Consider the following 230,686-nt stretch of genomic DNA (forward strand, 5'->3'; position numbering starts at 1 on the left):
AGCGGACCCAGCACACTGCCCATGAACGCGTTGAACGCAATCAGCTGACCAATCGTCATTTCGCGCGCCAGCACCAGATTCGCGCCGACCCAGAGAATCGCGATCGTGGTCGCGGCGTTCAGCAGCTGGCTGCCGAGCCCGACGAGAATATTGAATGCATGCGCGCGATACTGAACCTCGAGCGCCTTCGCGTACTTCTTTTCCCAGCGCAGCCGCACCGGCCGTTCGATACCCATGCCCTTGACGGTTTCCGCGCCCGCGAGCGCTTCCATCAGAAACGCCTTCGAATCAGTCGAGGCGGTGAATACTTCGCGCGCGTAGTTCTTGATCTTCGGCGTGGCCAGTGCCGTCAGCGCCATGATCGGAATGACGAACGCGATCAGCACCAGCGTCATCTTCACGTTGTAGACGAACATGATCGTGAAGTAGATGAACACCATCAGCAGATTCAACGCGGTGGTCACGGTGGATTCGGTGAGGAAGGCGCGGATCGTCTGGTTCTCCTGGAAGCGCGCGAAAATGTCGCCGGTCTTGCGCTTGGCGAAGAACGAGAACGGCAGCGACATCGTGTGCCTGAAGAACTGCGACATCATCGAGAAGTCCATGTTGCGCACCATGAAATTCGCCAGATACGCACGAATCGACGACATCAATTGCGAAAACACGCTCGAAATAATCAGGCCGGCAATCAGCAGATGCAGCAGGCTCACGTTCTGATGCACGATCACGCCGTCGAGAATGTTCTGGATGATCAGCGGCGGAATCACGCCGAGCACCTGAATGACGAAAGTGGCGAGGAACAAGTGCCCAAGAATTTTCTTGTACGGCCTGAGGTAGCCGACAAAGCGTATCCACGGCGAACGCGAAGCCGACATCTGCAACAGATTCGGGCCACCGGTAAACAGCAGGCAGGTGCCGCTCCAGCCACGCTCGAAATCTTCAACCGCCATTTTTCTGAAGCCGAGCGCCGGGTCGGCGACCCATACATAGTCCTTCGAGACTCCGTACACCACGACGTAGTGGTAGCCCTCCCAATGCACGATGAACGGCAGGTCAAAGCCGCGCAACGAGTCGAAGGTGCATTGCACGCCGCGCGCGGTGAAACCGAGCGATTCGCCGGCGCGCGCGAGGCTGTCGAGGGTTGCGCCCTGAGTCGTGACGTTGGCGAGTTCGCGCAGTTTGCCGAGCGTCATCGGAATGCTGTAGTGACGGCACACCATCGCGAGGCACGCGGCGCCGCAATCCATTTCCTCGGCCTGCTCGACCAGCGCAAAGCGCTTGATGACCTTTTCCCCGAACTCGGGCTTGGTCTGCAAATCGAGCATCAGCGGCAATTTGCGCCGCTGTTCGAGCCGCTTTTGCCGCTGCAGTTCACGGTCGCCGTAACGAATCCGCTCGTCGAGCACTTCGCGCAGCTTCGGATTGCGTTCGAGGATGAAGTGGACAGTGCGCTCGGGAATCACCAGCAACCGCGTATCGGTCGTTGCCACCACCGAAGCCATCTGTTCCTGGCGCATCAAACACGCTTTCTCGCCGAAGATTTCGCCCTGGTCTAGCGTAGCGAGCGTGTAGTCATGGCCTTCCTCATGCCGCACGATGCGCACTTGCCCTTGCCGCACCACATAGAGCCGCCGGTCGTCGCGCCCGTCCTGCTTGAGAATCTCCTTGCCGGCGGCCACGCGTTTTACGCCGACGCTGCGCACATATTCTTCGAGTTCCGCCTTGTTCAGCTTGCCGCGCAGATCGAACAGCTGCGCGACGAAACCGCCTGCCGAATTGATCGCCACATAGCTCGCGATAAACGCCTGCGCGGCTTGATTACCGGCGATCACCGGCTCGATCGCGGCGCGTGGAATGAACAGCAGCTCGGTTTTCGCCGACGCCCGCACCGACGCTTCGTGCACATAGGCACGCAACATCGCGATGTCGGCGAAGATCTCGCCGGCCTTGCGCACGCCCATGCTGGTTTCCTTGCCGTGTTCCTCGGTGAAAATGCGCACGGAACCGGAACGAACCACGTACAAACCGTCGGCCGCCTCGCCTGCGGAGCACACCGTTTCGCCGAACGAATAGAAGCGCGCTTGCGCATATTCGGCAAGACGTTCGATCTCGTCGCGCGAAAACGGCGAAAGAATCTCCACCGAGGTCAGAAACTCGGCAGCGGACGGCGCGGTCTGGGGTGCATCCATGTGCTTCTCGACCTCGATTCGGCGTCGGCGTTGGCGTTGGCGTTGGCGTTGGCGTTGGCGTTGGCGTTGGCGTTGGCGTTGGCCTTTAGGTTATCGCGCTTCGATCACATGTTCCTGCGCGCGCGCAATTAGCCAGCTCTCGCGCAGCAGACGCTTCACTTCAGAGGCGACGTCCGCATCGAGCGTCGCCGGATACTTGGCTGTCACGGCGAAAATCTCGAAGCACGTGCGGTCCGCCGACGGAAACGGCCCGAGCAGATCGCCCACCGCCGCGTTGAAAATCTTCGCCTCGATATCCGGCTTCAGCGAACCGCGCAACACCTTGCCGATCACACCGCCGGCTTCGCGCGTATCGGCGATCGAATGCTCGCGCGCCATGTCGGCGAAGCTGTCCGGATCGTCGTGCAGATAGGAAATCATTTCCTTCGCCTTGCCCTCGCTGTCGAGCACGATATGGCTCACCTCGATCGCGTCGAACTTCGGCGAATTCAGCGCGAAGTAGTCCTTGATCGCCGCCTCGTTGCCGACTACGTCGAGCATCTTTTCCTGATACAGCCCGTCGGTGATGAACGCTTCGAATTCGTCGAGACTCACGTTGAGCACATCGAGGTACTGATTCATGTCCGTCGCGCGATGCAAACCGCGCACGCGGCGGAATTGATCGGCGCGCTGCTGGATTTCGTCCGCTGTCACAACGATGCCCTGCTTCTTCGCCGCGTGCACCGTGAGCTTGTCGCGCACGATCTGCTCGATCAGGCTCTCGAACTGGCCGGTCAATTTCAGAAGACGAATGAACTCGGCAACGTCCACGACTTCTTCATCGATTCGCACTATCGCGGTCATGTCATCCGCTCCTTTAATTGACGTGTGAGCTGCGTTATCAGCCGGCAACCTGCCTGAACGGGTCCAGTCCGAGGTCGATCAGGCGCCGCTCGCGCACCACGATCTCCGCGCTCGCGGTCATGCCATAGCGCAACGGGTAACGGGTGCCGGCGATCTGATAGGACTTGTCTTCGAGCATGACGCGGCCTTCGTACACCGGCTGCTTGTCCTGCGCGGAAGGTTTGGTCGCCGGCGAAATGTAGACAAGCGTGCCTTTGATCAATCCGTAACGCTGGTAGGGGAACGCACTGAACTTCAGCTTCACCGGCAAGCCCTCGTGCAGAAACGCACGATCGTGTTCGGCGATCTCGATCTTCAGCACGGGCTGCGCATCCTTCGGCGCGATGCCGCCGAGCGGCGCGTTCGCCTGGATCTTGTCGCCGCGTTGTGTCGAGGTGACATCGGTGACAACGCCTGAGACCGGCGCGAGAATCAGCAGGAAGTTGTCTTTGTCGATGTTCTCGAAGCGAATCCGCGCGGCGGCTTCGGCCACGAGGCGCGCGGTTTGCAATTGCAGGCGCACCTTGTCTTCCGCGTCGGTGATATCGCGTACCGCGGAGTCGTACTGGAGTTGCAGGTCGGTGGTCTGCTGCCCGCTGGTTTCGAGTTGCGCGTTGGCCAGCGCATATTCGTGGCTCAAGCGGAAATCCAGTTCTGCGAGTTTCGATTGCGCGACGCGGTAGGCGTTGTCCGCTTCCATCGCGGCGGTTCGTTTCTGCTCCACCTGAAGTTCGGCGATGCCGCCGCCGCCCGGCTGTGCGAACAGGCGCGAGTACCTGTCCAGTTCCTGGCGCGCTGCCTCGCGCGTGCGGCGGGCGTTGTCGAGCACGCTGCGCGCCTGGTCGAGTTCGGCTTTCTGCCCTTCGGCGAGCTTGGTCGTGCCCTCGGACACGCGGTTTTCGTGCTGACGCGCTTCCACTTCGATCTGCGCCTTCAGCGCGGCTGCCTTACGCTCCATCAGCGCCTTCTTCTCGGGGAACTGCTTCCAGTCGCGCTCGGCGTCTTCGAGCTTGAGCTGCGCTTGCAGCGCGTTGCTGGCCGCTTCGATCGCGCCGCGTGCGTTAAGCCGCGCCAGCACGTCGCCCTTCTGCACCGGCTGCCCTTCGGCGATGTACAGATCGGCGAGTTCGCCGTCGATCGGCGCATAGATGCGGCGCACTTCCGAGTCCGGCGACAAAGTCCCTTGCGCGCTGACGATCACATCCGCGCGGCCGACGAACGACCACAGCAGGCCGGCCACCACCAGCCCGGCCATCGCCCAGATCAGCGCGCGCGCGAGCCGCACCGGTTCGGCGGTCAGGATCGCGATGCCTTCGACGCTGTGGTCCTCCAGCGCCTCCGACAACGGTCTAGGGTGACTGTCGCGCTTCACTCTGCTCGCCTCCGATCAACGCCAGCTTCGCCTTCAACAACCCGGGATCCAGCACCATGCGCAGCTCGGTCAGCGAGCGGCGCTGCAAATTCGCTTCGGCTTCGATATCCGCGAGCAGCCGGTCGAAGTCGGCCGGATGATCCGCCTTCAACTGCGTATAGATGCGCATGCCCTGTTGCGCGGCAGCCTGCGCATCCGACAACAAACGCGCCTCGCTGCGGAAACCGGCCGAAATCCCCGCTTCGAGCCGTTGCGTGCCGCCGATCGAACCATTCGCGCGGTATTGCTTCCAGAGACTCTGCGCACGCAGCAACAGACCCTGCGCGCGGGCCAGCGCCTTGTCGTGCAAGGCCGACACGTCCTTCTGGATCGATTGCACGAACCACGCATCCGCCGCCGGATCGAGGCTGGCGTAGAACGACAGCAGCCGTTCGTCGTAACCGTTGCCACTCCGGTTTTTTTGCAAGTCGGCGAATTGATCGAGCAGCGTTTTCTTGTGCGCCAGCTCCGCCGCGAGAACGTCGGACCACGGACCGGCGGGCATCGCCTGCAAACCGGCCAGCGCCTGCTGCGCGTCACCGCGCAGCCATGCCGCGGTCACGGCGTCATGACGCTGGATCACGTCCGCCGAAGGCAGGCGGCTCGCGGCCAGTTGCTGAAACTGCGCCTGAAACGGCGGCGTGCTGAAATGCGCGGTCTTCAGCAAAGACAGCAGCGGCGTCAGCTGGCGGCCGAGCGCGGCGTTCAGCACATTCGCGTATTGGCGCAAATCTTCGCGTAGCCGGTCGAGGCCCGCGAGACGCGGATAACGCTGCGCGTAATCGTCGAACACCGGCGGCAGTGCGTCGGGTTTGTCGCGCGCCAGTTCGGTGCGAATCGTCGCGTTGAGCCGGTCGATGGCAGCGAGGTACACCGAGTCGTCGCTTTCCAGTTTGCGCAGATGACTCAGCGCCTGCGCATACGGCTCCGCGAACAGGGGCACGTATGACGCGATACGGTCGAGCGCGCGCTGGTGATTTTTTGCGTCGTCGTCCCAGCGTTGCAGCAAGCTGTGGATGGTAGCTTCGTCCGCGTACATCCGGATCGGCGCGTCCACGCCGCCCCGTCCGACCACGAAGCGCTCCAGATCGCCGACCCATTGCAATTCGCCGACCAGCGACGCGGCGTCCGCGTTGTTCGCGCTCAACGATTTCATCTCCACGAGCAGCGTGTCCGCCTGTCCGAACTGCGCCTTTTGCAGCGCATTCAGCCAGCCGGGGACCTTCGCCTTCAGCAGCGCTTCGCTCGCCAGCGTCCTGACCTGCGCATCGGCGGGATGGCGCGTCAGATAGCCGTTCGCCACCGCGATCGCACTCGTGTAGTCGCCGCTCGCCAGTAAGTTTCTCAATTCGCGCTCCGACGAACCCCGCATGTAGAGCGTCAGCGCCAGGGCCACCAGCACGGCGGCACCCGCGCCGCCCCACCACGCCACCCGCCGCACAGTCGTGCGGTCGCCGCCCGCGAAGGCCTTGCGGAGTTCGGCCGCCAGCAGACGCCGACGCTGCTGCCTGCCCTTCGCAGCGCCGGTGTGGCTGGCGCCGTTCGACCCATGGGTACCGCTAGCGCCGTTGGTTCCGTTCGCCCCGCCGGTGGCCGTGTCGCGTTTCGCATGCGCCGCCGTGGCTTGCGCCGCCTCGTTGACCTCGTCTTCGCGTTGTAGTCCCGGGTCGACGCAAAAGATATCGAGGAACGAATGCGCGGCGGCAACGAACGTGGTCTTGTCGGTATCGGCAGCCTCGTCGATGGCGGGATTCAGAAATAGCTGGGTCACGGTCGGCTCGACTTCAGGGGCTTTTTTCAGCGTCACCCTGTAGACGAAGTGGTCGCCGCCAAATGCAACGAGGTCGCCGTCGGCAAGCGGCAGCGCCGATTCGTCGAGCCGTTTTCCACCGACAAATGTGCCGTTGGTGCTGCCGAGATCCTCTACGTATAGCTCGCCGCCCCTTAGAAAGATGTGCGCGTGCCGCCGCGAGATGTAGTTGACCTGATGCGGATAGCGATCCTTGTAGCGCGAGAAGATTTCGTCCGTTTTGCTGACGAGAAACGGGAACGCCTGCACGTCGATCGGCTGAAGTCCGAGATCGTCGCGCTGCGGCACCAGCAGCAAGCCAGGCGCCGGCGCGGCGCTGGCGGCGGCCACGATACGCGCGCGCGGCTCGATGCCGACGCGGTAGCAAAGCTCGCCGCCGAAGCACAATTCGTCGCCGGCACGCACGCGGGCAGGGGTCTTTTGCACCGCGATGCCGTTAACCGTGGTGCCGTTCTTACTGCCGAGGTCGGCGACATAGACGGCGCCGTGCTCCGTGAAAATCCGCGCATGCCGGCGCGACAGACGCGTGATCCGCTCAGCCGGGTAATCGGTAAACGGCGCCTCGCTGCGCCCGATTGCGAACAGGTTGTCGACGATCCGGATCGCGTCGAGCGCGGGACGCTGCGCGGACACAACCGGTGACAGCACCACGTCGAACGCGGCGTCCAGGGTCGTGCGCACCTCGGCAATCGGAGCTTCGCCGGCGTTCATTTTGTCTGGATCACTAAGCGTTTACCCGCCGCGGCGAGAACGCAATGTAAATGGAGGAATCGGACGACGGCGGCGGATAGATATTGTTCGAACGGGCCGCTCAAACGTCGGCCCTTTAACGATTTTAAGTCACACATGGCGGGTGTCAATTTTCAGATCGTCGGTAGTAGAGGCAATAAGCGGGCAATAAACGCGCGACGTGCAGCCTGAATTCCACACGCTGCACGTCACGCCGCGGATTAGCTCAGTGTTCATTTACTTGCGCCTTATTTGTCCTTGGCTTGCGCTTGCACGTCGACGCTCGGCCAGCCGCCGCCCAACGCTTTATAGAGCAGCACCGTGTCGGACAGAATCAACTGATGGTTCGCGAGCAGCGCCTGCTGCGCTTCCAGAAGCGTCCGTTCGGTTTCGAAAACTTCGAGCTGCGACACCACACCGAGACGCAGTTGCGCCTGGATCTGGTCGGCGACGATTTGCAGGCGCGACACCTGCTCCTTCAATTGCACGCGTTGCTCCTTGTGCGAATTCAGATTGACCAGCGCGTTTTCCACTTCCTCGAACGCGCCCATCACGGCGACGCGATACTGCTGTTCGGCCACCGTCGATTGGGCCTGCGTGACCTTCACATGGGCTCGCACGCCGGGATCGAGCAGCGGAATGTTGATACTCGGCATGAAACCGAACGTGAACGATTTCAGCAGGTCGGTCAGCGCGAAACTGGCGGTGCCGCCGTGACCGGTCAGACTGATGGTCGGCAGTTGCGCGAGCTTGGCTTGGCCGACGAGATCGTAGGATTCCAGCACTCTGAATTCGGCGGCCACCACGTCGGGGCGCCGCGCGAGCAGTTGCGCCGGCAAACCGTCGGGCACGGAAGGCAGTTGCACGCGTTGCTGCAAATGCCCTTTAGGCAGCTGGAATTCGCCGGCCGGCACGCCGAGCAGCGTGCATAGCGCGTTGTTCGCGAGATCGCGCGAGCGGCGCAGTTCGAGCAACTGGTTCGTCAAGCGGTTGATCTCGGCTTGCTGACGCAACACCTGGGTCTGCGGTATGAGACCGTTGCGGCTCTGGCCGTCGTAGATCGTGAGAATCTGCTTGTTCGTGACGAGCGTTTTCTGCTGCTGGTCGATCTGGTCGTCGAATTGCAGGATCTGGAAATAGGTGCTCGATACGTTCGAGACCAGTTCCAGATAGCCGGCTCGCCAATCCGCCTCGGTCGCATGGAACTCGGCCTTTTGCGCCTGCACGCCCTTCTCCACTTTGCCCCAGATGTCGATGTCCCAGTTCACCTGGGTGGCGACGTTGTACTGTTTGGAGAAAGTCTGGCGTGTGGTCTTTTCGAAATCGGCGCCTGCGCCGAGATCCATGGTCGGCAATGCGCCTGCTTTCGCCTCGCCGATCTGCGTGCCGGCGACGTCGATACGCGCGGCCAGCACCTTGATGTCGAAGTTGCCCGCAATCGCTCTCGCGATCAGCGTGTCCAGATAGGGATCGTGGAAGCCTTTCCACCAGTCGGGTTCGATGGTCGCGGCCGCCAACACCGGCGAGCCCTTCTGATCCGACCATGACGCCTTGGCCGGTGTGTCGGGCCGCTTGTAATCGGGCATGCTGACGTCGACACACGCGCACAGCAGCAGTGCGCACGAAGCCGCGGCGCCGAGTCCTCGTATCGCCGCGGCAACGCGCTTCGCACCCGACGGCTGAAATGCCGCGCCGCACTGCGCCAATGAATTGCAAAAGCGCTGACGGACCGATGAATCAAGCAACGCTGACACGATTTTCTCCGATGACGCCGGCTGCGCTGCACGAGGAGAACGCGCTCTTCAAGTAAAGCATGTCCTGCCCGGCTTCACCATCGAAGCGGTGCAAGAAAGTTGGCGCGGGGATCGTACGGTGCGGGGGTCGTGTGAAAAGAACGATTGAAGGCGAAATTTTTTGACGAACCGCTGTTGCGCGGCCCGCGGAGGCCGGCTAGCCTCCGCGGCGGCCTGCGCCGATCAGGCGATGTAGATGTTGTTGCTGTTGCTCACATGTGGGTTGATCGTGGTGGTGGTGCCAACATCGAACGCTGCGTTGTTGCCGTTCGCGTTCTGAATGTTCATCGTCGTGTTGATCAGTTGGGTGGCGTCGACCCTCTTGCTGTTGTCCGGTGCATACACCGGCGCGAAGCTGAAGTACCACGACGGCGGATAGTCGTAGCCGAAACCACCGCGCACGGCACGCATGACCTTGCTGTCGAGTTGTTCGGTGATGGACAGGTCTTTGATCGTCAGCGTGTTCATGGTAGATCTCCTGGAAGGGGAACAGCACAGTCTTGCGGTTGGGTTCGAACAACTTGTCTGCTCGACCGTCACTCACGCATGGGCTGTGCCAGTTTTGGTTTCCGATCCTAAGAAAATTGCAGAAAGGCCATAGATAAAGGGCTGGCGGGATACGGTCCCGCTAAGTGCATCGAGATGGCGGTAAAGCGCCGAGCGGGAAATGGTGGATCGCAACCAACAACACGCGCGGCCGTGTTGGCCGGAACGAGACACTGTGGACGCCACGCCGCGCGGCGATGCCTACGCGCAGCGTTACCGCGCGATGACCGTGATCTTCTTCGAGTAAACCGGGGGATTGTGCGGGATATGCATGGCGTCGCCCATCAGCAACTGCAAGGTGTGCTTGCCGGGCGCCAGTTGAATCATCGTTTCCGTTTCGCCCGCGCCGAAATGCAGATGGTTGCGGTCGGATGGAATTTCCTGGTCCATCGGCGGCAGGTCGGTGTCGATCAGAAGGTGGTGGTGTCCGGTGTTCGGATACTTGACGCCTTTGGGCGCCACGCCCATGAAGCGCAAGCCGAACCACACGCGAAAAGGCTTGTTGGCGGGCACCACCTGACCGTCGTTCGGATACCCGATATATGCATGCGCGCCGGCCGGCGCAGGCGTCGTGCCGCCCAGGACGAGGTTCGGCGAGGTCAGTGCAGCCAGTGTCACAAGCGCCGCGATCGCGATGTTCCTGTACATGAAAGGCTCTCCGTCCTGACGGACCCGCGTTGAATCAACGGGTCGCGCGAATCTTATTGCACGTTGATGGTGATCTTCTTCGAATACACGGGCGGCACGTGCGGCACGTGGTTGTGGTCGCCGAGAAGGAGCTGCAGCGTGTGCTTACCCGGCGGCAACTCGAGGCGCGCGTCCGTCTCGCCCGCGCCGAAGTGCAGGTGATTGCGGTCCGACGGGATTTCCTGGTCGAGCGGCGGCAGATCGGTGTCGATCAGCAGATGATGGTGACCGGTGTTGGGAAAAACAACGCCCTTCGGACACACGCCCATGTTGCGCAGCCCCATGCGCACCCACAGCTTGCCGCCGTGAATCACCGCGCCGTCCGGCGGCCAGATGATGTACTCCTCGGCGCCCGGCACGGATGCGGTTTGCTCGGCGAGCGCGGATCCGGACAGCGCCGCGATGCCGAGCAGGGTGAAAAGCGCGGTGCGGAGAACGGAAGACCGCGCGCGCACCCGATGCCGTGTGTTGAGCACGCCCGGTGTGAAGGTTATTCGCATTGCCCACTCTCCCAAAGAGTGGCCCGGGCGCCTTTGTTGCACGAGACGCGGGCCGCGCGCTCCGGCTGGTTTTGCGGGCGCACGCGTGGTCGGACGGCCGCGGCATGCAAAGGCCGTGCTGCGTTACTTGGTGATTTAGCTTAGGACGTAACTTGCCAAAAAGAAACGACACGCTCGTTAACCTTATGACGACACACGGACGGTTGTGACCCGCAAATCGCGTGCTATCGTTATTTATAGCTTGTCGATGAATGGCCGACAGCAGCGTTGATGCCCCGTGTGATGCGCTTCAACAGCCGCTGCCGGCGTCGCGGTCGTCGAATACCTATGTTCTGTCCGGAACAAACAGGATTTGAATATGTGGCGAATATTCCTGCTGGTGTGCATGGCCGGGGCAATTCAGGTGCATTGGAGCGGCGCGTATGCCGCAGCGCAGCGTAACGGCGCGGAGGCCGGCGTCGCGGCTGTGACGGCCGACCTGCCGGACAAAGACCATTCCCGGCGTATCGCGCTCGTAATCGGCAACGGCGCGTATGGCAACGACACAAATCCGCTTCGTGAGAATGCACCACGCGACGCCCAGGCGTTGCGCGATCAACTGCGCTCGCTCGGCTTCGACGTCATCATGCGTATCGACGCGACACCGCCGCAGATGCAACAGGCCATCGCCGAATTCCGCCAACGTCTGCAGGCAGGCGGTGTCGGGCTCTTCTATTTCGCGGGACATGGCATGCAAGCCGGCGGGCAGACGCTGTTGATCCCGGCCGGCATCGACATGCGCTCACCGGCGCGGCTGATTGGCAAAGGCGTCGACTTGCGCACCGTGTTGCAAGCGATGCGCGCGCCGCGCGCCGATCCGTTGAATCTCGTGATCCTCGATACGTGCCTGAACGATCCGTTCGCGGCTCACGCAACGCCCGGCGCGTATGCGCTTCCCGGCAATACGCTGCTTGCTTACGCAACAGCGCCGGGCGGCTTTGCAGCAGACGGCGTGCGTCATGGCGTCTATACGAGCGCATTGCTGCGTGCCCTTGCCGACGCTCCGTCGCAGAATCTCGCTGGCTTGTTTCAACGCATCGCGGCAGAGGTTCACAAGGACACCGGTGGTGAGCAAAGCCCATGGATGGTTTCATCGTTGTCCAGGGCTTTTCGTTTGACCGTGTCTTCGTTCGGCTTCGCAGCCGCGCAGCTCACGGCCGCCACACTCGTTGAACCGGTTGTCAGGTTGCACAGCCGCGGCATCCTGCCGAAGGACAGCAGCGAGCAATACGAAATCACGTTCTGGAATTCGATCAAGGACAGCAACTACCCGAGCGACTACGAAGCCTATCTGAAGGCCTATCCGAATGGCCGCTTTGCCGCGCTCGCCCATGCGCGCATCGACCGGTTGCGCGCCGCCGCGCCAACGAGCGCGCCCGCGCCGGCACCGCAAGCCGCGCGGCCAGCCGCGCCTGCCAGCGCAGCGCCGCCGGAACACCCGCGCTCGACGGCCACGCCAACACCCGTTGCGCCTACTCCCGCACCTGCAACCGCGCCTATCACCGCGCCGGCAGCCGCGCAAAAACCCGCAGCACGTCCAGCCAACGCCAACGAGAGCCGCGATTGCGCCACCTGTCCAATCATGATCGCCGTGCCGGCGGGCTCGTTCTCGATGGGTAGCAACACCGACGATCCCTCTGAGAAACCCGTCCATCACGTAACCATCGGCGCGCCGTTTGCGATCGGCAAATACGCGGTGACAGTCGAACAGTGGAACGCGTGCGCCGACGCCAACGCCTGTCAAAAGCTAACGCCCGAATCCAATTCCGTAAAGAACGCACCGGCACGCGACCTCAGCTGGGACGACGCGCAGCAGTACGTGAGATGGCTCAGCAAAGTGACCGGCAAAACGTATCGCTTGCCGACCGAGGCAGAATGGGAATACGCGGACCGCGGCGGCACCACCACGCAATACTGGTGGGGCGATCAGATGCGCAAGGGCAACGCCAATTGCAAGGATTGCGGCGAGCCGTGGCACAAGGAAGGCCCCGAGAGCGTCGGCTCGTTCGCGCCGAATCCACTCGGCCTGTACGACATGAACGGCAGCGTCTGGGAGTGGGTTGGCGATTGCTGGCACAACTCGTACCAGAGCGCACCCACCGACGGCCATGCGTGGGATACGCCAGGCTGCGAGATGCGCGTGATTCGCGGTGGCTCGTGGCGCGAAGGCGCGAATTACATGCTCAGCGCGACGCGCTTCAAATACAGCGCGAGCGTGCGCCAGTCGCAGGACGGCTTCAGGGTCGTCAAGGAACTCAAGTGATTCAGGTGCCGCGGATGAACTTGCGCACGAATCAGGGCGCGCGCGGCTTCGTCGTGATCTGCGCAAAATCGGCGACGACGTGGTCCTGACCGTACTTGCCGGCGATTTGCGCAAGGCGCGTGTCGAGCGCGCGCAGATAGTCGGCGTGCGCTTCGCTCTCCGGCCGCGGCTTGTCGAATAGCGGCGCCGGCGTAATCAACAACACCACCATCTCCGTTCCGAACGGCTTCGAAATGATCCAGTCGCCCGCGCTGCCGATCGTCGCGGCGTAGCGCGGCGGCGCCTGATTGTCCTTCGCGCGCGGGCTCGGCACCATATGCACGACGCTGCCGTCGAGCTGGTAGTAGTCGAGGTTCACGTACGAGTCGTAAGCAGGCGTCGTCACGTCGACGACGAGCGGATCGCCTTCACTCAACTGGCCGCCGGGCGGGCGCACATGCAGCGCCGCGACGTGGCCGGCTTGCCAGTTGCGGGTCCAGTACGGAGCGAGCGCTTTGATCGTGTCGCATTTGTCGTCGGCGAGCGGCTCGACTTCGAGCGCGAGCGTGTCGACGCCCGGCAGTGCGGCCAGCGTGTCCTTCAGATGTGCGGCGCCGTAGCGTTGCGAGACGTAGCCGCGCACCGTCAATGAGTGGTCGTGTGCCGAACCGGCCAGCGCCGAACATGGAACCTGCGCCAGTACCGGCGCCACGGCGGCTAACGTAAGCGCCGGCTTGGGCGCGGGCGGGGGTTGCGCGACGGGTGGCGCTGCGGGCGGCCCGGCAGTTGGAGCCGGCTCAGGCGTGCTCGCCACCGTTGCCGTGGACACAGGCGGTGCCGCCGAAGCCGCCTGATCCGCTAAAGGCTGCGAAGCCGATGTAACCGCCGGCGTCCCGCCTTGCCGGTCCTGCGACGACCGGAACGCCAACACGCCGACAACCGCCGTGCACAACACAGCCAAACTCGCGAAGCCCACCTTCACCCACATCCCCGACTTCTCGGCACGCGCTTCGTTATCGAACTCCGCGATGAAGCGCGCCACGCTCGGCATGCGCGTGTTGCGATCGAACGAAAGCGCCGCGCGCAACGCGCGCCATTGTTTCGTGTCGAGATTGGCGGGCCGCTGCGGTTTGAAATCCGCACTGCGCGCCTGCGTCGCCGACAGTCGATCGAAGGGGTGGTGGCCGGTCAACAGCTCGTAGGTGATGCAGCCGAGCGCATAGATGTCGTCGCGCGGGTCTGGCTCGAGATGTTCCAGCATTTCCGGACTCGCGTACGCGGGCGTCAACGCGCCGAGGCTGCCGGGATCGAAGACGGTTGCGTCGGTCTCCTCCTCCGGCCGCTGGAAGACGCGCGCGATGCCGAAGTCGATCACCTTCACTTCCGCGCTGGTCGTCAGGAACACGTTGGCGGGTTTGAAATCGCAATGCACGAAGCCGTGTTCGTGCGCATAGGCGAGCGCATTGCACATGCCGCGCACGATCGGCAGCGCGGCGCGCACCGGCATGCCTTTGTAGCCGGGCGTGCGCAACAACAGGCTCAACGGCTTGCCGGTCAGATACTCCATCGTCAGGTAGACGATCGGCCCATCGCGGTCGAAGTCGTACACCGTGATGATGTTGCGATGCGCCAGCACCTGCGCCTTGCGCGCCTCGCGTTGCAGCGCGACGAGCGAGTTCGGGTTGCCGCGGAACTGCAAGTTGAGCACCTTGATTGCGACATACGGCTTGCGATCCGAAGCTTCGAGCTTGCGCAGATCGAGCGCCTTGTACACCGTGCCCATCCCGCCGACGCCCAGACATTCCTCGAGAACGAAGCGGTTATTCAGCGTGTCGCCGGTGCCTTTGACCTGGTCGTGCCCCGAGGGGTTGATCCCGCCTGCCGCGCCTGCGGCGTTCGATGAGCTCGAGGCGCTCGCGGAACTCGCAGACGACTCGGACGGAATCTCGATCGCCGTCTGCAGGCCGGTTTCCTCGCCGCCCGCCGCCACGTTGGAGACACGCAACTGTTCGATCCGCCGCCGCACTTCCGCGTACAGATCGTCGGGCAGCGGGGTTTTGCGATGTGCGGTGCCAAGCACCTCCAGCAGCTGCGTCGGACCGAGCCCTTCGGTCGTCAACGTGCTGTCGAGTTGAGCAACGAACTCGTCGCGTGACAGCTCGCCGCTCTGAAAGTCGCGAATCACATGCGCAAGGCTAGCCATTTTTGCGAAGTGCCGCCGCTGCCGTTGGACCGGGTCGCATGCGACCGGAGCCAGTCGGGCTAGTAAAAAACCTGTCGTAACCAGTTACATGTGCCGCTTCGATACTAGCCCCGGACCCACGCTTTCGCAAACCAGGATTGCCCCGCTGCGGGCACGCCATATCGATGTCGCGAGATATCCAACAGCATGCGGCGCCCTGTTGGGCGCGCGCCATCATCCACGGATCGCGCGCTTCGCCCCGATCATGCCCGTCTTCCGCGTACCCTTGGAGAATCACCATGTCATCCCTCATGATTCGCGATCTGTCCCGCACCCGCAAGCTCGACCGCCACACGATGCAAGCTGTGGTCGGCGGCACCGTCAGCAGCGTGCCCGGCCTACCGTCGGTGGCAGGCCTTGGCGGCATCGTCAACGTCAACGTTTGACGCCGCGCAGTAGCGAAGGACTGGGGAACTTCCCTACTGCAGATTGTTGGTATGCAACAGGCGGGCCGCAAGCAGATTTCCTATACTGGTAGGTGCGAGGAGACCTCAGCACACTTTCACGACTCGACCCGGGCGGCCGCCGAACCATCGCTCCATCGAAGCGAACCGGCGGCCGACTCGTGTTCTTCTCTGGAGCCACCATGGCAAAGCTCGTCATCAAGAACCTCACCGAGAGCGTCGAACTTGACCGCCAGGCCATGGCTGCAATCGTCGGCGGAGCGCGGATCGGTGCGCGCTTGAGTTTTGCCGCGCAACCGGCGCCAGGCTCACCGCGCGTCGTCGAGTTTCCACCGGGTTTTCCCGCAGCGCACCAGGCAATCGCCGACATGGCTGTGCCGCGCAAACCGTCGCGCGGCTAGACTCCGGCCCGGACGTTCGCATGAACGGCACGCGCTCGACTCGCGTGCCGTTTGCGTTTGTTCCGCACCAGATTAAGCATCTGTGCGGCGGCCGCTCCGTCGTCACTATCGACAATGGCGCCCAAGGCCACGTCGACGACGGGGACATCAACACCGCCATTTTCGAAGGCCGTATTAAAGGATCCTTCCTGTAGGACGCGCGAGACGCCCGTAATTGGAAACAAACGGCCCCTCCACGCTTTTTTCACGGAGGGGTCATTGTTTAATAGGCCTATTGAATGTCCGCGTGCGGCGACGATAGCCGCTGCCCCGTCAACTATGATGGTTAAGACGCCACGTGGTCTTATGACGCTCGCGAACAGCGCATGCTGTTCTTCTTGCAGCGTGCTGGCGCAGAAGCGTCGCAACACGCGTCATACATAAGCGCCGCGCAACGCTTGCGACGATGGCAGCCCACCACGAGCCGGCATCGCCAATTCACATTGGAGATCCGCAATGAAATTCATCGTGCAATGGAATGGCCTGCCGTCGGCGGAACTGTCCGTGATCGAGCGCTTCATGAAAACCGGCGGCAAGCCACCGGAAGGCGTCAAATTGCTCGGGCGCTGGCACGCGACCGGCGGCTTGCATGGCGTCGCGATCGTCGAAGCGGACGATACGCGCCCGCTCGCGACGATGGCGCTCGAATGGGGCGATCTATTGTCGATGACCATCTCACCGGCAATGACTGACGAAGATCTGGGTGCTGTATTGGCCGCAGATCAGGCAGCGCGCAAATAAACACACCAATACGTCCGTCTTCACTTGCCGTGGAGGACGTCATGACGCCGGATCAGGCCACGCCGCTTCCCAGCGGACAGTTGCTGCCGTTTCGCGAATCGCTGCTGGCGATGCTCGGCATTGCGTTCGTCGCGATGCTGGTCGCGCTCGACCAGACCATCGTCGGCACCGCGCTGCCACGTATCGTCGCGGATCTGAAGGGCTTCGACCTGTACGCGTGGGTCGCGACGTCGTACTTGCTGGCGTCGGTGATCACGATTCCGATCTTCGGCCGCCTCGGCGATCTGTTCGGCCGCAAACCGTTTCTGATCGCCGCCATCGTGTTGTTCACCTGTGCATCGGTGCTGTGCGGGGTCGCCACCAGCATGCTGTTCCTTGTGATTGCGCGCGGCGTGCAAGGTATCGGCGGCGGCATTCTGATCGGCACGGTATTCGCCACCGTTGCCGATCTGTTCCCCAATCCGAAGCTGCGACTGCGCTGGCTGGTGTTCGTGACGTCCGCGTTCGGCGTGGCCAATATGGTCGGCCCGACGCTCGGCGGCATGCTGACGCAATACAGCGGCTGGCGGCTGGTGTTCTTCGTCAACGTGCCGGTCGGTCTGGTGTCGCTGCTGTTCGTGCGGCGCTTTCTGCCGCCGCTGCGTCACCTGCGGCGTAGCGGTCCAGTGCGGCTCGACTGGCTCGGCGCATGTGTACTGGCCGTTACGTTCGGTTCGCTGCAATTGCTGATCGAGTTATTTCCAAGGCAGGGCGTCAGCACGATGACTGTCGTGTTGAGCATTGTGGCGGCGATCTGCGGGCTGACGCTCTGGTTGTGGGAGCGACGCATCGGCTACCCGATCATTCCAGTGGACATCCTGATGGATCGCAAGCTCGCCCCGCTCCTGGCGATGTCGGTGCTCGGCGGTTTTGCACTGTTTTCGCTGGTGTTTTACGTGCCGCTGCTGTTTCAGGGCGGCTATGCAATGTCTGCACACGATTCGGGCATGCTGATCACGCCGTTGCTGCTCGGCACGACCATCGGCAGCGTCGTGAACAATCGTATCGTCACACGAATCCGTCGCGCGAATGCGATCATGTATGCAGGCTTTGCGCTATCGGCGCTCGCGTGTCTGAGCGTGGTCGCGCTCAGGGGCAACGAGCCGCATCTGATCTGGATGTCGTGCATGGGTATTAGCGGACTCGGACTCGGTCTGGTGGCGACTAGCCTGACGATCTGTTCACAACAAATCGTCGCGCGCGACCATCTCGGCGCCGCCACGGCGCTGCTGCAATCGCTGCGCACGTTCGGCGGCATGCTTGGGACCGTGATGACGGGGGCGTTGCTCGGGCATCTGTACACGCGCGGCGTGCATCGATCGCTGGATTCGTATCAGGCGACGCAGTGGTTCAAATCGTTCGCCAGTCCGGAGTTGCTGGTGGACCGCGCGGAACAGGCGGCGTTGATCAATCGTCTGGTGAGTGCCGGCCATGCCGGCGACGCGATGATGAATTCCGCGCGCGACGCGCTGGTGCAGTCGATTCATATCGGCATTCTGGTGGCCGGCGCGGCCGCACTGATGGGTCTATGCCTCGCGTGGTTCGTGCCGCCCGTGAGGATCACTTATCCGGAAGCTGACCTGCTGACGGACGCGCAGGCGGAAGCGGACGCGTTGCCGGCGAGAAGTAACGCACTATAGATCGGGACGCTGTTGCGGTGCTTATGTCTGTGTGCCTGCGGCGTTGGCCTTTCCTTGTTTTGTTATTGGTCTATTAGCGTTCCCCCTGTGCTGTCTGCCTGCTCGGCGCTTTTTAGCTGTGTGCCTACAGCGTTGGCCTTTCCTTGAATTGATATTGGTTTATTAGCGTTCCCCCTGTGCGGGGGAGCACCTACTTTTCTTTGCCGCCGCAAAGAAAAGTAGGCAAAAGAAAGCGGCTCAAACCGCTAATTTTTAAGCGGGTCCCCCGGCTTGGAGGGGATAGTGGAGCATCTGGAATCGGTGTTCTCGCACACTCCGCGTAAGTGACAAGGCAGTCATTCTTCCGGCGGCGCTGCGCGCGCCGTAGCGGTACTTCCCAACACCAATAGCAGATTGGCACCTCCGGCATCATCCTTCCCGCCTCGCACTGCGTGCTCGCCTGAACGGTCTGTCAGGCAAACCAGGGGCTTCGTTTTGGTTTGGTGGAGCCATCGGCTGCGCCTCGGCGAGGCGTTGAACTGTGGAAGTGCGAGCCACTTCGCTAAACGGAACGCAGTGGTGGAATTGCGGGTCACTGCGCCGAGCCAAACGCAGCCGCGAGTTACGCTAGCACAGCAAACGCGAGCCATGACGCTTGAACAACCGCAGGCACCGGAAGCGCCCGACGGTTTTATGAAGTACCGCGTCGGCACGCGCAGCGCCGCCGGAAGTATGACTGCCTTGTCACCAGCGCGGAGTGCGCGAGAACACCGATTCCAGATGCTCCACTACCTCCTCCAAGCCAGGGGACCCGCTTAAGAATTGGCGGTTTGAGCCGCTTTCTTTGCTTACTTTCTTTGCGGCGGTGTATAGACCGGGGACATAGCTGACAGGTGTGCGGGGACATGGTTGACACTTCCGGGTATTAAAACGCCCGGTCCCGACCATGCCCTGGAACGCAAGAGACACCATGAGCCTCCGACAGGAATTTGTTCATCTGGCCAGTCAGGACACCCTGACGATCACCGAGTTGTGCCAGCGCTTCAACATCAGCCGGCAGACCGGCTACAAATGGCTTAAGCGTGGCGAGAACGCGCTGTCAGATCAATCACGGCGCCCAGCCACCAGCCCCTTGAAGACTCCCGCTGCCATGGAGCAGGAAGTGGTGCGGCTGCGCCAGGCCCATCCGCGCTGGGGCGGGCGCAAGATCAGTCGGCGCCTGCAGGATCTGGGCTTTGAGGCGGTGCCGCAGCCCAGCACCGTGACCGACATCCTGCACCGGCATAACCTGATCCTGCCGACCGATTCAGCAATGAGCGAACCGTGGAAGCGCTTTGAACACGAGCAGCCCAACGTACTCTGGCAGATGGATTTCAAGGGTCACTTCGATACCCTCCAGAAGCAGCGTTGCAGCCCCCTGACGGTGCTGGACGACCACTCGCGTTTCAGCATCCTGCTGCGTGCCTGCGGGCCGACGGACACCTCGACCGTGCAGGCGGGATTACGTGAGGCGTTTGGGCACTACGGCCTGCCGTTGCGCATCAACACCGATAACGGCTCGCCGTGGGGTTCGCCCAGCAGTCCGGGGCAGCTTACCGAGCTGGCCGTCTGGCTGATCCGGCTGGGTATCCGTATCAGCTACAGCCGGCCGTATCACCCGCAGACCAATGGCAAGGATGAGCGGTTTCACCGTACGTTGAAGGCTGAAGTGCTGAACGGACGAAGCTTCGCTACGCAGGAGCACGTGCAACAGGAACTGGACCGCTGGCGCACCGTGTATAACTGCGAACGTCCGCACGAGGCGATTGGCATGGACACGCCGGTCAGCCGTTACAAGCCCAGCCCCCGGGCGTATCCATCGATCCTGCAGGAGCCTGAATACGGCCCGGACGACGTGGTGCTACGAGTCAGGTCAGATGGCCAGCTACGCTTTAAGGGACGGAAACTTAAGGTCTCGAACGCACTTTATGGACTGCCGGTTGCGGCACGCGCAAAGGTGGGCGAAGACGGCGTATTTGAATTCTGGTTTGCACATCACCGCATCCTCACCCTTGACCTGAGGAGCGAGAATCACTGACCATAAAGTGTCAACGATGTCTCCGCACGTTTGTCAATCATGTCCCCGGTCTATACACGGCGGCAAAGAAAGTAAGTGCCTGCCCCGCACAGGGGCGACGCTAATAAACCACTAACAAATCAAGGAAAGGCAACACCGTAGGCAAACAAAAACTTCGCCCCAGCGCCCCCACACGGGCGCCCCTTTCCATATTGCGCGAGCAAACCCACTTGCACTGCAGAAATAGGCGCGTAAAACTAGACCGGCGATTCCGCGCGAACACCAGATATGCCCGCGCATGCCGCGTACGAGCAAGGAGGGACCGATGGCAAGCAACGAATACACGCTGTCACATCAGGACATAGTGAAGGCGGTAATCATTCATCAGGGCATTCATGAAGGCTTCTGGACACTGAACATCAATTTCAATGTCGCCGCCGCGCACGGTCCACAAATGGCGGACCCTTGTCTCTCGGTAACGATCAAGGGCATCGGCATCATGCGCGCATCCGCCACCGATCCGCTCGCAATCGACGCCGCATTGATCAATCCATCCATGCCGCCGTCCGACGAGCAGGCCGTGCAAATAACGGCTGCCGTCACCGGCACACACGACAGCAGCATGCAATTCTGCCGGGACGTCTATCGCAATGTCGTCGTACAAAGCGCGGCCAAAACGCCCACGCAAACAACCTGAGCGTCCTCCGAATGCAGCCGGCGGGCCACGTAAGTAGCTAACGCAGGTCACTCAATCAGCGAACCGCCGCCGTCCACGCACCCATGCCGACCAGCAAGCGGCCCATCAAACGATTGACCGCAAGCAGCCGTTTCGGCCGTTGCAGCACCGCGCGCAACCGGCGCGAAAACACCGCCGTCGACGCCACGCCCAACGCGAACACCAGCGCAAATGTGCTCGCCAGCAGCAGATATTGCTGATTCGCGGACCAGTGCGAATCGTACGAAGGCGCACTGATGAACTGCGGGAAAAACGATGAAAAAAACAGCAGTTGCTTTGCCAATGCGCGCGGCCGCTGCGAGCGAATGTCGATAAAGACGGTGTGCGGACGGTCGTGCCGGCAAGCATTCGGTCAGGAAAATGCGTCCATGCCCGGCGAGCGCGCCTTCCGGCGCGGGTTACGCCGGAAATCGCCCGCGGGCCGCCTTCCTGTAAAGGCAGCGAGACACCGGATGGCAGCTTGTAGCCGCGCAAGGCCGCGGGCTCGACACCGGCGGCCCGGACGGTTGTCCCGGGCATGAAAGCACCCTCAAAATATACCCAGTCCCATGCTGGATAGGCTTCTTAAAGCAATAGACCGGAAGGTCGATTGCAGGACGATCTTCTTTTAGAATGGCATTTCTACGAACATCCTTCCGTAAATGCAATGGCCACCCGAAATCGTCCACTGGACAACCAGGATCGGAAGATCATGCGCGAATTGCAGAAAAACGCGCGCCTGAGCAACGCCGAACTTGCCGAGCTGGTCGGCATGTCGACCACCGCATGCTGGAACCGCACGCGTCAATTGGAAACCGAGGGGTACATTCGCGGCTATGTCGCGCTGCTCGATCAGCAGAAGCTCGGTTTCGCGGACGTGGTGCTGCTCGAAGTCACGCTCGACCGTCACGATGACGACGCCCTCGCCCGCTTCGGCGCCGAACTGGCGACACTGACCGAAGTGCTGGAGGCCTATCTCGTGTCGGGCGACTACGACTATCTGGTCAAGGTGGCCGTCGACGGCACCGCCGGCTACGAGCGGTTTTTGCGGGAGAAGCTCTACAAGATCGCCGGCATCCGCCACAGCCGCTCGATGTTCGCGCTGCGATGTATGAAGAGCATCCCGTCCGTGCAGGTGTGACACATCCCGCCGCTGCGCTGACTCAGGCGCCGCGCAACCGCCTCTGGCAAGCGGCCGGCACTGCACCTTCGTCTAAATGAGAATCATTTGCATTAAATAATGAATTCGATCATCATGGAGCCCGTGCTATCCGCCGGACGAAATAATGATCACGCCAGACGCCTGTTGTCCCGAATCCGAAACTGAAGTTGCCACGCCGCCTGAGACAACCATCGCACCGGACGCGAAAGCGGTGCTTGAGGTGCTGCTGTCGCGCCAGTCTCACTGGCCGCTCGTCGAGCCGGGTCCGGCCGACGCCGAGCTCGATCTGATCTTCGACACCGCATTGCGTGCGCCCGACCACGGAAATTTGCGGCCGTGGCGCTTCGTCACGATTCGCGGCGACGCGCGCGGCCAGCTCGGCGACGTGCTCGTCGACCTCGCCTGCGCCCGCTCGCCCGGCGAGCCGCGCTCAGCGCATGCGCATCGGCGGCAAAAGGCCTACGCGGCGCCGCTGGTGATCGCGCTCGGCGTGGCGCTCTCGGCTCATCCGACGGTGCCCGAGAGCGAGCAACTGCTGGCGCTCGGCGCGGCCACGATGAACATGCTGAACGCGATCCATGCGCTCGGTTACGGCGGCTTCTGGTCCACGGGAGCGGACAGCTACGAAACGCGTCTGCACGACGCACTGGGCTTTGCGCCGAACGAGCGGCTGCTCGGCTTCCTCTTTGTCGGCACGCCGAAAACACCCGAGCAAAAAACGGCGCGTCCGCCACGCAACGAGCACGTGCGCGAATGGCGCCCGCTTCAGCCGGCACGAACCTGACGCAAGCAAGCGTTGCGTCATCGCCTATCCGTCGCATGCGAACAGCGCTGGCCTGCGACGCGGCACTCATCCAATCAGGCCGGCGCGACTCATTGGACCGTGTCCATTCAAGAGCATCGATGAACTTCCGCTCTCAATACAGCAGCCGTCCCGAACTGATCGACGATCATCCCATCGACACTACCGACGCCCCCGACCGCACGGTCCTGAGCGCCGTGCGTACGTGGCTGCGCCCGGCTTGCGAGACGGTGCGCAGCGGCGTGAACTGGCGCGACATCCTGACCGGCGTGGGCTTGCGGCAAGAGGGCATTGAACACTTCGATCTGCTGATGCGTTCGCTGATGCACGTCTCCTATCGTCCGCTCGACATGCGCTGCCGCTGCGCCAGCGATCTAGGCAAAGACGAAGCCGTGATTCTGCAAACCATCGCGCTGCTGCAAAAGACCCATAGCGGCGCCGCGTTGTGCATGCTGACCGAATGGCTGCCCGCGCCGGCCGTTAGCGGGGTGTTGAAGCTGATCCGCTGGTTCGCCATCGATCTGCTCGACGCCGGTCTCGAACTCAACGTGCAAGCGCGCTGCGTCACGTATATGCATTGAGGACCCAAGCCCATGCCATTGGAATTGGAGCTGGAATTGGCGTCCCCCGCATCGCCGCGCGTGCACGACAACATCGGCTCGCGCGCTGTGCTCGCCGCTCAGTCTGATCGAGCGGCTCACGCTATCGTCAGTGCGGCCGCGCCCGAATTCGTCACGCACCCGCTGACGCGCCACTATCCGCGGACCGTCGCCGTGCCGCGCGCGGGCGAGCTGCATCTGTGGCAGTTCCGTTGTGAATGGCTGCCGGTACCGGTGCAGGAAGGCGATAGCTGGCTATCGAAGACAGAACGCGAGCGCGCCCGGCTGCATCCGAACGCCGCGTTGCGCAAACGCTTCATCAGCGCGCGCGTGGTGGTGCGCTGGATCGTTGCGAATCTGTTCGACTGCGCACCGCGCGCCGTCGATTTGCAGGACGACGGCAACGAAAAGCTGCGCGCGCGTCATCCTCACGACGGCCGCGGCATCACCATCGAGATCGCCTACGGCGGCATCTGGATCGTGATCGGCATTGCGTCGGCGACGCTGGGTCTGGGCGTCGCTGTGCCCTCGCCAGGCACAGCGCCCGACGAGACGCCGGACGGTGCACGACGACGTGCGCGCTATAGCAGCCTGTGCAACGCGTTGCGCTATGCGCCTGTCGATATCGATCTGGATCTGGTGTTGAACGATGCCGCATCGTGCGCATTCGATCTGGCGGAGCACGGTCGCTGGCATGTGCTCGATCTGCCGATGGCGGGCAAGATTCGCGCGGCGGTTGCGCTCGCGCAGCCGGTCACGCAAGTGCAGGCGTTTGGCTGGCCGAAGGCTCTAGCATTTGGCACAGGCACAGGCACAGGCGCGTAGATGCGCTGGGGCCGCGCTGGTTTATTGCGCGACGAATGCTGAGACCGACCACGCCACACATGCGGCATAAGCTTCCGGCGCCCCGATCCAGCGCGCTGCAATATCGCGCATGTCGTCCGGGATGTGATTGCGCAGCGTCACCTGTGCGCTGTCGCGCGGCAGCACCGTCAGATGCTGCAAACCGCGTGCGATGCCTGCACCGGTTGTTTTAACGAGCGCTTCTTTAGCGACCCAGGCGTCGTAAAACGCGGCGATTTGCTGCGCAGCGTCCAGGTGCTCGATCCACGCCGCTTCGCTTTCATCGAGCGTCAACGACGCGATCGTGCGCCAATCGAATGTGTCGCTGTGCTGTTCGATATCGACGCCGACACGCCGGCAAGGCGACATCGCGATAAGTCCATGCGCACCCGCATGCGACACGTTGAAATCGAACGCGTCGGAATCGGCGATATGGGGACGGCGGTTTGCATCGAGCGTGAAGCGGACGGCGTGCGCCGCGACGCCAAGTTGCTGCGCGAGTTGCGCACGCAGCACCACGCGCACCGTCGCGAAACGAAGCGCGTCCTCGTGACGGCGAAAAGCTCGGGCTCTGGCGCGCTCGTCATCGCTAAGCGGCGCGAAAGCGGCGTCGTCCAGTGACGCATTGAAAGCGAAATCGACCCGCCACAACGAAACGTCGGACGGGCCTTCATGCGGTAAGAGAACAGGGTCGACGAAATGCATCGCAGAATTCAGGCGTCACACGCGAGGTCGCAAGACAATAGCGCGACTTTACCCGATATGACGTCCAAACCCGTTCGATCTTTCAGACACCCCTGGTTTCTTTAGGCACGCCAAGCAGTAAAGCGACACCGCTGACGAACAGCAGCGCGGTCAGCAGATACAACGCGTTGTCCATGCTGCCGGTGTGCGTCTTGATCTGACCGATCACCCACGGACTGACAATCCCGCTCGTGATACCGATGCTGCTGATCAGTGCAATCCCGGCCGCCGCCGCCGTACCCGACAGATAGCCCGACGGCACGGTCCAGAAAATCGGCAGCGCCGCGAAGATCAGCACGGCGGCCAGCGACAGAATCGCGAGCATGGCCGGGAAGCTGCTCAGATGCAGCGTCAAGAGCGAAAGCGCGATGCCGCCACCCATCGTGCAAACCGCAAAATGCCGGCGGCGTTCGCCGCGACGATCCGAGTGGCGCGCAATCAGAATCAGACCCACCGCGCCGACGGCGTTCGGAATCACCGTATAAAGACTGATCGCCAGCACGTCGTGAATGCCGAAGTCGCGAATCATCAGCGGCATCCAGAAGTTCAGCGTCAGCGACGCGCAGGTCAGCGAGAAATAGATGAACGCGAACAGATAGACCCGGGGATTGCGCAGTGCCTGCATGAAAGCACGCGACGAATGCGCGTCCGTTGATGGACGGCGGTCTCCATCGCGTTGCGCGATCAGTTGCGCTTTCTCGGCAGCGTTGAGCCACTTTGCATGCTGCGGCCCGTCGACCAGATAAAACGCGGCGAGCAGACCCAGCACGATGGCCGGTGCGCCTTCGATCACGAACATCCACTGCCAGCCGAATAGCCCCATCACGCCGCCCATGTCGCGCATGATCCAGCCGGACACCAGACCACCGAGCACACCCGCCACCGCGACGCCCGCGAAGAAAATCGACAGCACCGCCGCGCGCCGCCGCGCCGGAAACCAGTAGGTCAAATACAGCACGATGCCGGGAAAGAAACCCGCTTCGAACACGCCGAGCATGAAGCGCAGCAGGTAGAAGTGCGTGGGCTTCGACACCAGCATCATGCCGACCGACGCAATGCCCCACAGCAGCATGATCCGCGTAAAGGTACGGCGTGCGCCGAAGCGCGCGAGCAACAGATTGCTCGGCACTTCGCACAGCACGTAGCCGATGTAGAAAACCGCTGCGCCGAGACCGTACATTGCGTCGCTGAAACCGAGGTCGTGCTTCATCTGTAACTGCGCGAAGCCGATATTGATGCGGTCGAGAAACGACACCACGTAGCACAGGAACAGAAACGGAATGATCCGCAGCGAGACCTTGCGATACAGCACGTCGTCTTGCACAACGGCAGATGCGCCCGGCTCGAGCGCGGGGACGAAAGATTGGCTCATCGGTCTTCTCCAAACGTGAGGGTCCAACGGACCCGATGGGTCCGGCGTCTGATGCGCCGCGTTTTTTGTTTTCTACTGGAACGGTATGCGGCGGTGTTGGTGCGCCGCGTACCGTGGGGGATTGCACGTGACGCGAACCGCCACGTGCGTTACTGCGTTTGCTTGTTGCCGGTGTCGCCGGCTCAGGCGGCCAGCGGGTGTGCCGCGCCGCCGCGAACCGGGGTGTCGGCCGCGCCTTCACGGGCGTACCGGATTGCTTCGAGCAACGTCGCGTGATCGCCGATATGGTTGGCGAGCAGCAGAATCAGTTGCGCATTGGCCGACTGGCTTTGCGCTTCGTCCAGATCGCGATGCATGTCAATCAGCGCCTCGTAGAAATCGTCTGGGCGGGCGAGATTGGGTTGCGTGTTCAATGTCATGACTGTCTCCTGCTATTTTTTTGCTGATGCGCTGGCTGTGCCCTACGTGCGACTGACCGCACGTTCACGCCGTGCCTTCGACGCACAATGCCCGCTTCAATGCACCTTCCACGGCACTCGCATCGAATTGCCGCCAACGCGCGCAGACATGCTGGTCAGGACGAATCAGATAGAACGTGCCGGGCGTCGCGTCGTAACGCGCCGTTGCAAGGCCTTCGGCGTCGTGCACGACGTTCGCGCCCTGTGCCACCGCGGCCCGCGCATCGCCACTCGTGACTACGACGAGATTCAACGGAATCGGTCCGGCGCGCAATGTTTCCAACGCAGCCTGCGCCGCTGAATCCACACCTTGCGAGCCGCAGAACAACACGCCGGTGAATTGCTGGCCGAGTTGCCGCAACAGCCATGCCGGTTGCCCGGCCGCCAGTACCGGCGCATCGACGCACGACGCGCCCGGCACCATCAGACCTTCAAAGCGATCGCTGTCCGCCGTATTCAGCGGAGAATCACGCAGCACCGCCGGCACCGACAAGCGGCCGCTATTCGCCAACTGCCGTGCAAACGCGTGCTTGCGCGAGAGCTTCAGCACAGCGTCGCGGAACACGCGGCTCACGGGGCTCTTCGGCGTGATGAAATCGGTCGAGCGCGTGGAGTTGCGGATGTTTTCGTCGGCGGCGAATTCGCGCTCGCTGGCGTAGGTATCGAGCAATGCGTCGGACGCTTTGCCTGCGAGCACCATCGCCAGTTTCCATGCGAGATTTTCGGCGTCCTGCACGCCGCTGTTCGCGCCGCGTGCGCCGAATGGCGACACGCCATGCGCCGAATCGCCCGCGAACAGCACGTTGCCGTGCCGGAAGCTATCCATCCGCAAACACGAAAACGTATAGACGCTGACCCATTCCAGTTCGAACTTCACGTCAGGCCCAAGCAACGCGCGCACGCGCGGAATCACACGTTCCGGCGTTTTTTCCAGCACAGGATCGGCGTCCCAGCCCAACTGAAAATCGATCCGCCACACGTTATCCGGCTGCCGATGCAACAGCACCGATTGATTCGGATGGAACGGCGGATCGAACCAGAACCAGCGCTCGGTCGGGAAGTCCGCTTCCATTTTCACGTCGGCGATCAGGAAGCGGTCTTTGAACGTGACGCCCTTGCTGTCGAGTCCCATCAGATTGCGAATCGGACTGCGCGAGCCGTCGGCGGCCACCACATAACGGCCGCGCAACGGATACGGACCGTTGGGCGTATCCACCGTCAGCGTGACGCTTGCGTCCTCGGTGCCCGGCGCGCCGTTCTGCTGCACGCCGACAACTTTGCTCTTCCAGCGGATCTCGAGATCAGGCATTTCCTGCACGCGTTCCAGCAGAAAGCCTTCGACGTAGTACTGCTGCAGATTGATGAACGCGGGCCGGTGATGGCCCGCTTCCGGCTGCAGATTGAACGTGTACACCAGTTCATCTTTCAGGAACACCTTGCCGACATTCCAGCTGATGCCCTTGTCCACCATCCGCTGCCCACAGCCGAGCCGGTCGAAGATATCGAGCGAGCGCTTCGAAAAACAGATCGCCCGCGAACCGGTCGACAACGAACAGTCGTCGTCGACCAGCACGACCGGCACGCCCTGCTGCGCGATATCGATCGCGGCAGCGAGGCCCACCGGGCCCGCGCCGACCACGATCACGGGATAGGCCGCGTGCTCCGTGCCGCCTTGTTCGCCTGGTTCGCTCTGTTCCCGGCACGGCTTATAGTCGAACGACAGCGTCTGGTAGTTGATGCTCATCTTGTGTCTCCGTCCATCTCTGCTCTGCTGTACGCTTTTTTCTTGTCAGGCTTGCAGCGCGTCCCACATTTCCTTGTCACGCTGCGCGGTCCAGATGCGCGGATGCGTGATGCCGCTCGCTTCGTCGAACGCACGCGAGACGTCGAACGGCAGGCAGTGCTCGTAGATGAACACGTGGCCGAACTTCGGGTCCATCGCCTTGCGCGTGTGCGCCATCGCGGCCTTCAGATCGAGCTTCTGTTCGACTGCTTCGCGGCCCTGTTGCAGCAGCGTGGTGACGAAGTCCTTGGTGTAGTCGAGGCCCTTGTTGACGTCTTCCGGCGTGGTTAATGCAGGACCGCGGCCCGGCACGAGCTTCCCGGCGTTCAGCGCGCGCAGCGCTTCGAGCGTGGCCGGCCATTGTTCGAGTTGCGCGTCGCCGCAATAACACGCCGCGTCGTACTCGACCAGGTCGCCGGAGAACAGCACCTTCTGCGACGGCAGCCACACCACCGTGTCGCCCTTCGTATGACCCGCGCCCAGATGCGCGATGCGCACTTCGAGCTTGCCGAGGAACAGCGTCATTTCCTTTTCGAACACGAGCGTCGGCCAGGTCAGGCCCGGCACCGTTTCGACACCGGCAAACAGACGCGGGAAGCGTTCGATTTCCGACTTCATGTCCGCTTCGCCGCGCTCGACGATCATCTCGTACGTGCCGCGGCTCGCGATCACCTGCTGCGCGCCTTCCGCGAAATATGCCGACGCGCCGAGCACGCGCACCGCGTGGTAGTGCGACAGCACGACGTATTTGATCGGCTTGTCAGTGACGCTGCGAATCTTTGCGATGAGGTCTTGCGCCATGGCCGGCGTGGCGGTGGTGTCGACGATCAGCACGCCGTCGTCGCCGACGATCACGCCCGAGTTCGGATCGCCTTCAGCGGTGTACGCATAGGCGTTCTCGGACAACTGCGTCCACGTGACTTTTTTGACTTCCAGGTCGGCCTGGGATGCGAATGCCTTTGCCATGCTTGTCTCCCTCAAAAGTTGGACGTGAGGCGAGACGGCCGGCTGCGCGCGCTTGCTGCGCAGGCTGACTGTATTGGAGGCTTGTCTCGCCCCGTTTTGACTCTATGACTGCACCGGTATGTCGGGGTGAATGCATCTTATGGCCGGGCCAGATTATTTGTCAATAGCGAAATGTATCGCTATACGCAAATTTCAAAGCGCCTAAGATGATGGCATGAAGGCGTGGGCCTTCGCGGGCCTTCGTTTAACATGGACCCTTTTTACGGACGAGCACGGGTGTGAGCAAAGCAGCGAAATCGGGCGTGGGCAAAGCCAAAGCCACCACCGGCGGCGAACCGGCGGATGGCGGCAAGACCCAACGCGGCATTCAGAGCGTCGAAGTGGGCGGCCGCGTGCTGCTGGCGCTCGCGCAGGCGCGCACGCCGCTGGCGTTGTCCGATCTCGCCGTCAGTGCGCAGATCGCGCCGGGACAGGCGCATGCCTATTTGGTGAGCCTGAGCCGGCTGGGTCTGATCAAGCGCGACGAGCTTTCGGGCCGCTACGAACCGGGCCCACTGTCGCTGCGGCTCGGCTTACTGCATCTGGAAAACCAGCCGGCGTTCCGCGCCGCGGTACCGCGCGTAGCCGCGCTGGCCGAAGCGATCGGTTTCAGCGTCGCAATCTGCATTGCCGGGCCGCAAGGGCCGACCATCGTTCGATATGAGCACGCGGGCTTTCCGTTGCACGTGAATCTGCATGTGGGCACGGTGATGTCGCTGCCGGCCACCTCGACTGGACGTGTGTTTTGCGCTTTTCTGCCGCGCGCCACACTGGACGGCATGTGGGCGAACCAGTCCGGCGCCGCCGATAGCCCGATGACGCCCCCCGGCGAGCGTGCCGCGTTCGAAGCGGCGCTCGCCGGGATCCGCGCACGCGGGCTCGAGTGCAGCGTCGACGTGCCGAGCCCGGGAATCAGCAGCCTGAGCGCGCCGGTGCTCGATGCCGACGGCCGCCTATGCCTCGCACTGACGGTAATCGGCTCGACCGGTGCAATCGACGTGGCCGCCGACGGCCCGATCGCCCGCGCGCTGCTCGCCGCGGCTCGAGACATTAGCGCCGAACTTGCCGCGGCGCCTTCCCTGCTCGCTTCTTCCGCATCGTGACCGACTCTCTCGACACCTCTAACGCCGTCGCCGCCGATGCGAAACCGCAGCGCGGCATCCAGTCGCTCGACAGCACCGGCGAGTTGCTCGCCGCGCTGGTCGCGGCGGCCAGGCCATTGACATTGCGCGATCTGGCGGCCGCCGCGGGCATGCCGCCGGCCAAGGCCTTTCCGCATCTGGTCAGCCTGCTGAAGATCGGTTTGCTCAATCGTGACGCGTCGGGTTGTTTCGAAGCCGGTCCGCTCGCGCTGGAGCTTGGCTTGATCGGCTTGCAACGCTTATCGCCGACGCGCGAAGCCGAACCGGAAGTGGTCGAACTGGCTGCATCGACGGGAATGAGCGTCGCGATGGCGGTGCTCGGGCCGCTAGGGCCGACCGTCGTGCGTCTGGAAGAATCGGCGCGGCCGCTGCATGTGAGCTTGCGGGTCGGCACGGTGATGTCGCTCGTCAATACCGCCATCGGCCGCGTGTTCGCCGCTTACGTCGCGGACGACGTGCGGAATGGCTTGCTGGCGCAGGATCATTTGCGGTTGGCGGGGGCCGATGCGACGGAGATTTTCACGACGGTAACAGCGGCGGCGGGCGGTAAAGAAGCAGCGTCGCCACAGTTGGCCAAACACTACGCTCAGCGCCTCGCGCAAATCCGCGCGGACGGCATCGATACTGCATTGAGCCGGCCGGTGCCGGGCATCAACACTCTGGCTGCGCCGGTGCTGGACCATACCGGCAGTATCTGTCTGGTCCTCGCGGTAATGGGGCCGACCGGCAGCTTCGATAGCGAACTGGCGGGTGGGCCGGCGCAGACTTTGCGCGCGGCCACCCTGAGGTTGTCGCGGCGGTTTGGATGGATGGCGGTGAAGAGCGAAGGCTGAACTAATGAGCCTTCGCCGTAACTGCGTAGTAATCGTTTTTTCGAAAAACTGCCGATTTGTAATCGTTTTAGGAGCCGAGCAATCGAAATCGCAGCGCCACCGCACCAGTCAATCCCCACGACCTCCTGTGTCCGTTCGCAATTCACGCCAGCCGCTAATCCCCCGCCGCCTCCGGCTCATGCGACGACAACCGCGCTTTCGCGTGCCGCATCTTTTCAAGCGTCTTGGGCCTCGCCTTCAATGCGACGCCGATCGCCAGCGCATCCATGATGCACAGATGCACGAGCCGCGACACGCCCGGCGTATTCGGATCAATTGGACTCGGCACGCGCAGCAGCAGCGGAATATCGACCAACCACGCTAATCGCGAGCCGACATTAGTCAGCGCAATCGTAGTCGCGCCACGCTCCTTGGCGATCTGAATGCTTTCATTCACTTCGACGCTGCGTCCCGAATGCGAAATCGCAAACGCCACATCACCCGGCTCCATAAGGCCCGCGTAAAGACGTTGCAGATGACCATCGGTAAATGCAGTGGCCGAAATATCAAGCCGCAAAAACCGCAGCGCCGCATCTTGCGCAACGAGTCCCGACCCCGAGCCCACGCCAAAGAAGAAAACCCGACCTGCGCCGGCCAGCGCCGCAATTGCACTCTCGAACACCGCCGGATCCAACGCACCACACGCATGCGTAATGCCATCGACCGCAGCCTCACCCACCTTGTCCATCAGCGTCTGCACATCGTCGTCGCGCGCAACCGCAGTGGATGCGTACGGCAAACCGCCCGCCACGCTCTGCGCCAGTTGCATCTTGAAGTCGCGCAGCCCATGCGCGCCGATCGCGCGGCAAAAGCGCGTAACGGAAGGTTCGGACACATCCGCGCGCTGCGCAAGCTCGGTGATGCTCGCGCGCATGGCGAAGTCGACGTCGCTCAGCACCATGTCGGCGACCTTGCGCTCGGCGGGCCGCAAATTGGCCAGTGCGCCGCGGATGTGGGGAATCAAGTTCGGTGCGGACACCCGGTGTTCCTTAAGGGTTAAATGAATCCGCGTCGCGTCGCAGCTTCAATCAGCTTCAGTCGGGCAACACGCGGTTCAGACAAGCCTGCGTCCACTCTCCGTATCGAACAGATGAATATGTTCGGCCGGCAGGCGCAGCGTCACGCGCTGACCCGGCTCGATTTTCGAGCGCTGGCGGGTCGTCACGCACCACGTGCTGCCGCCTATTTTCCCGTACAAATGGGTCTCCGCGCCAGTCGGCTCGACCACTTCGACTTCCATCGTGGCGTCCGGCGTCTGCGCTAACGTCTCGATGTGTTCGGGCCGCACGCCGAGCGTGACCTTTGCGCCGACAGTTGCCGAAGCCGGCGCGCCCTCCAGAACAATCTCGCCACCGTCGTCGAGTTTCAACGCGAGGCCTTGCCCCTGCGTTCGGTTCACCAGCACGCCCTCGGCGAAATTCATCGACGGCGAGCCGAGGAAACTGGCGACGAACAGATTCGCAGGATGGTCGTACAGTTCCAGTGGCCGGCCGATCTGTTCGATACGCCCCGCATTCATCACGACGATGCGGTCGGCCATCGTCATCGCTTCGATCTGATCATGCGTGACGTAGATCACCGTATTCTTCAGACGCTGATGCAGCGCCTTGATTTCCGTGCGCATTTGCACGCGCAGCTTCGCGTCGAGATTCGACAGCGGTTCGTCGAACAGGAACAGCGACGGCTCGCGCACCACCGCGCGGCCCATCGCCACGCGCTGCCGCTGACCGCCGGACAGCGCACGCGGCAAACGATCCAGATAGCCGCCGAGATTCAGCATCTTCGCGGCGGCTTCGATCCGCGGCTTGAAGCTCGCGGACGACTCCTTGCGAATCCGCGGCCCGAACGCGATGTTTTCGTAGACGGACAGATGCGGATAGAGCGCGTAGCTCTGGAACACCATCGAGATATTGCGCTGCTGCGGCGCAAGGCTATTCGCACGCGTGCCGCCGATCATCAGATCGCCGCCACTGATCTCTTCGAGACCCGCCACCATTCGCATCAGCGTGCTCTTGCCACAACCCGACGGGCCGACCAGCACGACGAACTCGCCGTCGTCGATGTGCAGATCGATGCCGTGCACCACCTGCGTGTCGCCGTAGCGTTTGAAGATGCCGCTCAGTTGCACTGCTGCCATGCTGTCCTCATAGTCGTGCTGTGGTGCGGCCTCGTTGTCGCGTTTCATTGACGCAAAGCACGCGCCGCGTTCATCTGTTCAAAGCGGTTCAAAGCGGTTCGAGCGTCAGTTCTTCGGCCATCAGGCGGTTGCCTGCCATCAAGCCGCCGTCGACCGGCAGCGCGACGCCGGTAATCACGCGCGCCATCGGCGACGCGAGAAACAGCACCGCGTCGGCGATGTCGTCGGGCGTGGCGAAGTCGCACAACGGATACCACTTCTTCAGATCCTCGAAGACCTGCGGATTTTTGTCGACCCGCGCCTGCCACGCCTGCGTCTTCACGGTGCCCGGACAGACGATGTTCGCGCGAATGCCATAGCGGCCGAGTTCGAGCGCCAGCGCTTTGGTGTAGCTGATGAGGCCGGCCTTCGCCGCGCTGTACGCCGGATGACCGAGCGCGGCCATGCCGTTCACAGAGCCGATCAGCACCAGCGCGCCCTTTTGCCGTTCGATCATCGACGTGCGCACCGCTTCCACCGTGTGATACGTGCCGTTCAGATTCAGATGGACGTCGCGTTGCCAGCTGGCGGCGTCCGTCGTGGCAAGCGTCAGGCCTTCAGCTGCGCCCGCGTTCGCGACCAGCACATCTACCGGACCGCGCGTCTTGACCGCATCGGCCACTGCTTGCTGGACCGCGGCAGCGTCGCCGAGGTCGACCGCAATCGGCGTGACGTGCGCCTCGCCTAGCTGGGCGCTGAGCGCGCCAAGCGCGTTCGCATCGATATCGAGCGCCAGCACCGTATCGCCCTGCTCCACGAAGCGCTTGCACAACACACTGCCGATTCCCCCGCAGGCGCCGGTTACCAACACCACACGATTCATATCCGCCCTCGTTCCTGAAACTGGTTGCCGCAGCCGGCCCACCGTGTAAATTTCCTACAAACCCGTTGCCGACACAGTTGTCTAACCATCCCGAAGATTGGGTGTCCGTTTCTTCGCGGTGCACAAAATACTCCTGCTTTACAGCATCTTATGCACAAAACTGGCTAAGAAAAAATATGGCAGACCCTACGTGACAAGCTATTTTTCGTCATGTAGGATTTTTTCAAACAATTCAACCCCAAGCGGCCGGCGACGGCAGCAGACCACCCCCCACCATCGTTGGATGGGACCGGAGTAAGTGCTTTGCATGGGACCAAAGTAAGCGCTAAAGCGCTAACTCTGGTCGACAGCTAAAGCGCAAACTCCGATCGACACCGTTGGATGGGCCCGGAGTAAGCGCTAAAGCGCAAACTCCGATCGACACAGGAGAGAGAAATGTCGTTGCATGCCCGTGCTTCCCTCGCGCTCGGCAAAGTTGCCGTGGCGCTCGCGTTTGCAGGTATCGCCGTCGCGGCTCACGCCGACACGGTCCGCGTCACCGTCGCGCATTACAGCGATGCCACCGCGCCGTACTTCGAAAAGATGGCCCGCAACTTCGAGAAGGCCAATCCCGGCACGACCATCAAGATCGAAGACGTGAACTGGGACACGCTGCAACAAAAGCTGCAAACGGACATTTCCGGCGGCGCGAACGCCGACCTGGCGATCGTCGGCACGCGCTGGCTGCTCGACTTCGTGAAGGACGACGTCGCCGAGCCGCTCGACAGCTACATGGACCCGAGCTTCAAGGGCCGCTTCATCGGCCCCTTCCTCGCACCGGGCGAGATCAACGGCAAGGTGTACGGCCTGCCGATCGCAGCGTCCGCGCGCGCGCTCTACTACAACAAGGACCTCCTCGCGAAGGTCGGTTATCCCGACGGCCCGAAAACCTGGAACGACGTGATCGAGGCGTCGAAGAAGCTGAAGGCGCAGGGCGTTGCCGGCTTCGGTCTGCAAGGCAAGGAAATCGAAACCGACGTCTACTATTACTACGCCCTGTGGACCAACGGCGGCGACGTGGTCGGCAAGGACGGCAAGGCCGCGTTCAATTCGCCGGCCGGCATCAAGGCGGCCACGCTGTACAAGACCATGATCGACCAGGGGCTGACGCAACCGGGCGTCACCGGCTTCAGCCGTGAAGACGTGCAGAATCTGTTCAAGCAGGGCCGCGTCGCGATGATGATCTCCGCGCCCTTCCTCGCCAAGCAGATCAAGAAAGAGGCACCCAACCTGAAGTACGGCATCGATCCGATCCCGATGGGCACGACGCACGCCACCTATGCGGTGACGGACTCGATCGTGATGTTCAAGAACTCGAAGGTGAAGAAGTCGGCATGGAAGTTCCTCGACTACCTGTTCACCAAGGAACCGCGTGTCGAGTTCACGACGACCGAAGGCTTCCTGCCGACCACCAAGGCTGAGGCGACCGATCCGGCGTTCAACGATCCGGACACCAAGGCCTTCGTCGCACTGCTGCCGACGGCCCACTTCGCGCCGACCGTGACCGGTTGGGAAGACACCGCGAAGGCCGTGTCCGATGCGATGCAGTCGATCTATCTGGGCAAGGCGAAACCCGCCGACGCGTTGACTACAGCGGCGGCGCAAGCGAACAAGTCGCTCGGTCATTGATCTCGTAGTGGTTCGCTGAACACGGAACGCGCGCTGCCGTTGCGAAGGCGGCGCGCGTTTCGGTCGTAATGCACTATCCGGCCCATCCCGTCGCGCCAGCTTTTATGCTGGCGCGTCTTACGATCGAGCACGCATGAGCCGTTCCGTTTCCTCCGTTTCTTCGCGCCTGCAAGCGCCCTGGTTGCTGATTGCGCCGAGCCTGGTGTTGGCGCTATTCATCATCAGCTATCCGATTTTCAACATCGTGTGGCAATCGCTGCACGAGGTGTCGCGCTTCGGCGCGATTCGCGATTTCACCGGTCTGCAGAATTTCACTACGATTTTCACCGACCCCGCGTTTCTCGCCGCCGCCAAACGGACAATTGTCTGGACCGTGTGCGTAGTGGGCGGCACGGTGCTGATTTCGGTGCCGGTTGCGCTTGTGCTCAATCAGGATTTCTATGGACGCGGCGTGGCGCGCACGATTGTGATGTTGCCGTGGTCCGTCTCGTTGACGATGACTGCCGTGGTGTGGCGCTGGGCCTTCAACGATGACTACGGCATGGTCAACGTCTCGTTGCAGCGGCTCGGATTCATCAGCGGTCCGATTCATTGGCTTGCTACGCCGGAGCTCGCGTTTCCGGTGGAGATCGCGGTCGGCATTCTTGTGTCGATTCCTTTTACGGTGACGATTCTGCTTGGCGGTTTGTCGTCGATACCGGGCGATATCTACGAAGCTGCGCGCATGGACGGCGCCAGCGCCTGGCAGCAGTTTCGCAAACTGACACTGCCGCTGATGCGGCCGTTCGTCAACATGGCGATTCTGCTGAACGTGATCTATGTGTTCAACTCGTTCCCGATCATCTGGGTGATGACGCAAGGCGGCCCCGACAACGGTACGCATATTCTCGTCACGTATCTTTATGAGCTTGGTTTCCGCCTGGGACGTCCCGGCGAAGCCGCGGCGGTGTCGCTGATCATGCTCGTCATGCTGTTTGTTTTCTCGATCGCCTATCTGCGCCTGCAGCCCGCGAAAGAAGGAGAGCCGTCATGAGTCTCAGCGTCAAGATGAAGCGCACGCTGTGGTGCTGGCTCGCGCTGTCGCCACTGGTTGTGGTGGTGCTGTTTCCATTTGCGGTGATGTTGTTTACTGCGTTGAAGCCGGCTTCTGAAGTATTTGTGTATCCGGCACGGTGGTTGCCGGTGCATTGGCAATGGAGCAATTTTGTCGATATGTGGGTTGCGGCTAATTTTGGCGTGGCGCTGAGGAATAGCTGCGTGATCAGCTTCCTGTCGACCGCGTTGGCGTTGGCTGTGAGCTTGCCGGCAGCTTATACGTTGGCGAGGTTTCCGTTTCGCGGGAAGGGGTTGTATTCGCAGTTTCTGCTGGTGACGCAGATGTTGTCGCCGATTTTGCTGGTTGTTGGCTTGTTCAGGTTGGCCGCGATGATCCCTTATGGGGATGGGAATCTGGTTGACTCCAGGATCGGGGTCATCGTTTCTTATGCGGCTTTTAATATCGCGTTCGCGGTTTGGATGTTGTCTTCGTACTTTCAGACTGTGCCAAGGGATCTTGAAGAGTCGGCCTGGCTTGAGGGGTGTGGGAGGACCAGGGCCGTTTTTAAGGTGTTCTTGCCGTTGGCCGTGCCTGCGATTGTTGTTACCGCGATCTTTACTTTTATTAATGCGTGGAATGAGTTTGCGGTGGTCTATACGTTGATTCGGTCGCCGGAGAATAAGACTTTGACCGTTCAAGTGACTGACATGGTCGCCGGGAAGTACGTCGTCGAGTGGCATCTGGTGATGGCCGCTACCCTCTGTGCGACGTTGCCGGTTTCGATTGTGTTTGCGTGGTTGCAGAGGTTCCTGGTGAAGGGGTTGGCTTTGGGGGCGGTGAAGTAGGGGGGAGAGGCGCGACCGGAGTTGGCCTGCCACCGCGAAACCATTCTGGCGAACACGCTCCGCAGTCCGGCGTTATCCGTGACATAGCTTGTCAAGTAGTTCCAGTCGAGGTTTGCAAACGGCTGATATTTGGCCATTGCCGACATTGAGACGGGCTGGGTTCTACGTCAGCAATGTGGCGGATTGCTGACGGTGGCGGCATCGAGCAGGCCGACGGCCGCTTCGTGCATCAGCGAACTCACACTCCCGACCCACTTCGGCCCGTCAACCCAGCGCGATCTCAGCGGCGGCTTCCAATGTTCAACGGTCACTCGTACCCGACCGAGTGCGACCCTACCGTGAATGATTTGTAGGATACCTAGCTGTGTCCGTGCCGGTTACGAACTCTTCGAACACGCACTGTCGTCGCCGCAAACGTTTGCTGCCCACAGTTCCCCCGTGCAACGATCAAGCATCGAGGTAGTGCTTACCGCGCAACAAGGTTATTCTTCGATACACCACACTACCCCGGAGCGCCCCATGCAGACAGTCCGTCGTTTCGTGTTCCTTGCGCTGACATGCAGTGTCATCGGTTTGTCCCATTCATCGAACGCATCGGCCGACTCTGCCGATCCGCAACGAAGCCTCATGCAGGTCGTCTCGTTCGGGGACAGTCTTTCGGACGTTGGCACCTACGCGTACGCCCGACAATTCGGCGGCGGCACCTACACCACTAATCCGGGCGCTATCTCCGTACAGGTTATCGCGGAACATTATGGGTCGGGCCTCACGCCCGCGTTGACGGGCGGCTTCGGGCAACCGAGCGTCGTTCATCCGGAAGGATTTTGCTACGCCCAAGGGGGCGCCCGAGTCGCCGGGCCGCCGAACCCCGGCGACGCAACGGGCGACACCGGCGAGTTACAGACTCCACTGACCTCACAGGTGGCCGCCTATCTTCAGTCGCATACACGCTTCACCGGCCAGCAACTCGTACTGATGCAAGGCGGAGCCAATGACGTTCAGGATGCCTATGGCGCATGGGCGGGAATGGTTGCGAACGGCGGCGATCCGGGCGCCTCTTTGCTGGCAGTGCTACCTTCACTGAGACAGGCAGCGCAACAATTTGCGGGATTGGTGCACAATGTGCAACAACACGGCGCCACACATATCGTTGTACAAAACGTACCGGATATCAGCAAGGCGCCGATCGCGAGCCTTCTCGAGCAGCAACTGCCGGGCTCCGCAAAAGTGCTTCGGCGTCTGGCGCAGGTATTCAACACCGCGCTGGATGACGCGCTCCCTTCATCGCCGGCCGTGCTGCGGATCGACGCGTTCACGTTCATTGATGAAGTATCAAAGAACTATCGCCAACTTGGTTTTCGCTTCGACGGCAGCATCGGCACCAACGTAGCATGCGCGCCGACAAACCTGCCCCCGGCATTTCAAGCCGATGACACCAGCGCGCTCTTCTGCTCGCGCTCGACGTATGTCTCCCCTTATGCTGACAAGATCTACATGTTCGCCGACGCCTATCATCCGACGACTCACCTGCAAAAACTCATAGCGGACTACGTCGTGGTCCAGATCGACACGTGGCTGCACGAATAGGTTATCGCCCTAGCCCTTCGTTGCCCCGAACGTCAGCCCGGCAACGAAGTGCCGCTGCATGGCGAAGAACGTCATGACCGGCGGCAGCGCCGCCAGTATCGATGCCGCTGAGACGAGGTTCCACGCCGTCACCCACTGGCGTTTGAGCGCGGCGACACCCACGGTAGTGCGCCGCCTCGTCTCCCGTGGTGAGACAAAGCGCCCAGAAATAGTCGTTCCACACGAACGTAAAGACTAGGATTGGGCTTACCTCGGCTCCGTGGACAGCTTGAAGACTGGAATTCCAGTCTCATGACTGCGCAGGGTTATCCCCGGCCGGCGTGGCGCATGCCACGCAGACGCGGGCGGGGGGTAATCCGTGCTCAGGGCGGCGGTTATTGATTTCCTGATTTTCTTCTTTCTCGAATTGGACGGGTGAGCGCTGGCCGAGTGCGCTGTGTCGACGTCTTGGGTTGTACCAGCCTTCGAGCCAACTGAACACGGCCATGCGCGCATCGGCCTTGCTCCTGAAGCTCTCGCGGTCGATCAGTTCGCGCTCCAGGCTGGCAAAGAAACTCTCCGCCATTACATTGTCGTAGGCGTCGCCCACGCTGCCCATCGACCGACGGACGCCCATGTGTTCGCAGCGCTTGCCGAAGGCAAAGCTCGTATATTGACTTCCCTGGTCCAAATGAAATGCGATGCGCACTCGGGACCGCAGCGGAAGGGCAGATCACGACCCAAACCGGACAGATGCTCTGCACGAGAGCAGCCATTCGATGTCGAAATTTTCGCGGCGGCTACGAGCGGCGCGAAGCGCCACTTGCAACTGTTCTGATGGATTGCGATGCTCGGTTCATAGGTTAGAAAAATATGCCCTATTTCTTGCCGCGGCGGACTCAAGCACTTGCAGCAGCATCCAAGCGGTTTTTCGGTATGGCACCCAACACGGATGGCTCATTGCGTCTTGGTTCGCCGAAATGGTTGTTGCCGAAACGAGTAGCGATTTTGGAATGTTGTTGAGGTTGTCTAAAAACGCACTAACCTCTCGTTTTTGCTCTTCGCTCAGATAACTACAGCCCGCCTTGAGCACTACATTACCGTCGGCATTTAAGTCCGAAATAAGCTCCCACGCAACATTGTAGTTACCCCATGTGTTGCAAAGTTCGACTGGTTCCATCATCACGACTTCGAGCCACTGCAAGAAATTACGCAGCGAGTATTCGAAGCTTTCTTCGTCAGAAATGGTTTCCGTCATAGCACTGACCCGTAATTAGCGCACGCTCCCGATCGGTATAAACCTGGTAAGGAAGGTTGCCTAAATTCATTCCGTTTCGTCCGGTCCAGGGATGAATCGATGCCAAATTGCTGGCATTCGTTGGATAGTGGTTCCGTCTACCTTGTAGATCTCGATTTCGCGGCAAACGCCATCAACGACATGCAGGAGGACGCTGATTTGAACTCCATCAACATCAGGGCCATATAACTCAGTTGGAACACGATGCAACACTGGTGCCGCCATTGCGTGCGGAACACCAATTTCAAGACTGCCGTCCTCATCGATAAGTCGCACGACACACTGCTGAAGTTGCTTGATCACTTCCGCTCGCCCGGGGAACTCGGCAGCGGTCAATTCGGAGATCAGTTCTCTTTCGACCGCCGATGGCGGGCGAAAATTATTGATATCGGTACTTCTATACATCGCAGCCTCCGCTAACAGCCAATCAAATACACAAGAGAAAGGCTACCTCGGAATTCTCAGGTGCGCATTCCGATTTTGCTGACGCAGCTAAACGGCCGCTTCTGGCCGTGCCCCGTCCGCCGATCAGGCCGTCTTTACTTCTAACTTTCAGCCCGTGTTATTGCCATGAAAATCACTTCATCGCGCGTGACTAAAAAGAGCGAAGGCAAACCCGCGCCCAGCACATGTAAGGGTTGCAACTCAACTACCTGCTTCCAGAACTTCTCCGTGAATTCATCCTTCCTGGCAAGCGTACTGAATTGGAAGCGATTGACGAAGTTTTCATGCGGCGACAAGCGAGTGTTGCTGCCATTGACATACCACTCGTCAAAGCCTAGAGAAGGGAGTTGTGATACGGCGCTGATCCGGGGGCTTACAGCAAGCGTGCCGGCCTGCGTCCATCCGGCAGCAAATTCCGCCTCGGTCGGTTTATATGGACCACTATCGCAGCTCGCGATGGCAACGAAACGTCTCAGAACGAGTTGCGGCCAACGCTGAGTTAGCTCATCTATTTGCGCGTCGTCTCCCTTGTTCCATTCAACGATCAGATACCCCGAGCGACTGCCTGTTCGTCTCAAATCAGCCTCCGGCAAGGAAAAGCGTAGCGATTGTCGACGATCTTTCTACCGATGTCGACTGACCTCTTTTGGCCGCAATGAGACAAAACAGCGCCGTGCCCACGAGGCGCGCGAGACCGTGGCGGCCGCCAAGTGGCGGTATTCATCACGCCACGGAAACGGCGGTGGGGTGTTGGGTGAATAACAAGGGTGACGGGTCTCCATGCGCCGCACTCTGTACCGCAAGTTATGGAGGGCTTGCCGCACTCCTGGGAGCGTTCGTAGAAGACGGTTCGTCGTTCGCTGCCATGAGCCCGTGATGAAGGCGGTCAACGCGCACGTTGACCGCCTCGTGCGAATCTCGATGCGCGATGCAGCCGATTCGCGGATGATTTCGGACGCAGCCAACAGGAGGACCATATCGCATGGCGCCAGCGAAATTGCTAGCGGCCTCCCTCACTGAGCGCCAAGCAACGGACTGCGCGTCAGTCTGGTAACGCAGACGGCCAAGATTTCGTATCCGGGGTCGGCGTGCTCGTTCGCCGCTTTTTCCGCTTCCTCATACGAAAGAAAGGACATGGCATTTTCAATCGCCGGTGCCATGCCGACGTCGCCGTCCTCGCCGGTGGCGAGGAACTGCTCACCGGTCTTCACCACGTAGATGGACATCATGCCTCCTCCATGGGTTGCAGCTTCCAGTCTAGCAGTCCGGAAGGGCAGCGGGCGGTTCGCTGAGTCCTTTCCGCAATGTCCCCGCCGGAGGCATTCCCGCCTCGCTTGTCCGTGCTCGTTTCGCGATTCCGTACGCAACCCGGTAGTTAAATTGATCTGCTGCCGCATGCCTGCGACGAACGTCGGTCAACTGTCGAGGAGAATGTATTCGCAAATCCAGTTCTCGACGATTCAACATCTCTCGTTATCTCAGTTACGTTAAAGGCTGTCCGTTGCGCTCCAAAGGGAAAGCTCCGCGATAGACGCTTGACGACCCACAGGAGCCGGTCGCGCTTGCAGAAAGCGGACGTAGCGACACTGCCTAGCTCGCTGATACAGACGCTCCTGCCGAATTGGGCATAACTTTTTGCAGATCGGCCGTCCGGCGTATAGTCGTGCGGTCAGCGTTCATCTAACGAATAAAATGACTCCGATTCTGCCGTTTGATGTTCTTGCCAAAAATTACGGAGCCGAGATTGTTCGGTTCCGGGGTCTATCGACAATTTCGATGGTTTGCAAAGTAGATCGTGCCGTCGATATTGGTTTCACGTCGCGTCGTCAATCATTGCTGGCACTGGTGTTCCGTTCCCCACCGCGTTTTGAGATCGCTCAAGGGGTGTTCGTCTACGGACCGGGTGCGACATCAGCAAGTGAGTTCATAAGTGCCGATGACAGCCTTCGCGTTGCGCTGAGTCTATTGCTGTCGAGTTTCCGCTGTAGCGTCGAGTGGTCAGGAAACGTTGTATCGGTGCGCGTCAGCTCCGGCGTCGTAGATGCTGACGCGACCGGCGGCCACCGCTTTCTGTCGAATCTGGCGCTGATCGCCGAAAGGTTAAACGCGATTGGCAAGAAGCCTATGGCGATAGATCGTCGACGAGAAGGGTATGGTCCCGTACTCATTCGCAAAATCACGCTGACGGCTTCCTTTGTTGCGCCGCTGATAGTGTTACTTGGTGTGCGATATTGGGTTCGCCGTGGCTGAACGATTGTAGTTTGTCAACGATCCAGGTGGCAATGTTGTACGTCCCTTACTGGCCGAGAGCGCCAGTTCGGTGAACGTTCTACAGAGCGGACGTTGGAGTCTTCAACGTCCGCTTTCCGGCGGGGTTGGTGAACGCGTACTGCCGGCCAGTTGCGGCCAGTGACTTGCGTCTCAATGCGGTCGGTCGAGCGTCGCCTACAGCCAGACAACGGTCATCTTCGGTCCGGCGCCGCACGTCGCATCGCCGCCGCAGCAGCCCCGCAATCGATCACCGATTATTTAGGAGTTGGCCCATAGCGAATGCAATCGAACTGTCTCGCAGCGAGTTGCACACCATAGCTAACGGTCCACCGAAAACCCTAGTTTGCCTGTCCACCGGCGTGAAGTAAGCTCCGGTTATCAGCCTGCGGAGCGCTTCTATGAAAAAGTCCGTTAACAGTGGATTGCGCCGCAAATTACTGGTGGGTGCTGCCGGAGCGGGCTCCCTCGCGGTGCTCAGACCGCTGCAGATTTTGGCTGCCGAAGTGGGCAGCTCGGCTGCATTGGGTTTCGCCGAGATTCCCGATGGTGCGCTTGCCGAACAGCATCTGTACGCGCTGCCAGGCAAGGTGCCGCTGATCAAGAAGACTTATCGGCCGCCCAACTTCGAAACACCGATTGAGTATTTCCGCACACCGATTACACCGAACAACGCGTTCTTCGTGCGCTATCACTTGGCCGGGATTGCGGAGGTGCGAGCGGCCGATTGGAGGCTCAGTGTCGGCGGCGAAAGTGCCGGACGCGAGCTGGAATTCACGTTGAATCAACTGAGGAAGGGTTTCGAGCCGGCCGAGATTACAGCGGTATGCCAGTGCTCGGGCAACCGCCGCGGCCTGTTCGAGCCGCACGTTGCCGGTGTGCAGTGGGGCGTAGGCGCGATGGGCAATGCGGTCTGGCGCGGTGTGCGCCTGAAGGACATCCTTGCCAAGGTAGGTGTAGAGAGCGATGCACTCGAAGTGGTGTTCGGCGCAGCAGATCATGCCGTGATTGAGAAGACGCCCGCCTTCGTCAAATCGCTGCCGGTGGAAGTTGCGCTCGACGAGAACACCCTGGTCGCGTTCGAAATGAACGGCAAGCCGCTACCACACTGGAACGGCTTTCCCGCGCGCCTCGTCGTGCCGGGCTGGACCGCTACGTACTGGGTCAAACAATTGAACAGCGTCAGGGTGGTGTCCAAGCCCGAGCAGAACTTCTGGATGAGCACCGCGTACCGACTGCCACGCGGCAAGTTCAAAACGCCGGGTTTCAAATCGCAGGTGGCGAGTGCGAACGAGCCGATCACTACCATGGTAGTGAACTCGCTGATCACTTCGTTAAAGAGCGGGCAGCAGATTCCGCACGGCAAGCCGATCGAACTGAAAGGCATTGCGTGGGATGGCGGTGCAGGCATCGAAAGCGTCGAGGTGTCGATCGATTTTGGCGCGAGCTGGCAGAAAGCAGAACTCGGTCGCGACCTTGGCCGCTTCTCGTTCCGCGAATTCACGCTCGCCGTGCCGGCGGGCGAGCGCGGTTCGATGGTGGTAATGGCGCGCGCCACCAGCCGCTCGGGGGAAACACAGGTCGAGCGACTCATTCACAATCCTGCAGGCTATCACCACAACGTGATCCAGCGCATGTACGTGGAGGTAGTATGAACACGCTCACGCAAATGGTTGCCACCGCATTGGCCCTTGTGCTCATTCTTATCGATGCCGCAGCGGCGCAGGAATCGGAGGTCATGTTGAAAGAAGGACCGGGCAAAGACAAGGCGATGCAGTGTGCCGCCTGCCACAGCCTCGACTATATCCAGATGAACTCGCCCTTTCTGAACAAGGCCGGCTGGAACGCGTCAGTTGCCAAGATGATCAACGTATTTGGTGCGCCGATTCCTAAAGAAGACGTGGAGATCATCGTGAACTACCTCGTTCAGAACTACGGCAAGTCCACCGACAAGTAGTCTGCGATACCAACCACCGATTGGCACAGTCGCTGGCAGATGAGGGCGAGGAAAAGTCATTGCCCATGGAGAGAATGGGCCCGGCTTCTGTCTCGATTTCGTGGTTGTTCCACTGCGAGCGGCCGATACGGCCGACAAGCTGCAGGCGACTCAGCGTAAGCGAATGACCGTTGGACTTTAAAAACGGCCCTTGTCGTTTCGACGACCTGAATGTCAACATCGGGTCGGGAGTGTGAGTTCGCCGATGCAGGAAGCTTGCCGTCCGCCTGCTCAATGCCGGAAACGTCAGCAATCCACGCCATTGCTGACGTAGAACCCAAGCAGATCCAATGTCTGTTAAGGCCGATGAACCGCCATCGACGGCGCAGTTCCGACACTGACGAAGCCCATATACGCCTGCGTGCTGACTGTCGACGTAGAGACGACTAACCGCGTGCCCCCTCTGCGGCCTCCGAATTCGCGACAACACGCCAACCTCCGTCGAAGCCTTATCCAATTAGCCAAACGCAAACATTTAGCGCGCTTGTTTGAGCGCTAGGTAGCTGCCCTGATTTATAATCAATAAGCCATCGGGAAACACCCGGCGGTCAGGTTTGGAAGCCTGCTAGCTGAACCCGCACACCCGCTCAGGCGGGTCGTGCGTCTACCTCTGCACGTCTGTTGCTTTTCAATGGGCGGGCCGTGGTGGGGGAGCCGCAAGGCTCGCCGGTTTGGTTCAGCGCCGGTCTTCCAATCCCGCTACGTGCCCGCTCACCCACTACCCAAGCGAGTGTCGGGCGATCCGAGATGTACCAGGGAGGTCGCACTATGAGCAGCAAACCCACAAAACAATCACAACCCGCTTCACGCCCGCCTGTCGACGCGCTCCAGTACGAAAAGCTTGCGCTCTCCTCCTTCGATCTATGCAACCGGCACTTGAGCCAACTCAACACGCTGATCACACTTGCGTCCTCAATGTGTAGGAATCCTGCTATCACGAGCGACGAAAGACGGCGTCAGCAGACCATGCTTGAATTGCTTGTCGACACGGCGGAGCAATATCAGCAGGAGCTCGAGTGTGACCGTGAACTGTACCAGGTGATCGCACTCGATGCGAAGGGCATCCCTCAAAGCCGCATCACCGCGAACCGTGCTGCGCGCCTTCTTGCAGAGGCATCACAAATAGCGACGACGGAAACACCGGCAGCCACGAAGCCCGGCCCGCGCAAACGAGCGTTAGCCAAGGCCGCGACGAGCGTAGAAGCAGACACTACGCAGCATCCGGTTCCCGCTAAGCACTAACCGTTCGATGCGGCCAACCTGCCGCGTCAACAAACGACCGAGCAGAGCGCGGAGCAGCCGCTACTGGAGGCGGCCACTGCACCGCCCCCTCCCCGCAGTGGCGACGAACCGGCGTCGCAAGTACAAGCATATCGACAGCCTGTGCCGCAAGGCGATTGACTGGGATCTGATTGGACGGCACTATCCCGAATGGCTGATGTTCGGCGGCGAAGGCGTGATCGCGGAAAACGTCCGCCACGAGCAGCGCAAGGTGATCAAGTACAACCACCTCGTCGCAAACATGGTGATTCTCTACAACGTGCAGTGGATGTCGCGCAAACTGAAGGACCTGCAGCAGAAGGGATAGTCCGGCTCACGCTCGCCGCCTAACTGACCAGGAATGAGGATTGCATGATGCGCCACCGGCACGTTAACTTATGGAGCCCGTTGTCGTCCGTCGGCGTACTTGTTGGCACTCTGATTTTTGCCGCAACGCTGACGCCTACACTGGGTCTCCGTACGTCGCTGCCCCAAGGCGTGCTGTCGGGCGGCGGCTTCGCGATCGGTTACGGAATCGGCGCATTCGCGGGCTGGCTCTGGACCTTCATGGAATTGCCGCCACCGGGCATGCGCACGCAGCGCATCGCCGCGCGGATGGTTGCGGTGTGCTGCGCTGCCATCGCCATCGGTTTCCTTTGGCTCTCGAATGGGTGGCAGGACTCCGTGCGCAAGCTGATGGACGTCGCACCAGTGAGCAGCGCACACGCGCTCGTCGTCGTCGCGCTTGCCGCAACGACCGCGCTCGTGCTGATCGCGTTAGCCAGGCTGTTCGCGCTCGTGCTGCGCGCCGTGGCCGCCCTGATCGGCCGATTCGTTCCGCGGCGAATAGCGAACGTGACCAGCGCCGTGGTCGCGTTCGTGCTGCTCTGGTTGCTCGCGACCGACGTGATTATGGGCGTCGCGTTCCGGGTGCTGGACGCCTCCTACCAGCAGTACGACGCGCTCATCGAGCCGGAACGGCTCCAGCCAACCGCGCCGCTGAAGACTGGCAGTGCCGCGTCGCTGCTCAGTTGGAATGACCTGGGACGGGCGGGGCGCGAATTCGTCTCGTCCGGGCCGGGCGCGCGTGCGATCGAAGCCCTTTCCAGGCACCCCGCGCAGGAGCCGATCCGAGTCTACGTTGGATTACGCGCGGCCGATACGGCGCACGAGCGCGCACGGCTCGCTCTGGCGGAACTGAAACGCGTGGACGCCTTTAACCGCGCCGCACTGATCGTGATCACGCCAACGGGAACAGGCTGGGTAGACCCGGCCGCGATCGACAGCGTTGAGTATCTGTACAACGGCGATATCGCAAGTGTCGCCGTTCAGTATTCCTATTTGTCAAGCCCGCTTTCGCTGCTGGTGCTGCCAGATTACGGCGCACGTTCCGCGCGGGCGCTGTTCGACGAAATCTACGGCTACTGGACCTCGCTGCCCAAGGACCGGCGTCCGAAGCTCTACCTGCACGGCCTCAGTCTCGGCGCGATGAATTCCGAGCAATCCGCCCACCTGCTCGATACAGTCGGAGACCCATTCCAGGGTGCACTCTGGAGTGGGCCGCCGTTCACAAGCAAACTATGGCGATCGTTTACCGACGCGCGCAACCCCGGCTCGCCATCGTGGCTGCCACAGATCCGGGACGGCGCGCTGGTGCGATTCATGAACCAGAACGGCGTTGGCCAGGATGGCCGCTGGGGCCCGATGCGTATCGTCTATCTGCAATATGCAAGCGATGCGATCACGTTCTTCGACTACAGTAGCCTGTATCGCAAGCCAGACTGGATGATGGCCCCACGCGGACCGGATGTGAGCCCGGCGCTGCGATGGCGTCCCGTCGTCACGTTTCTGCAGCTTGCGCTCGATCTCGCCACAGCGACAACGACGCCTCCAGGGTACGGCCACGTTTACGCGGCGCCTCACTATCTCGATGCATGGCTTGCTGTCACGGGCATCCAGGGATGGTCTGCCGAAGACCTCGCGCGACTGAAGCGGCATCTTGCGGCCGCGCAGGCGCGTGGGGAATCCGACCCGTCCAGCGCGTACGTCGATCGCGGTGGGTGATCGGGTCCGCTCGTTGCGTCTGCCGCAGTCTGCGCGGCGTCGGTCAGTCCGCCATCCTCTCGATCCTGAAGTTCGCGCCAATCCTAGGTCTGCTCCAGCAATGTGTCGAGCAGACCGCTGAGGTCGAGCGACGAGCGCACGCCGAGATCGTCGCCGTGCGCTGTCAGGAACGCCTCCATGGAGCGCCGGCCATCGTCTCGCAGCATGCAAAGGAACTCCCATTCGGCATTCAGCTTCGACGAAACGCCCAGCTCAACCATCTTCTGGCTGGTGATCCGGTGCATGCGCACGTCGGCCCATTGCTCCGCCCAGGAGGGCACGTGCGCCGAATCGCCTTCGTCGGCCAGCAGGCGTTGGAGCATCGCGATGCCGCGCAACTCCTTTTTCAGGCTTGAATTGAACGAAATCTCGTTGATGCGATTGAGGATGTCGCGTGCTGTCTTCGGCGCGCCCGGTCGCTCGACCGGGTTGATCTGGACGAGCAGCATGTCGCGCGCCTCACTTTCGCGGATAACCGGCGTCAGCAACGGATTACCGGAGAAGCCTCCATCCCAGTACGGGTCGCCGTCGATTTCGATCGCCTGATGAACCAGTGGCAGGCACGCGGACGCCAGAACTGCGTCCACAGTGATCTCCGCGTTGCGGAACACACGCGGCAATCCGGTGCGAACGTTGGTTGCATTGACAAACATCTTGATCGGCGCCTGCGCCAGTGGCCCGAAATCGATGTGGTCCTCGAGGATTTTCCGCAGCGGGTCAACGTTGGTTGGGTTGACCTGATACGGCGAGAACAGGCGACTGAAGAGGTCGTAGAAGACATAAGCGGGAGAATTGTCGAGGCTCCAGTTTCCTGTCAGTCGATCGAATGGCGTGCGCTGGATCGGGCTGTAGCGTGCCGCTTCGCTCACGCGCCGCCAGAAGTTTTCGAGCGACGCCTTCGCGCCGTCGGGACCGTCGCGCAGGTAGCCATGCACGAAGGCGACAGCGTTCATCGCACCGGCCGACGTCGCCGTGATGCTATCGATCTGCAGCCACGGCTCTTCGACGAGCCGCTCCAGTACGCCCCAGGTGAACGCGCCGTGCGCACCGCCTCCCTGCAGGGCGAGATCGATTGCCAAGGTGGCCCGGTTGGGTGCGGCCTGGAAAGTCTTAATGCGTTCGCTGGACATCGTGTTCCCCTTCTCGGTTTGGCGTTCAGGTCACGCCGGAGTTCACATTCAGTTTGCCGCCGACGGACCCGGCTCGTCGGTTGCCGGCTGCGGCGCCGCGGCTGCCTGCCAGCCACCACCCATCGCACGAAACAGCGCGACCTGCGCCTGAATCAGCCCCATGTCGCCGGTCACGAGCGCGGACTGGCTGTTGAGAAGCGCGACGCGTGCCTGATCGATGTCGAGACGGCCCACGTTGCCGACCTGGTACTGCCGCATCGTCTTCGCGAGCACGTCACTACGATGCGTCACTTCCTGCGCACGCGCGGTCTGCAACTGCTGCTGGCGCGCGAGCCGCCCGAGCGCCTGCTCGACGTCATACAGCGCGCCTTGCGCCGTCTTCTCATAGGCGACGAACGCCTGATAAGCCTGCGCGTCGTTGGCTTCGACCTGCGAGCGACGCGCGCCAAAATCGATGAGCGGCAGCGACAGTGCTGCGCCGAACAGCCAGAACGTGCTCGGGCCCAGACTCCGCCCCGCGATCGTCCAGCCATTACGCGCGAGCAACGCGCTGAGCGACACGGTCGGCCAGTAGTTGAGGCGCGCCGCGTCGGACTGGTTCACACTCGCCAGCAGACGCGCGCGGGCGGCGATCAGATCGGGGCGCCGCATCAGCAGATCGACCGGCTGTCCTGGCGCAATGGCCGCGAGCGGCTGCGGCAGGCGCTGTTCCTCTTCCAGCCCGGCAGCGTAGGTCCCAGGCGCGACGGCGCACAGCTGTTCGAGTGCAAGGCGCGTCTGCGTAAGCGTCATGCCGATTTCCTCCCGCCGCGCGTCCACCTGCGCGAGCCCCGCGCGAGCGGCGTCGATGTCCGTGCTCAGCACCGCGCCCGCATCATAGCTATGCTGCGCGATGACGACAAAATCCGCAGCGACCTGATGGCTTTTCTCGAGCAGCGTGCGCTGCTCCTGCAAGCCTCGGTACGCGGTGTACAGATCAGCGACAACAGCGATCGTCGCCAGCCGCACCGCCTGTGCATCGCCTACGGCGGCGGCGGTCAGCGCGTGCGCAGCGGACAGCCTCGCGCGGCCCCGGCCGAACACATCGATTTCCCATTGCGTCTGCAGGCCCACGCGCCAGAACTGCGCATTGAGATCGTCGATGCCCAGCAACTCCTGAAACTCGAGCGCGGTCGCGCCGCCGTGATAGCTGCCGCCTTCGACGCCCGCGCCGACCGAAGGCAGCAGTTGCGACCACGCGAAGCGCACGCCGGCCCGCGCCTGATCGATGCGCGCCGCCGCGAGCGCGATGTCGTAGTTGTGAGCAAGCGCCTGCTCGATCAACTGCGTCAGTAGCGGGTCGTTGAACTGCGTCCACCATCGTGCGAGTTCCGCATCGCTTAGCGCCGGTTGCGTGTCCGCGTTGACGGGCGCCACTTCGTGAAATTGCGTGGGCAGCGCGGCCGGCTCGCCGAGCTTCAGCGGCGGCGCGCACGCGGACAAGCCGAACGCGACCAGCAAGACCGGCAACAGCCGCCGCATCCGGTTGCGCGCGTAAGACTCAAGCGGTTTCATGCTGCCCCTCCGCGCGCGCGTCGGCCGACCACTCCGAGCTCCTGATCGAAAACAGCAGCACGTAAAGCGCCGGCACCGCGATCATCGTGAGCACGGTCGCGAACGCGAGGCCCGCCATCATCGTGATCGCCATGTCCTTGAAGAACGGATCCCACAGTAGCGGAATCATCCCGAGGATGGTCGTTCCGGCAGCCAGCGCGACGGGCCGCAGCCGGCTCATGGCGCCGAACGTGACGGCCTGCATGCGTGGCACGCCCGCGGCGATCTGCTCGTCGATTTCCTGCACGAGTACCACACCGTTCTTGATCATCATGCCGACGAGGCTCAGCAGCCCGAGCAAGGCCATGAAACCGAATGCGCCCCGGAACAGCATCAGGCCGAGCGTCACGCCGCAGATCGACATGGGCACGACCAGCAGCACCACGAGCGCGGGCTTCAGGCGGCCGAACATCATCAGCACGAGCAGCACCATTGCGATAAAGCCGAGCGGCAACTGCTGGAACAGGCTCGCCTTCGCCTTGCTGGAGGACTCCTGCTCGCCGCCCCATTCGAAACGATAGCCGGGCGGCAGCGCGATCGACTCGATTGCGTGGTGCACGCGGCTGAACGCGGCGACGCTGTTGGCGCCGTACGTGGGTTCCGCCGACACGGTGAGTGTACGAATGCGATCCTGGCGCGAGATCATTTCCTCCTCCGTCCGCGGCGCGATGCCGTCTAGCACGTCGCCCACCGGCACGTATCGCTGTAGTCCCGCGCTGTAGACCTGCAGATCACGCAGGCGTTCGAGTCCCCGCGGTTCGGGCGGCGCCTGCACGACGATCGGCAGCAACTGGTCCTCCTCGCGATAGACACCGCTGGGCAGTCCTTCAGTCGCGTAGGCAAGCACGTCGCTCAACTGGCGGCGTGTGACGCCCATCGAACGCGCGCGCACGTCGTCGAATAGCGGCCGGATGACGTTGACCGGTTCGTCCCAGTTATCGCGGATCGCGGTCAATCCGCCGTCTTCGCGCAGGATCCGTTCGGCCTGATGACCGAGACCGCGCAATACCGCCGGGTCCGGACCCAGAAAGCGTGCCTGGATTTTCGCGCCGCTGCTCGGACCGAAGTTCGGTCGCGTCACCGACCAGAGCACGTCCGGAAAGCGCTTTTCCAGTTGGGCCACGACGTCTGGAATCATTGCGTCGATTGCGGCGGCGTCCTTCACGGTAACAATGAATTGCGCATAGCCCGGATCGCGCGTCTCCGGATCATAGACGAGGAAAAAACGCGTCGCGCCGCCGCCGACGTACGTGCCAACGTTCGCGACGTCCTTCAGCCCGAGCAGATACTGCTCGACCGCGTGCGTTTTCGCAGCGACGGCGTGAATGTCAGCGCCGCGCGGCAGGCGCATGTCGACGTAGAAGATTGGCGTCGTCGAGGCGGGAAAGAAACTCTGCTCGACGAAACGGAAACCCCAGATGCACAACGCCGTGAGCACGGCGAGGAAGGCGACCACCGGCGCGCGCCGGCGCTCCGCCCACACGAGCAACCCGCGATAGCGTCGGTAAAGGCGCGTGTCGAACGGGTCCGCCGGCACGTTCGCGGCGGGCCGGAAAAGATAGCTGCCGAACAACGGTGTCAGCCCAATTGCGATCACCCAGCTTAACAACAGCGAAATCGCCGCCACCGCGAACAGCGATTTGCAGAATTCACCCACCGAATCGGGCGAAAGTCCTATGCCGGAAAACGCGAGTATCCCGACAACCGTCGATGCCAGCAGTATCCACATACCTTGCGCGAGCACTTCGCCGGACGCTTCGACGGCGGACATGCCCTTCTGCACACGCACGAGCATGCCTTCGCAGACAACGATCGTGTTGTCGGTGAGCATGCCCATTACGATGATCAGCGCACCGAGCGAGATGCGCTGCAGCTCGATCCCAGCCGCGTACATGACGGCGAGCGTGCCGAGGATCGACAGCAGCAGTTCGGCGCTGAGAATCACGCCGGCGCGCCAGCCGAGTCCTATGCCGAGCGCGATGCCGACGATCGAGACCGAAAGGAAAACCTCGAAGATGAACCCCTTCACGCTCGCGTCGACTATTTCTGGTTGGTCATAGAGCGCGTTCAGCTTTATGCCGGGCGGTGCGGCGTGCCCCAGTTCGGTGAGCTTCGCTTCGATCTGCGCGCCGACCTTCACGACGTCGACGTTCTCGCGCGCGCTGATGCCGATCGTCAGCGCAGGCTTGCCGTTGTAGCGGATCAGTTGGGTCGGATTCTGCGCATAGCCATGCGTGACGTGCGCGAGATCGCCAAGCAGTAGCGGCCCGGCGCTTGAGCCCACCGGCAGTGCGCGGATTGCGTCGAGCGAATTGAGCGCGCCGGTGGGCGAGATGCGGATCGAGACATCGCCGGTGCGCTCGCGGCCGGCGGACCGCACCTCGTTCTGTACGACAAGCGTCTGCGCGAGCGCATCGGTCGACAGGCCGTTCGCCATCAACTGCGCCTGATCGATCGCGACGGTGATTTGTTCCTGCTGGTTCCCGGCGATCACTACGTCCGACACGTTGCGCAGCGTGAGCAACTGTTTGCGGAGTTCGCGTGCGTATTCATAGAGCTGCGCGGGCGTGTAGCCGTCACCGGTCAACGCGTAGAACATGCCGTACACATCACCGAACTTGTCCAGCACGAGGGTCGGACCCGCGCCCGGTGGCAGACGCGGTTGCACGTCACTCACCTGGCGGCGCAGTTCGTCCCACACCTGCGGTAGCGCTTCGGACGAGTACACATCGCGAATCTGCACGCGAATCTCGGAATAGCCGGGCATCGAGCGCGATCTCAGCGAGTCAACCTGCCCCATCCGCTGAATCGAACTTTCGAGCCGGTCCGTGACTTCGTTCTCGACTTCAGCGGCACTCGCACCCGGATAGAGCGTCACCACGACGGCCGTTTTTATCGTGAACTTCGGGTCCTCAAGACGGCCGATATTCCAGTAGGCGTACAGACCGCCAACCAGCGACAGCAGCGCGATCACCCACGCAATGAGCGGCCTTTCAATCAGGAGACGGGCGAGTTTCATTGCGGATTTGCGTCCATGGAACGAACGTGCAGACCCTCCGCGACGAACTGTACCCCGCCGGCCACGACCTGATCGCCCACGTTCAGCGCTCCCGCCACCACCGCGTCGCCGCCGCTGATGGCGCGGACGTCAACCGGCACGGCATGAACCTGGCCGCTCGGCCGGTCATACCGCCATAGCCTGCGATGGCCGTCCGGCGCGACGGACAACGAGCCGACGGGCACGGCGAATCCCGGGCTATCGTTGTGCTGTGGCCCCAGATCGAGTCGTACCCGCACGATCATGCCAGGTAGTAGCGGCAACTTCACCGGTTGAGCGACGCCGAACAGCAAACGGTATGAGCTGGCGGACGGCGTAATGAGTGTGGAGCGCTCGCGGTAGACGAGATCGAATGGCTGTTCGGGTCGCTCGGGCAGCCACGCCTTCCCGCTCAGCGCAGCGCTGGCAGAAAGCGTCTCGATGACGCTCTGTGGCAGTTCGACCCCGACTTCAAGGCGCCCGACATTCTCGAAGTTGAACGCAAGCATGCCCGCTGAGACCGTTTGCTGTGACTCGACATTGCGTCGCGCGACGCGGCCATCAAACGGTGCAACGAGGCGTGTATTGCGCAAGTCGCGACGCGCGAGGTCTCGCTGCGCCAAGGCCATCTCCACTGCGGCCTTCAACTGATCGAATGATGCGCCGGATAGGATCCCTTCGTCGTGCAGCACCGCCTTGCGCTTCAGATCTTCCGCCAGTTGCGTGTATTGGGCGTCGGCGCGGCGCAATTGAAGTTCATAAGGTTCGGCATCGATGCGGGCAATCAACTGGCCTTTTTTTACCGCCCCCCCGTCGCGCACGGCAATCTCGACAATCCGGCCGGAGACTTCGAAAGCGAGCGGAGAAATACTCGTCTGTTCGATTCGCCCGGTGAACTCTCGCAATTCGCCTCCGCGAAAAGGCGACACTGAAACCAGTTGCACTTGTTGTGGCCCCGCGTCGATAACTGACGCCGGTTGCTTTCCGCATGCGACTAATGCGCCGCATAACGCGATGACAACAACTGCCCGACGCAATGTCTTCTGCATATTGGCGGGAGAAACGGCTGGGCGAAACGCTGGTCGGCACCATTGCGTGTTCATTGCACCCTCTCAGTTGTTGGCCATTCTTACAGACGTATTGCTACAGCCAGTCCAATGCCCATCGCATACGCTACAACGCTTGCCGAGTCTTTCAGATTGTTTGTTACGAGCAGAAGCTACTCCAAGGCAATTTCAGTTTCCCTTCAATGTCAAACTTGAATGGAATTATCACGAAATTTATTCAGGTCAACAATAAGATATTGGTACATAAATGTCGTAAACAATGCAAAAAATATGCACTTTGGAGCCAACATCGGCGGATTCTGCCAGCCTCGCTGATTATTACAAAATTGTGGCATTCCGACGCGTCGCGTTCGACTGACTGCTATTCGCTGTATTTTCTTTTGCACTACTACTATGATGCAGTGGCCCTGTGTGCCCCAATCCTTCAATGGAGCCTGGTCATGGTCCCTGTTGCGCTCACCCCCGTTGCGGCACTTCTTGGATTGGCGGGCATGCTGATCAGCCTCGCAGCGCTGATCTGGCTCGCCTATCGTGGCTGGACCGTTCTGGTCGTCGCGCCAGCCGCGGCGATGGTAGCGGCCGCCATCTCCGGCGAGCCGGTTCTTGCGCACTGGACGTTGACCTTCATGACGAGCGCCGCGCGCTTTCTCGCGCAGTTCTTTCCGATCTTTCTGCTCGGCGCGATCTTCGGCAAGTTGATGGAAGACAGCGGCTCGGTGCAGACCATCGCGAACTTCATGACAAAAAAACTCGGTGCGCGGCGCGCAATGCTCGCCGTGGTGATCGGCGGCGCGATCGTCACCTACGGCGGCGTCAGCCTGTTCGTCGCCTTCTTCGTGCTGGCGCCGATGGCGCTCGCGGTCTTCCAGGAGGCTGATATTCCACGTCGGCTCATACCGGCGGCGATCGCGCTCGGCACGTCGACGTTCACGATGTCGGCGCTGCCGGGTACGCCAGCCATCCAGAACGCGATCCCCATGCCGTTTTTCGACACCACGCCGTTCGCGGCGCCCGGCCTCGGCATCATTGCGAGCGTTTTGATGGTCACGTTCGGCCTGTGGTGGCTGGCGCGCGAAGAAGCGCGCGCCCACGCGCGTGGCGAGGGTTTCAATGGAAGCGGCGTGGCAAGCACGCCCGCGCACGACACGCTGCTCGTGCGCGAACGGGCAACCGTCGCACAAAGCTTCGACCCCGGCGAGATCGCTCACGGCCGTGTCAGCGTGGATCTACCGTCGTTCGGCGTCGCGGTCATGCCGCTCGTGCTTGTCGTTAGCATCAACCTGGTGATGAACGTGCTGGTGCTGCCGCGCATCGATGCGTCGTACCTCGCTGAGGCGCGCTGGGGATCGACGTCGATGGGCGCAGTCGGCGGAGTGTGGGGCGTGTGCGTTGCGCTCGGCGTCGCGATCGTGGTGCTGAGTCTGGTGAATCGGCGCCGGCTCACTGCGCTGCGCGAGAGCATCGACGCCGGCGCCAACGCCGCCGTGCTGCCCGTTTTGAGCGTGGGCAGTCTTGTCGGCTACGGCGCGGTAGTCGCCGCGCTACCCGCGTTCGCGCTGGTTCGCGAATGGGTGCTCGGCATCGGCGGCGGCCCGCTCGTATCGCTCGCGGTGTCGACGAACCTGCTCGCGGCGTTGACCGGCTCCGCGTCCGGCGGTCTCACCATCGCTCTCGACGCACTCGGCAGCACCTATCTGCAACTGGCCGCGCAACACCACATCGATCCCGCGCTACTGCATCGGGTGGCAGTTATTTCGTCGGGCACGCTGGACAGCCTGCCGCACAACGGCGCCGTCGTCACGCTGCTAGCCGTGTGTGGCTCGACGCATCGCGAGAGCTATCGCGACATAGTCATGGTGGCGGTCGTCGGTGCACTGGTAGCACTCATCGCGGTGATTGCACTCGGCTCACTGGTAGGGTCGTTCTAGGGAAGGTCCGCACAACCCGTTTTCTGTGCGTCGGCAGTTTGCTGCCCGTGTTGTATCGACGCCGGAAGCATACTGATACCTCGATCGCAGGGCTTTTCAGCCGTGGCGACTCGTGTTTGCCGAGACTCATGGCGTCTACGCCTGTGTGCTTCACGCGTTGCGCACTGCCTTACGCGCCATCCACAGGTTACCCAACGCAAACAGCGTCGTAATCTGGGCCGTGTTTTTCATCAAGCCCCGGTATCGTGTCTTTGTATAGCCAAACTGTTGCTTGAGGATGCGGAACGGATGTTCGACCTTGGCGCGGATGCCAGCTTTCAGGCGTTCGATCTGGTTGTATATCGCATCCAGACGATTACTCAGATCCAGTTGTCTGCACCTGCCTGGTTTCATCGCAACATGCCAGCGCACCGCCTCAGCCTCGCAACGCTTTTCGATACCCTGATAGCCGGCGCAGCGTACACATCCGTTTCTTCGCCATGCAACAACGCTTCGGCTGCATTGATGTCGTGAACGTTGGCCGCTGTGCCGATGACGGTGTGAAACAGGCCAGACTCCGCGTCAACGCCGATGTCGGGTAGCGGCGGCGCATTACTGCGCCACCACCCCCTAAGAACCGGACGTGCGAGTCGCCCCGATTCCACAATAAACCCCCACAAATTCAAATGCTTGGCTCAAGCGCAGTTACTTCGCTTCGCAGTTCATGGCGCTGTCCGCAACCGTAATATCACCAGCAAAGTTGCTGCGTGACGTCGGGAACGCGCGGACTGCCCGTTCAATGCCGACTCATTCGACGCATAACACGAGATTTCGAACGAAGCTGTCCGCACCCGCCTAGGACATCAACACCGATGCTCTGGTCAATCACGCATTCTATTCCGCGCGATTTCAACGTGTCTTTAAACAGTTCAAAGCGATTGGATGGATTCAGGTAGACTCCATTGGAGGATTCTACTTTATTTAAATACTTAAGTTTTATCACGAACGAATCACCGTTGAACATCGAACAAAGACGCTTCAAATCGGAGTCTGTATCGTTTACGCCATCTAGAAGCAGGTAGTTAAAGTAGATCTTCGCATTCCGTTTTTTATGATAATCGCGGGCTCTCACTACCAATTCTTCGATGTTGCATTGCGAACTGACCGGAATCAGGAATTTTCTGACTTCATCGGTGGTAGCATGCAGCGATATGGAAAGCGCATCGAACGAGGTTTGGTTAAGTTCATTAAACTTATTGCTAATTCCGACGGTTGTCAGCGTTACTCGTTTCGCCAAGCCTTCCGCTTTGATGCGAGTCGACGCTCGACAAACCTGTTTCATGTTCAGCATTGGCTCTCCCATCCCGGCGAATAACACAGTGTCAAATTCGTGCAAATGATATCTGCGCCGTGCGTCATCCAGGCATAGGGTTACCTGCTGAATAATCTGGTCTTCGCCCAAGTCTCCCATCGACTTTTGCTTGCCGGTCTCACAAAAAATACAACCGACTGCACAGCCGAATTGACTCGAAATACAAAGGTATGGCTTCTTCTCCTCGCCATAGAGGAAGAACGTCGATTCAACGCTCTCCAGCAAATTTTCCGTCGTGATCAGATACTTGCATCCCTGATCTTTCGAAGTCGATACATCCAGTATTTTCATAAAATTAGGTGATAGTAAATTTCTGTTTCAGGCGGGCAGGCGCCGGCGAATTTATATATCATTTAGACATGGCGACGCCACATTGATGAGGGTGCCGCAACTCGTTTGAGGCTCCCATGACTTGTTCGTGAGTCATCACTGGGTCAATGAATAGGGATTCAATGAAACTAGCGTCCAATTGCGAAAGGTAGCTCGACGGAATACCTTCATACCAATCAGGGATTGTCGTTGTCGTTGGAAATATTAGCTTGTCATCATAAAGTCGACCGCTCCAAACATCGTCCGTCGCGTGAATCCGTCGAGTCTTCTTAAGATCAATCACATCGACAATTGAGGAGTTAAGCGGAAATCGGAGGCTGTTTTCAGCCGCTGGCAGGTCATGGTCACAGAGCCATGCAACCAGATCCCGTTGTCGAGCGTCCAGCTGATTTTCGCGATAGACGGCAGTCATAAGAATCGGCACAACAGTGCCGCCAGCCGCTCGGTAGTCTTGGATGAATTTCAGACGGCGAAGAAGTTGCGAAGCGTTATCAAGTGCACTAATTGAGACGCGCATCTCGGCACCGATAGCTGCAAGTCCTGCCAACGTCGCGTGCGCGATATGCGTGAAGCTTTTCGTGATAAAAATAATTAATCGACCCGACTGATGAACCAGTTTCCCCAAATTTAGCGCGGTTATCCAATCCCACGAGGGATCACTGTTCCAGCCGTTTCTTAGGTAGCGCTGCGTGGTTGGCAATCGCGCCAGATCCTGAGCGACAAGCTCTGGATTCAACTCATTCGCAACGCGTTTCCCGAAATCTATTCCACGTGTCCATGCGGACTGCGCAGCGAAACAAATTCCATAGCACGCTTGACGTTCTGAGAGGCAGCCGGACACCACATCGGTTGTTAAACTATCGAAGGGAAGCCCACCTGCTCGTCCAACGCGAATGCTTTGAGCTGGAAAGGGCGAAAGGGATGAGCCGTTTATGTACTTTAGATTGCTATCGTGAATAAGATGATTCACGTCCGCCGTTACGCTGGAAGATAATGAAAAAATTTTAGAATTCACGCCATCCGCCTATTAAATAGATTGTCGCCCAAGCGGAGGTGTCAAAATGTCTCCGTCCGGAAATATTTTCAGGGCTTTGAGTAGTCGGATGCCGCTAAATTCTTGCCGACGGTGCAAAAGTTGAGTGTTGTCATACAAAATTAGATCGCCAGCCTCCCATCTATGGACGTACTGATTTTCCTCAGAGAGGATTGACGCTAGCAATTCACTCCGATCGCAATCCACCTTTCTGCCATCCTCGTCCTCGAAGTCGATTGTATTTTCACTGACGTATAAAAATTCTTCATTCGTTATTTTATTTTTAAAGATAACGGGGTGTGAGGTACAAATCATAGGAACATTATCGTGCGTTTTGGCTGGTCGCCGAGTAGACCAAAGTTCACGCAAATTTGGCAAGCGAGTTTCGCGCAAATTTGCGTGGCGAACTGCAGTGGTGGCGAAACATGTCTCCCCCCCAATCGGAGCGGGAATCACGCAGTAAAGGACGGCAAGCGACGCTGGATTTTCCCGAAATTCCTGATCGGAATGCCAAAAATCGGTGGTGTCGCCTCCGAAGCCGAGCGGTATACCGTCCGACCCCTTGAGGTTGGTTAAGTACGCCACGTGCTTATCAATCTGGCCGTGGCTTATTTTTCGTGCGGAGGGTTCCAGCACACCATTTCCGATGAGCCGACCGAACCGAATTAATTCGTAATCGCTGATTAACTGATTCCTAAAAACCAAAATACCATGCCGTGAAAGAAGCATGCGCAAGATTTTGACGTCCCACGTCGAGTCCGCTCGAAGTTCGATTGAATTGGTTTCAAGGCCAAATTTTCCGAGACTGCGCCAGTCTCGAATTGTAGTCAAGTCACTGTTGTGCATATGATTTCCAAATACGGATTGCTGGTCAAGGTTGAAAAATTGCTATTCACTATATTTTCATAAAATTTGTGCGAAAATTGACGAAAATATAGATATTGCACTGCTAGTTGTCTGGTATCTGCGGATTCTGATTGACCGTCTCGAAAGCCGGATTGAAGACACGATGCTCGACGTAGACTTTCAGACCATTCGACAACGGAACTACCTGTTTCTCGATAGGCATCGTGTATCTCCCGTATTTGCCTGGCAAATGAAAGCTTAATGAAAGATACTCGAGAAAATTGGTATGGTGTGTATTTCGGTAAAGCCGAACAGAGATTTAGTTGATATAGATCAATGTTTTCGCCAACCATCGTTGTACGGCTTTGGTGCAAATAGGCTTTGGGAACCAGTTAAAGTGGCAAGCCTGATGAACTGGTAGTTGGTGATGAGCAAGCAGAAAGGTGTGGAGGGGTTGTTCGATGGACGGCATTTTGATCGGGAGATCATTGTTGTATGCGTGCGCTGGTACCTTCGCTACTGACCTTGCCCCCGTTTGACGAATCCCATAGCTGGGCGAATTACGCGGCTTCGCCTCGCTGAGCCGCGAACCAGTTCTTTTCGAATGTCATGGGGCTGACGGGCGTTGTCACGTTGAAGTGTTGATCACGCAACGGCGCGATAGAACGATCCACTGCTCAGAAAGCAGACGGATCTTGGGTGAGTTCGGTGAAGCAGAGCTGCTTGCGATACAGCGAGGCGCGTAGAAGATGTCGCTTGAGCGCAAAGTGCTGCCGAATCGGGCCGAAGCTCGACAGGAATGACTGTGGGCTTTGTCGCGATAACGGTTACAGGGTGAGAAAGGCCTTATGTGAAGAGGATTACTTACGTAGCCAATGAATAGAACTGCTCGGCGGGAGTCTGTCGGGCACCGTCGTCTTTCATCTGCCCCTTGGCGATCATGTGCGCCACCTCGATGCCACCAGGCAGGATGCGGGTGCAACGAAAATTCCTGACCCCGAGCATGGGTCGGGGGCGCCGCTTGATCGCGCGATGGTCCTGCTCGATGACATTGTTCAAGTACTTCGTCTGGCGGATCTTGATGGGTGTTTCGCGCTCGGCGTTGATGGCTTCCAGCGCGGCCAGATTGGCGCCACTTTTGTCGATCCTCACCGTCTCGGGTTCGCCATTCCGGGCGATCGATTTTTCAAAATACCAACGCGCCGCGGCCTTGCCCCGATGGGCTCGCAACAGAAAATCGATGGTGTTACCGACCTTGTCGACAGCGCGATACAAGTATTTCCATTGGCCTTTGACTTGACGTAGGTCTCGTCGACACGCCAGCTCTTGCCGACGGGGCGCTTGCGACGGCGAAGCGCTTTCTCCAGCACCGGCAACACCTTGAGGGCCCAGCGATGCACGGTTGAATGATCGATCGCGATGCCTCGTTCAGCCATCATCTCTTCCAGGTTTCGCAGGCTCAACGGATAGGCCACGTACCAACGCACGCACGTCAGGATCACATCGAGCGGATAGTGCAGGCGTTTCAGTACCTTGGCCACCGCCGGGTTCAGCGTCCTCATCAATTCACTCATCATCCGCGACTTTGTATCGCCGGAATTCCACCGATCATCTCTTACTGCGACACAACAGGTCCAGCGACGCCGGCGGCATGAACGACGCCCGCGCCGACATGCGTTCCCAGAATTCGCGCAGCCGTTCGACGCCGCGCGCCGGCGGATTGCCTGCGATCAGTGCCGCGTTGATTGCCCCGATCGACACGCCGGCAATCCAAGTCGGCTGCGAGTCTGACTTCGGCGAGACCTGCGTACACGCCCGCCTGGTACGCGCCGAGTGCACCGCCACCCTGTAACACGAGGACCGTATGGTCGAACCTGCCCAGGTTCACAGCCACCTTCGAAGGCGGCGAGTCCGGTTTGGTGTTCATCGCCCGTTACCCGCGGTCAGTTGATCGGAATCGCAGCACAGAATCGGGCTTCACCCAGACCGGCCCGCCGGCATGGAACAGCCCGGCCATGGGCAGAAGTGGCAGGTATTTCATTTCAAATGCTCCTCATATCGCAGCCGACGATTTCAATAGTCGGGTCTGCGCGGACCTTCTCCTGGAAGACGAAAAAGGGCCATCCGCTGTAGATCATCGTGACCGTAGCAAAAGAGGACTCGTTGATCGCCGAGGCTCGGCCTCGATGATCAGAAGTTATGGATCAGGCCGATGCCCGCACCGACCTGGCTACGCGATGACGACGGCGAGTTGTTGAAACCGTTGCCGATCGATGCCGTTGCGTCGATGATCTCCCCGCCATTGAGCGTCATGCCGTTTGCGCGCTGGTAAGCCTCGACTGCGTAGAGGCCCGTGCGCTTCGACAGGGAGTAGAACTGTGACAGCGTGAACTGGTGGTACTGCGCTGCGCTCGTGATGCCGTTCGACCGGGTTGCGCGTGTGTAGCTGTAGCCACCCGCGAGGGCCCACCGGCCCGCAGGCTTCCATCGAAGCACGGCGCCTGCCGTGTTGAATGTCGCCTGGTTGCGGAATGTCGAGCCGACGCCCGGGATGTACTGCACGTTCGAGTACGATGCTGTGACGTCCCACTCGGATGTGAGGTAGCCCGCCGTCACAGCCACGCGCTGCTGCGCTTGCGCCGTCTTATACCCATTGTTGATCGCCGACACGGCTGTCTGGGCGCCGCCGTTCGACAGCGTGGATTCCGCACCCCAGGCACCGCCGCCCGGCGTCGAGTTATTCACACGCTGGAAGCCGGCAGCGATGCCATAGGGACCGTGGACATACCGGACGCCCGCGCTCCAGGTCGAGCCGGCGTTCAGGCTGCCCGGCACGCCACCGAACGCGTACGAGCCTCCAACCGTGAAGCCGTAAAAATCCGGCGACATGTAGACGAGCGAATTGTTAGCGCGGTAGTCGACGTCGAGCGCGTCGATGTCGCCAGGGTGTGCGCCGAAGTAGCCGGTCAGCCAGTTGTTCGGCGTGTACGGCGACAGCAGCGTGTAGTACGCCGTGTACTGGCGGCCTGCCGTCAGCACGCCGTATTGCGGGTCGGACAGCCCCACCCACGACTGACGCGTGAACATGCCGCCGCTGAATTGCGAGGTAGCGTTATTGGTGTTCACGCCCGCTTCGAGTTGAAAGACGGCCTTCAAGCCACCGCCCAGGTCCTCAGCACCCTTCAGACCGAACCGGCTTCCTAGCCAGACGCCCGTCGACATCTTCACCGCCGAGTGACCGCCAGTCGTCGAGCCGAGCGACGTGCTGCTGTTTTGATAGGTGATGCCGTTATCGACGAGCCCGTAGAGGATCACGCTGCTTTGAGCACAAACAGTGCCGGACGCAAGAACTGCGGCCGTCATGCCGGCCGCGATGCATATCTTCATCGATCCCTCTCCATCTTCAAATTCCCATTGATCCCATACGTCCGTAAAGGGAGGCCACGCTGTTGCACGTGGCAGCCCGTGCGCCACTAGCCCTGCTCCTTTCCGGCAAGGAACAGCCCGACGGTGATGAGCACCGGTGGCACGGCAAAACTGCAGTTGCCCGCAAGCCGGTACATGCCCGCCGCTACACCACATCCCACCGCGAAGCTCGCGACACTCGCCGCCATCCGCACGAGCGGCGATGGGCCGCCGACCGCCGCAGGTTGAACCCTCCGGAAGCGGTCAGCCAGCTGCAGCATGATCTGGGTGACGGTGCCCGTCATGAGCGTCGATGGCGGCGCATCCGACAGATGGAGCCGGTGCAGCCCGTTCTGGATCGACATTGCGGCGACGAGTACAAGGCCGGTGACGACCGCCATCCAGTTGTCCCCGTCGGTGAGTGGATCGAGACGGATCGCTAGCACCGCGCCTAGTGCGAGCAACAGCAATTGAATCCCAAGCATGATGCGCAGCACGGGCGCGCGGGCCACAGACAGTCGATAGCTCATGGTGCCCGCGAGCATCACCGTCACGCAAAACACCGGCAATGCGAGCAGTTTTGCTACGGCACCTGTCGTGCCAAAAACAAACGTCGCCCCCACCGTGACGAAGTTTCCGGTGACGTGCGCCGTAAACAAGCCGTGCAGCGCGAGAAAGCCGGCCGTGTCGACATAGCCTCCGTTAAAGCTCAACAACGTCGGCAAATACCGTTTCATCCAGCGATCCCTTGTGGCATGCATTCCTCTTGAAATTGCGGCGAGCGTTGTATGCAAACAGCTTCCCGGCTTGTGATGGCGCTCGATGTAATTCACGTTCGGATTGACATGTCCACCGATCGTGAAGACATATCTTTTCGGGAACAGCGACTCATCTGCAGGCATTTGATCCTGTCGACAGCGCGGGTACGCAATACAGCATCAACCTGTGTTGGCATGGCGCATGACCCGACGGGCTCGCTTGTCGGCGATATCGTGCCAGGCGACTAGCAGAAATCCGCCCAACAGGCCTAAATGCTCAAAAAACGCGTTAGCGGTTGGCATGCGATTGGGTGGCGCCATTTCCCAGAACCGGTTGACCAGGAACGTCGCCATCAGCGTGAACGCAGCCAGCGCGAGCGCACCGAGCCAGCGAAAACGACCTGTGAGGATCGCGAGCGGCGCGGCCAACTCCAGCACGATGGTCGCGGCGGCCAACGGTGCGGCAGGCGCAAGTCCGGCGTGAGCCATCTCCGCCACCGCCCCGCTGAAATCCAGGGCCTTCACAAGACCGCCCTGCAGATAGGCCGAGCAAAGCCCGAGCAATGCGATCCATCTCACCGCAAGGACGCTCTTCGGCGAGCGTGTCCATTCGACGGACGTTGAGCCTGAGCGCCGCGTCGTTGCCTCTTTTTCGCGCGCCATTTCACACCGCCCAGCACGCACAGCCAAGCGCGCCCCAGAACGAGCGCAGGTCGGAGGCGGGCGCCCTGCTCGACCACGAACGGGCGTGGTCATGGCCATGCACCGCGCACGCCGTCGAGCAGCCGCACGACGCGGCGGCGACCCGCTGCAGCGGCACTCCGCCCTCGCTCTGCGCATCCTTCCACGCAGCAAAGCCGCCGAACCTGCGCACCGGCGACCAGGCGGGCATCGCGGGCGGCGGGGTGCTGTTGTCGAGCGCAGCGAACTCTCCAGCACCATACACGACACGTCCACCGACGATCGTCAGCAAAGATGTCGTGTGTGCGATTTCGTCTTCCGCGCACGCGAAGAAGTCACGGTCGGGCACGATCAGGTCGGCCAGTTGACCCGTCGCGATTTGTCCTTTACGACCTTCCTCGTTCGAGAACCACGTAACATTCTCGGTCCACATGCGAAGCGCCGTTTCGCGGTCGAGACAGTTGCGCCGAGGGTAGAGGCGCAGGCCGCCAACTGTCTTGCCGGTGACGAGCCACGCGAGCGAAACCCACGGGTTGTACGACGCGACGCGTGTCGCATCGGTGCCTGCCGACGTCTTCAGGCCCTTCGCGAGCATCTTCGCGATAGGAGGCGTCGCCTCCGCAGCCGCTGCGCCGTAACGCTCGACGAAGTACTCGCCCTGATAGGCCATCCGGTGCTGCACCGCGACGCCGCCGCCCAGCGCGGCGATGCGGTCCATCGAGCGTTCGGAGATCGTCTCCGCGTGATCGAAGAACCAATTGATGCCGTCGAGCGGAATGTCCTGGTTGACCTTCTCGAATACGTCGAGCGCGCGGCTGATGGTCTCGTCGTAGGTCGCATGAAGGCGCCACGGCCAACGGTTTTCAGCGAGCACCCGCACCACTTCCTCAAGTTCGCTTTCCATCTGCTGAGGCATGTCGGGCCGCGGCTCGCGGAAGTCCTCGAAGTCCGCAGCCGAATAGACGAGCATCTCGCCCGCGCCGTTGTGCCGAAAGTAGTCGTCACCCTGCTTGTACTTCGACGTCTTCGTCCAGTTGAGGAAGTCCTGTTTTTCGGCCTTGGGCTTCTGCGTGAAAAGGTTGTACGCGAGGCGTATCGTCATCTGCCCTTCGTCCGCGAGCTTCTGGATCACCTCATAGTCTTCCGGGTAGTTCTGAAAGCCCCCGCCCGCGTCGATGACGCTCGTGACGCCGAGCCGGTTCAGCTCGCGCATGAAGTGGCGCGTCGAGTTCAGCTGATAGTCGAATGGCAGTTTCGGGCCCTTCGCGAGCGTCGCGTACAGGATCGACGCGTTCGGCTTCGCGAGCAGCAGCCCGGTCGGATTGCCCCGGCTATCGCGCATGATCTGGCCGCCGGGCGGTTCCGGCGTGTCCTTCGTATAACCGATGACGCGCAGCGCCGCCGCGTTCAATAGCGCGCGGTCGTACAGATGCAGGATAAATACGGGCGTATCCGGCGCGACCGAGTTCAGCTCGTCGAGAGTCGGTAGCCGCTTCTCGACGAACTGCTGCTCGGTGAAGCCACCGACGACGCGCACCCACTGCGGCGGCGGCGTGATCGCAACCTGGCGCTTTAGCATCGCCATGGCCGTGGCGAGCGAGCGCACGCCGTCCCAGCGGAGCTCCATGTTGAAATTCAGGCCACCGCGCACCACGTGCGTGTGGTTGTCGATGAGGCCGGGCACGACTGCACGGCCGTTCAGGTCAATCACGCGCGTCGCCGCGCCGGCCAGCGGGACGACCTCCGGGTCACTGCCGACGGCGACGAACATGCCGTCCTTGATCGCGACGGCGCTCGCCACCGGCTTCGAGCGCTCGAGCGTCGTGATGCGGCCGTTGCACAAGATGAGATCGGGAATGGATGCAGAGGTAGTCATGAACGGTTCTCCTCGGTGTTGGCCTTCTCGCGGCTTACCTGCTGCGATGCCTGTCGGCCCGGCAGCACGCCAAAGACGTGATTCGTGCAGTGGGCGTCCTGCCATGCAGCCGACAGGGTGGTGCCTGAAAAAACGCGCTTGGTGACCGGTATTACCTGTTCGCCGCCCAGCATGCCGAGCAGGCCAAGCAGCGCAATGAGCGGCGGTGCCGGCGAGCGCACGCTGAGCAGGCTGTAGATGATGCCGACGAGGATGCCGGCTCCCAGTGAGAACAGATAGGGCTTCATGGGTGTGCTTTCGTCGCTTCGTCGGGATCGACAACGGCGGCCCGCACATTGCCGGGCCGCCGCCGCGCCGCATAGGGCGTGGGTGTCGTGTGCGGCGCTCAGTGGCCTTCGCCGCCGCCGAACATCGTCTTCGCGTAGATGAGGCCGAGTCCGTAGCCGCCGCCGTGGGCGATCGACGTCGCGACGGTCTGGTTATAGGTTTCACCACGCGCCCAGTCACGTTGCAGCTCGAGCAAATATTGCAGCGACGTCATCGGCCGCACGCCCGCCTGCACCATCCGCTCCATGGCGCGCTCGTGCGCTTCGTCGCTGATGTCGCCACACGCGTCGGCGATCACGTATACCTCGAAGCCTTGATCGAGCGCCGATAGTGCCGGGCCGACGATGCACACGCTCGTCCACAGTCCGGCGAACACGAGGCGCGGCTTGCCAATCGCGTTCACGCGATCGGCGATGCGTGGGTCCTCCCACGTATTCATCGTCGTGCGATCGATGATCTCATCGTGCGGAAACACCGAGCGGATCTCGTCGAAAATCGGACCCGAAAAAGTCTTCGACGCCACCGTAGTCAGGATCGTCGAAACGGAGAACTCCTTCGCGGCCTTCGCAACCAGCGCGGCATTGTTGCGTAGCAGAACCGGATCAATCGACTTCGTGGCGAACGCCATCTGAGACTGGTGGTCGATGAGGATCAGCGTATGGTCGGATGGGGAAAGCAGCAGCTTTCCCGGCTTGGCTTGAGCTTGAGGCATCGTCATCTCTAGGTTGGGTGGAGTGAACACAGGTCCAGCGCCGAGATGGTATTGGAGCCGGAATCGCAAAGGAATAGAATGAACGGAATAGCATCCATTCCAGATTTTTCATGCAGACACTTCCCGATCTCGAGGCGTGGGCGATCTTTGCCCGCGTCGCCGACACCGGCTCGTTCGCCAAGGCTGCCGAAGCCCTCGGCATGTCGCAGCCCACCGTGTCGAAAGCAATTTCCCGGCTCGAGCAGCGGCTCGGCACGGCGCTGCTCTACCGGACCTCGCGCCGGTTTTCGTTGACGCTGACTGGCGAGATGGCCCGCGAGCGTGCGATCCGCATCCTGAACGAGGGCGAAGCCGTGGAAGCGGAAGCGTCGGCGCAGGCGCTCACACCGCGAGGAACGGTGCGCGTGACTGCGCCAATGTCGTTCGGAGTGAAGTACCTGGCGCCGCTGATTCCCGCGTTTCTCGAGCGCTACCCGGAAGTCGACATCGACCTGTCGCTCACCGATCGTGTGGTCGATGTGGTGGCAGCCGGTCTCGACCTGGCCATACGCATCGCAGAGCTCGGCGACTCTTCGCTGCGCTCGCGAAGGCTCTGTGCGATACGCCGGCCACTCGTGGCAGCGCCCGCCTATCTGGATCGCCACGGACGACCTGAACATCCCCGCGACCTTGCACAGCATACATGCCTGATCTATACGAACCTGTCGACCCCCGAACTCTGGCAGTTCACTCACATATCGGGCAGCCAATGCGCGGTACACGTGCGCGGCAGAATCCGGAGCAACAACGCGGACGTGATCGGTCCCGCGCTGCTTGCCGGGCAGGGGCTCGCGCTGCAGCCCGAATTCATCGTTTGGGATGCGCTCGAGCGCGGGGAGCTGGTAGAAGTCCTGCACGAGTGGCGCATCGCGCAGATCAATGTGAATCTCGTCACGCCGCCGGGCGTCCTGCGACCCGCACGCGTGACGGCCTTGCTCGACTATCTGGCCGAGAGCCTCGCCGTGGTGCCGTGGGCAATGAGCGACAGTTGATGCTCCAGTCCATGCGGTTTCTTGTAGCACTCCTTTGCTGTCGCCACGTTCTTTGAATTCTGCTGGTGTGATGACAAGTTGTCGCGCTCAAAAAGCCGAGTTACTAGAATCGATATCCGACTGACACAAAGCTGAAGGCTTTGTCGCAATAAGGCGATGTATGCTGCAGCCCGCGAGACGAATGATGTGATCCATGAAGCAGAACCTGAATCCAGCCGTGGCGCGCGTGCTCAAGCGCCGGCATTGCCCGCTCGACGTGATCCTGATGTGCGTACGCTGGTATGTCGCCTATCCGCTAAGCATGCGTCACATTGAAGAAATGGTCGCTGAGCATGGGATCTGCGCTGATCATTCGACCGTGCACCGCTGGGCGCTCAAGCTGTTGCCGGTAGTGGAGAAAGCGTTTCGCCTTCGCAAGCGGTTTGGACGCGAATCTTATCTCAACGCCTTAATGCGACAAGACCCCGCGAGCGTATCAGGAACCGATGAGCTGTCGATCGATGGAAGTCTATCCGTGCACGGTCGCAGCAGTTCAGCCGAGCATGACTAATGCGGTCGCCAGAACGGCACGTTTGAATTCCTTAGGGCGCCGCGGTAAGGATGAGAACGGACCTAGCATATGGCTATAGGCGACGGTTTTGCTAATGCCGTTGGCGAGCATCATGAACATGATGTCGGGGTCCTGCTGCGAAATCTCACCTGCATCAATCGCATCAGTGAGCAACGGCACAAACACGTCATGAAACGGCCGGACCACTCGCTCAATCAGGAGGTTAAGACGCTCCCCAGTTTCGGTTGCGGCAGTCGAAAAAAACATGCCTACGTCCGGCGTCAGAAACACTTGGTCGATGAGGATGGACACGGCACCCTCGACGCGCGCTCGCGGCCCCAGACCCGACGTCGCCCGCAACGCGGCGGTCTTCGCGATCATTGGCGCTGCCTCGTCGGCGATCTGATCTACCACGGCAATCCACAACGCTTCTTTCGAACCAAAATGATGTGTGACAAGCGCGGGGTCGACACCCGACACCCTGGCAATTTCGCGCACGCTTGTCGCATCGTAGCCACTCCTCGCGAACGCGTTGCGTGCACTGCGAAGCAACGCATCAGCACCGCCCGCGTCGCTGCTGGCTGGACGACCTCGCGGCCGACGCGGCGAGGCGGTCGCTGTAGCAGGCTTGGCGTTGTCGTTCGGATGTTTCATCAGCAGCCGTAGATCGTTTCCAACGAAAGTCTGGAAGTTTAACCGGTGTGCTCCCTGCGCATAACAGTGGCCCTACGTTTGACATGAATCCATCTACGCCTTAGCATCGCAATAATTCATCACTCGTAGAATTATTTGACAATGAATCAGGCCACCCGAATCGTCATCGTCGGCGGCGGCATTGCTGGGCTTCTGCTGGCGACCCGGCTGGGTAATACGCACGGCCGCAGCGGGCGCGCTCACGTGACGTTGATCGACAAAAGCGCCACGCATATCTGGAAGCCTATGCTGCATACCATCGCGGCTGGCACGCGCGATGTCCAGCAACAGCAGGTCATCTATCTCGCCCACGCCCGAGAACACGGTTTCGACTACCAGCCAGGCGAAATGGAAGGCCTCGACCGGAATGTGCGCGCCGTGAAGCTGGCCGAACTCAGGGCGCCGTCCGGTGAAGTCGTCATCGGCCCACGTACGGTCGAATACGATGTGCTAGTTCTCGCGCTGGGTAGCCGCGCCAACGATTTCGGCACCCCCGGCGTGCCGGAGCATTGCCATTTCATCGACAGCCAGGCGCAGGCCGAGGTTTTTAACGAAGCCTTGCGCGTCCGCATATTCCAGAGTGTTGTGACGAATAGTCCGTTACGCGTGTCGATTGTCGGAGCTGGGGCGACGGGGGTCGAGCTGGCGGCGGAATTGAGCCGCTTGCTCGAAGTAGCCGCGAGTTATGGCGACCCTGACATCCGCTCACGCCTGAACCTCACGCTTTATGAAAGCGCCTCGCGCATTTTGGCGGCATTTCCGCCGGCGGTGTCGGAATCCAGCGAGGCGCAGTTGCGCAATATCGGCTTCACCGTGCGAACGGGCACGCGCGTGACCGCAGCCGAACCCGATGGACTTCGGCTCGCCGACGGCAGTAAGCAGGCGGCGGATCTGATGGTGTGGGCGGCGGGCGTCAAGGCGCCTGATTTTCTGGGCAAGCTGGATGGCATCGCGGCGAATCGTTCCAATCAGATCAACGTCAGACCAACGCTGCAGGCACAGGACGACGACAAAATTTTCGTTCTCGGTGATTGCTCGACGCTGACGCTCGCCGGCCATGAGCGCCCTCTCGCGCCTACCGCGCAGGTCGCCACGCAACAGGCACAGTTTCTTGCGAAGCACTTGCCGGGCTGGCTAGGCGGAGGCTCACTACCCGACTTTGCGTTTCACGACTTAGGCGCGCTCGTGTCGCTGAGCGACTACAACGCTTTCGGGACGCTGGGACAATTCGGGTTCTTCCGGGGCGGGTTTATCAAGGGCCGATTCGCGCAACTGAGCCACGCCATGCTCTACCGCCAGCATCAGCAGGCGTTGCATGGTTTCGGCAAGGCCACATTACTTTGGACAGCAGAGCGGATTAACGGCTTCGTGCAGCCGAAGATACGGCTGAGCTGAAGCCCCCACTTCTGACAGGAGTACTGGCATGGATCAGTACGTGACGGACAACATCGCATGGCAGCGCACTGTCGGGCAACTTGATGCCGGTTGCGCGCATCAGTTGACGGCTCGCGTCAGGAATTTAATCGATTCGCAGGGATCAAGCCGTCTGTCGAATGGTAACGGTGCCGTTGCGATTGCCCTGCTCGAGCGAATCAGTGCGCGAACGGCCGCGGTCTCATGGAGCGATCCACAGGGCTGCAAATACGGCGAGCAGATTTGGCGGCTTGCCACAGCCAGCCGGTCGGGGATATGCGCATTGAGCGCACAACCTATCGCTGTGGGCGATGCGATCTATCGCCCCACAAAGGTCAATCCGCCTCCAGCTAATGCCGCCGCCATGATGCTTGCCGCTGTAGTTGAGCGCGCCTTCGCCGATCCATGTTGTTAGTTTTCGCTTGTATGTTTCACTGCTGATTCTGATTAGTGGCATGGAACTGTCTCGGGGGCGCTCACGCAGGGCAAGCGCATGCGCCACCTCGATTTTCAGACCAAGAATTCGACGACCCCACCGTTTAAGTGGTACATCGCTCCAACAATTTTTACTTTTCCATCCTTCTCCATCGGGGCCAGCACGTTACTGCCATTTCGTATTGCGTCGATCGTGCGCCGAACATTGGTTTTCGCCACCGCATCGACAAATTCATCATTCTTACTGCTTCTGTCACCAGCGTACTGCGTTTCATCCACAGCCGGCCTGATCTTGACGAGGAGACCGGTCAGGTTTCCCAGTTCAACGTGATCAATAGCGCCCTTGATTGCGCCGCATCCGGTGTGCCCCATAACCAATATGACTTTAGCGCCGGCCGCCGCACAAGCAAACTCCAGGCTTCCAATGAGATCCTCATTGGCGATATTGCCCGCAATACGCGCGTTAAAAGTATCTCCGATTCTCGTGTCAAGGACGATCTCGGCCGGAGCCCGGGAGTCAATGCAGCTCAAGATCACCGCTGCCGGATATTGCCCGCCGGCAGTAGCTTTCTTTTGTGCCAAATAGTCGTGAGGCAGCATTTTCCCCAAACGGAAACGTCTATTTCCCTGCTTTAGGTCCTCGATAATCTGGTCCGGCGTCAACCTGTCTCGCTCAGACTTCGATAGCGCCGCCGCGTAAGCCGATTCAACGCCCCCCATGCCTCCCGCCAGCCCGACGGCTGCGACGCTCAACGCAGTCTTCAGCAAGGTACGTCTTTCAACGCTGTTGGAGGACTCCGCTGGACAACAGCCAGTTTTCTCGTGCATATCATTCTCCGTAAACAACCGCAAAACGATCATTGTTTCGGCATCACGAAGCTGTCATGCATGGGCGATTATCTTCGCGCCCGCTTCCTGAAGGGCGGCAGCAGATCGCCGAGCCACCTGGAATAGCCCTAAGCACATCGTAGTGCAGTGACGGCGGTTGTCAACGTACGTCGCGTCACTTCATGCGAACTGCATTAGTTCTGCCGGTTGCAGGTTGTGTCGGGATAAGGAGGGGAGGTCGAGGCAGTTCGGACATTAAAAGGACTGCTTATGTCACGGCCGAATAGAATTGCTCAGCAGGATTTCGAGCGATGCCATCTCTCGAACCGGGACATACGTACATCAGCGCTCCACTTTCGACATAACCGCCGTCGCCGGGTCATACCGATAACCCTTCTGAGAAAGTCGCTCGGCCATTGTCGCCCCGATAAGCTTTTGCTGTGTGTCGCGGGATATCAACTCGCTATCTGGCTTAAGGCGCTCAAGTTCAGACGAGAGTTTCCGGATGAGCGCCACTTCCCCTGTGCTACGTGAGTCGATGAACAATAGCTTCTCGTTTGCTGAACCGAGTCGTTCCTTAAGGTCCTTGGCGTGCGCCACCCACTGTTCAGCAATCGTGCGAAGCTCGTTAAAAGCCTTCTCATGTGCTTTGGCCTGTGCCGAGATCTGGCGTTGTAACTCAGCGACTTCATCCGCCGTCGCAGATTTGCCCGCTTGAATGGCAAGTTGATGGCTGCGTCGCGCTTCCTCTGCTCGAGCCTTCTCGACTTCCGCGAGGCGCAGCGCCAATGTCGCCGCACGCTGTTCGGCGGCATCTGCCCGCTCCTTCGCGGCAGACGCATCCTGCGAAACCTGGGCCAGTTCAGCGATCGCGGCCGTTTTCTCTGCAGTCACAGCGCTGACCTGTTCCCTCGCCTCTTCAAGCTCACGGGCAACGCCTTGCAGTTCGTTGCGCTGAATCGACGCCTCCTCGCTCCGCGCTACGCTTGTCTGACGCTCTGCTGCGAGCGCGGTACGCGACTCATCGAGTTCAGCGTCCAGCGCAGCGACCCGCGCGAGGCTCTCATTCACCTGCGCCGTGGCAGCTTCTGCGCGCGATGATGCCGCGCTGGCCTCCTGCGCCCACCGTTCCGCTTCGGCCGACTTCGCCTGCTCGATTTCTACGAGGCGCTGCTCCAACGTCGTCGCATGCTGTTCGGCGGCCTCAGCCCGCTCCCTCGCCACAGACGCATCCTGCGAAACCCGGGCCAGCTCAGCGCTCACAGCCGCTTTCGCCTCAGTCATAGCGCCGATCTGTTCCCGCGCCGCCTCAAGTTCCCGGCCGACGCGCTGCAATTCGTCAAACTGAATCGACACCTCCTCGCTCCGCGCTGCGCTTGTCTGGCGCTCTGTTTCGAACGCAATGCGCGCCTCGTCCCGCTCAGCCTCCAGCGCAGCGACCCGCGCGAGACTCTCGTTCGCCTGCGCCGTAGCGGCTTCTGCGCGCGATGACGCCGCGCTAGCCTCCTGCAACGCTCTATCCGCTTCGACCAACTTCGCCTGGCACTCGTAGCCCAACGAGGCGATCTCCTGCCGCGCCTCATCGAGCTCCTGCTTCATCCGCGCGATCTCATCGTTTTGACTCGAAACAGCAGCGGCCAGCTCTTCACGCGCCTTACGCTCCTCGCCAAGTTCGGCCTTGGTGTGTTCCAGCGCGGCCTCGTCCACCGACACACGCTGCGCCAGTTCCGCCGCTCGAGCCTCGGCCGCTTCGGCGCGGCCGGTGACCGAAGCGAGTTCCGCGGTGAGGCGTGTTGACGCATCCTCGGAAGCACTCAGCGCATTCGTCAGAGCAATATGCCGCTCACGCTCGGTCGCAACTTCTTCCGCCGTCTTTTGGTACTCGAGTAAAACCTCGTCCCGTTCCGCGCGTGCAGCGTCGAGGTGCTGATTCACGACACTCAGGTGCTGACTGACCGCCCTGTCGGCTTCGTCTTGAGCCGCCATCCAGAGCCGGTCCGCTGCGCTCATCATGGTTTCGGCAATGTGCTCCGGCAACCCGGGCTGGACGTGCACGTGGGGCGTGAGGGGTTGCCGCGCTTCGCGCCAGCGTTGCAAGGCCGCCGCAATGGCAACAATCGAACCGCCGGGAATCTCCGGCCAAATGGTCACAGGGGAAACGTTCCGGCCTTCCTCGACCATGCGATCTGCGATTCCCGCGACCAGTTGGTCCGTGATCGTGTCTGCGTTCGTGGACATAAGCTCCTCAAACCTCATTCTGACCTGGCGAAAAATTGAGTCCCCCATACGTTACGTCATCCTGCGGCATTCCCGATGAAAGGATCGCAAGGTAGCTCAGTGCGTTCGATTTGGAGGCCGATAACTGCCATTGTTATCGATGACCGACATTATGACGGATGATGCCTGTCACCCTGATCGTGCTTGGCGCTCTCTCACAGATGCGCAGCAGGTGACATTCGGACCTTGGATCTCATCGAATGACCGTCTGGTGCCAGCCATACCCCTTTCTGGCATTGGCCGCTTACCACGGCGACCGCTTGTCGCTCCTTCCGAAATGCAGCAAGCGCTGCTTAGCTTCGCCGACCGCGTACACCGGTGCAGACAATAGTTGCTCTTCATGCAAATCGAGAATCGTGATGATCGGCAAACAGTCGGCTGCTTCGATGCGCCAGATGTTTTTGCATGTGTCTCTTGCCGCGCTGTCCAGGATGCGTTCTGCCTCAAGATAAAGTTCTCGCTCTGCCGCACCGAATCCCGCTTCCTGAAGATACCAGGCCAGATAAAGCGCCTTCACCAATTCTGACAATAGATCGCCGTTGCCCTTGCCTGCCCGAAATGCTGCCAAGGCGAGGTGCCAGTGCAGCGATTGTTCGCGCACGTAAGCGGCCTTGTGCGGCAATAGCATGGTCTTGCCAAGCGGCCTTCTGCGCGACTGGCTCGCTGCGGACCGTTTCTTCCGATTCTGCGGCATGGATCGTATTATCTGGTTAACGGCGCTTCAAACCCGGCATATTAATCTATCTAGAAACAATAAATACCGTCATGACGCTCATTTAACAGAATTTCGATATGCCAGGCGCATATCCTGTTTTTTTGAATAAATGCCTTTTTAAATTTTTATATTGGCTAGCGGGTTGACTATTTTGACGATTTTATGAAATCGAACTGAGCGCAATGCCTCAACGAGCTAACCAAAAGAGACCGTTTGGGAATGCAAGACATAATCAGGTCAATAACTGGCGGACTTGTTCGGAATGACCGCCCCTGAACGAGCCCTCACCGGCATTTCAACAGCTTGCTTTCTGGCCGAAGGACGGCAACACCCTCGTCGCGAAAAGGCACGACCGCGGTAACACCACAGCATCGGTCGAATGCACGCGTCGGCGTCCGGGCCACGCCAGATGTCGCGTGCTATGCTTGGACCGCCAACGGATCTCCACGAAACAGACCTGTATCCGTGTCGACGACGAGGTCAGTGCCGTCCAAAACGCTGCACCGTTCGGCACAGGACTGAGCCGGACAAGACCGCAATCGCTGACCATGGACTACCGTCATCTGCAACAGCGCAAGAGCCTGCACGGCCGCATCGTGAGGGAACTCGGCATGGATATCGTGAGCGGCAAGGTACAGCCGGGCCAGCGGTTGCCCGCTGAGGCTGTCCTGTGCGAGCGCTATGGCGTTAGCCGCCCCGTACTGCGCGAGGCCACCCGTGTGCTGGTGGCAAAAGGACTGGTCGTGTCGAAACCGCGCGTCGGCAGTGTCGTGAAGCCTCGCGCGGAGTGGCATATGCTTGACCCCGATGTCCTGTACTGGACGATCAACAGTGTTCCGGAAGGCGAGTTCTTCAGTTCGCTCCTGACCGTGCGCCGCATTATCGAACCCACGGCGGCTGCGCTCGCCGCCACCGCAGCGACAAGCGACGATCTTGCGCGCATTGCATCGGCTTACGACCAGATGGAACGTGCGGAGACCGCAAGCGCGCTACTGGCTCCCGACCTCGAGTTTCACCGGGCAATCATGGCGGCCACACACAACGACCTGCTGGCCTATATTGGCAACATGCTGTCCCTTGCCCTGTCGGAGTCGATCAAGCTGACGAGTCGTCATCCCGAGACGCATGCGCTTTCGTTGCCGCGTCACAAGGCGATTCTCACTGCGATCCAGAGCCGCGACCCACTGGGCGCGCGGCATGCAAGTCTGGTCCAGCTCGACAATGCGCGCGCGGACGCCGAAAGCGTTCTGGAAGCCGGCAGCCAGTACCCGGCGTAACCCTTACCTGAACGCAGCGGCAGAGCCTGCGCCGCTCAATGCGAATGGCGCGGCACTTCCGCGCCCGGCAGCCCACCAGAAAATCGAAGTCACATCCCTCATCGGCCTGCAATACGTGCTCTACGTACAGATGCCGGTAGCCGTGGGACGCAGGTTCGACTCGCCATTGGAAAACACCGGGAATTCAACCGGAAAGCCGCCTGCTTCCAGCACGCGGCGCTTCGCGTGTTCAGCAAGCTTTCGAAAATGCGCATTGCACGGGGTCAACTCGGACCACGTGTTACAGATCCCAATAATTGGCTTGCCGTGAAATTCGTGATCGGGAATGCCCTGGTTTTTCATCCAGCTTCGGTACATGAAACCGTTCTTGTCGGCTGAGCCGAACCATTGGGCAGAGCGTAGCGGGCGCTTTCCGTTCTTCATGCCCCTCTCCTTCCAGACGCTAACTCGATAGTAATACTATTAAAGCGGCACATAGTGCAGATCATTTCGACAACGCATGACCCGCGGCCAATGAGCCAGACCAGTCCCGTCATCGTGTTGTGCTGTACTGCTGGATGCGAATGCGGAAAGCTGCGCTGCACCGCGCAAATTAATTAGTCGGACTAGTTAAGGGTATACATCGATTAATAGGAAAAAGGGCGTGATATAGCATTTTCTGGAGGGTAGTCATGCGTACGCGCGTGCACGTGGGTTTCATGAAAGAAGTGATGCCCAGCTCCGGTGCTTTTCTTGCCGGAGCTTTTCCTGCTTGCGCCGTCATGGACAGTGAAGTGTTCAACAACCAAGAGACGGGAGATTGAGATGGCGCAAGCGAAGGAAGACAAGGACGAAGTGCAAGGCATGCGTCGGGGATTGCTGCAGGGCGCGGGCCTGTCTGCAGCACTGGCGCTATTGGGTGGAATGATCACGCCGGCCCAGGCGGCGGAAGCCGGTTCGTTCCCGGCGCACAAGCGATGGAAGATCGTATTCGTCAACCATGTCACAACGAATCCGTTCTTCGTTCCGACGCAATACGGCATCCAGGACGCGACCGCTTTGCTGGGGATGGACTATCAATGGACCGGCTCGGCCAATGCCGACATCGGCGAAATGGTGAACGCGGTCAACGCGGCGATTGCCGGAAAAGCTGACGCAATCGCCGTACCGATCGTCGACCCCAAGGCGTTCGACAAACCCATCCAGGCCGCGCTCGACGCCGGCATTCCCGTGTTCGCCTATAACGCCGATGCGCCCTCGGGTTCGACGAATCCGCGCCTTGCCTATATCGGCCAGGATCTTTATCTGTCTGGCTACCAGATGGGCGAGCGAATCGTAAACCTCATCGATAGCGGCCTCGTCGGGCTCTTTATCGCAACGCCAGGCCAGCTCAACATTCAGCCCCGGCTTGACGGTGCGGTAGCTGCAATCAAGAAATCGGGCAAGAAGATCGACGTGCAGACCATCGCAACCGGCGCGACCGTCAACGAAGAACTTTCGAAGATCAAGTCCTTCTTTCTCGGCCACCAGGATCTCAAAGGCATGTTTGCCGTGGACGCGGGCAGCACCCAGGGCGTCGCCGAAGTGATGAAAGAATCCAATCTGCCGTCTAAAGGCGTCCACGGCGGCGGCTTCGATCTGTTGCCGCGCACGGTCGATCTGATTCACGAGGGCTTCCTCGACTTCACGATCGACCAGCAGCCTTACGTGCAGGGTTTTTATACGGTGATCGAGGCGTTCATCTTTCTCGCCTCCGGCGGGCTCGTTGGGCCCGCCAATGTCAACACCGGCCTGAAGTTCGTCACCAAGGGCACAGTCGATCCGTACCTGAGCACGTCGACGCGCTATGAAGGCAAGAGCACGAAAGCCCAGATCGTGCCACGCACAGGTGCGATCAAAGGGTGACGTCTTCCGTGACGGACGCTCAAAAAACCGCTAGACCTCCGAGGCGCTGGTCAAGCGCGCTCGGGCGTTCCAGCGAGATTCGCATCTTTGCGGTCGCGCTGATCCTCAGCATCTACTTCGAGACAGTCAACCATGACTTCCTGCTGACCAGCGCGAGTCTTCAGAATCTCTCGCAGTTCATCGCCCCGGTGGCGATCATTGCCTTCGGCGAAATCATGCTGATGATCGGTGGGGAGATCGATCTCTCCGCCGGGATGGTCTTCGCGTTTGCGCCTTTCATCATGCATTTTGCCCTCGAGGCAGGCTTGCCGGCATGGCTTGCGATGCTCACCGGCGTCATTGCAGCAGGCCTCGTCGGGCTGATTAACGGTGCAGTGACGGTGTACCTGCGCATCCCATCCTTTGTGACGACTCTCGGTACGTTGTTCTTCGTGAACGGCCTCACGCTGACAATCTCACGAGGCACACCGGTTTCGCCGCCGGAGAATTCAGCGTTTGCGGCGTTCATGGGGGAATGGGGTTACAGCGAGATCATCTGGACGCTTGCCATTGCCGCAGTCATGCACGTGCTGCTTCGTCATACACGCTGGGGTTTGCATACGATCGCCTCGGGAGCGAATCCGCTGGGCGCTAGCGAAGCGGGGATACAGGTCAGGCGCCTGAAGCTCGGCAACTTCATTCTCGCCGCGCTGCTTGCCGGCTTTACCGGGATTCTGGAGGGTTTTCGTATCACGTCGATCGATCCGCAAGCGGGCGGTAATCAGATCATGTTTCTTGCAGTTGCCGCCGCCGTGATTGGCGGCACGCCCCTCGCCGGTGGATCGGGCACGATCATTGGCGGGCTGATCGGTGCGGCGGTGCTTGGCATTCTCAACGACGGTTTCACGCTGATCGGCATCAACGCCTTCACCTTCAACATGATTCTCGGCGCGGCGATCCTCGGGGCCATGATCTTCAACATCCACGTGGTTCGTCTTGCGCGCAAGGGAGAGTTGTGATGTCCGAGGCGCTTGAGGTGCTGCGCGGCGAAGATATTGTCAAGCGTTTCGGCGCGGTCACCGCGCTCGATGGTGTGACGGTGACGCTAAGACAGGGCGAGATCCTTGGCGTCCTTGGCGACAATGGCGCAGGCAAATCGACGTTGATCAAGATTCTGACTGGCTTTCATCAGCAGACAAGCGGCAAGCTTTTTGTAGGCGGCGAGGAGACGATGCTTCGCTCCGTTGATCACGCCCGTTCACTCGGCATTGAATGCGTCTACCAGGATCTGGCGCTCGCCAATTCGCTGAGCATCTATCACAACATGTTCCTGAACCGGGAAATCATACGTCGAGGGCCGTTTCGCCTGTTGAACAATCGCGCAATGCGTGAGCGCGCCGCGGAGTGTCTTGAAGAAATCGGCGTGCACGTGCCTTCGGTCGACCTGCCGGTCGAGCAGCTTTCTGGCGGGCAGCGACAGGCTATCGCGGTCGCTCGCGCGGTCAATTCGAATGCAAGGATACTGCTGCTTGACGAACCGCTCGCCGCGATGGGCGCCCGCGAGGCTGGACTGATCATCGACCTGATCCTTCGGCTCAAGAACAAAGGTGGTCTGTCTATCGTCATGATCATGCACAACTACGCGCAAACGCTCGACATCGCGGATCGTGTGATGCTGATGCAGCGCGGACGGGTCACTTACCAGCGGGAGGCAGCCAGCACGTCGGTCGAGGAGCTGATGGATATCGTGCGACGCGAATATCGGGCGATGCGGACAACGATGAACTGAGAAATTCAGCGCGGACCGAATCTGGCTCAACGTCGTCTTGTGCCGAACGGCCGGAGTCACCCCAATTCGGTCAACCAGACGTCTCCGAAGCGGACGCACAGTACACCTCTTTCTGCAACAGTGATTTCGATGTTGGGCACTTCTGTGGTCGGTGACGCACACCTAAAGTGAGTTCAGCTTTCCGACGCAAGCCACTCCGCATGACAGGACCTGCGCGAAGCTTTCCTCACTCACCGGAGCAGACCATGTCGAACAGAACCTCCCCGGCCACCCTCGCTGAAACGTCCCCCGCAACCAGGGACTCGCAATACTTCGAGTACACCTCGTCGGCCAATCCGATTGGCGCGAAGCTCATCTCGCGCGTGCCCTTCCGCAATTTCTCACCTTCGCTGTACTCGAATGGCGCAACGCGTGTCGTGCCGCTTGACCTTTCGGCAGAACTGGGTTGCCAGGGCCCGGCGACCGGTCCCGGCTTGAGCGCCAATTTCCTGCGCATCAAGTATGTTGCTGGAGCGGGTAGTGTACTGGTCCAGCGCCAAGGACGTGTGATGGATATGCCTCAGAGAAGCGCGGCGGGAGGTCCCCACCAGTATCGACACGCGAGAACCGCCCACTGAACGTGACGCGAGCGTCTGCGTCACTAGTCATCCCGCGACCGCGCTTTTGACCGCGTGCTGGCTTTCGCGACCGGCGGCACGCGACCCTGATCAACCGTTCCACACCTGGAAATCTGACGACCGTTTTCGGCGTACAGAGAGGATAACGAACTACGTTGATTGGACCAACCGCCCAGACCCCGACAATGTGCTCCCCTGTTGAGAAGCTATCGATTCAGATCTGAACCGAATCCTGTTGCCCAAAATTTTTTATTCGGGTGCCAGAACCGACCGACGCGCCATTTCCTGTCGGAGCAGCTCTCGCTTGTGAACATCGCGGAGAGCGCACGTCGGAGGATCGGACCGCATCCCGTCGGTGCAACTCTCCCGTGCCTCTACTCATGCCTTGACAAGCTGCAGGCCGCCGAAATTCTGGATGGTGGGAATATCGACCTTCGTGTACGTGTCGGTCTGGGTGACCGGCGCCACCACGATGGCCGGGCTGGCGAAGCCGCCGCCATACGCAGCGTTGTAGTTTGCGACGTTGTAGTTGCTGCCGCCGCGTACAGCGGAGAGGGCCTTGACGGAGAGTTCTTCGGCGTGTGCGAGGTCTTTGATCATCAGCGAGGTCATGATAAATCTCCTGGGTTTGCTTCGGTTTGGAAAACGCGATTCGTTGCAAGCGGTGGAGAGTCCCCGTCGGGGGTGAACGGTATCACCGGTCAGAAGGACTCTCCAATCTGCTTAACTCACAGTGCGACAAACTGCAGGCCGCCGAAATTCTGGACAGTGGGAATTTCGACCTTTGTGTGCGTGTCGGTCTGGGTGACCGGCGCCACCACGACGGCCGGGCTGGCGAAGCCGCCACCATACGCAGCGTTGACGTTTGCGACGTTGTAGTTGCTGCCGCCGCGTACAGCGGAGAGGGCCTTGACGGACAGTTCTTCGGCGTGTGCGAGGTCTTTGATCATCAGCGAGGTCATGGTAAATCTCCTGGGTTTGCTTCGGTTTGGGAAAGAGCACTATTCGTTGCGCTCACAGGCACAAACGCATAGGGTGTGCCACGCTCAGATCGCGGGCCTTGAAGAATCGCCTAACCGCATGAAAACAAAGAAAAATAAATATTTCGCATGAGCTTTTGCGAAGCATTCCGAAGGGCTGGAGGAAAAAGATGTCCTGCTTTGACAAACATGTCTCCCAGTGACTGTTTGTTTTCGAACAACAGGTCTGTCCAGGTCAATTTCAGATGACTTGGCGGCCGTTCGTGGTCCGCCCGGCCAGTGTCGCGTACACGTCAAACGCCGATGCGCGTCGGGCATTCGGTTTGTGCGGGACCGCGCGCGCTGTGATCGCCGTAGCTGAAACGTGAGTACCGTGGCGTGGCGAAAGCGGGACTGTGTGGCAAATCGCGTTGCGTTCGTGATGAGCGAGCGACCCTTGCATGCCAATCCTGCTCGCGTTACGTTGGCAAAGGGCCACCGTGCAAAGCACTCCGGCAATAGGCAAACGCGCGCGCCTTGGGCCAACCAATGGGAGATGGTGTGATGCAAAACCTCGTCCAGATCGCGTGCGCAGCCTGCCTCGTCATAGCAACCGCTGCAACAGCGCAAACCCCAGCCTCACAACCCTCCGCGGGCGGGACGCCCGACAAGATGCCATTCGACATTCCCTACGGCACTGCGATTGGTCTGGACACTGCGAAGAGACTGCTCGCGATTGCAGAAGCCGAAGCGAAGAAACACGACTGGAAAATGGACGTTGCTGTCGTCGACACGCATGGCGAACTCCTCGCATTCGAACGAATGGACGGCGCGAGTATGCGTCAATCGCGATATCGCAGAACAAGGCCCGCACGTCAGCAAGATTTCGTCGTGAAACCCGGGTCTTCTACAACCAGTTCGAGACCGGACATGCATACGTGAGCACGCTGGATGCGGGGCTGGTGGCATCGCCGGGAGGGTTTCCGCTCGTAGAAGAAGGAAAGCTTGTCGGCGCTATCGGCTGTAGTGGCGGCACGGGCGATCAGGACGCATCTGTGTGTAAGGCCGCCGCGGATACGATCAAGTAGTGCGACGCTACTGTTCGCCGCAGCCGACGCATGCGACCCAATTCGGCCGGTCAAACTTCTACAAACCGGCTCTTCGTTCGTCGTGGCGTGCAATAGGCTAATGTTCCAGCGAGAACGAATCGAGGCGGCAAATGGCAATTCCTACGCCAATCGGAAATCCCACAACACATCGAGTACGTGTTGGGTGGAACGTTCGACGTACCCCGCACGATGTGCAACGCCAAGGCGACGCCACAACGCAGGGCGCAGCGGACGCATGGCAATGCGCTGGTCGGGCAATGGCGTAGTGGCCTCATGAGGCAGCAGCGCTGCGCCGTAACCTGCCGCGACCAGACTCTTGATTGCGTCGTTGTAGTTGAGCTGAATGCGCGGTGCAGGGTGGTGACCGCCAGTCGCAAACCACTCCGCAGTCAGACGCGAGAGACGCGTGGTGGTGTCATTTAGAATGAGAGACTGAGCAGCGAGCCACTCAGGCGTGATACGAGCCGGACACCGCCAATGTGCCGGCACGAAGGCCATGACGGGGTCGCGACGCCAAGGCTTTATTACGAGTCCAGCCACCGGGGACTGAGGCAGCGCAACCAGCCCAACATCCAGCGTTCCATCGGCCAGTCGGGTTAGCGTTTCATGCGAAGTGAGTACCGCAACCTGAATGTCGATAGCGGGATGGTGTTGGCGCAGCACCTCGAGCGCTTGCGGCAACAGGTGCGCGATCGCGCCGGTCGATGCCCCGAGCCGCACGCGTCCGGCGAGCCCTTGCACCTGGCGGTGAACGTCGTCCAACGCCTGCTCCGCGTCGGCCAGCAGTCGACGCGCGCGCCCTACCAACATCTCGCCTATCGCCGACGGTCGAACATGTCCGCGCTTCCGTGACAGGAGCGGGGCCCCAATGCGGTTTTCCAGTTCAGCGATGTGTAGGCTGACCGTTGGCGGCGCCAGGTGCAGCGCACGCGCCGCGTCGGCGAATGAGCCACGGTCGGCAATAGCGACCAGGGTGCGCAAGCGGTCCAGGCTGATCTCTCGCATGTCGGCGTCCAGATTCAGAAAAGCTGAATGTTAGCGTTATGAAATTCAACTTTCGCTATTCTAGCGGTGCGCGGAAGATAGGGGCTCGCTCTACTTGTTGTGGCCCAGTCACCGGAGTATTTCGCGCATGAGCTCTCCCGTTGTTTTCATCGACGGCGACCAAGGCACCACCGGGTTGCAAATCCATGAACGGCTTCGCGACCGAAGCGACCTGAAGCTATTTACGCTTCCCGCTTCGGAACGCAAGGATCCGAAGCGTCGCGCCGAGGCCATCAACGCCTGCAACATCGCCATCCTCTGCCTACCCGACAACGCCGCGCGAGAGGCGATGGATACCATCGTCAATCCTGCAGTCAGGGTAATCGACGCAAGTTCCGCCCACCGCACACAGCCAGACTGGACATACGGTTTTCCGGAGATGGCTCCGGGACAGGCGGAACGCATCGCGAACGCACGTCGGGTCACCAATCCCGGTTGCTATCCGACCGGTGCGATTGGCCTGCTGCGTCCCCTGCTACACGCCGGGCTCATACCAGACAGCTATCCGGTCAGCATTCATGCGGTGTCCGGCTACTCGGGACGCGGACGTGCCGGCGTGGAGGAGCATGAGCGGCAGGGCGCCGTCAACGCGCCTTCCTATCACGTCTATGGTCTGGAACTCGCGCATAAGCACACCCCGGAGATCCAGCAGCACGCCAGGCTCGCGCAACGACCCATCTTCGTCCCTGCGTATGGTGCGTTCCGCCAGGGCATCGTGCTGACAGTGCCCTTGGCGTTGCGGCTACTGGCGCCTGACGTGAATGGCGCCGCGTTACACGCATGCCTCGCGCGGCACTATGCCGAGGCGGCCCACGTGCATGTCTTGCCGCTGCAGGAGTCGTGCGTCTTAAAGCACCTGAATCCACAAGTGCTGAACGGTACGAACGACATGCGCTTGAGCGTATTTCCCAACATGGAGCACGGGCACGTGCTGCTATCTGCAGTTTTCGATAATCTTGGCAAAGGCGCATCCGGCGCTGCGGTTCAGAACCTGAACCTGATGCTCACGCAGCAATAGTGGCCAATCGATTGAGCTAACGTTCGGCCGCACCTATATGCCGACGATTGTTGTCAATCTGGTCGTGGCCGTCGAATGTCTCATAGGAGACGCGTTTCGCTCATTTCGCAGGCATCGCCGAAAGCGGTTCGAGCCCAGTCCTCGAAATCGCGGGCGCCGCGTCCGGCGACGACAGAAACTGGATCAGCGCCTCTGCGCCGGCTGGATTTTTCGCATTGGTGGCGATGCCCCCGGAGAACACCGTGTACCTCTGCACTTCTGCGGGCAAACTGCCGACCACCGTCACCCCCTTCACCGGCAACAGTTCGACGACCTGCTGAAGTCCGATCTCAGCTTCTCCATTCGCGACGGCATCGGCGACCTGCACGGCCGGAATCATGCGGCTCTTGCTCTCCATCCGCCCCGCGATGCCGAGACGCCAGAACAGTTCGTTGCCGACAAAGACGCCACTCGGGCTGTCCGGATAGACGATCGACTTCGCTGCGAGCAGCGCTCGCCGCAATGCATCGGTCGAGCTGATATCCGGCTTCGGCGTCCCCTCGCGAACCACCATGCCGATTGCCGAGCGTGCGAAGTCCACCTTACTGTCAGGCAAGACCTTGCCGGCATTGATCTGTTCGTCGAGCGCATACCCAACCACGATCAGCACGTCGGCCCACTCGCCGCGCGCAAGCCGCACAGGGATCGCATTCGCGGCCGTACCCACCGCGGGCCCCCAGACGGTGATTAGCTTACGGCCGGTCGCCTCCTCGAATTGCGGGCCCAGTTCGCGATAGGCTGACGCAAACCCGCCCGAAATCATCACCTTGACTTCGTCTGCCAATGCGACCCCGCTGCCCAGTAACGCGCCCGCTACGCAGAACGCGAGTGCACGAATCCTCAGCTTGCGGATGCTCACGGCCCCGCCCCATGTCGATTGGATGACCTAGTCTGCATATGCATCGAGTCCGGATGCCAGTCATGATGTTAGCCGGCATCGAGTGCGGCAGCGAGACTGCCGCAAACCTGTCAGCTCACTACCGCCGTCGCGGGCGCTGTTCGCCCCGTCTGAGTCATTCAGGCGCGATCCACCTCCGTCCGTTTTCGAACCGACTTCGGCCGATCGTCGAGCAGATCGTGACCTTTAAAAGTAACGCTTTTTCTTCACGTCCATCACGAAACCGGCAAGCCAGGCTTCAGCCAATGAGATCGGCACCTGTCGTAAGGACAATCTTTCCAAAGTGTGTGCCGGAATCGATCAGCTCGTGAGCGCCGCGAGCGTCGGCAAGCGTAAAGGTCTTGTAGACAACCGGCTTGATCTTGCCGCTCTCGATTTGCGGCCAGACCTGCCGCTCGAGTTCATTGATGATGGTCGCCTTGTCTGCGGCTGTGCGCGATCGCAATGTTGAGCCCATATGCGTCAGACGTTTCGTCAGCATCGGCAAGATGTTGAGATCCTTCGCCGGCCCCTTGATCACGCCCACCTGGAGGATCCGTCCGTCCATGGCTGCGGCGTCATAGTTTCTAGCCACGTAGTCGCCGGCAATGATGTCGAGGATCACGTCGACGCCTCTTCCATCGGTAGACCGCTTCGTTTCGGCGACGAAATCTTCCTCGCGGTAGTCAATCGCGAGGTCTGCGCCTAGCGCCAGGCTAGCCTCCCGATGCGCCTGCGAGCCAACTGTCGTGATGATTTTCGCAGCGCCGAATGCCTTCGCCAGCATGGTCGCCGTGGTACCGATACCTGACGCGCCGCCATGGATCAACACCGATTCGCCGGCAACCAGCTTGCCGCGCTGGAACAGGTTCAGCCATACCGTCATAAACGTTTCGGGCATAGCCCCCGCTTCCACCAACGTCAGGCCTTTGGGGATATGCATCGTGTTGCAGGCGTGCGCGACGGCATATTCTGCGTAGCCACCGCCGGGAATCAATGCACACACCAGTTCGCCGATCCGGAATTGGGACACGTCGGAGCCGACGGCAACCACTTGACCTGCCACTTCCAGCCCTGGAATGTCCGAAGCGCCGGGGGGTGGATCATACAGCCCTTTGCGCTGGAAAACGTCGGGGCCGTTCACGGCAGCCGCGTGGATGCGGATCAGAACCTGATCGGCGGCCGGCATCGGCACCGGGCGCGTAGTCGGCACCATGACCTCAGGGCCGCCGGGCTGTTTGATCTCAATGGCCGTCATGGACGACGGCACACGATAAGTTGAAGCAGACATGGATACCACTCCTTCTATAGATGAGGCTCGATTGATCCGGGCGGATCATTGAACGAGGAACTCTTGCGTTCAGTATAGGCATCGACATTGATGAATACGTGCAGCATTATTCACGTGGTGAGATGCAAATTTGCATCAGGAGGGCGGCACGATGAACTGGGACGACGCGCGAGTGTTTCTCGCGGTGGAGCGCGAAAAAACGCTCCGTGGAGCGGCCAGGACGCTCAATCTCGATCAGGCGACGGTCGGCAGACGGATTGCGGCACTAGAGCACGCCCTACGTGCAACGCTCTTCCTGCGCACCTCTGAGGGTTACGCGTTGACTGCCGCAGGCGAGGCCGCGCTGAGATCAGCGGAGAAAATGGAACGCTCCGCACACGAACTCGTCAGACGAACTCAAGGCACGGATACACGGCTTGCGGGGGACGTAAGAGTCACCAGTACCGACTCGATCGCGCTCGACTTCCTGCTTCCCGCCATCGAACGCCTGCATGCTGCGCATCCCGAAGTGCGCGTCCTGCTGGACACGTCGACGCGCATGCTGAATCTGGCAAAGCGTGAAGCGGATATCGCGGTCCGGTCTGTCAGGCCGGACAATCCCGATCTCGTCGCGCGGCGCCTGGCTCGCTGGCCCATGGCGCTCTTTGCATCGAATGCTTATCTCGAGCAGCACGGCAAGCCCGCCGCTGGCTCCGCATTCGCGGGCCACGATCTTGTCGTCTATCAGGGAAACTGGACCGGTAATCGATCACCGACTCTTGCTGGCGAACCGGTACACGCGGGGCGCATCGTATCGACCTTCAATTCCAGCCTCATGCTGCGTACCGCGGTAAAGGCCGGCATCGGCATCGGTGAGCTTCCGATACATCTGGCTGAACACGACGGACTCGTGCAGATATGGCCGGAACCCGCACGTGGGGCGGTCTACGAAATCTGGCTCGTCACGCATCAAGACCTTCGGCATACCGCGCGCATCGCAGCAATGATTGACGGCATCGTCTCCGCGTTCGAAGCTCACACAAACCACACAAAAGAGTCACGCACGACTTAGCTGCGGATGCTGGGTGTCGCGTTACATGCCCGAGCGGCCGATTTATGCAGAATGTCAGCTGTTCAACGCGACATCGCGACCGTCGCCTCATGGCCGCACTAAGGCGTTACTCGCCGCTGGAAACCTGCGGTCAGGGGTAGGGCCGCAGCTTGATCGTTCAACGCACGACGGAGCCATCGCGGTACCCATTGACCGCGCGCCCCGGCCACGCGCGGTGACAAACTTATTGCGTTCTGCGACAGAGATGCTTGACGGCGGATGAACAAAGTACGCCGAATTCCTATCATAAGCGTCTGGGTTATATAAACCGGCAAATCCATGCCGTTTTACCGCAGTTCGGCTAGACCCCTATCTGTCCGGGGCTCGTGACAAACGAGGTTTGCGCGCGCAGCGCTTGAAGCGTAAGCAGTTGCTCACATGGGAGCGAAGAGAAAATGCGGGGCCTGAGGGGCTTGGCGGCCTCCTTTTGTCACACGCGGTAACGAATTTCCCCTGCACGCCCCCGGACATGCGTGCCCCGCCGCGGTCTAAATCTTTAGCGGAGTCGTTCCGCCGCATTAGATGAGGTCTTACCGTGCAGCACATGATTTTGCCCCCTTTGACGGGGGTATTTGCAGCCGCGTTGCTGGGCGGCTGTGCCGCGGCGCCTTACGACACATCGATGAATTCCTGTGATCAGGAGTACATGATGACCAATCCTGCGGGCGCTGAATATTACTGCGGTCCCGGCTATGGGTACCCCCTGTACGAAGGAGGCTTTCTCGGCTTTGTCGATATCGACCACTTTCACCATCACCATCACCACCATGACCATGACCATGACCGTGACCGTGACTTCGATTTTCATCGCGGCCATGACCATGATCGTGACTTTCATCACGGTGGCGCCATGGCAGGCGGCGGACACGGCGAAGCGCACGCCGGAGGCCACGGCGGCGGGCACGACTCAAGTGGCTTCGGCAGTGACTTTCAGCCGTCGGGAGCGAGCGGATCGCACGGAGGTGGTACGCGCAAGTAACCGGAATCACGCAACGGACAGCACCTCCACAATCCTCCGCTCGAACGCCCGGTCTTCTTTGCCGAACAGATGACAATGGTCGGGGCTGACGCCGAGGGTCCGGATGGAATGCCTCTAACGGGCCGGCAAGCAGCGCTTTACTTTGTAAGACGATCCGCGCATAAAGGTTGCTTGTTTTGGCAGAGCCGACGATCGGGTTGCACGTCCAGGAAGCGTTGCGCTCATGTCTCGCCTCGCGGCATGGGTGGTGCGCGAATGGGCGCGGTGCGCTGGAGGATATCGATGACGATCATCGGCGCACCGGGTTGGCCAGAAGTCCGTAGTGACGGATGCGATGGAAGCCGCTGGGCTGCACGTGCAGCAGGAAGCGGCGCATGAACTCGCCGGCTTCGAGCGTCATGGTCTTGTAGCGGGTGTGTCCCTTCGCGCAGTAGTCCTTCCAGCGGAAGGTCACGCCGCGCTCATCGAATGCGACCTGACAGGCGCTATCTCACCCCCACCGTTTGGCAAGAGCTTTACCCTCGATGTCCTTGGCGAACAGGGGTGTCTCCTCGGCATTGTGCGCGGTTAAAGCCTGCTGCGCGAACTCGCTTGCCTTGGCGAAAGGCACACCACGCTTCTCCAGCACCTCGAGATAGCCCGGGGCGGAGCGGACTTCAACGCTGTTAGTCAACTTCGTCGTGTCCGCATCGATAGCGTCGACGTTGAAAGACCAGATCACGACGATCTTGACGCAGCTGCCAATGTCCGGACCGATTGAGTCCGACAACGACACGAGACGACAATGGCTTCGCGCTGCGATGTCCTCGACATAGTGCTGCACCATCAGATTGCCAACGCGCTCCACATTGATGGACATACGCTTGCCCTCAGGGGTGAGCGTTGCAGCCGCCGCAATGTGATTCTTCGAACAGGCCTGATATTCGCTATCGGTCAGCGTGAAGACCCATTCGGTCAGATCGATGGACGCAAGCGGCGCATGAATGGTGGCTTCAGCCACCGATTTGGCGATGACTTCATCGGTCACTTGTCGATCTCCGGATTGTCAAACTGACAGCTTCGCGACGATCTCGCCGGTCGAGACAATGGCGTTCGCGTAAGCCGGCAAGTTGAACTGCAGCGAGGCGTCCATCTCGGCGTGACCGAAGCTGCCGATGGCGTCTTTCACTAGCGTGACTTCGTAGCCGAGCTCGGCGGCAAAGCGCACGGTGGACTCGATGCACGTGTTAGCGCGCATGCCGATCACGATGACCTTGCGCACACCGTGCTTCTTGAGCTGGAGGTCGAGATCCGTGTTGGCGAATCCGCTTGAGAGCCAATGTTCTTGCGCGACGACCTCACCGGGACGCGGCTCGAAATCGGGGTGAAAGCTTCCACCCCAGGTTCCGTCCGCGAAACTGCGTCCCTTGGCAGCGGCCGCGCCGATAGGCGGTGTCGTCTTCCAATGACTGTGCAGATCACCTTCACGCCAACGATGGTGGGGCGCGATGAAGACCTGCACGTCGGCTGCACGAGCTGCAGCGAGGACCTGCCGCATATGCTCGACGACATTGTTCGCCTCGAGGGTCGTGCGGCTGAGTTCGTAGAGCTTGCCGCCCTCCGACAGGAAGTCGTTGTAGGGATCGACGATCAACAGCCCCGTCAGCTCAGGTTCGTACGTCAGCTCGGAGTTCGACTGGTTTGCCATACCGGATGTCCCTTTGGTTAGATGATCCAGTTGCTACAATATTTGAAGTCACTAAATTTGTAAAGGACATAACGTGGGATCGGCGAACGGTGGCGATCTTGGATTGCAGAGCCGACAGGTTCACAATGCAGGGTTCTGCGAGAGATCAAGATGAAACAACAGACTACTGGCGAGACGCTTTGCCCCCTCGCTCGCGCGGCTGCCATCATTGCGGATCGCTGGACGATCCTGATCCTGCGCGAGCTGAGGATGGGGAATGATCGCTTCGACGGCATTCAGGCACAGACCGGGATGTCGCCCAACCTGCTTACCCAGCGCCTCAAATCAATGGAGGACAACGGGCTCATCGAGCGTCGGGTCTATCAGGAGCGACCCAGGCGGCACTCCTACTGCATCACCGACAAGGCGCGTGAGCTTGACGGAATGATGCTGACCCTTCGTTTGTGGGGAATGCGGCACTGCGGGCTGGATCCGAAGGCTGAAGGCGCTGTGACGATGAAGCATCGTCGAACCGGTGCGGTCATCGGCATCGATTGGCAACCCGAAGAAGCGGATCTGCCGTTTACCTTTAGCCAGGTCGAGACTCAGGTAAATCCAGCATGGGCTGCCGAGCGTGCCGCTCGCGCGGAAGCCTTTGCGGCAGGACGGCGCATTCAGGTTTCCAACCGCACGCCGCAAACAAAGCGTGCCGAGGTCGCGTTGAAAACGGAAAGCGAAAAGCGCGCGCCGCGAAAGCGCGGTTCTGTTTCCGTGAAGGATTGACCTTTTATGCGGACCCGCTGGCTTTCGGGACGTGGAACGCCGGTGCCCTACGAGATCGGGCCCGCATGAGGAAAATCGGACTGTGGCTGCGCTAGTTGCTTCGCGTGCTGGAGTGCGATAGCTTCAGGCGAACTCGTCACACAGCCGTTTTGATGTCTGCTTTCGGACGCGCAAGCGACGCGCACAGGCTTGCCGGAAGACCGATTCGGTCGTCAGCTTCTGGCCGACTACTGCCCGATGCAGTCGGCCGTAATCGATCCGCCGTTCACTGTCTTGCAGAACGGAGATCCCCTTTCGGCGTGGAAGTGCCATTCATATACAACCAGTTGTAGCTAGACGCGCGCCTCTCGTTTCGGCACCCGGCGCGCAGGGCGCCGCAGGCCGGGCGTCACTCACGATTCGGTCCGACCTCGAGCGTTCGACGCTGCGCACCGCGCATCCCAACATCCCAATGTAATCGCCCTGACAACGGCGCAATCCCCGCGTTGGAACCCGATCGCGCGGGCGGCGATGGAATTTGCCGCCCGTCCCGATCGTTCTTTCCGTGGAACTGTAACAGCGGTAACGATTTCGACCGTGCAGTTGCCCCGCGTTCGCGAATTCGCACGTTCGAACGGAGTCAAAAGTGCAACAGACCAGCGATGTCTGGTTCGAGGGCGATCCGCAGCCGATCTGCGTGGATCGCGCCTTGCGAGGAGGGAAGATGAAGTCGACCATGTTCCGGATTCTCGCCGGGATGCTGGCAAGCCTGATCCTCGGAGCATCATCGGGAGTGCATGGTGAGAGCGAGGTCCAGCCGGCGCCGCAGGCCGCCGCGCCGTTGACGGCAGAGCAGCTCGATCAAACGCTCGCGCCGATCGCGCTCTATCCTGATCCGCTGGTCGCCCAGATCCTGATGGCGGCGACCTATCCGCTGGAAGTCGTCGAAGCCGATCGCTGGGTTCAGCAGCCGGGCAACGCGGCGCTTCAGGGCGGGCAGTTGACTGACGCGCTCGAGCAGCAGCCCTGGGATCCGAGTGTGAAGTCGCTCGTGCCGTTTCCACAGGTGCTGAAGATGCTCGATGACAACCTCGAGTGGACCGAGCGCATTGGCGACGCCTTTCTGGCCAGCCAGCCGGCGGTCATGGATTCGATCCAGCGCCTTCGCCAGCGTGCGCAGGCGGCAGGCACGCTGCAGTCGATACCGGAGGAGGCGGTCAACCAGGTCGGGCAGGACATCACGATTCAGCCCGCCAGCGCGGACACCGTCTACGTTCCGGTCTACAACCCGACGGTCGCCTATGGCGCCTGGCCTTATCCCGCTTATCCACCCTACTATTTCCCAAATAACTTCTACAACGCGGTGCCCGGTCCGTTCGGCTTTGGCTGGGTGAGCGTAGCCGTAGTCGTTCCGCTGTGGGGTTGGGAGCATTGTGACTGGCATCGGCACCACATCGACCTCGACCGCGACCGCTTCGCCGACCTGGACCGCCACCATCGGCCGTCGGGAGTCGAGTGGACGCACGATCCGTGGCATCGGCACGGCGTTCCGTACCGCGACCCGGTCGTGCAGAGCCGGTTTGCGTCGAACGCCGCGTCGCCGGATGCGCGCCCGGCCTCGCGCGGAAATCCGGCAGCGTTGGCCGTTCCTTCATCGCGCACCGTGCCGGCCGTCGCGGGGATGCGGGGGAGCGCTTATCCGCAGGCGGCTCCGGTGCCGGCGCCGCAGGGTCCTCATGCGCAGATGCCTCAGGTATTGACGACGCCCCGCGCACAGGTGCCCGAGTCACCGCAGGGTCCTCATGCGCAGACGCCTCGGGTGTGGACAGCGCCCCGCGCAGAGGTGACGCCGGCGCCACAGGTTCCTCACGCGCAGATGCCTCAGGTATGGACGGCGCCCCGCGCACAGGTACCTCAGCCACCGCAGGTGCCTCACGCGCAGACGCCTCAGGTATGGACGGCGCCCCGCGCACAGGTACCTCAGCCACCGCAGGTGCCCCACGTACAGGCGCCTCAAGTACTGCGGGCGCCTCCAGCGCAGATGCCGCGGCCAACCGCTGTGGTGGTGCCGCACGTCGCGCCAGGCTTCGTACCGTCCGGTCGCGGCCTTGGCATGCAGGCGCCAGCCATGCCCGGACGCGTCAGCGGCATACAAGCGCCCGTATTCCGTCCTGCAGGCGGGGTGGCGCGGCCGGCGATGTCGGACGGCGCCAGGACACACTGAAGAGCGGCATATCGGCCGCCTGCGGACAACCACGAACAGCACATCCGGCACAGGCGTCTGACGTATCGAACCTGCGACGATTGACGGGCAGCGGCAGCCCGGATCGGATCCGCGCGTTCACACGTCCTCCGAAATCGGGTTGCAGAAGCTGATGAACAGATCAGGCTGATCGAGAGTCGTCGAGGAGAAAAAGAAGCGCGTCCATGAACGGACGTGCAAATCGGAGACAAGAGAAGAAATCACTCAGAAAAAGAGAAACGAGTGAAGACAATGGCTGCCCACGACCACCCACAACGGACTGTCGTCTCACTCCGAAACGGACGTTCAATACCCAGTACCAGCGACCCGAAGCGCCGTCCACTGCTGCTAACCGTAAACGTGCACTGCGATCACGTTAGCGCGTCCTGCGCTGTCTGGAAGATCGGCGCCGCGGGTCCGATTTGAAATAATCTCCCGCCGTGTAATCGGCAAGGCGGTTAGGCATGTCCCTCCGCGCCACTGTGTCGGAGTACAGCCTCAATAAAGGATTCGGTATTGAAGAACGGCTCCTTCTCCGTAAAGAGAATTGGTTCTTTCGCAGCAGCAGTAAATATCGGTTCAGCGACCATTCGGCCGCCCTCGCTCATTTCAGCGACAAGGGCCGGAGGGAGTTTGCCGCTTGTGATAAGGGCAGCCACGGCTTGCAGCCTGGAATGAACCGCAAACGCCTTGTAATGTTGCCCTTTAAAGAGACGCGCAACGCAGCTCGTCCGCCCCTCCCAATTCCGTTTCTCAGGCGGAAGGTTATGAACTTCGTGGCTCGCAAGAATCAAGTCCTCCACGGAGACAGCAACCGAGTTGAGGCGAGCGATCAGGTTCGCGGTGTCTTGATCCATGGACTTGCCTCACATGATGTTGAGCGACGCGCCCGAGCAACGAGGCGCAGGCGACCCTCGGGAGGTGCGCCCACGCTTGCTGCAGCGGTGTCGTCACACTCGTTTAGAGCGCGGCTGCAACCGCGCGTCGACCGTTTCCCCGGCCGAGCAGGTCGTAGCGATCGAGATTCATGACCTTGTTCCACGCCGCCACGAAGTCGCGCACGAATCTCTCCTTCCCGTCGTCGCACGCGTAGACCTCGGCCAGCGCGCGCAATTGAGAATGCGCCCCGAAGACGAGGTCGGCAGCCGTCGCTGTCCACCTGGTCTTGCCCGTAGTGCGATCATTGCCCTCGTACACGTTCTTGTCCGAGACGGAAGGTCTCCACGCTGTGCCGATGTCGAGCAAGTTCACGAAGAAGTCGTTGCTCAACGTGCCCGGCTTGTCGGTGAACACGCCGTGCTTCGATTGCCCGTGGTTTGCACCGAGCATGCGCATGCCGCCGACGAGAACCGTCATCTGGGGCGCGGTCAGCTTTAAGAGGTTGGCCCGGTCCAGCAGACGGGTCTCCGGCGACACAGGGTCTTCCGCTCGGAAATAGTTGCGGAACCCGTCGCCGATCGGTTCGAGCACATCAAAGATGCTCTCATCCGTCTGTTCCTGCGAGGCATCGGTGCGACCCGGCGCGAACGGGACGCTAATTTTGTATCCAGCCTTTCCGGCCGCTTCCTCGACGGCAGCGCACCCGCCGAGGACAATCAGATCGGCGAGCGAAACCTTCTTGCCGCCGGACTGCGAGCCGTTGAAGTCTTTCTGGATGCGCTCAAGGGCTGTCAGGACCTTTGCCAGCCGCGGCGGCTCATTGGACTCCCAATCCTTTTGCGGCGCCAGGCGAATCCGCGCGCCGTTGGCACCACCACGTTTATCGGTGCCACGGAAGCTGGCGGCAGCACCCCAGGCTGTGGAAACCAATTCAGGGACGGACAAACCAGAGTCGAGGACCGTGCGCTTGAGGGCGACGATATCCTGTTCGCTGACCAGCTCATGATCGACGGGTGGTATCGGGTCTTGCCAAAGCTGCGCCTCCGGGACCCAGGGGCCCAAATAGCGTGAGCGGGGACCCATGTCGCGGTGAAGCAACTTGAACCAGGCTTTGGCAAACGCGTCCTCAAGCTGGTCTGGGTTGTCGTAGAAGCGCTTCGCAATCGGCCCGTAAATCGGATCCATTCGCAGCGACAGGTCTGTCGTCAGCATCGTCGGCGCGTGCCGCTTGGACGCCTCGTGTGCATCGGGCACAGTGTCGTTCGCCTCGGGATTCTTGGGCGTCCACTGCTTCGCGCCCGCAGGGCTCGTCGTCAGCTCCCACTCGTACTTGAACAGGTTCTCCAGAAACCCGTTGTCCCATTTGGTCGGATTGTTGGTCCATACGCCTTCAAGCCCGCTGGTAATCGCATCGGAACCCTTGCCGCTGCCGAACTTGTTCTTCCAGCCTAGGCCTTGCTCCTCGATCGAGGCGCCCTCTGGTTCCGGGCCGACATTCCCTACCGCCGGCGCAGCACCATGCGTCTTGCCGACCGTGTGGCCGCCCACGATGAGCGCAACGGTTTCTTCGTCGTTCATAGCCATGCGGCCAAAAGTATCGCGGATGTCCTTGGCCGCAGCGAGCGGATCGGGGTTGCCCCCCGGTCCCTCGGGATTGACGTAGATCAGGCCCATCTGCACGTTGGCGAGCGGCTTGGCGAGTTCCCGGTCGCCGCTGTAGCGCTCGTCCCCCAGCCACGTGTCCTCCGGACCCCAAAAAATGTCTTCGGGCTCCCAGACGTCGGGCCGGCCAAAACCGAAGCCGAAGGTCTTGAAGCCCATCGATTCATAAGCCACATTGCCGGCCAAGATCAGCAGATCGGCCCAAGAAATCTTCTGGCCGTACTTCTGCTTGATGGGCCAGAGCAGCCGGCGCGCCTTGTCGAGATTGGCGTTGTCCGGCCAACTGTTCAGCGGCGCAAACCGCTGCTGGCCCTCGCCGCCGCCGCCGCGACCATCGGCGATGCGATACGTGCCGGCGGCATGCCAGGACATGCGGATGAACAAGGGCCCGTAGTGGCCGTAGTCGGCCGGCCACCAATCCTGGGATGTGGTCATGAGCTTGATGAGGTCCTGCTTCAGCGCCTCGACATCAAGACTCCTGAACTGTTCGGCATAGTCGAACTCCTCTTCCAACGGGCAGGACAGGTGCGAGTGCGTGTGAAGCACCGAAAGATCCAGCTGATTCGGCCACCAATCCTCGTTCCTCATCGGTCGGCTGACCTTTGGAGTTGGCGCGGGGATGGCAGGGCTTTCGCTTTCGCTAACACTTCCGGTGTGTCGCTTGTCAGACATATCATCCTCCATGGACCGTGGCAGCAAATTTTCGAGATGACACCTCCTGGTGTAGTTTTCTGCCGGCAGAAAATCAAACCTAGACCGTTGAAATTTAACGATCAATGCGATAGGGGAAAGCAATCGAATTAATCGCTAAAGCGGCGCGCAGTATGCTGGGGCTTGTGAGAGCTCCGCGTGCAAGCGTTCCGAGACGTTCTGCATCTCGGCGAGCGGTCGAGGTTCGACAAAGCGATCCAACAGCCAGCTGCTCTCGGTTTCCGTTCAGAATGTCGGAAAGAGGACGACGATAGGCTTGCGCGTACGGCTTCGGCTCACCGAAACCTGACCTGCTCGCTGCATATACCGGGCCCGCATCACGCATCGAGAACGTGCAAACCGATGACATCGCCGAGGAGCGAGATTGTCGCGAGGCGTTCGTAGAGCGCATTGTGTGGCTTTGTCGTAACGGCTTCTGCGTAGCGCTCGGCAAACTCGCCATACGCTTCACGTCCGATCGACTGCGTCGACTCATTCATATCGGCCATGGGTTAGCTTTGGTTTCGTCGGAGGAGTTGCAACAGTTTTTCAACGATCTGAATGCCGATGTCGAATGGCTGATTGTGGCCGGACGGAGCCGGATGACAACCGGCTCAGGTTGACCCGTCTCTGCCTATCAAGCGAAATGACTGGCCGGCTATTGCGTCAAGATCGGACACTCGCCACGGACATTTCGATCCGGCGCCCATCTGCTATGCAGGTAATAAGTCATGTTCAGTCATGCCTGCGCTACAAACATGCTTCTCCCATAGCCGGTGTTTCTCCAGGTTCCCCGTCACGCATTTGACGCTTCATGCGTGCTCCTGCTTCCATTGCCGATAACGCCGCGTCAGCCGGCGCGTGCGCAGTTGATCGAGGATCAACGTCAAGACAGCGGAATACTGGACAGGTGCCGCACGTCCTGCGCCGAGCATACGCAGATGGCGTTTGACGAGTGCCATGCGGGCGAGCCCCGCGAGTGCCCGGTCGCGCCACTCAATCGGCTGAATGTGCGCACCCAGATCCGCGCCTGACCGCCAGCGCGCAGGCAGATCGGGCATCACGGCGAGCGCCGTAGCCATGCCTACGACTGCGACGCCACTGTTCAGCACCTGCTCGGCCACAGCGCGGCGCCGGATGCCGCCGGTGGTCATGACAGGCATCGCGGCGACGCCAGCCAGATCCCTGGCGAATTCGAGGAAATAGGCTTCGCGCGCGAGGGTGCGGCCGTCGGCGGTGTTGCCCTGCATCGCGGGGCTTTCATAGCTGCCCCCGGATAGCTCGACCAGGTCAACCGGCAGTTCATTCAGCCACAGCACGACTTGCCGGGCGTCCTCTTCCGAAAAGCCACCGCGCTGAAAGTCAGCGGAGTTCAGTTTGACGGCCACGCAAAAACCCGGTGAGACCCTTGCGCGTACCGCGCGCACCACTTCCAGCAGCAGGCGGGCACGATTGGCAAGATCGCCTCCCCAACGGTCGGAGCGGCGATTGGTCAGCGGCGAAAGGAACTGCGAGATCAAATAACCATGCGCGGCGTGAATTTCTACGCCTGTGAACCCCGCCTGCTCGGCAGCGTGCGCCGTCGCCACAAAGCGGCCAATGGTCTCGCTGATCTCGTCCTCGTTCATGGCGCTCGGCTGCGCGAACAGCTTGCTGTGTTTGCCGAGCGCCAACGGGACAGCCGAGGGCGCCCACGCCTTGCCGCCCATCGCCGCCCGCACCTGCCGGCCCGGATGGTTGATCTGCATCCACACCTGTGCACCGTTGCTGCGTGCCGCTTGTGACCATCGCGTGAACGGTGCAAGGGGCGTATTGGCATCAAGCACAATCCCGCCAGGCCCGGTCAGAGCCCGGCCGTCGATCATCACGTTGCCGGTGACGATAAGACCTGCGCCACCTTCGGCCCACGAGCGGTATAGGCGGTGGATGGTCTCGCCAGGTAGCTGCCCCGCGTCGGCAAGATTTTCTTCCATCGCCGCTTTGGCTAGACGGTTGGGCAACAAGCTGCCGTTGGGCAACTGCACGGGTGTAAACAGCGATGTAGTCATGGCGAAGTCAGTGTGCATGATGAGCGATGCCGCTATACTAAGATTCAAGTCAACTTGAAGGTCAAGCGTCATGAGAATCGGCGAACTGGCGGAAAAAACCGGCCTCGCGCCGTCAGCCATCCGCTTTTATGAGCAGAGCGGCTTGCTGCCCGCACCGGAGCGCAGTGCCAACGGTTATCGCGTCTACTCTGACACGGCCATCGGGCGCCTGCGCATGGTGCAGCTGGCGCAGAATCTGGGCTTCCCGCTCGACAAACTGCGTGAGGCCCTGGCCAGTGACGAGGATTGTCCGAAAGAGGATTTGCTGCGCAATCTCGATACGCGGCTCGACGAGATCAAGCAGCTCATGACCGCCCTGCGTGCGCAACGAAAGACGCTACGCACGCTTCGCACCACGCTCAGCGAAGCTTGGGCTGCGGGAGATTGTGTCGATGGCGTGGAGTTGGCCAATCGCCTCCTGGCACAGCAGCAGGAACCGTCGCGCCGATCAAAACGTAGCGCCCGATAGCCCGCGGCAAGGCTGCCCGAGATAGAGATACGCGCACGTGATACAGGGACGGGCGACTCGTAATAACTCAACGTTCCACACGTTTCCTGTCAGGCGGATGGCCGTCACCAAGCCTGAACGGACTCACCCTATACCGCCACGATGATCCTTCGTATGTGCGATGGCGCGCAGAAGAATTCTGACGTTGGTTGATAGTGGTAGTTTTGGTCGTCTTGATATGAGGAGTGAGACCTACGTCATCCCGGCCTCAAATTCGCCATATAGATAGGTTCATCAGGATTGCTGCTTGCGGGCTGTGCCGGGACGCGTGGGTCATCGCTCGCGTAAAGGGTTTGAAGCGAACCATGGTCATCATTCGGGGCAATTCCAGGTTTAGGCTCTTGCTGCGCACCGGGTTTGTGGCATTGGCGTACTACGCAGGCGCAAAAGTAGGTCTTGCTTATGCGATAGTGGGCGGCGCAGTGTCTCTGGTGTGGCCTTCCAGCGGCATCGCCCTTGTTGCGCTGCTCGCTCTGGGCTTCGAAATTGCCCCCGGAATCGTCATTGGCTCCTTCGTGGCCAACGTGTCCGTGGGCGTGCCCTTGCCCGTGGCCGCGGCGATTAGCGCAGGCGCTACAGTTGCAGCCTTGACGGCAGCAATACTGTTGAACCGCGTAGCCCGATTCCAGATCACCCTCAATCGCATCAAGGACGTGTTAGCCCTCATCGTCCTGGCTGCGGCGCTCAGTACGGCAGTGAGTGCGCTAATTGGCGCGACCGCTTTATTCGGAGCGGGCCTGGTGCCGGTCACCGAGTACGGCGCAGCCTTTCTGAAATGGTGGCTCGGTGACATGATGGGGGTCCTGGTCGTGGCCCCGCCCCTGTTCAGCTTCCTCACGTATTCGAACCCTGTCCGCTCCGCGGAGCAGACCGTAGAAGCGTGTGGACTGACCATTGCGACCTTCTGGGTGAGTTACCTCATCTTCGACGCCCCGCAACTTGCCGGTCACGGCTACTATCCTGCAGCCTTGGCGATCTTTCCGTTCATTATCTGGGCGGCTCTGCGCTTCGATCACCTGGGCACCAGCATCGCGACCTTGATGGTCTCAGTCGTGGCCATCTGGGGTACCACCCACGGCACGGGCCCCTTCGCCGCCGAATCTCCGGTGGATAGCCTCGTAAGGTGGTGCACCTTTGCGAACGTCGTGGCGGTAACCGGACTGCTGCTGGTGGCGGCACGTGCTCAGGAGCGGCGCGTCCATAGCCTGCTACAGGCATCCCACATCGAATTGGAACGGCGCGTCCAGGAGCGAACCGAAGACCTGGAGAAGACAAACAATGAACTAAAGGAGGAGATGGCGCGGCGCCGTGTGTTGGAAGGAGAACTGATCCAGATCGGCGATCAGCAGCAGAGACTCTTCGGCCGGGAACTGCATGACGGACTTGGGCAACACCTGACCAGCCTGGGTCTGTACAGCGCCGCCTTGAATCAGAAACTGCAGACGCAGGGCCACCCGGCCGCCGCCGATGCCGCTACCATCGTCGGATTGGTGAAGCAGGCGTCCTTGATGACCCGCAGGATTGCCCATGGCCTGGACCCGGTCGCCATGGAATATGGTGGCCTTGCGGCCGCACTTCATGCGCTGGCGGAGACGGCTCGCACGCTTAATGGCATAGACTGCGTGCTCCGGATCAGGCCAGATGTGGACTTACTGGATCCGCCGACGCAGATCAACCTGTACCGTGCGGCACAGGAAGCAGTCAACAACGCGCTGAAATATAGCAAAGGCCGTCACATTTGGATCGACCTGGAGCGCATAGGCGGTTTGCAGACGCTTTCAATCAGTGACGACGGGCTGGGCGTCGGCCCGGAACAAATGGAGCGTGCCTCAGGACTGGGACTTCACAACCTGCGTCACCGGGCGAGCCTTCTGGGCGGCTCTTGCACGGTGGCCCGCAATGCTTTGGGTGGCACCACGGTCGCCATCAGCTATCCGCTACCGGAGGGTCCGGGCCATGCACGGGAAATCGTCTAGCCCTGGCCGTGCAACTCAAATTCTGATCGTGGATGACCACCCCATCATCCGGGAGGGGATGACGCACTTGCTGAATCTGCAAGGGGACCTGCACGTCTGCTGTGCGGCCGGCAGCGCCGAAGAAGCCTTGGCGGCGATGGCCTGCCAGCCCGACATGGCCATTGTGGACATCAGTCTGCAATCGGACTCCGGCGTGGATCTTGTCAAGACCCTCCGCCACCGCTACCCAAATTTGGCAATCCTCGTCCTCAGCATGCATGACGAAAGCCTGTTTGCCGAACGCGCACTACGGGCCGGGGCAAACGGGTATCTGATGAAACTCGAGGCCACAGAGCATGTCGTGAGCGCTATCCGCGAAGTGCTGGCAGGCAATATCTATTTGAGCGCCGCCATGCATGAAAAGCTGGCGCGGTCCCTTGCGGGTCCCCAAAAAATGCCGGCGGGCCCAATTGCGAGCCTTTCGGAACGGGAATTCGAGGTCCTGCACCTGATCGGACTCGGCTTCAGTACCCGCGAAATCGCCGCGAAACTGAATCGGAGCGTCAAGACCATCGAGGCACACCAAGCCAACATCAAAGAAAAGCTGAATATCCGTAACGGCAAGGAGCTGATGCGCTTCGCAATTCAGTGGATCGAGAGCCAATAGGCGGAGCCCAGTCACTGAATAAGGCAATCCCCTAGCCTCGTTTAGGAAGGTTGCCTTATTCATGCGCATGTGGTCAGCGCATACAGTGCAGTGGTACCTGCCGGCGTGCCGCAATTCTTGGGCGAGGTGGGCAGGCGCAACCCAAAAGCTCAATGGGGGTCGCCGCCATGAACACCAAATTCCAGCGAACCGTTGTCGTTCTGATCTCCGCACTCATTTCCGGAACGGCCCGCGACCTATGGCCGGTGTTTCGACGTATCGCGGTTACGTGCATCGTCGCGAGCCAAGCGTTGGCAGCGCAGGCGGAAGGAGGAATCACGGGCGCCGGCTCGAGCTTCTTCGATCCCCTGGTGCAGAAGTGGGCCGCCTCCTATTACGACAAAACCGGCCAGCAGGTGAGTTTTCATCCCATTGGCTCGGGGAACGGCATTGATCAGCTGAAAGCGGCTAAGGTGAATTTCGGCGCCTCGGACATGCCGCTGAAACCAGACGAATTGCGCGCGTTTGGACTCATCCAATTTCCGGTGGCGGCGGGCGGCCTCGTGCCGGTGGTCAACCTCGATGGCATTGCCGCAGGACAGCTTCGCTTGACGGGTGCGCTGCTGGCGGACATCTACTTGGGCAAGATCACCGAATGGAACGACGCGGCCATCAGGGCGGTCAATCCCGGCCTTGCGCTCCCTGATCTGAAAATCGTCGTGGTGCATCGCGGCGATCGCTCCGGGTCGACCTTCAACTTGACGAACTACCTGTGCGCGGTGAGTGCGCAATGGCGCGAGCAGGTGGGCAGCGGCCTGACGGTCAAATGGCCCGTGGGAATCAACGCCACGAACAGCCAGCTCGTCGCCACATATGTCAAGCGGATCAAGGGCGCGATCGGCTATGTCGAACTGGCCTACGCCACGCCGGCGCACCTGGCCTATGCGATCGTTCAGAATAAAAGTGGCGCGTTTGTCGAGCCGTCGGCCGCGAGTTTCAAGGCTGCGGTGGAAACAGTGGCTTGGGGTCGTGAGGACGATTTCTACCAAATCGTCACCAATCCGCCGGGCGACCAAGCCTGGCCGATTCCTGGTGTCGTATTCATCTTGATGAAAGCCGACTCCAAGGACAAGGCTGGCGCGAACGCTGCGCTAGCGCTCTTCCGGTGGGCCCTCATCGCGGGTCGGGGAGAGGCAGCCGCTGAAAATTACGGCACCCCGCCGCCGGACTTAGTCGGGGAAATAGAAGCGTATTGGGCCCAGAACCTGACCAACGGGCAAGTCATCGGAGTCGCCGCCGTCGGCTCGCCGAAGAGCCGGACAAGCATGATGGGCCGCGGGAGATATGACTTGCCCATCCGGACGGAGCCTTGAGTTGGCTTGCGTAAGTTACACCGACGTTCTGCTTAAAGATCCGACAAATAATTCCACAATCGTTCCGGCGAGAACAACCAGCAGAACATCCATAAACACCCAGGCAGTAAGTTGCAGGAGATGCAAAAAAGGAGATAACTCGAGAATAAAGGACATTCTGCCCTGGTATTGCAAGAGCGTGCCGCGTCCTCGCAAGAACCTTTGATGCCTTTCGAGGCGGCACGAAATCCCGGCGCAAACTGCGTGATTCGATTGGCGTCGGGCATGTCATGCACCCTGCAGGAGAATACGATGAAGACTCTGACTTTGATCCCTATAGCCGCATTGACGTTGTGCACCACGCTCGCCTATGCGGGTGACACCACTGACACATCCAGCACGGCCTCCGACAGCAACGCAGCTATGACGTCGGACGCCGTCGGCGGTACGTCCGTGGGCAGTAGCGGGAGCGGTGCCCTCCGTGGCAAGACTCGCGCGGAGGTCAAACAGGAATTGCAGCGCGCCCAGCAGGACGGCACGCTGGATCGCTTGAACGCGCTCTACGGCGGACAGTGAGCAGATGCACGGGACGTGTTGCGCAACGCGCAATGCCGTACGGTGCGCGCCGCACAACGTCCCGGGAGACGACGTCAACAATTGGAGCGGGGGCCATGGTCCGGGAGAATGGCAGGACTCAAGCCGGGCGGCAGCAGGACCATGGCGAGCGGCACAACGATGAACACGAACGGGAGATTGCATCGTCGGGATGTGCTGCGGATAGCCGCAGTTTTTGGCGCGATCGGCGCGTGCGCTCCGTTCAGATTCGCGCTTGCGCAGTCGACGCCGCCGCGCACCCCTGACCAGATCCTCGGACCTTTCGACCCGGTGGTGAAAACACCTGACCCGGGCGCCGACCTGACGCATCTGCCCGGCAAGCCGGAGCGGTCCACATACTACGGACTGCCGGTCGCCACACAGGATGCGGGCTTGATCGTCAGTGTCATTCTTTCCTGGTCTTCGGTTGTTCGGGCTGCGGATCACGTCCGCGTTGCGTCGGCGCCCTCGTACATGCATCCGGGGGCGTCACATAGGTCACGTCGTCGCAGCAGCACGCATAGACGGGGAACCCGTACGCATTCGTGCGGATGATGGTCGTTGGCCCGTGCAGTGGGCACACCGCATTCATGTCGCCTCCTGAAACTCATGGTCAACCGCTTATATCGTACACGCGACTCGTCAGTACGGCTTCGACAAACTGTCGGTCGTCCGCTGCCTTTCGGCCCGGAAGATCAGTGGCCACCCAATGCGGGTGGCCATCGGCCGTGCATGGTGATCGATCATCAACAACCGCATTTCCATTGCGGCTGCTGCAGTGTCATTCCATGCTGCCCCTTGTACGCAGCGACGGATGGCGGCGCCCATCCATCCAGCATCTGCGGTGCAAGCCGGTAAATCTCGATGCCGAGTGGTCGGCACACCTCCAGCGGATCGCGCGCGTCCGGCCCCCACATCGGCAACGAGAGATCGCCGCCCGGACAGGTCGACAGCGCGCACAGCAAGTCGATCTCGGCAAAGAATTCGAGGTAGTCGCCCTTCTTTGCCGGGCATGCTTTCATGAAATATTTGTCTTCCAGATTCAGGCCGGTGCACTGGAAGACGTTGAGCACATCGTGCACGTCGTATTCGGTCAATCCGTACGGAGCGATCGCGCGTGTGAGGTTGGAGTGGCAGTGGAAATGGAAATCCTCGCCGGTCAGCATCCGGTTCACATAGGGGTCGCACCGCGTACCGAGCAGGTCGTGGACGCGGCCGCCATGCTCGTCGACGCCGTAGCCGGCGAGGCTGTCATCCGTGATCGTCACCATCGGGCGCAGGAACGGCAGCGTCGACCACAGACGGTCGAACGTGCTCACGTGCGCCTGCTGCAACTGGCGCGTGCGCGAGGCCCACATGCGCTCGCGCGGGTTGTGCAGGCTCCACATATTCAGGTCGGCCACCTGCGGACCTTCGATCGTCACGATACGAAACACATGGCCGGCCAGCACGGTCCACGCCTGACCCGCGCGGATCGGCACGACGATCGATTCGACCAGCGTGCGGGTGTCGTGCTGTGAAGCGACGCGTTGATAGAACGCCTTATCGACGTCGAGTGCGGAACCCTTGGTGGATTGATAAGCGGCAGGGTAGTTCAACATGCTGAATGCTCCTTCATGAGACTGGCGAACAGCCCGGTACGCCCATCGCCAACTTACCCAACAGTCACTTACTGTTTTCCCGAAGCAAGCTGCTGGTTACGCTCAGTGAGAAACTGGATCAGACCGTCCACGCCGCTTTGCTGGATCTTGTCGCTGAACTGCTGCCGATAGGTCTGGATCAGCCAAACGCCGAGCACGTTCAGGTCATATAAACGCCAGCCCTGCGGCGTCTTGTACAACCGGTAGTCGATCTCCGCCGGCTGTCCGTTCTTCATTGCGATCGTGCGCACCACCGCGTCCGTATCGGTTGGAGCGATGCGCGACGGCGGGTACTCGATCTGTTGATCCGCCCGGAGCTGACCAACAGCGCCCGAATACGTATGAATCAGGAGCATCTTGAACTGCTCGACCATTTGCTGCTGCTGCGCCGGTGTCGCCGTCCTCCAGTAGCGGCCCATTGTGAGCGACGTGGTGCGGCGAAAATCGGTGTAAGGAAGTATGTCCCTGTTCACGATATCCATGATGCGGGGGATATCGTCCGGCTCGATCGCCCGGGTACGCACCTCGTCGAATATCTGCTGCGTTGCGGTCTTGATCAGCGCCTGCGGGTCTGATTGGTCGACTTGCGCGTACGCCGCAACGCTGAACGAGAACAAAGCTGCGCAAAGAGGGACCAGAAATAGAGTCTTCATATGCACGATCCTGGCTGAACGCGTGAGCGCGATACGAGACAAGCATCCCCCCTCTCCGCTCGCTCGTCCCTCGTTTCGTCATAGGCCTTCGACGAGAACCGCACGATAGCGCGACCCGTTGAAGCGGTGCTGCGCGACCGCCTGATACGCCGGACCGTCGTACCACGCGCGCGCGGCCGCCGTGGACGGAAACTCCACGACCACGACGCCCTCCGGCGCGTCGCCCTCGAGCACCTGCTGAGGTCCGTAGGCGGCGAGAATCTTGACCGGGTGACCTTTGAGTGTCTCGCCGACCTTGCTGTGGTAGGTGTCGAGTTCGCCCTGATCCTGCGTGCTTTCTCGTGTAAAGACAATATAAGTCGCCATAGCATACGCTCCTGCAGTGGTGTGAAGTTGCACACGATGATGCCACCAAACCGCAAACGCCGTCGGCGCGGCGCCTCCGCGCAGGTGTCGGGTCGCCACGTAGGCGCGAGGCCCACTAGCCCACTACGGAGACGTTCGCCAGGCGATCGTAGAGTTGGAGTCGCTGGAGTTGGAGTCGCTGGAGTTGGCCAGCCGTTCTCCTGCCAGCAGCATGCGCCAGCGCGTCAGATACTTTCACTCGCCTTCAGAAAATCGACAAAGGCACGCAACGGCGCAGGCAAGTGGCGACGCCCCGGATAGTAAAGAAACGGCCCCGAGAAGCGCTGCCACCACGGCTCCAGGATCGGCTCCAATGCTCCGCTATCGAGATGCGGGCGCAGCACATCTTCGAAAATGTGGATGACGCCCACCCCTGCTACGGCCGTACTGATTGCAAGGTCGACTGCCGCGCCGGGCCTGACCAGCAGCGGTCCCGGAGGATCCAGTCGCACCACCTCGCCGCCCCGCTCAAAATCCCAGGTCGGCTTCGCGCCGCCGGCAAACTGGCCGCGCAAGCATGCGTGAGAAAGCAGGTCGCGCGGGTGCTCGGGTCTGCCGTGCGTGTCGAGATACTCCGGAGCCGCAGCCGTAGCGAAACGCTGCACACGTGGCCCGATCGGGGTGGCGATCATGTCCTGCTCGAGTCGCTCGTCATAGCGAATGCCCGCGTCGCAGCCGATCGAAAGCACATCGACGAACCCATCCTCGACCACCACCTCCACGCGGATGTCGGGATAAGCCTTGAGGAATGGCGCAATGATGGTTGGCAATACGATCCGCGCGGCGCTCGCCGGCACGTTGAGTTTGAGCGTGCCCGTCGGCTTATCTCTGAACCCGTTCAGGACATCCAGCGCCCCTTCCATCTCGCTGAACAATGGCGTCAGCTTTTCGATGAGACGCAGTCCCGCTTCGGTTGGCGCCACGCTGCGTGTCGTCCGGTTGAGCAGCCGCAGGCCGAGCTTCGACTCGAGACGACGTACGGCGATGCTGAGGCTCGAGGCGGAGACGCCACTGATTCGGGCTGCGTCACGAAAGCCGCCGGCGCGCGCGACTGAAACGAACGCGGCAAGATCGTTGAACTCCATGGCCATTGTTCACTTTGTTAAACAACCCGTGCAATTTAGATCGGATTATCTAACAACGCAAACATCTCCATACTGGCACTCGGCATTCATCAAGGAGAGCGCCATGTCGAAGTCCACATCCATCAATACATTTCCGCTTGCAGGTCGCCCCGTTCGCCGTATGGGCTACGGCGCCATGCAGCTTGCCGGACCCGGCGTATTCGGGCCGCCGAAGGATCGTGACGCGGCCATCGCGGTACTGCGCGAAGCGGTGGCGTCGGGCGTCAATCACATCGATACGAGCGACTTCTACGGGCCGTACATCACCAACCAGCTCATTCGTGAAGCGCTCCATCCGTACCCGGACGACCTTGTGATCGTCACCAAGGTGGGTGCCGTCCGTGGTGAAGACGGCTCGTGGCTACCGGCACTCGAGCCGGAAGATATCAAGCGCGGGGTCCACGACAATCTTCGCAACCTCGGTGTCGACGCGCTCGACGTCGTCAACATGCGGATCATGGGCAGCGTCCACGCCCCGACTGAAGGATCGATCGCAAAGCAGGTCGCGGCCCTTGCCGAACTTCAGCGTCAGGGGCTCGTGCGTCACATCGGCCTCTCCAACGTGACCTCGGCCCAGGTCGCCGAGGCGCAGGGCATCGCGGAGATCGTCTGCGTGCAGAACCATTACAACCTGGTCCATCGAGACGACGACGCGCTGGTCGACGAACTGGCGGGCAAGGGCATTGCCTACGTGCCGTTCTTCCCGCTTGGCGGATTCACGCCGATTCAATCGTCAGCGCTGTCCAAGGTCGCCCAGATGATCGGCGCGACGCCGATGCAGGTGGCACTCGCCTGGCTCCTCCATCGCGCGCCTAACATTCTGCTGATCCCGGGCACTTCGTCGCTCGAACATCTGCGTGAAAACATGCAGGCGGCACAATGGACCTTACCGGACACGGTGCTCGCTGAACTGGACGCGATAGGAAGCGTCAACGGGGAAAAGTGAAGCGCGCGAATTGCGCAGGAGAAGCGACCGGTGCATGTGTGACCGCACAATAGAGTTTGACACAACACATGCAATAAAATCATGTATTTAGCGACAAGTGTGATCTCACGCCAAGCTATTAGAGTTTGGCACAAGAAGTGGCTCATGCTCTGTCGCTTTCATACCGCCGGCTGGCCACCGAGAGTGCGGCTTCTGATTTCCATGCACTTGCGAAACGGAATCAGTAGCGCGCAGGCGGTCGCGGGGTGGCTGGCACACTGCGCATTACCGGTCCAACCCATGCGGGTCGCGCAGCTTGCCCCACGCTTCGTATCGCCGGCGCTTCCAGCCGTTCTTTGCCCGGATCCTGTCCAGGTGTGCACACGACGGACACCAGCGTCCGGAGACGACATTCCACGCCTTCGCCGTCCAGTCGTGGCCCCTCGCGCACCGCCATTGCAGCCGGTCGTGCGAAGACCGGAAGGTCTCCGACAGACAATCTCCGCCGCGCGCCTGCGCGATCGCCTTCATGTCTGCCAGCGTGTATTTGCGGCGGCCGCTGCAGTACGGGCACCACCAGCCACGCTGGATCATCAGGCGAGGCGCCTGCTGCCAGACATGCCCTTCGCTGCATTGCCATTCGAGCGGCGTGGCGGCACCCTGGTAACCTTCCGACAGACACCGCCCGCCGCGCAGCGCGGCCAGTTCGTGCATCCGTTCCATATCGCGGGTTTGCTTGCGCTCGTGCCGGCATTGCGGACACCAGCTTCCCGTGACCACGAGCGCGGGCGTGGCCTCCCAGACGTGTCTCTGCCCGCAGCGCCACCGCAGTTTTTCCTGCACGGTAAGATAGCTATCCGAAAGGCATTCACCGCCTCGGGTATGGGCCAGCGCCTGCATGTCGGCGAGCGAATAGCGGCGGCCACTGCAGTATGGACACCACTGGCCCTGCTGGATCCTGGTCGACGCCGCTTCCCAGGTGTGTCCCCGGGCGCATCGCCACTGCAGGTACGCGTGCGCGTTGACATACCGATCCGACAGGCATTGGCCCCCGCGTTCCGCCGCGATCTCGCGCATCCTGCCGATGCCTGTGCGACTCTGTTCGCGCTGGCATTGGGGGCACCAGTGCCCTTTGACGATGGCTGCTTTCGATTCCCACTCGTGACCCTGTGCGCAGCGCCAGCGTAACGGCTGGTGCTGGTTGAGATAATCACCGGACAGGCATTGGCCACCGCGGCTCGCGGCAAGCTCCCGCATCTGTTCGATCGTATGGCGCCGTCGCCTGTCCCAGCACAGTTGGCACCAGTGGCCAGCAAAGACAGTAGCCGGGGTCGTCTGCCAGCGATGACCGTCCGCACACTCGAACCACAGCGGGGTGGTCCCGTTGAAGTATTCCGACGACAGGCAGCGGCCGCCCAGACCGGCGGCGGCACGCTGCGCATCGGCCAGCGACCGGCGTGTACTCTTTACGGCACAGACCCGGCACCAGGTGCCGCGCTTTACGCTGTTCGGCACGGCAAGCCACCGGTGCCCTTCCGCGTATTCCCATTCCAGGCGGGTATTAGCGTTCACGTATGCCGTCGACACGCATTTGCCGCCTCGCTGCGCGGCAATGGCCTGCATCTCCTCGATCGCCAGAGGGGCAGGCCCGCGGCGTTTCGCCGGAGATCTGCGTTGCTCACCTGCTGGGGCACTGGTCGTCGTCCTGCGTTGCATATCCATTAATCCGTTTGCACAATTCCAAGGCCCGGCCGATCATCGCCACGAGCCCGGCTCGCGATTTGCGTGTCCGTCACCGCCGGCCGCGTTAGTGTTACCAGCAGGACTACGAATCAACCGGGTGGCGAGCAGCAAAAGCCACCGCGACCGTGACGTGTGAGCTCCACGGGGCCACGACATCGCCCGGTATCAGGGCGAAGACCGAAAACGCCGCGTCGCTGCGCACCGACTGTCCAGCTTCGTGCGAAACGCGTGTCCAGCTTCCGCCAGTCACGCAGTCAGTCGCGCACCCGGCGCGCTACGCCTTCTCCGGCTGGCGCAGGTTGCACATGACCAGCGTGTTGAGCATCAGCGCGATCTGTTGCAGGCCGAGCGCATAGTCCCCAAGTTGCGCGTCGCTGGGGATGGACCCGCCACGCGCGGCACCCGCCCGCTGCGATGCGCCCAGCAGCAGGGCGTTGGTGGCGATCGAGACATAACCCGCCGCCGTGTTCGCGCTATCCGCGAACATCAGCGCACGAAGCCCCGGCGATGTCGCGGTGGGAATGGTGCCGATCTGGCGCGTCGCGCGGTCCAGATACCGCCCTGCCAGCCAGACGTGATAGAGCGGACTGCGCACGCCGGCCGTGGTATCGGGCACACCCGCGGCAATCTCGCGTTCGAAGGCGGCGGCATCGTCAGCCGGCACCCGGGGCAGCTTCGCCCGCAGCAGCACCATGGATTTCGCAATGTCGGAGGCACCGGTCGCCCGGAGCTGCTGGCATACGCGAGCCGCGTCGCTGAGTACGCCCGCTATCGGTCCTTCGGCCGCGACGGCTGCCAGCGCAGCCATCAGGACGGGCAGCGCAACGGCTGCCATGCGGAGATACGGATTCGTCATTTTTGCCGCTCCGTATCGAGCTCGAGATTACGCCCCGCAGCCACCAGCCTGACGGGATCTGTCTGTTTCCACTGCGATTTCGGAACCAGTACCGACCACTCGGCGTCGGAGGTATCGCGAAAGAACGCCGCCACGCCCACGTAGTTCGCCGCCTCGTCCATCGGTTCAGATAGCTTCAGCGTCTGCCCCGGCCCCAGCGTCATGTCCCGGCTCCAGAGCGTTGCCGCTTTCAGCGCATCGCTGCCGCCGAGCAGTTGCGCGTAGCTCGCCGTTGCAAAGGGCCGCTCATCCTTCAACTGGTAGATGCGCAGCACGACCGGCAGCGACGCGCCGCGCGTGTCCTGATTCAGTGCGCTGCGCGCCACGATGACGAGGCTCATCTGCCTGACCTTCGTCTCGAATACCGCGCGCGTGGCGTCCGCGGTTCCATCCTTCACCGACTGCCACATCCCGCACGCCGGGAGGGCCAGCGCGAGGCCCACGCCGAGCGCGCCCCGCATGATCCGGGTGCTCATCAGAAAGGCGCTCCCTCGAAGTCGATGCGCGGATAGACCGTCTCCTTGCCGTCGATCATCAGCACCAGTTGCATGGAAAGGTGGAAGCACGCGTAACGTCCCATGAAGCGGTTGAGCACGTCACCAAACAGCACCGCATCGCCCGGCCCGTCGAAGGCGGTCGCGTCGAGCTCAACGTGTACGCAGGCGATCCGTTGGACGTATGCACGTTCCACCACCTGCTTCTCGGAGAACCGCACATCCCTGATCGCCTCGATGCGTCGCGAAACCCCGTCGTCCGGTGCCCAGTCGTAGAGCTCCAGCGTCTCGTGCAGCGCCGGCGCGCCTTCCATGTGAATCCGGTTCAGTTCGTTCGCACCGCCCGCCGTAAAGTGGCCGAGCACGCGCCAGTCATATCCCGGGTAGTAGCGCGGCGGATAGAGCGGCAGGGTCGGCGCCGTCAGGTTGCGCACCGACGCGATGCCGGTAAAACCCGATACCGTTTCGGTGATCGTTGCCTCGGCAAGCGCCATACGCGGCAGGCGTCCGTTGTTCGCGAGCGCGCGCACCGTCAGGTAGCGGTCCGGGTGGGGACGGTCCTCATCGTCCTGAGCATTCCGGTATGTCCCCGCCCATAGCTGGCCCGCCAGCGTCACCCACAGTTCCCGCCCCCGCGCGCCGAAACGCGTCGAGGTATGGAAGTACCGTTCCGGCTTCTCGTAACACAGCATCCAGCCGCGATGCCGGAAGCTCGTAAACGCCCGGTACTCATGCCGTGCGCTGTCCTCCGGGTGGGCGGCGATGACCGCGAGCACGTCGTACGGCTCGACGTAACCCGCGACGCCTTCCTGCACGCGGACGCGGTGTTCCCGGTCATGCCAGTCGGCAGGCTGCAGCGGCAATGCGTCGACCTCGAACAGGTTGATGACGGGTGTACAGAACAGGCGGAAGCTGTCGCGACTGACCGGATGATCGCCGGGCATGCGAGCGGCCAGCTCGATCTCGAAGGTCATCTGCGCTTCGCCCGCCGGCAGCACTGCGGTATCGAAGCCGCACAGGTCGACGAAGTGGAATTTCTGCGGAAACGCGAAATACTCCAGCATGGTCTGCTCGCGGTCGAGCTGCTGGTCACGCTTCGGGTCCATGACCGGCCATAGCCGCGTCGACGGGCCGAAGCCCGCAGCCTCGAAGCACACACTATCGAGTCGCTGCAGTTCGCCGTTGCGCACCGACGGGAGGCGCAGGCTGATTGACGCGACCTGGCGCGTCAGCGCCGCGTACAGCGCCGCAGCGGCGGGGCGGTCACCATGCAGGTACAGGCGGATGCGCGAGAGGTCCATGCGCTCGCGCTGCTCTCCGAGGCAGAGGCCGAACGTAAGGCGGATGACGGTGCGCCCGTCGGCGCGTACCGCGACGTGCGCGTCCTCCACCGAGAGCGGCAGCAGTTCGACGGCCTGCGTCGTCCGGTACAGGCACTGCACCACATCGGGACCGACGGGCGCCGAGCGCACCACGGCCCCGGCGGGGATCTGCGCCGCCGTCGAGCCCGTGCGGTTCAGGGGCGTGCACTCAAGGATCGACAGGGAGGGAATCGCCCGCGCCGCGTATTCATACAGGTTATCGAGCAGCTCGTCGGTAACTTCCGGCATCCCATCGTCGAGCTTCATGCGCAGCCGCGCCATGAGCAGTGCGAAACCTTCGTAGACCGCACGCATCGGCCCCTCGGGTTCGCCGTAGAGCATCCCCATGCGCCGCGCGGCGTCGGGATGGGCCTGCGCAAACTCGCGGCCTGCCTCGCGCAGATAGCGCATTTCCCCGTCGAAATACCTGAGGAACGGCGTCTCATGTTCAAGCTGGTGCTTCTTCCACGGCGCGGTCATGGTTGTAACTCCGGGGGCAAAGGTGGCAGGGAGGGCAGTCCGGATATCACTCCGGCACGGCCCGTCACGAAGATGCGCTCCGGCATGCGGAAACCGCGCAGCCTGAGCAGCTCCAGTGGCCCCGCCCCCGCCTGCGTGCGCAGCACATAACGCAGCGGTGCCGCCGTACCGTCTGGCGTGTCGCCGGCCGTGGCGGAAGCAGCCTTCGCGGCCTCGCTGCCAGTCCCGGCATTCCAGACCAGTTCGTAGCGCGTATCGTCGAGCGGTCTCACCTGGGCTTTCTCCAGCATCCGCAGGAACGCCCAGTCGCCTGTCGCGTCGAACGCGATACGGAGTCCCCCGTTGAGCGTCTGCCAGGTCAGCAACGCGTGGCCGCTTAGGCCATTGCCCGGCCACGCGAGCGGCGACCAGGTCTCGTGCTGGTTGAAGTAGACGACCTGTTGCCCGTCTACCGTCAGCTCCGTGCGCGTCACGCTGGGCGTCGGCTGCGGCATGATCTCGAAGTGATAACCGGCCTCGCCCTGCGCATAGAGGCGTGCGCCCAACGGGCCGATCAGCCGCAGCATGGCGAGGAACTTCGGGTCGAACTGCAGCGACTGCGGCGCGAGTTCGTTGGGTACCCACTGGTCGCCCTGGCGCTTGAGCACGCCGGACAGTTCGACCTCGATAAAGCGGTTGATCAGCCCCGTGTCGGCCCGCACGTAACGACCGAACTCGGCAAAGGACGCGTCCGCGCTCGTCGGCGAGAACGGATAGCGTGAGGCGAACGTCGTCGCGAAGGGCGCTGTCACGCCCGCACGCCACGCCTCATTCAGGCTCGCGGCGGCAGGCTGGAGAACGGCTTGCCAGGCTGCGTCGAGCGGCTGCACGAACATCGTCTGTCCGAAACCTGCCCACTGCGCACCGAGGCTCGCAGCGGTCAGCGCCGCGTCGTCGCGCGCCTGCGACAGATCCGAGAGCTTGCCCTGGAAGACCGCCTGCGCGAGCGAGCGCGCCATCGCCTGCGCATCCGGACTCGACTGGATCCGCTGCAGCTTCAGGCGCACGGTCGTATCGGCTGTCAGTACGCGCGAAAGACTGACGCCGCTAAACGCGGCGGCGTTGGCCGGGTTGCCGTTGACCGCCTTGCCGCTGACCGCTGCCGCGTTTGCGTCGCCGAGCAGCGCCAGCAGCGGGCCGAACGAGCGGTCCAGCGGGTTCACTACGGGAGCCTGTGTCGCATCGCTGCCACTACCGCCGAGCAGCCCCTGCGCCTTGCGTACAAGCGTATCAGTCAGCGCCTGCGAGGGACGGCCCGCCTCGCCCTGATACTGCACCGACTTCATGACCGCGAGCAGCGGCGAAGTCTGCGCATCGGTCAGGCGCGTCAGCTGGTCAATCACGCCGGAGAAGCTCGTCGCCGGGATCCACTGGAAGCTGTTGAGCATGGTCGTCCAGGCCGCCGTGTAGTCCGTGAAGTAACGCTCGCGCAACCGCTGCCTGAGGTCGTCGGTTTCGTGCTTCGCATCGAGCGCGGCGCGCGCCGCGTCGACCGTTCCTTCAACGACGGTAGCACTCACCTGGGCGGTCGGTTGGTCGCCGCTCAGCACCCAGTCCGCCTTGACGTGCTGCCCCTTCGCGGCGGCGTCGATGGCCCTCCCGATGACACCTTCCCAGGCTGCACGCGTAAAGATGCCCGGCACCGTCTGCGTCGTCGTGAACAGGCCATGCGCGTCCGACCCGGCGAGCAGCGTCGCGAGCGAGACGTCCGCGTACTTGCCGCGCGCGTCGTCGAGTACGCGCTGATAAAGCACATCGTCGCTCGCCGCCAGACCAATCTGGTTGACGAGCGTCGAGCGCATCTGTGTGACGAGCGGTATCGACGTGCTGATCCGCCAGTCAGGATGTGCCTTGAGGTGGTCCGCCCAGAAGCCCGCAAGCTGCTGCGAGGTGTCGAGCCATTCGCCGGCGCGCATCCCGACTACGGCGGGCCACACGTCCAGCATCTGCGCCTTGAGAAACGGCGCGTCGGCGCGTGCCGGCGTGGCGAGCATCAGGTAGGCCCTGAGTCGGTTGTAGGCGAGCTGCTGTGCATCGTGGCTCTGCTGCTCGTCGGCGCGGACCTGCGAGAGCTGCGCGAGCTGCCCTTCCAGCGCCTGCACGACCGGTTGCCGCAGGTTACGCAGGGCGACGGTCCTGTAGGGCTGCCACAGCGCATCGAGCAGGTCATCGTTACGCGAGAGGCCTGCGCGCAGGTACCACGGCACCCCATGCTGACGCCGGTATTCGAGCGTGTCGATCTGATGCTGCAGAGCGAGCAGCGTACGCATCGCCCGCGGTGTGCCAGGCGTAGTCGCCAGCGCCGCTGTCGCAGTCGCTTCGGCTTCCTTGACGAGTGTCCGGTTGCCGAGGCCCGATACGATCAGCGCGACCGTCCAGACGACTGCACAGGCAAGGGCGCCCATCGCGAGCGCGTCGGGCCAGTAAAAGCCGGCGCGGCGGCCCCGATAGTTAGGCGAGCCTGCCGCGATCTCCCGCCACACCGGCAGCAGGGCCGCTGGCTGTTCGCGCGTCACCGTCTGTGCGGGCGGCCCTTCGACTGGCTGGACGGGCGTGTCGTCTCCGTTGGCGACTGGTACCGGCACGACGGACGCACCAGGAAAGACCGGCGCGAACATGACGCCTGCCAGCGGCGCGCGCAGCCAGTTTGACGCAGCCAGGCCCTGCAGGCCCTCGGCGATGCGTTTGCAATGGTCACCGACGTATTTCGAGATCTCCAGCATCCAGGTCGTCCACTGCGGCTCCCCGCACAGGCGTACGCCTGCGTGCGCCGTCCTCTGCTCGACCTCGTCCAGCAGCGCCGGCAATCTGGCGGCGGCCTCCTGTGCCTGTTTGCGCGTATCGTTCGGCATGAAAGTACCGACGGCGTCGAACTGCTCCGACGGGCTGCCGTGCGCCTCTACCGGGTGCAGGAATGTAACGGGCGCAGCCCAGCCGAGCGCGGTGGCAAGCGTTGAGAGCGTGCGGGGCAGTTGCGTATCAGCTTCGTCGGCACGGACAACCTGCACCAGGCCATCGACCGGGCGGCGGCGGCGCAGTTGCCGGATCTGGCCGAGCCACTTCCCGGCCTCGATGCCGTCCGGTGCCGCGTGGACGAGTACGGTCTCGTCGACGTGCATGACGCCCGCCTGTTTGAGGCCGGGTGCGACCTGATCGACCCGCTCGTCCGTACCGTTCACCATCAGCCAGCGCAGGCGGCGGCGCCAGAACCAGCCTTGCGCAACGCGCAGTTCCTCGGCCATGCGTTGCAGGCGCGCGTCGCGCTTGAGCGGCCTGGCCGTCGTTGAGGCTGCCCCCTTCTCGCCGGTTCGAAGGCGCAACAGTCTGGCAGCGCCCGCGTATGCGCCGGTCGATATCGCGACCAGATGAATGATCACTATGACAACAAGCAACACCGGAATGCTGATCAGTACCAGTGTGCGAGGCGTGCCATCTGGAATGCCGAGACGTTCGCTCCGGAACCAGACCAGCACGAGTGCGGCAACGGCAAGAACCAGGGCTGCGAGAGGCAGGCCCCAGATTGCAACCCGGCTCGGAGCTTCCACGGTGGAGGCGGCTTGAGGCTCCATGTTCTGCAGGTTATTTTTGGGTATCGCCATGCGTGGAAGCCGTTTGATCTTGGGGTAAGACATGGAGAATGGCCGACTGCGGGCCATCGACGACGAGCTGCGGTCCGTCACTGGCACCAGATTCGATGGCAGCGGCAATCGCCAGCAGGCCGTTCGCTGCGCGCATGTCGCCGACAATACGATCCAGCCGGCACTGCGCGGCGTCTTTGGCCGCGGCCACAAACCCGGCGGCGCTCAAGGCTCGATCACAGTATTCAACCGGACGGGTTATCCACGCACGCTTCACTGAAGCAGCATCGGCTTTGCCCCAGCTCGCGGAGTTCGCGAAGCCGTATTCGGGTTCACCGGCATCGCCTGCAACGGGCCTGTGCAGCACAGCTTTTCTGCTGACCTCCTGCGGAAGCCTGAAATAGCCGGCGTCGAGCAGCACAGCGGCGCACCCCTCGGCGAGGCCTTCATTGATGTCGTCGTCGTACCACATTGCCGCGACGACGAGAAGCGGACGGTATTCGCGCGCATCGAGCCAGGCATCGGCCGCCAGCAACCCGTCAGTTGCCGGGACCGCCTGAACCTCAAGCGGCGGAAGCGCCGCCAGACGCATCGCGTCACGAACCTGGGCCAGACGCACGCTGGCGACTTCCGGCTCCGCCAGTACGCGCACCTGGGGCCAATATGCCTTTTCGTATCCCGTTAATGCCTGAATGCTCCCGACGAGCGGTTCAAGCGCAACACGGATCATCTGCACAACAGGAGCAGCCTTCGCCAGCACCGCTGCGTCACTCGCCTGGCCTTCCTCTTCATCCGTCATGGACGGACCAGCCAGTAACGGGTCATTGTCCTCAAAACGGTTGCACAAAACCTTCCCCGAGCCGTGCCGCGGTGCCTGCGCCTTCAGGATCGATCTTTTCCCTGCGAGCACGTCGGACAGGGATTTACTGCCAAGCGGCAGACAGTAACCTGCGCCTAGTACGTGCAGCGGACGCTGCGCGAACCTGATCTTCTCCGCGAGCCAGCGATCACGGTGATGGTTGCGCCAGTACGCGCGATACCACAGCACCTCGTAGCCTGCACGACCAAAGCCGAGCAGGACAAGGAACAGCCCGTTCGGCGCCCCAACAATCCAGCTCCAGAACCTGAGGCCGCTCGCAGGCTCGCCTTTCGGCCAGGCGAGCAAAACGATCACCGGGCCGCACACATTGCAGACGAACCAGGTAAATGCCCACGGCCAGAAACGCATCCGCCGGGGATACGCGTGGGGGCGCCCTGCGGGAGAGAGGTCGACGGGCATTATTCGATGTCGACGTTTTCCAGCGACGAGAGAAGGCGGCAACCACAGGCACAGCGGTAATGATGCATGGCGGCGGGTTTGCCATCGCGGTCGGGGAACTTGTCGTAGCCCTCGTCGATAGTGGTCGGTCCGTGCTGGTCACAGATCGCGTCGTCGCCCTTGCGGGCAAGCGGCCTGCCCATGAATTCGGTCCATGGGGAGCCGCCGGTGACTTCGCCGCCGTGTTCCAGTTTGTCGCCTTTGCGGATGGGAGATTGCATATAACGGTTGCCTGATTGATTGGATTCCATATTACTTCACCGCGGCATCGACAGATTTCAATTAACGGCTATCGAAAAACAGAGAAACTTTATTGTCGCTTACCGGATGATTCAGGAGCCTCCGATTAAAAACCACCGACCCCAATTCCTTCGAGCAATTCAGGAATTCTGTCACTCTCTTTTTTATTAAGCTTCGCTTTTACAACTTCAAAAGAGAAACATGCCAAACCCCCTTTATCTGGACATATCAGGAAATAGTCTGGAATATTTAAATTTTCTTGATCACCGAAAACTGAGTTTACGTATGCGATAGTTCCACTCCAACCCTTGCCCTCATACCTTCGCTGCCAGACAACGTTGCGCGCGTAGCGCCCACCTGAATCTGCCTGGGCAATTTCCTCGGCTGCAGTCGGCCTCTGTGCCACACCCTGCTTCGGCGCAGCAGATCCAACCGTGAAGCATCCGAACGAAAGCTTTCCGTGGATTGGTCTATCGGCGGGTTTCAACGAAACGTAAAAATCAAACGAAATTATCTGATCATTTATTTTTGAAGATGATTTTGAAATTTCGCTCAAAATATTTTTTCCGAGCACATACCCACACTGATTCGTCAACAATGACACATTACTCTTCAAATCGTCCGGCTCGTGATTTATCGACTCCGCACTTGCCCCCAAAATCAAAGAGAAGAATAAGACACCTGTCAACACGATGTTTCTCATAACACCTTCCTTCGTGAGAAATTTTCCGGCCACATTAGATTCTCCTGATTCGGCCCTTTGAAAAAAGGAACATCGGCCAGCACCATCAACGCATTCGTGAATGACGTTGATCGATCCACCAGACCATTCATGTTTGGGGGATTCTGTCCTGTAGAACCCGGATAATTCACCGACGCAGCACAATTCGTAAAGGACTGGTTGTAGTACCACACTTTAGTTCCAGCATTTGTACGAATGATCCTTCTTTCATTTATGCCGGCAATATCCGCATATTTATTGGCACTATCCACCTTCGGACGAAGCGGATAGGTCTCCGATGGCATTGATTTTCCGGACCAAACCCAATAGGCACATGCACTATGGCTCGCATGAAAAACATCTCTCCCGATTTCGTTGCGCCACCGTAGCTCCTGCGCCCCCGGTGGCAAACTCGGACCGCGACCAAAGAATCTAAAGTACCTATAGTAATTGTTATTGCCACCTCCCATATCCCCGTGGGCATTTGTTAGCTGCAAGAATCCCCGCCCGAACCAACCATTATGCAAATCCGTCGCGTCATCGCTACGGTTTCCCTCCGTAAGGTAGTGAAACCAGCCCGTTTCCTGCGTGGCATTTGCAATGAAACATGCCTGTCGAAGAGGGGTATCAAGTTTGAACTTTCTCATCGAATTGTTCAAATTTGATCCGTATTGATCGACCAAAGACTCGGCAAAGCGTAGATTTGGCTGCTCCCATACCCCCTGATGGTTTGAATTGTGCGATCCCGGTTTTCTAATAACGAAGAACGGAATGAGCTGGAGCATCTCCTTTTTGCTCAACCAAGCGCATTTTCTGAAATGCCGGATAAACGCCAATGGGTGGAAGTACCAGAGCTTCTGTCCGGCGAGTGGCGTGTGGTCGAGAAACTGGAACTTGCTCAGGAATTCAATGAACCTGGTGTACCCGTTCGGGTTGGTATCCTTCTGTTTGCCAAAGAAGCCATCCGGATCGTTCAATCCCTGGTACCGCGCGTCGTTGTTGGACGGATCCCACTCGCTGCGCGCCTTGCACACCAGCCCTCTTAGCTTTTCGCGCATGCCCTCTGCGTTCTGTACGTAGCCTGCGAGCTGCTGATTCGCAGCGTTATCGTTATTCTTGTCGTACTCGAGCGGTTGGATCATGCCGGACGTCGCCTGCGGATCAGCAACGCCGGTCAGGCGGCAAAGTTCATCGTACCCGCAGAGCCCATCGTGATTGAACGGCGTGTTGTCCTCGTCTACCTTTTGCCACTCCTTGAAGAACGGGAAATCGGCGTCGGACAACTTCTTGATCGCGTCCGGCGCGATGTTGATGTAGCCCTGCGTGCCGTCCCCGTCGAACGGCACCGCAACCCAGGTGGCAGGGGCCGCACCCGAAGCGACCGAATGTGAAAGAATGCGCCCAAACCGCAGCATTTCATAGCCGTCACTCGGACAGGCCGAATAAAGGGCTACCGAGCGGTCATAGAGGTCGTACTCGTACTGCCTCGTGTCGTTGTCGTACGAGTCCGCGATAGGGTCAGGTGTGAGCAGGGTAACGTTGTCGCTGTTGCCGCAATCGATCCACGCCTGCGTATAGCGCCGCCCCTTGTTGAACCAGGCCTCGACATAAAGCGTGTCGTGTTCGCCAATTGAGCCGCCAGGTAGCCGGGGGAACCAAGTGTCATCCGCACCTGCCGGCTGCTGCACGAAATCCTGTGGACCTTGAATGACGAAATAGGTATGCCCCCAATAGTCGCTCGACGTAGGCTGAACGGGGTTCTTCTCACCGAGCTGAACCTTGTGGCCGTCCTGATCGAACCAGGCAATGAAGTCCTCGTCGCTCATGAAGATCTCGAAGTGCAGATGCCGCACACCCTGATGCTGGCCGACATAGCCAAGCATGTCCTTGCGATACACCTTTTTCGTGCCGCCTGGCTGAACGCCCCCATCCTTGCCTCCCGCCGTGTCGAGCAGCCATCTGGGAAGAGCATTTGGCGATCCTTCCTCCGGCGGATGGTTTGGCTGTGGAGCAAACTGCTCCTGGTTGGTCATGTCCAGCAGGTGCATGTAGAGCGAGTAATACGTAATCGACCGCCCGTCACCTGTGTCGGTCTTATGCCTGAGCAGGACAAAGCCAGCATTCGAGTTCAGCAACGGCTGCCCGGTCGTCGGATCAGTCGTGCCGTCGGATAGGGCGCTCTTGCAGACCCGGTAGGCCACAACGTCACCATCGGCGATGGCCCGCACCTGTTCGTGCTGCTCTCCCGGATCCAGATGAATGCCGCAGTGAAAACGCCGGTCGAAGGCGACCGGATAGACTCCGTGATGGCCGATCTCGAACTGATCGACGGCATCCATCATGGGGTCCGGCTTTGACGCATCGTTGGACGTCAGACCCGAAACAGGCAGGAACGGAGGGCTGATGATCATGGGCTTAGTGAGACGAGGAGTACTGGTCGGAAATTTTCAGGCTGCTCTTCGGCAGGGACGGCAGCGGCGTAGGGGCCTTGTCCGGCCCCTGGAAGGAGAACGACGCTGCCTTGATGGTGAAAGCGCCCGGGCAGTGAAACGTCATGTTGCCGTTCTCGATGACAAGCGAGGCCCCGCCGCTGTTGAGCGTGATCTTCGACTTCGCCGCGACCTGAACGTCCGCGCCCTCACTGGCGACACGCAACTGCTGCTTCGCGAACAGGTCCATTCCGTCCGTGAGCGCTGCAACCGAGACTTTCCCCTTTGCCGCAGTCAGGCTCAGGCCAAGCTTGTGCGCACACAGCGAAATCAGCTCGCCCGCCGCCATGCGTAGACGTTTGGTAATGCTGACGTCCATGTCCTTGCCTGCGGTGACGATCACGTTCTCGCCCGCCGAGTGCTGGGCCGATTTAGGCGTAACGAACGCCATGCCGCCCGGTGCGCTCGCGAGCAGCCCCGCGTCGCGAAGCTGGTTCAGCCCGTGGAGGAGCGCCACCTGTGTGGCGCGGTCGGCAGGGTCGGCACCGGTCTGCGTAGTCGCCGTCGCGAGATCCGTCACGCGCTGCAGGGCGGCCTTTAGTTGCGCGACGGCGGCAGGCATGTCCAGGTGCGGCGTGTCGGCCCCGGCTGCTGCGTCCGCCGAGAAGAACAGCCCCTTCGCCGCGCGCATCGTGCCCCACGCCTGGGCCGTAATCTCGAACCCTTCCCCGCGCTGGAGCTTTTTGCCGTTGAGCAGATAACCGAGATTGACCGCCGACTGGCTGTACACTGTCGCGATCCGCGCACTTTCCTTGCCCTGCAGGTCGTTGAACACGATCTCCGCGCCGCGCAGCGGCGAGCGCCAGATCGCGTAACTGAACATGGCCTGCGCCCCGTGCACCACGTCAGGATGGGAATAGTCGTGCAGGGCTCCAGCTATGTGGATACGATCCACATCGTGGTGGGCCGCATCGAGGATAACCTCGGTCCCCGGCAGCAGGGGCGAATGGAAGCCGCCCTGATAGGACGAGGACGGACGCAGCAGGCGCAGCTTCAGCAGTTGCTTGTCGGTATTGCCCGATCCCTGCAGGAACTTGGGCAGCACCGGATAGCGCCCGTATTCGTCCATACACCCGTAAGGCGCGGAGTCAAACGTCGTGACAACTCCGACAACCGGACCCTCCAGAAAACGCCAGTCCCGCTCATAAACGAATCTGGGACGATACGTCAGGTGCGCGGGCATCGCCTTGAAGCGGGTATGCGCGGGCTGCGTGCGGCTGCCTTCCATCTTCATCGAAGTAATCACGAAGCCATATTCCGCGCTCGCCAGCTTCGTGTTGGTCAGCTTCATGACCACGCCCGGTGCGACGCCCTTCGCGTTGGTCGTACCCGAGAGCGTCGCCTGCCGCGCGATCTGCTCGTCGCGCCGCGTCTGCGCGAGCGCCTCGCCCTGCTCCTGCGTCAGATGGAACTCCGCGCTGCGGCTGATCTGCCCGAATACCGACCGGTCGTCAGCGTCATCGGAGACGCTCGCCGTTGCCCGTAGCGGGTCCTCCGGTGTGCGGTAGTTGCGCTCCCACAACTCAAGCGTGGCCGCCACCAGCTCGCGTTGCTCGCTGACTTCGAGTACCGCCTCATGCCAGTTGCTGTTGAGACCGGAGTTGGCCAGCAGGGGCACGTTGATCGAGCGTATATAGGCGCGCGGATTGTCCGCAATGACGAGCGTGTCAAGCTGTCCCTTCCGGCCTCGCCCCTGCTTGTAGAACCAGAAATAGCCCTTGCGTTTCGCGTGCCGTGTCACGAGATTCCAGACGGACTCCTCGTACATCACGACCTGTTCCATCTTCTCCTGCTCGCCTTCCAGCTGGAATTCGACATCGAAAGCGTCGAAGTTCTGCCGGTCGATCAGCACCTTCGTCACCAGTTCCTGGAACGTCACGTCCTTGAAGGTGTCCGACCTGACCATGCGCTTGCACAGCGCGGCAAACCGCGGCTCGATGCGCAGCCGGTAGGCGGCCTCGTCGCGGCTCACACGGATACGCTTCCAGCGCGTCACCACGCCGTTGAATGTGGCCGCCTCATGGTCGACGGGTTCGACGTAGCTCGCCGAGGGGACTGCCGCCCGCTCGTCGATCTGCAGGCCCGCCCGCCGCCCGACGCATTGCTTGCCGTCGATATCGAGGCGCTGCGACGTCACCGTGATGTCGACCGTATAGTCCTTGCAGAAACCCGCGCGCACCTTGAATTTGAGCACGTCGAGGCCGAGGTCGAGCGTGCCGATCCATATTTTCAGATGCTGGGTGAGCCGCGCGCTCGGGTGGCGCAGCGCATCTGTAAAGCTCTTCGTCACAGCATTCATCACGCATCCCTTGTCCGGTTGAAAGGAACGAGGCGAAATCGTTGCATTCGCAGCTACGGGCAGGAAAATCTAGGGTTGCAACGATAAAAGGTCAATCGGCCTGACTGGCCAGCGTCTGAAATTTTCAACAGATCTGCTAAACAACAATAAATAGGAGTTCTGTTGTTTTTTGAGATTCAGTTACGTGATACGCCCAATTCTTGGCGTGCTACTGACGCACCGGCGGCGCAAGGAGGTTGCGCACGGGGACGGCCATTCGTGCAGGCTCTCGCGACGCGGGGCGCTATTGGGCAGCATCGCGCCGTCGCGGGCGCGTGACCCGATATGCTCGATAACACGTTCGACGACCGTGAGTGCCTGACGCCCGGCGCCGTCCATCTCCACCTGCATGACCTGCCACGTGAGGTGGCCTAGCTGCTGATGTCGTGTACGCGCTCCGCCTACGAGCCACGCTGGTACGCACGCCCACCGATGACTCGCCCTTGCCATGCAGGCGGCCCCTCCCATTTGAGTGTAATTCCCACTTCGGATAGTTTCACCAGTGCATCGAACTTCGCGGCAAGCGGCAACAAAGGTTCCCATCCGCAATATTCAATGATTGCATGGGCCGCGTAATGACCTACGCCAGACAGGTTCACGGCTTCTCTCGCCAGCGGGACGCCCCCCGTGCGCCAAGTACCGCATACGCCCACCACAACCATTGGGCTCCTCTGAAGTGCCACGTGGACTCGCGGTTGTCCGTAACCCGCATGAGCGTGTTGGGATATCGTTCGCGGTGCCGGGGAGTGTCGGCGATGCGCACCGGAAGTGCTGCGAGCAGGCGCTCCTTCGTCACCTGTTGCGGCTTGCCAGGCATGGCGGGTAGTGCAGCGGCCGTCGCATCGACATTGGCGGCAAGACGCTCGTCGTCCGGCGACACAGTTTTCGTCGTGGACTTACCGCCCGCTCTATCTGCGGCCGGCGTTGAGAGCGTTTCCTGCAACCACTGCCGGTCATGCTCGTAGAGTCACGAGGTGACACGGTATGCCTTGCGCCATAGGTCCTGGATTGTCGTTCCCGCATTTCTCGACAGTTCGTCACGTATCCGGCGTCGGTACGCTGCACGCGGTGTTGACGGCACCGACTCCACAGGACTTGTCGGACCGTCCTCAAGCGTGCTGGTGCGGCAGATCGCCGTCTCGCTCTCAGACACGCGCTGCAGGCTCAATGCGAGATCGTCCCGGGTACCAAAGAGATACATCGCCAGCAGCAGGTGCCGCGTAACCCGCATATCGCATGCCTTGCTGTTGCCGGGGCCAAAGCGTATCCAGAAGCTCATCCTCTTCGCGGCGAAGGCCGGATCCACTGCGGAGAGAAACGCGTCGCCCAATTCTTCGATCAGGTGGTCCTGGAATGCTTTCGCCTGTACCCTTGCTCCCCACGCGAAGCCTAACTCGCGAATGCGGTTCTGGTACGCAACCCGCAGGCGAATGGGACCCACCCGGCCCAAGGGGCGGTTGAGCAGATTTTGTGTCAAAGTCTATTGTCTTGTGTCGAACTCTATTGTTCGTTCACACCTTGATCGCCAGCAGGAAGGCGATGTCCTGCGCGGCGAGAAGCGCCTTCCAATAACCCGCCCGCTAGTGTGGTTCATCGTTTCTTCGCCGGGCTACAACGCGGGCGCGACCTCCTGGCGCAACTGAACCGGCGCCTGCGACTGCGCGCCCCTCTCAGAAACGACGAGCGCAACGTCCAAACCAGACGCGGGCATTCGGCCGCGGATGATCGGTGTTTACCCGCCAAACCCGCTCTCGCGCTTGCAACACCATCCGGTGCGACCCACAATGTAAGCGCTAACACGATGCCATCTATGCCGGATTAGCAGAAATAACGCGCTAACGTCTCGGCAGCGATTCAAAATGTAAGCGCTAACACGCATTGAGGAATCTCAATTGGAAAAGGCCGCTCCCGTCGGCAGCGGAGGAAAACACGATCGCCGCCGCGCTGAGCGTGATGCGAAAAGGCGCACAGACCTCGATCCCGACGCGCGCCGAACTGGACGAACTTGACGCGCAACTTCCGGCCGCCCGACATCGTATCGGCGCGGCCCGCCGCACCTCAACCGAAAACATGAAACGGAGACAACGATCATGAGCGCAACCCCGAGCCACGAGCAGGTCCCACCGCGAATCCGCCGCGCCCAGATCGTGGCGCTCACGCTGCTGATGGTGAGCGGCATCGTCAACTATATGGACCGCGGGACGCTCGCCGTCGCCAATCCGCTGATCCGCCATGACCTCGGTTTGTCGCTCGGTCAGATGGGGTTGCTGCTCTCCGCGTTCTCCTGGAGCTATGCGCTATTCCAGTTGCCGGTGGGCGGGCTCGTCGACCGGATCGGGCCGCGCAAGCTGCTCGGCATCGGCCTGATCGTCTGGTCGCTCGCGCAGGCTGCCGGCGGCTTCGTCTCGACCTTCGGCTGGTTCATCATTGCGCGGATCGTGCTCGGCATCGGCGAGGCGCCGCAGTTTCCGTCGGCGGCACGCGTCGTCAGCAACTGGTTTCCGCTGCGCGCGCGCGGCAAACCGACGGGCATCTTCAACTCGGCGTCCCCGCTCGGCACGGCACTCGCGCCGCTTTGCCTGTCGATCCTCGTCGTGCAGTTTCACTGGCGCTGGGCGTTCATCGTGACGGGCATCGCCGGCCTGATCGTGGCGGCCGTCTGGCTTGCGGCGTATCGCGATCCCGCGAAAGCCACGATGACCGAAGCCGAGCGGCGCTATCTCGAAGGCGACGAAGCGGATCGCAAGCCGGCGCCCTCGCTGACCTTCGCCGACTGGCGTTCGCTCTTTTCGCACGGAACGACGTGGGGCATGCTGATCGGCTTCTTCGGCTCGGTCTACCTGAACTGGGTGTACCTCACCTGGCTGCCGGGCTACCTGACGATGGAGCGCCACATGAGCCTGATGCATACGGGCGTCGCGGCATCGGTGCCGTTCTTCTGCGGCTTTCTCGGCTCGCTCACGGCCGGCTGGTTTTCCGACCTCATCACGAGCCGAAGCTCAAGCCCGGTCGCGAGCCGCCGCAACGCGGTGGTGATCGCGATGCTCGGCATGGTCGCGTTCACGATTCCGGCGGCGCTCGTCGAGAGCAATACGATCGCGATCCTGTGCATCTCGGTGGTGATCTTCCTCGCCAACGCGGCATCCGCAAGTTCCTGGGCCCTCGCGACAGCCGCGGCCCCGCCGAACCGCGTCGGCTCGCTCGGCGCGATTCAGAATTTCGGCGGCTTTCTGGGCGGCGCGCTCGCGCCGATCATGACCGGCTACATCGCGCAGAACTGGTCGTTCGTACCCGCACTGCTGACGGCTGCGGCAATCGCGTTCGTCGGCGCGATGAGCTATCTGCTGCTCGTGCGCAAGCCGATCACGGACCATCCCGCGCGCGCCGAGACCGTTCGAGCGTCGGCGTGACGTCGGTTCGCGTCCCGACCCATACAAACCCCTCCGAGAGATAACCATGACGACCGCTACGCAAACCGCCACTTCAATCGAAGGCATCGTCCCCGTGATGCTGACCCCGTTCGACGCGTCCGGCGCGATCGACTACACCGGGCTCGAACGCCTGATCGAGTGGTATATCGCTCACGGCTCCGACGCGCTGTTCGCCGTCGCGCAGTCGAGCGAGATGCAGTTCCTGAGCCTTGCCGAGCGCGGCGCGCTGGGCAAGTTCGTCGTCGAGAAGGTGGCGGGCCGCATTCCCGTCGTGATGTCGGGCCACATCTCCGACGACCCCGACGCCCAGGCAGAGGAGCTCAACGTCGCCGCAGGAACGGGTGCCCAGGGCATCGTGCTCGTGACCAACCGGCTCGACCCGAAGCGCGAGGGAACGGAGGTCTTCGCCGCGAATCTCAAGCGGCTCCTTACGCGCCTTCCATCCGACATTCCGCTCGGTCTTTACGAATGCCCGGCGCCGTATCGGCGGCTTCTCTCCGACGACGAACTGAAGATGTGCATCGATACCGGCCGCTTCATCATGCTGAAAGACGTGAGCTGCGATCTCGATACCGTCAAGCGGCGCGTCGCGCTCGCGCAGGGTTCGCCGCTGAAAATCCTGAACGCGAACGCGGCAATCGCGTGGGATGCGATGAAGGCCGGCTCGGCAGGCTTCAACGGCGTGTTCACGAACTTCCACCCTGATCTGTACAAGTGGCTGCGCAACGACGCGGCACAGGATCAGGCGCTTGCCGGGGAACTGGCGACGTTTCTCGTGCTCGCCGCAGTATCCGAAGCGCTCGGCTATCCGGCGCTCGCGAAGATCTACCACCAGCGCATCGGCACGTTCGATTCGATTCGCTGCCGCGTGATCGACTACGACGTGCGCGAACGCTTCTGGGCGCTTGATGCGGTGCTCGACAAGATCGTCGCCGGCACCGAGCATTTCCGCGCGCGCATCGCCGCGCCCGGCGCGGGCTGCTAGGTTCACGGGCGTCTCCCGTCAGGGCTTCGCGATAACCAGAACGTCAGCGCCGACGGCCATGTTCGCTCCCGCGTCGCGCGCGCACGCGGCGGTAAGATGGCGGGCGTTGCTCCACTCACCCGCCACTCACCCTCTGCTTCCTGACCCGATGTCCGACTCCTTCGACCCGCCGGCCGCCGCCCGGACCCCGACCAGCCGTGCCCGCCGCAACACGGGCCGCACCGTGCTTTCCGATGTCGCCAAGCTCGCGGGGGTATCGACGGCAACCGTGTCGCGGGTCTACAACGAGCCGGACAAGGTCTCGGCGAACGTGCGCGAGCGCGTCGAGCATGCCGCGCTCCAGCTCAACTGGTTTCCGAATGCGGCGGGACGCGCCCTCGCATCCACGCGCAGCCACATTGCCGGCATCATCATTCCGACACTCGACGACCAGGTGTTCGCCTCGCAGGTGAGCGGTATGCAGGCCGCGTTCGCGGCACGCGGCATCACGCTCGTGCTCGGCTGCTCGAACTACGATCCCGCGCAGGCGCTCGTGCAGGTGCGCGCAATGCTCGCGCGCGGCGTCGAGGCGATGGCCGTCGTGGGCGAGGCGCATCCGCCCGAACTGTTCGAAGCATTGCGGCTTTATCGCGTGCCTTATGCGGTCACGTATGCGTATCGCGAGGGCAGCCCGCACATCTGCATCGGCTTCGACAATCACGCGGCCTACGCGGAGATCACCGAACATCTGCTCGGCCTCGGGCACCGCTCGTTCGCGGTCTGCATCCAGCCGACCCGCGACAACGATCGCGTGCAAGCGCGCGTCGCGGGCATCCGCTCGACGCTCGAACGCCACGGCCTCGCCGTACGGCCGGAGCACATGTTCGAAGGCGAATCGACGATCGGATTCGGACGGCGTAGCCTGCGCTCGATCTGGCAATTGCCCGGCGAGCACCCGAGCGCGATCATCTGCGGCAACGACCACATCGCGCTTGGCGTGCTGCGCGAGGCCGAGGAACTGGGTATCGCGATTCCCGGTGAACTGTCCGTGACGGGCTTCGACGATCTCGCGATCGCGAAAGAGATGCGCCCGGCACTGACGACGATGCGCGTCGACACCGCCGAGATCGGACGGCTCGCGGCACAGCACCTGCTCGACGCGCTTGATGGCAAACGCCCGCAACACGGATACGAGGTGCATGCGCAATTGCAGGTTCGGCAGTCGACAGGGCCATGCCCGGGATAGCTTCGCGGTGCTCCTGAAGCGCGCAGGAATCGCAGCGAACGGCAGGTGCGTCATGCTCGAGGCAGCACAAGCGGCTGAATCTGCCACCTACGGTGAGTCACCTTGTATTGGTTCGACGAGGTCCGGCCCATCAGGTCCGGACCGGTTGACTTTGCGGGACACGGGAAACGAGGTGAACGCCTCGGGTGGTTCGGCAGCGGTTCGCGCAAGGTGAATGGCGCGTTCGGCGGAGGTTGCCGTGTCCAGATACTCACGAGCGATGTCAGCCGAGAACACGACTGGCCGCCGGTCGTGGACGTCGACCAGCCCGGCGCCGGCATCTGACGTCACGATCACGAAGCCGTCGCCTTCGCGTTGCTCCATGTCCGGACGAACATTGGTCAGGCCTGCAACGTACAACGGTTCGCCGCTTTTCGCCTGGATGGCATAGGGCTGCTTGCCATTGCTCTCCGTTTTCCATTCGTACCAGTAGTCGGCCGGCACGATGATGCGGCCGTTTTTCCACATCGCTGCCCATGCCGAGCTGGTCGCCTTTTCGATCTTCGCATTGATCATCTGCGGAATGCCCTTCGCGACGGCCCATGCGGGCCGGTAGCCCCAATGCAGCAGTCGTACGACGCCGTCCGGATAAATCACGGGCTGACGACTGCCCGGCGCTGCATTCCAGCTCGGGGTATCGGCGGGCGTGGAGTCGTTCAGGAGCGGCCAGCGCGTATCGCGGTCGCTGGCGAGAGGGATCAGGTAGTCGATGCCGTAGCGGGCTCGAGCATAACGACCGCACATAGCGCTCTCCTGGTCGTGGGCAGGATTGGCCACAGGGGGCCTGTATCGGATGATCGCACCATCCAGCAATTGCTTGAAATTGCGCGACCGGCATCAAGCGCTGACACGATCAATGGAAATTGCGCAAGAACAATCAAATAGCCCTCGCGTCATAGGCATATAGTGCACCCTAAACACTGTCATGAAAACGATGCCCCTATGCACAGGCACGTTGGTTCAACGAGAACGATCAGTGATAAGGAGAACGATATGATCTTCAAGACAGCCCGTGAAATGACGCGCGCGTTGCAGTCCCGCGAGATCTCGGCCGTCGAACTGTTTGACGAAGCCGTGACTCGTATCGAACGTTACGACGGCTTGACGAATGCCGTCGTGGTGCGAGACTTCGAGCGTGCGCGTCTGGCCGCGGCAGAGGCAGATGCCGCCCTCAGGCGAGGCGAACGTCGTCCGCTGCTCGGCGTGCCGATGACAGTGAAGGAGTCCTTCGGCATGGCGGGGTTGCCAAAGACCTGGGGGATGCCTGGCACCGAGAAAATCGGGATTGCCGAGGACGCGATCGCCGTGCAACGTCTTAAGCATGCGGGCGCCGTCATTCTGGGGAAGACCAACGTCGCCACAATGCTGGGCGACTGGCAGACCTACAATCCCGTGTACGGCGTCACCAACAACCCTTGGGATCTCACGCGCACGCCCGGCGGCTCGTCCGGTGGTTCGGCGGCTGCCTTGGCGGCTGGGTTCGTCCCGCTCGAACTCGGCAGCGACTTTTACGGCTCCCTGCGGGTTCCGGCGCATTGCTGCGGCATCTACGCCCATAAGCCCAGCCACGGCCTTGTGCCTCTGCGCGGCGCAGGCCCGCCAGGCAGTCCAATGTTATCGGTGAGCGTCGATCCCGACCTCGTCGTGGCGGGACCCATGTCGCGCAGCGCCGGCGATCTCGCGCTGGCCCTCGATGTGCTGGCCGGCCCCGACGACGCGCAGGCGGCGGCCTACCGCCTCGAGCTTCCGCCCTCTCGCCATACCCGGCTTGCCGACTTCAGGGTGCTCATGCTTGAAGACCATCCGGTGGTGCCGATCTCGGACGAGGTACGCGCGGCCATGCGACGTTTTCGCAAGCAGCTTGAGGGAGCCAGCTGCACCGTGGCAACCGGGAGTGCCTTGCTGCCCGATCTGGTGCTCGTGATGCGCACCTTAGGCCAGCTATTTTTGTCATTCATGGGCGCAGACATGCCACTTGAGGAATATCGCGCGCTTCAGCAACGGGCTGCCGAGTTACCCGCGAGCGACACCAGTGAAGCGGCGATGGAGTCACGCGGTCTTGTGCTCAGCCATCGCGACTGGATTGCTGCCGATCGCACCCGGGTTGCCCTGATGCACCGGTGGCGCCAGCTCTTTCGGGAATGGGATCTCGTACTTTGCCCAGTACTGCCGACAACGGCCTTCACGCATGACCACTCTGACATCCGCTCGCGCCGTCTGGAAATCGATGGCAGGCAGATTGCCTACGCTCAACAGGCCCTATGGCAAAGTCTCGCGACTTTGACTGGATTGCCCGCGACCGCATTTCCAATCGGTTTGGGGGAAAGCGGCTTGCCCATCGGGCTCCAGGCGATAGGTCCCTACCTTGAAGACCGGACGCCCATCGCCTTTGCTGAACTAGCCGAGTGCGAATTTGGCGGATTCGTGCAGCCGCCGGCCTTTGCCGAATCGTGACGTGCCCGGGAACTGACCATTGTTAAACAATTTGCCACGGCGTAGACGCAAACGTCAGATAGCATATTGAAAGCACGCGTACCGGGAACGGTATGGTGTTTCCGTGAATGATCAACCTGTTGGGAGCATCGAGAATGAGCATCTTTGGCGATATTGTGAACAAGCTGTTCGGAAAGGCAAAGCCGGATCAACAGCCGCCCGCGGCGGAGCCGACACCGGATCCCGCGGCAGCGCAGGCTGCCGCCCCGGATGCCACGCCAGCCCCCGCGCCTTTGACCGACGTCGACGTCGAAGCCGTGATGGACCAGTTTGTCAGCGAAAGCGGGCAAACACTGAACTGGCGCACGTCGATCGTCGACACAATGAAGGCGCTCGGCGTCGACAGCAGCCTCGAACATCGCAAGCAACTCGCCCAGGAACTGAAGTACGGCGGCGACATGAACGACTCGGCGAGCATGAACATCTGGCTGCACAAGCAGGTGATGGTCGCGCTGGCGGCGAACGGCGGGAAGTTGCCGCCCGAACTCGCGGCCTGAATTCGCTTCTGACGCGTGCCTGACCGAGGGTCTTTCGCCGTTCGCCTCGTTAATTGAACGGACTGAACCTTGAAAAACCTGCGGAACCTGTATATATATACAGTATGTTTGCATATACAGTTCCGGAGGTCGTCATGGAGCATCTGGTGCGCGTGCAGAATGAAGGGGACCGCCGCACGCTCGCGTGGCTGCGGGCGCAGGTCGGCGACGCGGCAATCGCGCAAGCGGCGCAGCAGTGCGGCGGAGCGGCGAAGCCATACCTGTCGGCGGTCTGCCGAACGCTCGGGGTGACTGCGCCGCGATTCAGTACGCTGCGCCGGCTGCGTCCAAGCGCGGCCGCCGAGCAGTCGCTGGCCACGATCCGGCAGATACTGGCTTCCCGGAACGCACCAGCGCGTGAAGGGGCGCGTCGCTGGTGAAAACCTCCGTCGCGTGTCTTAGGGCCGCCAGACCGGGCCCTCAGGAAAGTCATACTGATCGAGCGACGCCGCATGCATTTCGATGCTGTAGCCGGGACGTTGCGGCGGCATATAACGGCCGCTGCGGATCACGACAGGATCGACGAAATGCTCATGCAGATGATCCACGTACTCGAGCACCCGGTTTTCTAGCGACGCCGACACGCAGATATAGTCGAAAAGCGAAATGTGCTGGACGTACTCGCATAAGCCGACGCCGCCCGCGTGCGGGCACACCGGCACGCCAAATTTCGCCGCCATCAGCAGGACGACGATCACCTCGTTCAGACCACCCAGGCGGCAGCTGTCTACCTGACAGAAGTCGATTGCGTGCGCCTGCAGCAACTGCTTGAACATCACGCGGTTATGGCAGTGCTCGCCCGTCGCCACGCCGATCGGCTGAATCCGCTGGCGGATGGCCGCGTGGCCGAGAATGTCGTCCGGACTCGTGGGTTCCTCGATCCACCACGGATCGAATTGCGCCAGGCGCCGCATGTTCACAACCGCTTCGTCGACATCCCACACCTGGTTCGCATCCATCATCAGCTTGCGGTTTTCGCCGATTTCTTCACGCAGAATGCGCGCTCGGCGCATATCTTCTTCGAGATTGCCGCCCACCTTCTGCTTGAAGTGCGTCCAGCCCTGTGCGACGCCTTCACGCGCGAGCCGGCGGATCTTGTCGTCGTCGTAGCCGAGCCAGCCGGCCGAAGTCGTGTAGGCCGGATAGCCGCGCGCCAGCATGTTCTTTTCGCGCTCGCCCCTGGTTTTTGCATGGCGGTGCAGCATGGCAATAGCTTCATGCGGCGTAATCGCGTCGGTCACATAGCGGAAGTCGAGACAACGCACGAGTTCTTCGGGGCTCATGTCGACTAGCAGCTTCCACACTGGCTTGTCTTGCGCTTTTGCCCACAGGTCCCAGACCGCATTCACGACAGCCGCCGTCGCCAGATGAATGGCGCCCTTGTCCGGGCCGATCCAGCGCAGTTGGCTGTCTGAGGTCAGCGCGCGCCAGAATGCGCCCATGTTCGCTGCGATATCCTCGAGCGTTTTGCCGACGATCAGCGGGGCAAGCGCCTGTACCGCACTCACGCAGATCTCGTTGCCGCGCCCGATGGTGAAGGTGAGGCCATGGCCTGTGAGCGTCCGCGGCGAATCGGTTTCGAGCGTCACGTAGGCGGCGGAGTAATCCGGCGCGGCGTTCATCGCATCGGAGCCGTCGAGTGAACGCGAGGTCGGAAACCGAATGTCCCGGACAGACAGCTTGGTGATCGTGGGCATCTGCACACTCTCCTGGTCGACAGCTTTCGACTCGCGCCGATGAGCAAAGAGGGCCGTGGCGCCGAACGGCGCCGCGACCCTCCCTCTCTCGGCCGCGCCCTGGCGGCAACGGTCAATCGTAGAGCACGGCGGCGATCTTGGGATCGCTCATATTGCTCTTGTCGTACCAATAGAAGCCCGTGTCGACTTTCTTAGGCAGCTTCTCGCCCTTCAGCGCCTTCACCGCGGAGTCGACGACGCATTTGCCGATGCCGACCGGGTTCTGCGTGATGGCGCCGGCCATCAGCCCCGAATTGATGTCCTCCTTCTGCTCCTTGCCGGAGTCGTAGCCAATCAGCACGAGCTTCTTGCCCGATTCCTTGACGCCGATCGCCGCACCTTCCGCCGAACCTTCATTGGCGCCGAAAATGCCCTTGAGATTGGGATTGGCCTGGATCATCGCCTTGGCGATTTCCGCCGACTTCAGATGGTCGCCGCCGCCATATTGGACGGAGACGATCTTGACGTTCGGGTGCTTCGTCTTCATTTCATTCAGGAAGCCGTCGCGGCGATCGATGCCGGTGCGGCTGGTCTGGTCGTGCACGATCACGCCGACCTCACCGGCATTGCCGATCGCATCAGCCATCTTGTCGGCGGCGAGTGCGGCTGCGGCAAGGTTGTCCGTCGCACACGTCGTCAGCGGAATGTCGCTGTCGACGCCGGAGTCGAAGGCGATGACCGGCATTTTGGCGGCCTGCGCCCGCTTCAACAGCGGAATGGCCGCTTTGCTGTCGAGCGCGGCGATGCCGAGCGCCTGGGGCTTCTTGGCGAGCGCGGCCGAGAGCATGTCGATCTGCTTATCGACCATGGCCTCGGTTTCCGGACCCTCGAAGGTGATCCTGACCTTATGCTCCTTCGCCGACTGTTCCGCGCCCGCTTTGACGGCCTGCCAGAACTGGTGCTGGAAGCCTTTCGATATCAGCGGGATGTACGCTTCGTCCGCGCGCGCAAGGCTCGTCCCACAAATGAGAGCGCCAACGCCGACCACGACACCGATTAATCTTCTTTTCAACATGGTGTTTCTCCTCCTAAGGGGGGCCATTAACCTTCAGCCGCTGGGGGGAGCCTTTGGCGCTCCCTTTCTTGATCTTGTCCTGTGCAGCGTCAGCTTTTCTTGCGCCGCAAAATATCGGCATAGACCGCGAGAATGATGATGAGGCCGGTCACCACGATCTGCCATTCCTGAGCGACGGACATGATGCGCAGGCCGTTGGTCAGCACGCTCATGATGAAAGCGCCGATGATGGTGCCCAGAATCGTGCCCGCACCGCCGCTGAGCGAGGTCCCGCCGATCACCACGGCGGCGATCGCTTCGAGTTCATAGCCTTGCCCTAGCGCCGGCTGGGCCGAATTCAGGCGCGAGGCAATGAGCAGCCCGGCGACGCCGCAAATTGCGCCGGCCATACCGTAAATGGCGATCTTCCACCGATCGACATTCACGCCGGAAAGGCGTACGGCTTCTTCGTTGCTGCCGAGCGCAAATGTGTAGCGGCCGAGCGCCGTGCGATTCAGCGTGATCGAACTCGCGACCGCAAGGAAAAACAGAATCAGGACCGCGTTTGGAATGGGCAGGCTCGGCAGTACATAACCGATCAGCGAATCCTGAGAGATCATGTAGAAATTTTCGGTGTCGGTGAAATAGATCGGCTTGTCGGCCGAGACGACGAGCGAAAGCCCTTTCAGCAGCAGCATCATGCCTAAGGTGGCAATGAACGGCGGTATTTTCATTTTCGCCGTGAGGGTTCCCGAAATGGTTCCGCAGATCGCGCCCGTCCCAATCGCAGCAATGACGCCGGTCCACATCGGCAAATGCCAGAAGGTCAGAAACACGCCGCAAATGACCGCCGTGAAGGTCATCAACGTGCCGACCGACAAATCGATGCCTCCGGTGATGATGACGAACGTGCACGCGATCGCCAGAACGCCGTTGACCGCCGTCGCCTGCAGAATCCCGAGCATATTGTCCGTCTGCATGAAGGCGGGCGAGGCGAAGCTGAAAAAAAACAGCAGCAGGATCAGGCTCGCGAAGGCGAGCAGCTTTTGCAGAGCGGCCGGCGCGAAAATGCGGGCTCTGAGGCCGGACGGCCGCCCCTCATTAGCCAGCGCCGAAGTATCCGATCGCAGTGTCATAAAATGGACCTCTCCTCTCGAGGCTCACGCCGCTTTTAAAGTTTCTCGCTGCGTCGCCAATTGCATGATGCGCTCTTGCGTCGCCTCCGTGGCCGAGAGTTCGCCGGTGATGCGGCCCTCGCACATCACGACGATGCGGTCGCTCATGCGCAAGATTTCCGGCAGTTCCGACGAGATCATCACGATCGCCTTGCCTTGCCCGGCGAGCGAGCGCAGGAGTTTGTAGATTTCGCTCTTGGCGCCGACGTCGATGCCGCGCGTCGGCTCGTCGAAGAAGAGCACGTCGCAGTCGCGCTCGAGCCATTTCGCAATGACAATTTTCTGCTGATTGCCGCCGGAGAGTAGCCGCACCTCCTGCGCCGCGGAGGGCGTACGAATGGCAAGCAGATTGATGAAATGGGAAGCTGTCCGGCGTATCTGAGCGCGGCGCAAGAAAAAGTTGAGCGACAGGAATTTGGGCAAGTTGGACATCACGATGTTCGATTCGACGTCCATTTTGGTCGCAAGGCCGAAGCGCTTGCGGTCTTCCGAGAGATAGCCGATACCGTGCGCCACCGCGTCGCTCGGCGTCCTAATCGTCGCCTTCACGCCTCTCACGACAAGTTCGCCGGATTCGATCGGGTCGGCGCCGAACACCGCTCGGGCGACCTCGGTGCGACCGGCACCCATCAAGCCGGCAAAGCCCAATATCTCGCCTTTGTGCAGCGTGAAGCTCACGTCTCTGACCAGCGGGCCGGCGTTCAGATTTTTTACTTCGAGCGCGACCTCGCCTTTGTCCGCGGCGCTGTTAGAAGGCGCGACGTCGATCAAAGTTCGCCCGACCATCATGCCGATGATCGCGTCGACGCTGGTGTCCCTTGCGGCGACGGTGGCCACATATTCCCCGTCACGCAATACTGTGACGCGGTCGGAAATCTGTTTCAGCTCGTCCATCTTGTGTGAGATATAGATGATTCCCACGCCCCGGCTCTTCAGCTCGCGGATGATGCGGAAGAGCTCGGCGATCTCGGCGTCGTTGAGCGCCGAGGTAGGCTCGTCCATGATCAGGACGCGCGAATCGAAGGACAGAGCCTTGGCGATCTCAACCATCTGCTGCCTGGCGACGGTGAGGGTGCTGACAACCGCGCGCGGGTCGAGACTCACATGCATGCGGGCAAGGATGTCGCGCGCTTGCGCATTGAGCTTGTCTTCGTCGAGGAACAGGCCGAGGCGTCCGCGCGGCTCGCGGCCGATGAACATATTCTGGGCGACGGTCAGATGATTCATCAACTGGAGTTCCTGATGAATGATGCAGACGCCCATGGCCTGCGCCTCGCGCGGGCTCAAGAACTCGACCGGCTGGCCGTCAAGGAGGATTTCGCCGGAATCCCGGGTGTACACGCCGGCGAGGATTTTCATCAGCGTCGACTTGCCTGCGCCATTCTCGCCCACCAGCGTATGGACTTCACCCATCATGAGCTCGAACTGGACTTCGTGAAGCGCCCTCACGCCGGGAAAGCTCTTGCTGAGCCTTTTGACGGAAATGAGCGGGCTCATGGCGCGGATTTAACGACAATTCCGCGACCGCCGCTGGCCTCATCGCGAGGAGCGGGTCGAAAAAACGCTGGGCGTTGCCGGGTATCGCGGCTGAAATCGCAACGAGAAGCCAGACACATTGCTGGGCCCCCAAACCGATGTGCCACGATTTTACGACGCTGGACGGCTGCGGCTCAAGCGTAGGCATTCCCTAGGGTCTGAGCAAATGTCTCTCGCGCTTGTTTCCCACTATTTGCCGTCCCACCCGTTCCGTGCGCTGGGGAGCGCAAGGCAGCCACGTGGGTCGATTGACTGTCGCCGGTGCGGTCTTCTTCCCGGCCAGATCCGTCATTCCTGACGGCGGATCGAAGATAACGTCAATGTAATGCGAGCGTCAGTGTGCATCAATCTTCGCTGTACAGAATAAGGGTTGTTCACTCCCGTTTCCACGAGGCAGTGAGATCGCAGGCTTCATCCATCGCAGCGTGAAGCCAACCAAACCTAAGTTCAGGAGGTAATTCACTATGAAAGCCCTTATCTATGCAGCGCTGATTGCCGGTGCACTTGCCACTCCGATTGCTTCTTTCGCACAGGACGCCACTGCTCCGTTGACGCGCGCCGAAGTACGCGCGGATCTGGTTCGAGTAGAGCAGGCCGGATATCGGCCCGCCGCCAACGATTTGTACTACCCGGCAAATATTCAGGCGGCTGAGGCGCGCCTTCAAGCGCAGGATGCCACGGCGCCGGGAAACTCGGGTGTAGGCGGCGTGTCGGATGGCTCCACGCAGGCGGGTGCGCCGCGGGCAAACGAAGGTAGCCACACGATCTACTTCGGTCACTGATGCTCACATGTCTCGCAAGCCATCGCCGGCTGCTCGTTTCGGCGTATCGAGTGAGCGGCCGCGTTCGCCCAGGAAGGACAATGCATAAATAATAATTTATTGTTACTGTTAAAAACATTAATTATCGTTTATTTACGGCCGGACCTACGCTGTAGTCATCCCCGTCGCAGTGCGCTCAGGTCTCAGCACTTGAGTCTCTGGCCGGCGAGGGATGGGCGATCGAAGGAGCTGACCATGAACACCGCCGAGAAGTCCCTGCGTTACCTGGTGGAAAAGTGGCTTGCGCCTGCCCCGAACACTCAAATTCGCGTCGTCCAGTTTGGGCATCTACGCGAAGATAGGAGACGCTACGTGCACGTCGAGGCATTAGCGCCGAGCGGCTCCCGAGCAATCTTTTTCTTTCGGCACGACGACGGCTGCTGGTGCGTATTTCCGCCCCGGATCGCGCGCCCCTCGATGAACAGTGATCGGTGGGCCGCTTGATCTGTATCGCAAGCTCGAACAAGCGGTAAAGGGCAAATGGATTGCACCTTTTGCAGTCCGAATATACATGCCAAAACCGATCCGGATCGCCCGGCGCCAGTTCCAATGGGTTAGGGTCTGTTCACATATTCGACGTTACATTCGAACGTCCATATCTTTAACCTGCCCTCTCAACGGACCGCTCCCGGTAGCCGCTGAAGTTCGATTCTGATCCGCTACCGGGGGCGAACATATCGCCCGTGCCTGGCACACCGCGCCCCACTTGTGCGGATACCGCAAGCCTTTATGCCTTGCCGGAATGACTGTTATTCGGCCGGCATGCCTTCTCCCTTCGTTTGCATCGGCGGACTATCCGTCCAACGCAATGCAACTTCAACACATCCCCCTGTCTGCAGAAGAGATTGTCATGTCACTTCAAGCGAAACTCGACCCATTCAAAGCGGATTTCAAAGGCGGAAAGGCCCCGTACTTTGCACCGCCGGCGTCCCGACGCTTCAAGGTCCGGCAAGAGCAAACGGGCGACCGGCGTCTAACCATCGAGACAATATGAAATCACGCACTTTTCTAGTAACGGGTGCCAGCAAAGGCATCGGCCGGGCCGTCGCACAGCGGCTGAACGCAGACGGGCACCGGGTTGTGGGACTGGCACGTCAGGGCGACGACCCTGACTTCCCAGGAACGCTCGTGTCCGTCGACCTGTCCGACCGCGTGAAAACGCAGGCCACGCTCGACAAACTTGCATCGGAATACCAGTTCGATGGTCTGGTCAATAACGTTGGGCTGGTGAAACCGCAGCGGCTGGGCGCCATCGATCTGGACACACTCGACGCCGTCATGTCGCTCAATCTGCATCCGGCCGTACAGGCCGCGCAAGCACTCCTGCCCAGGATGAGCGCCCAAGGCTGGGGGCGAATCGTCAACATATCGAGCCTCACTGTCCTGGGCATCGTGGAACGTACAGCTTATGCTGCCGCCAAGTCCGCCTTGGTGAGCTTTTCACGTTCCTGGGCACTTGAGCTGGCGACCACCGGCATCACGGTTAATTCCGTGGCGCCCGGCCCCACGGAAACCGAACTTTTTAGAGCCAACAACGCGCCAGGAAGCGAAGGCGAGCAGCGCTACCTCGCTGCCGTCCCGATGAAACGCTTCGGCAAGCCAGCCGAGATTGCTGCGGCCATCGCTTTCCTGTTGTCCGAAGATGCTGCTTTCATCACGGGTCAAACGTTGTTTGTCGATGGCGGTGCCTCGATCGGCAAGGCTTCAATTTGAAGACCCTCTACCTGGGAGGTGTCAGCGGGCACGCTCATCGAGTCAAGCCGCTGTATCGAATGCGCCGAACATCTCCTCGACCCACGTGACGAAAGCACGTGCTTTTGCACCGACCATGCGTCCACTCGGAAAAACTGCCCACAGGTCGATGCCAGGCAATTCCCAGTCAGCGAGCACCGGTTTTACCGCGCCACTGGCGATTTCCGGCGCGAACATCCATTCGGACGCGATTGCGACACCCATGTCGGCGAGCACTGCCGCGCGCACGCCTTCCGCGGCGTTCACGCGGACGCGCCCGGCGACGACAATCGACGTTTCCGCATTGCCTCGTTTGAACGACCATACACTTCCGCCGCCGCCTTGCTCATAAACAATCGCGTGATGCGATAGCAGATCGGCGGGTACCCGTGGTTCGCCGGCTTTCGCGAACCAGGCTGGCGTGCCAACGACGCAACGCCGGCTGTGACCGACCTTGCGCGCCGTCATGTTCGAGTCGCCGAGCATCCCCATCCGTAACGCTACGTCGATGCCGCCTTCCAGCAGATCAATATTCTCGTCGTCGAGCACGATATCGATGTTCAGTTCCGGATGTCGATCGAGAAATGTTGGGAGTCGCGGGATGATATGAATTCGCGCAAAGGTCACTGCCGCTGAAATCCTGAGACGACCCGAGAGGGCGCCAGCCGATCCCCTTGCCGCAAAGTCCGCTTCGTCGGCCTCTTCGATCGCGCGCTTCGCGCGTTCGTAAAATGCATTCCCCGCCTCAGTCGGCGTCAACCCGCGCGTAGAGCGGAGCAGCAGTCGGACCGCGAGCCGCTCTTCGAGTTGCGCGATGGACTTGGAAACGGCTGGCTGCCCTACGTTCAGCAGCCGCGCTGCAGCCGAAAAAGAACCGGACTCCACCACGCATACAAAGGTTTCCATCGCTGCCAGTCGGTCCACGATCGTCCCTCCTGGAACGGATGTTTGGGGGTCGCGCTTCGCACCTGCTCTTCGTCTGATCCGGATCGGAGTCCGCGTACCCCACTTCGGGCATCCTCAGAATCTTATCCACTTTAGGCCGCTCGAGTGAGCTTGATTAGTCTTTTTTTGGACACTAAAATGCTCACTCGTCTCATCACAAGGACCACCATGCCTCGTCTGGATTGGCTTAGCCGCCTGCTTGTCATGATGCCTGTCCGAGGTCAGCTTGAAATCCGCTGCTTATACGGCGCACCGTGGCGTATTGCTTACGATCGCGCCGATACCGGCGAGATGCCCTATCACGTCGTGCTTGGCGGGTCAGCCATACTGGAGATTCCGGGAAGCGGTGCGCCACAACACCTGGTGGCGGGTGATATTGTGCTGCTGTCTCACGGCTCGGAACACGTCCTTCACGACGGTAGCGGCGCAGCGCCCTTGCCGGCCAGCGCGCGCGAAAGCTTGAACGTGGAAGTCAGCGAAAACGCTGGAACCGGCGAACGCCTCGATATGCTCTGCGGCCGCTTCGTCCTCACGCCCCCGCACGATCGCTTGATGCGCGACTATTTCCCCGCCACGCTCGTAGTGCGAACATCTGCGCAAGCCGATACAACCAAGCAGAACGCGACTGCGGTCCAGTTGGCAACCTTGGTTGGACTGATTCGCGCAGAATCGACTACCGTGAACCTGGGCGGCTATGCGATGCTCAACGCCCTGTCGGCGGCGCTTTTCGCGCTGACATTGCGCACCGCCAGCGAGTCGAATGCGGTGCCTTTCGGCCTGTTGGCCCTCGCCGCAAATCCACGCCTCGCGCCCGCACTGACGGCCATGTTCAACGAGCCTGCGTATCCGTGGACCCTCCCCGAATTAGCGCAGCTCTGCAATATGTCGCGCGCTACGTTGGTTCGTCAATTTCAGGACAAGGTGGGGCGTTCTGCGAGTGATTTGCTGACCGATATCCGGATGACCCTGGCGGCCAACGAATTGAAGAAGCCATCGACTTCCACCGAAACTGTGGCCGAAGTCGTGGGCTATCAATCCCTCGCTGCCTTCAGGCGTGCCTTCACGCAGCGCATGGGCATGACACCGGGGGATTGGCGCCGCTCGGCGCGTGAACCGGAATAAGTTCGGCCGAAGAACCTTCGGCGTTGTCCGGTGCGCGGGACCAGGCCGGTCCCCTCGCTCTGAGGCGGCTAATTACGAGCGCCTCAGGAAGCCTTGGCACGCGGCGACAACGAGGCGAGAAGCAGCGTGACGCACGCCGCCAACAGCGCGACGTCTTTCAGCAGAAACTGTTCCAGCAACGTCGAAATGATCGGGAAACCGGTCGGGCTTATTTGAGTGATACCCGGCGTACTGAGAACAAAGGACGTCGTCAGCAGGAAGGTGGCGCTCGCCATCGCCGCTCCTAAAGCGGACACCGCCGGAATCACCGATCCGATGATCAGAGCGGCCGCGGTCGTCAGTTCGATCGTCCCTACAACCCGGGCTTCACCTCTCACGCCGAACACGCCCAACCAACTCATAAACGGACTGTGTGAAATCAACGGCGCGATGGCGTCGGCCGCATAGGGCGTGAATTTCTGTATCCCGAACCAGATGAAGATGGCCACCATGGACCACCGCAAAAATGCCAGATGCAGATAAGACCCGCTACTCTTTTCTGCCACTCGGAAATGAATGTTCATGATCTTTCACGCTGCGTCTGTAGAAGTTGCAATGTATTCGTCCACGCGGCTCGTGACACATCGCGCCCGTCGGTTCGTCACGCTTGCCGAATGCCCCGCAGCGAAAGAAGCAGGCGCCGCAAAGAAACGCCTGCCCCGCTGCGCATTACTTGACCGGCGGGAAGTCCAGGTCGGTGTCGTTAATGCGGTTGAAGGTGTTCGTGAACACAATCAGTGCGATGCCCAACGAGATCTCTGCAAGCTGCGCGTCGGTGAAGCCGGCCGCCTTGATCGCCGCGAACTCGTCTGCGCGGATCGTTCCGCTGGTCTGCTGGAGGTTCCGCACGAAGCGCACCAGCGCATCTCGCCTCGCGTCCCCGGTAGGCTGGCCCGCGCGGATCAGCCTGAGCGTCTCCAGCGATAGGCCCGTCATTTTGCCCAGCATCGTGTGTGCAGCCAGGCAGTAGTCGCATCCGGTGAGCTCACTGACCAGCACTTTGATCGTTTCCACTTCCTGCTTGCTGAGCGTGCCGGAAGCCAGAACGCCTTCGGCATTCAGGACTGCCTTGAGCAGTTCAGGCGACAGCGCGCCTAGCGCGACGAACAGGTTCGGGATGCTGCCCGCGGCCTTCTTGACCTGTGCATAGACTTCGGCGGTCGCGCCGGTGGCGGACTCAACGGCAGGTACGGTGATACGGCTCATGGTGTTACTCCTTCATCAGGTGGGTAGGAGTCTTCACTTTAAGCCGAAGAAATGATCCTTATAAGTCTTAAAATGCTCGATAAAATGCTCATTCGTATCATTTCTTCAGTTGGCCGGGCAAGGCGCACATCGCGCTCATCGCGTTACTTCCACGGCTCGCCCGGCGCGGCAACGATCAGGCAGGAAGCTGCGGAGCGGCCGGGAAATCGACCGGTACGCGTGTCGTTCCGTGCAGATAGTTGGTCACCGTCTTGTCGCCGATGACAACGATCGCGTCGACCAGATTGGCCTTGGTCCAGCCCGCTGCGAAAAAGGCCACCACCAGCGCCTCGTCCGCGTGTCCGCGGTTGATCGCGATGTTTTTCACGAGCCGGGCCAGTGCGTCGAACCTCGCGTCGAAGCTCGCCTTGCCACTACGGATCTCAAGAATCTGCTCGTCGGTGAAACCGCTCATCTTGCCGATGACAGTGTGCGCAGCCAGGCAGTATTCGCAGCCGTTCACCTGGCTCACGACGAGGTTGACGACTTCGCGCGCCTTGCCGGTGATGCTGCTCTTCGCGTTCTGGAAGGCGAGGTAGTTGCCGAGCGCGTTTTCAGAATGAGCGAGCGTGGCGTACAGATTGGGCACGCTGCCAAGGCTGCTCTTGAGCTTGTCGAAAATGGCCTGGTTGGCCGGGGACACTTCGTCGCGAGTAGGGACGTTGATGGTGGTCATGCTGATTCTCCTGGGTTGAAAAAAACACGTGATAAAGCGGGTTAGCCGGCGCGTCATTGCGCCGTGTAGCCGCCGTCGACTGCGATGCTCTGCCCGGTGAGGTAGCGCGCCTTGTCGCTAGCGAGGAACACGATGGTTTGGGCGATCTCGTCCGGGGTGGCGGCACGTCGCGCCGGTATCGTCGAAAGGAAGCCCGCCTTGCCCTCTTCGCTGCCGCCGGCAAAGCGGTCGAGCATCTCGGTCGCCACCGGGCCGGGAGCCACGGCGTTGACACGCACGCCGGCGGTGGCGCCTTCGAGAGCCGCACTCTTCGTGATGCCTTCGACCGCGTGCTTGCTGGCCGCATAGACCGAAGCGCCCGCAATACCGACCTGGCCCGCGATCGACGAGAGGTTGATGATCGAGCCCGAGCCCTGGGCCAGCATCGCGCGCATCTCGTGCTTGACGGACAGCAGCGTGCCCAGCACGTTGACCGCGAACGTGTCTTCGTAGTTAGCAGCCGATTGCTCGACGATCGGCGCCAACTGGCCTTCGGTGCCGGCGTTGTTGACCGCCACGTCGATGCGGCCGAAGCGCCCGACGGTCTGCTCGACGGCGTTGCGGACTTCGGCTTCGAAACGCACGTCGGCGCGCAGGAATTCAGCTTCGGCACCGAGGGCGCGCAGTTCGGCGGCGAGTGTCTGGCCTGCCTCTTCGCGGCGGCCGCTGATGACCACGCGGTTTCCTTCGCGGGCGAAAGCGATAGCGGTGGCACGGCCGATTCCGGTCAATGCACCTGTAATGAGGACGACGGGCTGGTTCATGTCAGTGCTCCTTGGGTGAGGTTGCGTTGAATCGCGTTTGCGATGGCTGAACTTTGACTGATTCCAAATGCTTGATATAGACGGTGTATGCTCATATGATTAATTCCCATCAGGAATATCTGGAGCACCAATGGACAAGCTGCAGGCCATGAAGACTTTCGTGCGCGTCGTCGAGGCAGGAAGCTTTTCGGCGGTGGCCCACGAGTCCGACACGACACAGAGTGCGGTGAGCAAACAGGTCGCGGCGCTGGAGCGCGAGCTTGGCGCGAAGTTACTGACACGCACCACGCGGTCGCTCGCGCTGACGGAAGAAGGCGAGCGCTATTTCGACCAGGTACGGCGCCTGGTTGCGGAGATTGCGGAGGCCGAGGGCGCCTTGCGACGTGGCGAGCAGCAATTGACAGGGTGGCTGCGGATCGCGGCGTCGGTGGGGTTCGGGCGCCTCAAGCTCATGCCGATGATTCAGTCATTTCTGGCCGCGCATCGCGGCGTGAAGATCGACCTGCGTCTTCACGACGGCTTCATTGACCTGGTGGAACAGGGGATCGACGTAGCGGTGCGGATTGGCGATTTGCCGGATAGCAGCCTGATCGCGAGACGCGTGGGGACGACCTACCGGATGCTCGTGGCCCATCGCAGCTACCTGCGTTCACTGCCGAAAGGGACAAAAGCGCCCGCCATTCCCGAAGACCTGTTGCAGCACAACTGCATCGTCTACACGGAGCTGCCCATGCGCAATGACTGGCGTTTTACGGCCGGGCCGGGAGCGTCTGAACCCACGGGAACGACACGCGTCGTGCGCGTCGAAGGCAACCTGCAAACCAACAGCAGCGAGGTGATGAGAGCGTCGGTCCTCGCTGGAATGGGCATCGGCTATTCGCCGATGTGGCTTTTCGACCAGGAACTCGCGAGCGGCGAGGTGCAGCAGCTCTTGCCGGATTGGGCGCCGCCCGCCATCCCCATCCAGGTGGTGAGCCCTCGTGAGCGCCGGCATTCGGCCAAGGTCAAGGCCTTCGTCGAACACGTCGGCAAGGAGATGGCCCGTTGCTGAAATCTAGCGCAATTCGGCACTCGCCCATTCACGCACAGCCTGCGAAAACAATCTGAGCGCTGCCGGCGGGTGCCGGTTAGCAGGATAGTAAAGGCACAGGCTCGATAAGGAAGGGCTCCAGTCAGGAAGCAGGTGGATCAGCCTGCCCGATGCCAGATGTTCTGTAACGTGATAGTCCGGGACCCAGGCAATGCCGATGCCGGCCAGTGCCGCATCGACCATCAGGTTCGTGTTTCCAAGCGTCATCGGCCCGGCGACATCGATGCTGGCGCTGCTGCCACGATATTCAAGCTCCCAGCGGTAGAGGGCGCCACTGACGAACCGGAAGCGGATGCATCGGTGCTGTGCAAGATCCTGAGGCGTTTTGGGCGGCTCGTGGCGAGAGAGATACGCTGGCGATGCAACTGCGGCGAACCTTAGCTCGGGTCCGAACTTGACAGCGATCATGTCGCGCGGCACGTCTTCAAGGAGACGTATGCCGGCGTCGAAACCCTCCGCCACGATATCCACGAGCCGGGTATCCACGACAATTTCAACGTGAATGTCCGGGTAAGCGGCCAAAAAATCCGGGAGAACATGCAGGACCAGCGGCCTGGCCCCAGCCTCGGCCGCGCTGATCCGTATCGACCCTGACGGACGGTTGCCTGCCGACGCCACCTCGTTGATCCCATCCTCCAAATCCGCGAGAGCGGGACCTACACGCCGCAGAAGATGCTCGCCCGCCTCGGTCAGCGCCACCGACCGGGTAGTTCGGTTAAACAGCCGCACATTGAGACTTTCTTCGAGATTTCGCACCGCGTGGCTCAGCGCCGGCGGAGAAACGCCAAGCTTTCGCGCGGCCGCGCGGAAGCTTCGGTGCTCAGCAATAGTGATGAATGCAGTCAGTTCCGAAAGACCGGCGCGCAGCATAGATGAATTTTCCTTAATACCCCATGAAATTTTACCTGCATTGTTCAGCATGGAGCAACAAACTAACATCGAAGACAGTCCACGCCGACCGCCAATTCTGCGGGCGCTGTCGGTGTCTTCGGCATGTATGAATTGCGTTAGCCGACGGGCCTTCCGCTCGACGGCCGACTGGCGCCTGCAGGTTTAAAGCGGAGAAGGTGTATGGGATCGAATATTGAAGGCAAAGTCATCGTGATTACGGGCGCGAGCAGCGGGCTGGGCGAGGCGACCGCCCGGCATCTGAGCGCGCAGGGCGCGAAGGTCGTGCTAGGCGCACGGCGCGCCGAGCGCATTCAGTCGCGCGCCGAAGATATCGTCCGCAATGGCGGCAAGGCAATCGCCGTCGCAACCGACGTCACCCGCCATGAAGACGTTAAAGCACTCGTCGACGCAGCAGTGCAGGCCTTCGGACGCATTGACGTCATGATCAACAATGCCGGACTCATGCCGCACTCCCCGCTTGAGCGTCTGAAAATCGACGACTGGAACCAGACGATCGACGTGAATATCAAGGGCGTGCTGTACGGCATCGCTGCTGCTTTGCCGTACATGAAGCAGCAGAAGAGCGGCCAGATCATTAATGTCTCGTCCGTCGCCGGCCGTACAGTCCGGCCCGGCAGCGCCGTCTATGCGGCTACCAAGAGCGCCGTCCTGATGTTGTCCGAAGGGCTGCGACAGGAAGTAAAACCCTATGACATTCGCACGACGGTGATCTCGCCTGGCGCGGTGGCAACGGAACTCCCGAACAGTGTCACCGAGCCTGATGTTGCTGGCTTCATCAACAAATTCTATGAGCAGTACGCGATCCCTGCCGAATCGTTCGCGCGCGCAGTCGTCTTCGCGATCAGTCAACCGCCGGAAGTCGACGTGAACGAAATCCTGTTCCGGCCTACGCGCCAGGAAGGGTAAGTACTGTGAAGTTGTGAAAGCCAGGAGTCGAGCATGTCAGAGCGTATTCCGGATACAGACAAAGCCCCCCTGCCCGAGCGAGCGAACGAGACGACACACCAGCCGTCGCGGCGCAACTTCCTGAAGATCGGCGTCGTCAGTGCAACGGCGACGTCATGGCTGCCCCCTGCCGGAGCGGCCACGCGCAACGAGCCTTCCAAGCCCGTTGACGATGCGGGGAAGCCCTCCGCAGGCGAGCACCGCATCCAGCTCAACGTGAACGGTCAGACGCATACGCTAAATGTGCCGGCCAACGCGATCCTTCTGGATGTGGTGCGCGACCGCCTGCACCTGACGGGCACCAAGAAGGGATGTGATCACGGCCAATGCGGCGCCTGCACGGTGCACGTCAACGGCCACGCGGTCAATTCGTGCCTGTCGGTGGCGGTCCAGCACGAGGGCGACCGCATCACGACGATCGAGGGTCTCGAGCGCAGCGGCGAACTGCACCCGGTTCAGCAGGCGTTCTGGGAGCACGACGCGTATCAGTGCGGCTTTTGCACGTCCGGGCAGATGATGAGCGCAGTGGCAATACTTCGCGATCCGAACATTCCCGCCGACGATGCCAGCGTACGCGAAGCGATGAGCGGCAACATCTGCCGCTGTGCGGCCTACAAGAACATTCTGGCAGCGATCCAGTCTGCCCGCGCCAAGATGAAGGAGTTGCCTGATGCGTAACTTCGACTATGCACGTGCAGACTCCGCCGCGCAGGCCGTCAGCCGGCATGCCCACGGCGGTCAAACTTCATATCTAGCCGGCGGCACGACGCTACTGGATCTGGTCAAGCTGGACGTAGTGCGTCCGGACCGACTGGTCGATATCAACCGGCTGCCGCTCAAGCAGATCGAACCCCTGCCCGATGGCCGTTTGCGAATCGGCGCGCTGGTGACGAACACGGACCTCGCGCGGCATCCGCTGGTGCGCGAGCGCTATCCGGTGCTGTCGCAGGCGATCCTGGCCGGCGCGTCGACCCAGTTGCGCAATAAGGCCACGACGGCCGGCAACGTCATGCAACGCGTACGCTGCAACTACTTCCGTGACGGCCTATCGCCATGCAACAAGCGCGAGCCAGGCTCGGGGTGCGCGGCGATCGGCGGACACAACCGCAGCGTACATGCGGTGCTCGGCACAAGCGATCACTGCATCGCGACGCATCCATCGGACATGTGCGTGGCGATGACGGCAATCGGCGCCCGGATCACCATGCAAGGACCGCAGGGATCGCGCGAGATCGACTTCGCCGGCTTTCATCTGCTGCCGGGCGATACGCCCTGGAAGGAACACGCGCTGCAACCGCACGAGTTGATCACCCACGTCACGCTGGATGGGCCGCTTGCCGGAAGCAAGTCCGGTTATCTCAAGCTGCGCGATCGCGCGTCGTACCAGTTCGCGCTGGCATCGAGCGCGGTCATCGTCGTACTGGAGGGACGGCGTATCCGCGAGGCGCGTATCGCGATGGGCGGTGTCGGTACCAAGCCGTGGCGCGCCCGCGAGGCCGAGGCGTCGCTCGCGGGACAGGTTGCATCGATGGATGCTTACGCACGTGCAGCGAGCATCGCGTTCCGGGATGCTCGTCCGTACGCGCACAACGCGTACAAGGTGCCGCTCGGTCAGCAGGCCATCGTTCGCAATCTGCGCGACCTCACTGCCCAGGATATCTCATGAGCGCCCCGATCATCGGCACTCCGCACAAACGTATCGATGGCCGCCTCAAGGTGAGCGGCAAAGCGCTTTACGCTGCTGATCATCCGGTCGGCGGCATGCTGTACGCGTATGGCATCTACAGCACGATCGCCTGCGGCAAAATCCAGGCGATCCACGACGACGAGGCCCGGCGCATGCCGGGCGTCGTGAACGTCCTGCATCACGGCAATATCCTGAAGCTGCATCGGACGCCCGACGCGCCGCTGAATTTCGCCGAAATCCTTTCGTCCGGGAAAGTGGACGAACACCGGCTGCCTTTCGAGGACGACCAGGTCTATTATCCGGGTCAGTTCGTGGCACTGGTCGTTGCGGATACGTTTGAGCATGCGCGCGCAGCGGCGTATCGCGTGAAAGTGGACTACGTTGTGGCCGACGCGGTGAAGAGTCTTGCGCAGGCGCTCGATGCGCACGGCTCGCGTAGAGGTCCGCGCGGGCATTCTCGCGGCAATTCGGAGGCTGGCTTCAATGCGGGCGCGCATCGTCTGGAGCAGACCTATACGACGCCGGTCGAAACGCACAATCCGATGGAGATGCACGCGACGACCGCTTACTGGCAAGCGGGGCGGCTGATCGTCTACGAATCGAGTCAGGGCGTGCTCAATCATCGCAATGTGCTTGCCAATGTGTTCGACCTGACCGCGGATCAGGTGGAGGTGCACGCACCGTTCGTTGGCTCCGGTTTCGGCAGCAAACTCTGGCCGTGGCCGCACTCAGTCGCGGCCTGTGCGGCGGCCCGGATGACCGGCCGGCCAGTGCAACTCGTCGTGCCGCGCGCGCAGATGTTTACGACGGTCGGCCACCGGCCCGAAACGATCCAGCACGTGAAGCTCGCGACCGACACCGCCGGCAGACTGGTCGCGATCAGCCATGAGTCGTACAACAGCACCTCGACCGTCGACGACTACACCGAGGCATGCGGCGGCATGACCAGGAGTCTGTACTCGTGTCCAAACGTGCTGGTCACGCATAACCACAGCGCCGTCAACCGCGGCACGCCCACCTCGATGCGTGCGCCCGGAGCGGCGCCTGGCCTGTTTGCGCTGGAATCGGCCATCGATGAAGTGGCGCTCGCCATTGGCATGGACCCGCTGGCCTTCCGTCAACTCAATCTGTCTACGCTCGACGAAAGCAGCGGGCTGCCGTGGTCGAGTAATCATCTGCCGGAGGCGATGACGCGCGCGGCCGAGCGCTTCGGCTGGCATCGACGCAATCCGGCTGTCGGTTCGATGCGCGAGGGCGACGAGATCATCGGCTACGGGATGGCTGCGTGCAATTGGGAAGCCTACCGCGTGCCTACGGAGGCGCGTGTGACGTTGCGTGCCGACGGCACGGCGCTCGCACAGTGCGGTTTGCAGGACATCGGGACAGGGACGTATACGATCGTCGCGCAGACCGTTAGCGAGCTGACCGGCCTGCCGCTGGAAAAGGTCGAGGTCGAACTGGGCAGTTCGTCGTTTCCGGCCGGACCCGTGTCGGGCGGATCGTGGGCGACGGCCAGCGCGATGTCGGCGATCGCCGGGGCGACGCGTGAAGCGCTCAAGCACTTGAAGCAATACGCCGTTGCAGAGTCAGGCCCGTTTTCGGGCGTCAAACCGGACTCGCTTGTCGTGGGGCACGGCGCGCTTTCGGAAGGTAACAAGCAGGTTTCATTCGCCGACATCCTGGCGAGCCAGCGTCTCGCCCGCGCGGAAGGCTGGTATCACAGCGAGGCGGCCGACATGTCCCGCTATTCGTTCAGATCGTTCGGCGTGCACTTTGTCGAGGCTCGATGGGATCCCGGCATTTCCCGGCTGCGCGTGGCACGGGTGGTCAGCGCAATCGACGTCGGCAAGGTGGTCAATCCGTTGGCGGCCCGCAATCAGGTGGAAGGCGGCATTGTGATGGGCATCGGGATGGCGTTGTTCGAGGCGGCCGAATACGATTCGCGCAACGGACTGCCTGCGAACAACAACTACGCGGAGTACATCGTCCCAGTGCACGCGGACCAGCCGGAGATCGATGTGATCTTGCTCGACTATCCCGACTACCATCTGAGCGAATTCGGTGCACGTGGTATCGGCGAGATCGGTGTGACCGGCCTGGCGGCTGCGGTCGCGAACGCTGTTTATCATGCAACCGGCAAACGGATACGCAATCTTCCAGTCACGCTGGACAAGCTGATGGACGACGTGCCGGCGACATTCGGGGCGGATTGACCGCTATATTATGTAAGCTCATCCTCGCTTCCATAACCACCGGGTTCACGCCAATGCCCTCCTCCATCAGGAACTCGCTCGTCTGGATTTTCGAAGCATTCGAGCGCGATTCAACCTACATGCGCAAGAGGATGTTCGGCAGCGATGCCGCATACATCGATGGCCTGCTGTGTCTGGTTGTCGCCGATCGCGACGAGCCGTGGAATGGCTTGCTCGTGTGCACATCGCAAGAACGCCACGCTGCGCTCATTGACGAAATGCCCGCTTTGCAGCCGCATCCTGTGTTGGGCAAATGGCTTTATGTACCGCAAGACGATCCGGCGTTTGAATCCACCGCCGAAAAAATGACGAAGCTCGTACTCGCGCGCGACTGGCGCGTGGGCGTCGAGCCCAAGCCACGCAACCCAAGACGTAAGGCAAAGTTGGATCTTTTCTAGCACCTGCAAGCACATCTCCACTCGCTGATCGACTATCGAAGCTGGCAGCGTACGCGCGAAAGCGTTGCCGGCGCGGCGAACCTTTGATGGAGCGAGCCTGCACCGACAAGAACACCCAATCAATCGCCATGGCGCCCGAGGGATCGAAAGACCATAACACCGGACCCCAGCGCGATTAACGCCAATGCGATGGCAAATGCGATTGTCCGCAGGCTTCCTATACTCCACCATCTTTGACGCGCGTTCATGGTCGTCTCCTAAGGGAAATGCCGTGACGCGCCTCCTTGCAGCGCTCCCGCTAGTACAGTCTCACCGCTACGCTGGCGGTGTGAATGTTCCGCACGTGCGACAAGTCGCCGACGTTGGGCGGGGACATTGGTGTGAACAACTTAAGCGCGAGTTCCGACTTCCACTTCCTGTGCGGTCCAGCCGGCAACGCGATCGCTAAGCGTCAAACCGAGCCCCGGGCGAGTCGGCACCATCATCCGGCCATTGCGGGTCTCGAGCCGCTCATTGAACAACGGCTCGAGCCACTCGAAGTGTTCGACCCACGGCTCGCGCGAATAGCAGGCTGCAAGGTGCACGTGAAGCTCCATCGCAAAGTGAGGCGCCAGCATCAGTCCCGCGTGGTCGGCTAGCGTCGCCACCTTCAGGAACGGGGTGATACCGCCGACGCGAGGCGCGTCCGGCATCAGATAATCAGCCGAGCGCTGGCGGATGAACTCCCAATGCTCTGAAACGCTAGTCAGCATCTCGCCCGTCGCAATCGGCGTGTCGAACTGCGCGGCGAGCGCCGCGTGGCCCTCGGCGTCGTAGCAGTCGAGTGGCTCTTCGATCCAGATCAGGTTGAACTGCTCGAACGTGCGGCACATGCGCTGCGCTGTGGGCCGGTCCCATTGCTGATTCGCATCGACCATCAGCGGGAAGATGTCGCCCAGATGCTTGCGGACGGTTTGCACGCGATGAATGTCCAGCGCACAGTCGGGCTGGCCCACCTTCAGCTTGATACCGCCGATGCCCTTCTCACGCGACGCATCCGTATTCGCCAGCAACTCCTCGAGCGGCGTGTGGAGAAAGCCACCCGACGTGTTGTAGCAACGCACGGAATCGCGGTGTGCGCCGAGCAGTTTGGCGAGCGACAGGTTTGCTCGCTTTGCTTTCAGATCCCATAGCGCAACATCGAATGCGCCGATCGCCTGTGCGGCCATGCCGCTGCGTCCAACCGAGGCGCCCGCCCACGCAAGCTTGTCCCACAGCCGGGCGATGTCGCTCGGGTCTTCGCCGAGCAATACGGGCGCAATCTCTTTTGCGTGGGCAAACTGACCCGGCCCACCGGCGCGCTTCGAATAACTGAAACCGAGACCGCGATGACCGTCGGCCGTTTCGATCTCGACGAACAGGATGACAATTTCCGTCATCGGCTTCTGGCGACCCGTCAGGACTTTGGCATCGCTGATGGGGTTAGCCAACGGGAGAATGGTCGATGCAATACGAATCCATTTGATCTGGTCATTTGACGCGCCAGAAGCGAGGGAGCTGGTAGCGATCATGAACGTTATCCTTTGCGAGAGAGCTTGATTCACGGCGTCAGTTGCCGTGGCGTGGGTTCAAGGCGGTAACAGGCGCGCCCTTGGGCGAAGTCCCGTCGGACTCCCCCTCCTCCAGGCGTTTGAGCTTGCCGACAATGAACAGATACGAGAAAGCGCCGAGCAGCGAGAGCGCCGCGACATAGGTGAGTGCGACCTCGAACGAACCAGTGCTCTTGATCATCCAGCCGATGGCCAGCGGCGTAACGATGCTCGCGAGGTTGCCGCAGAGATTGAAGATGCCGCCGCTGATGCCCATCGCGTGTTTCGGCGAGACGTCGCCGACGATGCACCATCCGAGATTGCCGACGCCCTTCGCGAAGAAAGCAAGCGACATCACGAGGATCACGGTCGTGGTCGAGTGGATGTAGTTCGCCGCGACGATCGTGCTTGACAACACGAGGCCGGTGATGATCGGCGTCTTTCGTGCTGCCGTAAGACTGAATCCACGCTTGAGCATCCAGTCGGACCACAGCCCCCCGATCAGGCCTCCGAGGCACCCAGCCACCGCGGGTATCGCTGCAGCGACGCCGACCTTGAGAATCGACATACCCTTGGCTTCGATGAGGTACGTGGGAAACCACGTCAGGAAGAACCAGGTAATCGACGTGAGACAGAACTGACCGATGTAAACCCCGATCATCATGCGGTTAGCCGCAATCGACTTGATCTCGCGCCATTTGAACGGTCGCGGGGTGTCGCCCATGGTTGGAAGTCCGCCACCAGCTGCGATGTATTCCAACTCGGCCGCGTTGACGCGGTGGTCGCGCTGCGGCTCCCGCACAGACTTCAACCACCACAGTCCGATCAGCACGCCTAGCGCGCCCGTCGTGAAGAACACGTAATGCCAGCCCCACCTGCTGACCGTATAGGTCATGACCGGAGTAAAGACAGCCAGCGCGAAATACTGCGCCAACTGGAAGATGGACGTTGCGAGGCCGCGCTCCGCGCTTGGAAACCACATCACCGTGAGCCGGCTGTTACACGGAAAGGCCGGCGACTCAGCCGCGCCCATCAGGAAACGCAATGCGAACAGCGCAACGAACGCGGACGCGAACAGATGCACGTAGCCCTGCACAAAAGTCAGCGCCGACCAGACGATCAGGCTCAGACCAAGCACGACCCGCGCACCGAATCGGTCCAGGATCAGGCCGCCAGGAATCTGCATGCCCGTGTACGCCCACCCGAACGCGGAAAACGCAATGCCCATGGTGAACGCATCGAAGCCCAACTCGTGGCGCATGCTGGGCGCCGCGATCGATAGCGTTGCCCGGTCCACGTAATTGAACACCGTGACGATGAAAATCATCGCAAGGATGAACCATCGGACGTTGGTGCGTCTTGCGGTGTTCGGTTCCGTTGCCACTTCTGTCTCCTGGGGTTGTTGAGCTGTTCCGTGCGGTCGCGGACGACTCCTGCCGGCTCTGATTCCGAGCAATGGACTCGATCCTACTATGATTGCGCAATCATTCAAGTTAATAATGATTGCGCAATCATCGTGGTTTACACTTAGACAGTTGGGACCGGCGCTCACCCGCGGTTGGTCGTGGATAGGGCGTTCATGGTCTAATTCCGGCGGGCTGCGGATGGTCCGCGAGCTTGCAAAGGATTTGAGCTAACCCGTGCGGCATACGGCGCCGCACGACGCGAGTGGATCGCCAACAGGGCAAGTCGATGACAAAGAGGATTGAGCGGGAGCCGGCAGTGCCAGCGAGCCCCGGCGAAAGCGTGACACTGATCGACGTGGCTCGTGTGGCAGGCGTCGCGCCGATGACCGTGTCCCGTGCACTCCATCGACCGGAACTCGTGCGCAGCGATACACAGAAAAAGGTGCTCGATGCGGTTCGCGCGACGGGATACGTGCCCAACATGCTCGCTGGAGGACTTGCCAGCAACAGGAGCAAGCTGGTCGCCATCTTGCTCCCGACGATCGCCAACTCGATCTTTGCGGACACCGTCCAGTCACTGATGGACGGCCTGACATCTTCGGGCTACCAGACGTTGCTGGGTCTTACCGCGTATTCGACGGCACGCGAAGAGGCGCTTGTCGAAGCGATCCTTGGCCGGCGGCCAGATGGCATCGTGCTCGCCGGCACCCGTCATACCGATGCGACGGTCGACCGGCTATCGAAAGCAAAGATTCCCGTCGTCGAGATCTGGGACCTAACCGACACGCCGATAGACATGGTGATCGGGTTCTCGCACGAGCAGGTCGGTACAGAGGTGGCCCGGCACCTGTTCGACAAAGGCTACCGGAAATTCGGCATCGTCTCCGTAGACGACCCACGCGGCCTGCGCCGCTGCGAAAGCATCAAAAGCGAGCTGGCAAGGCTTGGCGTTGCTGAGCCAGCTTTCGAGGTGCTCCCTGCCCCCGCGACATTGCAGGCCGGCCGGGAAGGTCTCGGCCGGATCCTGGCCTCCTCGACGCCGGAAATCATTGTGTGCAGTTCGGACACGTTAGCTCAAGGCGTGCTCGCTGAAGCGGCAAGCCGTCGGTTAAGTGTGCCGCATGAACTTGCAGTCATGGGCTTCGGCGATCTGAGTACGGCGGCACATGTCTATCCCGCGTTGTCCACGGTTCGCATCGACGGCATAACCATTGGTGCGAAGGCGGCAGAGGCCTTGCTCGCGCGCTTCGCTGCCGATCCGCGCTCCGAAATAGTGCGAACCCAGGTGAAGATCGACACCGGTTTTACCATCATCGATCGGCAAAGCACTTGAGCGGCGTTAGGCGCTGGCGTCTCCTCTGTGTGCGGTCTATCGGTGAACGCGTCCGCATTAGCACGTTCAGCGGTCGCCAAGAATTTTCGACCCAATGACAGACAATCGTCGACGCTCACATTCGCCGGCCGAGCGATGCTCGAAGGCTTAACTGTAACAAGTGGGCGGCATTTGCGTTGCGATGCGTGACGGGTTGAACTCAGGGCTTCGTTCGCAAGTTGCCTGGCCGTGGCACAAGCAATCGTGTCCGATAAATGGTCCCGACTGAAGACTTGCCCCGCCTGCCAATGGGCGTTCTACGATCACACGCAATGGCAGCAAGCGCTGCTGCGGCATGACGAAAGGCGGTCCGGGCGACCGCGCACGCAGCACGATAGCGAAAGTGGCGGCATGCCGCGCGCTCGAGGCGGCACGCATGCATAGACACAAACACGAAACACCGGAAGTAAAAAACCGCGCGCCAGGCCGGCCGCGCGGTGCAATCCTTCAGAGCGGCAGAGCCGGTCCGGCCCTGCCCTCCACGCCACACCGTTACGGCGTGCGCGGAAACTCGAACGCGTCGAACAGATCGCCGATGGCTGGCGCATTGACCGGCACATACGGATGCGTCTGCAACTGGATCGGGTTCGGCAGATTGTCGCGGCTTCTTTCCGTGATCGGCTTCAGATGCCAGTTGCGTTCGATGAACTTCACGATCGACGCGTGATCCGCGTACTGGTGCGCAACACGGCCACCGCGCGAGTATGGCGACACGACGATCATCGGAATGCGCGGGCCGTCGCCGAAGTAATCGAGCGGCTGGATGTAGCCTGAGTCGTAGTAGCCGCCGCCTTCGTCGGTCGTGACCAGGATCGCCGTCGAAGCCCACAGGCTCGGGTCGCGCTGCACTTTGTCGACCAGCTTGTGCACGAACGATTCAAAGAGTCCGAACTTCGACGACTCCGGGTGCCCGTCGAGCAGACCGCCCGGCTTCACGAACGAAACCGCAGGCAGCGTGCCATTCGCAATGTCCGCGTACAGATCGGTCGTGTCCTGCAGGTGCGCCTTGACGAGCGCGGGGTTCGTCATGATCGCGGTTTCATACAGGAACGGGTTGCAGATATTGCAGTAGACACTCGTGGCCGGCGTAGTCACAAACGTATTCCAGCCTTCGCCGTAGTACTTCCACGAGATGTTCTTCTCGATTAGCGTATCGCCGATCGTCCGCACCGGCGACGGCGGGATCGTGAACGTACTTGTATTGACCGTGCCGTCCCCGTTGTAGCCGGGGTTGTAGTTGTTCAGCAGGTAATACGTGTTCGGCGCGCACTTCGCGTCCGGCTTGTACGGCAGGCGGTCCAGGTAGTGGCGCAGCGTGCCGGCGCCGGGCTGATGACTGTCCGAGCAGTTGCTATACGTGCCGCCCGAATAGCCGTCCTGCGTGTACCAGTTGTTGGTGTTTGCCTGCGGCAGCGGATTCTCGATCTGATCGGCCGGCGGCTTCGCGGCATTGCCGTTGCCGTCCGTGTAGTAGAGCGCATCGGCGGTGCCGATCATGATGCTGTTCGCGCCCGTGCCGCCCATCACCGGCTGGTGATAGTTGTCGCTGATCGTGAATTCGCGCGCGAGATGCGTGAAGTACGGCATGTCGCCGGTATTCACGTTGTAATAGCCGAGCGCGGTCGCTCCTTCGCCGGTCGTCTCGTCGTTGAAGTTCGCGGGCCGCGGCTTGCCGTTCGAACCGGCGCCCACCGACGTCTCAACCCACGCGAACAGATCCATCTGACAACCGCTCGGATTATCGAGCGTGGCGTGATCGAGGCTGCAATCGGCCTGTTGCCAATTCTGGTAGAAGCGGTGCACCGGGCTGTTGATGTACTGGTCATAATCGGGACCGACGCGCGAGATCTGATACGGTCCGTTCGGCAGGTTATACGTGTTCGAGCCGAAGCGCGTATCGACGCTATGCGTCGGCAAACCGCTCGCACCGGTGGTCAGGTGCACGACGTCCCAAGGCTCCATCATTGCGCCCTCGGCGGCCTGCGCCGCGGCGAGCGTGGCGAACGGCGGCGGACTGGTATCGCTCGGCGCGCTTGCCGTATTGCCGGTATTGGGTGCCGGCAGCACCGTATAAGGCTGCTTGCCGCCAGGCGCCATATCGAAGCGCTTCGGGTCCGTGGCACTGGCCGTGTATTGCGCGGCCAGCGCGAAGTTCGGGCCCGGTTTGCCGTCGGCCGTGATGATGCCCTTCGACAGCAGGTTCGCCACCGTCTGCCCCCGGCGCGGCGTGTAAGCACCGAATACGTGATCGAAGGTGCGGTTCTCGCCGACCACCACGATGACATGCTTGATCGGCGACGCGGTGTTCACTGCCGCAGCCGCTACCGCAGCCTGCTGCTGGCTTTCCGCGACAGCCGGCCAGATAGCCGCGGCAAGCGCGACGGAAACGGCGCCGCAAAGCAAGGCACCTCTAAATGTTGGTGTACTAATTACATTGGCAATTTTTTTCACGAACGCCTCCATGACGTTACTCGGACGAGCAAGCAGTAATGTGGCGTGTGGCAACGACGGACAGATCCCTGCGTGGAGACGCTGCCTCTCTTACAAAGCGTTACGACGGGAAGAAATTATAGGGTGGCAATGACGATATAGGGACAAAAAAAAGTCAATGGCGTGCGATTCTGCTAACGAATTACTTTCACTCGATTCACATTGCATAATTCGCCCGTGCCGCTGGACTGAACGACGATAATGCGCGCGCAGCAAAGCCCGCGAGCGCATCATTGTTCATTGCCGTTATCTCGTCCCTTCAACAAGAATCGACACCATGCTTTCACATGTCTTTATGGCATTACAGATTCCGACCGCGCATTCGCCTTTTATTCTCCACTACCAATAAGTCAGTAACTTAGCGGACAGATTGGGGAGGCATTTGTCGTCGTCGCTTCATTCAGGAAGAGAGACGGCAGAGCCCTGGCTCACTACGCGTTTGCCCGCGCACGGTATCGAACGTCTGCAATCGCCGACGAACCGCTGTATGGCAGCGTCCGACGAAAGGCCGTTGTCAGAGCGTAGAGCAGACGTTCGAAAAACCAGCTTTGACACCTGTAATTGGCCTAACCGACCGTTCGCGTATTGACGATGGCCGCCCTCCGCCGCGTTTGCTTCCGTACTTTGCGAACGGACACCAGCCACATCTGGTTCGGAGCCAATCTGCCTGGTTTGTCGCAATCGGCCGAGGAATCGAGGCCTGATCCGTGGCTATGAGACCACGAAACTTACAGTTAATTACAAGTGTTCGCGGTTACCAGCGCGCGCCGTTCGTACAATCGAAGCATTCAGGTGGACTTTGAGAAGGCGAAAATGAAAACAGTGCAATGGATTGCCGCCAGCCTCGTGGCACTTGCGTCCGTGTCAGCCCTTGCGGCAGCGGGTGGCAATGGAGGCGGAAACGGTGGAAGCGGTGGAGCGGGAAGCAGCGGGGGTGCCGGACACGGTGGTCTGGGCGGCAACGCGGGCGGCATGTCCGCCGGCCACATGAGCAGCAAGGGAGTCAGCAATACCAACGGCTTTAATTCAGCCGACCACGATGTCGGCCTTGCCCGCGCGGCGGATCGATCGGACACGCAGGCGGACCGCGCTGACGCGCAAACGAGCCGTCACAGTCTTCACGCCGCTCACACAGATCACGCGCATTCACACTCGCATGCGCGGGTGAGCGCGAAGCCTCACCACAGCCAGCACATCGCCATCAGTCATTCGACTTGATGAAACACAGAGGGCGCCCGCAGGCGCCCTCTGTGTTTCATCTTTCTTCTCGTCAGCAATTCCCCTTTTTCGCCTGTCCCGGCGGACAGAAACCGTTGCCCGGACCACCCTGGGGCCCGCCTTGCGGCACGACAAGCATGCCCGGCGAATCAGGCACATACAGCGCACAGCCACTCAACAGGGCGGCACCTGCAGTCAGAAGACAGAAGATTTTTTTCATGGGGTTCCCCGAGGAAGGGCTTGCGCCCTTCCTTCTTCATCGCGTAGTGATCCTTAGAAACCGAAGTTGACGTTGGCCTGATCGGTTACCGATACGTTGACTGCGGACGACTGGGTCGCACCGCTCACGCTATCGGCTTCTGCGGTGTACTGTCCAGCGGCACTTGCGACCGCGGTTAGCGCGACCGGCAGGCTCCCCGAATAAGTGCCGATCAGTGGCGCGGCGGCTGGCAGGTTCATCGCGTAGGCACCGCTATCCAGATTGGCGTTCGCGCTGGTGATTTCGTAGCTGAGGCCGCTAACCGATTGCAGTGCCCGCACGATGGCTTGCGCGCTGACCGGCAGAACTGTCCCGCTTGCGACGTGCATGACGGATGCCGGCAGCACGATCGGTGCCGACGACGTGGCCACGACCGTCGATGTATTCACAACGACCGGCACGGAGCGCACGATACCCGTTGCAACGTTATTCTGCACGATGACGACATCATAGTTGCCGTTGGTCGAACTCTGTTCGAGCGGCGTCAGCACGAACTGTCCGTTGCTGTCGGCAGCGGTGCCCTTGATGACGTGGCCGTTCTGCTCCGCATAGACAGCGGCCCCCGCTTCGGCCGGCGCAACGTAGCCGGAGATCGTGCCGCTCACGACCGTTGGCGTCGCGGTCACGACCGGCTTCAGACTGTACGAGCCGTTACCTTTCTGGACGATCGATTTGCACGCGTTGAAGTCGAGTACGAGATCGACCAGCGTGTTGGGTTGAACCGTGAACGGCCGGATGATCTTGTAGCCGCTTTGCGTGGCGCTTGGCGTGTCGAGCGGCTGCTCGCTGCCGCCGGTCGGAACAATCGAATTCGCCAGCGTATTGCCCTGATTCTGCGCGAGCACCAAACGAACCTGCTGATACTGGCCGGTGGGCAATGCGGTTTGTCCAAGGTCGGCCAGGACGCCGTTGGTCAGCGACAGCAGATCGATCTTCTGCGGGCTCGACAATGCCACGTCAGTCCAGCCGCCGTCAGTGTCACCGGCCTGCGCGTTCGTGTTGACGCGAACCTTGCTGACCGTCACATATACATGGTCGAAACCGCATGACGGGGAGTCTGTCATCTGAACATGGAGCGTGCCGGTGGCGGTGCTGCCGCCATCGCCACCTCCGCCGCCACATCCGGCAAGCGCGAGAGGAAACGCCAGCACGCACGTCAGCGTTTTGAGTATCGTTTTCATGGGGAATCCTCCTTCATTGTTGTGTGCTGAAGGATACGGAAAGGCCCTGTAAGTAAATCGAGCAAATTGCAACGACCAGTAACCGAAATTTTTAACATTTTCTGTCATGCCGGGAGAAACTCTGGCCGCCTGTTTGCATGTGATGCAGTGTGAATTTCTGGGATGAGAGGCTCCCGGCTTTAGCGAGGCGACTAATAATCAACACAATTGTTAATCTGCGGAATTTGGACTAGGGTTGTAGTTGCTCTTCGTTACACAACAAGAACGAACGTTGCGAGGGAAAGCATGGCCACGTTATTCGACGTCGAAATTGCACATCTTGCGCGGGTGATGGGCGCATCAATGATCGGGGACCTCGCGGGTCCGATTCTGCCGGGCGCCTACTGGCGGGGGCGGCTTCATCAACTGCTCGATGCACAGCACCTGACCAATGCGCAATTGCGCTCGCTGGACAGCCTGCTGCTGCAACTGGATGAACTCGAAGCCCAAGTCTCGAATGGTATCGCCCCCCGGGCGACAGTCAGCACGGGCTAATGGGCCTGATTCTGAATGGAGAAGTGCGAAGATTTACAAAGGCATTTTTGTCGACGCATGGTTCCAAATGCCGAATCGCAGCTAGGCGCATAGAACTTGTGATCGTCCGCTGCTGGACTCACGGGGAGCCAGAAGCCAATGGAGGTATCGCATCGTACTCGCCGGCAAAGCGCACGAGGACGCCATAAAGATTTTACGCACGACTGGCTGCGACCATCAACATACGGACCTGGCCGGATTTAACCCGGTTGTCCGTTTCATTGCTTCCCCCCCATGCTGCGAATCTGACAGGAGATAAGTCATGAAGAAATCCCGCGTACTTCTCGCGTCGCTGATGGTCACGGGTATGCTGGCATCGTCGCTCGCTATCGCGCAACCGCCGCACGACAACCCTGGTAAAGGCAATCACGGTCAAGGATCAAAGGGGCACGGCCCGAAACAGGTTCCGCCTGGACACGACCCCGAGGGTCCGGGCAACTCGGCGAACGCGCCCGGACACTGGCGCAAGGGTGATCGTCTGCCTCCCGAATACCGCGATCGACAATATGTGATCGATGACTGGCGCGCCTACCGGCTTGCTCCGCCTCCGCGCGGCTATTCCTGGGTCGGCGTCGGCGGCGACTATCTGATGGTGCAGGTCTCTTCTGGGCTAATTCTGCGAGTTGGGCCGTAGTCCAGAATATCTGACAGTTGCGTCGGTGCTGGTCATGGCGCAACGCTGGTGCGCGCCGTGGTGGCCTGCTTCCGGTACGGCGCGCAGACCGCAGCGGCTTCGGGCGCGATGGTCGCGCTGCTGATCCGCAGCGAGAGCTTGATGGCGTTCCACAAAGGCACGCACTTCCTCGGCCACTCGGGGCTGGAGGTGATCTGCTACGCGGCCATGGCGTTCTCTGCGTTTGTCGAGGCAATGACCATGCTCGCGCGCCGGGCGAAATCGAAGCGAGCGGCCGGCCATTCGGGATGAGGCACGTTTCCTTCCCTGATCCCCAGGAAAGACAACGCGCACAGCACCCGACAACCAAAATCGCTTCTTCCCGTGGAGCAAACATGCCGACGGCGCAGAATATCAGGCTCAACCAGAGAGCACAGAGGGGAAGGACAGCACAATGCCCAAGCACAACCCAGCGCTTCAGCGTAGCCAGAAAACCCCCATGACACCGGGACGCCGGCGGCTGCTCATCATTGGCGCGATAGTGTTGCTGGCGGCAATAGGCTGGGCGACGGCGACCGTACTCAAGCCCGCCATCCAGCGCACGATCGTCATCACGACCGGCGCGGACAAGGGCATCTATCGCGGCTTTGCCGATCGCTACGCCCCCGTCCTCAAGCGCGATGGCATCACACTTGATATCCGCAGTTCGTCCGGTTCGATCGAAAATTATCAGCGGCTGGCGAATCCGGACAGCGAATATGAAGTGGGCTTTATCCAGTCAGGCACCACCAGTCCAAAGGAAACCGACCACCTGCAAACCATCGCTGCCGTTTCATATGAACCGATCTGGGTGTTTTATCGCGGCGGCGCGACCGTCAACCGGTTGGCACAACTGCGCGGCAAGAGGATTGCGATAGGCGTTCCCGGTAGCGGCCTGCTTAACGTCGCCCAGGTGCTGCTCGACTATAGCGGCGTCACCAGCGACAACACCACGCTGCTGCAAATGGATGCGGTCAAGGCTTATCAAGGCCTCGAAAACGGCCAACTGGATGCAGCTTTCTTTATCGGCAGACCCGATGCTGCGATGCAGACAACGCTGCTGAACAGCGATCTAAAGCTGATGAGCTTTGCCCAAGCCGATGCCCTGGTGCAAAAATTCCCCTCTCTGTCCAAGATTATTTTTCCGCGCGCCTCGACCAGCATCGTCAACGATCTTCCGCAGGCCGATGTCACCCTGCTGGCCGCCACGGCTCTGCTCGTGACCAAAGACACCATGCACCCCGCCCTGGTCTACCTGCTGCTGGACGCGGCAAAAACCGTCCATGGCGGCGAAGATTACTTCACGCCGCTCGGCACGTTTCCGAACCTGAACACCGAGGAATTTCCCCTCTCCGACGAAAGCACGCGGTACTTCAAATCCGGCCGTCCCTTCCTGCAGCGCTACCTGCCATTCTGGCTGGCCAGCTTTATCGAAAGACGCCTGCTGATCCTGCTTCCCTTCATGGCCTTACTGTTAGGTTTGCTACAGGCATTGCCGCGCATGGCGGAGGCGCGGATAAAAAGCCGGCTCGTGATCTGGTATCGCGAACTCAAGTCGCTGGAAGACGAAATATGGAGCAACAGGCAACCAACTCCGGACCAGATTGCACAGTGGCGCGATGAAATCGAGAACATTGATGCACATGCCAGCCAGATACGGATTCCTCAGCGTTATCTTCAGGAGGTTTACGCACTGAAACAGGCGATTAGCGTCGTGCGGGAGCGGATTCTCCAAGCGGCTGGTAAGGTGAAGGAATAGCTCGGGCGGCGATGAAAATGTCCGGCGCCCGCTCGACCACAACCCGTGGTTCGCATCTCGCGAAAGCGGATGTCCGTTAGCCGGAGGGAGGCAAAACGATATCTTGTAGATCCCATCCAACGAGATCAAGATTGTGATGACCGAGGATTCTCACGCTTCGGTTCAGGATTCAGGCGTTTGACCGGTTCGACGTGAAGAAATCAGGGAGAACCACTATGAAAACTCCGGGTCGTATCCGCGCCGTTAGTCGTCGCACGGTGCTCAAGGGGGCCGCTGCCGCTGCAGCGTTGCAGCTCGCCTCGCCCTTCATCATCAAGGCACGCGGCGAGACACCGCTGCGCATCGGCATGGTCGATCCGTTGACCGGCGTTTATGCTGCAGTTGCACAGAATGAAGTAACGGGCGCGAGGCTCGCCGTGCAACAGGTCAATGCTAACGGCGGCATTCTCGGGCGTCCCATCGAGCTGCTGGTAGAAGACTCGGCGAACGACGTCGGCACCGGCGTGCAGAAGGCACGCAAGCTGATCGATCGTGATCAGGTCACGTTTCTGATCGGGGACGTGAATTCCGGCATCGCCCAGGCAATCGCCCAGGTCTCCAACGAGAAGAAGGTCTTGCACATCGTCTCGGGCGGCCACACCGACACGATCACGGGCAGCGATTGCAAGTGGAACGTATTTCGCGTCTGCAATACGACCAGCATGGAGGCCAACGCGGTCGCCGACCTCCTCTTCACCAAGTACGGCAAGAAGTGGCATTTCATTACGCCGGACTACGCCTTCGGCCATACGCTGCAGAAGGCCGCGCTGGCGGATCTGCAAAAGCTCGGCGGCACGATGACCGGCAACGAGCTCACGCCGCTCGGCACGACCGATTTCTCCGCGTACCTGATCAAGGCGCGCGCGGCCAACCCCGATGTTCTGCTGGTGCTGCCGCAAGGTTCCGACATGGTCAACTGCCTGAAGCAGATCGCGCAGTTCGGCATCGGCAAGCAGATCCACATTGCGGGGCTTCAACAGGAGCTCGAATCGCTCGAGGCGATGCCGCCGGAGGCGCGAGTCGGCATCTGGATGTTCGAGTGGTACTGGAAGCAGCCGGGTGTCCCGGGCGTCGAGAAGTTCGTCGCCGACATCCGCAAGATGAACGGCGGCAAAGTCCCCACTGCACGCCACTGGTTCGGCTACACGTCGGTTCATACGCTCGCTGCGGTCGCCAACAAGGAAAAGAGCCTCGATGCGAAAAAGCTCGCCGAGGCGCTCGGCGGGTTCGAACTCGCGGACGACGTCAAGCTGCAGCCCAACAAGTGTTACTACCGGAAGGGAGACCACCAGCTGATGACTTCGTCGTTCGTCGGCGAGGCGCTGTCCCAGCCGGCGGGCGACCCGGAGGATCTGTTCCGTGTCGAACGCGTGGTCGCTGGCGACAAGACTGCGCCGCCCGAGGCTGCGACCGGCTGCAAGCTGCAGTGGCCGGCTTGATCCCGAAGACGATGTCCGCGCGGTAGTGCCGGCAGCCGTTGCCGTGAACCTGACATGCATGCGTGGCAACACAGCGACCCAGGCTGCCCGACGCGGCTCGTGCATGGGTTGCGTCCGGATATGAGCGGCCAATGACTCAACTACTCCTCTTCAACGTCACCAACGGGCTGATCATCGGTGCGTTTTACGTGCTGATGGCGCTTGGCCTGTCGCTCATTCTCAACTTGAGCAACGTGATCAACTTCGCCCATGGCGGCTTTCTCGTGATCGGCGGTTACATTGCCTATACGATCACGCCGTATGTCGGGTTCTGGGGTGCATTGCTGATCGCGCCGATATGCACGGCCGTCATCGGTCTCGCCGTCGAGCGGGTGCTCATCCGGCGGGTCTACGGGCGCGATCCGCTCTACAGCCTGCTGCTGACGTTCGGCCTCGCCTTCATGATCGAGGACGGCACCCGCTTCATCTGGGGTGCGCAGGGCAAGCCCGTGACCATTCCGCCCGCGCTGGCTCAGCCCTTGAGCAACGAGCTCTTCTTTATCACCGGCTACCGCCTGTTCATGGTCTGCACTGTAACCATCGCGGTTGCACTGCTCTTCATGCTGTTGCGCTACAGCCGGCTTGGCATACGCATCCGGGCCGGCACGCTCGACCTCGAGACTGTCGCGGCGCTCGGCATCAACGTGGGCAGGCTGCGCGCGCTCAATTTCGCCGTCGGCATCTTTCTCGCTGGCCTGAGCGGCGTGCTCGCCGCGGGCCAGCTCGGGCTGGAGCCGACGATGGGAACCGGCCTCCTGATGCCGAGCTTCATCGCCATCATCGTCGGCGGGGTTGGCAGCCTCACCGGTACGTTGCTCGGCGGCTTGCTGATCGGCGTCGCCTCGGGCATCACCGCGGTGTTCCTCCCCGCGGCGAGCGAGGCCATCATGTACGTACTGATGGCTGTGGTTTTGCTGATCCGGCCGCGCGGCCTGCTCGGCGAAGAAGGCATGATGACATGAGCGACTACCTCCACCCTCCCCGGCTGGTCGTCATCGCAGCACTCTGGGCAGTGCTCTTGCTGGCGCCCTATTGGATGCCGCTGCTCGGCGGCTACACCGCGCTCGGCACGCGCGTGCTCGTGCTCGGACTGGCCGCCATGTCGGTGAACTTCCTGCTCGGCTTCACCGGTGTGCTGTCCTTCGGGCACGCGGCATATTTCGGGCTCGGCGCCTATGGCGCCGGCTTCGCGCTGAAGTTTCTAGCGCCGAGCACACCGCTCGCGCTGCTGTGCGGCACGCTGCTCGGCGGCATTGCCGGCACACTGCTGGGCGCACTCATCGCGCGGCGACGCGGCGTCTACTTCGCGATGGTCACCATCGCCTTCGGGCAGGTCTTCTACTACATCGCCTTCCAATGGAGCTCCGTCACCGGTGGCGATGACGGGTTGCGCGGCTTTTCGCGCCAGCCGCTCGATCTCGGCGTGGCCCGGATCGACATCCTGTCGAACGCCAGCGCGTTCTACTACTTCGTGCTGTTTTGCCTTGCGCTGGCGATCGGTTTGATGGGCTTCATCCTGCGCTCCCCGTTCGGGCGCACCATGATCGCAATCCGCGAAAATGAGCGGCGTGCGCGCTTTCTCGGCGTTCCCGTCGATCGGCACATCTGGATCGCCTTCACGCTGTCCTGCTTCTTCATGGGGTTCGCAGGCGCGCTCTACGCACTGCTGAACAACTTCGCCGATCCACGCGGGCTGCACTACAGCCAGTCCGGCGATTTCGTAATGATGGCGGTGATGGGCGGCATGCGCAGTCTGTGGGGGCCGCTGCTCGGCGCCGCGGTATTCGTCGTGCTGCAGGATTATCTTTCGAGCATCACGGTCAATTGGATGTCGTTCGTCGGCCTGCTGTTCGTCGCGATCGTGCTGTTTTTCCCGCGCGGGCTGCTCGGCTTCATCCAGCGCAGGAGCGACTCGTGAGCGTGCTCGAAGTCAGACGCGTCAGCAAACGCTTCGGCAGCCTGGCCGCGGTGCGCGACGTATCGCTCACCGTCGAAAAGGGCGAGCTGCGCGCAGTCATCGGGCCGAACGGCGCAGGCAAAACCACCTTTTTCAATCTCATCAGCGGCTTTTTCCCGCCGAGCATGGGAACGATCGTGTTCGACGGAGTCGACATCACGGCGCTTCCTGCGTATCGGCGCGTCGCGGCCGGCATCGCCCGCACGTTCCAGATCACCGAGATTTTTCCCGAACTGACGGTATTCGAGAACGTGCGCATCAGTACGGAGGTGACGGAGGGTTTTCGCCTGCGCCCGTGGATCAGCAGCAACGAGCGGACGCGGGTTCGTCGTCACGTCGAGGAGACGCTCGAGCTCACGGGTCTTGCCGGCAAATCGCACCGGCTGGTCGGCGAGCTGCCGCACGGCGACCAGCGGGTTGCCGAGATCGCGATGGCGCTGGCGCTAAAGCCGCGCCTGCTGCTGCTCGACGAGCCCACCGCCGGCATGGGCGATCAGGAGACTCACGAGATTACGCAGCTCGTGCGCCACCTGCACAGCGAGGGCAATTTCACCATCGTGCTGATCGAGCACGACATGCGCGTGGTCTTCCATCTGGCTGATCGAATCACGGTGCTCGACCAGGGCAGCCTCCTCGCCGAAGGCTCGCCAGAGGAGATCGCCTCCAACGAGGCCGTACAGGCCGCCTATCTGGGTAACGCAACATGAGCGCCGCGCCGGACCGCTCCAGGCAAGCTCGCACTCCCTCGGGGGGCAGCGAGGACACGAAGTGCCGAGCGTGGGGGCTCAAATGAGCGCCGCACTCACCGCCGAAGGGCTGCATACCTACTACGGCAAGAGCCATATCCTGCATGGCGTGAGCCTGGAGGTTGCGGAGGGCCGGATCACGGCATTGCTCGGTCGCAATGGAGCCGGCAAGACCACGACCTTGCGTACCCTCGTAGGTTTGACGCCCGCGCGCCAGGGGCGCGTGACGATCTTCGGGGTGGACACCACGCGTTGGCCGACCTTCCAGATCGCCGCGAGCGGCGTCGGCTACGTGCCCGAGGGGCGAAGAATCTTCGCCAATCTCAGTGTCGAGGAAAATCTGAAGGTCCCACTGGGGCGCGGCGGACCGTGGACGATCGCGCGGATCTACGAGCTGTTTCCACGCCTGGCCGAGCGCAAGTTCAGCCGCGGGCGCCTGCTCTCCGGCGGCGAACAGGAGATGCTATCGATTGCCCGCGCACTCCTGCTCAATCCCCGGCTGCTCATTCTCGATGAGCCATCGCAAGGCTTGGCCCCGCTGATCGTTCGGGAGGTGTTTCGAGTCGTGTCGCAGATGCGCGATGAGGGGATTTCGGTACTGCTGGTGGAGCAGAACGCGCGCATGGGTCTCGAGATCGCCGACTATGCTTACGTGCTAGACGATGGCGGCATCGTCTATTCGGGAAATGCGCACGAGCTTGCCGCCGATGAAAGCCGGGTACGAGCCCTAACCGGCGCCAGTGCGGAGCAATGAATTTCCTCGTAGCCGGCTTACCCTTCCCGGCAGCACCGCGGCAGAGTCTGCTCGTTGTAGAGATGCAATAGGCACCGTCCCCTGGATCCGCTCGCTCCGGATACCGATTCAGAACTGAAAGCTTCACGACGCGTACGTCAAGGGCGTCGCGATTCCATCTGCTCCCGCGCATAACGCGTCGGCGGCAGTCCGACATGGCGGGTGAATGCGACGCTGCACGCGCTTGCGGAGCTTTAGCCGACGCGTTGCGCAATGTCAGCGACGCCACCTTCCAGGCAACGCAAGGCAGGTGTCATCGCGGACGTCAAAAATCTCTCACTTTCCCGCATCAGAACGATCAGAAATTGCACCGCAGTGCAACCGGCGGATTTTGGCTATCGCAGCGCTCTTTTACGATCGTTATAGCCTGACGCGATCAAAAAGACCGTGGAAAGGCCTGACTTTCCCTAAACCGTCTACGTAACCTGGCGAGCGCCCGAGCATGCAAAATCTAAAATTCATTCCCCTCCTCCTGACGATGGTGTTCGCGGCGCAGCCGCTTTTGGCAGAAGCAGACGTCACGGTCGAGATCGGCCAGGTATCACCCTTGACTGGTGAACTGGCCCACATAGGCAAGGACGATGAAAACGGCGTCCGGCTCGCAATCGAGGATCTCAACGCGAAGAAACTCCATATCGGAGGACAGCCGGTCACGTTCGCACTGGATTCGCAGGACGATGCCGCCGACCCGAAGACCGCTGTGACTGTTGCGCAAAAGCTGGTCGATGATCATGTTGCGGGAGTGGTCGGCCACGCCAACTCCGGCACATCGATCCCCGCTTCGAAGATCTATTCGGATGCCGGCATACCGATGATCACCGAGTCCGCAACCAACCCCAAGCTCACGGCGCAAGGCTATAAAAACGTCTTCCGTATGGTTGCTAACGACGTGCGGCAAGGAACGGTCATCGGCACATATCTTGTGAAGGAGCTGAAGGCGACGAAGATCGCGATCGTTGACGATCGAACCGCCTATGGACAGGGACTGGCCGACGAGGTCGAAAAGGCAGTCAAGGCTTCGGGGGGCACCGTTGTAGATCGTGAATACGGTACCGACAAAACCACTAACTGGATGGCAGTCCTCACGACCATCAAGAGCCACGTTCCCGATGGAATCGTCTTCACAGGCGGAGATACGCAAGCTGCAGCGTTTGCCCAGCAGGCCCAGAAGCTTGGACTGAAGGCAAAACTGATCGCGGGCGACGAAGCGTGTACGCCGCAATTCATCAAGCTCGCGGGAGCCGCGATGAACAGCGGCACGTACTGCACGCTGGCGGGCGTACCGCCGTCGAAGATGCCGCAGGGAGACGCCTTCTTCAAGCGCTTCCAGCAGCGGTTTGGCGTGCCCGTGCAGCTCTACGCGCCGTATGCGTACGACGCCGTGATGGCGATGGCCGGTGCGATGCAGGCGGCCGACTCGGTCGACCCGAAAGTCTATCTGCCCAAGCTCCAGAACCTGACGCTGGACGGTGTGACAGGACCGATCAAGTTCGACGAAAATGGCGACGTCCGCAACGGCGCGATTACTGTCCGGCAGTTCGGCCAGGGCGATTGGCACGACAAGAGCGTCGTCAGATAAGCCATTTTCGTCGCTATGGATAATCGAGAGCCATCGCGAAATCGTCGAGGGCATCGTCGGCCGCGTCCCGGCGGCGATGCAACAGATGCGTTGCGTTCGGCGTGCACGGGTCCCCGGATCAGACGACGTACTTCACTCGTCGACGTCCACCGGTACGCCCAGCCCGACTTTCACCCGACTCATGCTGACGAGCGTCTTGAAGCGCTTGACGTTGTTATTGGAAAAGAAAAGCTGCCGGGTCAGGTCGTTGTATTGCTCCATGTCCCGCACCGTGAGGATAAGTACGAAATCCCATTCACCCGCGACGTAGTAGCACTGCTGGATCTGCGGGCATTGTTCAAAGGTCCGCTTCATTGAATCGAGCAGATCGATTTGTTCACTCTCGACTTCCACCATGGAAACGATAGTAAGAGGACACCCCACCTTTTCCGGCGAGACGATGGCCGCATACCGATCAATCACTCCGTCTTCGGCCAGGCGGCGCAAACGGCGGTTCACGGCGGCAGTAGAGAGGTTGACCCGGGCGCCAAGTTCATTTTGAGGGAGTTGAGCGTCCCGCTGGACCTCGGCTAGCAGCTTGCGATCGAATACGTCGAGTGTGGTAGCCATGGTGTGGAATTCCGGTACAAAAATGAGAAATTATTGCGTCTCACTTGGAGATTTAGCGATTAATTTGACCGCGTCAAGCAATATTATTTTGTGATTGGCCGGCGTGTCGATTTCCCGCGTGCCGGGAATCCGACGGTCGTGCCGGACACTTATTCCATGGAGCCGCACAGCAATGCTGATCACCAACAAGCGCGCGTCGCACGCTGACTATCCCAACGAACTGAAGACAATTCTGAGTGTTGAGTCCGCTGAACAGAGCCGTGCATGGCTTTCGAACTGGAATCTTCTCAGCTCGTGCGCTACGCCTCTATGGGATCTACCCGATGCGGCAGCCCGACTTGGCGTGACGCGTCTGAGCATCAAGGACGAATCCGTCCGGTCACCACTCGGCAGCTTCAAGGCCTTGGGCGCGCCGATCGCACTGGTACGCCTGGTTCTGCGTTTGTGGCCCGGGCACGATCTCGATCCCGAGGGCTTGATCCAGGGACGGTACAAGGAAATGCTCACGAACCTGGTCGTGATCAGTGCGACCGACGGCAACCATGGCAAGGCTTTGGCCGCTGCGGCACAAACGCTCGGATGCAATTGCGTGATTGTCCTGCATGCCAACGTGAGCGTTGAGCGTGAGCAGGCCATCGCTGCGTATGGCGCACGAATCATTCGCATTAGTGGCAACTACGACGAATCGGTGGAAGAAGCCGCGCGCCTCGCAAAAGAAAACGGCTGGCACGTGGTCTCCGACACGTCGTATGAAGGGTATGAAGCCATTCCTCGCGACGTCATGCAGGGCTACGGTGCGATCGCAGCCGAGATTGTCGAGCAGTCCGAAAGTCATGCAAGCGAATGCGCCTTCACGCACGTATTTCTGCAAGGCGGTGTCGGCGGCCTTGCTGCCGGGGTTGCCAGTTATCTCTGGGAGATTCATGGCAGCAAACGTCCGCGATTCGTAGTCGTTGAGCCGCAACAAGCGGACTGCCTGTATCAAAGTGCGCTTGAAGGTCGAGCCGCGAAAGCGACCGGCTCCGTCGATTCAGTCATGGCGGGCCTTGCGTGCGGCGAAACTTCACCTCTCGCGTGGAAGATCCTCGAGCTGTGCGTGGACGATTTCATGACGATCAGCGATGAAGACGCGATCGGGGCGATGCGCAGGCTCGCGGCAGGAACCGGCGCAGACATTCCGCTGGTAGTCGGCGAATCTGGTGCCGCGGGCTACGCCGGCCTCGAAGTATTGATGCGAGATTCACAGCTGGCGCGGGCCGCCGGCCTGAACGGTAATTCACGTGTTCTGGTGATCAGCACAGAGGGAGCGACGGCACCAGCGGTCTATAGCGAATGCGTGGGCGAAACGGCCGACTCAGTTCTTTCACGTCAGGCTCATTGGCTGGGCGCCGCGGTTCGATAAAACAACCTGAATCGACATCGAAAAGGAATACGCGTTATGGAAAGCTCCTTGCAATCGCAGTTGAAGAGTTGGCGTCAGCACCTCCATCAGAACCCGGAAACCGGTTTTGAGGAAGTCGCTACTTCCGACTACGTCGCGAGCGCGTTGAAGGCACTCGGCCTTGACGTGCATCGCGGAATTGGTAGGACGGGCCTGGTCGCCAATCTCACGGTCGGCAATGGCCACGGCGTTATTGGCCTGCGCGCCGACATGGATGCACTGAATATCGCGGAGAACGCACCGGGCCGCCTGCATGCCTCGCGAACGCAAGGCAAGATGCACGCCTGCGGACACGATGGACATATGTCGATGATTCTCGGCGCGGCGCGCCTGCTTGCCGAGAGAAAGGACTTCAACGGAACCGTGCGGTTCATTTTTCAACCGGCCGAAGAACATGGCCGCGGCGCGAAGGCGATGATGAAAGACGGGCTCTTCGAACGATACCCTGTCGACGCGATCTTTGGCGCGCACAACATGCCCGGCATGCCCGCCGGCACATTCGCCACACGCGCCGGCGGCATCATGGCTAGCGAAGACAATTTCGTCATTCGCATCTTGGCCCGTGGCACACATGCAGCCAGGCCGCACATGGGCGTCGATCCCATCGTGATCGCCTCACAAATCGTGCTGGCATTGCAGACAATCGTGTCCCGCAATCTCGATCCGAGCCTGCAGGCGGTGATCTCCTGCACGGAATTCATTACGGACGGTATCCGCAACGTCATCCCGTCGAACGTGACGATCAAGGGTGATACGCGCAGCTACACATCTGAGGTCCAGGCGATGCTGGCAACCCGCATGCGCGAAATCAGCGAAGGCATCTGCCATACGCACGGGGCCGAATGCACGTTCGAATACACGCACGAATTCGCGCCTACCGTGAATTCACCGGAATATGTGGACCTTGCCGTTTCGGCCGCGCGCAATATCGCAGGCGCAGATAAGGTCGATGCCAGCGTGCAGCCCATGATGATCTCCGAGGATTTCGGCGCGTTCCTTCAGGCGGTGCCAGGCAACTTTATTTTCATTGGCAACGGAGATTCAGGGAAGGAAGGGGGTATCCCGCTCCACAACGCCACGTACGATTTCAACGACGAGATCTTGCTCACCGGCGCGCGGTACTTTGCTGAAATAGCGCGACTTGCACTTCCGGCTGCTTGAGCAGCGCATCCCCTTCTCGTCGCCCGGAGGCCGGCGCTGCCGTACAAGCAATCCGGCCTCTACCCCCAAGATCCGTTTCCGACAGACCGGCATTGACGGCTTTCCCGAGCACGACGAGTTCGACGACTTGCAAAATCGCATTGTCCGCAGGCGAAGTTGCTGGTCACGTTTTTTCGCGAGCGTCACGTGGTGTAATCGCCGCCTCTACGGTGCCTTTTGTCGCGGCGTACTCAAGCATAGCGCCACCGATCACGTTTTCTCCTTGTTCGTTGAGGGCAGATCCGGCCCCTCGTATATCCCGCACCTCCTTGTTCTGGCTGAGCTTGATCTTCCCGTCCAGCCGGGTGATTTCGATCTCGACCCCGACGATCGCCTTGAGCAACGTATCGATGTAGTCGCTGGCGCTGTCCGTCATCTTCCACGGATGGGGTTGGGACGCTTCATGGGTACGCGTGAGGCGGGCGACCAGCCCTCGAACGTAGCGCTCGTCATCGCGGATGGTCACCTGGCCGTAGGCGTGGACCACCCTGTAGTTCCATGTCGGCACCTGCTTGTGAAACTCGAGCTTGCTCGGATACCAGTTGGGCGAGATGTAGGCGTCGCCAGCGCGAAACACGACCAGCACGTCGTCCCCGTTGGCAACGTCCTGCCAGACCGGATTTGCGCGGGCCACGTGGGCATGAAGGACGCCACATGCGCCTTCGTCGGCTTTCAGTTCAAACGGGATGTGATTGGCGTCCAGACCGCTCTTGCCATGCGTGAACAAAATGCCAAGCGGATTCTCGGCGATCAGTGTGTGCAGCACCTCAGTGCGCGATTCATCAAAATGGGTTGGTACGTACATATAGGCTCCGTGCTGAGTGCAGCGATGCGCTAGCCCTCATTTCAGGCAACGCCGGTGCGGCAGGCCTGCGCATTGCAGGGCTCCATGTCTGTAAAGAATTGTGGCGGCAAACTGGTTTATGTTGTAGAACCAGTTTGGATCATTTTCTTTGGACCAGAAAGCCATGGCTCGAAAACCGAAAACGGTGGAGGTTCCGTCGATCGGCATGCTGGATCGAGCGGCAGGTCATTTGGGGCGTCAGCTCGCGCAGGCGCTGCGCGATGCCGTCCGCCGTGGCGACCTCAAACCCGGCGAGGTGCTTCCATCCACGCGCACGCTAGCTGCGTCGTTGCATGTTGCTCGTGGAACCGTCATCGAGGCATTCGAGCAACTGATCGCCGAGGGTTTTCTACAATCGCATCCTGGCGCTGACACACGCGTGGCGCAGTCGCTGACGCCTCCCGCCGATGCCCGCGGGCGTTCCTCATCCGTTGAAACAGCCCCTCTTCCAGAACGCGCCCGCTTGTTTGCACAGGTTGCACGTCAGTTTGCCGCAGTACCGCAGGCGCCCTTCGCTGTTTCGGTGCCGGTGGGACCTGCCGCTCCGGACGATGTCTGGCGCCGGCTCGGCAACCGGCTGCGCGCCCGCGGACCCGGCGCGCCGGCGGGGTATGGCGACCCACAAGGGGCGCGGGCGCTGCGCGAAGCAGTGGCCGATTACGTCAGGAAATCGCGCTCAGTCCGCTGCGAGGCTGAGCAGGTGATCATCACAAGCGGCACACAGCAGGGCCTTTACCTTTCATGCCAGGTGCTGCTCGATGCCGACGCATCGGCATGGGTGGAGGACCCGGCGTACAGAGGCATTACTGCAATTCTCGAAAGCACCGGTCGCCCGGAGCGCATGATCCGGGTGCCTGTCGACGCCGAGGGCCTCAACGTCGATGCGGGTATGAAGCTGGGCCCGCATGCACGGGCCGCATTCGTCACATCGTCGCACCAGTATCCGCTGGGAATGCCATTGAGCATGGCAAGGCGTAACGCGCTGTTGGCGTGGGCCCGCTCAAACAACGCCTGGGTGGTCGAGGACGACTACGACAGCGAGCTGCGTTATGCGGGACATCCGTTTCCTTCGCTCCAGGGGCTCGACCCTGACCGGGTGGTCTATCTCGGCACCTTTAGCAAAATCCTGTTTCCGTCATTGCGGCTCGGCTATGCCGTTGTTCCGGAAAACCTCGTGGAGGCATTCTGCGGCGCGCGCGTGCTCATGGATCGCAATCCTCCAAACGCGGATCAGCACGTGCTAGCGGCCTTCATCGAGGAAGGTCACCTGGACCGCCATATCAGGCGTATTCGTGGCGTCTATGCGGACCGCCGCGCACGCATCATCGAGACGCTCGAGCGACTGTTGCCGAAAGAGGTCGCCTGGTTGCAGCCGAGTGACCAGGGAATGCACCTCGTGCTCTGGCTTGGAGGAGGCGTCGACGACAGGTCGGTGGCGTCGCTAGCGGCCGAAAGCGGGGTTGCCGTACGAGCGGTGTCCCCAATGTATTCCGCTGGAAAAGGTCCAATGGGTTTGATACTAGGCCTCGGAGGTTTCAGCGACGACGAAATTGAAACTGCCACCCATCGGCTCGCCACGAGTATTGCGGCTGTGGCAAAAGCGGCTCGCTGCGATGGTGCGAATCCGCCGGGAAAAAGGGCGGGTGCGCGGTAATTGGGTCCTGACGACAGCTCTAACGCGATGCCCCGGATTGGCCCACAAAGAAACATATGTTGTCACGTCATGGTTTTCATCAACAAAAATACCTGTTGCCAAATATTTTGTTGTCGTAATATCCGCCTTGACAACACATGTTGCCGATTTGACGGATCACACATCGCATGTTGTGAAACCGCCCGGTATCCGTCAGCCATCCCTTGACACTATCAGGGGCATTGCCAATCACTGCGGAGAGAAATTATGGGACGTCGCTCCTTCCTCTTGTCTATGGTTGCTGTCGCCATGCTCGGCACAACCCTCGCTCACGCCGACGACAAGGAACTCATCGTCGGAACCGACACCTCGTTCATGCCCTTCGAATTCAAGCAGGGTGACAAGTACGTCGGCTTTGATCTCGACCTGTGGGCGGAAATCGCGAAAGACCAAGGCTGGAAATACAAGATTCAGCCGATGGACTTTAGCGGCCTGATTCCGGCCCTGCAGACACAGAACATCGACGTCGCGCTTTCGGGCATGACCATCAAGGAAGAGCGCAAGAAGGCTATCGACTTTTCCGCCCCGTATTACGACAGCGGGCTCGCTGCGATGGTGCAAACCGATAACACCAGCATCAAGTCCATCGACGACCTGAACGGTAAAGTCATCGCGGCCAAAACCGGCACGGCCACCATCGATTGGATCAAGGCGCACCTGAAGCCCAAGGAAATCCGCCAGTTCCCGAACATCGACCAGGCCTATCTTGCTCTGGAGGCGGGCCGGGTGGACGCCGCCATGCACGACACGCCGAACGTGCTCTATTTCATCAGTACCGCCGGCAAAGGTCAGGTCAAGGTCGCCGGCACGCCAGTCAGCGGTGACAAATACGGCATCGGTTTCCCGAAGGGAAGCCCGCTGGTAGCGAAGGTCAACGAGGAGCTGGTCAAGATAAAGGCCGATGGCCGCTACGCGACGCTGTACAAGAAGTGGTTCGGTTCCGAACCGCCCAAGTCGTAATCGTCACGAGCAGGAAGCGCAGCGAGTTCCGCTGCGCTAGCGACGAATCAACCAGGAGCGGTTTGTGGAATTCGATTGGTCAGTTATCCGGACTGCACTTCCAGACTTGATGGCCGGCGTGAAATTAACGGTGTTCATTGCATTTGTGGGACTTGTCGGAGGGTTCGTCGTCGGCGTCATAGCCGGCATGTGCCGCGCGTACGGCCCCCTCGCGCTGAACGTCCTTGCGCAGGTCTACATTGAACTCATTCGTGGCACGCCGATTGTCGTTCAGGTGATGTTTCTTTACTTCGCCCTGCCACTGCTTGCACACCTCAGAATCGACGGGCTCACTGCCGCCATCATCGCCATCACGGTGAACTCGGGCGCCTACCTCGCAGAGGTCGTACGGGGTGCATTGCTGTCCATTCCCAAGGGCTTAATGGAAGCCGGTCTTGCAATGGGATTGTCGATGCCGCGCGTACTGTTGAAAATCGTCGGGCCGCTGGCCTTCCGCCGACTGATCCCGCCATTGGGCAATCAGTGCATCGTAAGCCTGAAGGATACGTCGCTGTTCATCGTCATCGGCGTAGGAGAACTGACACGCAAGGGCCAGGAAATCATCGCCGGGAATTTCCGTGCGGTTGAAATCTGGTCTGTCGTCGCGGTGATTTACCTGGTCCTCACCGGTGTGATGACGCTGTCGCTGCGTCTGGTTGAAAAAAGGATGCGCATACTATGAGCATGGTCGAATTCCAAAGCGTCTCGAAGAGCTTCGGCCACGTGCCCGTACTCAAAGACATCAATCTTCGTATCGAGAACGGAGAGGTTGTAGTGATCGTCGGTCCCTCGGGTTCGGGCAAGTCAACGATGCTTCGATGCATCAACGCGCTCGAAAAGATTAGCGGCGGCGAATTGCTGGTCGATGGGTTGAGCGTCAAAGGAAGTGCATCGGACATACGCACCATCCGCCTCGAAGCCGGCATGGTCTTCCAGCAGTTCAACCTGTTTCCACAGATGACTGCGCTCGAGAACGTCATGTTCGGCCCCATTCAGGTACGCGGCGCGTCGCGCACCGAAGCTCGTGACCAGGCCATGGCGCTACTTGACAAGGTCGGTCTCGAAGCGCGGGCAAATCACTATCCGTCGGAGCTGTCTGGCGGACAGCAGCAGCGCGTTGCCATTGCCCGAGCACTGGCTATCAAGCCGAAGCTGATGCTGTTCGATGAGCCGACATCCGCGCTCGACCCCGAGCTTCGTCACGAAGTTCTCAAGGTCATGCAGGACCTCGCAATGGAAGGCATGACGATGATCGTCGTGACGCATGAGATCGGATTCGCGAAACGGGTTGGCACGCGGCTGCTGTTCATGGATCAGGGCGGTATTGCGGAGGATGGCGAGCCGGGGGTACTGATTGATAACCCGCCTACGCAACGGTTGAAGGACTTTTTGAGGCATGTGTCCTAGTTGAGGCCGTGCTTTGGATGCGGGCTTTGACCCCTCCTTTATTTTCGCCTCGGCATATCACGGCAGACATGGCCTCGGTGCAGGGAAGGGGCGGTCGCTCATGGAGGCCTGCATAGCGCAATGCAGCGCGTGGGGTGCGGTCAGCAATGAGAGCTTCGGTTCAGGCAATCCGTTGCTCAAGGGAAATCGCTTGACGCCGGTCGTGAATGATGCGGCGAAGAATGGCGACGGCGGATTACTCATCGCACTCAGCGTCACTGCTCTGCCTCCCTAGCATCGGCCTCGTGGAGCTTACTTGTGGCTCGTCTCCGGGATTGTCGTGGTCGTATGTGCAGCGGGTATTGTCGGTGGCGGTTTTGGGGTCCTTTCCTGAAGGAAACGTGAGTTCTCAGAGGGAACGAGAGCAGGCCACATATGGAGGTCTGCTCAACGGCTTTCCATTATCCCGGACCAGCCCGGCAGGTACCGTGCTTCTGGCGTGTGCGCGACGGCCTTCGCCTGATCGAGCGCCTTCGCGAAGTTCTTGCGGATCTTGCTCTCCGTTATCCGCGGGCGTAGAAAGTCGGCCCATAGGAATTCGCTGAACGGCGTCGCGTCCTTTGCGAAGCCGCCCACTCGGCGCAGTTCGCCAGCAAGACTTCTATACGGATCGTCCGCCAGCCCGGTCACCGTCTTGGGGAGATGTTCGTAGTCGTATCGCGAGCCGTCTGCGCCGAACGGATGGACCCACTGGTTATGTTCCATCATGCGCCAGAAGATTGCGTCATCCAGCCATGAGAGGTCCTTGAGCATCGCTACCTTCACTACCTTGACACCTTCTTCGAGCAGCGCAAGCCCGAGGTGATGATGGTCCACGATGTAGTAGAGATTTTCCGGGCCGAGCACAGCGGGAAACCAGTGCGAAGCAATGGCTTCGCTGCGCGCCTTCTTGCCGAGTGTCTTCCAGTGCTCGCGTTTCTCGACGACTTCGCGATAACCCACCGTCATCTGTGTGGGACGCAATGCGGTGAGTTTCGCGGGGATCAGGTGATTGTCGGGATGCAGGACCATGTTCGCCTCATAGAATTGGTTTGCCGCAACGATAGCGCGGATCGATGAGTCAAACCAGTAGGCGTTGCCTCGTCGCCGGCGCCCCCTTACAAGAGTCCCTTGTCCAGGCAGAGCTGCCGTTCGAACGTCCGTGCGAGGGCACGGCAAACGTCCGTATATGGTCACCAGTTGACATTTTTAATTCGCGCGCGGGAATCCGAAGCCCAGCAACCCCGCATGCCATTCAAGGTTCGACGTCTCTTCGGGTTGACGACATTAAAGACGCAAAGTTGACATGTTTAATGCGTTCTACGGCCGTCAACCAGCTTGCCTCTTCAGAATCCCCGTTTTCCGCCGTTACCGTACTGATGACCTGCCTTGATGCGTATTGGTGAAGTTGCCGATTCCGGGAACTCCAGGGTAGAAGGCGTTGTGGATAAACAGTCTCTTTGACAGCATGGAAAACCCTGGAATCAACAGCGAAAACGAATACTGCGTGCCGGTCAGCGATTTGCATATGCCCGTCATCCGTTACGACGCGCATGGCCAACGGCGCTACATGAATCGAGCCGCTGTAACGACGATGAGCGCCGCATCCGAAGGCTCCGGGGTGTTGTTTACCGATGCCGAGTTGCTGTCGCCGCAGACGCTGCGGCATTACCTCGATGCCATTCGCGAAGTCGCTACCACCGGCGTCGCGCGCGAGTTGGAACTGGCGTTCGACGGCATCCGTGCGGCACAACGCGAACACTACTTCGTACAGTTCGTAACCGATCCGGTTCGAGACGGTGATCGCTGCGTGCTCGCGATCTATTTCGACATCACCGCGCGCAAGCGTGCGGAGGCAAAACTCCGCGAGCGGGAGTCCTTTCTCGAATCGCTGCTCGATACCATTCCCATTCCCGTTTTCTCGAAGGACAGGGAAGGACGGTATCTGCACCTCAACAGGGCCTTTGAAGAGTTTTTGGGCATAACAAAGCAGCAATTCGTCGGCAAGACCGTCTTCGAGACAAGCCCTTACGAACTGGCGAAAACATATTTCGCCATGGACGAGGATCTCTTCGCGAACGGGGGCATCCAGCGATACGAATTCACGGCCCGAAACGCGCTGAACGAGATGCGCGACGTGGAATTCAGCAAGGCGGTTTTTCACGACGGCCAGGGCCGCAAGGCCGGGTTGATCGGGGCGATTCTGGACATCACCGAACGCAAGCGGGCAGAAGCAGAGCAGCGCGCACAATACGAAAGGATTCTCCAACTCAACAAGAGTCTCGAAGATAAGGCGCTGGAATTGTCCGAGGCACGCGCACAGCTGATGAACGTGCTACATACCATTCCAGATATGGTGTGGCTAAAGAGCACGGCTGGCGTCTTCATGCTGTGCAATCACGGCGTTGAGCGATTTGTCGGTAAGTCGAAAGCTGAAATTCTCGGGAAATCCGATTACGATTTTTTTGATGCCGGATTGGCCGACTTCTTTCGCGAACGCGAAAAGGCAGCAATCGACGCCATGCGCATTTGCGTCAATGACGAATGGGTGGTCTCTCCCGCGACCGGCGAACGCACGTTGCTGGAGACGCGCAGGCTGCCAGTATTCGATGCGCATGGTGCGGTGACGGGCGTGCTCGGTGTGGCGCGAGACATGACTGAGCGGCGCCGTTTCGACGAAACATTGGCCCGGCGGGAGCGGGAATTTAGAACCCTCGTCGAACATTCGCCCGATACGGTTGCCCGCTACGGACTTGACTTTCGACGCATCTACATCAATCCGACTTTCGCATCGCTCGCCAAGGGGGGCGCAGAGGCACTGATCGGCAAGACGCCGACCGAATATCCAGGCGGCCCAAACACGGTCCTCTACGAGGAACAACTCGAGGAAGTATTCGCCACGGCAAGCGATAGGGAATTCGAGTTGAAATGGGGGCCGGCTGAGGGCCGGCAGCTATGCCACCTGATCAGGCTGACCCCAGAGCTGGGGCCGAACGGCACCGTGGAAACGGTCCTTGCCGTGGGGCGGGACATCACGGAACTCCATGCGTCGAGAGAGAAGATCCATCGCATGGCGTATTTTGATGCACTGACAGCGCTGCCGAACCGCGCCCTGTTCAACGAATACTTGCGCCAGACAATCTCCACCAGCGCGCACGGTCGCTTGACAGCCGTAATGATGATAGACATGGACCGTTTCAAGGGCGTCAATGACACGATGGGCCATGCGGCCGGTGATGAGCTGTTGCGTGAAGCGGCGGGGCGCCTGCTCGCCTGCGTGCGCCCAGGCGATACGGTCGCGCGCTTCGGTGGCGACGAGTTCGCCATTCTGCTGCCCGAGGTCCCCGATCGTTGCACCCTGGAGCAGATCTCCGCGATGATCATCAAGAGGCTCGACGAGCGTTTCTTGCTGGCCGGAAAAGAAGTGTTCATTTCGTGCAGCCTCGGCATCGCGCTGTATCCGATCGACAGTATCGATGCCGAAGATCTGCTGAGCTATGCGGATTCGGCGATGTACCTCGCGAAGCGCTCAGGTCGTCGCGGTTTTCGCTTTTACACGAAAGATCTGACTATCAAAGCCACCGCGCACCTGTTGCTCGAGTCGGAGCTTCGTCGCGCGATCGATCAAGGCGAGCTTGAACTGCATTACCAGCCCCAGGTGTCGTTTCGCGGTGCAGAAGTGATCGGGTCCGAAGCGTTGTTGAGGTGGAACCGGCCTGGCGTAGGTTACATTTCGCCGAATCAGTTCGTGCCGGTTGCAGAGGAAACGGGCCTTATCGTCGATCTCGGCAGGTGGGTGCTTCGCGAAGCCTGTCGCGCGGCCTCCGAATGGAACGCCGGTGGCGGAGCGCGTCACACGGTGGCAATCAATCTGTCGGCCAGGCAGTTTCAGACTCGCGACCTCGCGCTGATGGTAAAGGATATTCTCGATGAAACCAATTGCCGCCCCGAATGGTTAGAGTTCGAGATCACCGAAAGCGTGCTGCTGGAGGAAGACGACTCAGTCACGAGCGCGCTGTTGGCGTTCAAGAACATGGGGCTATCGATCGCGATCGATGATTTCGGCACCGGTTACTCCGCGCTCAGTTATCTGGCTCGCTTTCCAATTGACACACTTAAGATCGACCGTACGTTCGTGCAACGGGTCACCACCGACCGGCGTCATGCCGAGCTCGTCAAGGCGATCCTTTCCATCGCACGCTGCCTTGGGCAGCGGGTTGTCGCTGAAGGCGTCGAGACAATGGAGCAGGCGGCGTTCCTTGATGTCCATGGTTGTCAGGTCGCCCAAGGTTTCCTCTACAGCAAACCGCTGCTGAAGCCTGACATCTCGTCACTTCCCCGCTATCTCAGTCCGAGTGCTGCGGCACATGGCGAAGCCTAAGTGTAACGACCTGAAATCAAAGCCGGCCGAACCTGCAATCGACACGGTTTCCGGCCAGCTTTAACTGCCTCGGCGGGGTCTTCACGTATCGCCGACGGCGCTAAGGAAAACTCCCTTCCACGACTTGTTTCATGGAACCGCGCCAGAAATAGCAAATCCCGCGCTCGCGCTCCTGACGGTCGACATTTGAACCGGTACTCGCACCCGAAGGACAGCCAGCCGGAACGATCGGGCAGAAACGACCTAAGTTAGTAAAGGCGTTCTCGGGCAGAAAAACCCACACCCCTGATTTTGAAGGCAATCCGGCATGGTCCGAGAGAGCCTTATGTTCATTGGTGGGCCGGGTCGGATTCGAACCGACGATGTCCTTTCGGAGGCGGATTATGAGTCCTAGCGAGACCCATTTAAAATCATATAGTTACATCCTATTTCATTCCGCAAAGCACCATAATAAGCATCGCTGAGAGGCGCCAAAATCGAGAGACGCCCCCTGATTTGCGGAACAGTTTTACGAAGCTTCGATGACGTTCTCGTTCCTGCCGACGCGGGACACAGGGCAACCAAGACCATTGCACAACAAGGTCCGTCAGCCAACTATCTGGGAACTATCTATCGGGAGCGTTCTATCCCCACGCTTATGCCGGGCGGCCGTTTGCGCTTGCAAACGAGTGAGATGGAAGTCGGCTTGCTATCGGGCGCGGCAGCAAGCAGGCCGCGTTCTGAGCGGTTTTCAAGCTAGAACAACCTCAGTGCCTCATTCTTCGCCCACGCTCATATAGCTCCGGTCAAATGGTGAATTGCGCTGGATGCCGCCCTTCGTCGTTCGCGCCATTGTCACATTCATGGCAATCGGTAGTTCCCCAGCCGAGTGTGTGCCTACCTAAAATCTGGCTAGCGGCAGCAGACCCACGGCACGGCTGACAGGGCGATCTTTACGTCGCCACTCGCGGTTTTCATCGCTGCATCTGCGAGATGCATCCGTACGCTTGCCTGTCCGGCTCCGCTATAAAACTCCTATCACTTATCGTCGGACGTTCAAAATCGTTCTGGGTCGTTCGTCTAACTTTCATTGTCTGATCCTGTTAAACATTCGACACCGAGCTGAGACCCGTTGCGCAACCGTCGCAGCGAACTGATCGTTCCGCCTTGGCACGCCGGGGCGGTGGTCATCCGTCGAACAAATCGCCTTCCGGGCGCGACAACGTGGAACTGATCAACGCCACCCGCATGGTTGCCGGCTACAGCATGGGTCTAGCGCCCAACGGTCGCGAATCCTTGGTCGTGGTCATCAAAGGTACGTTTCGCTTTCTTCATCGAGACGAACCACCCGGCCACTTCACGCTGCACGACGAACAAAGGCCACTGTTCATGGCCGACACGTTCACCGGCGAACCCGGGTTTTCAGCGCCCATCTACGAAATCGACTTCGCGCCGCGCAAGCCGCGCTGCGACATCCTGATGCTGGGCAGCGCCTATGCGCCTAACGGACGGCCGACGACCCGCACCGAAGTCGGACTCCGGGTGGGCGACTGGAGCAAGCGCTTTGCCGTCGTCGGACCGCGTCATTGGGAATATCGGCCCCTCAATCCGGTCGCATCCTCACCCGGCCCGTTCGTAAAGCAGCCCCTTTCTTACGACTTTGCATTCGGCGGGACCGATAACCGCCACAAAGACCCAGCAGAGCACGTGGCGTTCATGCCGAATCCAGTCGGCTGCGGTTTCCACAAACACATGAGGATGGACTGGATCGACGGCGCGCCGTTGCCTCACACGGAAGAAAGTGAGCGCGGCGTGTCCGACCCGCGTGGCAGCTACCGACCAATGGCCTTTGGTCCGATAGGACGTGGGTGGTCGACTCGATCCTGTTACGCTGGCACCTACGACGACCAATGGCTCGATCAGCACTTTCCGTTCTTGCCGCCGGATTTCGACGATCAGTACTTCCAAGCCGCGCCAGCCGATCAACAGGTGCCGCTCGAGTTCTTTAAAACGGGGCCTGTCGATGTCACGTTGTTCAATCTCACCCCCGAGGGCCTCACACGTTTCACGATTCCACATCTGGTCGCACCGATCCATGTGTTTCCGAAGCGCGGCGGGCGTGAAGACCACGTGGCCGCGCTCGACACCGTGTTGATCGAACCGGACCTGAGCCGCTTCACCCTCACGTGGCGTATGTCGAGACCACTCAAGAAGAATATGTTCGAGATTGCCCAGGTGCTGGTCGGCAAAAAAGGAAAGGCGTGGTGGCAACAGCGTGAGCGGGTGAGCTTTCCGATTCCCATTATGGTGGTCCCGATGCCACCGAACGTGACGGACCCGACATGAGCGAATCCGCTGTCGCTATTCTCCGTAGCGGTCTCATCACGTCGGTAGGTTTGAACGCCGCGGCAAGTTGCGCCGCGTTCCGCGCCAAGCTGAGCAATCCGTCGGAGACGCGATTCATCGACTCCCGCGGCGAATGGATAAAAGCGCACCAGGTGCCGCTACAGCAACCCTGGCGTGGCCTCACCAGGCTAGCCAAGATGGCCGCCATGGCGATCGACGAGGCGCTGGAAGACGTACGCAAGAGTCAGTGGCACGAATTGCCGCTGATTCTGTGCGTCGCAGAAGCGGAACGGCCCGGACGTATGGCGGGCCTCGATGATCAACTACGCCAGCAGATCCAGTCGGAACTCGGTGCGTCCTTCGCACCGCAAGTGCTCACGGTGCCGCAAGGTCGCGTCGGCGTGGCCATCGCGCTCGCCCAGGCGCGTGGGTTGATCGAGAGGAATGGGGTGCCGTTCGTGCTAGTCGCTGCGACTGACAGCCTGCTTTCATGGCCGACGCTACTCTATTACGAACAGACCGATCGCTTGCTGACCGCAAGCAATTCCAACGGCTTCATGCCGGGCGAGGGCGCCGGTGCGTTGCTGCTGGGACGGCCCGGCGACCACGCAGCACTTGTATGCACGGGCATTGGCTTTGGTCGAGAAGCCGCTCATATCGACAGCGAGGAACCGCTTCGCGCCGACGGCCTCTCACGGGCCGTCAAGACGGCGCTGACCGAGGCGGGTCAAGAGATCCATCAGATGGACTTCCGGATCACGGATAACGCCGGGGAACAGTATTACTTCAAGGAAGCGGCGTTGGCGCTGTCGCGCTTGCTGCGCGTTCGCAAGGAAGGGTTCGACATCTGGCATCCCGCTGAATGTACCGGCGAGGTCGGTGCGGTGTCTGGCATGACCATTCTTTCGCTGGCCAAAGCTGCCTGCGAAAAACACTACGCCCACGGTCCGAACATCCTCGCACACATGGGCAACGACGCAGGCCAGAGGGCCGCGCTGTCACTGCGTTACGGAGCAGCGGCATGAGCAACGAGGTCTATGCAAACATGATGGAGGTCTCGTGCAAGCAGGCGGCAGGCAAGTCGATCTGCGCGTTTCCAGATGTGTGCATGACGCCTCCCACCACTCCCGCAACACCACCCGGCGTGCCGGTTCCATATCCGAACACCGGATTAGCATCGGACACGAGCGATGGCTCGACGACTGTGATGATTTCTGGCCAGGAGGTGATGCTCAAAAACAAGAGCTACTTCAAGAAAAGCACGGGCGACGAAGCGGGCGCGGCGCCGCAGAAAGGCGTGGTGACCCACAAGAACATGGGCAAGGTCTACTTCACGGCTTGGTCGATGGATGTGAAATTCGAGGGCGAGAACGTCGTGCGAATGCTCGATACGACCACGCACAATCACGGATCGGTGCCGGGCAATACGCCGGTGTGGCCTTACATCGACGAAGAGGACACAGCCAATGTGAAAGAGCTTTGCGCGGAGGAAATCGACAACGAAAAGAAAGCGTGTAAGGGTTGCACGCCCTACGGAAAGCAGGACCCTTGTACGAAAACCTCACTTGGCATAGTCGGCAAACCGGCCGGCTCAAAGGAATCCACTGAGGCGGACACGCTGGCGAATCGGACCGCCGCGAACAAGTGCCTCGCTGCGCGGCGATGTGCCCTTCAGCCTTACAAAAGCGCGAAGTCGCACTGCTGTCCGCAGCAGACAGGCCACCATCTGATCGAAGCCAGCGCGCTCCACAACACCGGCCGAGGTGGATCCGGATCGGTCGCCGTAAAGGGCATGTCAGACTATAGTGAGAACATGGCGCCCTGCGTTTGCGCCGAAGGTGTCAACCAGAATACGGGCACACACGGTCTGATGCACACATTCCAAAGTGCCGCCGCCGCGAAATGCCCGGAAGGCAATATTCCAATGAGCAAAGGGCCGAGCGTTAAAGACAGAGTGACGACCTACGGCGAAAGCAAGGAAAGCGCCGCGAAGGCACACAAAAAGACATTCCCGGAATCCCAGTGCACAAAAGAGTGCATTACGGCCCAGTTGGACGCTTATCACAATCAGTGCGGGGTGGAGGACAACACGAAGATCAAGGCTGTAGTCGAAGGACAATCCGACGTATCGGAGGCCGCGAAAGAAGTGAAGGATCGAAGTGCAAATATCCGGCGGGCGCGCGCGGCCGCCGGACTGGATTGAGCGCGCTACCTTGGGTCGGAGGCAAGCATGGCCGGACATTGGACTGATTTATTTTCCTTCGTAACCGGTGCAATTCGCCAGAAGGAAATAGCGTATCTACTGCTGTCGACCGACGAGGCAAGTTCACTCAAGATACCTTTGACCGGCATCGTACAGTGGAAACCGGACGCATGGGCAGATGGTGGCGAGGTGGAGTGGCTGGCGGCCGGAACTGCGATTGCCCGGCAACCGCTCGAACAACTCTGCGTCGTCGGCGAGTTCGGGAAAGTTCTGATGATCGGTAGCGGCGACCGCCACGAAGAACGCATCGGCAAGGGGAAGACCGCGCCCGAAAATCGCGGACCACTGCGAGGCGTTCGTGCCATCGGCGATCACGTCTATTGTGTGGGCATGAGCCGACAGGCTTGGCGACGCGACGCGGTCGATCTGTGGACCGAGGTCGACAACGGCTTTCCGCCCATTACCGAAGACGAAATCGTCGGTTTCGAGGCAGTGGACGGCTTCTCGGAAACCGATATCTACGCGTGCGGGTGGGACGGCGAAATATGGCACTACGACGGCAGCGCGTGGTCGCGCAAGGATAGCCCGGTCAACACAGTCCTCGTGGACATCTGCTGCGCAGGCGACGGCAATGTGTACGCTTGCGGCCGCAACGGACTGCTGATTCGCGGCAATGGCAACCAGTGGGAGGTCGTCGATCTAGCGGGCTTTTCCGATGACATCTGGAGCCTCGCCTGGTTCAACAGGCGACTTTTCGTCGCGACTTTCGAATACTTGCTGACGCTGGGCAAAAACGGCTTGGACGTCCTCGACATGGGCGACGACCCGGCTCGCACATGCTATGACCTCGTGACGGGCGCCGGCATGTTGTGGTCGATTGGCGCCAAGGACGTCATGTCCTTTGACGGAACGACGTGGAGCCGCATTGATTAGTTTAGTCGATGTGCGGCGATCGTCTGTCGGGTCGAATAACCCCGCCAATGCGCAGCCGAAAGCGCACAGCCACCCGGTTCAATGCCTTAGAGTGAGCAACGCTCGTCAGCTTCGCTTCGCGTGCCCCGGGTCGAGCCAGCGTCGCTGACGCCACGTCGGCGCCGCACAATCGAACGTGACACGGTCCGTCCCGGAGAGGGCGGACCAACATACCGCAGCAACCCGCTGCCGCTGATAACCCTCACGCAGCACCTGGACGCAGTGCTCACGTGAGGGCGGCGCACCGACGAAATAGCGGCTGCCTCGGTGAAAGCGATTCGCGTTCCCGTGCCACCAACGGTTCACTTTCTCTGTGTCGGGCCACGGCAAGCCAAAGTCCTCGTCGAGCGCGACGTCAGCATCATCGGGATCGTCGGTCGGATGGACTTCTATGTCTTGCGGTGGCTTCCGGTCGAGGTCGAGCCACGCAAGGTCGGCGCCCGTGATCCAGCTGAACGCCTCGCCGACAATACGCGCAAGCGAGGCGTCTGACATAAGACCGATCAACCACGGCACGAAGTCCGGGTCGCCTGCCGCGGCTACCCCGCGTATCAGGTTTCGATGAGGTCCGCGCTCCTTCGCAATCTGCGTGAGCAGCGCCTTGCCCGTATCGCGGTCCGTTGCCATCAACGCGAGTTGCAGCGGATTGCGGCTGAACCGTGCCGGTTCGTGCGCATGCTCGATGAGTTTCGCGAGTCCCGCACGCCGGTCGCCCAGTATTACGCTCGACCATGCCGCCCAAAACTGGCACTGCAAATCGGGATCATTGAGCGCCGCAATACATAGCGGTAACAGATCGTCTCGCCCCAGATCGCCTGCTGCCTGCAAGGCTCGCGCACGCAGCATCGGTTCCGGATCGCTGATCGCCGCATCGAGTAGCCGGCCAGGATCGACGCGGTGCATCACGCAACTCGCGATCCCGATCGCCTTTCGGAAATGGCTAGATGACTCCAGCAGCAAGCGAACGATGCCCCTCAACTGTCGTGCGCTGACCCAGCCAAACGCCGATAGCAAACCTTTACGAATACCAGCAGCACTTTCGGCGATCGCAAGCATTGCGTCGATGGCACGCTCGTCCGCATCCTCCAATGCACGAACCGTGGCCGTAAAGAGGGCGCCCGCACTGGCATTTGCGAGCGTCGCTTCACAGCACTGCCATCCGGCCATACCAGCGACCCCTATGCCATCGAGGTGCGCGGCGATGCGCTCGTCGAAACGGCCGATGTGATGCAGCTTCGCATGCGCCGCGCCTATCAGCATAGAACGCGCGTTCCACAGATCCGCCGAGTCTTCGACATGCCTCGACACCACCGCGAGAATCGATTGCGACACCTTAGTTCAGCTGAACGGCGCCGCCGGTGATCCGGTTCGCACCCGATGACCGGCTCGATACATAAGTGCCCTGGATCAGTACCTTGCCCGCCTTTGTCAGCGTAATCGAAGCCTTGCCACAGCGGAGTACCAACTGCTCGCGAGCAGAGACAATCATTCGTTCGCCGTCTGCATCGACTTCAACACTTCCGGTGGCCGCATGATCCAGTGCAACGCCGCCTTCACGCAGTATGCCGATGATCACGGGCCGGTGTACATCCGAACCGTCGAACATCAGCGCAACGTTGCGCCCAACATGCGGTTCGTATAGATCGATGAGCGTCTGAGCGGCGATTGCAGCTGTCCCTTCTTGCCCTGGATAGCGCACGAGCGGTACGTGCCCGCCTTCGGTGATCGCAAGGAGCTCGCCGATCACGAGGCCGGCCATCTCGTTCAGCGATGGAAGTCCACGCACTTGCCGCTCGTGCACGCCGCCGGGTGACGGACAGTCGACGGAACCGTCCGATATCGCGAGTTCGTCACATAGCATTCGATCCCTGCCACTCATCGCCAACCTCCACCACCTCGACTTTGTCTACTCAATTCTGCAAAATCTTCGACCCCTTCATCACAATATCGCTACTGGCCTTGGCATTGATCGTCCCGCTGCCTTTGATTGTGATGTCCTTGCCATGGATCTCGATCGTCCCATCCTTCTTCATGCTGATGCATGCGCTACCTGTCTTGATCGTGACTGACTCGCCTGCATCGATGACGAGATTCTTCCCGACAGAAACCGAATCGTCCTCGCCAACAGAAGTAGTCCGCCCTTTGCTAACCGTGCTCGACTGCGCCCCACTAATCGCTTCACTCGCATCGGCCGCCACCGTAACAGTCTGCCCCCCACCCACATCGAGCGACTGATCCGATCCGACACTAGTCGACTGACTCCCTCCAATCCCCACCGTCTGATCCGCGCCAACCGTCACCGCCTGATAAGCCCCCACAGTCAGTGCCTGAAATGCCCCAACGGTTATCGCCTGAAACGCGCCAACCGTCACCTCCTGCGCGCCGCCTACCGTGATCGTCTCGTTGACCCCCACCGTATGCGTCCGCTGCAACGTAACCGTTGCGGTCTCGCTGGCCCCAACGGTCTTCGTCCGGTTAGACCCGATCGTGATGCTCTCGTTGGCCCCAACCGTCTCTGTGCGATCAACCACAATCGCAATCTTCTCGTTATTCCCCACCGTCTCGGTGCGGTCATGCTTCACAAGCGTAGTCTCGTCGTGATCGACGTTCTTCTTCCGGTCGTGCCCAACCCAATGCGTCTCATCATTCTCGACTTCGATATCCTGATTCTTCTCCGCATGAAGCAGCACCTGCTCGGCGCCCTTCTTGTCCTCGAAGCGCAGCTCGTTGCAATTCGCGCCGCTGCCGCCCTTGCTAGACCGGCTCTTGATCCCAGTCTGCGTCATGTTCGCGGGCAATTCGTAAGGCGGCATCTGCTCGGCGTTATAGACACGTCCAGTAACGATAGGCCGGTCCGGATCGCCCTCCAGAAAGTCCACGATCACTTCCTGCCCGATCCGCGGAATCGCGACAGCCCCCCAGCCCTTGCCCGCCCAAGGCTGCGACACGCGCATCCAGCACGAACTGTTCTCGTCGCCCTTACCCTGCCGGTCCCAGAAGAATTGCACTTTCACGCGCCCGTAGCTGTCGGTGTAAATCTCGTCGCCGCCGGGGCCAACCACGGCCGCCGTCTGAGGTCCCTGGACGAAGGGCTTGCGAGTCGTTCGCGCCGGCGCAAACGGCTGTTTCGCATCGATCGCCGAAAACCAGCATTCGCATCGGCTCGGTTGACTGCCTTCGAACGCCTCGTAGTCGGCCAGGTCGATTTCATAGCGCGTGCGCGTCACAAGATATTGCGCATTCTGATCGGTGCGCGGATGGCGCTCCAGCTTCAACAAGCTCCCGATGCGAACGCTCATGCTGTTCGTTCTGGCATCCACCTGATGCCAGTTGATCGCCGCATCGCCGCCCAGCAAAGGCTCGGTCCACAGTTCATCGGCCCGCGCCTTCGCCCGGCTTTCGCCGTAGTCGGGATCGACGTAGCCGCCGGGATAGTCGAAGTGCTCGAGATCGCCGAACGCGTCGAAGCCGGGCATGCTCTTGACCGCTTTCTTCTGCAGCGGCCGCGAAGGATGCTTGAAGTCGTAGTCGGTCACGAGCCAGTTGCGTGTCTCAATCTCGTGATGCGTCTCCCACTCGCTGATATATTCGGCGCCCGGCGCCACGCTCATCACCGCGCCGTAGGGCAGCGATTCGCACCCGGGCACACTCTCGTGCGTGGCAAGCGAATCGGTCAGTATCAGAGACTCCTTACCGTCGCGATCCTGATACCAGTAGTAGATCCCTTCGTCCTCCAGTAGCCGGCTTACGAAATTGAAGTCCGACTCGCGATACTGCACGCAATACTCGCGCGCAGGATGCTTGCGCGCGTTCGCCTTCCACTTGATCTCGCCGAATTCCACGCTCTTGTAGACCGGGTCCGCGAAAATGGCCTTCACGATGTCCTCTACGTTCTTGTTCTGAAAGATCCGGCAATTGCTGCGCCGCGTGAGCAACCAGAGCCACGGGCGGACCGCAGCCTCATACACATGCAGCCGGCCGCGCATGCCGGTCTGCCTGAATCCGACTACATATCCCGAGAAGATCCGCGGCTTCGCCTTCGACACCTGAAGCGACACCGTGACGCGCTTGCCGAGAATGCGCCGAAAATCGACGTCCGGGCGCTTTGACAACAGTGTCAGGTCGTAGCTGAACATGCGCCCCAATTCGGCCGTGGCACGCATGCTCAGGAACAGAACGTCGTCGCCGAGCGGCGTATCGATCGTGACGAGCGGCGACTGGGCCATGATCGTTGTCTAGCGCGGCGGACCAGTGCCGCGCTCAGCGAATTTCCGTACTCTTGACGTTCCAGCCGAACTTGCTCGAGGCGCCCACAGCGCCCGTATCGTCCTGCGGCTTGTATTCAAACTCGATGTCGTGGAAAGTCAGAGACACGGTCTCGGACATCCCTCCGCCCGTCGCCCCGCCGTGCGACACAGAAGTTACCATCACCTGCTTCATGGCGACGGTGAGAAATTCCTTTTGTCCTTCGCCCGCCTTGCAGACGGTCAGCTTCGCGTTAGCAATGTGTTTCCCCGACGCGCAACACTTCGCCAGCACCGTAGACGACTTGTCGTATTCGTGAACGAAAATGAGTTCGTTTGGTGTCGCTTTGCCGACTCCGCTGCCGCCCCCCACCGTGGAACTACTGGCGTTCTGGACGCCCCATTGCCACGACTGCACTTCGATTTGTCCTTCTGCGCCCTTGTGTTTCGATTCGCCTTCGATGCCATCCATTTTCAGATAGCAATCGATCACGCCAATGACTCCCATGACTCGCTCCTCGTGATATGTCGATGACCCAGCGTCCCGTGGCGACGTTGTTAGGTAAACGAAACGCCGGGCGCATTTTTAAAAAGGGCGTGGTCTTCAAAATCGCATGCCGCCGACCGTCTTAACTTCGATACCGCTCGAATCGGCCACACAAGTAACCACCCCCAAGCGAGGAACATGACGATGCCGAGTTCCGATGCTTCGCCGCAGCAAGCCGCGAGCCGCCTGACGCTGGAGTATCTGTGCCAGTTCGACTCGCTCGCGCTCGTCGCGTCCGACGATATGTTTCTCCACATCATCCCAAAGCGTAGCAACACGCCGCTGAAGGGTGAAGCCCCGCCGCGCGGCGACTGGGAGACGCCGATGCAGATCCATGGCTGGCGCTGGGCCCAGGGCTACGACGCTTACCATCCCGGCCAGGCGCTCAATGCGAACGACATGCGCGTGACCGATCTCGCCGTGATCAAGGCGGTCGACGCGGCTTCGCCCGCTATCGCGAAGCTGTGCGCGCAGGCCGAATTGCTCGCGCTGGCGCATATCAAGTGCTTCAAGGCGGGTGGACCGGCCAACGGCGTGCAGATCGAATTCCTGTCGATGAAGCTTGAGGACGCGTATATCCGCAACTACCACGTCTATACGAGTCCTCGGCTCATGAGGGCGTGCGAAGTGTTCGAGGTGTCGGCCCGGTCGCTGACGATGACCTGCGCGCCGCAAACGGAAACCGGCAGCCGCGGCGCGGAGGTGACATTCGCGCTCGACGTAGCGGCACGGCGGGTGACATGATCGGACCCAGCGCGGGGCGTTCAAGGAGCGCTTATGGCCGAACCGAAAGCAACTGACCATCTGCAACCGTCGCTGCTCGACCGGCTGATCGACGACGACCCGCAAAGCCGCGTTGAGGCGGACGGCACGCGCTTCCTGACGAGGCGGACTTTGCGCGCCGCCGTACTTCGCGACCTATCCTGGCTCTTCAACACGACCAATCTCTCGGACGCGATTTCGATCGATCGCTATCCCGTCGCGTATGCGTCGGTGCTGAACTACGGCTTGCCTTGTCTGTCGGGCGGCTTTGCCTCAACGGTCGACGCCGTCGCGCTCGAACAGGCGATTCGCGAGGCAATCGTGCTTTTCGAGCCGCGCATCGCACCTGCGTCGATCGAGATCGAACCGGTACTCGACCGTCCGGTGCTCGACATGCATAACCAGATTTCACTCGTGATAAGGGGCCTCCTGTGGGCGCAGCCGGCGCCGCTCGAATTCGTGCTGCGTACGCAGATCGACCTCGAGGAAGGCGGTATCACGTTGACCGAGCTGCCACGTTGATTCTCCACGAAGCCACGACATGGACCCACGTCTGCTCAGGCACTACAACACCGAACTGACGCACCTGCGCGAGATGGGCGCGGAGTTCGCCCAGCAGTTCCCGAAGATCGCTGCGCGTCTCGACATGAGCGGCTTCGATATCTCGGACCCGTATGTCGAACGGCTGCTCGAAGGAACCGCGTTTCTCGCCGCGCGCGTGCAACTGAAGCTCGAAGAAGAATTCCCCCGTTTCACCCAGCATCTGATGCAGGTCGTGCTGCCGCAAGCGGTCTGTCCCACGCCGTCGATGCTGATCGCGCGGCTCGCTCCCGATCTGGCCAACCCAAACCTGGCCGCTGGATTCACGGTGCCGCGCCACACCGCGCTTATTGCAACTCACGTCGCCGGCGACGCAAGCGCCTGCGAGTTCAGAACCGGCGCGGACCTGACCCTTTGGCCGATCGAGCTGACCGAGGCAAGGTATCTGGCCCAGGTGCCCGATCTTCCGCTCGCGACGCTGTCGGGCACGCGCTCGCTGGCAAAGCGAGTGAAGGGCGCGTTGCGTCTGCGTCTGTCAGCGGCGGAAGGATTGACCTTCGACACGCTCAGTCTCGACAGCTTGCGCCTCTACTTCACGGGCGGCGACGACACCGCCTACAAGCTCTTCGAGTTCGTTACCGGCAGCGCGCTCGCCGTCGTGATCTCGACGCCGCAGCGTCCCGCTTCCCACACCGACACGCTGCCTGGCGAAGCAATCGGCTGCGCTGGCTTCGGCGACGACGAAGCCCTCCTGCCAGTCACGCCGAACGCATTCCAAGGCTACCGGCTTCTGCACGAATATTTCGCGTTCGCGCCGCGCTTTCGTTTTGCCGTAATCGATGGCCTGTCAGGCGTGCTGCCGTCTTTCCCGTCGCGTGAGATCGAACTGACGATCCTGCTCGCCACGGGCGACACGACGCTCGAACGCGTTGTCTCGCGCGAACACGTGTTGCTCGACTGCGTGCCCGCAATCAACCTGTTCCCCAAGCACGCAGACCGCGCGTTCTTATCGGACGGCGTCGCGGAGTTTCATGTCGTACCGGACCGGACCTGCCCGCTCGACTTCGAGGTGCATACGGTAACGGCAGTCGCCGGATACGGTACGGGCGGCGATAGCGAGCAAACGTTCCATCCCTTTTATGGGGATTTTCTCGCCGACCGGCCCGAAGACGCGGCCTATTTCAGCGTGCGACGCGAGCCGCGCGTCGTGCCTGTCGAGCGCAAGCGCAGCGGCTATCGCACCGAATATGTGGGCAGCGAAGTCTTCGTGTCCATCGTCGATCCGAAGGAGGCGCCGTACCGCGGCGACTTGCGGCAGCTCGCCTTCGAGACCCTCTGCACCAATCGCGATCTGCCGCTGCTGATGCCGCACGGCGGCGCGCAAAGCGACTTCACGCTCGACATCGCGGCGCCCGTGGCGTCCGTCCGCTGCGTGACGCGGCCGTCGCCACCCGCAGCGCCCTGTCTCGATACGGGCCTCGGCTGGCGGCTCGTCGATCAATTGTCGCTGCACTATCTGTCCCTCTACGACGGCGACGCCCACGAGGGCGCCGCCGCGCTGCGCTCGTTGCTGACGCTGCACGTGCCGGCCAACGACGAAGTGAGCCGTCGGCAGATCGCGGGTGTCCTCTCCGTGCGCGCGACGCCGGTCGTGCGGCGGCTGCCGATGCCGGGTCCCATCGCATTCGGACGTGGTCTACAGATCGAACTCGATGTGGAGGATATGGCATTTCAGGGCGGCAGCGCGTACCTGCTCGGCTGCGTGCTCGACCGCTTTTTTGCGCGCTACGTATCGATCAACGCGTTCGTGCAGACGGTCCTGCGCACGACGGCACGCGGCGAGATCCTTCGCCTCCCCCCGCGATGCGGAACCCGTCCGATTCTCTGAGTCCGCCGGCCGACGAGCCGCCCGCGGCAGACGCCCTCTCGCCGGACGAAATCGCACAGGCGCGCGCGCTCGACAGGCTCTTTGACCAGGTGGCGGCCGCGCCGCACCACTACGACTTCTTTCAGTTGATGCGCCGCGTCGAGGCGCTCACACCACATCTGCCGCGTCTTGGCGCGGCATCGCGCCCGGCCGACGAACCGCTCCGCCTCGCTCAAGACGTATCGCTTGCCTTCGCGCCCGCGCCGCTCGCCGCGCTGACGCGCACGGGCGAACAAGGCCACACTGGCGCGCCGCGGCTGGCACAGCGCTTTTTCGGCCTGCTCGGGCCGAACGGCCCGTTACCGCTACATCTGACCGACTTTGCCCGCGAGCGCATCCTGCACCACGGCGACGCGACCTTCCCGCGCCTGCTCGATATGCTGTCGCATCGCTTTCTGCTGCTGTTCTATCGCGCATGGTCGCAGGGGCGTCCGGCCAACAGCCTCGATCGTGCCGACAACGACCGCTTCGCGTTCTACGTCGGTTCTCTGATCGGTCTCGCGGACGATGCCTGTCATCGGCGCGATGCGGCATCCGATCTCGCGAAGCTTCACTTCGCCGGATTGCTCAACATGCAGACGCGACCGCTGGCAGTGCTCGAAGCGCTCGTAAGCGCCGTGCTGCGCGTGCCGGTACGTGTCGAGCCGTTTTGCGGACACTGGATGGCTCTCGAACGCGCGGAACGCACCGTTCTGCATGCGCGACACCTCGGAGCACGCCCGGCCACCGCGCGCCTCGGCAGCGGCGCCGTGCTGGGTGCGCACGTCTGGGACCGGCAGCACAAGTTTCGTCTCGCGATCGGGCCGCTGTCGCTCGCGCAATACGAGGCGTTTCTTCCCGGCGGCGCCGCGCTCGCCCCGCTCGTCGCGCTGGTGCGCCAGCATCTGAATCGCGAGCTCGTATGGGACGCGAAGCTGGTGCTGCGCGCGAGCGACGTGCCCACGGCGAGGCTCGGCCGATACGGCCGTCTCGGTTACTCGGCGTGGCTCGTGCACCACAAGCGCCACGCCGATGCCGCCAACCTCGCGCTCGACGCGGACGTGCATGTGCGGCCCTGACGTTCCGACCCTCCGGCGCTTTCAAAAAAGTCGCCCGCAAAGCCGTCTTATCAAATGGCGGCATGCCCCGGCGCCGCTCGTCCCTTGATCACGGAGCCTTCACGATGGCGGAAATCAGTCGTGTCGCCTTGTTCAGCAAGCTCGATCCGCTAGGCTACAAGTCCGTCGAAAGCGCAACCGTGCTGTGCAAGCTGCGCGGCAACCCCTACGTCGAACTGGAGCACTGGCTGATGCAGATCGTGGAAACGCCAGGCTCCGATCTGCAAAGGCTTATCAGCCACTACAACATCGATGCGGCCGTGCTCGCGCGCGACATGACGGCATCGCTCGACCGCCTGCCCCGCGGCGCCACGTCGATCTCCGATATTTCGGAGCACATCACCGACGCGATCGAGCGCGGCTGGGTCTATGGCACGCTGATGTTCGGCGCGACGCAGGTGCGTAGCGGGCACCTGATGGTCGGCATCCTCAAGACGCCGCGGCTGCGCAATGTCGTGCTTGGCATCTCGCGCCAGTTCGAGCGCATCAAACTTGAAGACTTCTCGGACAATTTCGCGCGCATCTTGGCCGGCTCGGCAGAGAACACTGCCGAACAACCGTCCACCGGACAGGCAGAGCGCGCCGCCGGGTCCGACCCCGCGCCCGCGAGCATGGGCAGGCAGGATGCGCTGAAGAAATACGCAACAGACCTCACCGACAAGGCTCGCAACGGCAAGATCGATCCAGTCAGCGGACGCGACGAGGAGATTCGCCAGATCGTCGACATCCTGATGCGGCGGCGCCAGAACAATCCGCTCCTCACCGGTGAAGCGGGCGTCGGCAAGACGGCGGTGGTCGAGGGCTTCGCGCAGCGTCTCGTGCGCGGCGACGTTCCGCCGCCGCTGCAGGGCGTGACGCTGATGTCGCTCGATCTCGGCTTGCTGCAGGCCGGCGCAAGCATGAGGGGCGAATTCGAACAGCGGCTCAGGCAAGTGGTTGAAGAGGTCGAAGCAAGCCCTTCACCGATCATTCTTTTCATCGACGAGATTCATACGCTGATCGGCGCGGGCGGGTCGGCCGGCACGGGCGACGCGGCCAATCTGCTCAAGCCCGCGCTAGCGCGCGGCGATCTGCGCACGATCGGCGCGACGACCTGGGCCGAGTACAAGAAGTACATCGAGAAGGATCCGGCGCTCACGCGGCGTTTTCAGGTTGTGCAGGTCCACGAGCCAGACGAGGCGAAAGCCGTGCGGATGCTGCGCGGCATCGCCTCGGTGCTGGAGTCCCATCATCGCGTGCAATTGCTTGATGAAGCGATTGAGGCCGCCGTGCGGCTCTCGCATCGCTACATTCCGGCACGGCAATTGCCGGACAAGGCGGTGAGCCTGCTCGACACGGCCTGTGCGCGCGTCGCCATCAGTCAGCACGCGACGCCGCCCCAAGTCGACGACTGCCGCCGCAGAATCGAGGCACTCGACATCGAAGCGGGCATCGTCGAACGCGAGGCGAGCATGGGCGTGGATGTCGGGACTCGGACGTTGGACGTGTCCGAAGCACTCGCCCGCGAGCATCTGGCGCTCGAAGGGCTGGAGGCGCGCTGGAACGAAGAAAAGGGAGTGGTCGACGAGTTGCTGTCCGTGCGCGCCGCGTTGCGCGCGAGCGGCGGGCCGGTCGACATGGAAGCGCCCGCGGAGGGCGCCGAGGCCAAAGCGCCCGCTGACCGCGACTCGCTCCTTGCCCGCCTCGCCGAGCTGAAAATCCGTCTCGCCGAGCTGCAAGGGGAGGCCCCGCTGATCCTGCCGAGCGTCGATGCCGCCGTGATCGCTTCCGTCGTCGCCGACTGGACCGGCATCCCGGTCGGCCGCATGGTCAGGAACGAGATGGCCGCGATCCTGAACCTCGCCGAGACGCTCGACCGGCGCGTGATCGGCCAACGCCACGCGCTCAACATGATCGCGAAGCGCATTCAAACCTCGCGCGCGCGTCTGGACAACCCCGACAAGCCGATCGGCGTTTTCATGCTGTGCGGCACGTCGGGCGTCGGCAAGACGGAGACTGCGCTCGCACTCGCCGAAGCCCTCTACGGTGGTGAGCAAAACGTCATCACCATCAACATGAGCGAGTTTCAGGAAGCGCATACCGTCTCGACACTCAAGGGTGCGCCGCCGGGCTACGTCGGTTATGGAGAAGGCGGCGTCCTCACCGAGGCGGTGCGTCGCCGCCCTTACAGCGTGGTGCTGCTCGACGAGGTCGAAAAAGCGCATCCCGACGTGCACGAAATCTTCTTCCAGGTCTTCGACAAGGGCTGGATGGAAGACGGCGAGGGCCGCTACATCGACTTCAAGAACACGATCATCCTGCTCACGTCGAATGTCGGTTCGGAACTCATTATGCGGATGTGCCGTGATCCGAAAAATATCCCCGCGCCCGATGTGCTCGCCACCGCGCTGCGCGAGCCGCTTCTCGGCGTGTTTCCGGCAGCGTTGCTCGGCCGTGTCGTCACGGTACCGTACTACCCGCTTTCCGACGCGATGATGGCGAACATCGTGCGCCTGCAACTGGAACGCATCCGCCACCGCATTGCGGACAATCACGGCGTTCCGTTCGAGTACGACGACGACGCAGTCAAGCTCATCGTGTCGCGCTGCACGGAGGCCGAATCGGGTGGCCGCGTGATCGATGCACTGCTTACCAACACGGTCCTGCCCCGCATTTCCACCGAATACCTGACGCGGCTGACCGAGGGTGGCGCACTCAGGCGCATCCGTCTGTCGGCGACGGCAGGCGACTTCCTCTACGAGTTCGACTGAAGCTGCGCCGCGCGGGGAGTCCATTCGATGCTGACGCTGACTGTGACACGCTTCAATGGCAAGCCCCCCGCGCAACCGCTCGCAGCCACTTTCGACACGGCGGGCGGAACGATCGGCCGCGCGGAGTCGAACAGGCTCGTGCTCGAAGACGTGGAACGCACCGTGTCGCGCGTGCACGCACAGATCGTGTGGCGCGACGGGCAGTACCGGTTGATCGACCGCGGCAGCAATCCGGCACTCGTGAATGGCACACCGCTCGAGCCTGGCCAGGAAATCGTCATGACGGATGGCGACGAGGTGCAGATCGGCGGCTATGAGTTGCGTGCCGCTGTCGACGGCGGCGACATGCCGGCAAGCATGAGCAGCGATCCGTTCGCGGACATCTTCGGCGAGCCGTCGCACGATCCTCGCGCCGCGCACGACCCGGACGGCCTCGACGACCTGCTGCGTCCGTCGACCGGGCGAGCCGAACCGGCACTGCAATCACGCGCGCCGCCCCCTCTTCTGCCCGACGACTTCGATCTCGGCCTTGCCGATCCCGCGGCGAACCGGACGATCGACGAACTGTTCGATCTCGGGCCAGCTTCCGATCTCGCGACAAATGACAGCGGCGACGCGAGGCGTTCGCCGCTGTTCGGCGCATCGCCGATCGACGACCCGCTCGCGGCGCCCAACACCTCGCGCGACAGCGATCCGTTCGCGAGCCTCAGCGCATCGGCCCGTTCCGATGCGCCGCCGCCCACGCTGCCTGATCGCGGGTCCGAGCTGCACAGCGCGTTTCCTCTGCCGCGTATGCGCTCGGGGCCGCAGGAAGATCTGCAGCAGCCACCCGACGCGCTGGCGCCTAGGCTCCCGGAACGCGCCGCCGACGATCACGCACTCCTCGACGCTTTCCTACGCGGCCTCGACGCGCCAGGCGTCCGCGTCGACTCGCTCACGCCAGCCTTCATGCAGCTGGTCGGCGCATTGCTGCACGAGGCGACTCAAGGCACGCTCGACCTGCTCGTCGCGCGGGCGGCAATGAGACGCGAAATGCGCACCGATGCAACAATGATCGCCGCCACCGGCAACAACCCGCTGAAGTTCTCGCCGAACGTCGAAACCGCGCTTGGGCACCTGCTGAATCCTCCATCACGCGGCTTCATGCCTGGCACCGACGCGCTATCGGACGCCTACGACGACCTGCGCGCGCACCAGGTCGGCTTCATCGCAGGCATGCGCGCCGCGCTCGAGGGCGTGTTTGAACGCTTCGAGCCGACGAAAATCGAAGCGCGCCTCACGCAACATTCGCTGCTCGATGCCTTGCTGCCGCAAATAAACCACCGCGCGCGCTGCTGGGACCTCTTTTCCGATTTGTACAGCCAGCTTTCGCACGAAGCCGCCGACGACTTTCATGCGCTCTTCGGCAAGGCGTTCGTCGCCGCATATGAAGCGCAGATCGACCGCCTGAAACAGCACAAGTCTTGAACCACGTCCAATCACGCGGAGTTCGCAGGAGGACATCGTGCAACTGCAAACGGCAAGCGTGAGCGATGCGGGCGGCCGAAGCCGCAACGAGGACGCCTACGGCGAATGGCGGCGCGGCTCTGTGCTGGCCTGCGTGGTCGCCGATGGCGCGGGCGGGCACGGCGGTGGAGACGCGGCGTCGCGCATCGCGGTCGACACGGTGCTCGCTGAACTCGAGCGCGTCGCCACCGCGGGACTCGCGTTGAATGCACCGGGCCTGATGCGGATTCTGCTGCGGGCAAACGACGCGATCATCGATGCGCAGGAAACCGGCAGCGGACTGGAACACATGCGTTCGACGGCGGCGCTGCTCGCCATTGACGAGAATACGCAGTCGGCAGCGTGGGCGCATTGCGGCGACACGCGTCTCTATTGTTTTCGCAACGGCGCGACCAGGGTCCAGACGCAAGACCACAGCCTCGTGCAAAGCATGCTCGACGCGAAGCTCTTGCCCAGCCAGGATGTGCGCCATCATCCGCGCCGCAACGTGCTGTTTTCCGCGCTTGGCACGCCGGACGACCTGGCGATTGCCGTATCCGGCGAGCCTTTCGCGCTCGCCGATGGCGACGCGTTCCTGCTTTGTACGGACGGCTTCTGGGAGTATGTGGACGAGGCCACAATGATCGACGCGATCGGCCGCGCGAACTCACCTTCGGTGTGGCTCGAACGGCTGGCCGCCGGGCTGCGCAGGAACGCCAGCCCCGGACACGACAACTTCACCGCAACGGCGGTGTGGATCGGTGAGCCGCAGCAGGCGACGATCCTGCTCACGCGATGAAACGCCGCGAAGGTCTGCCGCTACCCGGACGGCGTCAGGCGGCCGCCTTCGCGGACGGCAGACGCGACACGAGCCGCAGCGAAACCGTCAATCCTTCGAGCTGGTAGTGAGGGCGCAGATAGAACACCGACGTGTAGTAGCCCGGCGCGCCCTCCACTTCCTGGACCTTCACCTCGGCCGCTGCGAGCGGCTTTTGCGACTTGGTGTGCTCCGACGAGTTGGCCGGATCGCCGTCGACGTATTGCGTGATCCAGCGGTTCAGCCAGCTCTCCATGTCGGAGCGCTCCTTGAAGGTGCCGATCTTGTCGCGCACGATACACTTCAGGTAATGCGCGAAGCGGTTGCATGCGAACAGATACGGCAGTCGCGCGGCGAGCGCCGCGTTGGCCGTGGCGTCGGGGTCTTCGTATTCGAAAGGCTTTTGCAGCGACTGCGCGCCAATGAAGGCTGCAAGGTCCGAATTCTTCCGGTGAATGAGCGGCATGAAGCCGTTCTTCGCCAGTTCTGCCTCGCGGCGGTCGGAAATCGCGATCTCGGTTGGACATTTCATGTCCACACCGCCGTCGTCGGTGGGAAACGTATGCACCGGCAACCCTTCGACCGCGCCGCCCGACTCCACGCCGCGAATCCGCGAACACCAGCCGTAGAGCTTGAACGAGCGGTTGATATTGACCGCCATCGCATAGGCCGCATTGGCCCACGCGTACTTGCTGTGATCGGCCGAGCCCGTATCTTCCTCGAAATCGAATTCATCGACGGGACTCGTGCGCGCGCCATACGGCACCCGCGCGAGAAAGCGTGGCATCGCGAGGCCAATGTAGCGGGCATCTTCCGATTCGCGCAGCGAACGCCAGCTCGCATATTCCGGCGTGCCGAAGATCTTGGTCAGATCGCGTGGATTGGCAAGCTCCTGCCACGAATCCATCTGCAGGAGACCTGGATCGGCCGCAGCGATGAACGGCGCGTGAGCCGATGCTGCCACCTTCGACATTTCGCCGAGAAGTTCGACGTCGGGCGGATTCTGATTGAAGTAGTAGTCGCCAACGATCGCGCCGAACGGCTCGCCGCCGAACTGGCCGTATTCCTCTTCGTAGATACGCTTGAAGAGGGGGCTCTGGTCCCACGCGATACCCTTGTAGCGCTTGAGTGTCTTGCCCAGGTCCTTCTTCGAGATGTTCATCACGCGGATCTTGAGCATCTCCTCCGTTTCGGTGTTGTTGACGAGGTAATGCAACCCTCGCCACGAACCTTCGAGCTTCTGGAAGTCGGGATGATGCAGGATCTCGTTGACCTGTTCCGTAAGCTTCGCGTCGATCTCGGCAATCATGCTCTGGATCGTGCGGATCGCGTCCCCGGAGATCAACTGGCTTTTGGAAAGTGCCTGCTGCGCGAGCGTCTGCACCGCGGTCTGCACGGCGGTCATTGCTTCGTCGCTCTTTGGGCGGAACTCCTTGTTCAGAAGCGCGGCGAGATCGCTGCCTTCGAGCGTTGCGCCCGGCTGCTCTGCCGGCGTTTCGGAGGATTTCGGAATATCAGACATGTTCGTTTCCCTTCAAGGGGATGCCGCCGGCGAAGCCGGGACTCATTCGGCCGCAGCCGCCGGTTTTTGCTGGGCGCTCGCGAGCGTCTGGAGCAGCGTCGGGTCTTCGAGCACGCGAGCGATCAATTCCTCTGCGCCCGTCTTGCCGTCCATGTAGGTAACGAGGTTGGCCAGTTGCGTGCGCGCCTCCAGCAGCTTGTTGAGCGCGTCGACCTTGCGGGCGACGGCGGCCGGCGAGAAGTCGTCCATGTTCTCGAAGGTGACATCGACGCTGAGGTTCCCCTCGCCGGTCAACGTGTTCGGCACCTGGAAAGCGACGCGCGGGTTCATCGCCTTCATGCGGCTGTCAAAATTGTCGATATCGATTTCCTGGAACTTGCGCTCGCCGACGGGTGGCAGCGGGTCGGCGGGCTTGCCCGACAGATCGGCCAGCACACCCATGACGAACGGCAACTGGATCTTGCGCTCGCTGCCGTAAGTCTCGACGTCGTATTCGATCTGCACGCGCGGCGCGCGATTGCGGCCGATGAACTTTTGACTGCTCGTTGCCATAACCCCTCCCTGCGTGTTCGAGACTCACCTTTCTAAGACGATTGGGCGGCCGTCGATTGAAAAGCCGCGGTGCGCGGATGTTCCGGCTGACGCGTCATTCGGGCTCCTTGCCCACGATCTGATGAATTTGCGCGAGGCTGTCGGGCGCGAGATCCTGCATGATCGCAATGAAGTCCTTGCCCATCAGCGCCCGCGCTCGCCGGATGAGCAGCGGCGCGGGATTGGTCGGCTCGGTACGTTCGAGAAAGGCGCAGACGGCGTCGAGCAGCGCGATTGCGTCCTCACGCGTCGCCAGTTGGCCGGTGCCCTGGGCGGGCAGCAATTCCGTCTTCCGGACTGCCGGCACGCCGGCAGCATTGGCGCCGACGGCATTAGCGGGCTGCGCGTTCTCGTCGGGTTGCCGTGCAGGGACGCTGTTCACAGCCACGGAACGGCACACGCCGGCGACGCTCTGCGCGATGCCCATCATCATCGTGAGGCTCGGCGCGTCCTGTGCGCCGAAGCGTCCGGTCATCTGGTTCGCCAGTTCCTCGACGGCCTTTGGCAAGGCCAGCGCGTCAGCGAGCGCCACCGGTTCGCGCTCGATTGCCTTGCCAAGCACGCCCTGAACGAATTGAAGCGTTAACGTGCGCTCGCCTGCGGGTGCGGCAAGCTTGCCGAGCGCGATCAGGATGTCGCGCACGGTAAGCCTGTCTCCGGGCACGCGGCAGACTTCGGCTGCGCGAAGATCATGAAGGAGCGTCGAGCGATCGTCGAACGGCGTGTACGGGTCCGCGAGCGCCGCGAGCGCGTTCACCCGCAAGGCGGGGCTGTTGTCGTCGTCGGCGTCGAGTGGCGGATACAGGCCGTCCCAGTGGCGTTCGAGCAAGCCGAGCAGAACGCGCAGGCCCGCGTGAAAACCGCCGATCCCGGCCACGTGCGACGCAGCCCGTGTGTACGAGAGCGCAAGGCGCAAGTCCTTCGACCGGTCGAGCAGCGCGGCAGCGCGCTCCATGATGTCGCGCCAGGGAGGCTCCTCGCCCGCCTCCTCGAACTGGCGCTCCGGCTTGTCGCTCGCGAGCGCTTCGAGTTCGAGGAAATCGGCGTCGTATTCCAGATCGACGCCGCACGGCGGCATCGATCGGGTTTCGGCAAGCAGCGGTTCCACATCGAGCATCAACAGTCTCCGCGACTAGAACTCGTCGCAGCCGTGCTGGCCGTTGACGACAAGGCAACTGTTCAGGTTGGGCCGCGAGCGCACCCGCTTCCATTCGACCGCCAGCGCGTCGGCCGCGCCTTCCGGCTGTTGAAGCGCGAGGATAGGTTCGTTCGAACCGACGCAGATATGGATGCCGCCGAGGTTGCTCTCATAGACGAAGCTCTGCTCCTGCGCGGTAAAGAGCGGCTGCAGGCCGGAGCGGTTGAAGATCTGCCCCTTGAGCGGAAGTGGGGCGACGGTCAATGTGCCTGGCACGATCGTCAGGTTGTAACCGACCAGCGACGAGAACGTGCCGCTGATCGGATATTGCCCGACCGGCGAGCCCGGGTTTCCCGGCGTGCTGAGCGGGCCGGCGAATACGACGCCGTCTGCGGTATCGCCATTGATCAGGCCGGTGACCGTGAACGTAAACGCAGGATTGCCGTTTCCATAGAAGCGGCTGCCGTTGCCGATGGTGATCGTGAGCGTCGGTTGCGCCGCATAGACATAATGGTTGCTGTCGAGCGGGACGGTCCCACCCCAGCTGCAGGTTCCCGGGAAAATGCAGCCGTAGTAGTCCGGCCTCAGACCACCCGGATTCAGGCCGCCGCGCGTCTCGCCCTGCCAGCTCGCTTCCCAGATGTGCCACGCGTTGCCTGCGGTAAGGATGCCGCCGCCTAAGTTGTCGAACTCGCTGTTTTCCATGACGAGGTCGATCGTGCCGCCCGCGTTCACGCTCGTTGGCGTTCCCGGAACGCCCAGCGATATCCCGCCGTTCAGCGATTGCGCCTGGAGACTGCCGCTCAGTGATGAATTCGTGCCATGGATGGTCGTCACGGTGCCTGTTGTTGAATCATAGGTCTGCGTCACCAGCGGTCCAATGTCGAAGCTGCCCGGATTCGAGAACGTCACGTTTTGCGCACCGACGATCGCGAGCGTGCCGACGTCATTGCCTGGATCCGTCAGCGTGTAACTGGTGTTTCCGGCGAGCATCAGACCCGCTGCCTGGATGCCGTTCGGGTCGGTCACGGGGCCGGCTGACGAGAGCGTCAGCGTATGACCTGGCATCGATACGCCGAACGGCAGGGCGATACCCTGGCTTCCTGTGGCCGGGTTGGCGAGGGTCAGGTTGCTGGCGACGGTCGGCCGCTGAGGCTGCGCGCACGAGGCGGCATTGCCAGCGCAAGTGCCTTCGACAGTGATGGGACCGGTTTGGGTCGTCGAGCCGAGCACGAGCGTTTGCAGCGTGGGGGAGATCGTTTGATAGGTCGCCGGGTCGATGTTGAGGCCCGCCGTGGTACTGCTTCCGAACAACGTGATCGGCACGCGGTTTTGCGCGATCACGGCGAAGGTCGACTTGTCGACCGAAGCCGGCGCGAAGACCAGCACGCCGCCCGGCGCCTTGATCGACGACGCGGGGTCGATGGAAATCGACGACGAGTTCGTGCTGTTGCTTGCGGCACGCAGGATGATCGTGCCACCAGTGTCCGTCGAGACGGTTGTGCCGATGAGTTCAAGACCCGCAGCCACCGATGGAGCCGAGCCCGCGATGGAGACGCCGTCCGGTGCGCCGCTCGCAGCGATCTGAGCGCCGTTGATCGACACGCCGGGAAAAAACTGAAACTGGTCGAGACTTGACCCTGTCACGGTCTCGCCATTCGTGACACCGCGTATGTCGACAATTCCGTTGTGCGCAAACACGCCGACCGGAAATTGGGATCCCCCCAGGATCGACACGCCCTCGTAGCCGTTACCGCTGCCGAAGATCTGAACGCCCCCCTGTCTTGCGTCGATGACCGCAGAGCCAGTTATTGACACGCCGAAGCCAAAGACATTGTCTGGCGACGCTGAACCTTCGATGGTTAGCTGATTAGCAACGAAGGTCACCGGACCGGTGCCGCCAATATCGACGCCGTCGCCGAACTGTCCCGGCCCCCCCAATGTTGCTGTGGCGGGTACCACGCCAACAATAGAGAGGTTGTTGCCCGCAGAAATCGTCGCCGGCCCGCTGATCACGACACCTTTGCTTTGCAGCTCGCCGACTCTCCTCGTGGAACTGGCCGCCGTACCGTTGATGCCAACCGAGTTGGAAGACGAAGCGATCGTCGTCGTGGCGGAAATGTCAACGCCATCGCCCTGCAGCAGGTTGACTGTCCCGCTCGTACTGCCCGCGGAGCCCTGAATAGTTATTCCGCCCGACGTCGAAGAGATCGTCGTGGTTCCGTCGATCACGACGCCGCTGGTCGCGATCTGGTTGACTGCATTCGTGGAAGTGGCGCCCCCGCCCTGGATGACAATCGCGCCCGAATCGGTGGCGATCGTCGTCGGGCCGGTAATCTGAACGCCGTTGCCGGTCACCGCTCCGACAGGGTTCGGGGACGTGCCCGTCGAGGAACTTGCCGTGCCAGAGATGGTGATCGCGCCCCCTGACGAGAAGATCGTTGACAACCCCGAGATGTCTACGCCGTCGCCTTTCACTGTAGCGACGGTGTTCGTTGAAGCTCCCGTCGAGGTGGCCGCTGTGCCCTGGATCGTGATCGGGCCCGTCGTCGAGGCGATCGTTGAACCGAGGGTCGTGTTACCACCGATCGTCGTGGTGCCAATGACAACGCCACTCCCCCGCGCGGTCATCGCGTTGCTGGCCACGGGCCCCGACCCGACGATGGCGATTGCGCCGGTCGTCGTCATAATGGTCGTGCCGAGAATCTGGACGCCGCTACCGGAAGCCAGGCCATCAAGATCCGGACTCGTCGGACCTGCACCCTTAATCGTGACGGTGCCGCTTGCGGCCGTGGTATTGGCTACCGACTTCGGGGGCGGCCCGGCGAAAACCCCGCTCGGCGGCGGTGTCCGCGCACGCGTATCGATATTGACATTCGTGAGCGTGACGGGCGCGCTTGTTTGTCCCGCGGAGAGCGGCGTTCCAATCTGGATATAGCCACCATTGGTCCACAACTCCACGGGCTGGGCGACGCTCAGACCCGTCACGTCGATACTGGCAAATTGCTGGGTTTGTACGCCTTTCGCTTCCAGGATGATGTTGAGCGGACCCGGCGTAAGCGTGGCGGACGGCTCATCCGTGATCGAAGGAACCGAATGGGCACTCGTACCATTCATCACGATCGAGCCGCTCGCCTCCAGCGTGAGCGTTGCCGCGGGCCCCATTGTCTTCTGGATCGGCCCGTCCAGAGTAATGTCGCCGAGACGGCTCCCGCTAGGCGTAGTCTGCAAGGTGGAGATAACGACGTTGGTCCCCAGGTTGAGCTGGTGGTCGATGCTTCCGGTGGTGATCTCCGACTGTTGAGCGCTCGAATTGAACATGCCGTTGAATGTCGGATCGACGGTGGTAGGGGCATCGGTGATCAAGACGTCAAACGGATCAAGTACCCACGTCCCCCCCACCCCCTTCGGCGCCGAAGCATTGATCTGCGCCCCTGCCGTATCGAGGTAGTGTCCCGACGTTTCGATCCTGCCGCCATTGCCGCCCTGCGGCCCGCCCATCGCGGACAGCGTGCCGTAAATCCGCGCGGTGTCCGCGCCATACGCGACAAGCTGCCCGCCCGGCCCGCTTACCAGCGCATCCGCGCGCATTTGCGCGGCCGGATCGATCCATATCGCCTGTGCATTGCGAATGTCCGTGTCCGCGCCACCCGGGCCGCCGCCGAAGCGCACCCTGCCGCCGCCCGCGGCTCCGCTCGCGTCGACACGCGTGCCTTTCAACAATGCGACGTCCTGCCCGGTCACGTCGATCTGGCCGCCCGTGAGCCCCGCGCCGCCAGTTGCATCCATCACGCCCGACACTTGCGTCACGCCAACCGGCCCGCCGTCCAGCACGATCCGCCCGTTGCGCTCCGCAATGCTCTGCGCGCGCACCACCCCTTCCTGATTGAGCACCGTGGCGGCAAGCGCATCGGCGCTTTGCACCGACATCAGCACCTGGCCGCCATCGGCGGCAAGCGTGCCCGAGTTGTCGATCAACGCCTGCGCCGCCGGGCCGTTGATTTTCAGCATCGTGAGGCCGTCGCCGGCGAAATCGAGGGTGATATCGCCGCCGGCCCCCAGTGCAACCGTGCCGAGTTTCGCGCTCACTTTGCCGCTGTTATCGACTTGCGCCCCGAGCATCGCGACCGTGCCGCCGGCAGCCGCCTGAATCGAGCCTTTATTGACGACACTGCCCCCCGGTTGCCCAGGCACCGCGACAAAATGATAGTTGCCTGCGAGAAAATCCTTGTCGGAGATGCCGAGCGTCGACGCCACCAGCGATCCAACGTTGACCGACGCCCCCGGCGAAAACAGCACGCCCGCCGGATTGACGAGGAACACCTTGCCGTTTGCATTCAGATGGCCCGCAATCACGCTCGCGTTGCTGCCGAGCACCCGATTGAGCATCATCGCATTCGCATTCGGCTGCTGGATGTTGACCGTCTCATTGCCACCAATCGAAAACCCCTGCCAGTTGACGATCGCGTTGCCCGAGGTCTGCTTGATCGGCAGTGTGTTGTTTGCCGGCGCGCCGATCGCGACATTGCCGTTCACGACCTGTCCGCCCACCGGTAGCGCTCCGGCTTCGGGCGCGATCAGCAGGATCATCAGCGGCAGGAGTGGCATGACGAACTGCTCGCGGGTGGCCACGCCGCTATCGCGCCGCGCCCGCTTCGCCAACTTGCGGCGCGCGCGCTCCTCGGCCCGGCGACGTTGCCGGTCCGGGACGCAGGAAGTGTCGTTCATGTCAGGCTCCTTCAGAACGCCTTCGACAACTGCACATACAGGCGGGGCAGCTTGTCGTCGCCGGTCGTGTCGGCTCGTGTCGTGCGCCAGGCGAGGCTCGCGTCGACGGTAATGCCCGCCGGCCCGGTCCAGTAGAGGCCGAGGCCCGGCCCGCTGCGCGTCACGGTATTGGCGCCCTGGCCGGGAATCGAGCGCGCGTTGTAGCGCCCCACGCCGATATCGAAGAACACGGAAAGCGTGAGCGCCGGAATGACGGCGTAGCGATACGAGACCGTCCCGATCAGTCCTTCGTCGACGACGGCTTCCGATGGCGAATAGGCACGCACCGCGTGCGGGCCGCCGAGCGTGATGCGCGAAGAGCTGTCGAGGTTCTGGTTAGCCCACTGCCCCGAGATGCCGATGAACACGCTCGAATTTGCCGTCACGGCGTTCAGACGGTTCGCGAGCATCGTCATGCGTACGCTGTTGCCTTGCGTGTTGCGCCCGCCTGGCCCCTCGTCGAGCGCGCGGGCAACATCCGAATCGATATTCAGATGCGCGACCGAGAACTCCACTTCCGCGCTGTTAAATCCTCCGCCGAGGAAATCATCGCGACTTTCATAGGACAGCCCGATACTCGCGAGCGAGAGTTTCTGCGGATTGTCGAAGTTCGCGGTACCGATTTTGTCCGTCAGCGAACGATATTCGAGCGCGCCACGCAACAGCAGATTCTGGCTGCGCGAGCGGATCAGCGGATGCGAGACCGAGGCGGTGACGACATCCGCATTGCCTTGCGCATTGAGCGCCGCAAACTCCTGGCCGAGGTAGTAGTACAGATGCGAATACGCGATACCCGCCCGGGTGCCGTTACTGTCGACCGGCGTCTCGTAGCCGACGCGCCCGAAAAAGGTATCCATGCGTTGGGCCGCGAGCAGGTTCATGTCGAAGTTGTCACCGTTCATCAACGGCGACTTGAACCGCCCGACCAGGCCGACGCGTCCGCTGCCGGCTGGCGGCGAGCCATAGTTGTCCACCGCCACGCCAAAATCCCAGCGTCTTGCAGGCTCGATATTGATTGTCAGATCGACCGTGCCGGGCACGTTGCCCGCTTCGAGCGCGGAGGTCACGCGCACGCCGGGCAGGTCGGACAACAGGAGCATCGTGCGTTCGAGGTCGCGCTGCAGCAGCGGCTTGCCCGGCTGGATCGCGGTGAGCCGCGCTTGCACGAGGCTCTCGCGAATCGGCGCGCCCGCAGCGACATTGAGGCGCACGCGGCCGATCTTGCCTTCGAGCACGGTGAACGTCACGTCGCCGCTTGTCACGTCCTGCGGCGGAATCACGACCTGCGCTAGCGCATAACCGCGGTCGTGATACGCCTGCGCAATGCGCGCGGCCATAGCCGTCAGGTCGTTAAGGGAGACTTGCTGGCCGATTTTGTCGCTCACCAGCGGCAACAAGGTGTCGGAGGGCAGCGTATCGTTGCCGGCCAGATGAATGCTGCGCAACTCGAAAGTCTTGCCGTCGGCCACCGGCGGGCTCACGGCCGGCGGTTCCGGCAGCGCGCCCGAGGTTCCGGGTGGCGGCGCGGAGGGCGATGGCCGGGCCTGTTCGTTCAACAGGGTCCCGGCGTTCGGCACCTGCTGCGTTCCGGCCCCCGGGATCTGTTGCGCCCAGGCTCCAGCGCATATCGCGCACGCAAGCGTCATCGGCAGGCAGCGCGCCGCACACGTCAAGGTTCGGGGTGGCGCTCGGCGCCGGGGCGTATCGGGCTCGATGGACATGGGCTTTTTCACGGAAGCGTTCTCATTGCGCGACGGCCAGCCGCCAGCCGCCCATTAGATCGAAAGGAGCCCAGTAGAACGGGTGCGAGAACTTGCTGTTGGCGAGCACGGCGAGTTGCGCGTTGCGCATCGCGTCGATCGCTTCGTCGCCGCGTGTGAGCGACGCGTAGAAGGTGCGCATGGTGAGCGCGGTCGATTCGTCGGAGACCGGCCACATCGAGACGATCAGTGCCGATGCGCCAGCATAGAAGAACGCGCGGGTAAAGCCCATGATCTCGTCGCCGCGCTCGATGCGCCCGAGCGCCGTTTCGCAGGCCGACAGCGTGACAAGCGCGACCGCGTCGAACTTGAGGTTATAGATGTCCTCGGCGAGCAACGAGTCAGGGCCGTCGGCCGGTTGTGACGCGGGCGCGAGCAGAATGCGCGAATGCAGCGGATCGATGGTGTCGGCTTCGGCATGCGTCGCAACATGCACGACGCGGCCGGTCGGCGCGTTGTGGCTGAAAGCCGTGCGGGTCACCGCGGTCTGCAGAAACGTCTCGTGCCTGGTGAAAAGCGGCGCGATGCCGCGCACTTCGGCCTCGGCGCCGGGCAGATCGAACTCCGGCGCGATGCGCGGATTGCCGAACGCGACGAGATCGCTCGCCACCCGCTGCTGCCGGTGCACGAGCTGCACTGCGACGCTCGCCGAAGGCGCGAGCGCGATCGGATGCTGCTGGATCAGAAAGCCCTGCGCGTTGCGCAGCGCCTGAAACGGCATGTAGTGCAGTGCGCCGTTGGGTACGATGATGAGCCGCTCGTTGGGCCGCAAGCCAAGCGGCTCGATCAGCAGCGTGTCGAGTCGGCTTCCATAGGTGAGCGCCTGCGGACGTCCGCGAACGATGGCGTTGCGGAAGTCGCTGACGGCAAGCGCCATGTCCTTGCGGGTGATCGGCAGCGTTGTGCCCTTGAGGCTGTCGGCGCGCACAACCCATACGATCATCTCGCGCGGCAGGCTGTGAAACTCGACGATCGCCTCGTCCGGCCGCAGCGTCGCACGCACTTCGTCGAGCGACAGCACGCGGCCGTTCAACTGCTGCGTGTCCACGCCGACCGCGAGACGATTGCGCACGACGTCGAGCAGCGCGCGCCCGCGACTGCGTTCCGACAGCGCCCACGCAGTCGCGTAGTCGCCATCCTCGACAACGAGCGCGATGGTTTCCTCGAACACGGTCTGCGTATCGGCGAAGAGACCGGTCTTGAACTCGTCGCTGCGAAAGCGAGCGCGGACGGTCTCGGAGTCGTCGAGCGCCTGCAGCCACGCCGCGCGCGTCTGCGCGCGCTGACCGAGCACGAGATAGGCTCGGCCCATGCCCTCGTGTGCCCACAGGTTTTCATAGCTCCCATCGCCGTGCTCGCTCTTCGTGACGCCCGCCGCGAACGCGGCGAGCGCGTCCTGCGGTTTGCCTTCGGCGAGTAGAAGATTGCCCTGGATACGCCGGTAGAACGGCGCAAGCAGAGAATCCTGCGCCGCGCTCGCCTGATCGAAAGTCGCGCGCGCGGCGGCGGGGTCGCCAGCTTCGATCTGCGCGTTGGTCAGCGAAAGGAGCACCAGGGGCCGATAGCGCGGCGACGCGGTGTCGAGTGCGGCTCGATATTCGCTGATGGCGGTGGCGGTGTTCGACTTGCGCGCGGCGACGTCACCAAGCACCTTGTGCACAGGCGCGAGAACCTGCTCGCGGTTCTTCGCGCCACCAGCAAGCGCTTCGTTTGCATAGCGCTGCGCATCGTCGAGGTCACCCGCATAGCTATAGGCGATCGCGAGGTCGCGCTTCGACAAGGCCAGCAGATCGGTGTCGTCGGTCTGCTGCGCGACGAGCAGCGCGCGCGAGGCCGCTTCGATGCTCTGCCTGAAATCGCCGCGTTCGGCGGCGGCGACCGCCATGCTGCAATACGCATAGCCGTCGAGCTTGACCTGATCGCGCTCGAGCAGCAGACGGCCTTCCTTCGACAGCGACTGGATCGTTTCGGCGTCGCGGGCCCGCGCTTCCGCCTGCCTCGCAACGGGCGTGAGCGGCGCATCCTGCGCCCTTGCGCCGGTTGGGACGGCGAGCGAGGCGAGTAGACAGACAATCACGCCCGATGCGACTGCCACGGCGAGCCGCGCCGTCGCCGCGCACCGGTGTGGTGCGGGCCCCGCGGCCCCTCGCCGCGCCGCCTGGACATGCTGAATCGGATTCACGAGCGATTCCGTCGGAAATCGTGGAACGACGGCCGTCGGACACAAGCACGCACGATCGGCCACGAGACACCGTATTTCCCAGCCGCCCGGCTTCAGCCGTGCCGCTGTTCGGATAGACGAACCAGCCGGCAAAATTTAAAAATAACACCCGCTGATTCGTCTGCTAGCCAACATTGCCCAAGCGGGCAGCAGCCGCTTGCGTGCCGTCGCTTCGCGTGCCTGACGTACCATCCGTAACTCTGAGCGCGCTCCGGCGGCTTTGGCTCGGGACAGAAAAACGCCATGCAAGATATCGATTCGAGTGCCGGGTGCCGTGCGCGCCCGTTGCGCCTGTTCGCGCCGGGATTGGCTCGTTCGTCCGTATTCGCGCTCGTCTACGTACTCATGCTCGTGCTGGCCTCGGGGTGTAAGTCTCCCCCGCCGCCGCCCCCTCCGACCGCTGTCAAGGTCAGCGTTGCGGTGCTCGCCGCGGCGAACCCGGATAGCAGCGGACGGCCGTCGCCGATCGTCGTTCGCGTCTATGAACTGAAATCGACCGCCGCATTCGACAGCGCCGACTTCTTCACGCTGTACGGCAAGGACCAGGCGACGCTCGGCGCGGACCTAAACGCAAAGAGCGAATTCCTGCTGCGCCCCGGGGAAAGCAGAAGCTTCGAACAGACCGTGCAGCCTGGCACGAAATTCATCGCGGTCGTCGCGGCGTATCGCGACATTGAGCGCTCGCGCTGGCGAGCCACGGCCCCTGTGCCGCCGAACAAGACAACGCCCCTAGCTGTGAAGATCGATGCCGCCGACGTCGTCATCGGGCCGCCTTGAGCGTCCGTTGTGTGACAAGCGCAATCGGTCTCACAAGCACGTTTGCAAATTTCGTCCGGATCAATCGTTCTTAAAGGTGGGCGCGCCGCAGGACAACTTGCGCCCGCAAGGACCTCCCACGCAGTGCGAGGCGTTGTCCGCCGATGCGAGCCACTATGACCTGGCACCAACGAATGATCTGGTCCGAGGGGTTATTCCTGGAGCCCCAGCATTTTCAGCAGCACGACCGCTTCATCGAACATCTGGTCCGTTCGCATGGACGAGCGACCGAGGCGTGGGCGTGGGGTTGGGTCGCGTGCATGCTTGATGAGGTCGCGCTCGGCCTCGGCAAGGTCGCGGTCGCCTCGGCGTTCGGCGTGCTGCCCGACGGTACCGCGTTCTCGTTTCCCGACGAGGCGCCTGCACCGCCGCCGCTTGACGTCCCCGCCGGCACGCGTGACGAAATGGTGGTGCTCGCGTTGCCGCTCTCACGCAACGGCGCAAAGGAGATCGACGTGGAAGGCGGCCCCGCTGACGGCCTGCGTTACGTGGCTGCCGACACGGCCGTCACGGATGTCACCACGAGTACCGACCGTGTGGCCGAAATGCGCATCGGCATGCCGAATCTGCGCCTGATGCTCGCGCGCGACGCTACCGATGCCTACGCGACGATCGGTCTCGCTCGCATCGTCGAACGACGCGCGGATAACCGCGTGCTGCTGGATGCCCGCTACATCCCGCCGATGCTCCACGCGCTAGCGCAGCCGCAACTGCTCGGCTACGTGCAGGAACTCGCGGGCCTTTTGCATCAACATGCCGACCGTCTCGCCGCGCGCATCGCCAAGCCGGGACGCGGTGGGGTCGCGGAGGTCGCCGACTTCCTGCTGCTGCAAACCTTGAACCGCTTCGAGCCCCAGTGCGTGCACTTGCTGCACGTGCCGCTGTTGCATCCGGAGCGCGCCTATCAGTTCGCCATCGCGCTCGCGGGCGATCTGGCCACCTTCGACGAACGCCGCCGTGCGCTCACCTATCCGCCGTACCGCCACGACGACCTCGAAGCGTCTTTCGAGCCGGTAATGCGCGAGTTGCGCCAGTTGCTCTCGCAGGTGCGCGAACCGGACGCCGTCGCGATCGAATTGCAGAACCGCAAGTCCGGCGTACGCGTTGCGACGATCAACGATCTCGACCTCGTGAAGAAAGCCGGCTTCGTACTCGCGGCCAACGCGCAGATGCCGGGCGAAGCGCTGCGCGTGCGCTTCCCGACGCAGGTCAAGGTTGCGCCGGCCGACCGCATCCGCGATCTCGTCAATCTGGCGCTGCCGGGCATCGGACTACGCGCCATGCCGGTCGCGCCACGGCAGATTCCGTTTCACGCGGGCTTCAGCTATTTCGAGCTCGATCGCGGCAGCGACCTCTGGAAGGAGCTCGAACAGACCGGCAACCTCGCGATGTATATCGCGGGTGAGTTTCCCGGGCTCGAACTGGAATTCTGGGCGATTCGCCAGTGACCGACATGACGAGCGACGATCCGTTCGCGGGCTTCGAACCCGATCAGACGATGATCAAGCCGAACCCCGGCGCGCGTCACCGTCCTGACGCGGCCAGCGTACCTTTCCCGGCCGGGACGAGCGGTGGCGACGCGGGCGAGCCCACGCTCGATGCCGTGTTCGCCGCATCGGGACAAGGCGGCTCGCTCAATCCGCTCATCGCCGCGTGCGCGCCGCTGCTGCGTCTCGCCCCGCAGATCCGCGCGATGACATCCTGCGCCGACCCTGCTGCGCTGCGTGACGCGCTCGCGCACGGCATGCGGCGCTTCGAGACACAGGCGCGCGCCAGCGGTATCGCGGCCGAGCATGTCACGGCGGCGCGCTATATCGTGTGCACGATGCTCGACGAGGCGGCGTCAGGCACGCCGTGGGGCGCAGGCGTTTGGGCACGCCAGAGCCTTCTCGTCACGTTCCACAACGAGACGTGGGGGGGCGAGAAGGTGTTCCAGTTGCTCGCGAGGCTTGCGCAAAAGCCCGCGCAACACCTGCAGCTGCTCGAACTGATGAGCGTCGTGCTGGCGCTCGGCTTCGAGGGCCGTTATCGCGTCGCGGGCGAGGGCCGCCAGACGCTGGACGCGGTGCGAGGGCGCCTGTATCAGCTGATCCGCAAGGAGCGCGGCGATCCGGAGCGCGCCTTGTCGCCTCACTGGCAAGGCGTCGCGGCAGCGCGCAGCCGTGTCACCGAGGTGCTGCCGGTCTGGGTCGTCGGCGCGTTCGCACTGCTGGTGCTCGTCACGGCTTATCTCGCGATGAGCTTCCATCTGAGCCGCCTGTCGGATCCCGCGTTCAATACCATCGCGTCGATCCGCGCGGGCGCGACGCGCCCCATCGTCATTACGCCCGCAGCAAAGCCGCGGGTCGCGGAGTTCCTCGCGCCGGAAATCCGCGACGGCCTCGTCACGGTGAGCGATCAGGTCGACCGTTCGGTCATCACGATTCGCGGCGACGGTATCTTCAAGGCCGGCAGCGCGGTCGTCTCCGACCGGGTAAAGCCATTGATGCAGCGCATCGCGGCGGCGCTCAACGCCGTGCCGGGCAACGTGCTCGTCACAGGCCACACCGACGACCAGCCGATCCGCTCCGCGCGCTATCCGTCGAACTGGGAACTGTCGCAGGAGCGCGCCGCGAACGTGCGCGACCTGCTTGCGGCGACTGTTGCGCCCGCACGCCTGAAGGCCGAAGGCCAGGGAGACGCCGACCCGGTCGCGCCGAACGACACGCCCGCAGGTCGGGCCCTCAACCGGCGCGTGGAAGTGACGCTTTACGCCAAACCCGGCGCGTGAGCCGGGCCTAGCATACGACAGCGGATCTCGACATGAAGAAAATCCTGTCGATCGTGTTTCATCCAATCCTGCTGCTGATAGTGGGCCTGGTTCTGGTCGCCGGCGTCATCTGGCTCGTCGGTCCGCTCGTCTCGGTCGCACGCACCTACCCGCTCGAATCGGAGACCGCACGGTTCGTCGCGATCGGCTGCGTCGTGCTGCTCGTCATCTTACGGAGACTCCTCGCGGCCTGGCGCGCCCGGCATGTTCAGGCGGCGCTCGCCGACGGACTCTCCGAGCGCACCAAACCTCCGCAGGTGGCGCCGCCCTCGCCCGGTGATGCCGAGGTCGCAACGCTGCACGAGCGCTTCGACGAGGCGCTCTCGATCCTCCGGCAGGCGCGCGTCGCGGCATCGGGCAAAAAGCCTGGCTGGCGCGACTGGGCGTCGCTCTCGTCGCGGCAGTATCTGTATCAACTGCCGTGGTATATGTTCATCGGCGCGCCCGGCTCGGGCAAGACCACGGCGCTAATCCACTCCGGCCTGCGCTTTCCGCTCGCGGACCGCTTTGGCACGGACCGGATCAGAGGCGTCGGCGGAACGCGGAACTGCGACTGGTGGTTCACTGACGAAGCCGTGCTAATCGACACCGCAGGCCGCTACACGACACACGAAAGCGACCGTGATGCGGACCGTGCCGCGTGGCAGGGTTTTCTCGGACTGCTCAAAAAGACGCGGCCGCGTCAGCCGATCAACGGCGTGCTGCTCACAGTGAGCGTGCCTGACCTCCTTGGTTCAACACCTGTAGGCATGGCCGAGATGGGTGAAGCTCTGCGCGCGCGCGTTCGCGAACTGGCCGAGCAGTTCGGCACGCGCTTTCCGATCTATGTGCTCGTGACCAAGACGGATCTGCTCGCTGGCTTCGCCGAGTTTTTCGCGGATATGACCAAGGAGGCACGCGCGCAGGTCTTCGGCTTCACGCTGCCCTATCAACCCGACGCACCTAACGCGGCGAACGCGTTCGATGCGCGCGTCGTCGAGGAACTCGACGCACTGGAAGCGCGGCTCGTCGCCTGCGTACCCGAGCGGCTCCACGCGGAAACCGGCTTGCCGCAACGCGCGGCGATTCTCGGCTTTCCGCAGCAATTCTCAGCGCTCAAGCCCGTGCTCGCCGAGTTTCTGCGTACAACCTTCGTACAGTCCCGCCACGACGAGACGCAGCTCGTGCGCGGCGTCTATTTCACAAGCGGCACACAGGAAGGCACGCCTATCGACCGCGTGATGGGATCGATTGCGCGCGCCTTCGGCGTCGAGCGCAGCGTGCAGTTGCCACGCACAGCGAGCGGGCGCAGCTTCTTCATCGAAAAGCTACTGAGCGAGGTCGTGTTCGCTGAGCAGGGACTTGCCGGCTCGAACCTCAAGTGGGCGCGGCGACGGCATCTCCGGCTGCTCGCCGCGTATGTCGCGATCACAGTCGCCGCGGCCGGCGCGCTGGCGCTCTGGGGCACGAGCTATCTGAGCAACCGCACCTATGTCGCAAGCGTCGATCAGGCTGCGCGCACGGCGCAGGCCGCGGCCGCAGGCACGACTTCGGCAAACGCAAGTCTCGTCGCACTGCTGCCGCTACTTTCGACGGTGCGCAATCTTTCGTCGACAACGCAGGTCGATGCCGGGCATCCGCCGCTCCCCATGCAGTGGGGCCTGTGGCAGGGACGCAAGCTCGACGCGGCCGCCGACGCTGCCTACCAGCGCCTCCTGACTGACCTGTTCTTGCCGAAGCTCGCGGCAAGGATCGAGGAACAGGCGCGCAGCGCGAATGCGGCGAACACGGGGTACGCCTACGAAGCGCTCAAGGCATATCTTATGATCAATGAGCCCGACCATCAGGATCCCGATGCCCTCAAGGCCTGGATCCTCACCGACTGGGACCGCACACTGCCGCGCGAGGTTGGCAACGACGAGCGCGCGGCGTTGATCGCGCATCTCGACGCGCTGCTCGCGCGCGGCGCCGTGCATTCGAACCTGCCGTTCGATGAAGGACTCGTCAGTCACGTGCGCGCGATGCTCGTCTCCAATCCGCTCGCGCAGCGCGTCTACGGGCGGCTCAAGCAGCAAGGCGTCGGCGCCGACTTTCCGGAGTTCACGGTGGCGCGCGCGGGCGGCCCGAACGCGTCGATCGTGTTCGTGCGCGCGAGCGGCGCGCCTCTCACCAAGGGTGTGCCGGGCCTCTATTCCTTCGACGGTTACCATCAGGCGTTCCTCAAGGCGACCGATCAGGTGGCCGTGCAACTCGCGTTAGAGGAGCCGTGGGTGCTCGGCATCCGCGATCAGAGCGGTCTGCCGCGCGGCGACCCGGCCGCGATGCAGCGCTTGACCGAAGACGTGCGCCTGCTCTACCTGCAGGACTACGCGCACATCTGGAGCGCGTTTCTCGACGACATCCGCATCGTGCGCGCAACGACGCTCACGCAGGCCACGCAGATCGCACGCATCCTCTCCGCGCCGGATTCGCCGCTTGCATCGCTCGCTCGCGCGGCCTCGCGCGAGACGACGCTCAGCGCGAAGCCAGAGGGAGAAGCGAGCGTCATCGACAAGGCGAACGACAAGCTCGCGGCCACGCGCGACAAGCTGCTGAAGATCATCGGCGAGCCCGACCCGACGAAGGTCGCGCCCGTGACGTCGGGCAAACAGTTGGAGAGCATCGTCGACGACCGTTTCACTGGCCTGCGCGCGCTCGTCGCGAGTCCCGGCGCCGGGCAGCCCGCGCCGATCACTCAGACGATCGGGCTCATCAACGATATGTACGTGTACCTGAACGCTACCGACGAGGCGCTGCAGCAGAAGACCGCGCCGCCCGTCTCCGATGTGCCGTCGAAGTTGCGGGCGCAGGCCGAACGCATGCCCGAACCGATCCGTGCGGCGCTCGTCGATCTCGGTAGCGAGGGCGCGATCGAGACGCAGGACGCGAGACGCGCGAACCTCTCGGCGGACCTGAAGGAGTCGGTCTCCGCGTTCTGCAACCGCGCTGTGACCGGTCGCTACCCGTTCAATCAGTCGTCGGCGAGCGACGTGCTGCCCGAGGACTTCGGCGCGCTCTTCGCACCCGGTGGCAAGTTCGACCAGTTCTTCCAGAAGAACCTCGCCGCCGACGTCGACCTATCGACCAAGCCGTGGGCGTTCAAGAAGGTCGACGAGTCGCAGACCCAGATCAGCCCAGCCGGCCTCGCGCAGTTCGAGCGCGCGGCGACGATCCGCGACGTTTTCTTCCACGCGGGAGGCAAGGCACCGTCGCTGACGCTGCAGTTCAAGCCGGTGGAAATGGACCCGTCGATCCTGCAACTCGTGCTCGATGTCGACGGCCAGGTCCTGTCCTATGCGCACGGTCCGCAGGTCGCAACGACCATCCAGTGGCCCGGCACGCGCGGTAGTGGGCGCGTGAGCCTGCAACTGACGCCGCCGCCGACGAGCGGGGCGAGCAATCTCATGTTCGAGGGTCCGTGGGCGCTCTTTCGCATGTTCGACCGGCTCGATATCAAGCCCACCGGACAGCCCGAGCGCTTTTTCGTGACCTTCGACGTGGAAGGTCGCAAGGCGCGCTTCGAGGTCACGGCGAACAGCGTGGAGAACCCGTTCCGGCTCGCCGACCTGCACGCCTTCTCTTGCCCGGCACGGCTATGAGCGACAAGCTTCCCCCCGACCTCGCGCCGGCGGGCGTTGCCGAAGCCGCCATCGCCGGCTGGTACGGCAAGCTGCCGTCGCTCGGCGACTTCGCCACGCGGCGCCTCTCCGACGGCTTCGTCGAGCCTTGGGACGCGTGGCTTTGCGAACGTATCACCGAAACGAAGTTGCGGCTTGGCGAGCGCTGGCTCTCGCTATATCTCACCTGCCCGGTCTGGCGCTTTTTCGCGATGCCGGGCGCGATCGCCCCCGAACTGAGTGAATGCTGGACCGGCGTGCTGATGCCGTCGGTTGACCGCGTCGGGCGGCATTTTCCGTTCACGATTGCCGCCGCCCTGCCGAGTGCGCCCGCGACCGGCCGCGAGATCAACCGCATCTGGCAGTGGCTGTCCGAGATCGAGACAGTGGCGCTCGCCGCGCTCGATTTCGATCACACTATCGAGCGGCTCGACGCGCAGCTCGCAACCCTGCCGGTGCCGGCGGTGACGCGCTACGAACAGCGGGCGGCGGTGTTGAGCGCGCCGTGGACCGTGGCGCTCTCCACCGAGTTTGCCGAGCAACTGGCAAAAGAGTTCGCGCCGATCTGGCAGGCCGAGATCCACGGCATGAGCATTTGGACTGCCGCGCAAGGCGCGGACGAAGATCAAGGCGTCGAACCTGCTCAACGTACGCTCACGATCTGGCCAACTTGCGGGATGCCCGACAACGACCTCTTCACCACCATGCTGCTGAATCGAGAACCATGAGCGAGCCCGGCCACGTTCCGGACGTTCCCGGACAATTGCCGGAAGGCGATAGGACCGTGATCGTCAGCATCGCGCGGGGAGGCGCGAACCCGTCGCAGCAAGCAACTGCGGCAGCGGGTGGACACAACACATTGCCGCCCGGCACGCGCCTCGGCGAATTCGAGATCGTCGGCCTGATCGGCGAAGGCGGCTTCGGCATCGTGTATCTCGCCTATGACACGTCGCTTGGCCGGCACGTCGCGCTGAAGGAGTATATGCCGTCGGCACTGGCGGCGCGCGTGAGCGCCACCGAAGTGCAGGTGAAGTCCGAGCGGCACGAGAGCACGTTCCGCGCAGGCCTGAAGAGTTTCATTAACGAAGCGCGCATCCTCGCGCAGTTCGATCATCATTCGCTCGTCAAGGTGTATCGCTTCTGGGAGGCGAACGGCACCGCGTACATGGTCATGCCGTATTACAAGGGTGTGACGCTCAAGGAGGCGCTCAAGGCGATGGGTGCGCCACCCGACGAGCGCTGGTTGCGCACGCTGCTCGTGCCGGTGCTCGATGCGCTCTCGGTGCTGCATGCGGCGAACTGCTATCACCGCGACATCGCGCCCGACAACATCATCCTGCTCGAAGGCAGCGGGCGTCCTGTGCTGCTCGATTTCGGCGCGGCGCGGCGCGTGATCGGCGACATGACGCAAGCTCTCACTGTGATCCTCAAGCCGGGCTATGCGCCAATCGAGCAATACGCCGAAGTGCCGACTCTCAGACAGGGTGCGTGGAGCGATCAGTACGCGCTCGCGGCCGTCGTGTACTTTGCGATCGTCGGCAAGACACCACCGCCTTCGGTAGGGCGCATGGTGAGCGACAACTACCAGCCGCTCGGAAAGCTCGCTGCTGGCCGATACTCGGAGCGATTTCTACGGGCTATCGATCGCGCTCTCGCCGTGATGCCCGCCGACCGGCCGCAGACTGTGCAGCAGTTCGCCGCCGAACTCGGCATCGCGCTTGACGGACCGCCGCAGCATGCAGGACGGCATTCGGACACCAGCGGAGTGCTGTCCCGCCCCGGTAACGATTCGAGCGCGGCGCCGGCGCGCAAGCGCGTTGTTTGGGCCAGCGCGGCCGCCGTGATGCTCGCGGCTGCGGGCGTGGGTGCGTGGTGGCTGCACGAACGCGTGCCGACTCCGGCACGCAGTTCCGCACAATCGACGGCCGCACCCGGTTCGTCGAGTACGCTTGCATTGCGAACGCCAAACACAGCATCGGCGAATCGCGTTGAGCCACCCGTCGCGAGCAGCGCGCCGGGGAACCAATCCGCATCGTCTAGCGTCCGGCGACAACCTCCGTCCTCATCCTTGCCGCCCTTCACTGCGTCCGGCGAACTCGCCCGCATCGCGGCCCTAGCTGACCCCGAGATCCAGGTCAAGGTCGATCTTCCGGTGCCGCGCGCGGTCGTGAACCGGGACAAACTGCGCTTCTCGCTGACGAGTAACCGCGCTGGCTATGTCTTCGTGTTCGTGGTCGATCCCGCCGACCAGTACCTGCTGCTATTTCCCAACGAACTTGACCACGAAAACCAGATCGCACCGGGCAAGCGTCTCGTTCTGCCGCGTCCCAGTTGGCCGATGCTCGCAGGAGAACCGCTGGGAGCGAATCATTTCGTCGCGATAGTTTCGCTCGCGCCGCGCGATTTTTCCGCGCTCGGCTTGACGCACGATTCCGTGTTTGCGAGTCTGCCGCGCGCCGCGCAGGAGGCGGCCGCGGCGCAGCGCAGCCCGACCTGGTCGCCGTTCGCCGGCGCGGCGCAGTGCAGCGAAGCGGGCTCGCCGTGCCCGCAGCAGTATGGCGCGGTCACCTTCAAAATCGATGTCGTGAAATCGTCTAAGTAGCGGGGCCACCCCAGGTGTAGGCACGGCCGGTTCAGGCGCGAAGCAGACAGTTGCAGGACGAGGACAATCATGGGCACCACACGGACCTGCCATGCCGCGCTCGCCGGCACACTGTGCGTAGCACTGATCGGTTGCGGCACCCCTCAGCCGCCGCAGACGTCGAGCCAGCCCGCACCGGACGCTGGCGTCATGCAAGGCGACGCGAACGCGTCAACACAGTTGATGCCCGCCGTCGGCGCGGATGCGGGCGTCACGTACCCGCTCGCGAGCGCTCCGTCGTCGGAACTCGCGGGCACCGCTACAGCCTTCGCGACCCGAAACGCACTCTATGAACCCGTGCGTTTCGCCGACTTACCGGGTTGGAGCCGCGACGATGTCGAACAGTCGTGGGAGGCGTTCAAACGTAGTTGTGCCGTGCTCGCCGGCAAACCGGGATGGTCGGCGCCGTGTGTGGCTGCGGGCAGCGTTGATGCACGCAGCGCCGCGTCGGTGCGGCACTTCTTCGAGCAGAACTTCACCGCCTACCAGATCCGCAACGTGGACAGGAGCACGAGTGGTTTGCTCACCGGCTACTACGAACCGACACTCAACGGCAGCCGCAAGCGTGGCGCGCCTTATGTGTACCCGGTCTATGGCGTGCCGCGCGACATGCTATTTCTCGATCAGAGACGCCTGCCGCCGAACGCGCGCGATACGGCGATCGCCGCGCGCATCGAAAACCACAACGTCATTCCGCTGACCTCAGTATCGAGCGGCAACCTGAAAGGTGTCTACGCGCTGGAGTTGGGCGACAGCGTTCCCGATATTCGCGATAAGAAGCTACGCCTGCGGCTCGCCGGCAACCGCATCGTGCCGTACTATTCGCGCGCCGAGATCGAGCGCGGGCGTTTGAATGCGCCGGTCCTCGCGTATGTCGAAGACCCCGCGATGCTCTATGCGATGCAACTGCAAGGAGCCGGACGAATCCGCCAGCCCGACGGTTCGATTCTGCGACTCGCGTACGCGGAGCAGAACGGCTTTGCGTTCAATCCGCCGATCGCGAAAGCAAGCACGAAGGGACGCAAGATCCTCGTACGCGGCGTCGAGATCGATATGGAAGAAGGCGCAGTGAATGCAGAAGCATCGAGCGACGGGGGCGCCTCGACAGACGATGTGCCGCAGTCGCCACTTTTGCGCGGTGCGGGCGCAGCCGAAACGGCGAGCCCAGCCGCGCCAGACGACGCGGGCACTGCCGACAGTGGACCGACTTCACCGCTCCTGCGCGGCTTCAACCTCGTCAAGGGGACCACGCCGGCAGTACACCCGGCGCGCGCGAGCACTCCTGGCAGCGCGGGCCAACCGCAAGTCCAGCAAACCGCAGTGGGCGCAAGCGACGGTCAATCGTTGTCTGGCAAGCCCATCAACTACCTCTTCGCGACATCGGACCCAAGCTACGTTTTCTTCAAAACGATTCCGGATTCGGCCAACGGACCCATCGGCGCACTTGGCGTGCCACTGTCGGCGGGGCGCTCGGCCGCGATCGATCCGCGCACGACGCCGCTAGGCGCACCGGTGTTCGTCAGCACAGGCGAAGCGCCATTGGGCGTCGTGCCGATGACCCGCCTTCTGATGGCGCAGGACGCAGGCGGCGCGATTCGAGGCGCGGTGCGCGTCGACTTCTTTTTCGGCTCCGGCCCCCAGGCGCAGGTGCAGGCGAGCAAAATCCGGCAACCTGCGCAAATGTGGGTGCTGTTGCCCAAGGGCCTGAGAATTGCCGCCAAGGAGTCGCGCGTGCGCGTGAGGGGCGCAGCGCTTGCTCCAACCCTCGATTGCGTCGTGAACGATCCTGATCTGTGCGTCGAGAATGGGCAGTGAGACAGCCTGTCAAAGAGGAGCT

At 61.5% G+C, this 230,686-nt stretch carries 187 protein-coding genes and 16 pseudogenes (1 of these 203 cut by a window edge); 98 read left to right on the plus strand and 105 right to left on the minus strand.

The annotated features are described in order from the left end of the window. The 8 genes from WN982_RS36585 to WN982_RS36620 all read right to left on the minus strand — a co-directional run. Positions 1-2,189: the 5' portion of a peptidase domain-containing ABC transporter gene (locus WN982_RS36585; RefSeq protein ID WP_341316855.1), read on the minus strand. It extends 868 nt beyond the left edge of the window; the window shows 2,189 of its 3,057 coding nt (coding positions 1-2,189); its start codon is at positions 2,187-2,189; its stop codon lies off the left edge, out of view. Positions 2,190-2,279: 90 nt separating this feature from the next. Beyond that, complete coding sequence (locus WN982_RS36590; protein WP_341316856.1) at positions 2,280-3,032, minus strand: peptidylprolyl isomerase; 753 nt, start codon at positions 3,030-3,032, stop codon at positions 2,280-2,282. Positions 3,033-3,069: 37 nt separating this feature from the next. After that, entirely contained in the window at positions 3,070-4,443 is a 1,374-nt protein-coding gene (locus WN982_RS36595) for an HlyD family efflux transporter periplasmic adaptor subunit (protein WP_341316857.1), read from the minus strand. After that, the gene (locus WN982_RS36600) at positions 4,421-7,003 is read right to left on the minus strand and encodes an FHA domain-containing protein (protein ID WP_341316858.1); all 2,583 of its coding nucleotides are present in this window, start codon (positions 7,001-7,003) and stop codon (positions 4,421-4,423) included. Before WN982_RS36600 ends, WN982_RS36595 begins: the two co-directional genes overlap by 23 nt. Positions 7,004-7,269: 266 nt before the next feature. Then, the gene (locus tag WN982_RS36605) at positions 7,270-8,727 is read right to left on the minus strand and encodes an efflux transporter outer membrane subunit (protein WP_341319546.1); all 1,458 of its coding nucleotides are present in this window, start codon (positions 8,725-8,727) and stop codon (positions 7,270-7,272) included. A gap of 270 nt (positions 8,728-8,997) precedes the next feature. Continuing rightward, positions 8,998-9,282, minus strand: coding sequence for a hypothetical protein (locus tag WN982_RS36610; protein WP_341316859.1), 285 nt, complete (start codon positions 9,280-9,282; stop codon positions 8,998-9,000). A 291-nt stretch (positions 9,283-9,573) separates the two neighbouring features. Beyond that, positions 9,574-10,008: a DUF4399 domain-containing protein gene (locus WN982_RS36615; RefSeq protein WP_341316860.1), complete on the minus strand. Its 435-nt coding sequence runs from the start codon at positions 10,006-10,008 to the stop codon at positions 9,574-9,576. Positions 10,009-10,061: 53 nt separating this feature from the next. Next, positions 10,062-10,547 (minus strand): DUF4399 domain-containing protein, encoded by a 486-nt coding sequence (locus tag WN982_RS36620; RefSeq protein WP_341316861.1) that lies wholly within the window; start codon positions 10,545-10,547, stop codon positions 10,062-10,064. 358 nt (positions 10,548-10,905) lie between these two features. Between WN982_RS36620 and WN982_RS36625 the strand changes: the two genes are divergently transcribed. Continuing rightward, complete coding sequence (locus WN982_RS36625) at positions 10,906-12,849, plus strand: SUMF1/EgtB/PvdO family nonheme iron enzyme (RefSeq protein ID WP_341316862.1); 1,944 nt, start codon at positions 10,906-10,908, stop codon at positions 12,847-12,849. A gap of 31 nt (positions 12,850-12,880) precedes the next feature. Here WN982_RS36625 and WN982_RS36630 read toward each other — a convergent pair whose 3' ends face one another. Continuing rightward, positions 12,881-15,031, minus strand: coding sequence for a protein kinase (locus WN982_RS36630; protein WP_341316863.1), 2,151 nt, complete (start codon positions 15,029-15,031; stop codon positions 12,881-12,883). Positions 15,032-15,309: 278 nt separating this feature from the next. Here WN982_RS36630 and WN982_RS36635 point away from each other — a divergent pair, with 278 nt between their 5' ends. The 7 genes from WN982_RS36635 to WN982_RS36665 all read left to right on the plus strand — a co-directional run bounded on the left by WN982_RS36635 (position 15,310) and on the right by WN982_RS36665 (position 21,066). After that, positions 15,310-15,456 carry a hypothetical protein gene (locus tag WN982_RS36635; RefSeq protein ID WP_341316864.1) on the plus strand — a complete coding sequence of 49 codons (147 nt, stop codon included), beginning with the start codon at positions 15,310-15,312 and terminating at the stop codon, positions 15,454-15,456. A 200-nt stretch (positions 15,457-15,656) separates the two neighbouring features. Further along, entirely contained in the window at positions 15,657-15,875 is a 219-nt protein-coding gene (locus tag WN982_RS36640; RefSeq protein WP_341316865.1) for a hypothetical protein, read from the plus strand. A 20-nt stretch (positions 15,876-15,895) separates the two neighbouring features. Further along, positions 15,896-16,069: a hypothetical protein gene (locus tag WN982_RS36645; RefSeq protein WP_341316866.1), complete on the plus strand. Its 174-nt coding sequence runs from the start codon at positions 15,896-15,898 to the stop codon at positions 16,067-16,069. A gap of 301 nt (positions 16,070-16,370) precedes the next feature. Continuing rightward, positions 16,371-16,655 carry a DUF3303 domain-containing protein gene (locus tag WN982_RS36650; protein WP_341316867.1) on the plus strand — a complete coding sequence of 95 codons (285 nt, stop codon included), beginning with the start codon at positions 16,371-16,373 and terminating at the stop codon, positions 16,653-16,655. Positions 16,656-16,696: 41 nt separating this feature from the next. Continuing rightward, positions 16,697-18,334, plus strand: coding sequence for an MFS transporter (locus WN982_RS36655; protein WP_341316868.1), 1,638 nt, complete (start codon positions 16,697-16,699; stop codon positions 18,332-18,334). 925 nt (positions 18,335-19,259) lie between these two features. Next, positions 19,260-20,390, plus strand: a complete 1,131-nt coding sequence (locus WN982_RS36660; protein WP_341313135.1) for an IS481 family transposase — start codon at positions 19,260-19,262, stop codon at positions 20,388-20,390. A 304-nt stretch (positions 20,391-20,694) separates the two neighbouring features. Next, a complete protein-coding gene (locus WN982_RS36665) occupies positions 20,695-21,066 on the plus strand; it encodes a hypothetical protein (protein ID WP_341316869.1) in 372 nt (123 codons plus the stop codon). A 55-nt stretch (positions 21,067-21,121) separates the two neighbouring features. On the opposite strand, the pseudogene WN982_RS36670 reads toward WN982_RS36665, so the two are convergent. After that, a pseudogene (locus WN982_RS36670) lies at positions 21,122-21,382 on the minus strand (LysE family translocator); the annotation flags it as partial. Between the two features lie 369 nt (positions 21,383-21,751). Between WN982_RS36670 and WN982_RS36675 the strand changes: the two are divergent. The 4 genes from WN982_RS36675 to WN982_RS36690 all read left to right on the plus strand — a co-directional run bounded on the left by WN982_RS36675 (position 21,752) and on the right by WN982_RS36690 (position 24,472). Then, on the plus strand, positions 21,752-22,225 hold the full coding sequence (locus tag WN982_RS36675; RefSeq protein ID WP_341316870.1) for an Lrp/AsnC family transcriptional regulator: 474 nt from the start codon (positions 21,752-21,754) through the stop codon (positions 22,223-22,225). A 145-nt stretch (positions 22,226-22,370) separates the two neighbouring features. After that, positions 22,371-23,030 (plus strand): nitroreductase, encoded by a 660-nt coding sequence (locus WN982_RS36680; RefSeq protein ID WP_341316871.1) that lies wholly within the window; start codon positions 22,371-22,373, stop codon positions 23,028-23,030. A gap of 119 nt (positions 23,031-23,149) precedes the next feature. Next, entirely contained in the window at positions 23,150-23,629 is a 480-nt protein-coding gene (locus tag WN982_RS36685; protein WP_341316872.1) for a hypothetical protein, read from the plus strand. 12 nt (positions 23,630-23,641) lie between these two features. Next, positions 23,642-24,472: a hypothetical protein gene (locus WN982_RS36690; RefSeq protein WP_341316873.1), complete on the plus strand. Its 831-nt coding sequence runs from the start codon at positions 23,642-23,644 to the stop codon at positions 24,470-24,472. A 21-nt stretch (positions 24,473-24,493) separates the two neighbouring features. Here WN982_RS36690 and WN982_RS36695 read toward each other — a convergent pair whose 3' ends face one another. From WN982_RS36695 to WN982_RS36715, 5 genes are all read right to left on the minus strand, one after another. Then, a complete protein-coding gene (locus WN982_RS36695; RefSeq protein ID WP_341316874.1) occupies positions 24,494-25,195 on the minus strand; it encodes a 4'-phosphopantetheinyl transferase superfamily protein in 702 nt (233 codons plus the stop codon). An 82-nt stretch (positions 25,196-25,277) separates the two neighbouring features. Beyond that, complete coding sequence (locus WN982_RS36700; protein WP_341316875.1) at positions 25,278-26,606, minus strand: MFS transporter; 1,329 nt, start codon at positions 26,604-26,606, stop codon at positions 25,278-25,280. Positions 26,607-26,788: 182 nt separating this feature from the next. Beyond that, on the minus strand, positions 26,789-27,025 hold the full coding sequence (locus WN982_RS36705) for a DUF2783 domain-containing protein (protein ID WP_341316876.1): 237 nt from the start codon (positions 27,023-27,025) through the stop codon (positions 26,789-26,791). Between the two features lie 64 nt (positions 27,026-27,089). After that, a complete protein-coding gene (locus WN982_RS36710) occupies positions 27,090-28,808 on the minus strand; it encodes an FAD-dependent oxidoreductase (protein WP_341316877.1) in 1,719 nt (572 codons plus the stop codon). Positions 28,809-28,853: 45 nt separating this feature from the next. After that, on the minus strand, positions 28,854-29,813 hold the full coding sequence (locus tag WN982_RS36715) for an MBL fold metallo-hydrolase (RefSeq protein ID WP_341316878.1): 960 nt from the start codon (positions 29,811-29,813) through the stop codon (positions 28,854-28,856). 302 nt (positions 29,814-30,115) lie between these two features. Here WN982_RS36715 and WN982_RS36720 point away from each other — a divergent pair, with 302 nt between their 5' ends. Together WN982_RS36720 and WN982_RS36725 are read left to right on the plus strand one after the other, a co-directional pair. Beyond that, on the plus strand, positions 30,116-30,955 hold the full coding sequence (locus tag WN982_RS36720) for an IclR family transcriptional regulator C-terminal domain-containing protein (protein ID WP_341319547.1): 840 nt from the start codon (positions 30,116-30,118) through the stop codon (positions 30,953-30,955). Further along, positions 30,952-31,827, plus strand: coding sequence for an IclR family transcriptional regulator (locus WN982_RS36725; RefSeq protein ID WP_341316879.1), 876 nt, complete (start codon positions 30,952-30,954; stop codon positions 31,825-31,827). Before WN982_RS36720 ends, WN982_RS36725 begins: the two co-directional genes overlap by 4 nt. Positions 31,828-31,981: 154 nt before the next feature. Here WN982_RS36725 and WN982_RS36730 read toward each other — a convergent pair whose 3' ends face one another. The 3 genes from WN982_RS36730 to WN982_RS36740 all read right to left on the minus strand — a co-directional run bounded on the left by WN982_RS36730 (position 31,982) and on the right by WN982_RS36740 (position 34,865). After that, positions 31,982-32,845 carry a MurR/RpiR family transcriptional regulator gene (locus WN982_RS36730; RefSeq protein ID WP_341316880.1) on the minus strand — a complete coding sequence of 288 codons (864 nt, stop codon included), beginning with the start codon at positions 32,843-32,845 and terminating at the stop codon, positions 31,982-31,984. A gap of 75 nt (positions 32,846-32,920) precedes the next feature. After that, a complete protein-coding gene (gene ugpC, locus WN982_RS36735; RefSeq protein ID WP_341316881.1) occupies positions 32,921-34,003 on the minus strand; it encodes a sn-glycerol-3-phosphate ABC transporter ATP-binding protein UgpC in 1,083 nt (360 codons plus the stop codon). Between the two features lie 88 nt (positions 34,004-34,091). Beyond that, on the minus strand, positions 34,092-34,865 hold the full coding sequence (locus WN982_RS36740; RefSeq protein WP_341316882.1) for an SDR family oxidoreductase: 774 nt from the start codon (positions 34,863-34,865) through the stop codon (positions 34,092-34,094). A gap of 435 nt (positions 34,866-35,300) precedes the next feature. Between WN982_RS36740 and WN982_RS36745 the strand changes: the two genes are divergently transcribed. From WN982_RS36745 to WN982_RS36760, 4 genes are all read left to right on the plus strand, one after another. Further along, positions 35,301-36,533: a sugar ABC transporter substrate-binding protein gene (locus tag WN982_RS36745; protein ID WP_341316883.1), complete on the plus strand. Its 1,233-nt coding sequence runs from the start codon at positions 35,301-35,303 to the stop codon at positions 36,531-36,533. A 133-nt stretch (positions 36,534-36,666) separates the two neighbouring features. After that, positions 36,667-37,566, plus strand: coding sequence for a sugar ABC transporter permease (locus tag WN982_RS36750; RefSeq protein ID WP_341316884.1), 900 nt, complete (start codon positions 36,667-36,669; stop codon positions 37,564-37,566). Continuing rightward, on the plus strand, positions 37,563-38,414 hold the full coding sequence (locus WN982_RS36755) for a carbohydrate ABC transporter permease (protein WP_341316885.1): 852 nt from the start codon (positions 37,563-37,565) through the stop codon (positions 38,412-38,414). The genes WN982_RS36750 and WN982_RS36755 overlap by 4 nt, the downstream gene beginning before the upstream one ends. A 519-nt stretch (positions 38,415-38,933) precedes the next feature. After that, the gene (locus WN982_RS36760; RefSeq protein WP_341316886.1) at positions 38,934-40,001 is read left to right on the plus strand and encodes an SGNH/GDSL hydrolase family protein; all 1,068 of its coding nucleotides are present in this window, start codon (positions 38,934-38,936) and stop codon (positions 39,999-40,001) included. 9 nt (positions 40,002-40,010) lie between these two features. Here the strand turns inward: WN982_RS36760 and WN982_RS36765 are convergent. The 6 genes and pseudogenes from WN982_RS36765 to WN982_RS36790 form a co-directional block, all read right to left on the minus strand. After that, a pseudogene (locus WN982_RS36765) lies at positions 40,011-40,242 on the minus strand (carbohydrate ABC transporter permease); the annotation flags it as partial. 48 nt (positions 40,243-40,290) lie between these two features. After that, a pseudogene (locus WN982_RS36770) lies at positions 40,291-40,674 on the minus strand (integrase core domain-containing protein); the annotation flags it as partial. Positions 40,675-40,836: 162 nt separating this feature from the next. Beyond that, positions 40,837-41,238 (minus strand): hypothetical protein, encoded by a 402-nt coding sequence (locus tag WN982_RS36775; RefSeq protein WP_341316887.1) that lies wholly within the window; start codon positions 41,236-41,238, stop codon positions 40,837-40,839. Between the two features lie 66 nt (positions 41,239-41,304). Beyond that, positions 41,305-41,682 carry a hypothetical protein gene (locus WN982_RS36780; protein ID WP_341316888.1) on the minus strand — a complete coding sequence of 126 codons (378 nt, stop codon included), beginning with the start codon at positions 41,680-41,682 and terminating at the stop codon, positions 41,305-41,307. 140 nt (positions 41,683-41,822) lie between these two features. Next, positions 41,823-42,299: a hypothetical protein gene (locus WN982_RS36785; protein WP_341316889.1), complete on the minus strand. Its 477-nt coding sequence runs from the start codon at positions 42,297-42,299 to the stop codon at positions 41,823-41,825. 435 nt (positions 42,300-42,734) lie between these two features. Then, positions 42,735-42,950, minus strand: coding sequence for a hypothetical protein (locus WN982_RS36790; protein WP_341316890.1), 216 nt, complete (start codon positions 42,948-42,950; stop codon positions 42,735-42,737). 463 nt (positions 42,951-43,413) lie between these two features. Here WN982_RS36790 and WN982_RS36795 point away from each other — a divergent pair, with 463 nt between their 5' ends. The 6 genes and pseudogenes from WN982_RS36795 to WN982_RS36820 all read left to right on the plus strand — a co-directional run bounded on the left by WN982_RS36795 (position 43,414) and on the right by WN982_RS36820 (position 49,309). Further along, positions 43,414-43,971 carry a hypothetical protein gene (locus WN982_RS36795; protein WP_341316891.1) on the plus strand — a complete coding sequence of 186 codons (558 nt, stop codon included), beginning with the start codon at positions 43,414-43,416 and terminating at the stop codon, positions 43,969-43,971. 419 nt (positions 43,972-44,390) lie between these two features. Continuing rightward, entirely contained in the window at positions 44,391-45,644 is a 1,254-nt protein-coding gene (locus tag WN982_RS36800; protein ID WP_341316892.1) for a molybdopterin-dependent oxidoreductase, read from the plus strand. Continuing rightward, positions 45,641-45,946, plus strand: a complete 306-nt coding sequence (locus tag WN982_RS36805) for a cytochrome c (protein WP_341316893.1) — start codon at positions 45,641-45,643, stop codon at positions 45,944-45,946. The genes WN982_RS36800 and WN982_RS36805 overlap by 4 nt, the downstream gene beginning before the upstream one ends. A gap of 807 nt (positions 45,947-46,753) precedes the next feature. Continuing rightward, entirely contained in the window at positions 46,754-47,227 is a 474-nt protein-coding gene (locus WN982_RS36810) for a hypothetical protein (RefSeq protein WP_341316894.1), read from the plus strand. Positions 47,228-47,333: 106 nt separating this feature from the next. Next, positions 47,334-47,570 (plus strand): annotated as a pseudogene (locus WN982_RS36815) (Tn3 family transposase); the annotation flags it as partial. Between the two features lie 47 nt (positions 47,571-47,617). Further along, positions 47,618-49,309, plus strand: coding sequence for an alpha/beta-hydrolase family protein (locus WN982_RS36820; RefSeq protein WP_341316895.1), 1,692 nt, complete (start codon positions 47,618-47,620; stop codon positions 49,307-49,309). An 83-nt stretch (positions 49,310-49,392) separates the two neighbouring features. On the opposite strand, the gene WN982_RS36825 is transcribed toward WN982_RS36820, so the two are convergent. The 4 genes from WN982_RS36825 to WN982_RS36840 are packed head-to-tail and all read right to left on the minus strand — an operon-like array spanning position 49,393 to position 56,013. Further along, a complete protein-coding gene (locus tag WN982_RS36825; RefSeq protein WP_341316896.1) occupies positions 49,393-50,478 on the minus strand; it encodes a patatin-like phospholipase family protein in 1,086 nt (361 codons plus the stop codon). A 48-nt stretch (positions 50,479-50,526) separates the two neighbouring features. Next, a complete protein-coding gene (locus WN982_RS36830) occupies positions 50,527-52,032 on the minus strand; it encodes an efflux transporter outer membrane subunit (RefSeq protein ID WP_341316897.1) in 1,506 nt (501 codons plus the stop codon). Further along, the gene (locus WN982_RS36835) at positions 52,019-55,090 is read right to left on the minus strand and encodes an efflux RND transporter permease subunit (protein ID WP_341316898.1); all 3,072 of its coding nucleotides are present in this window, start codon (positions 55,088-55,090) and stop codon (positions 52,019-52,021) included. The genes WN982_RS36830 and WN982_RS36835 overlap by 14 nt, the downstream gene beginning before the upstream one ends. Then, positions 55,087-56,013, minus strand: coding sequence for an efflux RND transporter periplasmic adaptor subunit (locus WN982_RS36840; RefSeq protein ID WP_341316899.1), 927 nt, complete (start codon positions 56,011-56,013; stop codon positions 55,087-55,089). The genes WN982_RS36835 and WN982_RS36840 overlap by 4 nt, the downstream gene beginning before the upstream one ends. 602 nt (positions 56,014-56,615) lie before the next feature. On the opposite strand from WN982_RS36840, the gene WN982_RS36845 reads away from it, so the two are divergent. After that, on the plus strand, positions 56,616-58,103 hold the full coding sequence (locus WN982_RS36845; protein ID WP_341316900.1) for a GntP family permease: 1,488 nt from the start codon (positions 56,616-56,618) through the stop codon (positions 58,101-58,103). A gap of 150 nt (positions 58,104-58,253) precedes the next feature. Here WN982_RS36845 and WN982_RS36850 read toward each other — a convergent pair. From WN982_RS36850 to WN982_RS36915, 14 genes and pseudogenes are all read right to left on the minus strand, one after another. Further along, positions 58,254-58,675, minus strand: a pseudogene (locus WN982_RS36850) (transposase); the annotation flags it as partial. Positions 58,676-58,878: 203 nt separating this feature from the next. Then, on the minus strand, positions 58,879-59,745 hold the full coding sequence (locus tag WN982_RS36855; RefSeq protein ID WP_341316901.1) for a radical SAM protein: 867 nt from the start codon (positions 59,743-59,745) through the stop codon (positions 58,879-58,881). Positions 59,746-59,803: 58 nt separating this feature from the next. Continuing rightward, the gene (locus WN982_RS36860; RefSeq protein ID WP_341316902.1) at positions 59,804-60,799 is read right to left on the minus strand and encodes a hypothetical protein; all 996 of its coding nucleotides are present in this window, start codon (positions 60,797-60,799) and stop codon (positions 59,804-59,806) included. 12 nt (positions 60,800-60,811) lie between these two features. Then, positions 60,812-61,663, minus strand: a complete 852-nt coding sequence (locus WN982_RS36865) for a TauD/TfdA family dioxygenase (protein ID WP_341316903.1) — start codon at positions 61,661-61,663, stop codon at positions 60,812-60,814. Positions 61,664-61,796: 133 nt separating this feature from the next. Further along, positions 61,797-61,886 (minus strand): annotated as a pseudogene (locus WN982_RS36870) (alpha/beta hydrolase); the annotation flags it as partial. A 454-nt stretch (positions 61,887-62,340) separates the two neighbouring features. After that, positions 62,341-62,469 (minus strand): annotated as a pseudogene (locus WN982_RS36875) (IS6 family transposase); the annotation flags it as partial. 58 nt (positions 62,470-62,527) lie between these two features. Beyond that, a protein-coding gene (locus tag WN982_RS36880; protein ID WP_341316904.1) for an IS6 family transposase occupies positions 62,528-63,225 on the minus strand; the annotation gives its coding sequence in 2 pieces (ribosomal slippage) (positions 62,528-62,961 and positions 62,961-63,225; 699 coding nt in all). A gap of 103 nt (positions 63,226-63,328) precedes the next feature. Next, positions 63,329-63,590, minus strand: a pseudogene (locus WN982_RS36885) (patatin-like phospholipase family protein); the annotation flags it as partial. A gap of 263 nt (positions 63,591-63,853) precedes the next feature. Next, on the minus strand, positions 63,854-65,050 hold the full coding sequence (locus WN982_RS36890; RefSeq protein WP_341316905.1) for a porin: 1,197 nt from the start codon (positions 65,048-65,050) through the stop codon (positions 63,854-63,856). Between the two features lie 86 nt (positions 65,051-65,136). Beyond that, the gene (locus tag WN982_RS36895) at positions 65,137-65,805 is read right to left on the minus strand and encodes a YoaK family protein (protein WP_341316906.1); all 669 of its coding nucleotides are present in this window, start codon (positions 65,803-65,805) and stop codon (positions 65,137-65,139) included. A 201-nt stretch (positions 65,806-66,006) separates the two neighbouring features. After that, positions 66,007-66,489 (minus strand): DoxX family protein, encoded by a 483-nt coding sequence (locus tag WN982_RS36900; protein WP_341316907.1) that lies wholly within the window; start codon positions 66,487-66,489, stop codon positions 66,007-66,009. Between the two features lies 1 nt (position 66,490). Further along, complete coding sequence (locus WN982_RS36905) at positions 66,491-68,383, minus strand: amidohydrolase (RefSeq protein WP_341316908.1); 1,893 nt, start codon at positions 68,381-68,383, stop codon at positions 66,491-66,493. After that, positions 68,380-68,670 (minus strand): XapX domain-containing protein, encoded by a 291-nt coding sequence (locus WN982_RS36910; RefSeq protein WP_341316909.1) that lies wholly within the window; start codon positions 68,668-68,670, stop codon positions 68,380-68,382. Before WN982_RS36910 ends, WN982_RS36905 begins: the two co-directional genes overlap by 4 nt. A 98-nt stretch (positions 68,671-68,768) precedes the next feature. Beyond that, positions 68,769-69,422: a hydrolase gene (locus WN982_RS36915; protein ID WP_341316910.1), complete on the minus strand. Its 654-nt coding sequence runs from the start codon at positions 69,420-69,422 to the stop codon at positions 68,769-68,771. A gap of 110 nt (positions 69,423-69,532) precedes the next feature. Here WN982_RS36915 and WN982_RS36920 point away from each other — a divergent pair, with 110 nt between their 5' ends. Together WN982_RS36920 and WN982_RS36925 are read left to right on the plus strand one after the other, a co-directional pair. Then, complete coding sequence (locus tag WN982_RS36920) at positions 69,533-70,453, plus strand: LysR family transcriptional regulator (RefSeq protein ID WP_341316911.1); 921 nt, start codon at positions 69,533-69,535, stop codon at positions 70,451-70,453. A 193-nt stretch (positions 70,454-70,646) separates the two neighbouring features. After that, positions 70,647-70,862: pseudogene (locus tag WN982_RS36925) on the plus strand (IS6 family transposase); the annotation flags it as partial. 123 nt (positions 70,863-70,985) lie between these two features. On the opposite strand, the gene WN982_RS36930 reads toward WN982_RS36925, so the two are convergent. Next, positions 70,986-71,657, minus strand: coding sequence for a TetR/AcrR family transcriptional regulator (locus tag WN982_RS36930; protein WP_341316912.1), 672 nt, complete (start codon positions 71,655-71,657; stop codon positions 70,986-70,988). 141 nt (positions 71,658-71,798) lie between these two features. On the opposite strand from WN982_RS36930, the gene WN982_RS36935 reads away from it, so the two are divergent. Together WN982_RS36935 and WN982_RS36940 are read left to right on the plus strand one after the other, a co-directional pair. Further along, on the plus strand, positions 71,799-73,091 hold the full coding sequence (locus tag WN982_RS36935) for an NAD(P)/FAD-dependent oxidoreductase (RefSeq protein WP_341316913.1): 1,293 nt from the start codon (positions 71,799-71,801) through the stop codon (positions 73,089-73,091). 28 nt (positions 73,092-73,119) lie between these two features. Next, positions 73,120-73,524 carry a DUF3331 domain-containing protein gene (locus tag WN982_RS36940; protein WP_341316914.1) on the plus strand — a complete coding sequence of 135 codons (405 nt, stop codon included), beginning with the start codon at positions 73,120-73,122 and terminating at the stop codon, positions 73,522-73,524. A gap of 95 nt (positions 73,525-73,619) precedes the next feature. Here WN982_RS36940 and WN982_RS36945 read toward each other — a convergent pair whose 3' ends face one another. The 3 genes from WN982_RS36945 to WN982_RS36955 all read right to left on the minus strand — a co-directional run bounded on the left by WN982_RS36945 (position 73,620) and on the right by WN982_RS36955 (position 77,277). Next, a complete protein-coding gene (locus WN982_RS36945) occupies positions 73,620-74,372 on the minus strand; it encodes a carbonic anhydrase family protein (protein WP_341316915.1) in 753 nt (250 codons plus the stop codon). A 342-nt stretch (positions 74,373-74,714) separates the two neighbouring features. After that, positions 74,715-76,553, minus strand: a complete 1,839-nt coding sequence (locus tag WN982_RS36950; RefSeq protein ID WP_341316916.1) for a DNA-binding protein — start codon at positions 76,551-76,553, stop codon at positions 74,715-74,717. 340 nt (positions 76,554-76,893) lie between these two features. After that, positions 76,894-77,277 (minus strand): hypothetical protein, encoded by a 384-nt coding sequence (locus tag WN982_RS36955; protein ID WP_341316917.1) that lies wholly within the window; start codon positions 77,275-77,277, stop codon positions 76,894-76,896. Between the two features lie 635 nt (positions 77,278-77,912). Between WN982_RS36955 and WN982_RS36960 the strand changes: the two genes are divergently transcribed. After that, a complete protein-coding gene (locus tag WN982_RS36960) occupies positions 77,913-78,641 on the plus strand; it encodes a FadR/GntR family transcriptional regulator (protein ID WP_341316918.1) in 729 nt (242 codons plus the stop codon). Between the two features lie 138 nt (positions 78,642-78,779). Here the strand turns inward: WN982_RS36960 and WN982_RS36965 are convergent. Next, positions 78,780-79,064: pseudogene (locus WN982_RS36965) on the minus strand (dihydroxy-acid dehydratase); the annotation flags it as partial. A 381-nt stretch (positions 79,065-79,445) separates the two neighbouring features. Between WN982_RS36965 and WN982_RS36970 the strand changes: the two are divergent. The 4 genes and pseudogenes from WN982_RS36970 to WN982_RS36985 all read left to right on the plus strand — a co-directional run. Then, positions 79,446-80,525 (plus strand): sugar ABC transporter substrate-binding protein, encoded by a 1,080-nt coding sequence (locus WN982_RS36970; protein WP_341316919.1) that lies wholly within the window; start codon positions 79,446-79,448, stop codon positions 80,523-80,525. A gap of 8 nt (positions 80,526-80,533) precedes the next feature. Beyond that, positions 80,534-81,523 (plus strand): ABC transporter permease, encoded by a 990-nt coding sequence (locus WN982_RS36975; protein WP_341316920.1) that lies wholly within the window; start codon positions 80,534-80,536, stop codon positions 81,521-81,523. Then, positions 81,523-82,293: an ATP-binding cassette domain-containing protein gene (locus WN982_RS36980; RefSeq protein ID WP_341316921.1), complete on the plus strand. Its 771-nt coding sequence runs from the start codon at positions 81,523-81,525 to the stop codon at positions 82,291-82,293. Before WN982_RS36975 ends, WN982_RS36980 begins: the two co-directional genes overlap by 1 nt. 245 nt (positions 82,294-82,538) lie before the next feature. Then, positions 82,539-82,790, plus strand: a pseudogene (locus WN982_RS36985) (cupin); the annotation flags it as partial. A 498-nt stretch (positions 82,791-83,288) separates the two neighbouring features. Here WN982_RS36985 and WN982_RS36990 read toward each other — a convergent pair. Then, positions 83,289-83,522 carry a hypothetical protein gene (locus WN982_RS36990; RefSeq protein WP_341316922.1) on the minus strand — a complete coding sequence of 78 codons (234 nt, stop codon included), beginning with the start codon at positions 83,520-83,522 and terminating at the stop codon, positions 83,289-83,291. Positions 83,523-83,638: 116 nt separating this feature from the next. Continuing rightward, positions 83,639-83,872 (minus strand): hypothetical protein, encoded by a 234-nt coding sequence (locus tag WN982_RS36995; RefSeq protein ID WP_341316923.1) that lies wholly within the window; start codon positions 83,870-83,872, stop codon positions 83,639-83,641. A 669-nt stretch (positions 83,873-84,541) separates the two neighbouring features. On the opposite strand from WN982_RS36995, the pseudogene WN982_RS37000 reads away from it, so the two are divergent. Continuing rightward, positions 84,542-84,957, plus strand: a pseudogene (locus tag WN982_RS37000) (heme-binding protein). Positions 84,958-85,098: 141 nt separating this feature from the next. Here WN982_RS37000 and WN982_RS37005 read toward each other — a convergent pair. Continuing rightward, positions 85,099-85,983, minus strand: coding sequence for a LysR family transcriptional regulator (locus WN982_RS37005; RefSeq protein WP_341316924.1), 885 nt, complete (start codon positions 85,981-85,983; stop codon positions 85,099-85,101). A 127-nt stretch (positions 85,984-86,110) separates the two neighbouring features. Between WN982_RS37005 and argC the strand changes: the two genes are divergently transcribed. Further along, a complete protein-coding gene (gene argC, locus WN982_RS37010; RefSeq protein ID WP_341316925.1) occupies positions 86,111-87,040 on the plus strand; it encodes an N-acetyl-gamma-glutamyl-phosphate reductase in 930 nt (309 codons plus the stop codon). A 100-nt stretch (positions 87,041-87,140) separates the two neighbouring features. Here the strand turns inward: argC and WN982_RS37015 are convergent, their stop codons facing one another. Beyond that, the gene (locus tag WN982_RS37015) at positions 87,141-87,938 is read right to left on the minus strand and encodes a substrate-binding domain-containing protein (RefSeq protein ID WP_341316926.1); all 798 of its coding nucleotides are present in this window, start codon (positions 87,936-87,938) and stop codon (positions 87,141-87,143) included. Between the two features lie 277 nt (positions 87,939-88,215). Next, a complete protein-coding gene (locus WN982_RS37020; RefSeq protein ID WP_341316927.1) occupies positions 88,216-89,247 on the minus strand; it encodes an NAD(P)H-quinone oxidoreductase in 1,032 nt (343 codons plus the stop codon). Positions 89,248-89,398: 151 nt separating this feature from the next. On the opposite strand from WN982_RS37020, the gene WN982_RS37025 reads away from it, so the two are divergent. Continuing rightward, complete coding sequence (locus WN982_RS37025) at positions 89,399-90,298, plus strand: LysR family transcriptional regulator (protein ID WP_341316928.1); 900 nt, start codon at positions 89,399-89,401, stop codon at positions 90,296-90,298. A gap of 535 nt (positions 90,299-90,833) precedes the next feature. On the opposite strand, the gene WN982_RS37030 is transcribed toward WN982_RS37025, so the two are convergent. From WN982_RS37030 to WN982_RS37045, 4 genes and pseudogenes are all read right to left on the minus strand, one after another. Then, complete coding sequence (locus WN982_RS37030; RefSeq protein WP_341316929.1) at positions 90,834-91,241, minus strand: hypothetical protein; 408 nt, start codon at positions 91,239-91,241, stop codon at positions 90,834-90,836. A 379-nt stretch (positions 91,242-91,620) separates the two neighbouring features. Beyond that, a pseudogene (locus tag WN982_RS37035) lies at positions 91,621-91,770 on the minus strand (transposase); the annotation flags it as partial. Between the two features lie 36 nt (positions 91,771-91,806). After that, positions 91,807-92,343 (minus strand): hypothetical protein, encoded by a 537-nt coding sequence (locus tag WN982_RS37040; protein WP_341316930.1) that lies wholly within the window; start codon positions 92,341-92,343, stop codon positions 91,807-91,809. An 18-nt stretch (positions 92,344-92,361) separates the two neighbouring features. Beyond that, positions 92,362-92,949 (minus strand): isochorismatase family cysteine hydrolase, encoded by a 588-nt coding sequence (locus WN982_RS37045; RefSeq protein ID WP_341316931.1) that lies wholly within the window; start codon positions 92,947-92,949, stop codon positions 92,362-92,364. A 204-nt stretch (positions 92,950-93,153) separates the two neighbouring features. Here WN982_RS37045 and WN982_RS37050 point away from each other — a divergent pair, with 204 nt between their 5' ends. Further along, positions 93,154-93,765 (plus strand): helix-turn-helix domain-containing protein, encoded by a 612-nt coding sequence (locus tag WN982_RS37050; protein ID WP_341316932.1) that lies wholly within the window; start codon positions 93,154-93,156, stop codon positions 93,763-93,765. A 625-nt stretch (positions 93,766-94,390) separates the two neighbouring features. After that, positions 94,391-95,968 carry a DUF3300 domain-containing protein gene (locus WN982_RS37055; protein ID WP_341316933.1) on the plus strand — a complete coding sequence of 526 codons (1,578 nt, stop codon included), beginning with the start codon at positions 94,391-94,393 and terminating at the stop codon, positions 95,966-95,968. Positions 95,969-96,444: 476 nt separating this feature from the next. Here the strand turns inward: WN982_RS37055 and WN982_RS37060 are convergent, their stop codons facing one another. The 4 genes and pseudogenes from WN982_RS37060 to WN982_RS37075 all read right to left on the minus strand — a co-directional run bounded on the left by WN982_RS37060 (position 96,445) and on the right by WN982_RS37075 (position 101,265). After that, complete coding sequence (locus WN982_RS37060; RefSeq protein ID WP_341316934.1) at positions 96,445-96,843, minus strand: hypothetical protein; 399 nt, start codon at positions 96,841-96,843, stop codon at positions 96,445-96,447. A 103-nt stretch (positions 96,844-96,946) separates the two neighbouring features. Next, positions 96,947-99,115, minus strand: a complete 2,169-nt coding sequence (gene katG / locus WN982_RS37065) for a catalase/peroxidase HPI (RefSeq protein ID WP_341319548.1) — start codon at positions 99,113-99,115, stop codon at positions 96,947-96,949. A 219-nt stretch (positions 99,116-99,334) separates the two neighbouring features. Then, positions 99,335-99,726: pseudogene (locus WN982_RS37070) on the minus strand (hypothetical protein). A gap of 303 nt (positions 99,727-100,029) precedes the next feature. Then, positions 100,030-101,265 (minus strand): NADH:flavin oxidoreductase/NADH oxidase family protein, encoded by a 1,236-nt coding sequence (locus tag WN982_RS37075; protein WP_341316935.1) that lies wholly within the window; start codon positions 101,263-101,265, stop codon positions 100,030-100,032. A gap of 70 nt (positions 101,266-101,335) precedes the next feature. Between WN982_RS37075 and WN982_RS37080 the strand changes: the two genes are divergently transcribed. The 5 genes from WN982_RS37080 (at position 101,336) to WN982_RS37100 (ending at position 106,341) form a co-directional block, all read left to right on the plus strand. Beyond that, on the plus strand, positions 101,336-101,773 hold the full coding sequence (locus WN982_RS37080) for a MerR family transcriptional regulator (RefSeq protein WP_341316936.1): 438 nt from the start codon (positions 101,336-101,338) through the stop codon (positions 101,771-101,773). A gap of 344 nt (positions 101,774-102,117) precedes the next feature. After that, positions 102,118-103,788, plus strand: a complete 1,671-nt coding sequence (locus WN982_RS37085) for an MASE1 domain-containing protein (RefSeq protein WP_341316937.1) — start codon at positions 102,118-102,120, stop codon at positions 103,786-103,788. Then, positions 103,769-104,434, plus strand: coding sequence for a response regulator transcription factor (locus WN982_RS37090; protein ID WP_341316938.1), 666 nt, complete (start codon positions 103,769-103,771; stop codon positions 104,432-104,434). The genes WN982_RS37085 and WN982_RS37090 overlap by 20 nt, the downstream gene beginning before the upstream one ends. 167 nt (positions 104,435-104,601) lie before the next feature. After that, positions 104,602-105,786: a phosphate ABC transporter substrate-binding protein PstS gene (gene pstS, locus WN982_RS37095; protein ID WP_341316939.1), complete on the plus strand. Its 1,185-nt coding sequence runs from the start codon at positions 104,602-104,604 to the stop codon at positions 105,784-105,786. Between the two features lie 291 nt (positions 105,787-106,077). Then, positions 106,078-106,341: a DUF4148 domain-containing protein gene (locus tag WN982_RS37100; protein ID WP_341316940.1), complete on the plus strand. Its 264-nt coding sequence runs from the start codon at positions 106,078-106,080 to the stop codon at positions 106,339-106,341. Between the two features lie 764 nt (positions 106,342-107,105). On the opposite strand, the gene WN982_RS37105 is transcribed toward WN982_RS37100, so the two are convergent. From WN982_RS37105 to WN982_RS37120, 4 genes are all read right to left on the minus strand, one after another. Continuing rightward, entirely contained in the window at positions 107,106-107,960 is an 855-nt protein-coding gene (locus tag WN982_RS37105) for a DUF1989 domain-containing protein (RefSeq protein ID WP_341316941.1), read from the minus strand. A 68-nt stretch (positions 107,961-108,028) separates the two neighbouring features. Then, positions 108,029-108,652 carry an ABC transporter substrate-binding protein gene (locus tag WN982_RS37110; protein WP_341316942.1) on the minus strand — a complete coding sequence of 208 codons (624 nt, stop codon included), beginning with the start codon at positions 108,650-108,652 and terminating at the stop codon, positions 108,029-108,031. A 78-nt stretch (positions 108,653-108,730) separates the two neighbouring features. Further along, positions 108,731-109,018 (minus strand): DUF1330 domain-containing protein, encoded by a 288-nt coding sequence (locus WN982_RS37115; RefSeq protein WP_341316943.1) that lies wholly within the window; start codon positions 109,016-109,018, stop codon positions 108,731-108,733. Between the two features lie 224 nt (positions 109,019-109,242). After that, complete coding sequence (locus tag WN982_RS37120) at positions 109,243-110,142, minus strand: LysR family transcriptional regulator (RefSeq protein ID WP_341319549.1); 900 nt, start codon at positions 110,140-110,142, stop codon at positions 109,243-109,245. A gap of 103 nt (positions 110,143-110,245) precedes the next feature. Between WN982_RS37120 and WN982_RS37125 the strand changes: the two genes are divergently transcribed. Continuing rightward, positions 110,246-111,127, plus strand: a complete 882-nt coding sequence (locus WN982_RS37125; protein ID WP_341316944.1) for an aldo/keto reductase family oxidoreductase — start codon at positions 110,246-110,248, stop codon at positions 111,125-111,127. Positions 111,128-111,391: 264 nt separating this feature from the next. Here WN982_RS37125 and WN982_RS37130 read toward each other — a convergent pair whose 3' ends face one another. From WN982_RS37130 to WN982_RS37185, 12 genes are all read right to left on the minus strand, one after another. After that, a complete protein-coding gene (locus tag WN982_RS37130) occupies positions 111,392-112,729 on the minus strand; it encodes a hypothetical protein (protein ID WP_341316945.1) in 1,338 nt (445 codons plus the stop codon). Positions 112,730-113,123: 394 nt separating this feature from the next. Further along, the gene (locus WN982_RS37135) at positions 113,124-113,705 is read right to left on the minus strand and encodes a hypothetical protein (protein WP_341316946.1); all 582 of its coding nucleotides are present in this window, start codon (positions 113,703-113,705) and stop codon (positions 113,124-113,126) included. Further along, entirely contained in the window at positions 113,702-114,220 is a 519-nt protein-coding gene (gene tssJ / locus WN982_RS37140; protein WP_341316947.1) for a type VI secretion system lipoprotein TssJ, read from the minus strand. The genes WN982_RS37135 and tssJ (WN982_RS37140) overlap by 4 nt, the downstream gene beginning before the upstream one ends. Then, positions 114,220-116,079 carry a type VI secretion system baseplate subunit TssF gene (gene tssF, locus WN982_RS37145; RefSeq protein ID WP_341316948.1) on the minus strand — a complete coding sequence of 620 codons (1,860 nt, stop codon included), beginning with the start codon at positions 116,077-116,079 and terminating at the stop codon, positions 114,220-114,222. The genes tssJ (WN982_RS37140) and tssF (WN982_RS37145) overlap by 1 nt, the downstream gene beginning before the upstream one ends. Next, positions 116,076-119,717 carry an ImcF-related family protein gene (locus WN982_RS37150; protein ID WP_341316949.1) on the minus strand — a complete coding sequence of 1,214 codons (3,642 nt, stop codon included), beginning with the start codon at positions 119,715-119,717 and terminating at the stop codon, positions 116,076-116,078. The genes tssF (WN982_RS37145) and WN982_RS37150 overlap by 4 nt, the downstream gene beginning before the upstream one ends. Further along, positions 119,698-120,975, minus strand: a complete 1,278-nt coding sequence (locus WN982_RS37155) for a hypothetical protein (protein ID WP_341316950.1) — start codon at positions 120,973-120,975, stop codon at positions 119,698-119,700. Before WN982_RS37155 ends, WN982_RS37150 begins: the two co-directional genes overlap by 20 nt. After that, positions 120,975-121,235, minus strand: a complete 261-nt coding sequence (locus WN982_RS37160) for a PAAR domain-containing protein (RefSeq protein WP_341319550.1) — start codon at positions 121,233-121,235, stop codon at positions 120,975-120,977. Before WN982_RS37160 ends, WN982_RS37155 begins: the two co-directional genes overlap by 1 nt. A gap of 125 nt (positions 121,236-121,360) precedes the next feature. Then, complete coding sequence (locus WN982_RS37165; RefSeq protein WP_341316951.1) at positions 121,361-121,957, minus strand: hypothetical protein; 597 nt, start codon at positions 121,955-121,957, stop codon at positions 121,361-121,363. Continuing rightward, positions 121,954-124,386: a hypothetical protein gene (locus WN982_RS37170; protein ID WP_341316952.1), complete on the minus strand. Its 2,433-nt coding sequence runs from the start codon at positions 124,384-124,386 to the stop codon at positions 121,954-121,956. The genes WN982_RS37165 and WN982_RS37170 overlap by 4 nt, the downstream gene beginning before the upstream one ends. 4 nt (positions 124,387-124,390) lie before the next feature. Further along, positions 124,391-126,763, minus strand: coding sequence for a type VI secretion system tip protein VgrG (locus WN982_RS37175; RefSeq protein ID WP_341316953.1), 2,373 nt, complete (start codon positions 126,761-126,763; stop codon positions 124,391-124,393). 634 nt (positions 126,764-127,397) lie between these two features. Beyond that, positions 127,398-127,682 (minus strand): hypothetical protein, encoded by a 285-nt coding sequence (locus tag WN982_RS37180; RefSeq protein WP_341316954.1) that lies wholly within the window; start codon positions 127,680-127,682, stop codon positions 127,398-127,400. An 87-nt stretch (positions 127,683-127,769) separates the two neighbouring features. Then, positions 127,770-128,279, minus strand: a complete 510-nt coding sequence (locus tag WN982_RS37185) for a hypothetical protein (protein WP_341316955.1) — start codon at positions 128,277-128,279, stop codon at positions 127,770-127,772. Positions 128,280-128,892: 613 nt separating this feature from the next. Between WN982_RS37185 and WN982_RS37190 the strand changes: the two genes are divergently transcribed. The 3 genes from WN982_RS37190 (at position 128,893) to WN982_RS37200 (ending at position 132,443) form a co-directional block, all read left to right on the plus strand. Beyond that, the gene (locus WN982_RS37190; RefSeq protein WP_341316956.1) at positions 128,893-130,212 is read left to right on the plus strand and encodes an MFS transporter; all 1,320 of its coding nucleotides are present in this window, start codon (positions 128,893-128,895) and stop codon (positions 130,210-130,212) included. A 46-nt stretch (positions 130,213-130,258) separates the two neighbouring features. Continuing rightward, positions 130,259-131,218 (plus strand): dihydrodipicolinate synthase family protein, encoded by a 960-nt coding sequence (locus WN982_RS37195; protein WP_341316957.1) that lies wholly within the window; start codon positions 130,259-130,261, stop codon positions 131,216-131,218. Between the two features lie 148 nt (positions 131,219-131,366). Continuing rightward, entirely contained in the window at positions 131,367-132,443 is a 1,077-nt protein-coding gene (locus tag WN982_RS37200) for a LacI family DNA-binding transcriptional regulator (protein WP_341316958.1), read from the plus strand. 87 nt (positions 132,444-132,530) lie between these two features. Here WN982_RS37200 and WN982_RS37205 read toward each other — a convergent pair whose 3' ends face one another. Beyond that, complete coding sequence (locus WN982_RS37205) at positions 132,531-133,226, minus strand: SOS response-associated peptidase (protein ID WP_341316959.1); 696 nt, start codon at positions 133,224-133,226, stop codon at positions 132,531-132,533. 249 nt (positions 133,227-133,475) lie between these two features. Here WN982_RS37205 and WN982_RS37210 point away from each other — a divergent pair, with 249 nt between their 5' ends. The 3 genes from WN982_RS37210 to WN982_RS37220 all read left to right on the plus strand — a co-directional run bounded on the left by WN982_RS37210 (position 133,476) and on the right by WN982_RS37220 (position 135,891). Then, positions 133,476-134,936, plus strand: a complete 1,461-nt coding sequence (locus tag WN982_RS37210; protein ID WP_341316960.1) for an amidase — start codon at positions 133,476-133,478, stop codon at positions 134,934-134,936. Between the two features lie 134 nt (positions 134,937-135,070). After that, on the plus strand, positions 135,071-135,472 hold the full coding sequence (locus WN982_RS37215) for a DUF3597 domain-containing protein (protein WP_341316961.1): 402 nt from the start codon (positions 135,071-135,073) through the stop codon (positions 135,470-135,472). Between the two features lie 134 nt (positions 135,473-135,606). After that, positions 135,607-135,891 (plus strand): hypothetical protein, encoded by a 285-nt coding sequence (locus tag WN982_RS37220; protein WP_341316962.1) that lies wholly within the window; start codon positions 135,607-135,609, stop codon positions 135,889-135,891. 18 nt (positions 135,892-135,909) lie between these two features. On the opposite strand, the gene WN982_RS37225 is transcribed toward WN982_RS37220, so the two are convergent. The 4 genes from WN982_RS37225 to WN982_RS37240 all read right to left on the minus strand — a co-directional run bounded on the left by WN982_RS37225 (position 135,910) and on the right by WN982_RS37240 (position 140,913). Beyond that, complete coding sequence (locus WN982_RS37225; RefSeq protein ID WP_341316963.1) at positions 135,910-137,208, minus strand: L-fuconate dehydratase; 1,299 nt, start codon at positions 137,206-137,208, stop codon at positions 135,910-135,912. 112 nt (positions 137,209-137,320) lie between these two features. After that, complete coding sequence (locus WN982_RS37230; RefSeq protein WP_341316964.1) at positions 137,321-138,262, minus strand: ABC transporter substrate-binding protein; 942 nt, start codon at positions 138,260-138,262, stop codon at positions 137,321-137,323. A gap of 89 nt (positions 138,263-138,351) precedes the next feature. Then, complete coding sequence (locus WN982_RS37235; RefSeq protein ID WP_341316965.1) at positions 138,352-139,377, minus strand: ABC transporter permease; 1,026 nt, start codon at positions 139,375-139,377, stop codon at positions 138,352-138,354. Between the two features lie 24 nt (positions 139,378-139,401). After that, complete coding sequence (locus WN982_RS37240) at positions 139,402-140,913, minus strand: sugar ABC transporter ATP-binding protein (protein ID WP_341316966.1); 1,512 nt, start codon at positions 140,911-140,913, stop codon at positions 139,402-139,404. 503 nt (positions 140,914-141,416) lie between these two features. Here WN982_RS37240 and WN982_RS37245 point away from each other — a divergent pair. The 3 genes from WN982_RS37245 to WN982_RS37255 all read left to right on the plus strand — a co-directional run bounded on the left by WN982_RS37245 (position 141,417) and on the right by WN982_RS37255 (position 143,486). Next, the gene (locus WN982_RS37245) at positions 141,417-141,734 is read left to right on the plus strand and encodes a DUF4148 domain-containing protein (protein ID WP_341316967.1); all 318 of its coding nucleotides are present in this window, start codon (positions 141,417-141,419) and stop codon (positions 141,732-141,734) included. A gap of 234 nt (positions 141,735-141,968) precedes the next feature. Beyond that, on the plus strand, positions 141,969-142,217 hold the full coding sequence (locus WN982_RS37250) for a hypothetical protein (RefSeq protein WP_341316968.1): 249 nt from the start codon (positions 141,969-141,971) through the stop codon (positions 142,215-142,217). Between the two features lie 546 nt (positions 142,218-142,763). Beyond that, a complete protein-coding gene (locus tag WN982_RS37255; RefSeq protein ID WP_341316969.1) occupies positions 142,764-143,486 on the plus strand; it encodes an SDR family oxidoreductase in 723 nt (240 codons plus the stop codon). A gap of 42 nt (positions 143,487-143,528) precedes the next feature. Here WN982_RS37255 and WN982_RS37260 read toward each other — a convergent pair whose 3' ends face one another. Continuing rightward, a complete protein-coding gene (locus WN982_RS37260; protein ID WP_341316970.1) occupies positions 143,529-144,428 on the minus strand; it encodes a LysR substrate-binding domain-containing protein in 900 nt (299 codons plus the stop codon). A gap of 189 nt (positions 144,429-144,617) precedes the next feature. Here WN982_RS37260 and WN982_RS37265 point away from each other — a divergent pair, with 189 nt between their 5' ends. Beyond that, positions 144,618-145,571 carry an AraC family transcriptional regulator gene (locus tag WN982_RS37265; RefSeq protein ID WP_341319551.1) on the plus strand — a complete coding sequence of 318 codons (954 nt, stop codon included), beginning with the start codon at positions 144,618-144,620 and terminating at the stop codon, positions 145,569-145,571. Positions 145,572-145,654: 83 nt separating this feature from the next. Here WN982_RS37265 and WN982_RS37270 read toward each other — a convergent pair whose 3' ends face one another. The 4 genes from WN982_RS37270 to WN982_RS37285 form a co-directional block, all read right to left on the minus strand. Beyond that, positions 145,655-146,134, minus strand: coding sequence for a DUF417 family protein (locus tag WN982_RS37270; protein WP_341316971.1), 480 nt, complete (start codon positions 146,132-146,134; stop codon positions 145,655-145,657). A 145-nt stretch (positions 146,135-146,279) separates the two neighbouring features. Continuing rightward, a complete protein-coding gene (locus tag WN982_RS37275) occupies positions 146,280-146,816 on the minus strand; it encodes a carboxymuconolactone decarboxylase family protein (RefSeq protein WP_341316972.1) in 537 nt (178 codons plus the stop codon). 175 nt (positions 146,817-146,991) lie between these two features. After that, positions 146,992-147,531 (minus strand): carboxymuconolactone decarboxylase family protein, encoded by a 540-nt coding sequence (locus WN982_RS37280; protein ID WP_341316973.1) that lies wholly within the window; start codon positions 147,529-147,531, stop codon positions 146,992-146,994. A 53-nt stretch (positions 147,532-147,584) separates the two neighbouring features. Then, the gene (locus WN982_RS37285) at positions 147,585-148,334 is read right to left on the minus strand and encodes a glucose 1-dehydrogenase (protein WP_341316974.1); all 750 of its coding nucleotides are present in this window, start codon (positions 148,332-148,334) and stop codon (positions 147,585-147,587) included. Positions 148,335-148,464: 130 nt separating this feature from the next. Between WN982_RS37285 and WN982_RS37290 the strand changes: the two genes are divergently transcribed. Next, positions 148,465-149,385, plus strand: coding sequence for a LysR family transcriptional regulator (locus WN982_RS37290; RefSeq protein ID WP_341316975.1), 921 nt, complete (start codon positions 148,465-148,467; stop codon positions 149,383-149,385). Between the two features lie 3 nt (positions 149,386-149,388). On the opposite strand, the gene WN982_RS37295 is transcribed toward WN982_RS37290, so the two are convergent. Then, on the minus strand, positions 149,389-150,294 hold the full coding sequence (locus WN982_RS37295) for a LysR family transcriptional regulator (protein WP_341319552.1): 906 nt from the start codon (positions 150,292-150,294) through the stop codon (positions 149,389-149,391). 201 nt (positions 150,295-150,495) lie between these two features. On the opposite strand from WN982_RS37295, the gene WN982_RS37300 reads away from it, so the two are divergent. Genes WN982_RS37300 through WN982_RS37320 form a run of 5 tightly spaced genes read left to right on the plus strand, consistent with a single transcriptional unit; the run spans position 150,496 to position 155,618 of the window. Continuing rightward, on the plus strand, positions 150,496-151,242 hold the full coding sequence (locus tag WN982_RS37300; RefSeq protein ID WP_341316976.1) for an SDR family oxidoreductase: 747 nt from the start codon (positions 150,496-150,498) through the stop codon (positions 151,240-151,242). 33 nt (positions 151,243-151,275) lie between these two features. Beyond that, positions 151,276-151,959 (plus strand): (2Fe-2S)-binding protein, encoded by a 684-nt coding sequence (locus WN982_RS37305; RefSeq protein ID WP_341316977.1) that lies wholly within the window; start codon positions 151,276-151,278, stop codon positions 151,957-151,959. Beyond that, complete coding sequence (locus WN982_RS37310) at positions 151,952-152,947, plus strand: xanthine dehydrogenase family protein subunit M (RefSeq protein WP_341316978.1); 996 nt, start codon at positions 151,952-151,954, stop codon at positions 152,945-152,947. The genes WN982_RS37305 and WN982_RS37310 overlap by 8 nt, the downstream gene beginning before the upstream one ends. Further along, on the plus strand, positions 152,944-155,181 hold the full coding sequence (locus WN982_RS37315; RefSeq protein ID WP_341316979.1) for a xanthine dehydrogenase family protein molybdopterin-binding subunit: 2,238 nt from the start codon (positions 152,944-152,946) through the stop codon (positions 155,179-155,181). The genes WN982_RS37310 and WN982_RS37315 overlap by 4 nt, the downstream gene beginning before the upstream one ends. Before the next feature lie 53 nt (positions 155,182-155,234). After that, positions 155,235-155,618 carry a hypothetical protein gene (locus WN982_RS37320; RefSeq protein ID WP_341319553.1) on the plus strand — a complete coding sequence of 128 codons (384 nt, stop codon included), beginning with the start codon at positions 155,235-155,237 and terminating at the stop codon, positions 155,616-155,618. 389 nt (positions 155,619-156,007) lie between these two features. Here the strand turns inward: WN982_RS37320 and WN982_RS37325 are convergent, their stop codons facing one another. Then, positions 156,008-157,168 carry a mandelate racemase/muconate lactonizing enzyme family protein gene (locus WN982_RS37325; protein ID WP_341316980.1) on the minus strand — a complete coding sequence of 387 codons (1,161 nt, stop codon included), beginning with the start codon at positions 157,166-157,168 and terminating at the stop codon, positions 156,008-156,010. Positions 157,169-157,205: 37 nt separating this feature from the next. Beyond that, on the minus strand, positions 157,206-158,570 hold the full coding sequence (locus WN982_RS37330) for an MFS transporter (RefSeq protein WP_341316981.1): 1,365 nt from the start codon (positions 158,568-158,570) through the stop codon (positions 157,206-157,208). A gap of 362 nt (positions 158,571-158,932) precedes the next feature. Between WN982_RS37330 and WN982_RS37335 the strand changes: the two genes are divergently transcribed. Beyond that, the gene (locus WN982_RS37335; protein WP_341316982.1) at positions 158,933-159,925 is read left to right on the plus strand and encodes a LacI family DNA-binding transcriptional regulator; all 993 of its coding nucleotides are present in this window, start codon (positions 158,933-158,935) and stop codon (positions 159,923-159,925) included. Between the two features lie 531 nt (positions 159,926-160,456). Here the strand turns inward: WN982_RS37335 and WN982_RS37340 are convergent. Further along, complete coding sequence (locus WN982_RS37340) at positions 160,457-162,427, minus strand: alkaline phosphatase family protein (RefSeq protein WP_341316983.1); 1,971 nt, start codon at positions 162,425-162,427, stop codon at positions 160,457-160,459. Positions 162,428-163,267: 840 nt separating this feature from the next. Between WN982_RS37340 and WN982_RS37345 the strand changes: the two genes are divergently transcribed. Then, a complete protein-coding gene (locus tag WN982_RS37345) occupies positions 163,268-163,672 on the plus strand; it encodes a hypothetical protein (protein WP_341316984.1) in 405 nt (134 codons plus the stop codon). Positions 163,673-163,945: 273 nt separating this feature from the next. Here WN982_RS37345 and WN982_RS37350 read toward each other — a convergent pair whose 3' ends face one another. Continuing rightward, positions 163,946-165,112 (minus strand): DUF4382 domain-containing protein, encoded by a 1,167-nt coding sequence (locus tag WN982_RS37350; protein ID WP_341316985.1) that lies wholly within the window; start codon positions 165,110-165,112, stop codon positions 163,946-163,948. Between the two features lie 285 nt (positions 165,113-165,397). Between WN982_RS37350 and WN982_RS37355 the strand changes: the two genes are divergently transcribed. From WN982_RS37355 to WN982_RS37395, 9 genes and pseudogenes are all read left to right on the plus strand, one after another. Further along, positions 165,398-165,646: a hypothetical protein gene (locus tag WN982_RS37355; RefSeq protein WP_341316986.1), complete on the plus strand. Its 249-nt coding sequence runs from the start codon at positions 165,398-165,400 to the stop codon at positions 165,644-165,646. 301 nt (positions 165,647-165,947) lie between these two features. Then, on the plus strand, positions 165,948-166,319 hold the full coding sequence (locus WN982_RS37360) for an RcnB family protein (RefSeq protein WP_341316987.1): 372 nt from the start codon (positions 165,948-165,950) through the stop codon (positions 166,317-166,319). 45 nt (positions 166,320-166,364) lie between these two features. Further along, positions 166,365-166,520: pseudogene (locus WN982_RS37365) on the plus strand (nitrate reductase); the annotation flags it as partial. A 232-nt stretch (positions 166,521-166,752) separates the two neighbouring features. Beyond that, positions 166,753-168,096: a TAXI family TRAP transporter solute-binding subunit gene (locus WN982_RS37370; RefSeq protein ID WP_341316988.1), complete on the plus strand. Its 1,344-nt coding sequence runs from the start codon at positions 166,753-166,755 to the stop codon at positions 168,094-168,096. A 215-nt stretch (positions 168,097-168,311) separates the two neighbouring features. Continuing rightward, positions 168,312-169,574: an ABC transporter substrate-binding protein gene (locus WN982_RS37375; protein WP_341316989.1), complete on the plus strand. Its 1,263-nt coding sequence runs from the start codon at positions 168,312-168,314 to the stop codon at positions 169,572-169,574. Between the two features lie 131 nt (positions 169,575-169,705). After that, positions 169,706-170,575 (plus strand): branched-chain amino acid ABC transporter permease, encoded by an 870-nt coding sequence (locus WN982_RS37380; RefSeq protein WP_341316990.1) that lies wholly within the window; start codon positions 169,706-169,708, stop codon positions 170,573-170,575. Positions 170,576-170,649: 74 nt separating this feature from the next. Then, positions 170,650-171,531 (plus strand): branched-chain amino acid ABC transporter permease, encoded by an 882-nt coding sequence (locus WN982_RS37385; protein ID WP_341316991.1) that lies wholly within the window; start codon positions 170,650-170,652, stop codon positions 171,529-171,531. Further along, positions 171,528-172,277 carry an ABC transporter ATP-binding protein gene (locus tag WN982_RS37390; RefSeq protein ID WP_341316992.1) on the plus strand — a complete coding sequence of 250 codons (750 nt, stop codon included), beginning with the start codon at positions 171,528-171,530 and terminating at the stop codon, positions 172,275-172,277. The genes WN982_RS37385 and WN982_RS37390 overlap by 4 nt, the downstream gene beginning before the upstream one ends. 82 nt (positions 172,278-172,359) lie before the next feature. Then, positions 172,360-173,070 carry an ABC transporter ATP-binding protein gene (locus tag WN982_RS37395; RefSeq protein WP_341316993.1) on the plus strand — a complete coding sequence of 237 codons (711 nt, stop codon included), beginning with the start codon at positions 172,360-172,362 and terminating at the stop codon, positions 173,068-173,070. 137 nt (positions 173,071-173,207) lie between these two features. Here WN982_RS37395 and WN982_RS37400 read toward each other — a convergent pair. Beyond that, positions 173,208-173,354, minus strand: a pseudogene (locus WN982_RS37400) (AraC family transcriptional regulator); the annotation flags it as partial. Between the two features lie 197 nt (positions 173,355-173,551). Between WN982_RS37400 and WN982_RS37405 the strand changes: the two are divergent. Next, complete coding sequence (locus WN982_RS37405) at positions 173,552-174,688, plus strand: branched-chain amino acid ABC transporter substrate-binding protein (protein ID WP_341316994.1); 1,137 nt, start codon at positions 173,552-173,554, stop codon at positions 174,686-174,688. Between the two features lie 132 nt (positions 174,689-174,820). Here WN982_RS37405 and WN982_RS37410 read toward each other — a convergent pair whose 3' ends face one another. After that, positions 174,821-175,297, minus strand: a complete 477-nt coding sequence (locus tag WN982_RS37410) for an Lrp/AsnC family transcriptional regulator (protein ID WP_341316995.1) — start codon at positions 175,295-175,297, stop codon at positions 174,821-174,823. Between the two features lie 172 nt (positions 175,298-175,469). Here WN982_RS37410 and WN982_RS37415 point away from each other — a divergent pair, with 172 nt between their 5' ends. Both WN982_RS37415 and WN982_RS37420 read left to right on the plus strand, forming a co-directional pair. Next, complete coding sequence (locus WN982_RS37415; RefSeq protein ID WP_341316996.1) at positions 175,470-176,699, plus strand: diaminopropionate ammonia-lyase; 1,230 nt, start codon at positions 175,470-175,472, stop codon at positions 176,697-176,699. Between the two features lie 36 nt (positions 176,700-176,735). Further along, positions 176,736-177,899 carry a M20 aminoacylase family protein gene (locus tag WN982_RS37420; protein ID WP_341316997.1) on the plus strand — a complete coding sequence of 388 codons (1,164 nt, stop codon included), beginning with the start codon at positions 176,736-176,738 and terminating at the stop codon, positions 177,897-177,899. A 163-nt stretch (positions 177,900-178,062) separates the two neighbouring features. On the opposite strand, the gene WN982_RS37425 is transcribed toward WN982_RS37420, so the two are convergent. After that, the gene (locus WN982_RS37425) at positions 178,063-178,743 is read right to left on the minus strand and encodes an FMN-binding negative transcriptional regulator (RefSeq protein WP_341316998.1); all 681 of its coding nucleotides are present in this window, start codon (positions 178,741-178,743) and stop codon (positions 178,063-178,065) included. Between the two features lie 163 nt (positions 178,744-178,906). Between WN982_RS37425 and WN982_RS37430 the strand changes: the two genes are divergently transcribed. The 4 genes from WN982_RS37430 (at position 178,907) to glnQ (ending at position 182,881) form a co-directional block, all read left to right on the plus strand. Continuing rightward, complete coding sequence (locus tag WN982_RS37430) at positions 178,907-180,436, plus strand: PLP-dependent aminotransferase family protein (RefSeq protein ID WP_341319554.1); 1,530 nt, start codon at positions 178,907-178,909, stop codon at positions 180,434-180,436. Between the two features lie 246 nt (positions 180,437-180,682). Next, positions 180,683-181,435 (plus strand): glutamine ABC transporter substrate-binding protein GlnH, encoded by a 753-nt coding sequence (gene glnH / locus WN982_RS37435; protein ID WP_341316999.1) that lies wholly within the window; start codon positions 180,683-180,685, stop codon positions 181,433-181,435. Between the two features lie 64 nt (positions 181,436-181,499). Further along, positions 181,500-182,156 carry a glutamine ABC transporter permease GlnP gene (glnP, locus tag WN982_RS37440; RefSeq protein ID WP_341317000.1) on the plus strand — a complete coding sequence of 219 codons (657 nt, stop codon included), beginning with the start codon at positions 181,500-181,502 and terminating at the stop codon, positions 182,154-182,156. Continuing rightward, positions 182,153-182,881: a glutamine ABC transporter ATP-binding protein GlnQ gene (glnQ, locus tag WN982_RS37445; protein WP_341317001.1), complete on the plus strand. Its 729-nt coding sequence runs from the start codon at positions 182,153-182,155 to the stop codon at positions 182,879-182,881. The genes glnP and glnQ overlap by 4 nt, the downstream gene beginning before the upstream one ends. A gap of 426 nt (positions 182,882-183,307) precedes the next feature. Here the strand turns inward: glnQ and WN982_RS37450 are convergent, their stop codons facing one another. Beyond that, positions 183,308-183,931: a ParB-like protein gene (locus WN982_RS37450; protein WP_341317002.1), complete on the minus strand. Its 624-nt coding sequence runs from the start codon at positions 183,929-183,931 to the stop codon at positions 183,308-183,310. Between the two features lie 436 nt (positions 183,932-184,367). Between WN982_RS37450 and WN982_RS37455 the strand changes: the two genes are divergently transcribed. The 5 genes from WN982_RS37455 (at position 184,368) to WN982_RS37475 (ending at position 192,741) form a co-directional block, all read left to right on the plus strand. Continuing rightward, entirely contained in the window at positions 184,368-187,280 is a 2,913-nt protein-coding gene (locus tag WN982_RS37455; protein ID WP_341317003.1) for an EAL domain-containing protein, read from the plus strand. Positions 187,281-188,483: 1,203 nt separating this feature from the next. After that, on the plus strand, positions 188,484-189,605 hold the full coding sequence (locus WN982_RS37460; RefSeq protein WP_341317004.1) for a DUF2169 domain-containing protein: 1,122 nt from the start codon (positions 188,484-188,486) through the stop codon (positions 189,603-189,605). Beyond that, a complete protein-coding gene (locus WN982_RS37465) occupies positions 189,602-190,630 on the plus strand; it encodes a hypothetical protein (protein WP_341317005.1) in 1,029 nt (342 codons plus the stop codon). Before WN982_RS37460 ends, WN982_RS37465 begins: the two co-directional genes overlap by 4 nt. Then, positions 190,627-191,808 (plus strand): HNH/endonuclease VII fold toxin-2 domain-containing protein, encoded by a 1,182-nt coding sequence (locus WN982_RS37470; protein WP_341317006.1) that lies wholly within the window; start codon positions 190,627-190,629, stop codon positions 191,806-191,808. The genes WN982_RS37465 and WN982_RS37470 overlap by 4 nt, the downstream gene beginning before the upstream one ends. A 27-nt stretch (positions 191,809-191,835) precedes the next feature. Next, on the plus strand, positions 191,836-192,741 hold the full coding sequence (locus tag WN982_RS37475; RefSeq protein ID WP_341317007.1) for a hypothetical protein: 906 nt from the start codon (positions 191,836-191,838) through the stop codon (positions 192,739-192,741). Between the two features lie 105 nt (positions 192,742-192,846). Here the strand turns inward: WN982_RS37475 and WN982_RS37480 are convergent, their stop codons facing one another. The 4 genes from WN982_RS37480 to WN982_RS37495 are packed head-to-tail and all read right to left on the minus strand — an operon-like array spanning position 192,847 to position 197,517. After that, complete coding sequence (locus WN982_RS37480; RefSeq protein ID WP_341317008.1) at positions 192,847-194,112, minus strand: TIGR02270 family protein; 1,266 nt, start codon at positions 194,110-194,112, stop codon at positions 192,847-192,849. Position 194,113: 1 nt separating this feature from the next. After that, complete coding sequence (locus WN982_RS37485) at positions 194,114-194,659, minus strand: DUF6484 domain-containing protein (RefSeq protein WP_341317009.1); 546 nt, start codon at positions 194,657-194,659, stop codon at positions 194,114-194,116. A gap of 31 nt (positions 194,660-194,690) precedes the next feature. Next, complete coding sequence (gene tssI / locus WN982_RS37490) at positions 194,691-197,006, minus strand: type VI secretion system tip protein TssI/VgrG (RefSeq protein ID WP_341317010.1); 2,316 nt, start codon at positions 197,004-197,006, stop codon at positions 194,691-194,693. A gap of 34 nt (positions 197,007-197,040) precedes the next feature. Further along, positions 197,041-197,517: a type VI secretion system tube protein Hcp gene (locus WN982_RS37495; protein WP_341317011.1), complete on the minus strand. Its 477-nt coding sequence runs from the start codon at positions 197,515-197,517 to the stop codon at positions 197,041-197,043. Between the two features lie 198 nt (positions 197,518-197,715). On the opposite strand from WN982_RS37495, the gene WN982_RS37500 reads away from it, so the two are divergent. The 7 genes from WN982_RS37500 (at position 197,716) to WN982_RS37530 (ending at position 206,931) form a co-directional block, all read left to right on the plus strand. Further along, complete coding sequence (locus WN982_RS37500; protein ID WP_341317012.1) at positions 197,716-198,315, plus strand: type VI secretion system tube protein Hcp; 600 nt, start codon at positions 197,716-197,718, stop codon at positions 198,313-198,315. A gap of 33 nt (positions 198,316-198,348) precedes the next feature. Beyond that, the gene (gene tssE, locus WN982_RS37505; RefSeq protein WP_341317013.1) at positions 198,349-198,855 is read left to right on the plus strand and encodes a type VI secretion system baseplate subunit TssE; all 507 of its coding nucleotides are present in this window, start codon (positions 198,349-198,351) and stop codon (positions 198,853-198,855) included. A 19-nt stretch (positions 198,856-198,874) separates the two neighbouring features. Next, the gene (tssF, locus tag WN982_RS37510) at positions 198,875-200,761 is read left to right on the plus strand and encodes a type VI secretion system baseplate subunit TssF (RefSeq protein WP_341317014.1); all 1,887 of its coding nucleotides are present in this window, start codon (positions 198,875-198,877) and stop codon (positions 200,759-200,761) included. Continuing rightward, positions 200,737-201,858, plus strand: a complete 1,122-nt coding sequence (gene tssG, locus WN982_RS37515) for a type VI secretion system baseplate subunit TssG (RefSeq protein ID WP_341317015.1) — start codon at positions 200,737-200,739, stop codon at positions 201,856-201,858. Before tssF (WN982_RS37510) ends, tssG begins: the two co-directional genes overlap by 25 nt. Before the next feature lie 104 nt (positions 201,859-201,962). Then, on the plus strand, positions 201,963-204,647 hold the full coding sequence (tssH, locus tag WN982_RS37520; RefSeq protein ID WP_341317016.1) for a type VI secretion system ATPase TssH: 2,685 nt from the start codon (positions 201,963-201,965) through the stop codon (positions 204,645-204,647). 27 nt (positions 204,648-204,674) lie between these two features. Beyond that, the gene (gene tagH, locus WN982_RS37525) at positions 204,675-206,114 is read left to right on the plus strand and encodes a type VI secretion system-associated FHA domain protein TagH (RefSeq protein WP_341317017.1); all 1,440 of its coding nucleotides are present in this window, start codon (positions 204,675-204,677) and stop codon (positions 206,112-206,114) included. Between the two features lie 37 nt (positions 206,115-206,151). Beyond that, positions 206,152-206,931: a PP2C family serine/threonine-protein phosphatase gene (locus tag WN982_RS37530; RefSeq protein ID WP_341317018.1), complete on the plus strand. Its 780-nt coding sequence runs from the start codon at positions 206,152-206,154 to the stop codon at positions 206,929-206,931. Positions 206,932-206,965: 34 nt separating this feature from the next. On the opposite strand, the gene tssC is transcribed toward WN982_RS37530, so the two are convergent. From tssC to WN982_RS37560, 6 genes are all read right to left on the minus strand, one after another. Then, on the minus strand, positions 206,966-208,471 hold the full coding sequence (tssC, locus tag WN982_RS37535; protein WP_341317019.1) for a type VI secretion system contractile sheath large subunit: 1,506 nt from the start codon (positions 208,469-208,471) through the stop codon (positions 206,966-206,968). A gap of 42 nt (positions 208,472-208,513) precedes the next feature. Beyond that, entirely contained in the window at positions 208,514-209,023 is a 510-nt protein-coding gene (gene tssB, locus WN982_RS37540; protein WP_341317020.1) for a type VI secretion system contractile sheath small subunit, read from the minus strand. Positions 209,024-209,117: 94 nt separating this feature from the next. Further along, entirely contained in the window at positions 209,118-210,179 is a 1,062-nt protein-coding gene (gene tssA, locus WN982_RS37545; RefSeq protein WP_341317021.1) for a type VI secretion system protein TssA, read from the minus strand. 15 nt (positions 210,180-210,194) lie between these two features. Continuing rightward, positions 210,195-214,928 (minus strand): filamentous hemagglutinin N-terminal domain-containing protein, encoded by a 4,734-nt coding sequence (locus WN982_RS37550; RefSeq protein ID WP_341317022.1) that lies wholly within the window; start codon positions 214,926-214,928, stop codon positions 210,195-210,197. 11 nt (positions 214,929-214,939) lie between these two features. Next, a complete protein-coding gene (locus WN982_RS37555) occupies positions 214,940-216,544 on the minus strand; it encodes a POTRA domain-containing protein (RefSeq protein WP_341317023.1) in 1,605 nt (534 codons plus the stop codon). A 166-nt stretch (positions 216,545-216,710) separates the two neighbouring features. Beyond that, entirely contained in the window at positions 216,711-218,909 is a 2,199-nt protein-coding gene (locus tag WN982_RS37560) for a CHAT domain-containing tetratricopeptide repeat protein (protein WP_341317024.1), read from the minus strand. Between the two features lie 282 nt (positions 218,910-219,191). Here WN982_RS37560 and tssJ (WN982_RS37565) point away from each other — a divergent pair, with 282 nt between their 5' ends. From tssJ (WN982_RS37565) to WN982_RS37595, 7 genes are all read left to right on the plus strand, one after another. Further along, entirely contained in the window at positions 219,192-219,725 is a 534-nt protein-coding gene (tssJ, locus tag WN982_RS37565; protein ID WP_341317025.1) for a type VI secretion system lipoprotein TssJ, read from the plus strand. Positions 219,726-219,880: 155 nt separating this feature from the next. Beyond that, a complete protein-coding gene (tssK, locus tag WN982_RS37570; RefSeq protein WP_341317026.1) occupies positions 219,881-221,212 on the plus strand; it encodes a type VI secretion system baseplate subunit TssK in 1,332 nt (443 codons plus the stop codon). 5 nt (positions 221,213-221,217) lie between these two features. Further along, on the plus strand, positions 221,218-222,534 hold the full coding sequence (locus tag WN982_RS37575) for a DotU family type VI secretion system protein (protein WP_341319555.1): 1,317 nt from the start codon (positions 221,218-221,220) through the stop codon (positions 222,532-222,534). 32 nt (positions 222,535-222,566) lie between these two features. Next, positions 222,567-226,190: a type VI secretion system membrane subunit TssM gene (gene tssM, locus WN982_RS37580; protein WP_341317027.1), complete on the plus strand. Its 3,624-nt coding sequence runs from the start codon at positions 222,567-222,569 to the stop codon at positions 226,188-226,190. Beyond that, positions 226,187-226,936: a type VI secretion system-associated protein TagF gene (gene tagF, locus WN982_RS37585; protein WP_341317028.1), complete on the plus strand. Its 750-nt coding sequence runs from the start codon at positions 226,187-226,189 to the stop codon at positions 226,934-226,936. Before tssM ends, tagF begins: the two co-directional genes overlap by 4 nt. Then, positions 226,933-228,810, plus strand: a complete 1,878-nt coding sequence (locus WN982_RS37590) for a protein kinase (protein WP_341317029.1) — start codon at positions 226,933-226,935, stop codon at positions 228,808-228,810. The genes tagF and WN982_RS37590 overlap by 4 nt, the downstream gene beginning before the upstream one ends. Before the next feature lie 69 nt (positions 228,811-228,879). After that, positions 228,880-230,664: an MltA domain-containing protein gene (locus WN982_RS37595; RefSeq protein ID WP_341317030.1), complete on the plus strand. Its 1,785-nt coding sequence runs from the start codon at positions 228,880-228,882 to the stop codon at positions 230,662-230,664. The last annotated feature ends 22 nt before the right edge of the window (positions 230,665-230,686 follow it).

This window comes from Paraburkholderia sp. IMGN_8 (assembly GCF_038050405.1).
Taxonomy (GTDB): Bacteria; Pseudomonadota; Gammaproteobacteria; order Burkholderiales; family Burkholderiaceae; genus Paraburkholderia.

Bases quoted from the DNA above. Each gene is read 5' to 3' on its own strand.
- WN982_RS36590 (WP_341316856.1), bottom strand. From the start codon at position 3,032: ATGACCGCGATAGTGCGAATCGATGAAGAAGTCGTGGACGTTGCCGAG.
- WN982_RS36600 (WP_341316858.1), bottom strand. From the start codon at position 7,003: ATGAACGCCGGCGAAGCTCCGATTGCCGAGGTGCGCACGACCCTGGAC.
- WN982_RS36610 (WP_341316859.1), bottom strand. From the start codon at position 9,282: ATGAACACGCTGACGATCAAAGACCTGTCCATCACCGAACAACTCGAC.
- WN982_RS36615 (WP_341316860.1), bottom strand. From the start codon at position 10,008: ATGTACAGGAACATCGCGATCGCGGCGCTTGTGACACTGGCTGCACTG.
- WN982_RS36620 (WP_341316861.1), bottom strand. From the start codon at position 10,547: ATGCGAATAACCTTCACACCGGGCGTGCTCAACACACGGCATCGGGTG.
- WN982_RS36625 (WP_341316862.1), top strand. From the start codon at position 10,906: ATGTGGCGAATATTCCTGCTGGTGTGCATGGCCGGGGCAATTCAGGTG.
- WN982_RS36630 (WP_341316863.1), bottom strand. From the start codon at position 15,031: ATGGCTAGCCTTGCGCATGTGATTCGCGACTTTCAGAGCGGCGAGCTG.
- WN982_RS36635 (WP_341316864.1), top strand. From the start codon at position 15,310: ATGTCATCCCTCATGATTCGCGATCTGTCCCGCACCCGCAAGCTCGAC.
- WN982_RS36640 (WP_341316865.1), top strand. From the start codon at position 15,657: ATGGCAAAGCTCGTCATCAAGAACCTCACCGAGAGCGTCGAACTTGAC.
- WN982_RS36645 (WP_341316866.1), top strand. From the start codon at position 15,896: ATGAACGGCACGCGCTCGACTCGCGTGCCGTTTGCGTTTGTTCCGCAC.
- WN982_RS36650 (WP_341316867.1), top strand. From the start codon at position 16,371: ATGAAATTCATCGTGCAATGGAATGGCCTGCCGTCGGCGGAACTGTCC.
- WN982_RS36655 (WP_341316868.1), top strand. From the start codon at position 16,697: ATGACGCCGGATCAGGCCACGCCGCTTCCCAGCGGACAGTTGCTGCCG.
- WN982_RS36660 (WP_341313135.1), top strand. From the start codon at position 19,260: ATGCCCTGGAACGCAAGAGACACCATGAGCCTCCGACAGGAATTTGTT.
- WN982_RS36665 (WP_341316869.1), top strand. From the start codon at position 20,695: ATGGCAAGCAACGAATACACGCTGTCACATCAGGACATAGTGAAGGCG.
- WN982_RS36675 (WP_341316870.1), top strand. From the start codon at position 21,752: ATGGCCACCCGAAATCGTCCACTGGACAACCAGGATCGGAAGATCATG.
- WN982_RS36680 (WP_341316871.1), top strand. From the start codon at position 22,371: ATGATCACGCCAGACGCCTGTTGTCCCGAATCCGAAACTGAAGTTGCC.
- WN982_RS36685 (WP_341316872.1), top strand. From the start codon at position 23,150: ATGAACTTCCGCTCTCAATACAGCAGCCGTCCCGAACTGATCGACGAT.
- WN982_RS36690 (WP_341316873.1), top strand. From the start codon at position 23,642: ATGCCATTGGAATTGGAGCTGGAATTGGCGTCCCCCGCATCGCCGCGC.
- WN982_RS36695 (WP_341316874.1), bottom strand. From the start codon at position 25,195: ATGCATTTCGTCGACCCTGTTCTCTTACCGCATGAAGGCCCGTCCGAC.
- WN982_RS36700 (WP_341316875.1), bottom strand. From the start codon at position 26,606: ATGAGCCAATCTTTCGTCCCCGCGCTCGAGCCGGGCGCATCTGCCGTT.
- WN982_RS36705 (WP_341316876.1), bottom strand. From the start codon at position 27,025: ATGACATTGAACACGCAACCCAATCTCGCCCGCCCAGACGATTTCTAC.
- WN982_RS36710 (WP_341316877.1), bottom strand. From the start codon at position 28,808: ATGAGCATCAACTACCAGACGCTGTCGTTCGACTATAAGCCGTGCCGG.
- WN982_RS36715 (WP_341316878.1), bottom strand. From the start codon at position 29,813: ATGGCAAAGGCATTCGCATCCCAGGCCGACCTGGAAGTCAAAAAAGTC.
- ugpC (WP_341316881.1), bottom strand. From the start codon at position 34,003: ATGGCAGCAGTGCAACTGAGCGGCATCTTCAAACGCTACGGCGACACG.
- WN982_RS36740 (WP_341316882.1), bottom strand. From the start codon at position 34,865: ATGAATCGTGTGGTGTTGGTAACCGGCGCCTGCGGGGGAATCGGCAGT.
- WN982_RS36745 (WP_341316883.1), top strand. From the start codon at position 35,301: ATGTCGTTGCATGCCCGTGCTTCCCTCGCGCTCGGCAAAGTTGCCGTG.
- WN982_RS36750 (WP_341316884.1), top strand. From the start codon at position 36,667: ATGAGCCGTTCCGTTTCCTCCGTTTCTTCGCGCCTGCAAGCGCCCTGG.
- WN982_RS36755 (WP_341316885.1), top strand. From the start codon at position 37,563: ATGAGTCTCAGCGTCAAGATGAAGCGCACGCTGTGGTGCTGGCTCGCG.
- WN982_RS36760 (WP_341316886.1), top strand. From the start codon at position 38,934: ATGCAGACAGTCCGTCGTTTCGTGTTCCTTGCGCTGACATGCAGTGTC.
- WN982_RS36775 (WP_341316887.1), bottom strand. From the start codon at position 41,238: ATGACGGAAACCATTTCTGACGAAGAAAGCTTCGAATACTCGCTGCGT.
- WN982_RS36780 (WP_341316888.1), bottom strand. From the start codon at position 41,682: ATGTATAGAAGTACCGATATCAATAATTTTCGCCCGCCATCGGCGGTC.
- WN982_RS36790 (WP_341316890.1), bottom strand. From the start codon at position 42,950: ATGATGTCCATCTACGTGGTGAAGACCGGTGAGCAGTTCCTCGCCACC.
- WN982_RS36795 (WP_341316891.1), top strand. From the start codon at position 43,414: ATGACTCCGATTCTGCCGTTTGATGTTCTTGCCAAAAATTACGGAGCC.
- WN982_RS36800 (WP_341316892.1), top strand. From the start codon at position 44,391: ATGAAAAAGTCCGTTAACAGTGGATTGCGCCGCAAATTACTGGTGGGT.
- WN982_RS36805 (WP_341316893.1), top strand. From the start codon at position 45,641: ATGAACACGCTCACGCAAATGGTTGCCACCGCATTGGCCCTTGTGCTC.
- WN982_RS36810 (WP_341316894.1), top strand. From the start codon at position 46,754: ATGAGCAGCAAACCCACAAAACAATCACAACCCGCTTCACGCCCGCCT.
- WN982_RS36820 (WP_341316895.1), top strand. From the start codon at position 47,618: ATGATGCGCCACCGGCACGTTAACTTATGGAGCCCGTTGTCGTCCGTC.
- WN982_RS36825 (WP_341316896.1), bottom strand. From the start codon at position 50,478: ATGTCCAGCGAACGCATTAAGACTTTCCAGGCCGCACCCAACCGGGCC.
- WN982_RS36830 (WP_341316897.1), bottom strand. From the start codon at position 52,032: ATGAAACCGCTTGAGTCTTACGCGCGCAACCGGATGCGGCGGCTGTTG.
- WN982_RS36835 (WP_341316898.1), bottom strand. From the start codon at position 55,090: ATGAAACTCGCCCGTCTCCTGATTGAAAGGCCGCTCATTGCGTGGGTG.
- WN982_RS36845 (WP_341316900.1), top strand. From the start codon at position 56,616: ATGGTCCCTGTTGCGCTCACCCCCGTTGCGGCACTTCTTGGATTGGCG.
- WN982_RS36855 (WP_341316901.1), bottom strand. From the start codon at position 59,745: ATGAAAATACTGGATGTATCGACTTCGAAAGATCAGGGATGCAAGTAT.
- WN982_RS36865 (WP_341316903.1), bottom strand. From the start codon at position 61,663: ATGCACAACAGTGACTTGACTACAATTCGAGACTGGCGCAGTCTCGGA.
- WN982_RS36890 (WP_341316905.1), bottom strand. From the start codon at position 65,050: ATGAAGATATGCATCGCGGCCGGCATGACGGCCGCAGTTCTTGCGTCC.
- WN982_RS36895 (WP_341316906.1), bottom strand. From the start codon at position 65,805: ATGAAACGGTATTTGCCGACGTTGTTGAGCTTTAACGGAGGCTATGTC.
- WN982_RS36900 (WP_341316907.1), bottom strand. From the start codon at position 66,489: ATGGCGCGCGAAAAAGAGGCAACGACGCGGCGCTCAGGCTCAACGTCC.
- WN982_RS36905 (WP_341316908.1), bottom strand. From the start codon at position 68,383: ATGACTACCTCTGCATCCATTCCCGATCTCATCTTGTGCAACGGCCGC.
- WN982_RS36910 (WP_341316909.1), bottom strand. From the start codon at position 68,670: ATGAAGCCCTATCTGTTCTCACTGGGAGCCGGCATCCTCGTCGGCATC.
- WN982_RS36915 (WP_341316910.1), bottom strand. From the start codon at position 69,422: ATGCCTCAAGCTCAAGCCAAGCCGGGAAAGCTGCTGCTTTCCCCATCC.
- WN982_RS36920 (WP_341316911.1), top strand. From the start codon at position 69,533: ATGCAGACACTTCCCGATCTCGAGGCGTGGGCGATCTTTGCCCGCGTC.
- WN982_RS36930 (WP_341316912.1), bottom strand. From the start codon at position 71,657: ATGAAACATCCGAACGACAACGCCAAGCCTGCTACAGCGACCGCCTCG.
- WN982_RS36935 (WP_341316913.1), top strand. From the start codon at position 71,799: ATGAATCAGGCCACCCGAATCGTCATCGTCGGCGGCGGCATTGCTGGG.
- WN982_RS36940 (WP_341316914.1), top strand. From the start codon at position 73,120: ATGGATCAGTACGTGACGGACAACATCGCATGGCAGCGCACTGTCGGG.
- WN982_RS36945 (WP_341316915.1), bottom strand. From the start codon at position 74,372: ATGCACGAGAAAACTGGCTGTTGTCCAGCGGAGTCCTCCAACAGCGTT.
- WN982_RS36950 (WP_341316916.1), bottom strand. From the start codon at position 76,553: ATGGTCGAGGAAGGCCGGAACGTTTCCCCTGTGACCATTTGGCCGGAG.
- WN982_RS36955 (WP_341316917.1), bottom strand. From the start codon at position 77,277: ATGCTATTGCCGCACAAGGCCGCTTACGTGCGCGAACAATCGCTGCAC.
- WN982_RS36960 (WP_341316918.1), top strand. From the start codon at position 77,913: ATGGACTACCGTCATCTGCAACAGCGCAAGAGCCTGCACGGCCGCATC.
- WN982_RS36970 (WP_341316919.1), top strand. From the start codon at position 79,446: ATGGCGCAAGCGAAGGAAGACAAGGACGAAGTGCAAGGCATGCGTCGG.
- WN982_RS36980 (WP_341316921.1), top strand. From the start codon at position 81,523: ATGTCCGAGGCGCTTGAGGTGCTGCGCGGCGAAGATATTGTCAAGCGT.
- WN982_RS36990 (WP_341316922.1), bottom strand. From the start codon at position 83,522: ATGACCTCGCTGATGATCAAAGACCTCGCACACGCCGAAGAACTCTCC.
- WN982_RS36995 (WP_341316923.1), bottom strand. From the start codon at position 83,872: ATGACCTCGCTGATGATCAAAGACCTCGCACACGCCGAAGAACTGTCC.
- WN982_RS37005 (WP_341316924.1), bottom strand. From the start codon at position 85,983: ATGCGAGAGATCAGCCTGGACCGCTTGCGCACCCTGGTCGCTATTGCC.
- argC (WP_341316925.1), top strand. From the start codon at position 86,111: ATGAGCTCTCCCGTTGTTTTCATCGACGGCGACCAAGGCACCACCGGG.
- WN982_RS37020 (WP_341316927.1), bottom strand. From the start codon at position 89,247: ATGTCTGCTTCAACTTATCGTGTGCCGTCGTCCATGACGGCCATTGAG.
- WN982_RS37025 (WP_341316928.1), top strand. From the start codon at position 89,399: ATGAACTGGGACGACGCGCGAGTGTTTCTCGCGGTGGAGCGCGAAAAA.
- WN982_RS37050 (WP_341316932.1), top strand. From the start codon at position 93,154: ATGAAACAACAGACTACTGGCGAGACGCTTTGCCCCCTCGCTCGCGCG.
- WN982_RS37060 (WP_341316934.1), bottom strand. From the start codon at position 96,843: ATGGATCAAGACACCGCGAACCTGATCGCTCGCCTCAACTCGGTTGCT.
- katG (WP_341319548.1), bottom strand. From the start codon at position 99,115: ATGAGGAACGAGGATTGGTGGCCGAATCAGCTGGATCTTTCGGTGCTT.
- WN982_RS37075 (WP_341316935.1), bottom strand. From the start codon at position 101,265: ATGACTACATCGCTGTTTACACCCGTGCAGTTGCCCAACGGCAGCTTG.
- WN982_RS37080 (WP_341316936.1), top strand. From the start codon at position 101,336: ATGAGAATCGGCGAACTGGCGGAAAAAACCGGCCTCGCGCCGTCAGCC.
- WN982_RS37085 (WP_341316937.1), top strand. From the start codon at position 102,118: ATGGTCATCATTCGGGGCAATTCCAGGTTTAGGCTCTTGCTGCGCACC.
- WN982_RS37090 (WP_341316938.1), top strand. From the start codon at position 103,769: ATGCACGGGAAATCGTCTAGCCCTGGCCGTGCAACTCAAATTCTGATC.
- pstS (WP_341316939.1), top strand. From the start codon at position 104,602: ATGAACACCAAATTCCAGCGAACCGTTGTCGTTCTGATCTCCGCACTC.
- WN982_RS37100 (WP_341316940.1), top strand. From the start codon at position 106,078: ATGAAGACTCTGACTTTGATCCCTATAGCCGCATTGACGTTGTGCACC.
- WN982_RS37105 (WP_341316941.1), bottom strand. From the start codon at position 107,960: ATGTTGAACTACCCTGCCGCTTATCAATCCACCAAGGGTTCCGCACTC.
- WN982_RS37110 (WP_341316942.1), bottom strand. From the start codon at position 108,652: ATGAAGACTCTATTTCTGGTCCCTCTTTGCGCAGCTTTGTTCTCGTTC.
- WN982_RS37115 (WP_341316943.1), bottom strand. From the start codon at position 109,018: ATGGCGACTTATATTGTCTTTACACGAGAAAGCACGCAGGATCAGGGC.
- WN982_RS37120 (WP_341319549.1), bottom strand. From the start codon at position 110,142: ATGGAGTTCAACGATCTTGCCGCGTTCGTTTCAGTCGCGCGCGCCGGC.
- WN982_RS37125 (WP_341316944.1), top strand. From the start codon at position 110,246: ATGTCGAAGTCCACATCCATCAATACATTTCCGCTTGCAGGTCGCCCC.
- WN982_RS37130 (WP_341316945.1), bottom strand. From the start codon at position 112,729: ATGCAGGCCATTGCCGCGCAGCGAGGCGGCAAATGCGTGTCGACGGCA.
- WN982_RS37135 (WP_341316946.1), bottom strand. From the start codon at position 113,705: ATGACGAATCCGTATCTCCGCATGGCAGCCGTTGCGCTGCCCGTCCTG.
- tssJ (WP_341316947.1), bottom strand. From the start codon at position 114,220: ATGAGCACCCGGATCATGCGGGGCGCGCTCGGCGTGGGCCTCGCGCTG.
- tssF (WP_341316948.1), bottom strand. From the start codon at position 116,079: ATGACCGCGCCGTGGAAGAAGCACCAGCTTGAACATGAGACGCCGTTC.
- WN982_RS37150 (WP_341316949.1), bottom strand. From the start codon at position 119,717: ATGGCGATACCCAAAAATAACCTGCAGAACATGGAGCCTCAAGCCGCC.
- WN982_RS37155 (WP_341316950.1), bottom strand. From the start codon at position 120,975: ATGCCCGTCGACCTCTCTCCCGCAGGGCGCCCCCACGCGTATCCCCGG.
- WN982_RS37160 (WP_341319550.1), bottom strand. From the start codon at position 121,235: ATGCAATCTCCCATCCGCAAAGGCGACAAACTGGAACACGGCGGCGAA.
- WN982_RS37165 (WP_341316951.1), bottom strand. From the start codon at position 121,957: ATGAGAAACATCGTGTTGACAGGTGTCTTATTCTTCTCTTTGATTTTG.
- WN982_RS37170 (WP_341316952.1), bottom strand. From the start codon at position 124,386: ATGATCATCAGCCCTCCGTTCCTGCCTGTTTCGGGTCTGACGTCCAAC.
- WN982_RS37175 (WP_341316953.1), bottom strand. From the start codon at position 126,763: ATGAATGCTGTGACGAAGAGCTTTACAGATGCGCTGCGCCACCCGAGC.
- WN982_RS37190 (WP_341316956.1), top strand. From the start codon at position 128,893: ATGAGCGCAACCCCGAGCCACGAGCAGGTCCCACCGCGAATCCGCCGC.
- WN982_RS37195 (WP_341316957.1), top strand. From the start codon at position 130,259: ATGACGACCGCTACGCAAACCGCCACTTCAATCGAAGGCATCGTCCCC.
- WN982_RS37200 (WP_341316958.1), top strand. From the start codon at position 131,367: ATGTCCGACTCCTTCGACCCGCCGGCCGCCGCCCGGACCCCGACCAGC.
- WN982_RS37205 (WP_341316959.1), bottom strand. From the start codon at position 133,226: ATGTGCGGTCGTTATGCTCGAGCCCGCTACGGCATCGACTACCTGATC.
- WN982_RS37210 (WP_341316960.1), top strand. From the start codon at position 133,476: ATGATCTTCAAGACAGCCCGTGAAATGACGCGCGCGTTGCAGTCCCGC.
- WN982_RS37215 (WP_341316961.1), top strand. From the start codon at position 135,071: ATGAGCATCTTTGGCGATATTGTGAACAAGCTGTTCGGAAAGGCAAAG.
- WN982_RS37220 (WP_341316962.1), top strand. From the start codon at position 135,607: ATGGAGCATCTGGTGCGCGTGCAGAATGAAGGGGACCGCCGCACGCTC.
- WN982_RS37225 (WP_341316963.1), bottom strand. From the start codon at position 137,208: ATGCCCACGATCACCAAGCTGTCTGTCCGGGACATTCGGTTTCCGACC.
- WN982_RS37230 (WP_341316964.1), bottom strand. From the start codon at position 138,262: ATGTTGAAAAGAAGATTAATCGGTGTCGTGGTCGGCGTTGGCGCTCTC.
- WN982_RS37235 (WP_341316965.1), bottom strand. From the start codon at position 139,377: ATGACACTGCGATCGGATACTTCGGCGCTGGCTAATGAGGGGCGGCCG.
- WN982_RS37240 (WP_341316966.1), bottom strand. From the start codon at position 140,913: ATGAGCCCGCTCATTTCCGTCAAAAGGCTCAGCAAGAGCTTTCCCGGC.
- WN982_RS37245 (WP_341316967.1), top strand. From the start codon at position 141,417: ATGAAAGCCCTTATCTATGCAGCGCTGATTGCCGGTGCACTTGCCACT.
- WN982_RS37250 (WP_341316968.1), top strand. From the start codon at position 141,969: ATGAACACCGCCGAGAAGTCCCTGCGTTACCTGGTGGAAAAGTGGCTT.
- WN982_RS37255 (WP_341316969.1), top strand. From the start codon at position 142,764: ATGAAATCACGCACTTTTCTAGTAACGGGTGCCAGCAAAGGCATCGGC.
- WN982_RS37265 (WP_341319551.1), top strand. From the start codon at position 144,618: ATGCCTCGTCTGGATTGGCTTAGCCGCCTGCTTGTCATGATGCCTGTC.
- WN982_RS37270 (WP_341316971.1), bottom strand. From the start codon at position 146,134: ATGAACATTCATTTCCGAGTGGCAGAAAAGAGTAGCGGGTCTTATCTG.
- WN982_RS37275 (WP_341316972.1), bottom strand. From the start codon at position 146,816: ATGAGCCGTATCACCGTACCTGCCGTTGAGTCCGCCACCGGCGCGACC.
- WN982_RS37280 (WP_341316973.1), bottom strand. From the start codon at position 147,531: ATGACCACCATCAACGTCCCTACTCGCGACGAAGTGTCCCCGGCCAAC.
- WN982_RS37285 (WP_341316974.1), bottom strand. From the start codon at position 148,334: ATGAACCAGCCCGTCGTCCTCATTACAGGTGCATTGACCGGAATCGGC.
- WN982_RS37290 (WP_341316975.1), top strand. From the start codon at position 148,465: ATGGACAAGCTGCAGGCCATGAAGACTTTCGTGCGCGTCGTCGAGGCA.
- WN982_RS37295 (WP_341319552.1), bottom strand. From the start codon at position 150,294: ATGCTGCGCGCCGGTCTTTCGGAACTGACTGCATTCATCACTATTGCT.
- WN982_RS37300 (WP_341316976.1), top strand. From the start codon at position 150,496: ATGGGATCGAATATTGAAGGCAAAGTCATCGTGATTACGGGCGCGAGC.
- WN982_RS37305 (WP_341316977.1), top strand. From the start codon at position 151,276: ATGTCAGAGCGTATTCCGGATACAGACAAAGCCCCCCTGCCCGAGCGA.
- WN982_RS37310 (WP_341316978.1), top strand. From the start codon at position 151,952: ATGCGTAACTTCGACTATGCACGTGCAGACTCCGCCGCGCAGGCCGTC.
- WN982_RS37315 (WP_341316979.1), top strand. From the start codon at position 152,944: ATGAGCGCCCCGATCATCGGCACTCCGCACAAACGTATCGATGGCCGC.
- WN982_RS37320 (WP_341319553.1), top strand. From the start codon at position 155,235: ATGCCCTCCTCCATCAGGAACTCGCTCGTCTGGATTTTCGAAGCATTC.
- WN982_RS37325 (WP_341316980.1), bottom strand. From the start codon at position 157,168: ATGATCGCTACCAGCTCCCTCGCTTCTGGCGCGTCAAATGACCAGATC.
- WN982_RS37340 (WP_341316983.1), bottom strand. From the start codon at position 162,427: ATGGAGGCGTTCGTGAAAAAAATTGCCAATGTAATTAGTACACCAACA.
- WN982_RS37345 (WP_341316984.1), top strand. From the start codon at position 163,268: ATGAAAACAGTGCAATGGATTGCCGCCAGCCTCGTGGCACTTGCGTCC.
- WN982_RS37350 (WP_341316985.1), bottom strand. From the start codon at position 165,112: ATGAAAACGATACTCAAAACGCTGACGTGCGTGCTGGCGTTTCCTCTC.
- WN982_RS37355 (WP_341316986.1), top strand. From the start codon at position 165,398: ATGGCCACGTTATTCGACGTCGAAATTGCACATCTTGCGCGGGTGATG.
- WN982_RS37360 (WP_341316987.1), top strand. From the start codon at position 165,948: ATGAAGAAATCCCGCGTACTTCTCGCGTCGCTGATGGTCACGGGTATG.
- WN982_RS37370 (WP_341316988.1), top strand. From the start codon at position 166,753: ATGCCCAAGCACAACCCAGCGCTTCAGCGTAGCCAGAAAACCCCCATG.
- WN982_RS37375 (WP_341316989.1), top strand. From the start codon at position 168,312: ATGAAAACTCCGGGTCGTATCCGCGCCGTTAGTCGTCGCACGGTGCTC.
- WN982_RS37380 (WP_341316990.1), top strand. From the start codon at position 169,706: ATGACTCAACTACTCCTCTTCAACGTCACCAACGGGCTGATCATCGGT.
- WN982_RS37385 (WP_341316991.1), top strand. From the start codon at position 170,650: ATGCCGCTGCTCGGCGGCTACACCGCGCTCGGCACGCGCGTGCTCGTG.
- WN982_RS37395 (WP_341316993.1), top strand. From the start codon at position 172,360: ATGAGCGCCGCACTCACCGCCGAAGGGCTGCATACCTACTACGGCAAG.
- WN982_RS37405 (WP_341316994.1), top strand. From the start codon at position 173,552: ATGCAAAATCTAAAATTCATTCCCCTCCTCCTGACGATGGTGTTCGCG.
- WN982_RS37410 (WP_341316995.1), bottom strand. From the start codon at position 175,297: ATGGCTACCACACTCGACGTATTCGATCGCAAGCTGCTAGCCGAGGTC.
- WN982_RS37415 (WP_341316996.1), top strand. From the start codon at position 175,470: ATGCTGATCACCAACAAGCGCGCGTCGCACGCTGACTATCCCAACGAA.
- WN982_RS37420 (WP_341316997.1), top strand. From the start codon at position 176,736: ATGGAAAGCTCCTTGCAATCGCAGTTGAAGAGTTGGCGTCAGCACCTC.
- WN982_RS37425 (WP_341316998.1), bottom strand. From the start codon at position 178,743: ATGTACGTACCAACCCATTTTGATGAATCGCGCACTGAGGTGCTGCAC.
- WN982_RS37430 (WP_341319554.1), top strand. From the start codon at position 178,907: ATGGCTCGAAAACCGAAAACGGTGGAGGTTCCGTCGATCGGCATGCTG.
- glnH (WP_341316999.1), top strand. From the start codon at position 180,683: ATGGGACGTCGCTCCTTCCTCTTGTCTATGGTTGCTGTCGCCATGCTC.
- glnQ (WP_341317001.1), top strand. From the start codon at position 182,153: ATGAGCATGGTCGAATTCCAAAGCGTCTCGAAGAGCTTCGGCCACGTG.
- WN982_RS37450 (WP_341317002.1), bottom strand. From the start codon at position 183,931: ATGGTCCTGCATCCCGACAATCACCTGATCCCCGCGAAACTCACCGCA.
- WN982_RS37455 (WP_341317003.1), top strand. From the start codon at position 184,368: ATGGAAAACCCTGGAATCAACAGCGAAAACGAATACTGCGTGCCGGTC.
- WN982_RS37465 (WP_341317005.1), top strand. From the start codon at position 189,602: ATGAGCGAATCCGCTGTCGCTATTCTCCGTAGCGGTCTCATCACGTCG.
- WN982_RS37470 (WP_341317006.1), top strand. From the start codon at position 190,627: ATGAGCAACGAGGTCTATGCAAACATGATGGAGGTCTCGTGCAAGCAG.
- WN982_RS37475 (WP_341317007.1), top strand. From the start codon at position 191,836: ATGGCCGGACATTGGACTGATTTATTTTCCTTCGTAACCGGTGCAATT.
- WN982_RS37485 (WP_341317009.1), bottom strand. From the start codon at position 194,659: ATGAGTGGCAGGGATCGAATGCTATGTGACGAACTCGCGATATCGGAC.
- tssI (WP_341317010.1), bottom strand. From the start codon at position 197,006: ATGGCCCAGTCGCCGCTCGTCACGATCGATACGCCGCTCGGCGACGAC.
- WN982_RS37500 (WP_341317012.1), top strand. From the start codon at position 197,716: ATGCCGAGTTCCGATGCTTCGCCGCAGCAAGCCGCGAGCCGCCTGACG.
- tssE (WP_341317013.1), top strand. From the start codon at position 198,349: ATGGCCGAACCGAAAGCAACTGACCATCTGCAACCGTCGCTGCTCGAC.
- tssF (WP_341317014.1), top strand. From the start codon at position 198,875: ATGGACCCACGTCTGCTCAGGCACTACAACACCGAACTGACGCACCTG.
- tssG (WP_341317015.1), top strand. From the start codon at position 200,737: ATGCGGAACCCGTCCGATTCTCTGAGTCCGCCGGCCGACGAGCCGCCC.
- tssH (WP_341317016.1), top strand. From the start codon at position 201,963: ATGGCGGAAATCAGTCGTGTCGCCTTGTTCAGCAAGCTCGATCCGCTA.
- tagH (WP_341317017.1), top strand. From the start codon at position 204,675: ATGCTGACGCTGACTGTGACACGCTTCAATGGCAAGCCCCCCGCGCAA.
- tssC (WP_341317019.1), bottom strand. From the start codon at position 208,471: ATGTCTGATATTCCGAAATCCTCCGAAACGCCGGCAGAGCAGCCGGGC.
- tssB (WP_341317020.1), bottom strand. From the start codon at position 209,023: ATGGCAACGAGCAGTCAAAAGTTCATCGGCCGCAATCGCGCGCCGCGC.
- tssA (WP_341317021.1), bottom strand. From the start codon at position 210,179: ATGCTCGATGTGGAACCGCTGCTTGCCGAAACCCGATCGATGCCGCCG.
- WN982_RS37550 (WP_341317022.1), bottom strand. From the start codon at position 214,928: ATGAACGACACTTCCTGCGTCCCGGACCGGCAACGTCGCCGGGCCGAG.
- tssJ (WP_341317025.1), top strand. From the start codon at position 219,192: ATGCAAGATATCGATTCGAGTGCCGGGTGCCGTGCGCGCCCGTTGCGC.
- tssK (WP_341317026.1), top strand. From the start codon at position 219,881: ATGACCTGGCACCAACGAATGATCTGGTCCGAGGGGTTATTCCTGGAG.
- WN982_RS37575 (WP_341319555.1), top strand. From the start codon at position 221,218: ATGACGAGCGACGATCCGTTCGCGGGCTTCGAACCCGATCAGACGATG.
- tssM (WP_341317027.1), top strand. From the start codon at position 222,567: ATGAAGAAAATCCTGTCGATCGTGTTTCATCCAATCCTGCTGCTGATA.
- tagF (WP_341317028.1), top strand. From the start codon at position 226,187: ATGAGCGACAAGCTTCCCCCCGACCTCGCGCCGGCGGGCGTTGCCGAA.
- WN982_RS37590 (WP_341317029.1), top strand. From the start codon at position 226,933: ATGAGCGAGCCCGGCCACGTTCCGGACGTTCCCGGACAATTGCCGGAA.
- WN982_RS37595 (WP_341317030.1), top strand. From the start codon at position 228,880: ATGGGCACCACACGGACCTGCCATGCCGCGCTCGCCGGCACACTGTGC.